This window comes from Arthrobacter sp. zg-Y1171 (assembly GCF_025244845.1).
GTDB lineage: Bacteria > Actinomycetota > Actinomycetes > Actinomycetales > Micrococcaceae > Arthrobacter_B.
The window spans coordinates 1,191,950-1,422,635 of the sequence record NZ_CP104264.1 but is presented as its reverse complement, the minus strand read 5'-3'; the positions used below and the strand labels follow the sequence as shown (position 1 = coordinate 1,422,635).

Annotated in this window: 194 protein-coding genes, 1 tRNA gene, 3 rRNA genes and 3 pseudogenes (1 of these 201 only partly in view); 59 read left to right on the top strand and 142 right to left on the bottom strand. The window is 66.2% G+C overall.

Features of this window, described 5'->3' with window-relative positions; genetic code table 11:
* Positions 1–6: 6 nt before the first annotated feature.
* Positions 7–2,832, bottom strand: coding sequence for an aconitate hydratase (locus tag N2L00_RS06565; RefSeq protein WP_255863225.1), 2,826 nt, complete (start codon positions 2,830–2,832; stop codon positions 7–9).
* 309 nt (positions 2,833–3,141) lie between these two features.
* Entirely contained in the window at positions 3,142–4,431 is a 1,290-nt protein-coding gene (locus N2L00_RS06560) for a class I SAM-dependent RNA methyltransferase (protein WP_255863226.1), read from the bottom strand.
* 186 nt (positions 4,432–4,617) lie between these two features.
* On the opposite strand from N2L00_RS06560, the gene N2L00_RS06555 reads away from it, so the two are divergent.
* Both N2L00_RS06555 and N2L00_RS06550 read left to right on the top strand, forming a co-directional pair.
* The gene (locus tag N2L00_RS06555; protein WP_255863227.1) at positions 4,618–5,292 is read left to right on the top strand and encodes a TrkA family potassium uptake protein; all 675 of its coding nucleotides are present in this window, start codon (positions 4,618–4,620) and stop codon (positions 5,290–5,292) included.
* Positions 5,289–6,122: a TrkA family potassium uptake protein gene (locus tag N2L00_RS06550; protein WP_255765882.1), complete on the top strand. Its 834-nt coding sequence runs from the start codon at positions 5,289–5,291 to the stop codon at positions 6,120–6,122. The genes N2L00_RS06555 and N2L00_RS06550 overlap by 4 nt, the downstream gene beginning before the upstream one ends.
* Before the next feature lie 17 nt (positions 6,123–6,139).
* On the opposite strand, the pseudogene N2L00_RS06545 reads toward N2L00_RS06550, so the two are convergent.
* The 4 genes and pseudogenes from N2L00_RS06545 to dut form a co-directional block, all read right to left on the bottom strand.
* Positions 6,140–6,748, bottom strand: a pseudogene (locus N2L00_RS06545) (DUF3159 domain-containing protein); the annotation flags it as partial.
* Positions 6,745–7,086, bottom strand: a complete 342-nt coding sequence (locus tag N2L00_RS06540; protein ID WP_255765881.1) for a hypothetical protein — start codon at positions 7,084–7,086, stop codon at positions 6,745–6,747. The gene N2L00_RS06540 and the pseudogene N2L00_RS06545, both read right to left, overlap by 4 nt.
* A gap of 3 nt (positions 7,087–7,089) precedes the next feature.
* Positions 7,090–7,833 (bottom strand): DUF3710 domain-containing protein, encoded by a 744-nt coding sequence (locus N2L00_RS06535; RefSeq protein WP_255765880.1) that lies wholly within the window; start codon positions 7,831–7,833, stop codon positions 7,090–7,092.
* 67 nt (positions 7,834–7,900) lie between these two features.
* Complete coding sequence (dut, locus tag N2L00_RS06530) at positions 7,901–8,371, bottom strand: dUTP diphosphatase (RefSeq protein WP_255765879.1); 471 nt, start codon at positions 8,369–8,371, stop codon at positions 7,901–7,903.
* A gap of 205 nt (positions 8,372–8,576) precedes the next feature.
* Between dut and N2L00_RS06525 the strand changes: the two genes are divergently transcribed.
* Entirely contained in the window at positions 8,577–9,062 is a 486-nt protein-coding gene (locus tag N2L00_RS06525) for a DUF3093 domain-containing protein (RefSeq protein ID WP_227922439.1), read from the top strand.
* Between the two features lies 1 nt (position 9,063).
* Here the strand turns inward: N2L00_RS06525 and N2L00_RS06520 are convergent, their stop codons facing one another.
* A complete protein-coding gene (locus N2L00_RS06520; protein ID WP_255765878.1) occupies positions 9,064–9,363 on the bottom strand; it encodes a DUF4193 domain-containing protein in 300 nt (99 codons plus the stop codon).
* Between the two features lie 316 nt (positions 9,364–9,679).
* On the opposite strand from N2L00_RS06520, the gene sepH reads away from it, so the two are divergent.
* Positions 9,680–10,993, top strand: coding sequence for a septation protein SepH (gene sepH / locus N2L00_RS06515; RefSeq protein WP_255863228.1), 1,314 nt, complete (start codon positions 9,680–9,682; stop codon positions 10,991–10,993).
* Positions 10,994–11,110: 117 nt separating this feature from the next.
* Here the strand turns inward: sepH and N2L00_RS06510 are convergent, their stop codons facing one another.
* From N2L00_RS06510 to N2L00_RS06495, 4 genes are all read right to left on the bottom strand, one after another.
* Entirely contained in the window at positions 11,111–11,944 is an 834-nt protein-coding gene (locus tag N2L00_RS06510) for a thymidine kinase (protein ID WP_255765876.1), read from the bottom strand.
* A gap of 2 nt (positions 11,945–11,946) precedes the next feature.
* Positions 11,947–13,155, bottom strand: coding sequence for an alkaline phosphatase family protein (locus N2L00_RS06505; protein ID WP_255765875.1), 1,209 nt, complete (start codon positions 13,153–13,155; stop codon positions 11,947–11,949).
* Between the two features lie 4 nt (positions 13,156–13,159).
* Positions 13,160–13,834 carry a DUF5998 family protein gene (locus N2L00_RS06500; RefSeq protein ID WP_255765874.1) on the bottom strand — a complete coding sequence of 225 codons (675 nt, stop codon included), beginning with the start codon at positions 13,832–13,834 and terminating at the stop codon, positions 13,160–13,162.
* A gap of 61 nt (positions 13,835–13,895) precedes the next feature.
* The gene (locus tag N2L00_RS06495; protein ID WP_255765873.1) at positions 13,896–16,583 is read right to left on the bottom strand and encodes a GNAT family N-acetyltransferase; all 2,688 of its coding nucleotides are present in this window, start codon (positions 16,581–16,583) and stop codon (positions 13,896–13,898) included.
* Positions 16,584–16,711: 128 nt separating this feature from the next.
* On the opposite strand from N2L00_RS06495, the gene N2L00_RS06490 reads away from it, so the two are divergent.
* Positions 16,712–19,210 carry a DNA topoisomerase (ATP-hydrolyzing) subunit A gene (locus tag N2L00_RS06490; RefSeq protein WP_255863229.1) on the top strand — a complete coding sequence of 833 codons (2,499 nt, stop codon included), beginning with the start codon at positions 16,712–16,714 and terminating at the stop codon, positions 19,208–19,210.
* A gap of 95 nt (positions 19,211–19,305) precedes the next feature.
* Here the strand turns inward: N2L00_RS06490 and N2L00_RS06485 are convergent, their stop codons facing one another.
* The 3 genes from N2L00_RS06485 to N2L00_RS06475 all read right to left on the bottom strand — a co-directional run bounded on the left by N2L00_RS06485 (position 19,306) and on the right by N2L00_RS06475 (position 22,318).
* Positions 19,306–21,642: a cation-translocating P-type ATPase gene (locus N2L00_RS06485; RefSeq protein ID WP_255863230.1), complete on the bottom strand. Its 2,337-nt coding sequence runs from the start codon at positions 21,640–21,642 to the stop codon at positions 19,306–19,308.
* 61 nt (positions 21,643–21,703) lie between these two features.
* The gene (locus N2L00_RS06480) at positions 21,704–21,928 is read right to left on the bottom strand and encodes a heavy-metal-associated domain-containing protein (RefSeq protein ID WP_255765870.1); all 225 of its coding nucleotides are present in this window, start codon (positions 21,926–21,928) and stop codon (positions 21,704–21,706) included.
* 45 nt (positions 21,929–21,973) lie between these two features.
* Positions 21,974–22,318 carry a metal-sensitive transcriptional regulator gene (locus tag N2L00_RS06475; RefSeq protein WP_255765869.1) on the bottom strand — a complete coding sequence of 115 codons (345 nt, stop codon included), beginning with the start codon at positions 22,316–22,318 and terminating at the stop codon, positions 21,974–21,976.
* A gap of 118 nt (positions 22,319–22,436) precedes the next feature.
* On the opposite strand from N2L00_RS06475, the gene N2L00_RS06470 reads away from it, so the two are divergent.
* Positions 22,437–23,141 carry a metal-dependent transcriptional regulator gene (locus N2L00_RS06470; protein WP_255863231.1) on the top strand — a complete coding sequence of 235 codons (705 nt, stop codon included), beginning with the start codon at positions 22,437–22,439 and terminating at the stop codon, positions 23,139–23,141.
* Positions 23,142–23,163: 22 nt separating this feature from the next.
* Here N2L00_RS06470 and N2L00_RS06465 read toward each other — a convergent pair whose 3' ends face one another.
* The 4 genes from N2L00_RS06465 to N2L00_RS06450 all read right to left on the bottom strand — a co-directional run bounded on the left by N2L00_RS06465 (position 23,164) and on the right by N2L00_RS06450 (position 30,344).
* Entirely contained in the window at positions 23,164–24,156 is a 993-nt protein-coding gene (locus N2L00_RS06465) for a GNAT family N-acetyltransferase (RefSeq protein ID WP_255863232.1), read from the bottom strand.
* A gap of 9 nt (positions 24,157–24,165) precedes the next feature.
* Complete coding sequence (gene cydD, locus N2L00_RS06460; RefSeq protein WP_255863233.1) at positions 24,166–27,636, bottom strand: thiol reductant ABC exporter subunit CydD; 3,471 nt, start codon at positions 27,634–27,636, stop codon at positions 24,166–24,168.
* On the bottom strand, positions 27,633–28,649 hold the full coding sequence (gene cydB, locus N2L00_RS06455) for a cytochrome d ubiquinol oxidase subunit II (RefSeq protein WP_255863234.1): 1,017 nt from the start codon (positions 28,647–28,649) through the stop codon (positions 27,633–27,635). Before cydB ends, cydD begins: the two co-directional genes overlap by 4 nt.
* 93 nt (positions 28,650–28,742) lie before the next feature.
* Positions 28,743–30,344 (bottom strand): cytochrome ubiquinol oxidase subunit I, encoded by a 1,602-nt coding sequence (locus tag N2L00_RS06450; RefSeq protein ID WP_255765864.1) that lies wholly within the window; start codon positions 30,342–30,344, stop codon positions 28,743–28,745.
* A 184-nt stretch (positions 30,345–30,528) separates the two neighbouring features.
* On the opposite strand from N2L00_RS06450, the gene N2L00_RS06445 reads away from it, so the two are divergent.
* Together N2L00_RS06445 and N2L00_RS06440 are read left to right on the top strand one after the other, a co-directional pair.
* The gene (locus N2L00_RS06445) at positions 30,529–30,894 is read left to right on the top strand and encodes a BlaI/MecI/CopY family transcriptional regulator (protein ID WP_255765863.1); all 366 of its coding nucleotides are present in this window, start codon (positions 30,529–30,531) and stop codon (positions 30,892–30,894) included.
* Positions 30,895–30,909: 15 nt separating this feature from the next.
* The gene (locus N2L00_RS06440) at positions 30,910–31,905 is read left to right on the top strand and encodes a M56 family metallopeptidase (protein WP_255863235.1); all 996 of its coding nucleotides are present in this window, start codon (positions 30,910–30,912) and stop codon (positions 31,903–31,905) included.
* Positions 31,906–31,971: 66 nt separating this feature from the next.
* On the opposite strand, the gene N2L00_RS06435 is transcribed toward N2L00_RS06440, so the two are convergent.
* Positions 31,972–34,083: a type IIA DNA topoisomerase subunit B gene (locus N2L00_RS06435; RefSeq protein ID WP_255765861.1), complete on the bottom strand. Its 2,112-nt coding sequence runs from the start codon at positions 34,081–34,083 to the stop codon at positions 31,972–31,974.
* A 239-nt stretch (positions 34,084–34,322) separates the two neighbouring features.
* Between N2L00_RS06435 and N2L00_RS06430 the strand changes: the two genes are divergently transcribed.
* Positions 34,323–34,544, top strand: a complete 222-nt coding sequence (locus N2L00_RS06430) for a hypothetical protein (RefSeq protein WP_146362357.1) — start codon at positions 34,323–34,325, stop codon at positions 34,542–34,544.
* Between the two features lie 214 nt (positions 34,545–34,758).
* Here N2L00_RS06430 and N2L00_RS06425 read toward each other — a convergent pair whose 3' ends face one another.
* The 6 genes from N2L00_RS06425 to N2L00_RS06400 form a co-directional block, all read right to left on the bottom strand.
* Complete coding sequence (locus N2L00_RS06425; protein WP_227922484.1) at positions 34,759–36,045, bottom strand: RNA polymerase sigma factor; 1,287 nt, start codon at positions 36,043–36,045, stop codon at positions 34,759–34,761.
* Positions 36,046–36,348: 303 nt separating this feature from the next.
* Positions 36,349–37,686, bottom strand: a complete 1,338-nt coding sequence (locus N2L00_RS06420; RefSeq protein WP_255863236.1) for a DUF4192 family protein — start codon at positions 37,684–37,686, stop codon at positions 36,349–36,351.
* A gap of 167 nt (positions 37,687–37,853) precedes the next feature.
* Positions 37,854–38,609 carry an ABC transporter permease gene (locus tag N2L00_RS06415; protein WP_255863238.1) on the bottom strand — a complete coding sequence of 252 codons (756 nt, stop codon included), beginning with the start codon at positions 38,607–38,609 and terminating at the stop codon, positions 37,854–37,856.
* 16 nt (positions 38,610–38,625) lie between these two features.
* Entirely contained in the window at positions 38,626–39,384 is a 759-nt protein-coding gene (locus N2L00_RS06410; protein WP_255765858.1) for an ABC transporter ATP-binding protein, read from the bottom strand.
* Positions 39,385–39,441: 57 nt separating this feature from the next.
* Positions 39,442–40,779: a nitrate/nitrite transporter gene (locus tag N2L00_RS06405; protein WP_255863239.1), complete on the bottom strand. Its 1,338-nt coding sequence runs from the start codon at positions 40,777–40,779 to the stop codon at positions 39,442–39,444.
* 39 nt (positions 40,780–40,818) lie between these two features.
* Positions 40,819–41,883 carry a PAC2 family protein gene (locus N2L00_RS06400; protein ID WP_370647020.1) on the bottom strand — a complete coding sequence of 355 codons (1,065 nt, stop codon included), beginning with the start codon at positions 41,881–41,883 and terminating at the stop codon, positions 40,819–40,821.
* A gap of 273 nt (positions 41,884–42,156) precedes the next feature.
* Between N2L00_RS06400 and N2L00_RS06395 the strand changes: the two genes are divergently transcribed.
* The 14 genes and pseudogenes from N2L00_RS06395 (at position 42,157) to N2L00_RS06330 (ending at position 56,481) form a co-directional block, all read left to right on the top strand.
* A complete protein-coding gene (locus N2L00_RS06395) occupies positions 42,157–43,686 on the top strand; it encodes a leucyl aminopeptidase (RefSeq protein WP_255863240.1) in 1,530 nt (509 codons plus the stop codon).
* 190 nt (positions 43,687–43,876) lie between these two features.
* On the top strand, positions 43,877–45,259 hold the full coding sequence (lpdA, locus tag N2L00_RS06390) for a dihydrolipoyl dehydrogenase (RefSeq protein ID WP_229952239.1): 1,383 nt from the start codon (positions 43,877–43,879) through the stop codon (positions 45,257–45,259).
* A 120-nt stretch (positions 45,260–45,379) separates the two neighbouring features.
* Positions 45,380–47,161: a 2-oxoglutarate dehydrogenase, E2 component, dihydrolipoamide succinyltransferase gene (gene sucB, locus N2L00_RS06385; RefSeq protein ID WP_255765855.1), complete on the top strand. Its 1,782-nt coding sequence runs from the start codon at positions 45,380–45,382 to the stop codon at positions 47,159–47,161.
* Positions 47,162–47,327: 166 nt separating this feature from the next.
* Positions 47,328–47,675 carry a hypothetical protein gene (locus N2L00_RS06380; protein ID WP_255863242.1) on the top strand — a complete coding sequence of 116 codons (348 nt, stop codon included), beginning with the start codon at positions 47,328–47,330 and terminating at the stop codon, positions 47,673–47,675.
* 81 nt (positions 47,676–47,756) lie between these two features.
* Positions 47,757–48,185, top strand: a complete 429-nt coding sequence (locus tag N2L00_RS06375) for an OsmC family protein (RefSeq protein ID WP_255765853.1) — start codon at positions 47,757–47,759, stop codon at positions 48,183–48,185.
* 214 nt (positions 48,186–48,399) lie between these two features.
* Positions 48,400–48,705, top strand: coding sequence for an urease subunit gamma (locus tag N2L00_RS06370; RefSeq protein WP_255765852.1), 306 nt, complete (start codon positions 48,400–48,402; stop codon positions 48,703–48,705).
* A gap of 1 nt (position 48,706) precedes the next feature.
* Positions 48,707–49,603: a hypothetical protein gene (locus N2L00_RS06365; RefSeq protein WP_255863243.1), complete on the top strand. Its 897-nt coding sequence runs from the start codon at positions 48,707–48,709 to the stop codon at positions 49,601–49,603.
* A gap of 60 nt (positions 49,604–49,663) precedes the next feature.
* Positions 49,664–49,972 (top strand): annotated as a pseudogene (locus N2L00_RS06360) (urease subunit beta); the annotation flags it as partial.
* 137 nt (positions 49,973–50,109) lie between these two features.
* A complete protein-coding gene (gene ureC / locus N2L00_RS06355; RefSeq protein ID WP_257794961.1) occupies positions 50,110–51,834 on the top strand; it encodes an urease subunit alpha in 1,725 nt (574 codons plus the stop codon).
* 9 nt (positions 51,835–51,843) lie between these two features.
* A complete protein-coding gene (locus N2L00_RS06350) occupies positions 51,844–52,533 on the top strand; it encodes an urease accessory protein UreF (protein ID WP_255863245.1) in 690 nt (229 codons plus the stop codon).
* 84 nt (positions 52,534–52,617) lie between these two features.
* Positions 52,618–53,253, top strand: a complete 636-nt coding sequence (gene ureG, locus N2L00_RS06345) for an urease accessory protein UreG (protein ID WP_255765848.1) — start codon at positions 52,618–52,620, stop codon at positions 53,251–53,253.
* 179 nt (positions 53,254–53,432) lie between these two features.
* Positions 53,433–54,347 carry an urease accessory protein UreD gene (locus N2L00_RS06340; protein ID WP_255863246.1) on the top strand — a complete coding sequence of 305 codons (915 nt, stop codon included), beginning with the start codon at positions 53,433–53,435 and terminating at the stop codon, positions 54,345–54,347.
* 14 nt (positions 54,348–54,361) lie between these two features.
* Positions 54,362–55,555, top strand: a complete 1,194-nt coding sequence (locus tag N2L00_RS06335; RefSeq protein ID WP_255765846.1) for a HoxN/HupN/NixA family nickel/cobalt transporter — start codon at positions 54,362–54,364, stop codon at positions 55,553–55,555.
* Complete coding sequence (locus N2L00_RS06330; RefSeq protein WP_255765845.1) at positions 55,552–56,481, top strand: urea transporter; 930 nt, start codon at positions 55,552–55,554, stop codon at positions 56,479–56,481. Before N2L00_RS06335 ends, N2L00_RS06330 begins: the two co-directional genes overlap by 4 nt.
* 55 nt (positions 56,482–56,536) lie before the next feature.
* On the opposite strand, the gene crcB is transcribed toward N2L00_RS06330, so the two are convergent.
* The 4 genes from crcB to N2L00_RS06310 form a co-directional block, all read right to left on the bottom strand.
* Positions 56,537–56,914: a fluoride efflux transporter CrcB gene (crcB, locus tag N2L00_RS06325; protein ID WP_255765844.1), complete on the bottom strand. Its 378-nt coding sequence runs from the start codon at positions 56,912–56,914 to the stop codon at positions 56,537–56,539.
* Positions 56,911–57,354 (bottom strand): CrcB family protein, encoded by a 444-nt coding sequence (locus N2L00_RS06320; protein WP_255863247.1) that lies wholly within the window; start codon positions 57,352–57,354, stop codon positions 56,911–56,913. Before N2L00_RS06320 ends, crcB begins: the two co-directional genes overlap by 4 nt.
* Before the next feature lie 310 nt (positions 57,355–57,664).
* Positions 57,665–61,237, bottom strand: a complete 3,573-nt coding sequence (locus tag N2L00_RS06315; protein ID WP_255863248.1) for a S41 family peptidase — start codon at positions 61,235–61,237, stop codon at positions 57,665–57,667.
* Positions 61,238–61,285: 48 nt separating this feature from the next.
* On the bottom strand, positions 61,286–63,226 hold the full coding sequence (locus tag N2L00_RS06310; protein ID WP_255863249.1) for a serine/threonine-protein kinase: 1,941 nt from the start codon (positions 63,224–63,226) through the stop codon (positions 61,286–61,288).
* Positions 63,227–63,372: 146 nt separating this feature from the next.
* Here N2L00_RS06310 and lipB point away from each other — a divergent pair, with 146 nt between their 5' ends.
* The 3 genes from lipB to N2L00_RS06295 all read left to right on the top strand — a co-directional run bounded on the left by lipB (position 63,373) and on the right by N2L00_RS06295 (position 65,963).
* A complete protein-coding gene (gene lipB / locus N2L00_RS06305) occupies positions 63,373–64,101 on the top strand; it encodes a lipoyl(octanoyl) transferase LipB (RefSeq protein WP_255863251.1) in 729 nt (242 codons plus the stop codon).
* On the top strand, positions 64,098–65,102 hold the full coding sequence (gene lipA / locus N2L00_RS06300; protein ID WP_255863252.1) for a lipoyl synthase: 1,005 nt from the start codon (positions 64,098–64,100) through the stop codon (positions 65,100–65,102). Before lipB ends, lipA begins: the two co-directional genes overlap by 4 nt.
* A 108-nt stretch (positions 65,103–65,210) precedes the next feature.
* On the top strand, positions 65,211–65,963 hold the full coding sequence (locus N2L00_RS06295) for a DUF4191 domain-containing protein (RefSeq protein ID WP_255765839.1): 753 nt from the start codon (positions 65,211–65,213) through the stop codon (positions 65,961–65,963).
* 51 nt (positions 65,964–66,014) lie between these two features.
* Here the strand turns inward: N2L00_RS06295 and N2L00_RS06290 are convergent, their stop codons facing one another.
* The gene (locus tag N2L00_RS06290; protein ID WP_255863253.1) at positions 66,015–67,076 is read right to left on the bottom strand and encodes an oxidoreductase; all 1,062 of its coding nucleotides are present in this window, start codon (positions 67,074–67,076) and stop codon (positions 66,015–66,017) included.
* 38 nt (positions 67,077–67,114) lie between these two features.
* On the bottom strand, positions 67,115–67,555 hold the full coding sequence (locus N2L00_RS06285) for an RDD family protein (RefSeq protein ID WP_255863254.1): 441 nt from the start codon (positions 67,553–67,555) through the stop codon (positions 67,115–67,117).
* A 247-nt stretch (positions 67,556–67,802) separates the two neighbouring features.
* Between N2L00_RS06285 and glnA the strand changes: the two genes are divergently transcribed.
* Complete coding sequence (gene glnA, locus N2L00_RS06280) at positions 67,803–69,227, top strand: type I glutamate--ammonia ligase (RefSeq protein ID WP_229952279.1); 1,425 nt, start codon at positions 67,803–67,805, stop codon at positions 69,225–69,227.
* A gap of 231 nt (positions 69,228–69,458) precedes the next feature.
* On the opposite strand, the gene N2L00_RS06275 is transcribed toward glnA, so the two are convergent.
* Both N2L00_RS06275 and N2L00_RS06270 read right to left on the bottom strand, forming a co-directional pair.
* Positions 69,459–70,112, bottom strand: a complete 654-nt coding sequence (locus N2L00_RS06275) for a hypothetical protein (RefSeq protein ID WP_255863255.1) — start codon at positions 70,110–70,112, stop codon at positions 69,459–69,461.
* A gap of 128 nt (positions 70,113–70,240) precedes the next feature.
* Positions 70,241–70,444 carry a hypothetical protein gene (locus N2L00_RS06270; RefSeq protein ID WP_255863256.1) on the bottom strand — a complete coding sequence of 68 codons (204 nt, stop codon included), beginning with the start codon at positions 70,442–70,444 and terminating at the stop codon, positions 70,241–70,243.
* 234 nt (positions 70,445–70,678) lie between these two features.
* On the opposite strand from N2L00_RS06270, the gene N2L00_RS06265 reads away from it, so the two are divergent.
* On the top strand, positions 70,679–71,356 hold the full coding sequence (locus N2L00_RS06265) for an alpha/beta family hydrolase (RefSeq protein ID WP_255863257.1): 678 nt from the start codon (positions 70,679–70,681) through the stop codon (positions 71,354–71,356).
* Positions 71,356–72,255: an alpha/beta hydrolase fold domain-containing protein gene (locus tag N2L00_RS06260; RefSeq protein ID WP_255863258.1), complete on the top strand. Its 900-nt coding sequence runs from the start codon at positions 71,356–71,358 to the stop codon at positions 72,253–72,255. Before N2L00_RS06265 ends, N2L00_RS06260 begins: the two co-directional genes overlap by 1 nt.
* A gap of 33 nt (positions 72,256–72,288) precedes the next feature.
* On the opposite strand, the gene N2L00_RS06255 is transcribed toward N2L00_RS06260, so the two are convergent.
* The 5 genes from N2L00_RS06255 to N2L00_RS06235 form a co-directional block, all read right to left on the bottom strand.
* A complete protein-coding gene (locus tag N2L00_RS06255; protein ID WP_255863259.1) occupies positions 72,289–72,963 on the bottom strand; it encodes an NUDIX hydrolase in 675 nt (224 codons plus the stop codon).
* A gap of 54 nt (positions 72,964–73,017) precedes the next feature.
* Positions 73,018–73,746, bottom strand: a complete 729-nt coding sequence (locus tag N2L00_RS06250; protein WP_255765831.1) for an amino acid ABC transporter ATP-binding protein — start codon at positions 73,744–73,746, stop codon at positions 73,018–73,020.
* Entirely contained in the window at positions 73,743–75,203 is a 1,461-nt protein-coding gene (locus tag N2L00_RS06245) for an amino acid ABC transporter substrate-binding protein/permease (RefSeq protein ID WP_255863260.1), read from the bottom strand. Before N2L00_RS06245 ends, N2L00_RS06250 begins: the two co-directional genes overlap by 4 nt.
* A gap of 110 nt (positions 75,204–75,313) precedes the next feature.
* Complete coding sequence (locus tag N2L00_RS06240) at positions 75,314–78,328, bottom strand: bifunctional [glutamine synthetase] adenylyltransferase/[glutamine synthetase]-adenylyl-L-tyrosine phosphorylase (RefSeq protein ID WP_255765829.1); 3,015 nt, start codon at positions 78,326–78,328, stop codon at positions 75,314–75,316.
* Positions 78,329–78,344: 16 nt separating this feature from the next.
* A complete protein-coding gene (locus N2L00_RS06235; RefSeq protein WP_255765828.1) occupies positions 78,345–79,685 on the bottom strand; it encodes a glutamine synthetase family protein in 1,341 nt (446 codons plus the stop codon).
* A gap of 152 nt (positions 79,686–79,837) precedes the next feature.
* Here N2L00_RS06235 and panB point away from each other — a divergent pair, with 152 nt between their 5' ends.
* A complete protein-coding gene (gene panB, locus N2L00_RS06230; protein WP_255765827.1) occupies positions 79,838–80,704 on the top strand; it encodes a 3-methyl-2-oxobutanoate hydroxymethyltransferase in 867 nt (288 codons plus the stop codon).
* A gap of 51 nt (positions 80,705–80,755) precedes the next feature.
* On the opposite strand, the gene N2L00_RS06225 is transcribed toward panB, so the two are convergent.
* Complete coding sequence (locus N2L00_RS06225) at positions 80,756–80,917, bottom strand: SPOR domain-containing protein (protein WP_229952289.1); 162 nt, start codon at positions 80,915–80,917, stop codon at positions 80,756–80,758.
* Between the two features lie 136 nt (positions 80,918–81,053).
* Here N2L00_RS06225 and map point away from each other — a divergent pair, with 136 nt between their 5' ends.
* Complete coding sequence (map, locus tag N2L00_RS06220) at positions 81,054–81,932, top strand: type I methionyl aminopeptidase (RefSeq protein WP_255863261.1); 879 nt, start codon at positions 81,054–81,056, stop codon at positions 81,930–81,932.
* Positions 81,933–81,969: 37 nt separating this feature from the next.
* Positions 81,970–82,773, top strand: coding sequence for a polyphosphate--glucose phosphotransferase (gene ppgK, locus N2L00_RS06215; protein WP_255765825.1), 804 nt, complete (start codon positions 81,970–81,972; stop codon positions 82,771–82,773).
* Between the two features lie 115 nt (positions 82,774–82,888).
* On the opposite strand, the gene nrdR is transcribed toward ppgK, so the two are convergent.
* From nrdR to dinB, 25 genes are all read right to left on the bottom strand, one after another.
* The gene (gene nrdR, locus N2L00_RS06210; RefSeq protein ID WP_255863262.1) at positions 82,889–83,389 is read right to left on the bottom strand and encodes a transcriptional regulator NrdR; all 501 of its coding nucleotides are present in this window, start codon (positions 83,387–83,389) and stop codon (positions 82,889–82,891) included.
* Positions 83,390–83,809: 420 nt separating this feature from the next.
* Positions 83,810–85,159 carry a histidinol dehydrogenase gene (gene hisD, locus N2L00_RS06205; protein WP_255863263.1) on the bottom strand — a complete coding sequence of 450 codons (1,350 nt, stop codon included), beginning with the start codon at positions 85,157–85,159 and terminating at the stop codon, positions 83,810–83,812.
* Positions 85,160–85,243: 84 nt separating this feature from the next.
* Positions 85,244–88,783, bottom strand: a complete 3,540-nt coding sequence (gene dnaE, locus N2L00_RS06200) for a DNA polymerase III subunit alpha (protein ID WP_255863264.1) — start codon at positions 88,781–88,783, stop codon at positions 85,244–85,246.
* 85 nt (positions 88,784–88,868) lie between these two features.
* The gene (locus tag N2L00_RS06195; protein WP_255863265.1) at positions 88,869–89,804 is read right to left on the bottom strand and encodes an RluA family pseudouridine synthase; all 936 of its coding nucleotides are present in this window, start codon (positions 89,802–89,804) and stop codon (positions 88,869–88,871) included.
* Complete coding sequence (lspA, locus tag N2L00_RS06190; RefSeq protein ID WP_255863266.1) at positions 89,801–90,394, bottom strand: signal peptidase II; 594 nt, start codon at positions 90,392–90,394, stop codon at positions 89,801–89,803. The genes N2L00_RS06195 and lspA overlap by 4 nt, the downstream gene beginning before the upstream one ends.
* A gap of 250 nt (positions 90,395–90,644) precedes the next feature.
* Positions 90,645–91,307: a DivIVA domain-containing protein gene (locus N2L00_RS06185; RefSeq protein WP_255765819.1), complete on the bottom strand. Its 663-nt coding sequence runs from the start codon at positions 91,305–91,307 to the stop codon at positions 90,645–90,647.
* 156 nt (positions 91,308–91,463) lie between these two features.
* Positions 91,464–91,754 carry a YggT family protein gene (locus N2L00_RS06180; RefSeq protein WP_227922585.1) on the bottom strand — a complete coding sequence of 97 codons (291 nt, stop codon included), beginning with the start codon at positions 91,752–91,754 and terminating at the stop codon, positions 91,464–91,466.
* Between the two features lie 63 nt (positions 91,755–91,817).
* Positions 91,818–92,348, bottom strand: coding sequence for a cell division protein SepF (locus N2L00_RS06175; RefSeq protein WP_227922587.1), 531 nt, complete (start codon positions 92,346–92,348; stop codon positions 91,818–91,820).
* Positions 92,349–92,454: 106 nt separating this feature from the next.
* Positions 92,455–93,213, bottom strand: coding sequence for a YggS family pyridoxal phosphate-dependent enzyme (locus N2L00_RS06170; RefSeq protein WP_255863267.1), 759 nt, complete (start codon positions 93,211–93,213; stop codon positions 92,455–92,457).
* Between the two features lie 50 nt (positions 93,214–93,263).
* Positions 93,264–93,986: a peptidoglycan editing factor PgeF gene (gene pgeF, locus N2L00_RS06165; RefSeq protein ID WP_255863268.1), complete on the bottom strand. Its 723-nt coding sequence runs from the start codon at positions 93,984–93,986 to the stop codon at positions 93,264–93,266.
* Between the two features lie 40 nt (positions 93,987–94,026).
* On the bottom strand, positions 94,027–95,226 hold the full coding sequence (ftsZ, locus tag N2L00_RS06160) for a cell division protein FtsZ (RefSeq protein WP_227922592.1): 1,200 nt from the start codon (positions 95,224–95,226) through the stop codon (positions 94,027–94,029).
* 399 nt (positions 95,227–95,625) lie between these two features.
* The gene (locus N2L00_RS06155) at positions 95,626–96,621 is read right to left on the bottom strand and encodes a cell division protein FtsQ/DivIB (protein ID WP_255863269.1); all 996 of its coding nucleotides are present in this window, start codon (positions 96,619–96,621) and stop codon (positions 95,626–95,628) included.
* A complete protein-coding gene (gene murC / locus N2L00_RS06150) occupies positions 96,611–98,044 on the bottom strand; it encodes a UDP-N-acetylmuramate--L-alanine ligase (RefSeq protein ID WP_255863270.1) in 1,434 nt (477 codons plus the stop codon). The genes N2L00_RS06155 and murC overlap by 11 nt, the downstream gene beginning before the upstream one ends.
* Entirely contained in the window at positions 98,041–99,150 is a 1,110-nt protein-coding gene (gene murG, locus N2L00_RS06145; RefSeq protein ID WP_255863271.1) for an undecaprenyldiphospho-muramoylpentapeptide beta-N-acetylglucosaminyltransferase, read from the bottom strand. The genes murC and murG overlap by 4 nt, the downstream gene beginning before the upstream one ends.
* Positions 99,147–100,475: a putative lipid II flippase FtsW gene (gene ftsW / locus N2L00_RS06140; protein ID WP_255765813.1), complete on the bottom strand. Its 1,329-nt coding sequence runs from the start codon at positions 100,473–100,475 to the stop codon at positions 99,147–99,149. Before ftsW ends, murG begins: the two co-directional genes overlap by 4 nt.
* 1 nt (position 100,476) lies before the next feature.
* The gene (gene murD / locus N2L00_RS06135; RefSeq protein ID WP_255765812.1) at positions 100,477–102,045 is read right to left on the bottom strand and encodes a UDP-N-acetylmuramoyl-L-alanine--D-glutamate ligase; all 1,569 of its coding nucleotides are present in this window, start codon (positions 102,043–102,045) and stop codon (positions 100,477–100,479) included.
* Positions 102,027–103,130, bottom strand: coding sequence for a phospho-N-acetylmuramoyl-pentapeptide-transferase (mraY, locus tag N2L00_RS06130; RefSeq protein ID WP_255765811.1), 1,104 nt, complete (start codon positions 103,128–103,130; stop codon positions 102,027–102,029). Before mraY ends, murD begins: the two co-directional genes overlap by 19 nt.
* Positions 103,127–104,632 (bottom strand): UDP-N-acetylmuramoyl-tripeptide--D-alanyl-D-alanine ligase, encoded by a 1,506-nt coding sequence (murF, locus tag N2L00_RS06125; RefSeq protein ID WP_255765810.1) that lies wholly within the window; start codon positions 104,630–104,632, stop codon positions 103,127–103,129. The genes mraY and murF overlap by 4 nt, the downstream gene beginning before the upstream one ends.
* Before the next feature lie 6 nt (positions 104,633–104,638).
* Positions 104,639–106,297 carry a UDP-N-acetylmuramoyl-L-alanyl-D-glutamate--2,6-diaminopimelate ligase gene (locus tag N2L00_RS06120; protein ID WP_374676612.1) on the bottom strand — a complete coding sequence of 553 codons (1,659 nt, stop codon included), beginning with the start codon at positions 106,295–106,297 and terminating at the stop codon, positions 104,639–104,641.
* Positions 106,287–108,068: a penicillin-binding protein 2 gene (locus N2L00_RS06115; protein WP_255765809.1), complete on the bottom strand. Its 1,782-nt coding sequence runs from the start codon at positions 108,066–108,068 to the stop codon at positions 106,287–106,289. The genes N2L00_RS06120 and N2L00_RS06115 overlap by 11 nt, the downstream gene beginning before the upstream one ends.
* 47 nt (positions 108,069–108,115) lie before the next feature.
* Positions 108,116–108,847: a hypothetical protein gene (locus N2L00_RS06110; RefSeq protein WP_255765808.1), complete on the bottom strand. Its 732-nt coding sequence runs from the start codon at positions 108,845–108,847 to the stop codon at positions 108,116–108,118.
* Positions 108,847–109,845 (bottom strand): 16S rRNA (cytosine(1402)-N(4))-methyltransferase RsmH, encoded by a 999-nt coding sequence (gene rsmH, locus N2L00_RS06105; protein WP_255765807.1) that lies wholly within the window; start codon positions 109,843–109,845, stop codon positions 108,847–108,849. Before rsmH ends, N2L00_RS06110 begins: the two co-directional genes overlap by 1 nt.
* A gap of 186 nt (positions 109,846–110,031) precedes the next feature.
* The gene (gene mraZ / locus N2L00_RS06100) at positions 110,032–110,463 is read right to left on the bottom strand and encodes a division/cell wall cluster transcriptional repressor MraZ (protein WP_227922615.1); all 432 of its coding nucleotides are present in this window, start codon (positions 110,461–110,463) and stop codon (positions 110,032–110,034) included.
* A 342-nt stretch (positions 110,464–110,805) separates the two neighbouring features.
* A complete protein-coding gene (locus N2L00_RS06095; RefSeq protein WP_255765806.1) occupies positions 110,806–111,180 on the bottom strand; it encodes a DUF3040 domain-containing protein in 375 nt (124 codons plus the stop codon).
* Between the two features lie 215 nt (positions 111,181–111,395).
* Entirely contained in the window at positions 111,396–112,583 is a 1,188-nt protein-coding gene (gene dinB / locus N2L00_RS06090) for a DNA polymerase IV (RefSeq protein ID WP_370647034.1), read from the bottom strand.
* Between the two features lie 193 nt (positions 112,584–112,776).
* Between dinB and N2L00_RS06085 the strand changes: the two genes are divergently transcribed.
* Together N2L00_RS06085 and N2L00_RS06080 are read left to right on the top strand one after the other, a co-directional pair.
* Positions 112,777–113,256 (top strand): hypothetical protein, encoded by a 480-nt coding sequence (locus N2L00_RS06085; RefSeq protein ID WP_255765804.1) that lies wholly within the window; start codon positions 112,777–112,779, stop codon positions 113,254–113,256.
* A gap of 2 nt (positions 113,257–113,258) precedes the next feature.
* Complete coding sequence (locus tag N2L00_RS06080; protein ID WP_370647022.1) at positions 113,259–114,359, top strand: polyprenyl synthetase family protein; 1,101 nt, start codon at positions 113,259–113,261, stop codon at positions 114,357–114,359.
* 110 nt (positions 114,360–114,469) lie between these two features.
* Here the strand turns inward: N2L00_RS06080 and N2L00_RS06075 are convergent, their stop codons facing one another.
* Positions 114,470–114,823 carry an Rv2175c family DNA-binding protein gene (locus N2L00_RS06075; protein ID WP_255765803.1) on the bottom strand — a complete coding sequence of 118 codons (354 nt, stop codon included), beginning with the start codon at positions 114,821–114,823 and terminating at the stop codon, positions 114,470–114,472.
* 335 nt (positions 114,824–115,158) lie between these two features.
* On the opposite strand from N2L00_RS06075, the gene N2L00_RS06070 reads away from it, so the two are divergent.
* Both N2L00_RS06070 and N2L00_RS06065 read left to right on the top strand, forming a co-directional pair.
* Positions 115,159–116,433 carry a lytic transglycosylase domain-containing protein gene (locus N2L00_RS06070; RefSeq protein ID WP_255765802.1) on the top strand — a complete coding sequence of 425 codons (1,275 nt, stop codon included), beginning with the start codon at positions 115,159–115,161 and terminating at the stop codon, positions 116,431–116,433.
* Positions 116,434–116,513: 80 nt separating this feature from the next.
* On the top strand, positions 116,514–118,676 hold the full coding sequence (locus N2L00_RS06065; RefSeq protein ID WP_260554474.1) for a Stk1 family PASTA domain-containing Ser/Thr kinase: 2,163 nt from the start codon (positions 116,514–116,516) through the stop codon (positions 118,674–118,676).
* Positions 118,677–118,698: 22 nt separating this feature from the next.
* On the opposite strand, the gene N2L00_RS06060 is transcribed toward N2L00_RS06065, so the two are convergent.
* Positions 118,699–120,060 carry a class II 3-deoxy-7-phosphoheptulonate synthase gene (locus N2L00_RS06060; protein ID WP_255766573.1) on the bottom strand — a complete coding sequence of 454 codons (1,362 nt, stop codon included), beginning with the start codon at positions 120,058–120,060 and terminating at the stop codon, positions 118,699–118,701.
* Between the two features lie 516 nt (positions 120,061–120,576).
* Positions 120,577–121,257, bottom strand: a pseudogene (locus tag N2L00_RS06055) (lysophospholipid acyltransferase family protein); the annotation flags it as partial.
* 169 nt (positions 121,258–121,426) lie between these two features.
* On the opposite strand from N2L00_RS06055, the gene N2L00_RS06050 reads away from it, so the two are divergent.
* Positions 121,427–122,191, top strand: coding sequence for a carboxylesterase (locus tag N2L00_RS06050; protein ID WP_255863273.1), 765 nt, complete (start codon positions 121,427–121,429; stop codon positions 122,189–122,191).
* Positions 122,188–122,715 (top strand): hypothetical protein, encoded by a 528-nt coding sequence (locus N2L00_RS06045; RefSeq protein ID WP_255863274.1) that lies wholly within the window; start codon positions 122,188–122,190, stop codon positions 122,713–122,715. Before N2L00_RS06050 ends, N2L00_RS06045 begins: the two co-directional genes overlap by 4 nt.
* Before the next feature lie 31 nt (positions 122,716–122,746).
* Here the strand turns inward: N2L00_RS06045 and N2L00_RS06040 are convergent, their stop codons facing one another.
* Positions 122,747–123,727 carry an ROK family glucokinase gene (locus N2L00_RS06040; RefSeq protein ID WP_255765798.1) on the bottom strand — a complete coding sequence of 327 codons (981 nt, stop codon included), beginning with the start codon at positions 123,725–123,727 and terminating at the stop codon, positions 122,747–122,749.
* 236 nt (positions 123,728–123,963) lie between these two features.
* Here N2L00_RS06040 and N2L00_RS06035 point away from each other — a divergent pair, with 236 nt between their 5' ends.
* Complete coding sequence (locus N2L00_RS06035; protein ID WP_255765797.1) at positions 123,964–125,772, top strand: long-chain fatty acid--CoA ligase; 1,809 nt, start codon at positions 123,964–123,966, stop codon at positions 125,770–125,772.
* Positions 125,773–125,804: 32 nt separating this feature from the next.
* On the opposite strand, the gene N2L00_RS06030 is transcribed toward N2L00_RS06035, so the two are convergent.
* Both N2L00_RS06030 and N2L00_RS06025 read right to left on the bottom strand, forming a co-directional pair.
* On the bottom strand, positions 125,805–127,232 hold the full coding sequence (locus tag N2L00_RS06030) for a mycothione reductase (protein ID WP_255863275.1): 1,428 nt from the start codon (positions 127,230–127,232) through the stop codon (positions 125,805–125,807).
* A gap of 56 nt (positions 127,233–127,288) precedes the next feature.
* The gene (locus tag N2L00_RS06025) at positions 127,289–130,687 is read right to left on the bottom strand and encodes a pyruvate carboxylase (RefSeq protein WP_255863276.1); all 3,399 of its coding nucleotides are present in this window, start codon (positions 130,685–130,687) and stop codon (positions 127,289–127,291) included.
* 264 nt (positions 130,688–130,951) lie between these two features.
* Here N2L00_RS06025 and N2L00_RS06020 point away from each other — a divergent pair, with 264 nt between their 5' ends.
* Positions 130,952–131,794, top strand: a complete 843-nt coding sequence (locus N2L00_RS06020) for a ParA family protein (RefSeq protein ID WP_255863277.1) — start codon at positions 130,952–130,954, stop codon at positions 131,792–131,794.
* A 145-nt stretch (positions 131,795–131,939) separates the two neighbouring features.
* On the opposite strand, the gene N2L00_RS06015 is transcribed toward N2L00_RS06020, so the two are convergent.
* The 7 genes from N2L00_RS06015 to N2L00_RS05985 all read right to left on the bottom strand — a co-directional run bounded on the left by N2L00_RS06015 (position 131,940) and on the right by N2L00_RS05985 (position 136,442).
* On the bottom strand, positions 131,940–132,527 hold the full coding sequence (locus tag N2L00_RS06015) for a MerR family transcriptional regulator (protein ID WP_308219735.1): 588 nt from the start codon (positions 132,525–132,527) through the stop codon (positions 131,940–131,942).
* Positions 132,528–132,718: 191 nt separating this feature from the next.
* A complete protein-coding gene (locus N2L00_RS06010; RefSeq protein ID WP_255765793.1) occupies positions 132,719–133,213 on the bottom strand; it encodes a bifunctional nuclease family protein in 495 nt (164 codons plus the stop codon).
* A gap of 1 nt (position 133,214) precedes the next feature.
* The gene (locus tag N2L00_RS06005; RefSeq protein ID WP_255863278.1) at positions 133,215–133,964 is read right to left on the bottom strand and encodes a MerR family transcriptional regulator; all 750 of its coding nucleotides are present in this window, start codon (positions 133,962–133,964) and stop codon (positions 133,215–133,217) included.
* Positions 133,965–134,001: 37 nt separating this feature from the next.
* Positions 134,002–134,472 carry an FHA domain-containing protein gene (locus tag N2L00_RS06000; RefSeq protein ID WP_255765791.1) on the bottom strand — a complete coding sequence of 157 codons (471 nt, stop codon included), beginning with the start codon at positions 134,470–134,472 and terminating at the stop codon, positions 134,002–134,004.
* Positions 134,473–134,747: 275 nt separating this feature from the next.
* Complete coding sequence (erm, locus tag N2L00_RS05995; protein ID WP_255863279.1) at positions 134,748–135,560, bottom strand: 23S ribosomal RNA methyltransferase Erm; 813 nt, start codon at positions 135,558–135,560, stop codon at positions 134,748–134,750.
* 317 nt (positions 135,561–135,877) lie between these two features.
* The gene (locus N2L00_RS05990) at positions 135,878–136,006 is read right to left on the bottom strand and encodes an LPXTG cell wall anchor domain-containing protein (protein ID WP_255863280.1); all 129 of its coding nucleotides are present in this window, start codon (positions 136,004–136,006) and stop codon (positions 135,878–135,880) included.
* A gap of 1 nt (position 136,007) precedes the next feature.
* On the bottom strand, positions 136,008–136,442 hold the full coding sequence (locus tag N2L00_RS05985) for a hypothetical protein (RefSeq protein ID WP_255863281.1): 435 nt from the start codon (positions 136,440–136,442) through the stop codon (positions 136,008–136,010).
* A 500-nt stretch (positions 136,443–136,942) separates the two neighbouring features.
* On the opposite strand from N2L00_RS05985, the gene N2L00_RS05980 reads away from it, so the two are divergent.
* Entirely contained in the window at positions 136,943–137,521 is a 579-nt protein-coding gene (locus tag N2L00_RS05980; RefSeq protein ID WP_255863282.1) for a GNAT family N-acetyltransferase, read from the top strand.
* On the opposite strand, the gene N2L00_RS05975 is transcribed toward N2L00_RS05980, so the two are convergent.
* Together N2L00_RS05975 and N2L00_RS05970 are read right to left on the bottom strand one after the other, a co-directional pair.
* Complete coding sequence (locus N2L00_RS05975; RefSeq protein WP_255863283.1) at positions 137,518–138,474, bottom strand: sorbosone dehydrogenase family protein; 957 nt, start codon at positions 138,472–138,474, stop codon at positions 137,518–137,520. The genes N2L00_RS05980 and N2L00_RS05975 overlap by 4 nt on opposite strands.
* Before the next feature lie 206 nt (positions 138,475–138,680).
* Positions 138,681–139,454, bottom strand: a complete 774-nt coding sequence (locus N2L00_RS05970) for an SDR family NAD(P)-dependent oxidoreductase (protein WP_255765785.1) — start codon at positions 139,452–139,454, stop codon at positions 138,681–138,683.
* A gap of 397 nt (positions 139,455–139,851) precedes the next feature.
* On the opposite strand from N2L00_RS05970, the gene N2L00_RS05965 reads away from it, so the two are divergent.
* A complete protein-coding gene (locus tag N2L00_RS05965; RefSeq protein ID WP_255765784.1) occupies positions 139,852–140,484 on the top strand; it encodes an Ltp family lipoprotein in 633 nt (210 codons plus the stop codon).
* A 283-nt stretch (positions 140,485–140,767) separates the two neighbouring features.
* A complete protein-coding gene (locus tag N2L00_RS05960) occupies positions 140,768–141,283 on the top strand; it encodes an alpha/beta hydrolase (RefSeq protein WP_255765783.1) in 516 nt (171 codons plus the stop codon).
* Between the two features lie 32 nt (positions 141,284–141,315).
* Here N2L00_RS05960 and N2L00_RS05955 read toward each other — a convergent pair whose 3' ends face one another.
* Positions 141,316–144,045 carry an AAA family ATPase gene (locus tag N2L00_RS05955; RefSeq protein WP_255863284.1) on the bottom strand — a complete coding sequence of 910 codons (2,730 nt, stop codon included), beginning with the start codon at positions 144,043–144,045 and terminating at the stop codon, positions 141,316–141,318.
* Between the two features lie 276 nt (positions 144,046–144,321).
* On the opposite strand from N2L00_RS05955, the gene N2L00_RS05950 reads away from it, so the two are divergent.
* Both N2L00_RS05950 and N2L00_RS05945 read left to right on the top strand, forming a co-directional pair.
* Positions 144,322–144,906, top strand: a complete 585-nt coding sequence (locus N2L00_RS05950) for a small multidrug efflux protein (protein ID WP_255765781.1) — start codon at positions 144,322–144,324, stop codon at positions 144,904–144,906.
* An 89-nt stretch (positions 144,907–144,995) separates the two neighbouring features.
* On the top strand, positions 144,996–145,637 hold the full coding sequence (locus N2L00_RS05945) for a hypothetical protein (RefSeq protein WP_255863285.1): 642 nt from the start codon (positions 144,996–144,998) through the stop codon (positions 145,635–145,637).
* An 88-nt stretch (positions 145,638–145,725) separates the two neighbouring features.
* Here the strand turns inward: N2L00_RS05945 and N2L00_RS05940 are convergent.
* From N2L00_RS05940 to N2L00_RS05895, 10 genes are all read right to left on the bottom strand, one after another.
* A tRNA-Pro gene (locus tag N2L00_RS05940) sits at positions 145,726–145,799 on the bottom strand.
* A gap of 431 nt (positions 145,800–146,230) precedes the next feature.
* Positions 146,231–147,793: a ribosome biogenesis GTPase Der gene (gene der, locus N2L00_RS05935; RefSeq protein ID WP_255765779.1), complete on the bottom strand. Its 1,563-nt coding sequence runs from the start codon at positions 147,791–147,793 to the stop codon at positions 146,231–146,233.
* 170 nt (positions 147,794–147,963) lie between these two features.
* A complete protein-coding gene (gene cmk, locus N2L00_RS05930) occupies positions 147,964–148,665 on the bottom strand; it encodes a (d)CMP kinase (protein WP_255765778.1) in 702 nt (233 codons plus the stop codon).
* Entirely contained in the window at positions 148,662–149,771 is a 1,110-nt protein-coding gene (locus tag N2L00_RS05925) for a prephenate dehydrogenase (protein WP_255863286.1), read from the bottom strand. Before N2L00_RS05925 ends, cmk begins: the two co-directional genes overlap by 4 nt.
* Positions 149,772–149,774: 3 nt before the next feature.
* Positions 149,775–150,995, bottom strand: a complete 1,221-nt coding sequence (locus N2L00_RS05920) for a pseudouridine synthase (RefSeq protein WP_255765776.1) — start codon at positions 150,993–150,995, stop codon at positions 149,775–149,777.
* Between the two features lie 24 nt (positions 150,996–151,019).
* A complete protein-coding gene (scpB, locus tag N2L00_RS05915; protein ID WP_255863287.1) occupies positions 151,020–151,664 on the bottom strand; it encodes an SMC-Scp complex subunit ScpB in 645 nt (214 codons plus the stop codon).
* Positions 151,661–152,614 (bottom strand): ScpA family protein, encoded by a 954-nt coding sequence (locus N2L00_RS05910; protein WP_374676613.1) that lies wholly within the window; start codon positions 152,612–152,614, stop codon positions 151,661–151,663. The genes scpB and N2L00_RS05910 overlap by 4 nt, the downstream gene beginning before the upstream one ends.
* Positions 152,592–153,485: a ParA family protein gene (locus tag N2L00_RS05905; protein WP_227922680.1), complete on the bottom strand. Its 894-nt coding sequence runs from the start codon at positions 153,483–153,485 to the stop codon at positions 152,592–152,594. Before N2L00_RS05905 ends, N2L00_RS05910 begins: the two co-directional genes overlap by 23 nt.
* A gap of 114 nt (positions 153,486–153,599) precedes the next feature.
* Positions 153,600–154,187, bottom strand: coding sequence for a GNAT family N-acetyltransferase (locus tag N2L00_RS05900; protein WP_255863288.1), 588 nt, complete (start codon positions 154,185–154,187; stop codon positions 153,600–153,602).
* A 160-nt stretch (positions 154,188–154,347) separates the two neighbouring features.
* On the bottom strand, positions 154,348–155,775 hold the full coding sequence (locus N2L00_RS05895; RefSeq protein WP_255765773.1) for a cation:dicarboxylate symporter family transporter: 1,428 nt from the start codon (positions 155,773–155,775) through the stop codon (positions 154,348–154,350).
* A 131-nt stretch (positions 155,776–155,906) separates the two neighbouring features.
* Between N2L00_RS05895 and N2L00_RS05890 the strand changes: the two genes are divergently transcribed.
* Positions 155,907–157,529, top strand: a complete 1,623-nt coding sequence (locus N2L00_RS05890) for a sensor histidine kinase (protein ID WP_255863289.1) — start codon at positions 155,907–155,909, stop codon at positions 157,527–157,529.
* Positions 157,526–158,245, top strand: coding sequence for a response regulator (locus N2L00_RS05885; RefSeq protein WP_255863290.1), 720 nt, complete (start codon positions 157,526–157,528; stop codon positions 158,243–158,245). The genes N2L00_RS05890 and N2L00_RS05885 overlap by 4 nt, the downstream gene beginning before the upstream one ends.
* 37 nt (positions 158,246–158,282) lie before the next feature.
* On the opposite strand, the gene N2L00_RS05880 is transcribed toward N2L00_RS05885, so the two are convergent.
* The gene (locus tag N2L00_RS05880) at positions 158,283–160,199 is read right to left on the bottom strand and encodes an AMP-binding protein (RefSeq protein ID WP_255863291.1); all 1,917 of its coding nucleotides are present in this window, start codon (positions 160,197–160,199) and stop codon (positions 158,283–158,285) included.
* 185 nt (positions 160,200–160,384) lie between these two features.
* Here N2L00_RS05880 and N2L00_RS05875 point away from each other — a divergent pair, with 185 nt between their 5' ends.
* Genes N2L00_RS05875 through N2L00_RS05860 form a run of 4 tightly spaced genes read left to right on the top strand, consistent with a single transcriptional unit; the run spans position 160,385 to position 164,648 of the window.
* The gene (locus N2L00_RS05875) at positions 160,385–161,050 is read left to right on the top strand and encodes a GntR family transcriptional regulator (RefSeq protein WP_255765769.1); all 666 of its coding nucleotides are present in this window, start codon (positions 160,385–160,387) and stop codon (positions 161,048–161,050) included.
* Positions 161,047–162,564: an MmgE/PrpD family protein gene (locus N2L00_RS05870; RefSeq protein WP_255765768.1), complete on the top strand. Its 1,518-nt coding sequence runs from the start codon at positions 161,047–161,049 to the stop codon at positions 162,562–162,564. Before N2L00_RS05875 ends, N2L00_RS05870 begins: the two co-directional genes overlap by 4 nt.
* Positions 162,565–163,470, top strand: coding sequence for a methylisocitrate lyase (gene prpB, locus N2L00_RS05865; protein ID WP_227933236.1), 906 nt, complete (start codon positions 162,565–162,567; stop codon positions 163,468–163,470).
* A gap of 44 nt (positions 163,471–163,514) precedes the next feature.
* Positions 163,515–164,648: a bifunctional 2-methylcitrate synthase/citrate synthase gene (locus tag N2L00_RS05860; RefSeq protein WP_255765767.1), complete on the top strand. Its 1,134-nt coding sequence runs from the start codon at positions 163,515–163,517 to the stop codon at positions 164,646–164,648.
* Between the two features lie 295 nt (positions 164,649–164,943).
* On the opposite strand, the gene N2L00_RS05855 is transcribed toward N2L00_RS05860, so the two are convergent.
* From N2L00_RS05855 to N2L00_RS05780, 16 genes are all read right to left on the bottom strand, one after another.
* Complete coding sequence (locus N2L00_RS05855; RefSeq protein WP_255765766.1) at positions 164,944–165,426, bottom strand: 8-oxo-dGTP diphosphatase; 483 nt, start codon at positions 165,424–165,426, stop codon at positions 164,944–164,946.
* Entirely contained in the window at positions 165,426–166,388 is a 963-nt protein-coding gene (gene xerD, locus N2L00_RS05850; protein WP_227922815.1) for a site-specific tyrosine recombinase XerD, read from the bottom strand. Before xerD ends, N2L00_RS05855 begins: the two co-directional genes overlap by 1 nt.
* 302 nt (positions 166,389–166,690) lie before the next feature.
* On the bottom strand, positions 166,691–167,353 hold the full coding sequence (locus N2L00_RS05845) for an NUDIX hydrolase (RefSeq protein ID WP_255863293.1): 663 nt from the start codon (positions 167,351–167,353) through the stop codon (positions 166,691–166,693).
* 2 nt (positions 167,354–167,355) lie between these two features.
* Positions 167,356–169,050 carry a CTP synthase gene (locus N2L00_RS05840; protein ID WP_308036363.1) on the bottom strand — a complete coding sequence of 565 codons (1,695 nt, stop codon included), beginning with the start codon at positions 169,048–169,050 and terminating at the stop codon, positions 167,356–167,358.
* Positions 169,051–169,096: 46 nt separating this feature from the next.
* Positions 169,097–170,818: a DNA repair protein RecN gene (gene recN / locus N2L00_RS05835; RefSeq protein WP_255765765.1), complete on the bottom strand. Its 1,722-nt coding sequence runs from the start codon at positions 170,816–170,818 to the stop codon at positions 169,097–169,099.
* Positions 170,815–171,858 (bottom strand): NAD kinase, encoded by a 1,044-nt coding sequence (locus N2L00_RS05830; protein ID WP_255765764.1) that lies wholly within the window; start codon positions 171,856–171,858, stop codon positions 170,815–170,817. Before N2L00_RS05830 ends, recN begins: the two co-directional genes overlap by 4 nt.
* Before the next feature lie 54 nt (positions 171,859–171,912).
* Positions 171,913–172,785 carry a TlyA family RNA methyltransferase gene (locus N2L00_RS05825; RefSeq protein ID WP_255863294.1) on the bottom strand — a complete coding sequence of 291 codons (873 nt, stop codon included), beginning with the start codon at positions 172,783–172,785 and terminating at the stop codon, positions 171,913–171,915.
* Between the two features lie 2 nt (positions 172,786–172,787).
* Entirely contained in the window at positions 172,788–173,012 is a 225-nt protein-coding gene (locus N2L00_RS05820) for a hypothetical protein (RefSeq protein ID WP_255765762.1), read from the bottom strand.
* 74 nt (positions 173,013–173,086) lie between these two features.
* Entirely contained in the window at positions 173,087–174,085 is a 999-nt protein-coding gene (locus N2L00_RS05815; protein WP_255863295.1) for an HAD-IIA family hydrolase, read from the bottom strand.
* The gene (locus tag N2L00_RS05810; RefSeq protein ID WP_255863296.1) at positions 174,078–176,285 is read right to left on the bottom strand and encodes a hypothetical protein; all 2,208 of its coding nucleotides are present in this window, start codon (positions 176,283–176,285) and stop codon (positions 174,078–174,080) included. The genes N2L00_RS05815 and N2L00_RS05810 overlap by 8 nt, the downstream gene beginning before the upstream one ends.
* 331 nt (positions 176,286–176,616) lie before the next feature.
* A 5S ribosomal RNA gene (gene rrf / locus N2L00_RS05805) occupies positions 176,617–176,733 on the bottom strand.
* Between the two features lie 282 nt (positions 176,734–177,015).
* A 23S ribosomal RNA gene (locus tag N2L00_RS05800) occupies positions 177,016–180,149 on the bottom strand.
* A 529-nt stretch (positions 180,150–180,678) separates the two neighbouring features.
* Positions 180,679–182,206: ribosomal RNA gene (locus N2L00_RS05795) — 16S ribosomal RNA — on the bottom strand.
* Together the 16S, 23S and 5S rRNA genes form the textbook arrangement of a ribosomal RNA operon.
* A gap of 694 nt (positions 182,207–182,900) precedes the next feature.
* Positions 182,901–184,226, bottom strand: coding sequence for a tyrosine--tRNA ligase (gene tyrS / locus N2L00_RS05790; RefSeq protein ID WP_255863317.1), 1,326 nt, complete (start codon positions 184,224–184,226; stop codon positions 182,901–182,903).
* A 13-nt stretch (positions 184,227–184,239) separates the two neighbouring features.
* Complete coding sequence (locus tag N2L00_RS05785) at positions 184,240–186,501, bottom strand: UvrD-helicase domain-containing protein (RefSeq protein WP_255767236.1); 2,262 nt, start codon at positions 186,499–186,501, stop codon at positions 184,240–184,242.
* Positions 186,502–186,649: 148 nt separating this feature from the next.
* Positions 186,650–187,204, bottom strand: coding sequence for an adenine phosphoribosyltransferase (locus N2L00_RS05780; protein WP_255863318.1), 555 nt, complete (start codon positions 187,202–187,204; stop codon positions 186,650–186,652).
* Between the two features lie 194 nt (positions 187,205–187,398).
* On the opposite strand from N2L00_RS05780, the gene N2L00_RS05775 reads away from it, so the two are divergent.
* Positions 187,399–188,391, top strand: a complete 993-nt coding sequence (locus N2L00_RS05775) for an aldo/keto reductase (RefSeq protein WP_255863320.1) — start codon at positions 187,399–187,401, stop codon at positions 188,389–188,391.
* A 58-nt stretch (positions 188,392–188,449) separates the two neighbouring features.
* Here the strand turns inward: N2L00_RS05775 and N2L00_RS05770 are convergent, their stop codons facing one another.
* The 11 genes from N2L00_RS05770 to argC all read right to left on the bottom strand — a co-directional run bounded on the left by N2L00_RS05770 (position 188,450) and on the right by argC (position 199,528).
* Complete coding sequence (locus N2L00_RS05770) at positions 188,450–189,103, bottom strand: DNA-3-methyladenine glycosylase (RefSeq protein WP_255767234.1); 654 nt, start codon at positions 189,101–189,103, stop codon at positions 188,450–188,452.
* A 47-nt stretch (positions 189,104–189,150) separates the two neighbouring features.
* A complete protein-coding gene (locus N2L00_RS05765; protein ID WP_255863321.1) occupies positions 189,151–190,008 on the bottom strand; it encodes an SRPBCC domain-containing protein in 858 nt (285 codons plus the stop codon).
* Between the two features lie 121 nt (positions 190,009–190,129).
* Complete coding sequence (locus N2L00_RS05760; protein WP_255863322.1) at positions 190,130–190,651, bottom strand: pyridoxal 5'-phosphate synthase; 522 nt, start codon at positions 190,649–190,651, stop codon at positions 190,130–190,132.
* Positions 190,652–190,758: 107 nt separating this feature from the next.
* Positions 190,759–192,216, bottom strand: a complete 1,458-nt coding sequence (gene argH / locus N2L00_RS05755) for an argininosuccinate lyase (RefSeq protein ID WP_255863323.1) — start codon at positions 192,214–192,216, stop codon at positions 190,759–190,761.
* A gap of 4 nt (positions 192,217–192,220) precedes the next feature.
* A complete protein-coding gene (locus N2L00_RS05750; RefSeq protein WP_255767230.1) occupies positions 192,221–193,429 on the bottom strand; it encodes an argininosuccinate synthase in 1,209 nt (402 codons plus the stop codon).
* A 97-nt stretch (positions 193,430–193,526) separates the two neighbouring features.
* Positions 193,527–194,063, bottom strand: coding sequence for an arginine repressor (locus N2L00_RS05745; protein WP_227924562.1), 537 nt, complete (start codon positions 194,061–194,063; stop codon positions 193,527–193,529).
* Entirely contained in the window at positions 194,060–195,025 is a 966-nt protein-coding gene (argF, locus tag N2L00_RS05740; RefSeq protein WP_255863324.1) for an ornithine carbamoyltransferase, read from the bottom strand. The genes N2L00_RS05745 and argF overlap by 4 nt, the downstream gene beginning before the upstream one ends.
* Positions 195,022–196,317: an acetylornithine transaminase gene (locus tag N2L00_RS05735; RefSeq protein ID WP_255863325.1), complete on the bottom strand. Its 1,296-nt coding sequence runs from the start codon at positions 196,315–196,317 to the stop codon at positions 195,022–195,024. Before N2L00_RS05735 ends, argF begins: the two co-directional genes overlap by 4 nt.
* Positions 196,318–196,345: 28 nt before the next feature.
* A complete protein-coding gene (gene argB, locus N2L00_RS05730; protein WP_255767227.1) occupies positions 196,346–197,272 on the bottom strand; it encodes an acetylglutamate kinase in 927 nt (308 codons plus the stop codon).
* 13 nt (positions 197,273–197,285) lie between these two features.
* A complete protein-coding gene (argJ, locus tag N2L00_RS05725; RefSeq protein WP_255863326.1) occupies positions 197,286–198,497 on the bottom strand; it encodes a bifunctional glutamate N-acetyltransferase/amino-acid acetyltransferase ArgJ in 1,212 nt (403 codons plus the stop codon).
* A complete protein-coding gene (gene argC / locus N2L00_RS05720; RefSeq protein ID WP_255863327.1) occupies positions 198,497–199,528 on the bottom strand; it encodes an N-acetyl-gamma-glutamyl-phosphate reductase in 1,032 nt (343 codons plus the stop codon). The genes argJ and argC overlap by 1 nt, the downstream gene beginning before the upstream one ends.
* A gap of 107 nt (positions 199,529–199,635) precedes the next feature.
* Here argC and N2L00_RS05715 point away from each other — a divergent pair, with 107 nt between their 5' ends.
* On the top strand, positions 199,636–200,598 hold the full coding sequence (locus tag N2L00_RS05715; protein WP_255863328.1) for a quinone oxidoreductase: 963 nt from the start codon (positions 199,636–199,638) through the stop codon (positions 200,596–200,598).
* Between the two features lie 62 nt (positions 200,599–200,660).
* On the opposite strand, the gene N2L00_RS05710 is transcribed toward N2L00_RS05715, so the two are convergent.
* The 3 genes from N2L00_RS05710 to pheS form a co-directional block, all read right to left on the bottom strand.
* Positions 200,661–201,272 (bottom strand): HAD family phosphatase, encoded by a 612-nt coding sequence (locus N2L00_RS05710; protein ID WP_255863329.1) that lies wholly within the window; start codon positions 201,270–201,272, stop codon positions 200,661–200,663.
* A 137-nt stretch (positions 201,273–201,409) separates the two neighbouring features.
* Complete coding sequence (gene pheT / locus N2L00_RS05705; RefSeq protein ID WP_255863330.1) at positions 201,410–203,950, bottom strand: phenylalanine--tRNA ligase subunit beta; 2,541 nt, start codon at positions 203,948–203,950, stop codon at positions 201,410–201,412.
* Positions 203,951–205,048, bottom strand: coding sequence for a phenylalanine--tRNA ligase subunit alpha (gene pheS, locus N2L00_RS05700; RefSeq protein WP_227924542.1), 1,098 nt, complete (start codon positions 205,046–205,048; stop codon positions 203,951–203,953). It abuts the gene before it with no gap.
* A gap of 104 nt (positions 205,049–205,152) precedes the next feature.
* On the opposite strand from pheS, the gene N2L00_RS05695 reads away from it, so the two are divergent.
* Together N2L00_RS05695 and N2L00_RS05690 are read left to right on the top strand one after the other, a co-directional pair.
* Positions 205,153–205,662: a hypothetical protein gene (locus N2L00_RS05695; protein ID WP_255863331.1), complete on the top strand. Its 510-nt coding sequence runs from the start codon at positions 205,153–205,155 to the stop codon at positions 205,660–205,662.
* Positions 205,663–205,687: 25 nt separating this feature from the next.
* Positions 205,688–206,848, top strand: coding sequence for an Rv2578c family radical SAM protein (locus N2L00_RS05690; RefSeq protein ID WP_255863332.1), 1,161 nt, complete (start codon positions 205,688–205,690; stop codon positions 206,846–206,848).
* Between the two features lie 36 nt (positions 206,849–206,884).
* Here N2L00_RS05690 and N2L00_RS05685 read toward each other — a convergent pair whose 3' ends face one another.
* A complete protein-coding gene (locus tag N2L00_RS05685) occupies positions 206,885–207,328 on the bottom strand; it encodes a (deoxy)nucleoside triphosphate pyrophosphohydrolase (RefSeq protein ID WP_308219737.1) in 444 nt (147 codons plus the stop codon).
* A gap of 208 nt (positions 207,329–207,536) precedes the next feature.
* Here N2L00_RS05685 and N2L00_RS05680 point away from each other — a divergent pair, with 208 nt between their 5' ends.
* Positions 207,537–208,790: an MFS transporter gene (locus N2L00_RS05680; RefSeq protein ID WP_255863333.1), complete on the top strand. Its 1,254-nt coding sequence runs from the start codon at positions 207,537–207,539 to the stop codon at positions 208,788–208,790.
* A gap of 109 nt (positions 208,791–208,899) precedes the next feature.
* Here the strand turns inward: N2L00_RS05680 and N2L00_RS05670 are convergent, their stop codons facing one another.
* The 4 genes from N2L00_RS05670 to infC all read right to left on the bottom strand — a co-directional run bounded on the left by N2L00_RS05670 (position 208,900) and on the right by infC (position 211,953).
* The gene (locus tag N2L00_RS05670; protein ID WP_255863334.1) at positions 208,900–209,835 is read right to left on the bottom strand and encodes an RNA methyltransferase; all 936 of its coding nucleotides are present in this window, start codon (positions 209,833–209,835) and stop codon (positions 208,900–208,902) included.
* A gap of 18 nt (positions 209,836–209,853) precedes the next feature.
* A complete protein-coding gene (gene rplT, locus N2L00_RS05665) occupies positions 209,854–210,507 on the bottom strand; it encodes a 50S ribosomal protein L20 (protein ID WP_255767217.1) in 654 nt (217 codons plus the stop codon).
* 119 nt (positions 210,508–210,626) lie between these two features.
* Positions 210,627–210,821, bottom strand: coding sequence for a 50S ribosomal protein L35 (gene rpmI, locus N2L00_RS05660; RefSeq protein ID WP_146363238.1), 195 nt, complete (start codon positions 210,819–210,821; stop codon positions 210,627–210,629).
* 109 nt (positions 210,822–210,930) lie between these two features.
* A complete protein-coding gene (gene infC, locus N2L00_RS05655; protein WP_370647280.1) occupies positions 210,931–211,953 on the bottom strand; it encodes a translation initiation factor IF-3 in 1,023 nt (340 codons plus the stop codon).
* A 390-nt stretch (positions 211,954–212,343) separates the two neighbouring features.
* Between infC and N2L00_RS05650 the strand changes: the two genes are divergently transcribed.
* Entirely contained in the window at positions 212,344–212,772 is a 429-nt protein-coding gene (locus tag N2L00_RS05650; RefSeq protein ID WP_255767216.1) for a DUF1844 domain-containing protein, read from the top strand.
* A gap of 108 nt (positions 212,773–212,880) precedes the next feature.
* Here N2L00_RS05650 and N2L00_RS05645 read toward each other — a convergent pair whose 3' ends face one another.
* The 8 genes from N2L00_RS05645 to N2L00_RS05610 all read right to left on the bottom strand — a co-directional run bounded on the left by N2L00_RS05645 (position 212,881) and on the right by N2L00_RS05610 (position 219,041).
* Positions 212,881–214,191: an MFS transporter gene (locus N2L00_RS05645; RefSeq protein WP_255767215.1), complete on the bottom strand. Its 1,311-nt coding sequence runs from the start codon at positions 214,189–214,191 to the stop codon at positions 212,881–212,883.
* A gap of 33 nt (positions 214,192–214,224) precedes the next feature.
* Positions 214,225–215,073, bottom strand: a complete 849-nt coding sequence (locus tag N2L00_RS05640; RefSeq protein WP_255767214.1) for an SseB family protein — start codon at positions 215,071–215,073, stop codon at positions 214,225–214,227.
* Positions 215,074–215,075: 2 nt separating this feature from the next.
* Entirely contained in the window at positions 215,076–215,825 is a 750-nt protein-coding gene (priA, locus tag N2L00_RS05635) for a bifunctional 1-(5-phosphoribosyl)-5-((5-phosphoribosylamino)methylideneamino)imidazole-4-carboxamide isomerase/phosphoribosylanthranilate isomerase PriA (RefSeq protein WP_227924528.1), read from the bottom strand.
* 22 nt (positions 215,826–215,847) lie between these two features.
* Positions 215,848–216,006, bottom strand: a complete 159-nt coding sequence (locus tag N2L00_RS05630) for a hypothetical protein (protein ID WP_227924525.1) — start codon at positions 216,004–216,006, stop codon at positions 215,848–215,850.
* An 8-nt stretch (positions 216,007–216,014) separates the two neighbouring features.
* Positions 216,015–216,653 carry an imidazole glycerol phosphate synthase subunit HisH gene (hisH, locus tag N2L00_RS05625; protein WP_255767213.1) on the bottom strand — a complete coding sequence of 213 codons (639 nt, stop codon included), beginning with the start codon at positions 216,651–216,653 and terminating at the stop codon, positions 216,015–216,017.
* The gene (gene hisB, locus N2L00_RS05620; protein ID WP_255767212.1) at positions 216,650–217,267 is read right to left on the bottom strand and encodes an imidazoleglycerol-phosphate dehydratase HisB; all 618 of its coding nucleotides are present in this window, start codon (positions 217,265–217,267) and stop codon (positions 216,650–216,652) included. The genes hisH and hisB overlap by 4 nt, the downstream gene beginning before the upstream one ends.
* 119 nt (positions 217,268–217,386) lie before the next feature.
* On the bottom strand, positions 217,387–218,487 hold the full coding sequence (locus N2L00_RS05615) for a histidinol-phosphate transaminase (protein ID WP_255863335.1): 1,101 nt from the start codon (positions 218,485–218,487) through the stop codon (positions 217,387–217,389).
* A gap of 107 nt (positions 218,488–218,594) precedes the next feature.
* Positions 218,595–219,041 (bottom strand): LysM peptidoglycan-binding domain-containing protein, encoded by a 447-nt coding sequence (locus N2L00_RS05610; RefSeq protein WP_255863336.1) that lies wholly within the window; start codon positions 219,039–219,041, stop codon positions 218,595–218,597.
* 461 nt (positions 219,042–219,502) lie between these two features.
* On the opposite strand from N2L00_RS05610, the gene lexA reads away from it, so the two are divergent.
* Positions 219,503–220,309, top strand: a complete 807-nt coding sequence (lexA, locus tag N2L00_RS05605) for a transcriptional repressor LexA (protein ID WP_255863337.1) — start codon at positions 219,503–219,505, stop codon at positions 220,307–220,309.
* A 109-nt stretch (positions 220,310–220,418) separates the two neighbouring features.
* Here the strand turns inward: lexA and N2L00_RS05600 are convergent, their stop codons facing one another.
* A complete protein-coding gene (locus tag N2L00_RS05600) occupies positions 220,419–222,464 on the bottom strand; it encodes an ATP-dependent DNA helicase (RefSeq protein ID WP_255767208.1) in 2,046 nt (681 codons plus the stop codon).
* The gene (gene hflX / locus N2L00_RS05595; RefSeq protein WP_255863338.1) at positions 222,457–224,034 is read right to left on the bottom strand and encodes a GTPase HflX; all 1,578 of its coding nucleotides are present in this window, start codon (positions 224,032–224,034) and stop codon (positions 222,457–222,459) included. Before hflX ends, N2L00_RS05600 begins: the two co-directional genes overlap by 8 nt.
* A gap of 168 nt (positions 224,035–224,202) precedes the next feature.
* Between hflX and N2L00_RS05590 the strand changes: the two genes are divergently transcribed.
* A complete protein-coding gene (locus tag N2L00_RS05590) occupies positions 224,203–224,814 on the top strand; it encodes a class I SAM-dependent methyltransferase (protein ID WP_255863339.1) in 612 nt (203 codons plus the stop codon).
* On the opposite strand, the gene dapF is transcribed toward N2L00_RS05590, so the two are convergent.
* The 6 genes from dapF to N2L00_RS16150 all read right to left on the bottom strand — a co-directional run.
* Positions 224,811–225,770: a diaminopimelate epimerase gene (gene dapF, locus N2L00_RS05585; protein WP_255863340.1), complete on the bottom strand. Its 960-nt coding sequence runs from the start codon at positions 225,768–225,770 to the stop codon at positions 224,811–224,813. The genes N2L00_RS05590 and dapF overlap by 4 nt on opposite strands.
* The gene (miaA, locus tag N2L00_RS05580) at positions 225,767–226,702 is read right to left on the bottom strand and encodes a tRNA (adenosine(37)-N6)-dimethylallyltransferase MiaA (protein WP_260554476.1); all 936 of its coding nucleotides are present in this window, start codon (positions 226,700–226,702) and stop codon (positions 225,767–225,769) included. The genes dapF and miaA overlap by 4 nt, the downstream gene beginning before the upstream one ends.
* A gap of 78 nt (positions 226,703–226,780) precedes the next feature.
* On the bottom strand, positions 226,781–228,301 hold the full coding sequence (gene miaB / locus N2L00_RS05575) for a tRNA (N6-isopentenyl adenosine(37)-C2)-methylthiotransferase MiaB (protein WP_255863342.1): 1,521 nt from the start codon (positions 228,299–228,301) through the stop codon (positions 226,781–226,783).
* A gap of 58 nt (positions 228,302–228,359) precedes the next feature.
* Complete coding sequence (locus tag N2L00_RS05570) at positions 228,360–229,139, bottom strand: hypothetical protein (protein WP_255863344.1); 780 nt, start codon at positions 229,137–229,139, stop codon at positions 228,360–228,362.
* A gap of 100 nt (positions 229,140–229,239) precedes the next feature.
* Entirely contained in the window at positions 229,240–230,547 is a 1,308-nt protein-coding gene (locus N2L00_RS05565) for a lytic transglycosylase domain-containing protein (protein WP_255863345.1), read from the bottom strand.
* 135 nt (positions 230,548–230,682) lie between these two features.
* On the bottom strand, positions 230,683–230,686 hold the end of the coding sequence (locus N2L00_RS16150; RefSeq protein ID WP_308219739.1) for a regulatory protein RecX. 881 nt of this gene lie beyond the right edge of the window; 4 of the gene's 885 nt are visible here — the last part of the coding sequence; its start codon lies beyond the right edge, outside the window — the gene reads right to left on this strand; its stop codon occupies positions 230,683–230,685.

The following is a 230,686-nucleotide window of genomic DNA, read 5'->3' as shown; positions in this document are numbered from 1 at the left end:
TTACTGCTACTTAGCGGAGATCTGGCGCAGTACGTACTGCAGGATGCCGCCGTTGCGGTAGTAGTCGGCTTCACCCGGAGTATCGATGCGGAGGACCGCGTCGAACGTGATGGCTTCGCCGTTCTCGGGGGTGGCCGTGACCTTTACGGTCTTGGGCGTGGTCCCGTTGTTCAGTTCGGTGACACCTTCAACGGAGAAGGTTTCCGTACCGGTCAGGCCCAGGGACTCGGCATTGACGCCGGCCGGGTACTGCAGCGGAAGGACGCCCATGCCGATGAGGTTGGAGCGGTGGATGCGCTCGTAGCTCTCGGCGACAACGGCCTTGACGCCCAGCAGTGCGGTGCCCTTGGCGGCCCAGTCACGCGAGGAACCGGATCCGTATTCCTTGCCGGCCAGGACTACCAGCGGGGTGCCGGCAGCCTGGTAGTTCATCGCGGCATCGTAAACGGCAGCCTGCGGTGCGTCGGCCTGGCTGAAGTCACGGGTGAAACCGCCTTCAACGCCGTCGAGCAGCTGGTTCTTGATGCGGATGTTGGCGAAGGTGCCGCGGATCATGACTTCGTGGTTGCCACGGCGCGAGCCGTAGGAGTTGAAGTCCTTGCGGGCCACACCGTGTTCCAGCAGGTACTTGCCTGCGGGGGTGTCGGACTTGAAGGAACCGGCCGGGGAGATGTGGTCGGTGGTGACCGAATCGCCCAGCTTCAGCAGCACGCGTGCGCCTTCGATGTCGGAGACGGGCTCCGGCTCGGCCTTCATGCCCTCGAAGTACGGGGGCTTCCGGACGTACGTGGACTCCATATCCCACTCGAAGGTTGCACCTTCGGGGGTGGGCAGGGACTTCCAGCGGTCGTCGCCTTCGAAGATGGTGTCGTAGCTGTCGCTGAACATCTTCTTGTCGATGGAGGCATCGATGATCTGCTGGACCTCGACCGGGTTCGGCCAGATGTCCTTCAGGAAGATGTCGTTGCCTGCGTCGTCCTGGCCCAGCGGGTCATTCTCGAAGTCGAAGTCCATGGTGCCGGCCAGGGCGTAGGCGACTACCAGCGGCGGGGAGGCCAGGTAGTTCATCTTCACGTCCGGGTTGATGCGGCCTTCGAAGTTGCGGTTGCCGGAAAGAACGGCGGTGACCGCAAGGTCGGCTTCGTTGATCGCCTCGGAGATTTCCTCTTCGAGCGGACCGGAGTTGCCGATGCAGGTGGCGCAGCCGTAACCCACCACGAAGAAGCCGAGCTTCTCGAGGTACGGGATCAGGCCGGACTTCTCGTAGTAGTCCGTGACAACCTTGGAGCCCGGAGCAACGGAGGTCTTGACCCACGGCTTGGACGCCAGGCCCTTGTCCACCGCGTTGCGGGCCAGCACGGCGGCGGCCATCATCACGGAGGGGTTGGACGTGTTGGTGCAGGAGGTGATCGAGGCGATCGTTACCGCACCGTGGTCCAGCTCGAAGCTGCGGCCGTCGGCCATGGTGACCGGCACGGAGTTGGTGGCGCGGTGGGCGGGAGCATCCGCCTCGGCAACCAGGTCGTGGTCATGGTCTTCAACCGTGGTGGCGTTGGCGTTGAACGAGGGGGCGTCGGAGGCCGGGAAGGTCTCTTCCAGCGTCTCGTCGACAGTGCCGCTCTCGGCCTCTACGGTCTCGTGGACGTAGTTCTTGAGGTCGTTGCGGAACTGCGTCTTGGCGTTGGTCAGTTCCACGCGGTCCTGCGGACGCTTCGGGCCGGCGATGGAGGAAACCACCGTGGACAGGTCCAGTTCCAGGTACTCGGAGTACTTGATTTCCTTGGACGGATCGTGCCACAGGCCCTGTTCCTTGGCGTAGGCCTCGACGAGGTCTACGTTCTCCTCGGACCGGCCGGTGAGGCGCAGGTATTCCAGCGTCACGTCGTCGATCGGGAAGATCGCCGCAGTGGAACCGAACTCGGGGCTCATGTTGCCGATGGTGGCGCGGTTGGCGAGCGGAACAGCGCCGACGCCTTCACCGTAGAACTCGACGAACTTGCCGACCACACCGTGCTTGCGCAGCATTTCGGTGATCGTCAGGACGACGTCGGTGGCCGTTGCTCCGGCGGGGATCTCGCCGGTCAGCTTGAAGCCGACGACGCGCGGGATCAGCATGGAGACGGGCTGGCCGAGCATTGCTGCTTCGGCCTCAATGCCGCCAACGCCCCAGCCGAGCACGCCCAGGCCGTTGACCATGGTGGTGTGGGAGTCGGTGCCGACGCAGGTGTCCGGGTAGGCACGCAGGACGCCGTCAACTTCGCGGGTCATGACGGTGCGGGCCAGGTACTCGATGTTGACCTGGTGCACGATGCCCATTCCCGGGGGAACAACCTTGAAGTCATCGAATGCCGTCTGGCCCCAGCGGAGGAACTGGTACCGCTCGCCGTTGCGCTGGTATTCGATCTCCATGTTGCGCTCAAGGGCGCCGGAGTTGCCGAAGGCATCGATCTGCACGGAGTGGTCGATGACCATTTCGGCAGGTGCCAGCGGGTTCACGCGCTTGGGATCGCCGCCGAGAGCGGCAACGGCCTCGCGCATGGTAGCCAGGTCAACGATGCAGGGTACGCCGGTGAAGTCCTGCATGATCACCCGGGCAGGGGTGAACTGGATTTCGGTGCTGGGCTCTGCGTCTGCGTCCCACTGCGCCAGGGCACGTACGTGGTCTGCCGTGATGTTTGCACCGTCTTCGGTGCGGAGCAGGTTCTCCAGCAGGACCTTGAGGCTGAACGGAAGGCTCTGGGCGCCTTCGACGGAATTCAGCCGGAAAATTTCATACTCGGACCCTTTGACGTCTAAGACGCCCTTGGATCCGAAGCTGTCCACATTAGTCATAACAGGACTCCTCTCGCCACCTTGTTATCTTTGTCCAGGTCACAACTGCCCGCCAGTTAGGTTTCCCTAAAAAGTCGGGCAAAGGGGGCGGCATGGAAACCGGTGGTTCATTTCCTGCCGACACAGGCCCCCTGCCTGGGCAACGATTCCTCCGAAAACAGAAATTTCCGGAGAACTCCCCCATAAAGGCGCAGTACTGGACAACTGCTTCCCATCCTAGCCTTTACAGGGGCGCCCGGAGGAGATATGGGCCACGACGCGTCGTGACCGGCGTCGCCGGCGGCGTTTCCGGTGCCGGCGACGGTCCCGCTAGCGCTTGCGCAGGACGGCGAAGGACTCCATGTGGTGGGTATGCGGGTACAGGTCGAAGACCCGCAGGCTGTCCATTTCCCAGCCGGCGGCACGGAAATAGCCCAGGTCCCGGGAGAACGACGCCGGGTCGCAGGACACGTAGCCGACCACGCGGGGCGCGGCGGCGTCGATCTGCTGCACCACCGCTTTCCCGGCCCCGACACGGGGCGGGTCCAGGAGCACGACGTCGAGGTCCCCGGCTTCGCGGAGCATCTTGTCCACCCGGCCCTGGCTGATCTGCACCTGGGGCGCGGCGAAGAGGTTCTTCCGGGCGTCACGGCTGGCGCCCGGGGATCCTTCCACCGAGAGCACCCGGCCGGATTCCCCGGCGGCCGCGGCCAGCGGAGCCGTGAACAGCCCGGCACCTGCGTACAGGTCCGCCACGGATTCCCCGGACTGCACCTGGAGCCCTTCGAGGACTGCCGAGGCCAGCGTCTGCGGTGCGGAGCGGTGGATCTGCCAGAAGCCGGCACCGGTGACCCGGTAGTCGTGGCCCAGCACCGTTTCCTGCACCCAGGTCCGTCCCTTCAGCCGGGTGAGCTCGTGGCTCTCCGGGTCCCAGGCGGCCAAGGACACGCCGTCGGGCAGGTTGCCGGCAATCCGCGCGGGAATCCGCGGGTGGGTTCCCGCCGCCGGGATCAGAAGGACCAGGGGCTGTCCGCCGGCAGCCGGAGCGGCTACCTCCACACGTTCGATTCCCGTGAAATCCGTCTCCCACAGACGCAGGGCGTTGATCGCCCCGGAGGCCAGCGGCATTTCTTCGACGGGAATGAGTTCATCCGAGCGGTGGGCGTGCATGGCCAGCCGGCCGCTGGGCGCCACCGAGAAACTGACCCGGGTACGCCAGCCCAGCCCGTCGGCGCTTTCCTCGAGTGCGGGTTCAACCTCCGGGACCAGATCGGTCCCGCCGAGCCGGCGCAGCTGCTCGGCGAAGACCTCCGCCTTCAGCCGGCGCTGGACGGGCAGGTCAATGTGTCCGAACTCCGCGCCGCCCACGGGCAGCTTTCCCCGTGCCGCGGCGCGCAGGGCGTCTGCGTCCTTCCAGAAATGCTCCCGGCGTCCCTCTGCCGCCTCGAGAACCTCGACGACGTCGGCCCGCCAGAACTTGGCGTCCTCGCCGGATTCGGTGAGCCGGACCCGGACCCGCTCCCCCGGCAGGGCATGCCGGACAAAGACGACGCGCCCTTCATGCCGGGCAACGAAGTGGCCGCCGTGGGCCGGGGCGCCGATGGTGAGTTCAATAGACATGGGGTGGTTGTACTTCCTTCATGGAACCTAAAACTCCATCTCACCACGGGAGCCGAGCCCGGTGCTATTTGGGGCGCCGTCGGGACTAAGCTGGCGTTGATTGTTTTTATTGCGCGGACGGCTGTGCGGCCGCTTCCTGCGGCGGGCAGTCCGCGACAGGACCAAACCGAAACCGAGGTAGGGCAGTTGGCCCATTACGTGATCATGGGGTGCGGGCGCGTAGGCGTCAGCCTCGCCCACACCCTGGACAATGCCGGCCATTCGGTCGCCATCATCGACCAGGACGAGCGGGCGTTCCGCCGGCTGCGGCAGACCTTCACCGGACGCAAGGTGACCGGCGTCGGCTTTGACCGCGAGACGCTGAAGGCAGCGGGCATCGAAGAGGCCTATGCCTTTGCCGCCGTTTCCAGCGGCGACAACTCAAACATCCTGGCCACCCGCGTGGCGCGTGAGACCTTCCACGTAGGGCACGTCGTCGCGCGCATCTATGATCCGGGACGCGCGGAAATCTACCAGCGGCTCGGCATCCCCACGGTGGCGGCCGTTCGGTGGAGCGCGGACCAGGTCCTGCGCAGGATCCTGCCCGAGCAGAGCATCAACGGCGACTTCAGGGAGTCCTCCGGCCGGCTGATCCTGGGTGAGCTGTCCCTGCACGGGGGCTGGCTGGGCCGGTCGCTGTCCAGCATCGAGACGGCCGCGGGGGTGCGCATTGCCTATGTCACCCGGTTCGGGGAAGGGACCCTGCCGCGCCAGGACAGCAGCTACCAGGAGGGTGATGTCCTGCACGCGATGATGTCCGTTGACCGGACCGCGGAAATCAGCAAGATCCTGTCCAAGGAACCAGCCAAGGAGTCCCTGTGAAAGTTGTTATTGCCGGCGCCGGCAGCGTGGGCTCGTCCATCGCCAAGGAGCTGCTCTCCCATGGCCATGATGTCCTGCTGATTGACGAGAAGCCCGAGTGCGTGGGCCGCAGCGGCCTGCGCGGAGCGCGGTGGCTGATCGGCGATGCCTGCGAGTTGACCACGTTGAAGGATGCACAGCTGGAGGAAGCCGACGTCGTCGTGTCCGCCACCGGCGATGACAAAGTCAACCTGGTGGTCTCGCTGCTGGCCAAGAGCGAATTCGGCGTTGCGCGGACCGTGGGCCGCGTGAACAACCCGAAGAATGACTGGATGTTCGATGATTCCTGGGGAGTGGACGTGGCGGTGAACACGCCCCGCCTCATGACAGCCCTGGTCGAAGAAGCCGTGGAGATCGGCGACCTGGTCCGGCTGCTGAGCCTGCAGACCGGTGTGTCCTCAATGGTGGAGTTCACCGTTCCCGCCGATTCGCACCTCACGGGCCGGACCCTGGGATCCATCGACTGGCCGCTGGATGCCACCGTGGTTGCGATCCTGCGCGACGACGCGCCCATCACGCCGAGCAACGACGACGTCGTGGAGCCGGGTGACGAGCTCTTCTTCATCACCACGATTGCGGCCGAAGACGAACTGCGCGCAGTCCTGTCCCCGGCCGCGGCCGCGGCGGCCGCTCAAGTCCGTCAGGAATCCCTGGACGCCGAGTCGGGCGCTGCGGGATCCCCCGCGGCGGCGGAGTCCCCCGCAGCCGAACCGGACCCGCTCGCGGATTCAGGGGCCACGACGGCCGAGGGCCGGGAGACCACCCATGCCAGCCAGAGTCCCAGCGCATAAAGCGGCACACCCATAGCCAGGCGCATGGTGCCCAGCGCGGCAACATTGTCCGCCAGGAACAGGGGCAGCTGGACGGCCAGCCGGAGGGCGAAGACCGCCACGATGATCCAGCTGGCCCAGGTGTAGGCCTTGAGGCGGACCGGAGCGGCGCGCCAGTCCAGGTTCTCGCCGCGGATCATCCCGAACAACAGTCCGGCAACCGGCCATTTCACTGCGATGGAGATCAGGAACGCCAGGATGTAGGCGCCGTTCAGGTAGAACCCGGGGACGAAGTACGTGGCGCCGTCACCGCTGCGCAGTGCCACGAAGGCGCAGATGGCGACGCCTGCCACACCCGTGAGCGACTGCATCAACGGGCGCCGCTGGAGAAGGTTGGCCGCTGAAAACACGGCTGCAGCGGCTACGGCCGCACCCAGCGAGACGTTCAGCTCCGCCCCCACGGTGTAAAGCAGGGTGAAGAGTAGCCCGGGAACAATCGCCTCGGCGAGTCCCCGGACACCGCCGACGGACTTGAGCACATCGATCTGCCCGTCGTCGCGGCGTTCCACTCCGGCCCGGGCCGCATATTGTCCGGCGAGCTGGTTCAGGTCCGGCTGGCCCTCTTCCGGCTGCTTGGGTGTGTTCATGCGTCGGCCTCCGGGCGTCCAATGATTTCGTATCGCGGATTGAAGATGGTGGGGCGGCCGTCAACATTGGACACCATGCCCTCGAACGCCAGACAGGTTCCGGCTTCGATCCCCGGCACCCTGCGCTGGCCTACCCAGACCAGGCGCACCTTCGCCCGGGACGCCAGGGGGCTTTCGCGGTAGGCGGCCATCGAGTCTTCGACCACGGCGGTAAACCGCGGCGGGTCGTTGGCCGGAACCACTGTGATGGCCGAGACATAGCCGCGGCAGTAGGCCCGGCCGCGCTCCGGGAGGGACTTGATGCTCGCGCAGTGCGTGGAAGCGGTAACGGCTGGCACCGGTTAGCCGATCGTCGTAATTTCCGGGCCGCGCTCGGGTGCGGCTGGCTTGGCTGCACCCTTGTCGGCACGCGGGAGCGGGGAAGCATCGCGGGGCAGGCGCAGCTGCAGGAGGTCGCGCGGCGGCAGGGGCTGCTCGCCCCGGACCACCACTACGTTGCGGAAGACTTCCTCCAGGGGGCCGGCGGCTTCGGGATTCATGGCTGCCGGGCCGCCGAAGACTCCGCGGAGGAACCAGCGGGGACCGTCTACACCGACAAAGCGGGCCACACGGTAGCCCTTGGAGCCGTCCTGTGCCTGCGCAGGCACCCGGGCCAGCAGCTCGGTGCCGAACGTACCGGAGAGTTCATCCACTGTGCCGCCCTGCGACCCCACGGACTTGCCGATCTGGTCCCGGATGTCGTCCCAAAGGGTCTCCGACCGAGGAGCGGCGAAGGCCTGCAGCTGAAGGCTGGATCCCTCCAGGTCCAGCGTCACGGCAACCACGCGCTGGGTCTTTTCCTCGACCTCCAGGCGCAGCTGCAGCCCCTGGGAGGCGGCGATCCGGAGCGCTCCGAGATCAACGTAGCCCTCCTCGGAGGGCCGCTCGCTCAGGTCGTAGGGACCACCGGCTGCGGGAGCCTGCACGGCGTCACTGCCGGCGTCGGCGTTTGCCGGGTCCGTGTCCGTTGCGGCCGCATTCTCCGCTGCTGCTTCCGACCCGGCGGTTTCCTCTGCCTTGGTTTTCTTACGGCGCCCAAATGCCATAACCGAAGTTCCTTCTCTCTTGTCTGCAAGTTCTAAGTACGGCCGCCGTCCGCGGTCCGGTTGCTGGTCAGGCCGGAACTGCGGTAAATCCTCCGGTGGAGCCGAATCCCCCGGCACCCCGGACAGAATCCGGCAGCTCATCGACGGGAACAAACTCGGCCGTTTCCACACGCTGGATCACCAGCTGGGCAATCCGGTCGCCGCGCCGCAGCGTCACCGGCTGCGTCGCATCCGTGTTGATCAAGGTGACGGAGATTTCTCCGCGGTAGCCGGCGTCCACGGTCCCGGGCGCATTGACGATGCTGATGCCGTGCTTGGTGGCGAGCCCGGACCGGGGGTGGACAAAAGCTGCGTAGCCGAAAGGCAGGGCCAGTGAAACACCGGTGGGAATGAGCTGCCGTTCCCCCGGCTCAAGGGTGAAATCGATCCGGGAGCGAAGGTCGGCTCCGGCGTCGCCGGGGTGCGCGTACGACGGCGGTTCCAGCCCGTCGTCGAGCATTTTCAGCTGTACCTTCAGCGTGGTCCCTGCATCTTGCACCAGTTTCTCCGGTTTCAATAGATTCCAACAACAGCAGCCGGGACGGCTGCGGGGGCGGTGGAAGCATCCGGGCGGCAGGGCCGTTCGGCCCAGGCCACCGGGCCAACCACCACACTTTAGCGCGTTTTCCTGAACGGCCGCCGGGCATTTGCCCACCGGCACGGCGCGGGATGAAATGCTCCGCCAAAGGTGAAAAGCTGGGGGTATGTCATCCCCTTCTGCAAAGAGCCCTTCTTCCAAGAGCTCCGCCGGCACCGTGCTGTACTCCGAACGCCTCACACCTTCCTTCGGGATCTGGTTCGTCGCCGCCCTCCTCGCCGCGGCCTGCATCCTTGTGTTTGTCCCGATCAGCCTGGCTGCGGGCATTACCGGTGCCGTAGTCGCCGCAGTCATCCTGGCAGTGCTCCTGGTGATCTCTACACCCCAGATCCGGGTTACCCCGGAAACCCTGCAGGTTGGACGGGCGCAGATCGAGCGGCGCTTCATCGGCAAGGTCGAGGCGTTCCGGGGCGAAGACGCCACCATGCAGCGCGGTCCGGCGCTGAACGCTACCGCCTACATGTGCATCCGCGGCTGGATCTCCCCCGTGGTCCGCATTGAAATCACTGATCCGGCGGACCGCACGCCGTACTGGCTGACCTCCACGCGCCGTCCGGAAAAGCTGGTCGAGGCGCTCACCTCCGGGCGCTGAATCAGCCCTCGCAGTCCACGCAGTAAAACATGCCGTTCTTTTCCAGGGCTATCTGTGAGCGGTGGCGGACCAGGAAGCATGAGGCGCAGGTGAACTCGTCGGCCTGCGCCGGAAGGACCCGGACCAGCAGCTCCTCGCCGGAAAGGTCCGCCCCGGGCAGCTCAAAGCTGTCAGCCGCCTCTGCCTCGTCCTCGTCCACGACGGCTGTCTGCACAGGGGTGCGCCGCGTTTTGAGCTCCTCTATCGACTCTTCTCCGGCGTCTTCCCCGGTCTTGTGCGGGGCGTCATAACCTGTCGCCATAGTGTCTTATCTCGCCGTCCGTTTGAATGGTGTTCGCTGCTGCCTGAGCCCCGGGGCGGACCGGCTCTTACGGACCCGCGTCGGTGACTCGGAGATATCAACGCCACGGATACCTGTTTTGTGCCCGTAAAGCAGAGATTTTTACCCACATAGGGCCAAAAAGCGAACCGGCTGCTGCTCCGGACGTACGCTCCCGCGCAGGGACGGCAATCCTGCACCCTTTCCAAATGCGCCACACCCGGGCAAAGCTTAGGTTTTCGGCGCCGGGGATGGCATTGTTTCAAGAAGGAATTGCTATCGGGTGGAGGACTTTTTGATGCAGGATCTACGGCTGGTGGGTGTCCATGAAGGTGGCGAACATCTGCTGTTAAGCGGCAAGGGCGGGGAAACCTTCCGTCTCCGGATTGATGAAGCCCTCCGGGTGGCGGCATCGCGCCCCGTACACCGGTCCGCACCGCAGGCTGCTCCGGCGGCCGGCACCACCATGACTCCGCGGGATATCCAGGCCCGGATCCGATCCGGCGCCAGCGCCGAAGAGGTTGCCGAACTTTCCGGCCACGACCTGGCGCACATCCGCCGCTACGAAGGCCCCGTGCTCGCCGAACGTGAGTACGTTGCGCGGCAGGCGCAGGGCGTTGAAGTTGCCGCGCCCATGTCCGCCACCCACGACGGTTACCGCAGTGCCTTTGGTGAGAATCCGGTAAACCTCGGCGACATGGTGCTGCACCGGCTGCGTTCCTTCGGCGTGGACCCCGATTCCGTCGAGTGGGATGCCTGGCGCCGCCCGGATGGAACCTGGGAAGTGGTGGCCCGCTTCGAGCTCACCGAGAAGTCCCGGGTCGCCGTCGGCGAAGAACCGCCGGCCCGCTGGATCTTCAGCCCGCTGCGCAAGAGCGTTACGAACACCAACCGCTGGGCCCAGGTCCTGAGCGAACTGGAACCGCTGGACACACCCGTGCCCACCCGCCGCCTGGCCGCCGTCGCGGACCGCGTCTTCGATTTCGAAGCAGAAGGCGGAGCCTCCTCCGACGACACCGACGACATCCTCGAAGTCCTGCGGTCGCGGCGCGGCCAGCGGCTGGGCAGCGATGAAGACGGCGACGATGCCCTGGCAACCCTGCTGTCCAAGGGCAGCGTCCCCGCGGCGCACCCGCGGGAGGGCAGCCCCGATACGGAGGACGAGGACAGCAACGGCAAGCGGCCGCGTACCGGCCGCCTGACCCTGGCGCCGTCGGTCGACTCCGCGGACAGCGACGATCCGGTGGATCCAGTGGCCCTTCCCGGCAGCGTTACCCAGACCCGGGAGATCAGCGTCCTGGCGCGGCCCTTCCGCCGGCGGGCCACCCGGGAACCTGCCGCGGACGGTACCGACGAGGAAACGCCCAACCCGCCTGCGGAAGCAGAGACCGCTGTTCCGGACGAGGCACCGGTGGAATCCCCCGCCCGCAAGAACGCCGGACGCGATTTCCCGTGGGACCGCCTGCCCAGCGGGGGCAAGGGCCAGCAGCCGTCCGACGCCGATAAGGCAGAGGGCAAGGACGACGGCGCCCAGGAACGGCGCGCCATCAAGCCCAAGCGGTCCTCGGTCCCGTCCTGGGACGAGATTGTCTTCGGGACCAAGGGCGACTAGTCCCCGAGGACGTTCGATTCGCTGACGAGGCCCTTCAGGGCTGCCCTGAGCGAATCCCGGCGCTAAGCGAATCCCGGCCCTGAGCGAATCCCGGCGCGCCCTACGCGAAGGTACTGCCTAGGGCGTTTCCGCCTTGGACTCCACGCAACACACCGACGCTGATTCCGCTGGGTCTGCGAGGGCCGCTGCCTGCTGTGCGGTTACCCGGCGCATGTAGTGCCGGCGGCACAGTGTTTCATAACCGATGACGGGGGCCGTTTCCGCCGAAGTTCCCGCCGGGGACCCTGCAGCGCCGGGAGCCAGCAGGTCATCGGCGTCGAACAACGGTTGATCGTCAAACAAGGGCCGGTCCTCGAACAGCGGCTCATCCGCAAACAGCGGCAGCTCCGCTTCGGCGGCAGGGGCCGGAGCCGGGGTGCGGGATTCGACGTCGCCAACCACCACCTGGTCGCCCTCCGTCACCATTACCCCGTCCACGGTGCGGGCGTTGTGGGTGGCGCGCCGCCCGCACCAGCACAGGGCGCGGACCTGGAGGACCTCCATGCGGTCCGCCAACTCAACCAGGCGCTGCGACCCCGGGAACAACCGGGTCCGGAAGTCGGAGGTGATGCCGAAGGCGAACACGTCGATGTCCATCTCGTCCACGATGGAGGCCAGCTGCTCAACCTGCGCCGCGCTGTAGAACTGTGCCTCGTCGCAGATCAGGTAGTCCACGTTGTGCCCCGTTGCCCTGCAGCGCAGCACCTCGGCCCAGAAGTCCGTGTCGTCACGCACTTCAACCGCCGGCGTCTGCAGTCCAAGGCGGCTGGAGATCATGGACTCCCCCGCCCGGTCATTGCGGCTGAACAGGATTCCACCGCGGCCGCGGGCGCTGTGGTTGTAATCCATCTGCAGCGCGAGCGTCGATTTGCCGCAGTCCATGGTGCCTGAGAAAAAGACCAGTTCCGCCATGGCTACTTCCCTCCCTGCGCCGGAGAAGACGCGCGCTTCCGCGTTTCGGGGCGTGCCAGGACCAGGAGGGGCACTTCGCACTCTGCCTTGGTGAGCGACCCGTGCTGGCCGGTGACCTCCAGCGCCGAGGCAGCAACGCGGCGGGTGTCGAACAGTGCAATCTGCTCCCGTGCGGCGATCATGAGGTCACCGATCCGGGGCAGGACGGCGGCATCCACATCGGGTCCGAAGTAGCCGGCACGCACTGCTTCCTCGCGGGTGAAAATCCATGCCCGGGTGCCGTAGGCGGCCTGCCAGGCGGCTTTGAGCCGGCTGAGCGCATCATGTCCCGCGTCAGGTTCCAGGTACAAATGGACCATGCGCGGCTCACCTGCCGTGTGCCGGACGCCGTCGATCAGTTCCGGCTGGGTACTGAAATCGAACCGCTGGGAAGCGGGGACATCCACCATGCCGTGGTCTGCGGTCAACACCACCAGGGTGCCGGCCGGCACCCTGGCCACGAGCCGCTTCAGGGCACTGTCGAGTTCTTCCAGCTCGTTGCCCCACTCCGGGGAAGCTGCACCGTACCGGTGCCCCGCCTTGTCCAGCTCATTCCAGTAGAGGTACATCAGCATCCGGTCCGCACCTGCCAGGGCGTCGACGGCGGCCGATACCCGGGCGTGCACCCCGGAGGCCGGGATGAACGTGCCGCCCCGGAGCGCGGCACGGGTCAGGGCGGAATCGGCAAAGCGGGGCAGGCTGACCGTGGCCACGGGAATGTGCTCCGCGGCCGTTTCCAGGATGGTGGGATAGGGCTGCCACTGCAGCGGGTCCACCCCCGGATCCCAGGAGCCGAGCATGTTTACTACCTTGTCCTGGTTCGGATCCAGGACGTCGTATCCCACGAGTCCGTGCCGGCCGGGAGGCAGCCCGGTGCCCAGGGATGCCAGCGACGCAACAGTAGTGGTGGGGAAGGAGGCGCTGAGGGTACGCGCGGTAGGCAGGAACCCCTTCAGGAAGGGGGCGTGCCCGCCGCGCTTTTTGAGCAGCGACAGGCCCAGCCCGTCCACCATCACCACGCAGACCCGCCGGGCCGCCGGAAGGGACAGCAGGTTCTCATAGCCGGGCACGCCCAGCACGGCTGCGGCGCTGGACAGCACGTCCGCTACGGAACGGGTTCCGTAGGCCGGTGCTGCGGGCAGGAGGTCAGGAGCAGCGGGGTTTGATGCCACGGTGCTAGCGCTGCGGGTGGGCGCGGTTGAAACGTCCGCCGATGCCGGGCATGCGCTGGCGCGGGTCGCCGCCGTCGACCGGGCGGGGAACCGCAGTGGTGTCGGTATTCACCTTGCGAAGGGCGCGGGCGAAGGCCTTGGCGTTCTGGACCGCCTGGGCGCCGTCGGCTTCCGCACTGACGCGCAGCACAATGTCTTCCTGCGCGATGGTCCCGGTGTAACCGTGGTCCGCGTCGCACTGGGGGTCCGCACAGCCGGCGGGACCCATGTCCAGGCGCTGTCCGCCGGACCAGGCAATGGCGAGGGTCATTTCCCGTGCCGGATCCGATGGCTTGTAGTTCTGCGGCTGGGCATACATGTAGCCCAGCACTACGGAGCGGATCTGCGTTACCGGTACGGATTCGGTGGAGACCTGCGCCATCATCTGCTCGCCGGCTTCATCCAGCTGCTGGTCATCGACGTGCGTGATGACGAGCATGTCCTCGGTCAGCACCAGGACCGTGATGTGGCGGTGCACCTCGGTACGCTCAAAATGCGTTTCGAGGTGGATCAGATGGGACAGCGGTTCACGGCCGTCGAGGGCATCATGGACCACGTCGGCCAAAAGCGTCGGGTAGAAGCCTGCCCGTTCCATGGATGCGTCAAGGCTGCGGCGTTCAGCGGAAAGTAACGGCGACATGCTTCCAGTTTCCCCCAGACCGCCCCTACATGCCTAAATGGCGCGCGGGCAGGTAAGCAGATCAGTCCCGCATTGCGCGCCGGGCGCTGTCGGTGCGGCGCTGCGGGTTGCCCAGCCGGATGTCGGCGCTCAGCACGGTCACGCCGTCGGCGGAGACCAGGACCGGGTTGATGTCGATCAGTGCGATCTGCGGATGCTCGTCCTTCAGGACAGCCAGCCGGGCGATGAGGTCCTCCAGCGCTGCGATGTCGGCTTCGGGCAGTCCCTGGTAGCCGAAGAGCTTGGCAGCTGAACGGGGTGCCCGCACCAGGTCGGCAATGTCGCGGTCCGTCAGCGGTGGAACGCCGTGCGCCCAGTCATCCAGCAGGCTGGTGGCGTCACCGGCGAGCCCGAAGGAGATCACCGGTCCCAGCAGCGGATCCTCAATGGCCCGGATCCGGCAGCCCTGCCCGCTGTTGGCCATGGACTGGACTTCCATTTCGAATTCACCGTAGCGGCGCAGGGCCTGGTGCATTTGCCCGATGTTGGTCCGCAGTGCTTCCGGCGTGGAAATATTCAGCCGCACCCCGCCGAGGTCCAGGCGGTGGCGCAGGTGCCCTTCACGGGTCTTGACCGCCACCGGCCAGCCAAGCTGTTCAGCTGCGGCCACGGCTTCGTCCGGCGTGGAAAAACCGACGGCGGGCAGCACGGAAATGCGGTAGAACTCCAGGAGCCTTGCCGTCTGTTCCTGGTCCAGCCGGGTCAGGGCGTCGCCTTCCACCCGGTCCATCAACGAGTCGAGGTAGGCCGAGGCTCCTTCGGTATCGACACCGGCGGGTTCCACGAAACTGCCGTGGTCCCGCTGCGCCCATTCCGTGTAGCGCACCACGGAGGCCAGGGCGGTGACCGCTGCGCCGGGGCTGCTGAAGCAGGGCAACCCGCCGCCGGGCACCTCGGGGTCCGCCGCAAGCAGCCCCTCGACATGCGCGCGGGGGTCCACGATCCCGGTGAAGGCGGCAACCAGGGGCTTGCCGGTCTCCTGCACGCATTCGGCCAGAACGGCGGCTATCGCTTCCGTCCGCAGTCCCGGCGCCGGGAGGATGGCGACGACGCCGGCATCCACCGTGTCGTCCGACAGCACCTCGGTGACCGTGCGGCGCAGCTGCGGCAGCGCCACGCTCATCCCGGTGTCCAGGGCCAGTTCCGCCTCGAGGCGGGTGATGTCCAGGTCCAGTCCGGTGCAGGCATCGGCCAGGACCCGGCCCAGGGCCACCGAGTTGCTGAAGACAGCCACCCGGCGCCCGCGCGGCAGCGGCTGGCTGACGGCAATCTGGGCCACGTCGATCAGCTGCTCGTTGGTGCTCACGCGGATGACGCCGGACTGGCGGAGCATCGCGTCCAGGGCGCCCGGAGGGGCCTGCGTGGTCCGCACGGCGTGGCCGGGCGGAAGCTGCAGGCCGGTCACGTCCGACTTGGCGACAATCACGGGTTTGGTGCGCGCCAGCCTGCGGGCCAGGCGGGAGAACTTACGCGGGTTCCCCACCGACTCCAGGTACATGGCCACCACGCGCGTATCGGCGTCGTCCTCCCAGTACTGCATGGCGTCATTGCCGGAGACGTCGGCCCGGTTGCCGGCGGAGATGGTGGAGGACAGTCCCAGCGCGCGCCGCTGGGCAGTGGCGTAGAGCAGGACGCCGATGGCGGCGGACTGGCTGAAGAGCCCCAGTCCCCCGCGCCGGGGCAGCGCCGGTGCCATGGAAGCGTTCAGGGACACGTCCGGCCGGGTGTTGATCAGGCCCAGCGACGCCGGCCCGACCACGCGCATGCCGTGGGCCCGTGCACGTCGGACCAGGGCACGCTGCCGGGCCAGCCCCTCCGGGCCCTTCGGTCCGAAACCGGCAGTCACCACCAGCAGGGCCTTAACCCCGGCGGCAGCGCATTCGTCCGCCACCTCCAGGACCTGTTCGTAGGGCACGGCGATGACGGCCAGCTGGACCGTTTCCGGCACTTCGGAAATCCGGCTGTAGGAAATCATGCCGGCCAGTTCGAAGGCTTCCGGATTGATGGCGTAGACGGATCCCTTGAAGCCGCCCTCGATGATGTGCTCCAGCAGCTGGTAGCCCACCGAACCCCATTCGCGGCTGGCTCCGATGACGGCGATGGACGACGGCGAGAGCAGGTCGGCCACGCTGCGGGCCTCGGCACGGTGTTCGCGTGCTTCCATGACTGCCAGCGATTTCTCGGTGGGGTCGATGTTGAAGTCCAGGGCGATCACGCCGTCGTCGAAGTGCCGGCTTACCTCGTACCCGGCATCCGCGAAGACTCCGATCATTTTGCGGTTCTCGGGAAGGACTTCCGCGGAGAAGCGGCGGATGCCGTTTTCGCGGGCGGCGGCGGCCAGGTGTTCCAGCAGGATGGACCCCAGCCCGCGGCCCTGGTGGCCGTCGGCTATGTTGAAGGCAACCTCGGCTTCGGTGGGATCGTCGAGGCGGTCGTAGCGGCCGATGCCGATGATTTCATCACCAATGGTGATGACGAACGCCACCCGGTCCCGGTAGTCCACATTGGTGAAGCGCTCCAGCTCCTTATTGGTGAGCTTGGCCTTGTAGGTGAAGAACCGCAGGTAGATGGAACTCTGCGACTGCCGCATGTGGAAGGCCTGCAGCGCGTCCGCATCGGAGGGGGAAACGGGGCGCAGATGGCCGGTCCCCCCGTCCCGCAACACGACGTCGGCTTCCCAATATTCGGGGTAATGTCCCTGCTCCACCATAGAATCAGAGTAGTGGGCAAACTTCCCCATAGTCATCCACCCGCTCCGTACAGCGTGGCTCCGCACCGCGTGGATTATGTACGGGGCGCAATCCCTGTCCCCTAACACTGCAAGGATTCGACAAAAGCATGGCCCGGCGCCAACCCGTCTCCAAATCCGTACCCGGCGAAAAGATCGCCGAGAACATCATCGAGATAGATGTCACCACCGAGATGGAGGGCTCCTTCCTCGAATACGCCTACTCGGTGATCTATTCGCGTGCCCTCCCCGATGCACGCGACGGCCTGAAGCCTGTCCAGCGGCGCATCCTGTACATGATGTCCGACATGGGGCTGCGGCCCGACCGCGGGCATGTGAAGTCCGCCCGGGTGGTGGGCGAGGTGATGGGCAAGCTGCACCCGCACGGTGACACGGCCATTTATGACGCCATGGTGCGCATGGCTCAGGACTGGGCTCTGCGCCTGCCGCTGATCGACGGCCACGGCAACTTCGGCTCGCTCGACGACGGTCCGGCCGCCGCCCGTTACACGGAGGCCCGGCTGGCGGCCCCGGCCCTGACCCTGACGGATCACCTGGACGAAGACGTAGTGGACTTTGTCCCGAACTACGACAACCAGCTCCAGCAGCCCGAAGTGCTGCCCGCTGCCTTCCCCAACCTGCTGGTCAACGGTGCCACGGGTATTGCCGTGGGCATGGCCACGAACATGGCGCCGCACAACCTCGGCGAGGTTATTGCCGCCACCCAGCACCTGATCGCCAACCCGGACGCCGGGCTGGAGGAGCTGATGCGCTTCATCCCCGGACCGGACCTGCCCACGGGCGGACGGATTGTCGGGCTGGACGGCATCCGCGATGCCTACGCCAGCGGCCGCGGTTCCTTCAAGACCCGCGCCAAGGTGGAGGTGGAGCAGCTCACCGCGCGCCGCACAGGCCTGGTGGTCACCGAACTGCCCTACATGGTCGGCCCGGAAAAGGTCATTGAAAAGATCAAGGACGCCGTGACGTCCAAGAAGCTGCAGGGCATCTCCGACATTGTGGACTTGACGGACCGCAGCCACGGCCTGCGCCTGGTGATCGAGCTGAAGAACGGGTTCAACCCCAACGCGGTGCTGGCCCAGCTGTACAAGTTCACGCCCATGGAGGATTCCTTCGGGATCAACAACGTCACCCTCGTGGACGGGCAGCCCCGGACCCTGGGGCTGGTTGAGCTGCTGCAGGTCTACGTTGCACACCGCCTTGGCGTGGTCCGCCGGCGCACCGCCTACCGGCTGAGCCGGAAGAAGGACCGGCTGCACCTGGTCGAGGGCCTGTTGATCGCCATTGTGGACATTGACGAGGTCATCCAGATCATCCGGTCCTCGGATGAAACGGCCCAGGCCCGGGAACGGCTGATGGCCGTGTACGACCTGACCGAAGTCCAGGCCAGCCATATCCTCGAGCTGCGCCTGCGGCAGTTGACGAAGTACTCCCGCATCGAGCTCGAGAAGGAGCAGGACGAGCTGCGCAAAGCCATCGAGGAACTCGAAGCGATTCTCGGCTCCGAGCAGCGGCTGCGCTCCCTGGTCTCGGATGAGCTGGGCGAAGTGGCGGCAAAATACGCGACGCCGCGGCGTACGGTGCTGCTCGAATCGGAGGCCGCTTCACCCCTGAAGGGTGCGGCAGTGACCGCTGCGGCCGGCGTCGCGGGCAAGGGCGCCAAGGCGATCCTTCCGCTGGAGATCCCGGACGATCCCTGCTGGGCCATCCTGTCCGCCTCCGGCCAGGTGGCCCGGACCTCGGACCAGGAACCGCTCGCCGAAGGCGGGCAGCGGGTGCGTCACGACGTGTTCCGCTCGGTAGTCAAGACCACCGCCCGCGGCGAGATCGGGGCGCTGACCTCCTCGGGCCGGATGATCCGGATCTCCGTCCTTGACCTGCCCGCCCTGCCCCCGACCGCCGGCCTGCCGAACCTTGCCGGCGGCGTGCCGGTCAAGGAATTCATGACCCTGGGCAAGGGCGAGAAGCTGGTGGGACTTGTTCCGTTGAACGCCGTGGTGGCCATCGGCACCCGTAACGGAGTGGTGAAGCGGGTCAATCCCGATTACCCGCTGAACCGTGATGACTGGGAAGCCATCACGCTCAAGCCCAAGGACGAGGTCATCGGGGTGTCCGTGGCAGCGGACGAGACGGACGAACTGGTCTTCATCACCCGGTCGGCACAGCTGCTGCACTTCCCTGCCTCCGCGGTCCGCGCCCAGGGCCGTACGGCAAGCGGCGTGGCCGGGATCAAGCTGGCCGCCGACGACGCCGCGGTATTCTTCGGTGCCGTGGCCGCGGAGGATCCCGACGCCGTCGTCGTCACCGTTTCGACCACCACCGAGGCCTTGCCGGGCACTCCCGGCGGGTCGGTGAAGGTGACACCGTTCGCCGAATACCCGGCGAAGGGCCGGGCCACTGCCGGCGTACGGGCGCACCGCTTCCTGAAGGGCGAAGATTCGCTGTCGGTGGCGTGGGCCGGACACGGTCCCGCGAAGGCGTCCGCAGCCAACGGCGTGGCGCGGGCCCTGCCCACCGAGCATGGCCGGCGGGACGGTTCCGGGGTGCCCCTGGCCAACGCGGTAGACGCCGTAGGACCAAGCCAGGGCTGACGCCGGCAGGCAGCAACAACGAAAAACGGGCCGGTCCGCGGAGCATGCAGCTCCCGCGGACCGGCCCGTTCTTTGCTGTCTGGGCGCCGGTCTTCCTATTTGCCGAAGCTGCGCAGCCGCAGCGAGTTGCCGACCACCAGCACCGAGCTCGCCGCCATCGCCGCCCCGGCGATCATGGGGTTGAGCAGTCCGAAGGCTGCCACCGGGATGCCGACCGCGTTGTAGAAGAACGCCCAGAACAGGTTGGTCTTAATGGTCGCCAGCGTCCGCCGGGAGAGTTCGACGGCGGTGGCCACCTGTCCCAGGCTGCTGCCCATCACGGTCAGGTCTGCCGCTTCCATGGCGACGTCGGTGCCGGATCCCATCGCGATCCCCAGATCCGCCTGGGCCAGTGCCGCGGCGTCGTTCACGCCGTCCCCGGCCATCGCCACGGTGCGTCCCTGTGCCTGGAGCCGCCGGACGGCGTCGACCTTCCCTTCGGGACGGACATCGGCAAGCACATCCTCGGCCGGGATTCCCACCTGTTCCGCGACCTGGGCGGCCACCACCGCGTTGTCGCCGGTCAGCAGCACCGGGTGCAGGCCCAGGCTGCGGAACCGTGCAATCGCCTCCGCGGAGCCTTCCTTGACGGTGTCCTGCAGGCTGATGATTCCCGCCGCCCGGTCATCGACCGCCACCAGGACGGCAGTGGCGCCAGCGTCCTGCTCTTCCCGCAGCGCGGCGTAGGCAGCATCCGGCAGGTCTACCCCGTTTTCGTCCAGCCAGGCCGGGCGTCCGGCCACGATGCGGTGTCCGTCCACGGTGCCGCGGACTCCCCCGCCCGGCGCTGAATCGAAGTCGGTGACCGGCACGGTGCCTGGACCGGAACGTGCGGACTTGGCGATGGCCCGGGCAATCGGGTGCTCCCCGGCATCCTCGACCGAGCCGGCCAGGCGCAGCATGTCATCCGCGGTGAAATCCGCTGATTCATTGTCCAGCAGCCGGATCCGGGCGATGGACAGCCGGCCCGACGTAATGGTGCCGGTCTTGTCCAGCACGATGGTGTCCACTGTCCGGGTGTCCTCCAGCACCTGGGCACCCTTGATCAGGATGCCCAGCTGCGCGCCGCGGCCGGTTCCGGTCAGCAGGCCCACCGGGGTGGCGAGGCCGAGGGCACACGGGCAGGCGATCACCAGCACCGTGACGGCGGCAGTGAAGGCTGCCTGCAGGTCGCCGGTCAGGAGCATCCACAACACGAAGGTCAGGACCGCGATTCCGAGGACCACCGGAACGAACACGGCACTGATCCGGTCCGCAAGCCGGGCGATCGGTGCCTTGGACGACTGGGCGTCGCTGACGAGGCGGCCCATCTGCGCCAGGGTGGTCTCGCTTCCTACCCGGGTGGCCCGCACCAGCAGGCGGCCGGAGGTGTTGATGGTGGCGCCCGTGACCGGGCTGTCGACATCCACCTCCACGGGCAGCGACTCGCCGGTGATCAGGGAAGCATCCACCGCCGAGCGGCCCTCGAGTACCACGCCGTCAGCCGGTATCTTTTCCCCGGGCCGGACAACGAATACGTCGCCGACTTCAAGCCGGTCCGCCGGGATGCGGACTTCCGATCCGTCCCGCAGCACTGTCGCGTCCTTGGCGCCCAGGTTCAGCAGTGCCTTCAGCGCATCCGTTGCCTTGGTTTTGGCGTTGGCCTCCAGGTAGCGGCCCAGCAGCAGGAAGGTGACCACCACCGAGGCGACCTCGAAGTACAGGTGCGGGTCCGATCCCATGCCCGGATCAGACGTGATTCCCGGATCGACGGCCAGCTGGCCTACCGAGAACAGGTAGGCCGCCGTGACGCCGATGGAGACCAGGGTGTCCATGGTGGAGGCAAGGTGCCGGGCGTTGATGGCCGCGGCCCGGTGGAAGGGCCACGCGGACCAAGTCACCACGGGCAGGGCGAGCAGCGCCACCACCCATCCCCAGTTCGGGAATGCCAGTGCGGGAACCATGGAAATGAGCAGGACCGGAACGCTGAGGACCGCTGCCAGGATCAGCCGTGGACGCAGCTGTGCGGCAGTCCCGCCGTGGGACATGTGGTCTTCAGCGGACATGTGGTCGTCGCCGGCCGTGTGGTTGTCACCGTGTTCCACCGGCGTGTTATCCTCGGCGCCCGCTCCCGGTGCCGCGGCGGCGTGCCCCCCGTGGGCGGAAGGCCGGGCAGGCTGCCGGGTTTTCAGCCGGGCGTTGTAACCGGCGGCATTAACGGCGTCGACAAGCTGCTGGTCTGACACGGCTGCGGGGGCGGTGACCCGCGCACTTTCCAGCGGCAGGTTGACTGACGCCTCGACGCCGTCGATCTTTCCGAGCCTGCGCTCCACCCGCGCCACGCAGGAAGCGCAGGTCATGCCCTGGATCTCAAGTTCGACTGCCCTGGTTGCCGCTTGTTCGCGAGTGTCCATGATGGTTCCCTTCTCCTACTTCCTGTGCGCAGTATCCGCTGCGTTGCGCATGGTGCAGCCGCTACGCGTCGGCGTCGACCACCAGGTAACCGGCTTCCGCAACCGCTTCGCCCAGTTCGGCGGTGCTGAGGCTGCGGTTCGCGGTGACAGTAGCGGTTGAGATGCCGCCCGCGTTCAGGTCCACGGTGACCTTGTCGACGCCGTCGAGTGCCTCCAGTTCCTCGGTCACGGAGGCGACGCAGTGGCCGCAGGTCATGCCTGAGATGTTCAGTGTGGTGGTTTCCATGTGAATCTTCTTCCTTGGGATGGGTGAATGGATCGGGTGCCGGTCCTAGCGCAGCAGCCGGCCGATGGCGTCGGCAGCTTCCTGGACCTTGGCGGTCACAATCTCGGGGTTGCCGGTCCGCTCGGATTCCTGCGCTGCGTCTACCAGGCAGTGCGACATGTGGTCCTGGACCAGTCCCAGGCTGACCGCGTGCAGCGCCTTGTTGATGGCCGCGACCTGGGTGAGGATGTCGATGCAGTATTTGTCCTCCTCGACCATGCGGGCAATTCCCCGCACCTGTCCCTCAATCCGGCGCAGCCGGCGGAGGTAGGCGTCTTTATCCGACGCGTAACCATGCGGCCCGTCGTGGGACTCCACGGTGTCCGGAACGTTCTGCGTGACTGCGTCCATTGCCTCTGCTCCAATCCTTGACTGCCTCCAAGGTATACCCTGCCGGGGTATCGATTCAAGTACCCCTAGGGGGTATTTATCCCCGGAGGGGCGGCGTCCTGCCAGTAAGGTGGATTCCGTGGTACACAGTGAACTCTCGACAGCAAGCCAGGATTACCTGAAGGTCATTTGGACCGCGCAGGAATGGACGGATGAACCCCTGACGGTGTCCGCGCTGTCCGTCCACATGGGCTTCTCGCCGTCGTCGGTCTCCGAGGCGGTAAAGAAGCTCACCGGCCAGGGCCTGTTGACGCACGCCCGCTACGGGTCGATTGCGCTGACGGACGCGGGCGAGAAGGCTGCCGTGGGCATGGTCCGCAGGCACCGGCTGATCGAGACGTTCCTCGTGGAGTACCTGGGCTACCGCTGGGACGAAGTGCACGACGAAGCCGAACACCTCGAGCACGCCGTATCGGACAAGATGGTTGATGCCCTGGCGGCGCGCCTCGGCAATCCCGTGCGTGACCCGCACGGCGACCCCATCCCGGCCCGCGACGGCAGTTTCCCCGTACTGGACGCACAGCGCCTGAGCCGGTGCGAACCCGGTACCCGCGGAACGGTGGCCCGCGTCTCCGACAACGAACCCGAACTGCTGCGCTACCTGGCCGGGCTGGGGCTCCACCTGGACACCATGGTGTCCGTGGTGCAGCGCCAGCCGTATGCCGGCACGCTGACTATTGAAACCGGGGGCCGGACGCTGGACCTGGGCCTGCCCGCAGCGGAAGCCATCTGGATCCTCAAGGTCCCGGCCACGTCCCCGGAAACGGCCGCGTCGGACCGGTAGCGCAACCTTCCCGCGGCCCCTGCTACAGGACCGTCTTGTCGAAGACCACTTCCCGGTGCGTGGGCTTATAGCCCAGGCTTTCGTAAAGTCCCAGGGCACCGGACGGGTTCTCCGTGTCCACGCCGAGCCCGGCGTTGTCCATGCCGCCCTCCCGGAACCGGCGCATTGCTTCACGCAGCATCGCCGGAGCAAGTTTCCGTCCCCGCCAGTCCCGCCGCACGCCGAGGAGCATGGTGTAGCCCTCGTTGTAGCCGTGGATGTCCTTGCTCTCCGGATCGAAGCTCGCCAACTGGTAGGCGGCAACCTCGCCGGAGCCGGTGTCCACCACCGCGAAGCTCCAGTCCGGCCGGAACTGGGGATGGTCGATGGTGAATCCCCACCGCTCCTTGTTCCGCGGCTCGCTCCCCCAGTGGTCCTTGAACGCTTCGTTATGCGCCCGGCGCACGGCGTCGGAGATCTCGGGGTCAAAGGTGCGGAATTCCATCCCCTCCGGCAGTACGGCGTCGGGCAGGCCGCCCGTCAGCGGCCGGCTCATCTCGGTGAAGTAGCGCACCACCTCGGCGCCCTCGGACTGCAGCAGTGCCACCTGGGAGGCGTTGGATTCCTCGGCGTAGGTGCGCAGCACACCGTGTTTCCGGTGCTCCGTGAGCAGCCGCTGGCGCAGGCGGGTTTCCTGCCAGCGGTAGACCTTGGAACCGATGCCCCGGCGCCGCCACTGCGGGTCGACGCCGCCGAAGCCGGAGCCGGTCTCCGAACCGGGGTTCACGGCGATCCGGCCGTACGCCCGTGCCGCACCGGATTTGTCCAGCCCGATCAGCGTGTCCTTTGCGGGATCCCCGGAGGTGGTTTCCAGCGCCTGCTCCAGGTCCCTGCGGTCCTCCACCCATCCGGGTTTGTCCACCTCCGCCATCCGGCGGATCAGGGCGTACCAGGCGTCGACGTCGTCGGCTCCGATGGAGCGCCAGCGCAGGCCGGTTTCCGGCCCGGGGAACAGGGGTGGGGAGGGCGTCTGCATCCATCCACCCTAGGACATCAGCACCGCTCCCAGTGAGATTTCCCGCCCGCACCAGGCTGCGTCGGCCGGATTATGGGTTACCACCACCACTGCCTTGCCCTGCAGTCCGGATTTCAGGTCGGCCATCAGCTGCGCCCCCGCCTCCGCGTCCAGGTGGGCCGTGGGCTCATCCAGGAGCACGACGTCGGCCTCGGCGAGCAGCGCACGGGCCACGGCAAGCCGCTGGCGCTGGCCGCCGGAGAGGAAATGCCCGCCGGCGCCGATGGCTGTGTCCAGGCCCTCGGGCAGTGTGTCGAACAGCGGTCCCAGGCCCACAGCACGGAGCGAGCCGACCATTTCGGCTTCCGTCGGCGCGAGGGTGCGGTCACGGGCCAGGAGCAGGTTGCCGCGGAGGGTCGAGTCGAACAGGTGCGCCTCCTGCGGGCACCACGCCATCCGCCGGGCTGCCTGCGGGACCGACTGCGCAGGAACGCCGTTGATCAGATAGGTACCGCTTCGGGGCGGCAGGAAGCCGAGCAGCACGCCGAGCAGCGTGGATTTGCCGCTGCCGGAGGGACCGGTGACGGCCACCCACTCCCCCGCGGAGACCGTGAGGTCCACGCCGGTCAGCACATCTGCGGCAGCACCGGGATAGCGGTACCGGATGTTATCCAGTTCCAGCACCTGGACCTTGCCGAAGCTCTCCCGGGCAGCGGTTTCCCCGGCGGTGTCATCGGGCGCGACGTCTTCCGTGCCCAGATCCGGCAGCACCTTGTCCCCCAGGGTGCGCCACGCGGAGAACTGCTGGATGGAGCCGTTGACTGCCACGAAAGGCTCAATCAGCGCCAGCTGCACCAGGACCACCACCGCGGCCACGGTGGCCGGACCGTCCTGCGACGCGCTGATCATGTAGAGCGCTGCAAGGGAGCAGGCCAGGGCGGTGACGGCATTGGCCAGGCCCTGGGCCCAGGCACTGCGCCGGACAGCCCGGGCCGCGGCTGCTTCGAACTGCTCCTGGCGGGCCAGCACCGGCCCCGAGCTCGAATTGGCTTCCAGGTCGGAAGCAGCCGTGAGCAGGCGGGCCATGGAAGACATGGACCGGGCCTGCAGGTTCACGGTGGCTGCACGGGCAGCGGAATCGGCGAACAGTGCCAGCAGCGGCGCAATGACCATCCCCACCACGGTCAGCGCCACCTGCACCGCCAGGCCTTCCGGGACCAGCAGCCAGGTCACTACACAGGCAGCGACGGCGGTGAGCAGACCGGTCAGGGGTGCGAAGACCACCCGGGGCGCGATGTCCCGCAGCTCGTCCACGTCACCCACCAGGCGTTCGAGGGCACCCGAACCCCGCGCCACGCGGCGCCAGCCTTCGGGGCGCTGCAGCAGCCCGTTCCAGAGCCGGACCCGCAGCGTGTTGGTGGCCCGGAAGACGGCGTCGTGCAGGGAGAGGCGCTCCAGGTACCGCAGCAATGCCCGGCCGATGCCGAAGAACCGCACCCCGACAATCGCCATGAGCAGGTACAGGATCGGCGGCTGTTCCGCGGCACGCACGATCAGCCAGGCGGACAGGGCCGTCAGGGCGACGGCGAACATGGTGGCACCCGTGCCCAGCACCAGCGCCAGGACGAACTGCCTGCTCCACGGCTTCAGCACCATGAGGTTCTTCCACAGCGGCTCATGGCCCGACGCCGGCTCCGCGGCCGTGTCGGCTGCGGAGCCGCCGGATGCCGGGCCGTCGGCTTTCCCGGGACCGGCGCCGGCAGCAGCTGCCGGGCCGGAGCCGGCCGGAATCCTTACCGGGGCGCTGCGGGCAGCGGCGGCCAGGGATGCCGCATGCTTGCCCTTGACCCGTTCCCGGGGCAGGCTTCCGCCCGCCGCCCCTTCAACCGGAATCACCGTGTCAGCGATGGCTGCGGTGGCGGCGTCGTGGGCTACCAGCAGCACGGTGGTCCGCCCCCGCAGCGCGGCGAGGGCGGCACGGACGGCCGAGGCGCTGCGCGAATCGAGGTGTGCGGTCGGTTCATCCGCCAGCAGGATCCGGACGCCGGGATTCCCGTCGATGCGGGCCAGTGCCCGCGCCACGGCCACCCGGCGCTGCTCGCCCGGACTCAGGTCCGCGGTGGCGGAATCGAGCAGGTGCCCGGCGTCGATGCGTTCGAGTGCCCGGCGGGCGGCCGTGCGCCCCGCGTTGTCCGGGCTTTCGGCAGCGCCGGAACCGGTCACCGGTAGACCCGCGTAGAGGGCTATCTCCGCGGCAACGGTGTCCTCGACCAGGACGGGGTGCTGGGGTATCCACGCCTGCGTTTCGCGGCTGATGCCCTGCACGGTGCCGTCCAGCCGGGTGTCGCCGCCGTTCCGCCGGAGCCCGGCCAGGACTTCCAGCACGGAGGTTTTTCCCGCCCCGCTGGAACCGGTCAGGGCGGCAACGGCACCTGCCGGGACCGTGAAGCTGAGGTCCTCCACGGCAGGATGCGGCCGGCCTTCGTAGGCGATGGTCAGGTTCCTGACCACGAGCGCCGACCCGGCGGTTTCCTCAGCGGCGGCTGAAGCGTCCGCCAGCGGCACGGCCGCGGGTGCGTCCAGCACCGCGTTGGTCCGGTTCAGCGCTTCGAGGCCGTCCTCGCTGGCGTGGTGGGCGGTGCCCAGGTCACGCAGCGGCTGGTAGCACTCGGGTGCAAGGATCAGGGCCAGCAGCCCCAATTCCAGCGGCATGCCCCCGTGCACCAGCCGGACACCGATGAATACTGCCACCAGGGCCACCGAGATAGTGGCAATGAGTTCCAGCGCCAGCGAGGACATAAACGCCACCCGCAGGGTTGCCAGCGTTGTGGTGCGGTAGCGGTCGGCGACGTCGCGCAGTGCCCGGGTCTGCGCACGGGCACGGCCGAGGCCCACCAGCACGGGCAGGCCCTTGGCGAGCTCCAGCATGTTGTCCGAGAGCCGGTTCAGTGCGTCCACCGCGGCGGCGGTCTTGTCCTCGGTGTGCAGGCCGATCAGGATCATAAAGACCGGAATAAGTGGGACGGTCAGCACGATCGTGACGGCGCTGATCCAGTCCGCGGCGAGGATGCGGGCACCCACCAGCAGGGGGACGACGGCGCAGGTCACCAGTGCGGGCAGGTACTTGGAGTAGTAGTTGTCCAGCCCGTCCAACCCGCGGGTCAGCAGGACGCTCAGGGCGCCGCTGCCCATCCCCGGGACGGTGCCGCCGTCGGCCAGTACCCGCTCGGACAGCTGCCGGCGCAGTTCGTCCTTCACCCCCGCGGCCGCACGCTGGGCCACGGTGTCCTGGCCCCATACGGCCACGGACCGCAGCACGGCGCCGGCGGTGCCGAGCAGGAACACGCGGTTCCACTCCGGGCCGCCGGCGGCCAGGCCGGCGATGCCGCTGGCTACGGCGTCGGCCAGCAGCACCAGCCCCGCGGCCTTGATGGCTGCGAGCAGCCCGAGGAGGTACAGCGCGCGGCGGCTGGTGGCACTGACCGGAAGAATCGGCTTCACTGCGGTTTGAAACTGTGGGGGGCGGGGATGGACTCGGTGGTGACCCGCTTACGGAACACCCAATAGGTCCAGCCCTGGTACAGCACCACTACCGGCAGGCCGAACAGGGCCACCCAGCTCATGACCTTCAGGGCGTAGGGGGAAGCGGAGGCGTTTTCCACCGTCAGGTTCCACGCGGCATCCAGCGTGGAGGGCAGCACCACGGGGTACATGGAGGCGAAGATGGTCGCCGCTCCGGCCACCAGGAAGATCCCGAGGCTGATGAAGCTCAGGCCGTCACGGCCCCGGCGGGCGTAGAGCCAGGCCAGGAGGGCTCCCACCACGGCAATCACCAACAGGGGCAGGGTCTCCACCTTGGCGTTCATGATCTGCACAATGATGGCCCAGGCCGCCAAGGGCAGGATGCCCACGGGCAGCCAGCGCGTCACGATGCGCTTGGCGCGGTCACGGATCTGCCCGTCGGTCTTGAGCATCAGGAAAACGAGGGCGTGAACCAGGCAGAAGGCCACTACGGCCACTCCGCCCAGCACCGCGTACGGAGTCAGCCAGGCGAATGCCCCGCCCACGCGGTCGCCGTTCGCATTCAGCGGCAGGCCTGTGGTGGTCAGTCCGAGCGCGGCGCCGACGCCGAAGGCCGCCGCGAAGGAGCCCAGGGCCAGGCCCCAGTCCCAGCGGTTGCGCCAGCTGTCACTGTCATGCTTGCCGCGGTACTCGATGGACACGGCCCGGAAGATGAGCCCCAGCAGCACAATGACCAGGGGGATGTACAGGGCGGAGAACAGCGAGGCGTACCACATCGGGAACGCCGCGAAAGTCATTGCACCGACCGTGATCAGCCAGACTTCGTTGCCGTCCCACACGGGGCCGATGGTGTTCAGCAGTACCCGGCGGTCTTTCTCATCACGGGCCATCAGCTTCATAAGCATGCCGACCCCGAGGTCGAAGCCCTCCAGGAAAAGGTACCCGACCCATAGGAAGGCAATCACGATAAACCAGAACAGCGGTAGCGACATTACTTTCAGAGCTCCAGAAGTGCCGGTGTCCGGCAGATTGCAGGGTGGAGGACCCGGAGGGCGGCCGCGTGCACGGCCTCCCCCCGGGGCGCCTTAGTAGGCAAAGTCGAGGACATCATGCTTCTTCGTTCCTGGGCTGCCGTCCGGATCGCCGCCGGCGGAGTCCAGGCCGCCCGTGCCGCCGTCGTCGCCGCCCAGCAGGTCCGGCATCGCTGCCGGGACGCCGCCGCGGACGAACTTGAACAGCAGCCGCACCTCCACGATCAGCAGGGCCAGGTACACGACGGTGAAGGTGATGACGGAGAACAGCAGTTCCGCCATGCTCACACCCGGCGAGACGGCTGCTGCTGTGAACATGAAGACGCCGTCGGTACCGGTGGGGTTCGGAGCCACCACAAACGGCTGGCGGCCCATTTCGGTGAAGATCCAGCCTGCGGAGTTGGCGCCGAACGGTGCCAGGATGCCGAAGACGGCCAGGCGCATCAGCCACTTGGACTCGGGGACGGTGCCCTTGCGGACCGCCCACAGGGCATAGGCCGCGGCGACGGCGGCAACGCTGCCGAAGCCGATCATGATGCGGAAGCCCCAGTAGGTGACGGCGAAGTTCGGCGTGTAGTCGATTTCCATGCCGGAGTTGGTGCCGTACATTTCGTTGTCCGGCAGGTGGGTGCCGTAGGCGTCGCGGTACTCATCCAGCAGGGTGTTTACGCCCCGGATTTCGGTGTCGAAGTCGCCGTTGGCGAGGAAGGACAGCATGCCTGGAATTTCGACCAGGGTGTCCACGTCTTCACAGTTCTCCGCACCGGGGTCACCGATGGACAGGACTGAGAAGCCGGTGCCGTCATGGCACGCTGCCTCCGCAGCCGCCATCTTCATGGGCTGCTGCTCGAACATCAGCTTGCCCTGCAGGTCACCGCTGACGGCGACGCCGGCGAAGGAGATCATGGCGACGACGGCGCCGATGCGCAGGGACCGCAGCCACACGGTGTGGTCGGTCTTGTCACGGCCCGTTTCGGGCCGTTCGCCCACCACCACGTTGCCCTTGGCATCCACGGTGTCGATGCCGTCGCGGCGCCGCTTCCAGAGGTGGTACCAGGCGATGCCGAGCAGGAATCCGCCGGCAACGGCAAAGGCACCGAAGATTGTGTGCGGGAACGCGACGAGGAGGGTGTTGTTGGTCAGGACGGCCCAGATGTCGTTCATGACCGGGCGGCCGTCCACCATTTCCACGCCCACGGGGTGCTGCATCCAGGAGTTGGCGGCGAGGATGAAGTAGGCCGAGAGCATGGAGGCGAGCGTGGTGATCCAGATGCACGCCAGATGGATCTTCGGGGGCAACCTCTTCCAGCCGAAGATCCACAGTCCCAGGAACACTGATTCCGTGAAGAACGCCAACAGTGATTCCAGTGCCAGCGGGGCGCCGAAGACGTCGCCGACGAAGCGGCTGTACTCGCTCCAGGCCATCCCGAATTGGAACTCCTGAACCAGGCCGGTGGCCAGGCCCAGGATGAAGTTAATGAGGAACAGCTTGCCCCAGAACTTCGTCATTCGCAGGTACTGCTCTTTGCCGGTGCGCACCCAGGCTGTCTGCATGGCTGCCACCACAATCCCCAGCCCAATGGTCAGCGGGACCATGAGGAAGTGGTAGACGGTCGTGATGCCGAACTGCCACCGGGCGATATCCAGTGCTTCCACGCTTATGTCCTTCAGCTTGAGGAACGACTTCTACACGACATAGAATTCCTTACTTCTACACAGCGTAGAACAACTTTCGCAAGATTTCTACGTGATGTAGAACAAACGATCGAAACGCGGTACATTAGTAAGTCTGGACCCGACACGGGGGTCCGCGGGGGATCTCGATCGAAAAAGGATGCACATGGCAACGCTCGGTGAGTTGGAACGCGCAATGATGGATCTGCTCTGGGAATCAAACGAAGCAGCAACCGCCAATGAACTCCGCGAGAAACTCGCGCAGCGTGAGGATTCCGCTGACGGCAAGGGTCTCGCTGTCACCACCGTGCTGACCGTGCTCTCACGGCTGGAAAAGAAGTCGCTGGTCCAGCGTGAACGCGACATCCGCCCCCACCGCTACCGTGCCGTGACCAGCCGCGCCGAACACACGGCCGAACTCATGCATGAAGCCCTCGGCACCGCCAATGACCGCGAAGCCGTGCTGGCCCGGTTCGTCGGTTCCGTCTCCGACACCGAGGCTGAAATGCTGCGCAGGCTGCTCGGCGCCTAGGCACCGGCACCTGCGGTGTTCTGGGCGTCCTACGCTTTGGCGGCGCTGGCGATCGTGCTGGCGTGGCCCGTTCCGATTCTTCTCTCACGGGCAGCCTGGCCGGCCCGCTCCCCTTTCACCGCCATGGTCCTGTGGCAGGCGATAGCCCTTGCGGGCGGTCTGTCCATGATCGGAGCCATGCTGACCTGGGGCCTGGAGCCGCTCGGGGACAATCTCCTGGCCGGACTCCACGGCTTATGGCGCATCCTTCTGCAGGGCGCCCCGGCAAGCACCCTCGGACTGGTCCACGTTTTCGCGCTCAGCGCCGCAATGCTGCTCAGCGCCCACTTGGTGTTCACCCTGCTGCTGACGTACTACCGGATCCTCCGCGGCCGGCATCGGCACCGGGACATGCTCAACCTGCTCAGTTCCCCTTCCGCCGACACGCCTGCCACCCTGGTCATCCAGCATCCAACCCCGGTGGCCTACTGCCTGCCCGGCGGCGCGCGGTCCGTCACCGTCCTCTCCGACGGTCTGCTGAACATGCTCTCCGAGGATGAGCTTTCCGCGGTGCTCACCCATGAACGCGCGCATCTGGCCCAGCACCACCACCTGCTGCTGTGGGCCTTCGCGGCCTGGCGTGCGGCCCTGCCGTGGCTGCCGACATCGGTGCTGGCCCAGCACTCGGTGAACGAGCTGATCGAAATGCTCGCCGACGACGAGGCGCTGCGGAAGGTGGACCGGATGACGCTCGTCCGCGCCGTGGCAATTGTCGGGTCCGGGTCCCCCGCGGTACCCGGGGCACCGAAGTCCCCGGCCGTACAGCAGGACAGCCTGCGCGGCATGCCCCCGCTGGCTTTGGGTGCCCCCGAGGGGTCAGAGCCGCTGGGTATTGCCGGCAGGCTCAGCCGCTTGCTCACACCGCAGCCGCCCCTGCCCCGCTGGCAGCAGTGGAGCGTGCTGTGCCTCTCGGCCCTGCTGCTGGCGGTACCGACCACCCTGCTGATCGCCCCGGGGCTGCTGCAGGATTAGGCCGGGCCCGCCTCGTGAGATGCGGACCGCGGCCCACCGGCCTGCTTCCCCGGGCACGGGTCCCGGCTAGGCGTCGATCCGGTCCCGGTCCAGCATGGCCGCGCCGGCGATGATGAAGTCCTTGCGCGGCGCCACGTCGCTGCCCATCAGGAGTTCGAATGCCTGCTCGGCGGCAGCCGCCTCCGAAATCCGGACCCTCCGCAGGGTGCGGTGCCGGGGATCCATGGTGGTCTCGGCCAGCTGGCCCGCGTCCATCTCGCCCAGGCCCTTGTAGCGCTGGATCGGTTCCTTGTAGCGCTTGCCTTCCTTTTCCAGGCGGGCAAGGACCTGGTGCAGTTCCTTTTCGCTGTAGGTGTAGACCATCTCATTGCTCTTGGAGCCTGCGTTGATGACCTCCACCCGGTGCAGCGGCGGAACGGCCGCATAGACGCGTCCGGCGTCCACCAGCGGGCGCATGTAGCGGAAGAACAGCGTGAGCAGCAGGGTCCGGATATGGGCGCCGTCGACGTCTGCATCGGTCATGAAAATGACCTTGCCGTACCGGGCCGCGTCGAGCTGGAAGCTGCGGCCGGAACCGGCCCCCACCACCTGGATCAGCGCCGCGCACTCGGCATTGGACAGCATGTCCGCCACCGACGCCTTCTGCACGTTCAGGATCTTGCCGCGGATGGGCAGCAGCGCCTGGTAGTCCGAGGACCGGGCAAGTTTGGCCGTGCCCAGGGCGCTGTCGCCTTCCACGATGAACAGTTCAGAGCGTTCCTGGTCATCGATCCGGCAGTCCGCCAGCTTGGCGGGCATGGTGGAGGTTTCCAGCGCGTTCTTCCGGCGCTGGGTCTCCTTGTGCACCCGGGCGGAGATCCGGGACTTCATCTCCGCCACCACCTTTTCCAGCAGCTGCGAAGACTGTGCCTTGTCGGCGCGCGCCGTGGAGTTCAACCGGGCGGTGATTTCCTTCTCCACCACCTTGCTCACAATGGCCCTTACGGCGGAGGTGCCGAGGATTTCCTTGGTCTGGCCCTCGAACTGCGGTTCGGCGAGGCGGACCGTCAGCACAGCCGTGAGCCCGGCGAAAACGTCGTCCTTTTCGATCTTGTCGTTGCCGGCCTTGAGTTTGCGGGCGTTGGCTTCAATGACCTTGCGGAAGGTCTTGAGCAGGCCCTGCTCGAAGCCGGTCTGGTGCGTTCCGCCCTTGGGTGTGGCAATGATGTTCACGAACGAGCGGATATTGGTTTCGTAGCCGATCCCCCAGCGCAGGGCGATATCCACCTCCGCCTCGCGTTCAATCTCCGTGATCCGGCTATGTCCGCTTTCATCGAGTACGGGCACGGATTCCTTGAACTTGCCGGAACCGTGCAGGCGCCAGATATCGGTGACGGCGGCGTCGGCGGCCAGATAGTCGACGAACTCGGCGATCCCGCCGTCGTGATGGAAGACTTCCTCCACGGGACCGTTCTCGCCCGGGGTTCCGGGCAGGCGCCGTTCATCGCGCAGGGTGATGCGCAGCCCGGGGACCAGGAAGGAAGTCTGGCGGGCACGGGCCTGGAGTTCGGTGTAGGAGAACTTGGCGTCCGGCGTGAAGATCTGCCGGTCGGCCCAGTACCGGATGCGCGTGCCCGTGACGCCGCGCTTGGCCTTACCCACAACTTCAAGGCGCGAGCTGTCCAGGAACGGAGAGAACTTGGCCTCGGGGCCGGGCTTTCTGCCGGTGTCGTCGAAGTGCCCGGGCTCGCCGCGGCGGAAGGCCATCTGGTACGTCTTGCCCGCCCGGTCCACCTGCACGTCGAGTCGGGAGGAGAGGGCGTTGACCACGCTGGCGCCGACGCCGTGAAGGCCGCCGGAGGCAGCGTAGGACCCGCCGCCGAACTTGCCGCCGGCGTGGAGCTTGGTGAAGACGACTTCGACGCCGGAGAGCCCGGTTTTCGGTTCGATGTCCACCGGAATCCCGCGGCCGTCGTCGTGGATCTCCACGGAACCGTCCGGGTGGAGGATGATCTTGATGCTCTGCCCGAAGCCGGCGAGGGCTTCATCGACGGAGTTGTCGATGATTTCCCAGAGACAGTGCATCAGGCCGCGGGAGTCGGTGGACCCGATGTACATGCCGGGACGCTTGCGGACGGCTTCCAACCCTTCCAGGACGGAAAGGTGCCGGGCAGTGTAATCGGAACTAGGGGGCGCCACGTGCGTTGAAACTCCTTGGTGTCGGCTGTTTCGCCGGTAGGGATAGCCGGGAACAATCAGGAACTCCTACAAGGTTAATCCCCGGCGGTGACACTTCCGCTCAACGACTCAGTTGCGTGAGTTTGCCCACGGTGGCCGCGCCGAAAGGGTACGCGTAGAGCGAAAGGCGGGCCAACCTGCAAGGGACGGGGTGTCAAAGGTGGTTATATGAAGTATCAACACCCTTGAGGAGGCAACTCATGACAGCAGCAGTAGCAACCCGTGAGCTGAACAGCCTGGACCGCTGCGACCGTTGCGGCGCACAGGCATACGTACGTGCCGTACTGGAATCCTCCGGTGGGGAACTGCTTTTCTGCGGGCACCACGCCCGTGCGGTGGAGGCGAACCTCCGTCCGCTCACTTCGGAATGGCAGGACGAGACCTCGCGCCTGAACGAGAAGGCACCGGTTTCTGCAGAGTAAACACGCAGGCGCCTGAATGGTCAGCGAAGCCACGGAGTAAAGTCCGCGTCGACGCGGCGTACCAAGCTTGAAGAAGTCCCCTTCCGGATCGGAAGGGGACTTCTTTTTGTCCAGCTGCATCTTGGTCCGCCGGGGCGCACACAACAGCACCCCGACCGCAGACGCGGATCGGGGTGCTGTTGGTGAAGCGGATTGCCGGCGAACCGGCAGGTGTCTAGTCCAGGTAGTCCCGCAGGACCTGCGACCGCGACGGGTGGCGCAGCTTGGACATGGTCTTGGATTCGATCTGGCGGATCCGTTCACGGGTCACGCCGTAAACCTTGCCGATTTCGTCCAGGGTCTTCGGCTGGCCGTCGGTGAGGCCGAAACGCATGGCAACAACGCCGGCTTCGCGTTCGGACAGCGTGTCCAGCACTGAATGCAGCTGCTCCTGCAGCAGCGTGAAGCTGACTGCATCGGCGGGAACCACGGCTTCGGAATCCTCAATGAGGTCGCCGAACTCGGAGTCGCCGTCTTCACCCAGCGGGGTGTGCAGGGAGATCGGCTCACGGCCGTACTTCTGCACCTCGACGACCTTTTCAGGGGTCATGTCCAGTTCCAGTGCCAGCTCTTCCGGCGCGGGCTCGCGGCCCAGGTCCTGGAGCATCTGGCGCTGCACACGGGCCAGCTTGTTAATGACTTCCACCATGTGCACCGGGATGCGGATGGTGCGGGCCTGGTCTGCCATGGCGCGGGTGATGGCCTGGCGGATCCACCACGTTGCGTACGTGGAGAACTTGAAGCCCTTGGTGTAGTCGAACTTCTCTACGGCGCGGATGAGGCCAAGGTTGCCTTCCTGGATCAGGTCCAGGAAGAGCATGCCGCGGCCGGTGTAACGCTTGGCCAGCGACACTACGAGGCGCAGGTTGGCTTCGAGCAGGTGGTTCTTGGCGCGCTTGCCGTCATGGGAGACCCACTGAAGCTCACGCTTGAGCTTGGGATCCATGTCGGGATCCGCCGCCATCTTCTCTTCGGCGTACAGGCCGGCTTCGATCCGCAGTGCGAGGTCGACTTCCTGCTCGGCGTTCAGCAGGGCGACCTTACCGATCTGCTTCAGGTAGTCCTTGACCGGGTCGGCCGTGGCACCGGCGGAGACGACCTGCTGGGCAGGGGCGTCGTCGTCGTCGGCATCCGAGTACACGAAACCGGATCCGGTGGGTGCTGCTGCAGTGTCTGCACCTTCGACGGCGTCCGCGTCCGGCTCTACGTCGGCAGAGTCAACCTCTTCATCAACCTCGGCCTTGGCAGCCTTGGCGGTCTTCGCAGCGGTCTTTCGTCCAGCTGCAGTGGTGCCGGCCTTCGCCGGAGCCTTCCGGGCAGCCGGCTTGCGGGCCGTCTTGGCCGCGGTCTTTTCGCCGGAAGCAGCCTCCTTGTCGGCCACCGCTGACGGGGCCTCAGTTGCGGCAGTGCGCTTATTTGCAGTGTCAGTCTCTTCGACTGCAGTTGTCTTTCTCGGCGACACAGAAAACCTTTCATACGGCGGGTTGTGGCACCGCCATTGGGGGCAACACCACTATGACCCTGTCAAGTCCGTGATTCTATCCAAGTGTTTCGGTTTGGCTTGCTCTGAATAGAACACGCCGTGCCGGTGTATTGTTCCGCTGGCCACAAGGACTGGCAGTTCAAAGGACACTTGATACACGAACCCGACCGGGTCTCGGTTCCCATTGTCGCACGTTTTCCGTCCCGCCACAGCACCGGCGCACGTTATCGGCACACTCCGCGGGCCTGTTCCGCCATGCGGCTTTTCCCCGCCGGTTCTCTTTCAGCACCGGTTCATCGGGGTCTCGGGCCAGCCGTCCGCCGTGCCCGGCCACGACCCGTCCCGGGAGCCGGTCCAGTCCGGGAGGATTCCCGTACCCAGCAGTTCACGCAGCAGCAGCGCCAGGCGGTAGCCGGGGCACGCATCGAGCGCGTGCTGCAGATGGACGTGGGCACGCGAGCCGCGCCCCCTGGCCCACTCCATCCAGGCAAGCAGCGAAAGCAGCGCTGCCTTGGCATCTTCGTCCGCGGCGGGCACGAGGTCCGAGAAAACGGCGTACGCCCGGTCCAGCAGGCTCCAGTCCGGAGCATCCCCTCGGCCCACCAGGATGCTGCGGAAGTCCGCAGCTGCCTTGGACTGCCTTCGAGGGCGCGGCAGCAGGGGAACGACGCCGGATGCTGCCGCTCCGCGATCTGCGGAACCGGGAAGGACCACGGGGTGGACCTGCGGGCGGACCAGGCCGTTGGCCTCTGCGCCGTAAACGGCGGCGGCTTGGCCCGCAGCAGTCAGGACCAGCAGGGCATCACGGATCCCGCGGTCAGAGAGGCTCGCCAGGAGAAACCCGGCACATTCGGGATCGCGGTGCAACCGGTTCCGGGTACCGGCGAACGGCTCGAACGCGTCTTCCGCATACGGTTCAGCACCCGTATCGAGGACGCCGCCGGCAAAACAGTTTCCCCATAGCTCCAGGGTGCGGTGGAACTGGTCCCGTTCACACCAATGTGCACCCACCTGTTCCCCAAAGCGCGCCCGGCTGTCCGCAACCTCGCCCTTGTTGGGCCACTGCAGCGGGAAAGACTCCCCCACTGCCCTTTCCAGCGACGCGGCAAAGGCACTTCCCCGGTACACCAGTTCCGTGTTCAGCATGCTGTCCGCAATCTGCGACCTGGGCGCCCCCGGCCAGGGGCAGCAGTCCGGTTGGGTGCAGAAATAGTCCCGCCAGGTGTCCGGCCCGACCAGCCAGCCATCCTGCAGCGGGATGCCGGCGGCGGCCAGGTCCTTCCCAAGGCGGCGGACCAGCGGCCGGTAGGGCGGATGCGCCGGGTCCTTCCAGGGCCGGTCCGTATACAGTGCCAGCAGCACGCCGTCAGCCTCGGTGTCGGCGGCCATGAACCGGCAGGCCGCGGCAGCATAGGCGGCATTCGCTCCGGCTTTGGCTCCCGGCCCCGGAGGCAGGTCCAGCCGCAGCGTCGCACCGAGCCGGCCGCCGCATAATGCCATCAGCACCAGGGACTCGCGCGGCTCGAAGCCCAGCGTGTGGGGAACCAGGCTGAGGATGTCCGCCGGAGCGTTGATGCGGTAGGGGTTGCGCGGGGTGCCGTCGGCCGGTTCTGTGCTCATGGCCCAAGGGTCCCCGGGAATCCGCGGTCGCTGCAGAGCAGGCCCGGGGCCTGTGCATCCGGCGCCGGCTGAGCCGCAGCGTCGGCAGCCGTGGAGGAAGAGTGGAGGAAGAGTGGCCGGGTGCAACGCGGGCCGGCAGGCATGCCCGCCCGCCAGCCACGGAGGGGTCACTTCCAGCGGAAAACCTTCGCGGCCGGCACCGCGCATGCAACGGTCCAGACGAGCATCACGAGGAAGGGGGCAACCGTCACGGTTCCTCCGTACCAGGCGGCGGTCAGCGCCTGGGTCATGGCACCGAGCGGGGTGAAAGACGCAACCTGCCGGATTCCTTCCGGCATCAGCGGCCCGGGCGTCCATAACCCGGCGGTGAACATGCACCCCATAAACACCAGGAATCCGATGCCGTAGGCGTTCTGGGCGGTCCCGGCGAGGGCGGCAATGAGTGATCCCACGGCCATCATGGCAGCAACACCGAAAACCACCACGAGGACAACCACTCCGGGACTGCCCGGCATCCGGCTGTTAAAGACAACCCTGGCGAGCAGGACGGTGACGGTCACCGCAACGGCGAGCGCTGCGCCGCTGACGATCCATTGGGCAAACAGGATGCGGTGCGCGCCGACGGGCGTCACGCCCAGCCGGCGCAGCACGCCGGTCTCCCGGTAACCGCTGATCGCGGACGGGTAATTGGTCACCGCCACACTGGCCAGTGCCACCGCTATGGACAGCGGCACGAGCAGGTCGATGGGGCGCAGGGCCGCATAGACGGGATCCGTGCCTCCCAGCGGGACCCGCGTGTTGGGAATGACGAAGCCCTGGAGCAGCAGAATGGCCGAGGGCAGCACCAATGCCATGAAAATGCTCACCGGATTGCGCAGATACAGCGTCGCTTCCGTGCGCGTCAGGGCTCCCAGCGCCCGCATGCTCCACCTCTCCCCTTCAATCGGCTGCCGCCTGCTCGATGAAGGCCAGGTACGCATCCTCCAGAGCACCGGGCTCGGCGGCGTTCCTGCCGGAAACGGCGAGCAGTTCCGCCGGCGTGCCCACGAACCGTGTCCGGCCGGCGTCGATAATCGCCAAGCGGTCGCAGAGGCGTTCGACGTCGTCAAGGTAGTGGGTGACGAGGACAACCGTGATGCCGCCGTCCTTCACCCGTTGAATCAGCTGCCGCACATCGCGCCGGCCCTGCGGGTCCAGCCCCGTGGTCAACTCGTCGAACACGACGACGTCGGGATTGCCGATGAGCGCGAGGGCAATCGACAGGCGCTGCTTCTGCCCGCCGGAAAGCTTGCCGAAGGGGCGTTTGCGGTGTTCGTGCAGCCCGACGGTGCGCAGCAGCTCCGGCACATCGGCAGGCGCAGGGTAGAAAGCGGCAAACAGCCGCAGCGCCTCCTCCACGCGCAGGGCGGGAGGCAGGGCGGCGGCCTGGAGCTGATAGCCGACACGCTCACGCACGGTTGCCCGGTCAGCCGCGGGATCCACGCCCAGCACGGTGACGCGTCCGCCGTCGGGCCGCAACGTGCCGGCCACACACTCCACCGTGGTGGTCTTGCCGGCGCCGTTGGGACCGAGGATTCCGAAGGCTTCACCCGCGTCGATCGAAAAGGTGACGTCCTCGAGCGCCGCGATACGCCGGAACGCCTTGGATATCCCGCTCACGCTAACCACCGTGCCGGCAGGCACCTGTGCCCTGGTCATGCGGATCATTTTGGCGGCGGGGCCGCACAAGGGTCAAGGGTGAAGGGTGCCGCGCTGCTACTGCGGACCCTGACCGCCGCGTTCCCCGCGGCGGCGCTGCCGTTCGCGGGCCAGCGCTGCACGGAGCGGCGGCAGCGGGGATCCTTCATCGGCCAGCCGCGAGCGGATCAGCCCCCGGGTCCGGAGGATGCCCGCGACGCCTACCGCCATCACGGCAAACTGGACGGACAAGGCGATGCGGAAGGAGTCCAGGGCGTACAGGTTTCCCCCTGAAAAGCCGCTGTTGTTCAGCACGTCCAGCACCACGCCGATCAGGTACATGCTGACCAGCGAGGCAATGAAGCCGCCGATGTTCACAATCCCGGTGGCTGTTCCCAGCCGGGCGCTGGGGTTGTACGTCCGGGCAAAATCGAACCCGATCATGGAGCCGGGACCGCCGACGGCAAGCAGCGCCACGAGGAGGACCAACAGCCACAGCGGCGCCGGACCGGGATATAGCAGCACGGCCGCCCACCCGGCCGCCATGGCGCCGGCGATCAGCAGCACCATAGTCGACCGGCGCAGCGGATGCCTGCCAACCCAGGACCCCATCCACGGTCCGCAGACAATCGCGACCACCACGAAGAAGGTCATGAGGCCCGACGCGACGGCGGAAGACACGCCTTCGGCACTGACCAGGTACGGGAAGCCCCACATCATCACGAACACCGTGCCGGGGAACTGCACGGTGTAGTGGGTCCACATGCCCAGGCGCGTCCCGGGCTGGGCAAACGCCTCCGCCAGCGACGTGCCTGTCTGCCGCAGCGGCAGCGGGACGGGGGCTTCGCCGCCCTCGGGCCGGTTCCGCACGCAGGCCAGGGTCAGGACCAGGGCAAGCAGGGACAGCGAGGCCGCGGAGACAAACGCCGTGCTCCACCCGAAGTGGTGCAGCACATAGGCGAAAGGAATGGCGCTGGCAATCTGCCCCAGCTGGCCGACGATGCCGGTGTACTGGGTCAGGACGGGGATTTTCCTGCCGGAGAACCAGGCCGGAAGCAGCCGCAGCACGGAGATGAAGGTGAGGGCGTCGCCGGCGCCCACCAGGGAGCGCCCGAGGATGCCGGCGCCGACGGAATCGGCGGTAGCCAGCTGGAACTGTCCGGCAAGCATCAGTGCCGCTCCGCCGGCGATCAGCAGCCGCGGGCCGAAGCGGTCCACCAGCACCCCTACGGGTATCTGCAGCCCCGCATAGACCAGCAGCTGCACCACCGTAAAGACGGACAGGACGGACGCAGTCGCGGAGAAGCGTTCAGTGGCTTCGATGCCGGCCACGCCGAATGAGGTCCGCTGGGTCACCGCCACCATGTAGGCAAAGACGCCTACGCCCCAGACAATCCAGGCCCGTGTTCCGTTCACCGGCACACCTGCCCCGGGCAGGGGCGGGGATGCGCGGCGTCAGGCCGTGCCGGTCCGGCCGTTCCCGTCGTCGCTGCCGTGCCCCTCAACCGTGCCCTCGGTGGCATTTGGTGCATTCTCCTGATCCGCGTTTCCGCTCGGTCCGCTGTTCTCGGTTTCATGCTGGTTTTCGGGCCACAGCGCCTCGGATTCCTCTTCGGCCTGCGGGCTGGCCAGGTAGGCCTCCACCGCGGCTCCGATTTCCTCGGCGTCTGCCAGCTCGTCGTTGCCCTTGACCAGCAGGGAGCGCCGCACGGTGCTTTCGGTGTACTGGTCGTAACGCTTTTCGAGCGTGGCCACCACGCCCTTAACCTCCGCAGATGCCTCGACCTGTTCGGTGATCTGGCGTTCGACGTCGCGGCCTGCTTCGCGGAGCCGGTCCGTCGGCAGCACCAGTGAGGCGGCGGCACCGAGGTACTCGAGTCCGGCGACGGCTGCGGGCGGGAACTCCGCCTCCGCCAGGTAGTGCGGTACGTGCACTACGTGACCGACGACGTCGACCCCTGCTTCGACGAGCCGGAGCTCCAGGACGTGTCCGACGGCGGCCTGTACCTGGGCGATCGGCGTCCAGGAGCTGATCCCTTCCACCAGGTCGGGCCGGTTGCCGTGCGTGGTCACGCCGATCGGGCGGGTGTGCGGGACGGGCATCGGTATCGAATGGACCCAGCAGACCAGGCTTACGTCGAAGGCCTTCACCAAATGCACTACGGCCGCCGTGAAACGTTCCCACTGCAGGTCCGGTTCGAAGCCGGTCAGGAACAGGAACGGTTCGCCCAGACCGTCATACATCCGGTGCAGCTCAAGCCGCGGCGGTTCGTAGTCGCTGAGGTGGTCTTCGATAAAGGAAATCTGCGGCCGGCGGTTGCGGTAGTCAATCAACTGGTCCGCGTCGAACGTGGCCACCAGGTCATGGTCCAGGGCATCAAACAACTCGTCCCGGATCTGGCTGACCACGTGGCCGGCTTCGGCAAAGCCCGTGAAACCGACCAGGAGCTTCAAGCCGGAGAGGTCCCCGGATTCCGCGACCTCCGGATTCAGATTAAACAGGGTCAACGGATCCAGCATGTCTTACCCCTCCCGGGAACTCACGTGCGCTCTTGGCACAGGCTCTTGGCACAGGAAGGTGACGACCGGTGAATCCGGCTGCTTTAGACCGTTGCTGTGCCCTTACTCAAGGGTAAACGCCCGGACGCGTGCGTTTCATTCCGGAACCGGGACCTGCCTTTACTAACGGCCCCGTGCAGCAGCTAGAAGCAACGTTGCGGCATGCGGGCGTTCTTCGGACTACGATCGGTGTGGTAAACGCAGAGCAACACAGAACCGTGAGGAACCAGCTTCGTGAACAAAGCCAGTGAACCCAGCCTGTCGGCAGTATCCAGGGACGGGCGGAAGGTTGCCGCCAGCGCACTCGTGATCGGCGTCGGCCAGACCCCCGACGGTCCCGTCCTGATTGAAAGCCCGCTCTCCCCCAAGGCGTCTGCCGCCCTGGCTGCTTCACTGCCGCTGCTCGGCGTCACCGGCGCCGTTGACGAAGTCCACCGCCTGCCCGGCCTGCCCGAGGCCGACGCGGACATGCTGGTCCTTACCGGCCTCGGCAAGGTTTCGGCCGGCGTCGCCCTGACCGAGGAAGCCCTGCGCCGCGCCGCCGGATCAGCCGTCCGCCAGATTGCCGGCACCGGATCCGTCGCCCTCGCACTGCCGGCCGGCACCGTGGCCGACGCCGCAGCCGTCGCCGAAGGTGCCCTGTTCGGCGCGTACAGCTTCACCGAACACCGCAGTGCCGCCACCGCGGACAAGGTTCCGGCGCCGGTTTCCGAGATCACCGTTATCACTGCAGCCGCTGACGAGAAGGGCCTGAAGCCGGCCCTCGAACGCGCCCGCATCCTCGGCCGTGCGGTCAACGCCACCCGGACCCTGGTCAACCAGCCGCCGAGCCACCTCTACCCGGAGACCTTCGCCGCCGCGGCCAAGGACCTGGCCAAGTCGCTGCCCGTGAAGGTCACCGTGATGGACGAAAAGAAGCTGGAACGCGAAGGCTTCGGCGGCATCCTCGGGGTGGGCAAGGGATCGGCCCGTCCCCCGCGCCTGGTCAAGCTCGAATACGCGCCGCTGCGCTCGAAGGTCAAGCTGGCGCTCGTCGGCAAGGGCATCACCTTCGACTCCGGCGGACTGTCCCTCAAGCCGGCCGCCGGCATGGAGGCGATGAAGTCGGACATGGGCGGGGCCGCCGTCGTACTGAACGCCCTGCTGGCCATCGCCGAACTGGGGCTTCCCATCAAGGTGACCTCCTGGCTCTGCATTGCCGAGAACATGCCCTCGGGCACGGCGCAGCGTCCCTCCGACGTCATGACCACCTACGGCGGCCGCACCGTCGAGGTCCTGAACACGGACGCCGAGGGCCGGCTGGTGATGGCCGACGGTCTGGTGGCTGCCAGCGAGGAAGCCCCCGACGCGATCATCGACGTGGCTACGCTGACCGGTGCCCAGATGATTGCCCTGGGCCGGCGCGTCTCCGCAGTCATGGGCGAAGAAGGCGTTCGGGACGCCGTCAAGGCAGCGGCGGACCGTGCCGGCGAGCTGTTCTGGCCGATGCCGATTCCGGAGGAGCTGCGGGCTAGCCTGGATTCCCAGGTGGCGGATATCGCCAACCACGGGGAGCGGTTCGGCGGCATGATGACCGCCGCCACCTTCCTGCGGGAATTCGTCGGCGAGGTCAACGGAACCAAGATTCCGTGGGCACACCTGGACATCGCGGGACCGGCTTTCAATGACAGCGCCCCCTACGGCTACACCCCGAAGGAAGGCACCGGCGTCGCCGTCCGCACCTTGGTGGCCTACGCCGAAGACGTCGTGGCGCGCGCCTCATAGCATCCAATACGGTTCCGTGAAACGGAACTGACGGTTGTGGCAGGTGTTTCTCATTACACTTCGCCCCCTACTGCCTGTGTTCAAGTGGATGCCGGTGGTAGGGGGCGATAGGGTGAGGACTGATCACAAACGCCCAATAACTCATCGGCGCGCATGGGCGCGTCTAACGAATACGCGAGGGAGCGTCCAAGTGGCCGATAAGGCAGCTGCGCAAGAGTTCGACATCCTGATCCTCGGCGGAGGCAGCGGCGGCTACGCCGCGGCACTGCGCTCCGTGGAGCTGGGATTCTCCGTAGGTCTGATTGAAAAGGGGAAGCTGGGCGGGACCTGCCTTCACAACGGCTGCATCCCCACCAAGGCGCTCCTGCACTCCGCTGAAATCGCGGAGAACGCCAAGACGGCCTCGAAGTACGGCATCAACGCCACCTTCGACTCCATCGACATGACGGCCGTGAACTCCTACAAGGACAACATCATTGCGGGCAAGTTCCGCGGCCTGCAGGGCCTGATCAAGTCCAAGGGCATCACCGTCATCGAGGGTGAAGGCAAGCTCACCAGCGAAAAGACCATCGAGGTCAACGGTGAGACCTACACCGGCAAGAACATCATCCTGGCCACCGGTTCCTACTCCCGTTCACTGCCGGGCCTGGAAATCGGCGGCAAGGTCATCACCTCCGACCAGGCACTGAAGATGGACACCGTACCCAAGAGCGCGGTTATCCTCGGCGGCGGCGTCATCGGCGTCGAATTCGCCTCTGTCTGGAACTCCTTCGGCGTGGACGTCACCATCGTGGAGGGCCTGCCCTCGCTGGTTCCCAACGAGGACGCAGCCATCATCAAGCAGCTTGAACGCGCGTACAAGAAGCGCGGCATCAAGTTCAGCACCGGCATCTTCTTCGACAACGTCCAGCAGAACGACGACGGCGTCGTCGTCACGCTGGCCGACGGCAAGACCTTCGAAGCCGATCTGCTGCTCGTTGCCGTGGGCCGCGGCCCCGTCACCGCCAACCTGGGCTACGAAGAAGCCGGACTGACCATGGACCGCGGCTTCGTCATCACCAATGACCGCCTGCACACCGGCGTCGGCAACATCTACGCCGTGGGTGACATTGTTCCCGGCCTGCAGCTGGCCCACCGCGGCTTCCAGCAGGGCATCTTCGTTGCCGAGGAAATCGCCGGCCTGAAGCCCGTTGTGGTTGACGACGTCAACATCCCCAAGGTCACCTACTGCGAGCCGGAAATCGCCTCCGTCGGCCTGACCGAGGCCAAGGCCAAGGACAAGCTGGGCGCCGAGAACGTCGAGGTCCAGGAATACAACCTGGCCGGCAACGGCAAGACCTCCATCCTCGGTTCCTCCGGCCTCATCAAGATGGTCCGCGAGAAGGACGGCCCCATCGTGGGCGTTCACATGATCGGCGGCCGTATCGGCGAGCAGATCGGTGAAGCCCAGCTGATCGTCAACTGGGAGGCGTACCCTGAGGATATTGCCAGCCTGATCCACGCTCACCCGACGCAGAACGAAGCGCTGGGCGAAGCCGCTATGGCCCTGGCCGGCAAACCCCTTCACGGTTAATACCTAAGATTCACTCCCCCGGGCCGCATCCGGTTTGCGGCTGCGGCCCGGGGGAAATCATCACCAGCACCAGCGGCACGGCTGGTCACAAAAGATCTAACAAGGAGAAACGGGGACAATATGTCTGAAACCGTGAACTTACCAGCCCTCGGGGAAAGCGTCACCGAAGGCACCGTCACCCGCTGGCTGAAGAACGTGGGCGACCGCGTCGAGGTCGACGAGCCCCTGCTCGAGGTATCCACCGACAAGGTTGACACCGAAATCCCCTCCCCCGTTGCCGGCGTCATCGAGGAAATCCTCGTGGCCGAAGACGAAACCGCCGAGGTCGGCGCAGCACTTGTGCGCATCGGCGACGGCTCCGGCTCCGGCGAACAGCCGGACGACGGCGGCAGCGCCGCCAACCAGGAAGCACCGGCCGAAGAGGCTCCGGCTCCGGCCGCTGAAGAAGCTCCCGCGGCTGCTGCCCCGGCTGAGGAAGCCCCCGCGGAGAGCGGCTCCGGCGAAGGCACCGAGGTCACCCTCCCCGCCCTCGGCGAGTCCGTCACCGAAGGCACCGTCACCCGCTGGCTCAAGGCCGTTGGCGACGACGTCGAAATGGACGAGCCGCTGCTCGAGGTTTCCACCGACAAGGTCGACACCGAGATCCCTTCCCCGGTAGCCGGCAAGCTGCTGGAAATCCGGGTCAATGAAGACGACACGGCCGAGGTCGGTTCCGTACTGGCCGTCATCGGATCCGGTGCTGCTGCCCCCGCCAAGGCCGAGCCCAAGGGAGCCGAGCCCGTAGCGGCCGCTTCCAAGGACGAGCGCGAAGCGCCGGCCGTCGAGCCGGAAAAGAAGGAAGAGCCCAAGGCGGAGGCTCCCAAGCAGGAAGCTCCCAAGGCCGAAGCTCCCAAGCAGGAAGCCCCCAAGGCCGAAGCTCCGAAGCAGGAGGCTCCCAGCGGTTCCAACGACGGCGGCACCTACGTGACCCCGCTGGTGCGCAAGCTCGCCAACGAACACGGCGTCGACCTCTCCAGCATCAAGGGTTCCGGCGTCGCCGGACGCATCCGCAAGCAGGACGTGCTGGAAGCCGCCGAGGCCAAGAAGGCCGCCTCGCAGCAGCCCGCCGCTTCCGCTCCCGCAGCCTCCGCCGCCTCCGAAAAGGCAGCACCGGCGCAGATCAGCGAAGCCAGCGCGAAGCTCCGCGGCACCACGGTCAAGGCACCGCGCATCCGCCAGACCATCGCGCGCCGTATGCGCGAGTCCCTGGAGGAGTCGGCACAGCTGACCCAGGTGCACGAGGTCGACATGACCCGCATTGCAGCCCTGCGCCAGAAGGCCAAGGGCAACTTCCAGCAGCAGAACGGCGCGAAGCTCACCTTCCTGCCGTTCATTGCCAAGGCAGTTGTCGAGGGCCTGAAGCAGCACCCGGTCCTCAACGCCTCGTACAACAACGAGACGCAGGAAATCACGTACCACGACGCCGAGCACCTCGCGATTGCCGTGGACACCGAGAAGGGCCTGCTGGTTCCGGTCATCAACGACGCCGGTGACCTGAACATCACCGGCCTCGCCAAGAAGATTGCCGATGTCGGCAGCCGTACGCGCAACAACAAGATCGGCCCCGACGAGCTCTCCGGGGGCACGTTCACCATCACGAACATCGGCAGCGTCGGAGCCCTCTTCGACACGCCGATCATCAACCAGCCGCAGGTCGGCATCCTGGGCACCGGCGCGATCGTCAAGCGTCCCATGGTTGTCACCGACGCCGAGGGCAATGACAACATTGCCATCCGTTCGATGATGTACCTCTCCCTGACGTACGACCACCGCCTGGTGGACGGCGCCGATGCAGGCCGCTTCCTGCAGACGCTGAAGGCACGCCTGGAAGAAGGCAACTTCGAGGCAGACCTGGGGCTCTAGTTCCGGTTCCGCTGAGACAGGGCGCTCTCCCGTTACCGGGAGGGCGCCCTGCGCTGTTTCTCCGGGGGAATCGACCCTGCGGAACTTTCTCTACATGTTGTAGAAAAGTTACCTGCCTCCCGTGCTTTCCCCAAGGTTCCCGACTTCCAGTCGGTAAACTGGCCTTATGGACTTCCTTCACAGCTTCCTCGTTTTCCTGCACATCCTCGGCGCAGCCATCATTGTGGGCATCTGGTTTGCCCGCATCAAGAATCCGACCGTTCTGCCCGGCCAGTTCCACGCAGCACTGCTCCAGCTGGTCACCGGCCTGGCACTGGTGGCGGTCAATGAGATGGGCGACGGCGACGTCAACCACCTGAAGGTGGGTATCAAGCTGCTGATCACCCTGGTGATTGCCGTACTGGCCTTCATCGGACAGCGCCGCTACAAGAAGGACGAGCCGGTGTCCTCCGGACTCGCGAACGGTGTGGGTATCCTCGCGGTCATCAATATTGCCGTAGCCACTATGTGGTAGTCCGCACAACAGCGGAAATAGGATGGGATGGTGTGCCGGCTTGTTGCCGGCCCCGTCCCATCACTGTTTAAGGAGACCCCCATGGCTACAGTCCGTTCAGCCCATACCGTTTGGAACGGCGACCTCTTCAACGGCAAGGGAAACGTCACCCTCGACTCCTCCGGACTCGGCACCTATGACGTCACGTGGAAGGCCCGCGCCGAAGAAGCCAACGGCAAGACCAGCCCTGAGGAACTTATTGCCGCTGCCCACTCAGCCTGCTTCTCCATGGCCTTCAGCAACGGTTTGGCCGAGGCAGGAAAGACCGCGGAACGGATCGAAACGTCCGCTGACGTGACCTTTGTCCCCGGCACCGGCATCACCGAAAGCCGGCTGAAAGTTACCGCGGTGGTTCCCGGCCTGACCGCGGAGGAGTTCACGGACATCGCTGAGGCTGCCAAGAGCGGCTGCCCCGTGTCCCAGGCACTCGCCGGCATCAAGATCTCCCTGGACGCCACTCTCGAGTCCTAGGAGCCGGCTATCCGCAGCACAGAGGGCCCCTGTTCCGTCCGGAACGGGGGCCCTCTGTTCTGCCGCCCCCCCATTTCTCCGGGTACGGGCGTAGATGGCCGGGAACGGGTGGTCGTGGCTGATGCGTGCGCGTACGGTTTTTTGTAAGCGAGCCAGACCGGTGCGTCGGGCGAGCGGTCCAGATACGATCGCAACTGCGTCTGAAGGTGAAGGTATGAACCTCACTCCCAAGGAAATAGACAAACTCTACATATACCAAGTGGCGGATTTGGCCCGTAAGCGGCGCGAGCGGGGAACCAAGCTCAATGTCAGCGAGGCCACCGCCCTCATCTGCGAGGCGATCCTGGAGGGTGCCCGCGACGGCCGGACCGTCGCAGAGGTGATGGAACTCGGTAAGACCATCGTTTCTGAAAGCCAGTGCATGGACGGCGTCCGTGAACGGCTGCCCCTCCTGCAGGTCGAGGCGACTTTCGCCGACGGCAGCAAGCTGGTCTCCTGTCACGATCCCATCGGGGTGTGACTTGACCTGGCCCATCGAGCCGGGTGCGACGGTGGTACTGGTCGGAGGACATGAGAGCGGCAACGGAGCGGATCTGTCCTTTGTCAGGGCTTCCCTTCCGGGGGCCCTCATTACCCCCGCCGGACGACCGCTGCACAATGTCCTTACTCGGCTGCGTGCGGACAGGGCCGACGGAGCGGACCCCGCACCCGTCGTCGTGCTGCCGCTGACCTTCGGCCGCAACCCGACACTTGTTGCGGACACGGCGAAGACCCTCCGCTGGCTGGGAGCCGGTGCAGTCCCGCGCGGTGCCGCCTCGGCCCCGCTGGCCCTGGCCGACGAATTCGGCACCGGCGACCATCTCACGGCTTGGCTTCGGGCCGCCGCCGTCGAGGTGCGCAGGCAGTCCCCGGAGGCGGCAGTGCTGATCGTCGGGGACGCCGCCAATCCTTTCGATGACGCCGAGCTCTACCGCATCGCGCATCTGGTGCGCACGAACGGGGCCGGCAACCTCGTGGAGGTTGCCACTGTCAACGACGCGGATGCGCTCCTGGAGGCCGTACGACGGCTGGGTCTGCTCGGCAGCACGGAGACGGTGGTTGTTCCCGGAGGATTTCGGCGGGTGCCGACCGTGCACGGCGAAACGGTGCCCTTCGGCGAGGGAGATTTCGCCCAAGCCCGGTTCTACGGTGCACTCATGAGCGAGCAGGCGGTGCTTCGCGTCATCGGCGAGCGTGTTCGCGACGCACTGCACAACCTCAGCCACGGCTCCACCGGTATTGACGCCGGACTGCAGGCTGATCACGGTCACGGTTACGCCCACTCACACGCCTTTGACGCGGACATCGGCCAATCCCACAACCACGGGGCGGCCGACGGCCATCCGCATCACCACCCTGTCCCGATCCGCTCGAGTTGACCGCAAATCCCATCCAAACGCCACGTGCAGCGACGCTGCGCCGCAAGGGAAGGAAATACCATGCTGGGCAGCCCCACCTACCACCACAAGCAAGAAGACATCGAGATCAACGCCGGCAGGCCGAGCGTCACACTGCTGGTGAGCAACACCGGCGACCGGGCCGTGCAGGTCGGCTCTCATTTCCACTTCTTCGAAACCAACAAGGCGCTTTTGTTCGAACGCGAACTGGCGTACGGAATGCACCTCGATGTGCCGGCGGGTACCGGAATCCGGTTCGAGGCCGGCGACACCCGGGAGGTGACGCTCACCGCGTACGCCGGCAACCGGCGAGTCATCGGCTTCAATAACCTCGTCGACGGCGGCCTCGACTCTGCGGCCACGAAGATCCGTGCCATGGCGCGGATGAAGGAACTCGGATTCCAGGACGGAAAACCGAGCTCCAAACCCAGTGCAAACAACGCGGGCCCTGCAGCGCAAACGGGCCGCCCGGAAGAGGGGAAGAAGTGATGGCGAAAATCTCGCGCAAGCAGTATACCGATCTCTTTGGTCCGACCACCGGCGACCGGGTCCACCTGGCCGATTCGAATCTGGTGATCGAGATCGAGAAGGATTACAACGAGGGCCATTACGGCGACGAGGTGGTCTACGGCGGCGGCAAGACCGCACGCGACGGCATGGCGGCCGATCCCCAGGCGACTTCCGCGGAAGGCGTGCTTGACCTGGTGATCACCAACGCAATCATCCTGGACCCGGTGCTGGGTGTCATTAAGGGCGACATCGGCGTGCGTGACGGCAAAATCGCCGGTATCGGCAAGTCCGGCAACCCGCACACCCAGAGCGGAGTGGATCCGCGCCTGGTGGTTGGCCCCGGAACCGAGCTGCTGGCCGGCGAGCACTTCATCGCCACCCCCGGCGGCATCGACTCACACGTGCACTACATTTCGCCGGAACAGGCGCTGGCCGCCCTCTCCAACGGCATCACGACCCTCTTCGGCGGCGGCACGGGACCCACCGACGGCACCAACGGCGTCACCACGACTCCGGGCGTCTGGAATCTCGCCAGACTGCTGGAATCGGCCGAAGGGAGTCCCGTCAACATGGGCTTCCTCGGCAAGGGGAACGGCTCGCTGCCCGATGCCCTGATAGAACAGGTCGAGGCCGGCGCCTGCGGACTCAAGGTACACGAGGACTACGGCACGACGCCGGCTGCGCTCAGCAACGCACTCTCCGTGGCCGATGACTACGACGTGCAGATCTCGGTGCATACAGACAGCCTCAACGAGGCCGGTTATGTGGAGAACACCCTTGACGCCATCGACGGCCGCACCATCCACACCTTCCACACCGAGGGTGCCGGCGGCGGCCACGCCCCGGACATCATCAAGGTGGCCGGCCACCCGAACGTGCTCCCGTCTTCGACGAACCCGACCCTGCCCTACACCGTCAATTCGGTGGATGAGCTGCTCGACATGGTGATGGTCTGCCATCACCTCTCCCACGACGTCCCCGAAGACGTCGCCTTCGCGGATTCCCGCGTACGGGCCGAGACGATTTCCGCGGAGACGGTTTTCCACGATGAAGGGATCATTTCGATGGTCTCGTCCGACTCCCAGGCAATGGGTCGCATCGGCGAATCGTTTATGCGCACCTTCCAGATCGCCCACCACTGCAAGGACCAGCGCGGCCCGCTGCCGGAGGACAGCGGCGACAACGATAACTTCCGGGTGCTGCGCTTCCTCGCCAAGATCACGATCAACCCGGCCATCACCCAGGGCGTGTCCGACTACATCGGCTCGCTGGAAGAGGGAAAGATCGCCGATATCGTGCTCTGGCCGATCCAATCCTTCGCTGCCAAGCCCCGGCTGATCGTCAAGGGAGGCCTGATCAACTGGGCATTGATGGGAGATCCGAACGCCTCGCTGCCCACCCCGCAGCCGGTGTTCTACCGCCCTATGTTCGGTGCGCAGGGCAAGGCGCTGCAGAGCACGCGGGTGACGTTCATGTCGAAGGCGGCTATCGACAAGGGCGTACCGGAGCGGCTCGGGCTGGAGAGCCAGGTGCTGCCGGTGCACCGCTGCCGCGGCATCGGCAAGGAGCACATGGTCCGCAACAACGCGACGCCGGTGATCGAGGTGGACCCGGAGACATACGACGTGACATACAACGGCACGCTGGCCACCATCCCGCCGGCCCAGTCCCTGCCGATGACCCAGCTGTTCTTTCTCGCCTAGGGCCGCGGCATGTCGGATGTTCGCCAGTTGCTGACGAGCCTGCAGTTCGCGGACTCGGCCTTTCCCAGCGGCTTCTACACGATGTCGCACGGGCTCGAGGGATACAGGCAGGCCCGGCTCGTGTCCGGTGACGGAGTGCAGCAGCTGCTGGCCGAGCTGCTGCTGCACTCCGTCGGCCCCGGGGATGTAACGGCGCTTGCTGCTGCGCACCGCGCCGCGGCAGGCGGCGACGTTGACCTCGTGCAGGAGGTCGACCAGCGGTTGTTCGCCTCGAAACTGAACGCCGAAATGCGCACCGCCTCCGTACGCAGCGGCCACCAGCTGATCGATCTTGGCGCCGAGTTGACTGAGCACGCACTGCTCGGTGAGTACGCAGAGCGGGTGAAGCTGCGCAGCACACCCGGCTGCCAGCCAGTCGCGGCGGCGGTGGTGTATGCGGCCAACGGAGTCACAACCCGGCAGGCCGTGGCATCGGACCTGTTCGCCTTCTCGGCGAGCTTCGTCGGGGCGGCCCTTCGGCTGCGGCTGACCGACCACCGCCAGGCGCAGGCCATCCTGCTGCAGACATCCCCCGTCATGGAGCAGGTGACGGAGGCCGCCCTGGCGCGCGATCTCGCTGACCTTGGCGGCTTTGCGCCCATGGCGGACGTCATGTCAGCCCAGCATGAGAGAGCCGAGGCCCGCCTGTTCGCCAGCTGAGGACGGCACTCCGGACAAGAAGAATGAAACGGCGCCGATGGGTGCCCACACGAACACAGCAGATCCACTGGAAACGAGGAATTCATGAGTGAGAACGTATTGAGGATCGGCATCGGCGGGCCCGTGGGCAGCGGCAAGACGGCGCTGACGGAGGCGCTGGTGCCGCTGTTGATCGAGGCGGGGCGCACCCCCGGCGTCATCACCAACGACATCTATACCCAGGAGGATGCCCACCACGTGCGCAGGGAGCTGGCCGGCATCCTCGACCCCGAGCGAGTGGTGGGTGTCGAGACCGGTTCCTGTCCGCATACAGCCGTGCGCGACGACCCGACCATGAACCTGGCCGTCGGCGCGGAGATGCTCGAACGGTTTCCCGACATCGACACGCTCATCTACGAGTCCGGCGGCGACAATCTGACGCTCACCTTCTCCCCGGCGCTTGCCGATGTGTTCGTGTTCGTGCTCGACACCGCTGAAGGCGAGAAGATGCCGCGCAAGCGCGGTCCCGGCATCACCGACAGCGACATCCTGGTGATCAACAAGATCGATATCGCGCAGTACGTCCGCACCGACCTCAACGTGATGGAGTCCGACGCACACCGGGTACGTGAGGACCGGCCCGTGGTGCTGACCAATTCGCTCACCGGGTTCGGCGTCGATGAACTCCACCAACAAATCATGTCGCATTGGAACGGTGCCAGAACCGAGCTCATCGGATGACGCTCAAAGCGACGGAACAGCGAAGTGTGCCGGCACCCGGAGGCAACACCGCGGCGGGTGAGAACGGGCTTGCGGGCGTGAACCCTCTCCCCCGCCCACCGGTTCCCCGCAACGCGGGCCGGACGGGCCCGGGCACGGGTGGCTACCGACTGGATCCGGCGTTTTATGAGCCTGGCCGTGTGCCTGCCGAAATGCGGCGGCACACCCAGGAAGAGTGGAAGAATCTGCCCGTCGGCAGCCCGGGCAAAGTCGGCATTCTCCAGCTCGGGTTCGCCTGCAACCGGGGCCGAACCGAGCTGGTGCAGCACTACCAGAAGTCACCGTTGCAGATCATGCATCCGCTCTATTTCAACCCGCTGCGCCCCGACATGGCTTACACCTACCTGATGTCCTCGGGCGGCGGCATTCTGCAGGGAGACCGGCTGCGCACCGATTTGACCTTCGGCCCCGGCACTTCGGCGCACGTCACCACTCAGACCCAAACCCGGGTCTACCGCATGGACCACGACTACGCCTCCGCGATCATGAACCTCACGGTCGAAGAAGGCGCCCATGTGGAGTACCTGCCCGAGCCCGTGGTGCCCTTCGCCGCTTCGCGCTACTACCAGCAGACATCAGTGGTGATCGACGAGTCGGCAACCTTGCTGCTCGGCGACACCATGTACGCGGGCAGGCTCGCCCGCGGCGAGCGGCACGCCTACGATGTGTACGCCTCCGACCTCGAGGTGCGGCGGCCGGACGGCCGCCTGGTTGCCCTCGACCGGGTTCGGCTCAGCCCGGGAGCGGGAGCCCACGGAGCGGTCTCCGGGGTCAGCGGGCTAGGCGTGCTTGCCAACCACGATGTGCTCGCCATGCTGTACGTCTTCACGCCCCTCGTTCCGGCGGCCCAGCTCGCTGATACCCTGCACCGTGCGCTTGCCGAAAGCGGCGGCGACCTGATCTTCGGGGTGAGCACGTTGCCCGGTGATGCCGGCGTGTGGATGCGCCTGGTGGGCAACGACACCGTAGCTGTGGCGGCCGCAAACACGGCCGCAGCATCGGCGGTACACGAGTTGCTGACCGGGAAGCAAGCACCCGCGATTCGAAAGAGCTAGAGAGGGGTCTAAGGGTGAGTGAACAAGCGAACACGCAAGAGAAGGCTGTGGCCCCGGGGCGCTCCTACCGTGCGCAGGTGGTGCTCGCCTTCATCCCGGTCGCGCTGTTGCACATCGCGGGCTTCGGACTGTTCTTCTTCCTGGTCGAACCGCTGCATCTGCAGCTGGGCTCCTCGGTCTTCGGGGTTGGTATCGCCGTGGTGGCCTACGTCCTCGGCGTACGGCACGCCTTCGACGCCGACCACATCGCTGCGATAGACAACACCACCCGCAAACTGGTGGACCTGCGCAGGCCGGCCGCCGGGGTCGGATTGTTCTTCTCCCTAGGGCACTCCACCATTGTGTTTCTGATGGCCGCGCTTCTGGCACTCGGGGTGAGCTGGGCCGTGGGGCTCAGCGATGACGGCAACGAGGTGCGCAACGGCCTCGGTGTCTTCGGTACGGTCGTCTCCGGAGTCTTCCTGCTGCTCATCGGACTCATCAACGCCGTCGCGTTCATCGGAATCCTCAAGGTCTGGCGGGCCTCGCGCAATGGCGACCTCGACCAGCTGGAGCTGGAGCGGCACCTGCAGGGCCGCGGCCTCATCAGCCGCCTTATCCGGCCGATGCTTCGTACCATCGACCGCCCGGGGAAGATGTATGCCGTTGGCTTTTTGTTCGGGCTCGGCTTCGACACCGCCAGCGAGATTGCCCTGCTGGTGCTGGCCGGAACCGGGGCAGCGACGGGGCTTCCCTGGTATGCCATCCTCTGCCTGCCCCTGATCTTTGCCGCAGGCATGAGCCTGTTCGACACGCTCGATTCAGCCATCATGGTGAAAGCCTATGGCTGGGCGAGCGTCAACGCGGTGCGCAAGCTGTACTACAACCTCACCATTACCGGGCTCTCAGTCATGATTGCCGTCATGATCGGTGGCATTGAGCTGGTCGGGTTGCTGAATGAGAAGCTCGGGCTCCAGGACCCACTCACCGGGTGGGTAGCCGCCATCGACCTGGAGAACGTGGGCTACATTGTCGTGGCCACGCTGATACTGGTCTGGTTGACCTCTACCGCCTACTGGCGGTTGGGCCATGTAGAGGAACGATGGGCGCTGGCAAGCAGCGGGGCGGGCACACCTGGCGGCGCAACCGCGCCCGGCGGGCCGGAGTTGAGGCAGACGCCTGGAAAGGACGCGCCGCCTGAGGACGCCCCGCCGAAGGAGCAAGCATGAGCAGCGCCAGTGCGGCCTCGCCGAACCCATCCATCTCGAGTGCAGGCTGGCTGAAGGGCTGGGGCCAGGGGCTGTCGCAGATCTTCTTCCAGAGCAATATCTACACGGCGTTGCTGATTCTGGCCGCCTTCGTTGTCGCGGACTGGCGCATGGCCGTGCTCGTGCTGATCGGCTGTGCGGGAAACACGGTGGGAGGGCGCCTGCTCAAGGCCGATTCATCCTCAGTGACATCAGGCCTGGAAGGTTTTTGCGGCGCCCTTGTTGGGGCTGCGACGTTCTCAACCATTGGGGGTCAGTGGGCGGCGTATCCCATCGCGCTCATCGGCGGCTTACTCTGTGCCCCGGTGACGTGGCTGGTGGTTGCGCTGTTCACCAAGACACCGCTGAGGGTGTTCTCCCTGCCGTCCACGACGGCACCGTTCTGCATCGTGGCGACGGGCATACTGCTCAGCACGGAGGCACTGCACGTGACCTCGGCGCCGTCGGCCACCATCGATTCCGAACCGCTCGCCTTTGCACGCTCCCTGCTGACGAATGTGTCAGAGGTGGTGCTGATCAACAACGTCTGGTCCGGCGCCCTCATCCTGCTCGGCCTGTTCGTTGCGAGCTGGAAGGTGGGGCTGGCCGGGTTGCTGGGCAGCGTCGTGGGCAGCTTGTGCGCCCTGGCAATGGGAGAGGCCCTAACCGAAACGGCCAACGGCCTGGCCGGCTACTCCGGTGTACTCACCGCTATTGCACTCGCCGTGGTCTTCCTCCGCAGCAGCACGCTCTCCTGGGTTCTGGCCGTGATCGGAACGGTGGTCACTGCGGTGGTGACAGTGATCATGCATGATCTTTCAGCTCCCACCTACACCTGGCCGTACATCCTCACCACGTGGGTGTTCCTGGTCATCGCCCATTACATTCCCGCAGCCAAGCGCCCATAGGCGCCCCTCGCCGGGGAAGTCACACGGTAGGCCTCACTTCTTCTTACACCTCTTCCTACACCGAGGCGCCCACCCAGAGGCCGAGCACGGCGGCCGCCACTGAGAGCACCAGCATGACGATACCGCTGATGAAGGATGCACCGTAGCGGCCCTCCTTAATCAACTGCACCGTCTCGTAGCTCGCGGTGCTGAAGGTGGTGTAGCCGCCGAGGAAGCCGGTCCCGATCACGATACTGAGGTCGGTCGACACAAAGTGCTCGATGGTGAGGCCGGTGAGCAGGCCGAGCACCACGGAACCGGAGACGTTGATGATGGTTGTTGCCCAGGCAAAGCGCGTCTTGAGGTGCGCGCGGATGAGTCCGTCAATGACGAACCGCACCGTTGCACCTACCCCGCCGGCCAGCGCCAGCAGCAGGAAAATTCCGGGGGTCATGAAGCATCCCCCTGCTTATGCTGCGGGTCCGAGCCGCGGGCGTGGAGACCGCTTGCGGCGGCAATGCCCGCCCAAGTGGCGCAGGCACCGACGATCACCGTGCCGAGGGCGTAGATTATGGCGGTCCAGGGAAAACCGTCGCGAAAGAGTACAGCGGTGTCGGTGGCCAGCGAGCTGTATGTGGTGAAGCCGCCGCAGAAACCGGTACCGAGCAGCAGTTTGAGGTTCTTCCCTGTCGGACCGGACCTGTCCAGGCGAGTGACAGCCTCGTAGAGGTAGCCGAGCAGAAAGGCACCGACCACGTTGATGATCGGGATTGCCACCGGCACTTCACCGAGGTTCGGTATGACCAGGGACAGGCCCTCGCGGCTGGCAGCACCGGCTCCGCCTCCGAGGGCGACAAGTCCGATGGGGCCCCAGCGCAGGTATTGTGGGCGCATTCCGGTACTCATTCCTTGCTTCGAGGATGGGTGGGCCCCGGCATCGGCGCGGGCTGATTGGGAGGCCACGTGCACGGGTTGCCCGGGGCCACGCCTAAGAATAAGGCGTTATTCCGTGGGGAATCGGGGGAAAAGACCCGTTTTTGAGGTTACTCCTGCCTTTTCCCGCCTTCAACGGCCGGCAGGCCTAGATCCACTGTGCGGCGCCGATTGGGTCTGTCTCCGCCCGCCGCGTTCCCTGACCGGGCGCCGTCCGGATCGGCCCGGACCGCTGGTGCAGCGGTCCGGGCCGATCAACCGGGTGTGGTGACTAGTGCCGGCTGTCCCGGCTCGTTGCGTCCGCTCCCGCACCTGCACTCACCGGTGCAGGCAAGGACGGGTCCGCCTCTTCCGTGTGCTCCTGGGGCCGCTTCGGCAACGGAGCGGGCTGGAGGTTACGGTAGCCGGACATGGCCGGCGGTTCGTCCGTAGGCAGCTCAGACAGCATTTCGCGCAGGATGCCCACGCCGTGTTCCAGCTGCGGGTCGTCCCCGGCCACATAGGCGTGCGGCGGGAAGGCCACCTCAATGTCCGGCTCCACCCCGCGGTTTTCCACGTCCCAGCCGACACCGCCCGTGAACCAGTAGGCGTGCCGCGGCTGGTTCACCACCGTTCCGTCGACCAGGTTGAAACGTCCGTCGATTCCGACGACGCCGCCCCAGGTCCGCGTGCCCACGACGGGGCCGATGCCGCGCAGCTTGGACACCTGGGTGACGATATCGCCGTCGGATCCGGCGAATTCATCCGTCAGGATCACTACGGGACCGCGCGGTGCATGCGCCGGGTAGGGGGTGGGAGCGCCGCCGCGGGGAACGCTCCATGCCGTGACTTTCCGGCCGATCAGCTCGGCAACCAGTTGGGACGTGTGTCCGCCCCGGTTCCGCCGGACGTCGACCACCAGGCCACGCAGGGATGCTTCCTGGTCCAGGTCCCGGTGCAGCTGGGACCACCCGTTGGCCATCATGTCGGGGATATGCAGGTAGCCGAACTCACCGTTGGAGGCTTCCCGCACGAGGCGCCGGTTGGCACTGACCCAGTTCTGGTAACGCAGGCGTTCCTCGCTTCGCAGCGGAACGACGGCGATCCGCCGCTGTTCCGGCGCGCCGTCGCTGCCGGCGGACACAACGGTCAGTTCGACCGTCCTGCCGGCTGCTCCGGCGAGCAGGACGGCCGGTCCCTCGTTCGGGGGAACCGGCTGCCCGTCCACTGCGGCAATGACGTCACCGGGGTGGACGTCGGCACCCGGCGCAGTCAAGGGAGACGTGGCCGCCGGGTCCGAGGACTCGGCGCCGAGGATCCGCACCACTTCCCAGCCGCCGGCGCCGGGGCGCAGATCCGCACCGAGGAAACCCTGACCGCCCGAGCCCTGCTCGGTGACCGGAACGGGAGTGACATAGGCGTGGGACGTGCCGAGTTCCCCGTGCATTTCCCAGAGCAGGTCCACGAGGTCGTCATGGCTTCCGAGGTTCTGGACCAGCGGCCGGTACCGGGCGTGGACACCGTCCCAATCGAGCCCGCCCATGTCCGGTGCCCAGAAGAAGTCACGCTGCAGGCGCCAGGCCTCATCAAAGGCCTGTCCCCACACCTTCACGGGATCGATCCGTATCCGGATCCGTTCCAGGTCCACGCGGATGTTCTCGGCCGAGTCCTCTTCCACCCGGGAAACTGCTGGAACCATGCGGACGCTGCCTTCGTGCTTCAGCACCACCTTGGTGCCGTCGCCGCTGACTTCGAAATCGTCCAGCGCCGGAACCAGGACCGATACGTCCTTCTTCTCCAGGTCAAAGCGCTCCAGCCTGGCAGCCGGATCACGGTCTGCTGCCGATGCGCGGCCGTCGCCGGTCACCCCGTAGATATCCGAGGACTGCCAGAGAAGTCCGCCCTCTGCGGCCCGGAGCTTTTCGTAGCGTCCCTGGGGCACCGGCACGGCAATCAGGCGGTCACCGATCCGCTCGGCGTCCACCTGCACCGGCGGCACCGTGTCCTGCGGCGCGTCTGCCTCGGTTCCGGACGCCGCCGTGTTCTTGGAGGCAGCGGGGGAAGTGCCGGATACCGACGGCCCGAACGGCGACGGCGTCCCGGCGGCCAGCGCCACCAGGAAGGGTTTGGTGGAGGACGGGAAGCTGAGGTCGAACCGGTGGGTGTCGTACACCGGGTCGAAGCTGCGCTCCGAAAGGAACGCCAGATAAAGGCCGTCGGTGGTAAACGAAGGATCATGGTCGCTAAACCGGCCGTCGGTTATATCCACTACGGGCGCTGCTGTATCCCGCACGGACCGCAGGCGTATCCGCGACCGGCCTTCGCCGCTGGACGGTTCAGCCCAGGCGAGCCACTGCGAGTCCGGGGAGAAAGCAAGCTGGTCGACGGCCCCGAAGTCGGAAGACGCAACGGGGATCAGCTCGGCGGTGGCCACGTCCAGCACAAACACTTCACCGTATTCGGTGGAGACGCCCACGTGCTGTCCGTCCGGGCTGGCAACGAGCCGGCTGACGCGGGTGGGGCGGTCGAACCCTACCCGGATGGTCTCGGCAGCTGCCCCGGCCTCCGGCGCTCCTGTAGGTGCCGATTCGGCGCCCTCCGTCCCGACGTCGTGCCCCGATTCCCTGATCCCGGATTCCCGGGCGGCCGAAACGGCAGCTCCGGAAGCGGACACCGGGCTGGGCAGAACCAAACCGTTGCCCTCACCGGAGCCGGCAGCCGGAATCCCTCCGGTGACTCGTTCCGTGGCAGCCGGACTGGCCGCCACCGTGCCGAGCTCGGCGAAAACGTCCTTGATGTAGATCGCTTCTTCGCCGCCGCGGTCCGCCACGTACACGGCACGGGACCCGTCCAACGGCCTGCCCAGACGGGCGCGGACGGTCGAATCTGCCTCGATCACGCGCGACGGCCCGTCCCGGTGGGTCAGCCAGTGCAGGGTTCCGTGGCTCTCCACCACGCTGGCGGTTCCCTTGGTATCGGGAACAACCGCTGACAGGTGCTTTGCGACGTTGAGCGGACGCGGCCGGCGGGCAGTGCCGGCTGAGCCCAGGACGATGTCCAGCGGCTCTGCTTCGGCGTCCAGCGAGGACAGGAGCCAGATGCGTCCTGCGGATTCGAACACGATGCGGCTGCCGTCGGAGGAGGCGTGCCGAACATAGAATCCTTCGAAGTCGGTGTGCCGGCGGAGATCCTCCCCCTGGGGTGTCACCGAGTAGAGGTTGCCGTAGCCTTCGTGGTCCGAAAGGAAGACCACCCGGCCGTCGATCCACATCGGGTCCGACAGGTTGCCGTCCAGTTCCGGGACGAGGCGGAGGAATTCCCCGTTGCCGTCGGCGTCGATCCAGAGCTTTCCTGCGGTGCCGCCGCGGTAGCGCTTCCACCATGCCTGCTCCCGGGTGAGCAGACTGCCGATCACCATCGGGCGTTCATCGCCGACTGCGGGGCCCTCGGCAATGGTTTCCACCGGGCCGTACGGAAGCTTGACCGGCGCCGACCCGTCGAGAGGAACCGCGAAGGCCCAGCGGAGCCGGTTATCCTCCTGTTCCACGGAGCACGTGGCAATGGCCGCTCCGGCGGAGTTGAATCCCTTCAGGCGCGTGCTCTGGCTGCCCCAGAAGGTCAGCTGCCGGAAGTTCCCGCCGTCAACGTCTGCCGTGACGATTTCCGGTGCACCGCCCTGAACCACCTGCCAGGCAAGCCGGGTTCCGTCCGGGGAGAACTTCGGGCTACGGGCCGGCAGCTGCATCGCGGAGACCCGCCAGGCACGGCCACCGCCCACGGGAGCCATCCAGACATCGTCTTCGGCGACAAAGGTGACGAGGTTCCCGTGCAGATCGGGGTAACGGAGGTATGCAGTTGGACTCATGGGACGATCCTATCTTTCGCTGCTGCCTTGTCCGTGTAGGCTGCTGCCTCATTGCGGAGCCAGGATGCGGCTGATCCGCCATTCTCCCCCGCTTCGCACCAGCATCAGCAGCACCTCCTGCTGCTGTGCCTGCCCGTGACGCAGCACCGCACCGGCGCTGTCTACCTGCGTGTAGCCGGATACCCGCAACCGAACGTGCAGCTCCGCCGTTGCCGTTCCCTGCGCCGCCGGGGCAGCCCCGCTGCCGTCCACCACGGCTGCCTCCATGACCAGTCCGGACAGGGCATGCCCTTCAGCAGCGAGCCGCGCAACCTGCTCCTGATCGGCCTGCAGCGCTTCCGACCCCGGGGCATTCACGTACTGAAGCAGCGACGGGTCCGCACTGGCAAAGGCCCTGCTCCGCAGTTCGGCGAGCGCGGGCAGGGCCTTTGCCGGATCCTCCGCCGCGGTCACTGCCCGGAGTGACTCCACGGTTTCTGCGGGTCCCCCCGGTGCGGGCCGTGTTGGAGCTTCCGGCGTTGAAGCTTCCGGCGTTGGTGTCCGGGCAGGAGCGGACGAAGGAGCGGAGGTGCTCCGGGCAGCCCCCTGGGAACCGCCGGGTGGATTATCCGGGGCACCGGCACCGGCACCACGGGCACGCAGGAGATCAGGGGCGGCGAGCGCTATCCCGGCAAGAAGCAGGACCGCAACAACCACCACCGCGGCTGCCACGGGGAACACCCTGCTTCCCATGGGGGAACTACGGGACCCGCGGCCGCGCTGAACGTGCCGACCGTCCCTGCGGGTCCCCGGTGCCTGGCCCCGGGCGGCATTCTCTTCGACGCTCCGCTCCCGAACCACCGGTGCCCGATCCGCGTCAGTCCCGCCCCCTGGCAAAGCGTTCCCCCGCCTGCCGCTTCCCCACCGGACATTTCCCCACCAGCCCCTCCCCGCCGCACCCGACCTCCGGGCCACTCCCCGCGCCTGCCCTCGTCCGCGCCCAGGCCTTCGTCCCAGCGCCCTGCTGCGTCCCCGTTCCGGTCCTCCAGCTACACCGGACGGACCCCGCTTACCCCGCCAGTGCTTCCGTTTCTCCGTCCCGGCTCCCGCGGAACCGGTACGGCGCGTCAGCAGCTCCGGATGAACGTCCGGATGGACGGCGGCCACCAGGTCTACCGGCAGCGCAGGAGCGCTCCGGAACGCTGCCGCCGCAAATTCATCGGCTGCGGGCCGTTCGGCAGGATCCTCCGCCAATCCCGCTTCCAGCAGGGCCGGCAGCTCCCGGCCGACCCCCGGAACCAGAATCGACAGCGGGGGACGGTCGCGGCTGGGCGGAGGAGTCCGCCCGGTCAGCAGAAACCAGCCCGCGGCGGCCAGCGCATACATATCCATTGCCGCCCCCAGCGCCGGCTCTGCGGCGTCCGTGCTCTCCGGCGCAGAGAACCCGGGTGTCCCCAGGCGCCGTACCCCGGGCTCTCCCAGCAGCCGACCCGAGCCGAAATCCGCCAGCAGCGGCCTGCCCTCGGAAGTTAACAGGATGTTGCCCGGTGATACGTCCCCGTGTGCCGCACCCCGGGCATGGAGGTACCCCAGGGCTTCGGCTATCCCCACGAGGATGCTGACCGCCTCTCCGGGCCGGACCGGACCCCGGGCAGCCACCAGACCCGCAGCGCTGCCGCCGGCCGCGTATCCGCAGATGAGGCCCGCACCGTGATCCGTCTCGACCACCGCGTACATCCGCAGCAGATGCGGGTGCTCCAGGCGGGCGAGGATATTGACCTCCCGTCGGGCTTCGAAGGCGTTCAGCGCCCCGCCTCCACCGGTTGCCGGGACTTTCAGCGCGAACGGAGCGCCGTCGTCGTCCCGCACCAGCCACACGGCAGCGCTGCCGCCTACTCCCAGCAATCGCTCTACCCGGAAACCGGGCACCTCGGGTGCGGGAGGTACCGGATTGCCGCCACTGGCCGCGGGATGTTCCGCCGGGGGTTCCGCCGGCTGAGTCGTGTCCATGAAAGCAAATTCTTACCCTCCACACGGACTGCGGAGCAGTTATCCACAAGGTAGCGGGACCCGCGGGAAGACCAGGAAAACGCCCCTGGCCGGGCAGGCCTGAAGTGTGGTCCACATTACGTCTGCGGGGGTCTAGGCTAGTGGCCATGGCTTTGGAGTTCACCCGCGTAGGCCTGTCTCCGCACTACGTGGAATATTCAGCAGGCTGGGACCTCCAGCAGCAACTGCACCGGCAGGTACGTGAGGGCAAGGCGCCGAACACGGTGCTGCTGCTTGAGCACACCCCTGTATATACCGCCGGACGGCGTACGGAGCCGCACGAGCGGCCTTTCGACGGAACTGAAGTGGTCAACGTGGACCGGGGCGGGAAGCTGACCTGGCACGGTCCGGGACAGCTCGTGGGATATCCGATCCTGAAGCTCGCCGATCCCGCGCGCGTGCTGGCCTATGTTGACGCCCTGGAAGCGGCGGTCATCAGCGTGCTGCAGGACTACAAAATCCCCGGCGTCCGGGTCGAAGGGCGTTCGGGGGTGTGGATCCGCGGAGACGGGCAACCTTTCGGGCGTCCGGACCGCAAGATTGCAGCCGTCGGTATCCGCGTCCACGAGGGTGTCACCATGCATGGATTCTCGCTGAACTGCAGCAATGATCTGGCGCCCTACAGCCAGATCATCGCCTGCGGCATCAGCGACGCGGGAACCACGTCGATCAGCGTCGAGACGGGACAAGCAGTGTCCCCGGCCGACGTCGTCGCCCGCGTGGAAGACGAACTTGCCGCCCGCGAGGCGGACCTGACCGGCACCACCCCCTCGAAGAACTTCCCCGGCATCGGCGCCGTCCCTGCCGGCGGCCGGCCGAAAGGAGCCCTGCTGTGACCCTCGCCCCTGAAGGCCGGCGCCTGCTGCGCATTGAACAGCGCAACGCCGCCGTCCCCGTGGAACGAAAGCCCGAATGGATCAAGGCCAAGGTAAACATGGGCCCTGAATACGTGGAGCTGAAGAAGCAGGTGAAGAAGGAAGGCCTGCACACCGTCTGCGAGGAAGCGGGCTGCCCCAATATCTTCGAATGCTGGGAGGACCGCGAAGCGACGTTCCTCATCTGCGGGTCCGAATGCACCCGGCGCTGCGACTTCTGCCAGATCGACACCGGCAAGCCCTCACCGCTGGACCTGATGGAACCCACCAAGGTGGCACGCTCCGTCCAGCAGATGAACCTGCGCTACGCCACGGTCACCGGCGTGGCCCGCGACGACCTCGAAGACGAGGGCGTCTGGCTCTATGCCGAAACGATCCGGAAAATCCACGAGCTGAACCCCGGCACCGGCGTCGAGATCCTGATTCCGGACTTCTCCGGGAAAGTGGAGCACATCATCGACATCTGCGAAGCCCTGCCCGAGGTCTTCGCCCACAACGTGGAAACGGTTCCGCGCCTGTTCAAGCGCATCCGCCCCGCCTTCCGCTACGAACGGTCCCTTGACGTCATCACCCAGGGCCAGAACATGGGCATGGTTACCAAGTCCAACCTGATCCTGGGCATGGGTGAGACCCGAGCGGAAATCTCGGGCGCCCTGAAGGACCTGCGGGACTCCGGGTGCGACCTGATCACCATCACCCAGTACCTGCGCCCCAGCGAACGCCACCTGCCGGTGGACCGCTGGGTCAAGCCGCAGGAATTCGTCGAGATCAGCACCGAAGCCGAGGAACTGGGTTTCCTCGGCGTCATGAGCGGGCCGCTGGTGCGCTCCTCCTACCGTGCCGGGAGGCTTTGGGCCGGGGCCATGCGGCGCAAGGGCCGCGAGCTGCCTCCGCAGCTCGCGCACATCGAGGATTCGGGAAGCACGCTCCAGGAGGCCTCCTCCATCCTCGCCCGCGGGTGACGGCGGCCCGGTTCCCCGGGCACTGCGCCGCCCCCTGCCTCCCCGACTGCCGCCCAACCGTGCAGCCTTCCTAACCGCACGCCTTACATCACGTAGAATGAACTCATTATGGCCAAAAGCACCGATTCAGACGCATCCCAGAGCGCCCGCAAAGGCGTCTTTTCCCGCAAGCCGAAGGGGGAAAAGAAGCCCAAGAAGGAAGGGCGCATGAAGCAGATTGCCCAGGTCTTCAAGATGACCCGGCGCAATGACCCCAACGTCGTATGGCTGATGCTCGGCGCGTTCCTCGGCATCATCGCCGTGGGCCTGCTGATCGGCTTCCTGATCGACAACTGGATCACGATGCTCATCATCGCCATCCCGCTCGGCCTGCTCGCGGCAGTGTTCATCCTGTCCCGCCGTGCAGAGCGGGCGGCATTCACGCAGATTGAAGGCCAGCCGGGAGCCTCCGGCGCCGCCCTGAGCGTGCTGCGCCGCGGCTGGATCCTTGAGGAACAGCCCGTCGCCGTGAACCCCCGCACCCAGGAAGCCGTGTTCCGGGCCATCGGCCGTCCCGGCATCGTCCTGGTCACCGAAGGCTCGCCCGCCCGCGCCAAGGCACTTGCCGACGGCGAACGCCGCCGGATGAACCGGATCGTCCCCAAGGTTCCGATCACAGTCATCCAGACCGGCCGCGGCGAAGGCCAGGTTCCGCTGTCCAAGGTGGCCACCACAGCCAAGAAGCTTCCCAAGGCACTGACCAAGCAGGAAGTCGCCACCGTCAACAAGCGACTCTCCGCGCTTGGCACCCGGCTGCCGATCCCCAAGGGCATCGACCCCTACCGTGCCCGTCCGGACCGCAAGGCAACCCGCGGACGCTAGCCGATTCTCCACCAAAAGGGCCCCTTTACCGGGGGCCCTTTTGTTTTGCCCTTAGCTCCCTTCCGGCAGCAGGGCGTTCGCGTCCTCGAGCCGGGCCAGCAGGTCGCGTTCTTCCGCCGGGGTGAGTCCCGCGCCGCGCGGACGTCCGACGCCGGCGGCTTCCTCCCAGGCGAGGGTGTCCTTGAGCGTCTGCCGCAGCGGCCGGAGGCGTAGTCCGGCGGAACGCGCCCGTGCATTGGACCGGGCGTTCATGCCGTGCCAGTCCGGGTCTTCCAACCAGAGCGGCAGCGACCGGGGGCCGGACCACTCGTTCACGCCCTGCTCACGGAGCCATTGCGGCGCTGCCGGGACGGTGATCCGCGGAGGGGCCGGGTCCGCTACCCGTGAGTTCCGTGCAGGTGGCTCCCCGGCTCCTGCTGCCGCCGCTGCCTCGGCCAGGTGCTCCGTGAACGGCACTGTCTCCCCCACGGCGTTGAACACTCCGGCGGTCCGCTGCTCAGCCACCCGCACGAGCCATTGCGCCAGGTCCCGGACGTCGATGAGCTGCGTAGGCTGGTTCGGCACGTCCGGCACGAGGACAGGCCCGCCCTGGGCGAACCGCAGCGGCCAGTATCCGCTGCGCCCCGAGGTATCCCCCGGGCCGCCTATCAGCCCGGCGCGGACCAGGGCATGGGAGCCGGCACCGAAGCCAGCAGCGACGGCCTGCTCACAGGCGACCTTGGCGGGACCGTAGCTTTCCATGCTGTCCATGACGTCCGCCGCCAGGGGTGCCAGCAGCGGGGCGTCCTCCGCCTGGCCGAGTTCACGTTGACTGGCATAGACGTTGCCGGTGGAGACCAACACATAGAAGCACCCGCCGGACCTCAGGTCGCGAACGGAGCGTCGCACCTGTCCGGGCTGGCGGGAGACGTCGATGACAGCGTCCCAGTGCTCCCCTGCGGCGGCTGCGAGGCCGTCGTCGGCGTCGCGGTCCACCCGAAGGAAATCCGCTCCAGTCGGCGGCTCACCGGAGCTTCCGCGGGCGGCGCACGTAACGTCGTGGCCTGCGGCCAGCGCGGCGGCGGCGGTCTGATGTCCAAGCCAGGCGGTTCCGCCGAGAATCAGTAGTTTCATATGCAGGAATCTGCCAGATTCCTGCAGTTCCGGGAAGCCTAGTGTTTAACCTTCACCAGCACGGTACCCAGGGCCCGGTCGTGCAGGCCCCGCTGGTCGGCGTCGAACACCACCGCCGGAATCACCAGGCACAGCAGCAGCGTGCGGACAATCGCTGCCGGAATTCCCGCCGCGCGGCCGTCCATTTTCTGCACCTGCAGGCTGAACACACGGTGCCCGATGCTGTAACCGAGCAGGCTGACGAGCAGGATCTGCTCGACGGCGAAGATCGCCAGGATGGCGAAGTCATCTCCGCCGAAGAGCCAGTAGGCAATGAGCGAGGCGATGGCCCAGTCGATGACCAAGGCGCCCAGGCGGGGGCCGACGCGAGCAATGGACCCCGGGCCGGTACGCGGGCGGCCGAGGCGTTTGCCCGGCCACGTGCTCTCATCGGAGGGAGGGCCTTCCAGCCAGGAACCTATATCGCTTCTATCGACCACGGTTAAAGACTACCCGGGTGGCAGCGGCGGAAATAAACACTCCATTATCACTGTCCCCCGAGGATGCGGATAGGGTGGAAGGGAGACCATCGACTGCGTAACGTACCGGAAACACATGTGTCACCGCCGGGAAACCCGGCCCCTTTAGGGTCATGGTGAGGCGCCGGACGTTCAAAGGGCCCGGCGCCAGCCAGGTCTTGCAGCCCGAGGTCTTCCACCCAAACAGTTGTATAGGAGTACATAAACGATGTTCAAGAACGCGGACGAAGTCCTCAGGTTCATCGCTGACGAGCAAGTGAAGTTCGTCGACATCCGATTCACCGACGTACCCGGAGTGCAGCAGCACTTCAACGTGCCGGCCAAAACCGTAGATGCCGATTTCTTCGTCAACGGTCAGCTGTTCGACGGCTCGTCCATCCGCGGCTTCCAGGGCATTGCAGAGTCCGACATGCAGCTCATCCCGGATGTCACGACGGCGTTTATTGATCCCTTCCGCATCGAGAAGACCCTGGCGCTGAACTTCTCGATCGTGAACCCCCGCACCGGCGAGCCGTACCACCGCGACCCGCGCGGCGTTGCCGAGCGTGCCGAGGCGTACCTGGCCTCCACCGGCATCGCCGATACGGCTTTCTTCGGTTCCGAGGCCGAGTTCTACATCTTCGACAACGTCCAGTACGAGTCCTCCCCCAAGGGCAGCTTCTACAAGGTGGACTCCGAGGAGGCACCCTGGAACAGCGGCCGCGAGGAAGAGGGCGGCAACCTGGGCAACAAGACCCCGTACAAGGGCGGCTACTTCCCCGTGGCACCCGTGGACAAGCAGGCCGACCTGCGCGACGCCATCAGCGTGGAGCTGGACAACGTGGGCCTCGAAGTCGAGCGTGCCCACCACGAGGTCGGCGGTGCCGGCCAGGCCGAAATCAACTACAAGTTCACCACCCTGACGCACGCGGCAGACGATCTGCAGAAGTTCAAGTACATCGTCAAGAACGTTGCCGATGCCTGGGGCAAGTCCGCCACCTTCATGCCGAAGCCGATCTTCGGTGACAACGGTTCGGGCATGCACTGCCACCAGTCGCTGTGGAACGGCGGCGTGCCCCTGTTCTACGACGAGAAGGGCTACGCCGGCCTGTCCGACCTGGCCCGCTGGTACATCGGCGGCCTGCTCAAGCACGCCTCGGCCGTGCTTGCCTTCACCAACCCGACGGTCAACTCCTACCGCCGCCTGGTCAAGGGCTTCGAAGCTCCCGTGAACATGGTCTACTCGCAGGGCAACCGTTCCGCCGCTATCCGTATCCCGATCACCGGTTCCAACCCGAAGGCCAAGCGCCTCGAGTTCCGCGCTCCGGACCCCTCCTCCAACCCTTACCTGGCGTTCTCCGCACAGCTGATGGCGGGCCTGGACGGCATCAAGAACCGCATCGAGCCGGCAGACCCGATCGACAAGGACCTCTACGAACTGCCGCCCGAAGAGGCCAAGCACATCCAGAAGGCTCCGGCCTCGCTCGAAGAGGCACTGGTTGCCCTGGAGAACGACAACGAGTTCCTTCAGGCCGGCGGCGTGTTCACCCAGGACATGATCGACAGCTGGATTTCGTACAAGCGTGAATTCGAAATCCTGCCGCTGGCACTGCGCCCGAACCCGTTCGAGTTCGAGCTGTACTACGGCGTCTAATCCGCCTCCAAGCTGCAGCCTCCAGCCGCAGCCCGGACACCCCAACCGCCTCCGCCCGTCACCGGGCGGGGGCGGTTTTGTCTTCCCTCGGGCTTTCGGCGTCCGCAGGGTGTCCCACGAAAGTGGGGCCGGCGTGACTGCTGTAACCACTTCGGGAAACATCCGTACCGTTCCGTGGGATGCTGTGCCGGCGGCCGAACCCGCTGCAGGACCTGCAGGACCCCCCCGCGGCTAGAGCGTCACGCCGTCGGGAAGTTCCGGTGCATCGAATTTCTGCCGCTCGCATTCGGCCTTGAGCTGCGGGTAGGTGTCGGCAATCAGGTCCAGGATGCGGTTCCGGACCACCAGGTACGCCTCGCCGACGCCCACCACGCCCTTGAATTCCTTGAGCTCTTCCTCGTAGGAGGTCTGCTGGTGCCGCAGGTAATTCACGGTCAGCCGGTTCAGCCGCGACGGTGCCGTGGACAGGCTGGCCGGGGACTGCTTGCCGCGGAGACGTCCGTTGAAATGCTCGATCGCCTTGAGCTGCATGGTTTCCCACGGCTCGGGAACAATGCGCAGCTCCAGCGCTTCTGCGACGGCGACCGCCGCCTTTTTCTTCACCAGGGCACGTTCCCGGGCCGCCAGCTGCCGGTTGCGGGAGGCTTCGCGGGCCTTGGCATACTCCGGTGTGGCCTCGATGGCAACAACCCGTTCCAGGGCGTAGAGCTTCATGGGGGCTGCCTTGCGGGAAAACGGGTTCCGTGCGGTCTTGTCCGGTTCGGGCAGGAAGGTCTTGATCTGTCCGTCGGTCCAGCCCCGCTCCTTCTTCAGGTCATTGGCGATGAGCATGCCCTCGCTGTTGGCCGGTTTGGGACGCGGCGGATGGTGTTTGCCTCTGGGCACGGTGCTCCCCGGATGTAGGAATGGTGTTTTTCCATTCTAGAAGAGCACCGGTGTCCGGAAATGCAAAAACGCCGCCATTCCCGGGCGGGAACGACGGCGGAGACTTCTTCTGCGCTGTGCCTTGTGCGTTAGGCGGTTGCTTCGGCGACGACCTGGCTCGGGGCCGGTTCTGCGTTCAGCATGGCGATTTCGGCCGCCGATACTCCCCCGGCAACCAGCGCACATCCGGCGGCAATGGCCGTGACCTGTGCGGTGAATCGTGAAGTGGTGGTCCTGGTGCGCGTCACTGCAACGTGCTTCAACATATAGCTGATGCTCCCTTCGAGAGGCATGGGATGGTACTCCGGGCACAACGAATCGTGTGCCGCAAAGCGGCGGCTTCTGTGCCGGAGTGGTGATGTTGCGGTTCGTCGCCCAAGGCGGACCGCAGAATTCAGGAGAGGCTGCGCGTGGTGCCGATACCGGCTGCGCTTATGGGGCCTTCGGATCCTGTCCGCTTTCCATTCTAGTGGTATTACCTTCTGCGCTCAAGGTGCGGGGCCCGGGATGGCAGTACGTTTGAACACATGCAAGTTGATCATCTTGACCTGTCCATTCCCGTCGGCGAGGGGACCGTATCCGCCGTTTTGTCCCGTCCCGCGGGCGCGGAGGTGACCGTCGTCGTCGCCCATGGCGCCGGCACCGGGATGGAGCACCCCTTCCTCACCGGGTTTGCCGGCGCATTGAACGACGGCGGCGCGGCCACCCTGCGCTTCAACTTCCCGTACCGCGAAGCCGGGAAGAAGTTCCCGGACCGGGCTCCCGTGGCCGTCGAAACGTGGAAGGCCGTTATGGCCGCGGCGGCGGAGCGCGACGGCGGCGGGCCGGTCTGGGCGTGCGGGAAGTCATTCGGCGGCCGGATGGCGTCCATGGCGGTGGCGGAGGGCATGCCTGCGGCCGGCCTCGTGTACCTGGGCTACCCTCTGCATCCGCCCGGCAAGCCGGAGAAGCTGCGCGACGAGCATTTGTACGGTCTGGCTCTGCCAATGCTGTTCCTGCAGGGAACCCGTGACACTTTTGCCCTGCCGGGAGAACTCGAACCGGTGGCCGAGCGGATCGGCCCGAACGCGCACGTCCAGCGCGTGGAAGGCGGCAACCACTCCTTTGAGATCCGCGGGCAGAAGCGTACGCCCGATGCCATCGGTGCCGGACTCGCTGAGCCGGTCCTGCGGTTTATCCGGGCCACGGAAGCCGGGAGGAGTTGATGGCAAGCCTGCCGATGCAGCTCCTGGCGCCGTATCTGCGGCTGACTCGGAAGCCCCTGAGCGCCACTGCGGAACGCACGGAGGCAAGACTGGCGCGGCGCAAGCGGGCCGCCCTGCCTCCCCGAAGCCTGTTGCGGAAGTTCCGGGTGGAGCAGAGGAGCGTCGCGGGGTTCTCCTGCTATTCGGTGCTGCCCCGGGCCGAAGGCAGCTCCGTGCCCGGAACTGCCGTCCAGGCGGTGTTGTACCTGCATGGGGGTTCGTACATCAGCCCGATCAGCGCGTGGCACTGGCGGTTCATCGCCCGACTGGCGGCAGCGGGCCACCGGGTGGAGGTTCCGCTGTACGGGCTGGCACCGGAATCCAGCCATCGGGATGCGTCCGGACTGCTGGCGGCCGTGTACCGGAACCTGCTTGAAGACTTCGATTCCCAGGACGTGGCTTTTATGGGCGACTCAGCCGGTGGTGGACTGGCCCTGGCTTTTGCCCAGCAGCTGGCGGAATATCCACTGCCTCAGCCGCGGCGTTTGGTCCTGCTGTCCCCCTGGGTGGACGTGGCCATGGAAAATCCGGAGCTTGCCGCGGTTGAAGCGGTGGATCCGTGGCTTAGCCGTGCCGGGCTTCGGGTTGCCGCACGTGCCTGGGCGTCCGGTGATCCCCTGGCTGATCCCCGGGTCAGTCCCGTCAACGGGACAATGTCGGGGCTCCCGCCGACGGATGTGTTTGTCGGAACCCATGACCTGCCCTACCCGGATGTGCTCAGGCTGGAAAGCCGGATGAGGTCTGCCGGCATCCCTGTTTCGCTGCACATCGCTGACGGCGGGGTCCATGTTTACCCGCTGCTTCCCGTGCCTGAAGGGCGGGCCGCACGGAAGAAGATACTGGAGCTGCTGCGGTCTTGAGCCAGCAGCTCCGTCCCGTCCCGGAGCTACGGGCTAAGGGGTGCGCTCGTAGCGCCACCCGGTTTTGTCCATCACGAGCCGGTGCCGCGCCGGCCTGGCATCACCCGAAGCACCGCCCGCGCCGTCGTACTCCTCGTCGCCCGCCCAGGCAAGGACGGTCGCGGGCTCGTATCCGGTGAGGGGGCGGGTCCGGAAGGTTTCCGGGTCGGCATCCGCGAGCCGGGCAAGGGCCGCACCGGCGGAGGCATCGGAGGTCAGGGAGTGCAGCGTGACCCAGGTCGGTGCAACCAGCTGCATCAGCCCGTTGCGGTGCCGGTCCAGAGCTTCCGCAGGCAATAACCACACGTGGTTGAGCAGCTCCCCGGGATTGAGGTGAATATCCCCGGCCGGAGCCTTCGCGGCAAAGAACCACGTCTGGTACCGACGGGGGATGTTTTCCGGCGGAATCCAGCAGGAAAGCGGCACCAGATCCTCAGGGTCCAGCGCGAGCCCGGTCTCTTCCGCGGTTTCACGGACTCCGGCCCGCCGGGCGGCTTCTGCTTCGGGCTCTCCTTCGACACGGTCTTCCGGGTCCACCCGGCCGCCGGGAAAGACCCAGGCACCGCCGAAGGAGCCCGCGGTCGGCCGCTCCAGCAGCAGGACCTCGGGGCCGGCGTCGGAATCCCGCAGCAGTACGACAGTGGCCGCCGTACCGGTTAGTTCGCTCATTGATAAGAGCATAACGAATACCGGCGGCGGCCACTGCGGGGGTCGAGTGGAGCGCTAGAGCACCTTGGCCAGGAAGTCCTGCAGGCGCGGGGCCTGCGGGCTGCCGAAGAGCAGGTCCGGGGTGTTCTCTTCGACGATGTGGCCGTCGGCCATGAAGATCACGCGGTCAGCCACTTCGCGGGCGAAGCCCATTTCGTGGGTGACGACGACCATGGTCATGCCTTCCCGGGCCAGGTCACGGATGACCTGGAGCACTTCGCCCACCATTTCCGGGTCGAGGGCGGAGGTGGCCTCGTCGAAGAGCATGATGTCCGGCTGCATGGCCAGCGCGCGGGCAATAGCCACACGCTGCTTCTGGCCGCCGGACAGCTGAGCCGGGCGTGCGTCGGCCTTGTCTGCCAGGCCGACCCGGTCCAGCAGTGCCAGCGCGGTCTTGCGGACCTCGGCCTTCGGCGCCTTCTTCAGCTGCACCGGAGCGAGCATGATGTTGTCCAGCACGCTCATGTGCGGGAACAGGTTGAAGTGCTGGAAGACCATGCCGATGTGCTGGCGCACCTCGTTCAGGTTCACCTTCGGATCGGTGAGGTCAAAACCGTCGACTTTCACCGTGCCGCCGGTGATGTCTTCGAGCTTGTTGAGGCAGCGAAGGAACGTGGACTTGCCGGAACCGGAGGGGCCGATCACGCAGACCACTTCGCCTTCGGCCACACTGACGTCCAGGCCCTTGAGGACCTCGTTGGATCCGTAGGACTTCCGGAGTCCGATGGTTTGGATCTTGCTCACTTGTTAAACCTCTTATCCAGGACGTCCGCCAGCTTGGTCAGCAGCGTAATCACGATGAAGTACAGGGCCGCCACGATGATCAGGACCTCCGCGGTACGGAAGTTCACCGCGTAGATCTGCTGGCCCTGGTACGTCAGCTCCGCAAAGCCGATAACCGCAAGCAGGGAGGTGTCCTTCAAGGTAATGACGAACTGGTTGATGAAGGAAGGCGTCATGATCTTGATGGCCTGGGGAATGATGACCTTCTGCATGGTCTTCCCGTAGCCCAGTCCGAGGCTGCGTGCCGCTTCCATCTGGCCGGGATCCACGGACTGGATGCCGCCGCGGACAATCTCGGTCATGTAGGCGCCGGCGTTCAGGCTCAGCGTCAGCACGCCGGCCGTAAGTACGTCCACCGGCTGGCCGATGATCTGCGGCAGGCCGAAGTAGAAGAAGAAGGCCTGGACCAGCACCGGGGTGCCGCGGAAGATGCTCACGTACACGGTGGCGATGCCGCGCAGGATCTTTGACGAGCCGACCTTCAGGAAGCCGAAGAACACGCCCAGGATGAGGGCGAAGAGCAACGACAGCGCGGTTGCCAGCAGGGTCAGGCCCATGCCCTTGGCGAAGGCCGGGCCGTTGTCCGTGATGAGGGACCAGAAGCTTGAGTCCTTGGCACCGGCTTCCAGGTAGGTATCCAGGATTTCGTCGTACTCGCCGCTTTCCTTCAAGTCGGCGAGGCCGGCGTTGAAGGCGGTGAGGAGCTCGGGGTTGGCACCCTTGTTCACGGCGAATCCGTACGAGCTGCCGGCTTCCTTTTCGGTGACGGTCTTCAGGCCGTTGCCGGAGGCCACGCCGTAGGCAAGCACGGGGTAATCATCAAACACGGCCACGGAGCCGCCGGCCTTGACGTCGTCGTACATCTGGGCGGACTGCGCGAACGCAACCACCTCAAAGCCGTACTGGTCCTTGATGGACTCGGCGAAGGTCTGCCCTTCCGTGCCGGTCTTGACCGCTACGCGCTTGCCGCGCAGGTCCTCGTACCCCTTGACGTCGTTGTTGTTCTCGGCGACGGCCATCTGGATGCCGGACTCGAAGTACGGATCCGAGAAGTCGAAGACCTGCCGGCGCTCATCCGTGATGGACATGCCGGCAATGACGCCGTCCACTTGGTTGGACTGCAGCGACTGCAGCGCCGCGTCAAAGCCGAGGGACTGGATTTCGACATTGAAGCCCTCCTCCTCGGCGATTGCGTTGAGAAGGTCCATATCGATACCGACCAGTTCGCCGTTTTCACGGAATTCGAACGGTGCGAAGGTGGTATCGGTGCCGATGACGAAGGTCTCACCCTCGACGCCGTCCGCTGCATAGGCTCCGGCCGCAGGTATCCCCAGCAGCAAAGCCAGGGTTGCGAGGAAGGTGGTCAGCGGTACGGCCAGTTTAGCCGGGCCCTTTAAGGCCCGTTTGCCACTAAGCAAAGTAAACGTCTCCTAGCTCTATCACTGCGGCACACGCCGCAAATGCCCTCATAGAGCGTACCTAGAGCAGTGGCAATGCAACGAACCGATTGGGCCGTCAGCGACGTGAGCTAGGTCCCGTATCCGTAGAAATACCGTTCGAAAACGGCCCGGGCGTGCCGGGTGAGCTTGAGATAGTCCTCCTCCAGGTCCCCGCCCTGGCCGGCGCCGTAACCGCACCAGCGGGCCACGGCATCCAGTTCCCGGCGGGAGGACGGCAGCACATCGGGGTTCCGTCCGCCGCGGATCACATTTGCGCTTCGGACCCGGCTGGCGAGCAGCCAGGCCTGCCGGAGGGTGTCGACGTCGACGGCGGGAAGCAGGTCCGCTGCCTCGATCGCGTCCAGCGCGGGTAGTGTCGCCGTCGTCCGCAGCTCCGGCACCCGGTGTGCGTGCTGCAGCTGGAGCAGCTGGACCAGCCACTCGACGTCGCTGAGGCTGCCGCGTCCGAGTTTGAGCTGGCGGGAGGGATCCGCGCCCCGGGGCAGGCGTTCGGCTTCCACCCTGGCCTTGATCCGGCGGATTTCCCGCACGTCCTTGACCGTAACCGCATCCGGGTAGCGGACCGGATCGATCAGCGCCATGAACTCTTCGGCAAGGGCATCGCTGCCGGCCATCGGACGTGCCCGCAGCAGGGCCTGTGCCTCCCAGATCACCGACCAGCGCTCGTAGTAGCCGGCGTAGGATTCCAGGCTGCGTACCATCGGCCCCTGCCGTCCTTCGGGGCGCAGCCCGGCGTCGAGAACCAACGGGCGTTCGGCCTGGACGGCCGGGCTGCAGGGCTGCTGCAGGAAGGTGGAGATCTGGGAGACGACCTTCTCGGCCTGCGCCTGCGCTGCGGCCGGGTCGGCGCCGGGCAGCGGGCGGTGCACGTACATCACGTCCGCGTCGGAACCGTAGCCGATCTCCCGTCCGCCCTGCCGCCCCATCGCGACCACCAGCAGATCGGTGAGCTTCTCGCTGCCGCCGAACACCTCGGACTCCGCCACGTGCAGGGCCCCCAGGACTGCGGCACGGTCAGCATCGGCCAGGGCACGGCCGACGTCCTGCTGGCTGAGCAGGCCCGCGCTGTCGGCGATGGCAATGCGCAGCATCTCCCGCCGGCGGATCAGCCGGATCAGCCGCATCGCCTCCGCGGGATGGGGGTGGCGGGACATCTTTGACTGGATTTCCTGCCACTGCGTGTCAAACGACGCCGGCACCAGTTCCTTGTCGGAGGCCAGCCAGGACGTGGATTCCGGCGAAACCTCCAGCAGGTCGGTAATGAACCGGCTTGAGGACAGAATGGAGCACAGCCGCTCCCCCGCGGCCGAAGAATCGCGCAGCATGCCCAGGTACCAGTGCGTATCGCCCAGGTTTTCGCTGAGCCGCCGGAAACCCAGCAGGCCGGCGTCGGGGTCCACGCCGTCGGCCAGCCACGCCAGCAGCACCGGGAGGAGCTGCCGCTGCAGCGCGGCACGGCGGCTGACCCCCACGGTCAGAGCCTCGATGTGGCGCATGGCCCCGCGGGGATCTGCGTAGCCGAGTGCGGCCAGGCGGGCCTGCGCGGCCTCGGGCGTCAGCCGGACCTCGTCCGCGCTCAGGTTCGCCGCGGTGCTCAGCAGCGGGCGGTAGAAGATGCTCTCATGGAGCCGCCGCACCAGTCGCTTGCGGCGCTGCCACTGCTCCCGCAGGCGTTCGGCACTGGGCCGCTCCAGCGAAAGGGATCCCGCGCTGGACTTGGCCAGGGCCCGCAGTGCGGCCTCACCCTCGGGCATCAGGTGGGTCCGGCGCATGTGGACCATTTGGATGCGGTGTTCAAGGACACGGAGGTAGCGGTAGGACTCGTCCAGTTCCCGGGCATCGGTGCGCCCGATGTACCCGGCGTCGCTGAGCGCGGCAATCGCCGCGGTGGTGGTGCGCACCCGGAGGGATTCATCGATCCGGCCGTGCACCAGCTGCAGCAGCTGGACCGTGAATTCGACGTCGCGCAGTCCGCCGCTGCCCAGCTTCAGCTGCCGCGCCTCTTCGTGGGCCGGAATATTGTCGGTGACCCTGCGGCGCATGGCCTGCACCGATTCCACGAATCCGTCCCGCTCGGAACTGCTCCAGATCAAGGGGGCGACGGCTTCTTCGTAGCGCCGGCCCAGGTCCCTGTCCCCTGCCATGGCGCGGGCCTTCAGGAGCGCCTGGAACTCCCAGCTGTGCGCCCAGCGCTGGTAGTAGTTCAGATGCGAGTCCAGCGTGCGCACCAGCGGGCCGTCCTTGCCCTCGGGGCGCAGGTTCGTATCCACCTCCCAAAGCGGGGGCTCCGGTGCCGAAGCGTTGATGGCGCGGGAAATCCCGGCGGCCAGCGCCGTGCCGATGGCGGAGGCCCGCTCTTCCGGCAACCCGGAGGCTTCGATCACGTAGATGACGTCCACGTCGGAGATGTAGTTCAGTTCCCGCGCGCCGGCCTTGCCCATCCCGATGACGGCCAGGCGTACAGCGGAGATCTCTTCGGCAGGATAGTTTGCCGTCAGCTCCGCCCGGGAGACCGCCAGCGCAGCTTCCAGGGCCGCGCCGGCCAGGTCGGCGAGTTCGCGTCCAGCCGCAGGCAGGAAGTCAGTGGGCGACGCCGCACCAAGGTCCCGCACGGCAAGGTCCAGCAGGTGCCGGCGGTACCGGGACCGCAGCGCCACGTAGGCTTCGGTGCCCGTCAGGCCGGCCACGGGCGCTGCGCCGCTGCCCGCATGCACGGCGTCCAGCAGCGAGGCCCGCAGGGTGGGTTCATCGGTGCTGCCCGGTTCGGCGCGCAGCTCGCGGCGCAGCACTCCGACATCCCCGGGGTGCCGCATCAGGAACTCCGCCAGGGCATCGGAGGCCCCCAGGAGCCGGAACAGGGCTTCGCTCCGCTCGGCGCCGCCGTTGACCAGTTCCACCAGCTCCGGGGCACGGCCGATCAGCCGAACCAGCGACTGCAGTGCCAGGTCCGGATCCGCCGCGCAGTTGAACCCCGCGAACAGTGCGTCCTCATCGATGCCCTCAAGCTCCGAAGCCGCCAGGAACCGCGTGCTTTTTTCCAGGTCGCGGAAACCCGTGGCGATCAGCCGTCGAGTCAGGCTCATCGGTGCCGGCCCTTTCCTAGAGGATGCCCAGGTTCTTCTGCAGCTCGAACCTGGTCACCTGCTGGCGGTATTCGTTCCAGTCCGCACGCTTGTTCCGCAGGAAGTTCTCGAAGACCTGCTCGCCCAGGATGTCGGCCACCAGCTCGGACTCCTCCATGACACGCACGGCGTCATGCAGGGACGCCGGCAGCGGGTCGTGGCCCATGGCCCTGCGTTCGGCGGCGCTCAGGCTCTCGATGTCGTCCTCGGCGCCGGGAGGCAGGTCATAGCCCTCTTCAATGCCCTTCAGCCCGGCCCCGAGCAGGACGGCGTAGGACAGGTACGGGTTCGCCGCGGCGTCAATGCCGCGGTATTCGATGCGTGCCGACTGGCCCTTGTTCGGCTTGTACAACGGCACCCGCACCAGCGCGGACCGGTTGTTGTGGCCCCAGGACAGGTAGCTCGGGGCTTCACCGCCGCCCCAAAGCCGCTTGTAGGAGTTCACGAACTGGTTGGTGACGGCCGTGAATTCCGGGGCGTGCCGCAGGATGCCCGCCATGAACTGGCGTGCGGTGGTGGAGAGCTGGAACTCGGCACCGGCCTGGAAGAAGGCGTTGCTGTCGCCCTCAAAGAGGGAGAAGTGGGTGTGCATGCCGGAACCGGGATGATGCGAGAAGGGTTTGGGCATGAAGCTCGCGTAGCAGTTGGTCATCAAGGCGACTTCCTTGACCACTGTGCGGAAGGTCATGATGTTGTCCGCGGTCTGCAGGGCATCGGCATAGCGCAGGTCGATCTCGTTCTGCCCCGGCCCGGCCTCGTGATGGCTGAACTCCACGGAGATGCCCACTGCTTCAAGCATGGACACGGCCGTGCGGCGGAAGTCCTGCGCCACGCCGCCGGGGACGTGGTCGAAGTAGCCGGCCTGGTCCACGGGAACGGGCTGGCCGTCTTCGCCGAGTTCATCGGACTTCAGCAGGTAGAACTCGATCTCGGGGTGGGTGTAGCAGGTGAAGCCCATGTCCGCGGCCTTCGCCAGCTGGCGCTTGAGCACGTTCCGCGGGTCGGCAGCCGAGGGCTGGCCGTCCGGGGTGAGGATGTCGCAGAACATCCGCGAGGTCTGCTCCTCGTCGCCGCGCCATGGCAGGATCTGGAAGGTGGAGGGGTCGGGCTGGGCCAGCAGGTCCGACTCGAAGATCCGGGCCAGGCCCTCGACCGAGGAACCGTCAAAGCCCAGGCCTTCCTCGAAGGCGCCTTCCACTTCCGCCGGCGCCAGCGCCACGGACTTCAGCTGGCCGACGACGTCGGTAAACCACAACCGCACAAACCGGACATCGCGCTCCTCGATGGTGCGCAGAACGAATTCCTGCTGGCGGTTCATCCTTACCTTCTTTCCTCTACACGGCTCAGAGACATGTGAAACCTTCTTCACTCTACCTACGTGTGCAGGATTTGGTCGGCAGCCCGCGGGTATCCCCCGCAACGAATCCGCCGGGCGGGTCCCCGCGGTGCGTTGTTTAGTAGGCTCGAAGCATGACCAGTGCCGAACAGCCCTCCCCGTACGCCGCCAATCCCGCGGACCCCTCCGTTCCTGAAGCTCCGGCGCTGAAGAAAATCCGCATCTCGCACCTGCAGCAGTTGAAGGACAACGGCGGCCGGTTCGCCATGCTGACCGCTTATGACCAGTACGCCGCCGGGATTTTCGACGAAGCCGGCATCGAGGTGCTGCTGGTGGGCGATTCGGCCGCGAACAACGTGATGGGCCACGCCACCACCCTGCCGATCACCATGGACGAGATGATCGTCTTCGCCCGGTCCGTCACGGCCGGAGCCAGCCACTCGCTGGTGGTCTGCGACCTTCCGTTCGGTTCCTATGAGGTTTCCCCCGCCCAGGCCATCGAGTCTTCGGTGCGGCTCATGAAGGAAGGCCTGGTCCATGCGGTGAAGATGGAAGGCGGGCGGCATTACGTTGACCATGTCCGTGCCATGACGGCGGCAGGCATTCCGGTCATGGCGCATGTGGGCTTCACTCCGCAGGCCGAGCACGCGCTCGGCGGCTACAAGGTGCAGGGCCGCGGCGATGCGGGAGCCGCAGTGGTGCAGGACGCCGTCGCCCTCGCGGAGGCCGGGGCGTTCTGCGTGTTGATGGAAATGGTGCCCGCCGACGTCGCCGCGGAGGTCGACGCCGCGGTGAGGGTACCGACCATCGGGATCGGCGCCGGCAACGCCACCACCGGGCAGGTGCTGGTCTGGCAGGACATGGCCGGCCTGCGCGGCGGGAAGCAGCCGCGTTTCGTCAAGGCGTTCGCGGACCTGCGCACCGAGCTGTCCCGGGCGGCGAAGGAATACGCCGCCGAGGTACGCAGCGGTTCCTTCCCCGGCCCGGAACACAGCTTCTAGCTTCTAAGAGATGCAGCGCCTAGGGAAAACAGCCCCTAGGCGGCGCAGCTCCTAGTCTTCGTCGGCGTCCCAGGCCTTGTTCCGTGCCTGCACCTTCTGCAGCGCGAGCTCGGCTTCCTCGCGGGTGGGGTACGGTCCCAGCAGCTTTGTCCAGTCCGACTGCGGGCCCTCCTCCACCTCGTGGGTCACTACGTTGAACCAGTAATCGGCCATGGGGTCCTCCTGTTGACGTGCCTTGGAACTTGCTTATGCCTTGCGTATCCCGTGCGTGTGCTTTGTGCACGGATCGGACCTGCCCTGCCGGCCGTCTCGTCCCACCGTCGGGCACGCTGGCGATAAGATCGATGGTATGCCCCAGAAACTTGCCACTGCACCTGCTGGACACCTGACACCGGGGAGCGTGAGCCCCCGGCTCCGGGTTCCGGCGTCGATCCCCCGCCCCGAATACGTGGACAGGGAAGCACCCGCACCGTTCACCGGGTCCGAGGTCAAGTCCGCGGAAACCATCGAGAAGATCCGGATCGCCAGCCGGATTGCCGCGCAGGCCATCGTTGAGGTCGGCCGGCACATCGCTCCCGGCGTCACCACCGACGAGCTGGACCGGATCGGCCACCAGTTCCTGCTGGACTCCAATGCCTACCCCTCAACGCTGGGCTACCGCGGATTCCCGAAGTCCCTGTGCTCCTCCGTGAACGAGGTCATCTGCCACGGCATTCCGGACACCACGGTGCTGCAGGACGGCGACATCATCAACATCGATATCACCGCCTACATCAACGGCGTCCACGGCGACACCAACTGGACCTTCCTCGTCGGAGACGTCGACGACGAGTCCCGGCTGCTGGTGGAGCGCACCCAGGAATCCCTGCGCCGGGCCATCAAGGCCGTCGCCCCGGGCCGGGAAATCAATGTCATCGGCCGTACCATCGAGTCCTACGCCAAGCGTTTCGGCTACGGTGTTGTCCGTGACTTCACCGGCCACGGCGTCGGCGAAGCCTTCCACACCGGCCTGATCATTCCGCATTACGACGCCGCGCCCGCCTACAGCAGGCTGATGGAACCGGGAATGGTGTTTACGATTGAACCTATGCTCACTCTCGGCACCATCGAGTGGGACATGTGGGATGACAACTGGACAGTCCTCACCAAGGACCGCAAACGCACCGCGCAGTTCGAGCACACCTTGCTCGTCACTGATGACGGCGCCGAAGTTCTGACCCTTCCCTGATCCGCCGACCCGAGCTCAGAACTACTACTGGAGAACCATGGCCAAGAAGCATAAGTCCGACAAGCACGTCGACGCCGTCATTGGAATTGATATCGGGGGCACGGGCATCAAGGGCGGCATCGTCGACCTGTCCAAGGGCAAGCTGATTGGCGATCGTTTCCGCATTCCCACCCCGCAGCCTGCTACACCCGAGGCCGTGGCCGGAGTGGTGAGCCAGATCGTCGAGGAGCTGTCCTCCCGTCCCGGCGGCCCCGGCCCGGACGTCCCGGTGGGCGTCACCTTCCCGGCCATCATCCAGCACGGCATTGCCCGTTCCGCGGCAAACGTGGATAAGAGCTGGATAGACACCGACGTCGACACACTGCTCACCAAGGCCCTCGGCCGCGACGTGCAGGTCATGAACGACGCCGACGCAGCGGGACTCGCGGAGGCCCGCTACGGTGCAGGCCGTGAAGTGGACGGCACCGTCCTCGTGATCACCCTGGGCACCGGAATCGGTTCGGCCCTGATCTACAAGGGCATGCTGGTTCCCAACGCCGAGCTCGGCCACCTGGAAATCGACGGGCACGACGCCGAAACGAAGGCCTCCGCCTCCGCCCGGGAACGCGACGGGATCGGCTGGGAAGAGTACGCCCAGCGGCTGCAGCGCTACTTCTCGCACGTTGAGTTCCTCTTCTCCCCCGACCTGTTCGTGATCGGCGGCGGCATCTCCAAGCGCAGCGAGGACTTCCTGCCGATGCTCGAACTGCGGACTCCGATGGTCACGGCCAACCTCAAGAACAACGCCGGCATTGTCGGCGCTGCGCTGCAGGCAGCCATGCACTTCAAATACATCAAGTAGCAGCTACACCAAAAAGCGGCGGAAGGGTTCCTTCCGCCGCTTTCGCTATGCCTGGATCCATTTACTGCGCGGGCTCTTTTTACTGCGAGGGCTCTTTTTTGCTGCGAAGGGCCCTTTACTGCGCGGTGAGCGGGCGCTGGGCACCGGTCGGGACTCGTCCCGAATTTTCCCGGGCCTCGGTCCGCAGCTTCTCGATGGCGGTCTCGAAGTCCTCGAGGGAGTCGAAGGACTGGTAGACGCTGGCAAAACGCAGGTACGCCACCTGGTCCAGCTTCTGCAGCGGAGTGAGGATGGCCAGCCCCACCTCGTGGGCATCGATCTCCGCTACTCCGCTGGCCCGGATGGATTCCTCCACTTCCTGGGCCAGCATGGCGAGGTCGTCTTCGCTCACGGGCCGGCCCTGGCAGGCTTTGCGCACGCCGTTGATCACCTTGCTGCGACTGAAGGGCTCGCCGACCCCGGAGCGCTTGATGACGCTCAGGCTGGTGGTTTCCACTGTGGAGAAACGGCGCCCGCACTGCGGGCACTGGCGGCGCCGGCGGATCGCAGAGCCGTCGTCGGCCAGGCGGCTGTCCACGACGCGGGAATCAGCGTTGCGGCAAAACGGACAGTACATATCCCGTCCTTTCGCGAAGGGGCCTTATTGTGCTCTCACTATAGGGCCCGCCCTGCCGCATCACCAAGTGCGTAACCACAACATGTAGTGCCGGCATTACAACATGTAGGTGGCGCCGCGTGCCGGACTGCGAAGCGCGCGGGTCGGGGGCGCGCCGGGGCCCGGGCCGGGGCCGAATCCCGCCCGTTGAGGAAAACCCCGCGGGCTGTCGCAATCCCTGCGGTTTGTGGCAATCCCTGCTTCGCGCGGCGCAGGGATCAGCACAAACCGCAGGGATCAGGACAAACCGAAGGGAAACCACGGGCCCGGAGCGCGCAGGCGTCCGGGTTAGGCGGCTTTAGTCTCCCGGCGAGGTCTGCGCGCAAGGGATTTCGTTGCCGCCGTTCCGAAGCCGAAGCGGGCCGAACCCTGGCCCGCGCGCTATTCGAAGCGGATGCTGACGGCGTCGCCGTGGGCCGGCAGGTCTTCCGCCCGCGAGAGGGCCACGATATCGGCGCTCACTTCCTCCAGCGCTTCGCGGTTGTAGTTGACCACCTGGATGGCACGCATGAAGGTGGTGACGTTCAGCCCGGAGGAAAAAGCCGCCGTGCCGCCGGTGGGCAGCACGTGGTTGGAACCGGCGCAGTAATCGCCCAGGCTGACGGGACTGTAGTCCCCTACGAAAATGGCACCGGCGCTCCGGACCCGCGCTGCCACGGCCTCGGCGTCGGCCGTCTGGATTTCGAGGTGCTCGGCGGCGTACGCGTCGCAGACGGCAATGCCCTGCTCCAGCCCGTCAACCAGGATCACCCCGGACTGGGCGCCGGAGAGAGCCGTGCGCACGCGTTCGCTGTGCTTGGTCTCCGCGACCTGGCGCCCCAGTTCCTCCCGGACCTTCCCGGCGAGCTGCTCCGACGCAGTGACCAGGACGGATCCGGCATTGGGATCATGTTCGGCCTGGCTGACCAGGTCCGCTGCGACCAGCCGGGCATCGGCCGTCTCATCCGCCAGGACCATGATCTCGGTGGGACCCGCCTCGGAATCAATGCCGACCACGCCCTTGACCAGGCGCTTGGCAGTCGCCACGAAAACGTTGCCGGGTCCGGTCACCACGTCTACGGGCAGGACGGCGGCATTGGCGTCGTCCGCAGGAACACCGTAGGCAAACGCGGCAATGGCCTGGGCACCGCCCACAGCGTAGACCTCGTCAATACCCAGCAGCTTGGCGGCGGCAAGGATGGTGGGGTGCGGCAGTCCGCCGAATTCCTTCTGCGGCGGAGAGGCCAAGGCCAGGGAAGCGACGCCGGCCTCCTGGGCAGGCACCACGTTCATGACCACGGAAGACGGATATACCGCCAGTCCGCCCGGGACATAAAGCCCCACACGGGAGACGGGCATCCATTTATGCGTCAGGACCGCACCGGGACGGATTTCCACCTCGGCATCGGCAGGGCGCTGGGCCCGGGCAAAGATCCGGGTCCGCTCGATAGCTGTTTGCAGGGCGGCCCGCACGGCGGGGTCCAACTGCTCGAGCGCCGAGTCGAGCGCGGCCGCCGGCACCCGGACCTCGTGCTGGTCCACGCCGTCGAAGCGCTCGGCCAGTTCCGTCAATGCGGTAAAGCCCCGCGTACGGACATCGGTAATGATGGAGGAGACGGCGTCCGACGCCGCGTCGAACGTTGTTTCGGCCCGCGGCATGGCAGCCTTCAGCTCAGCGGGACTGAGATGCTGCCCGCGCAGGTCAATCGTGCGGAAGGAATCAAAGGCTGCTGCGGGGCTGGATGAATTCACACCATCATTCTACCCAGCACCGTTCACGGCCTGCGGCGAATATGTCGCCGGACGCAGCAATGGACGCCGGGCGCCCGGCCGGGCCTAGCCGTCCAGGCAGGCCGGGCCGAGCAGCACCTTCAGGTCACCGAACAGTGACGGAGTGGGGTTCACCCGCATGTCCACGCCCAGCTTCATTACTTCCACCGTGCGGGAGCCGTTGAGCCGGATCTGCACCTCGGAGGTACCCGGGTGCGTCCGCAGCACGTCGCCGAGCTGGGAGACCACGGTCTCGGTGGCCTTGTAGGTGGCCATGGAAATCACCACAGGCCCGGAATGACCCTCGCTGAGGTCGGGGACCGTGAGTTCCTGCGCGTTCAGCGTGACGGCGCCGTCGTCGCGCCGCTGCAGCCGGCCGCGGACCACCACAATCAGGTCCTCGGCCAGCACGGCGGCAATGGGACCGTAGACCTGCCCGAAGAACATTACTTCCATGGAACCGGCGAGGTCCTCGATCTCGCAGCGGGCGTACGCATTGCCGCTGTTCTTGGCAATACGCCGCTGGAGCGAGGTGATCATGCCCGCGATGGTGACGATCGCGCCGTCGGGCGGGCCTTCCTCTCCGACAATGTTGGTGATCGACGAGTCGGCGTGCTGGCTGAGGATCCCTTCCAGGCCCTGCAGCGGGTGGTCCGAGACGTAGAGGCCGAGCATGTCGCGTTCGAAGGACAGCTTGTCCTTCTTCTCCCACTCCGGAAGGTCCGGAATATCGATGCTGATCGAGTCCTCCGGTTCCTGGTCGGAAATGGCGGCGAAGAGGTCGAACTGCCCCACGGCCTCGTTGCGTTTGAGCACAACCACGGAGTCGATCGCTTCTTCGTGGATCATCGCCAGCGGACGCCGGGCATGGCCCATCGAGTCGAAGGCACCCGCCTTGATCAGGGACTCGATGGTGCGCTTGTTGCAGACCACCGCCGGAACCTTCATCAGGAAGTCCTTGAAGTTGGTGTACGCGCCCTTCTCCTCACGGGCGGCGACCATGGCCTGCACCACGTTGGCACCGACGTTGCGGATGGCGCCCATGCCGAAGCGGATGTCCTTGCCGACAGGGGTGAAGTTCACCGAGGATTCGTTCACGTCCGGCGGCAGGACCGTGATTCCCATCTTGCGGCACTCGTTCAGGTACAGCGCCAGCTTGTCCTTGTCGTCGCCCACGGAGGTGAGCAGGGCCGCCATGTACTCGGCCGGATACTGGGCCTTCAGGTAGGCGGTCCAGTAGGAGACGACGCCGTAGGCCGCGGAGTGCGCCTTGTTGAAGGCGTAGTCGGAGAATGGGAGCAGGATGTCCCAGAGCGCCTTGATGGCCGCTTCGGAGTAGCCGCGGTCCACCATGCCCTGGTGGAAGCCGGCGTACTGCTTATCCAGCTCCGATTTCTTCTTCTTGCCCATGGCACGGCGGAGAATATCTGCCTGGCCCAAGCTGAAGCCTGCCACCTTCTGGGCGATGGCCATAACCTGCTCCTGATACACAATCAGGCCGTAGGTGGTGTTCAGGATTTCCGCGAGCGGTTCCTCGAGCTCCGGGTGGATCGGGGTGATTTCCTGCTGGCCGGTCTTGCGCAGGGCGTAGTTCGTGTGTGAGTTCGCGCCCATGGGACCCGGGCGGTACAGGGCGATGACAGCGGAGATATCTTCAAAGTTATCCGGACGCATGCTCTTGAGCAGCGACCGCATTGGCCCGCCGTCGAGCTGGAACACACCCAGCGTGTCACCGCTGGCAAGGAGGTCGTAGGCTTCCTTCAAATCCAGCGACAGGTCTTCCAGGACCAGGTCCTCGCCGCGGTTGTTCTTGATGTTCTCCACCGCGTCGGAGACGATCGTCAGGTTTCGAAGGCCGAGGAAGTCCATCTTGATGAGCCCCAGGCCTTCGCAGGTGGGGTAATCGAACTGCGTGATCACCTGCCCGTCCTGTTCGCGGCGCATGATCGGGATGATGTCGATCAGCGGATCGGAGGACATGATCACGCCGGCGGCATGCACGCCCCACTGGCGCTTAAGGCCTTCAAGGCCCAGCGCGGTATCGAACACACGCTGGGAATCGGGGTCGGTGCGCAGCAGCTCGCGCAGCTCCTCGGCCTCGCCGTAGCGCTTGGCTTCCTTGTTGTGCACGTCGGCCAGGGACAGGCCTTTGCCCATCACGTCCGGCGGCATCGCCTTGGTAAGGCGTTCTCCGACCGAGAAGGGGTAGCCCATCACGCGGGAGGAGTCCTTCAGGGCCTGCTTGGCTTTGATGGTGCCGTAGGTAACGATCATGGCAACGCGCTCGTCGCCGTACTTCTCTGTGACGTAGTGGATCACTTCGGAGCGGCGCCGATCATCGAAGTCGACGTCGAAGTCAGGCATGGAGACGCGGTCCGGGTTCAGGAAGCGCTCGAAGATCAGGCCGTGCTGCAGCGGGTCCAGGTCGGTGATGCCCATCGCGTAGGCGGCCATTGAGCCGGCACCGGAGCCGCGGCCGGGGCCGACGCGGATTCCGTTTTCCTTGGCCCAGTTGATGAAGTCTGCCACCACGAGGAAGTAGCCCGGGAAGCCCATCTGGGCGATGATGCCCACTTCGTAGTCGGCGCGCTTGCGCACGGCGTCGCTGATCCCGTTCGGGTAGCGGCGATGCAGTCCGGCTTCGACTTCCTTGACGAACCAGGACTCCTCGTTCTCACCCTCCGGAGTCGGGAAGCGCGGCATGTAGTTGGCTTTGGTGTTGAATTCGACGTCGCAGCGCTCGGCGATGAGCAGGGTGTTGTCGCAGGCGTCCGGATGGTCGCGGAAAATGGCCCGCATTTCGTCCGGGGACTTGAGGTAGAACTCGTCGGCGTCGAACTTGAAGCGCTTGGGGTCGGCCAGCGAGGAGCCGGACTGCACGCACAGCAGCGCCGCATGCGCGGAGGCGTCTTCGGCGTGGGTGTAGTGCAGGTCATTGGTGGCCACCAGGGGCAGCTGCAGCTCGCGGGCCAGTTTGATCAGGTCCGCCTGCACGTTGCGCTCGATGTCCAGCCCGTGGTCCATCAGCTCGCAGAAGAAGTTTTCCCGTCCGAAGATGTCGCGGAAGTCCGATGCCGCCTGGACGGCTTCCCGGTACAGCCCCAGGCGCAGCTTGGTCTGGACTTCGCCGGAGGGGCAGCCGGTGGTGGCGATCAGCCCCTTGCCGTAGGTCTGCAGCAGGTCCCGGTCCATGCGGGGCTTGTAGAGGTAGCCTTCCAGCGAGGCCAGGGAGGACATCCGGAAGAGGTTGTGCATGCCCTCGGTGTTCTCGGCCCACATGGTCATGTGGGTGTAGGCACCGGCACCGGAAACGTCGTTCCTGCCGCCGTCGCCCCACTTCACGCGGGTCTTGTCCCTGCGCGCCGTACCGGGCGTCAGGTAGGCCTCCACGCCGATGATCGGCTTGATGCCGGCACCGCGGGCCTTGTTCCAGAAGTCGAAGGCGCCGAACACGAAACCGTGGTCGGTGGTTGCCAGGGCGTTCATGCCCAGCTCGTCGGCGTGGCTGAACAGATCCGTCAGCCGGGCAGCCCCGTCGAGCATCGAATATTCGGTGTGGTTGTGAAGATGGACAAACGATTTCGACGTACTAGTTGCAGAAGCCACCTGTACATTCTAGGCCCCGGCCCGCGGCGCGTCGGACGCCGCCGCGCCGGGCCGGAAGCCGGTGTGCCGCGGCTCTCCAGCGGGCCTAGACCTCGCCGCTGCGCAGCGCGTCGACAGCGTACTGCAGGTCCTGCGGGTACTCACTGGTGAACTCCACGTACTCCCCCGAGCCCGGGTGGGTGAAGCCCAGTTTCCGGGCGTGCAGCCACTGCCGGGTCAGGCCAAGCTCTGCGGCCAGCTTTGCATCCGCACCGTAGGTCAGGTCGCCGGCGCAGGGATGGCGCAGGGCCGAGAAGTGGACGCGGATCTGGTGGGTGCGGCCCGTCTCCAGGTGCACCTCCACCAGCGAGGCCTTGCCAAAGGCTTCCAGCACCTCGTAATGCGTCACCGACGGCCGGCCGCCCTCAACGACGGCGAAACGCCAGTCGTAGCCGGGATGCCTGCCGATCGGAGCGTCGATGGTGCCCTTGAGCGGGTCGGGCAGCCCCTGGACCACTGCGTGGTACATCTTGTCCACGGTGCGGTCCTTGAACGCCTGCTTCAGGAGGGTGTAGGCGTGCTCGGTCTTGGCAACCACCATGACCCCGGAGGTGCCGACGTCGAGCCGGTGGACAATGCCCTGCCGCTCGGGGGCGCCTGACGTGGAGATCCGGTAGCCGGCAGCGGCCAGCGCCCCGACCACCGTCGGCCCCACCCAGCCCGGCGAGGGATGCGCGGCCACGCCCACCGGTTTGTCGATGACGACGAAGTGCTCGGCATCGGCCAGGATCAGCAGGTCGTCAACCGGCTCGACGACGACGGCCAGCGGGTCCCGCTGCTCCGGGACGTCCGCAGTGATTTCCTGCCCGGCGTGCAGCTTGTCCGATTTCGTCAGCACCTTGCCCTTGGAACTGAAGTAGCCGTCCGTGCACCAGGTGGCGGCGACGGAACGGGAGACGTCAAGCAGGCCTGCCACTACGGCGTCGGCCCGCTTGCCGTCGGCTTCCTCGGGGACTGCAAAAACTGCGTGGAGCTCATTCATCGTGTTGCCTCGTCGTCATTACGCTGGTCTGTCGTTACTGTCTTGCCGGACGGCGTGCGTACGCCGTCCAAACCGATTCCCCGCAGCGTGAGCAGGCAGACCAGGATCACGCCGGAGACCACGCAGGAATCGGCGATGTTGAAAATCGCGAAGTTCGGGAAGGCGATGAAGTCCACGACATGGCCCTGGCCGAAGGACGGTTCCCGGAAGAGCCGGTCGGTCAGGTTGCCCAGCGCACCGCCGAGCACCAAACCCAGGGCCGTGGCCCAGGCCAGGGAACGGACCCGGAACATCAGGTAGGCCAGGAAACCGGACACAAGCACCATGATGATCGTGAAGACCCACGTGTAGTCGGTGCCGATCGAAAACGCTGCACCGGGATTGCGGATGAAGTGCCAACGCAGGATCGGGGGCAGGACATCGGTTATCTGGCCCTCGGCCATGGTGCTGACCACCCACAGTTTCGTGAGCTGGTCGGCGATAACGGCGACGACCGCCACGGCAAGCATGATGAGAGCAGGCTTGCCCCTGCGGGCACGGCTGCGTCCGGCTCCCGTGTTGTCCGGGGTCTGCGGTGAGGAAGGAGTCATGGTGCTTTCGTGATCGGAATGCCGGGGGAATCAGGCGCCGACTGAACTGCGCGGTGAATCGAATGTTCGTGCAAAAACGTAAGGGCCGTCGGCCGGGGTGACCCGGCCTCCGGCCCTTAGGTTTCATTCAGCTAATACGTTGCTTAACTTCTGCATTGTTCAGCTTCTTCAATAACTCGACTTCTGGAATGCCGGCTGCTGCCTGTACATCAGTTTAACCGATCTTCCAGGAGCGCCGTGTCCGAGGCAATTACGCGTCGGCGGTTTCCGAAGCTACGGAACCGCGTGCATCCAGATCGCGCAGCTGGCCTTCGATGTAGGCCTTCAGGCGCGAACGGTAGTCCCGCTCGAAGCCGCGCAGCTGCTCGACCTTGCGCTCCAGGACAGCCTTCTGCTGCTCCAGGGTGCTGAGGATCTTGCGGCTCTTCTCCTGGGCGTCGGTGACGAGGCCGCTGGCCTCGATCTGCGCTTCGGCGATGATCTTGTCGCGCTGCTCAATACCGGCACCGACATAGTCGTCGTGCATCTTCTGGGCCATGGCCAGGATGCCCGCAGCGGTCTCCGTGTTGTTGGCCGCGGGAGCCGCGACGGGCTCCGGCTTGGCCTCGACGGGTGCCGGGCGCTCTTCTACGACCGGAGCTTCAACCTCAGGCTCGGGCTTGGGTTCTTCCGGAACCTTTTCGATCTTCGGTGCAGCGGCTACGGGAGCCGGAACCGAGTTCGCCGAAGCGGTGGACCCACCGGCTGCGGCCGCAGCCAGCTGGCTGCGGAGGTCTTCGTTTTCGGAGTTCAGCCGGCGCAGTTCCACCACGATCTCGTCGAGGAAGTCATCGACTTCATCCTGGTCATAGCCTTCCCGGAACTTGGTCGGCTGGAACCGCTTGTTGACAACATCTTCTGGCGTCAGAGCCATCTGGTCACCTCATACTGGATTATAAGATTCGCCTGCGAGTCAAGCAGGCGGTTCTACGTAGAGAATTACGGACATACAAAAATGCAGGGTTGTATTCGGTTTCACACTATATCGTTTGGTTTCCGAAAACTAACCGGACCCCTGCGGCGCGGAACGCTAGCGCGCGACGCCGACGACAATCTGCGTGAGGATCGATACGAGGATAAACAGGACCAGGAAAGCCAGGTCCAGGGCCACTCCCCCAAGCCGCAACGGCGGGATGATGCGCCTGAACAGCCGGACGGGCGGGTCGGTAACACCATATACGCCGGTAGCGAGCACGAGTGCCGGCCCCTTTGGCCGCCACTGCCGGGCAAACATCTGCACGGCGTCGTACACGATCCGCAGGATGAGGGCGAGCTGGAAGAGAACCAGCACCAAGTACACCAGGGGAAGAATGATATTCACGCGCAGGGTTTCATTTCCGAAGTCGGTCAGCAGCCCCTGCGGCCCGTCGGTGCGGGCCTTGGGCTAGCTCTGGTTGAAGAAAGTGGACTGTGATTCGCTGATCTTCTTGTCGTCGCCCAAAACCTCAACGTAGGACGGCGAGAGCAGGAAGACCTTGTTGGTGACACGCTCAATGCTACCGCGGAGGCCGAAAACGAGGCCCGCGGAGAAATCAACGAGGCGCTTGGCGTCCGCTTCTCCCATATCGGTGACGTTCATGATGACGGGGATGCCGTCACGGAAGCTCTCACCGATGATCTTGGCGTCGTTGTAGGAGCGGGGGTGGACCGTGGTGATCTGGCGCAGGCCGGACACATCCTCACGGGACGACGGGGCACGCTTGATGGGTGTCACGGGTGCGCGGTACTCCTCCACTGCATTTCGTACGACGGGGGCAGGAACCGCCTCCGGCGCTTCCTCATCGGGCTCATGGACGGGAGCAAAGTCTTCCTCCCGGGCAGGGGCTTCCCGCAGGTGCCGCTGTTCGGACTCGTAGTGCTCGTCACCGTCGGCGAGCCCAAGGTAGATCATTGTCCTGCGCATTGCGCCAGCCATGGTTGCTCCTCTTAATCCTTCAACGCCTAGCTGCCCATTACTGTACTGTTACTGCACGGTACTGCAGGGTGCTGCGCGGCGGCTGTATGGTGTTCGTACTTTGACGCTACCGTACCGGCGGGCGCGGGCCCAGAACATCGGACCCGATTCTCAGGTGTGTCGCCCCGTGTGCGACGGCCGCCTCGAGGTCCGAACTCATGCCGGCGGAGATGCTTCGCGCCTCTGGGTGCTGCGCCTGCAGCTGCCCCGAAAGTTCCCGGAGGCGGGCGAAGGCCTCCCCGGCATCCGCGCCGAGCGGCGCAACGGCCATCAGCCCGGACAGCAGCAGCCCGGGAGTACCGGCAACGGACTCGGCCAGAAGCGGCAGATCCCCGGGCAGTGCTCCCCCTCGGCCCGGATCCGCAGCCCGTGCGGCGTCGTCCCGCAGGTCCACCTGCAGGAAGCAGGACAGGTCCCCACGTGGCACCAGCCCTGCGGATTCCCGGCGCCGCTGCTCTGCTGCCATCGCCTTGCCCAGGGCAGTCACCAGGGAACGGCGGTCCACCGAGTGGACGGAGGCGGCGTAGCGCACCACGGACTTCGCCTTATTGGACTGCAGCTGGCCGATGAAGTGCCAGTCCAGGTCCAGGTGTGCCAGGTCCGCGGCCTTTGCGGCGGCCTCCTGGTCCTTGTTCTCGCCCACGTCCCGGACTCCCAGTCCGGCAAGGATCCCGACGTCGGAGGCGGGGAAATACTTGGTGACCACAATCAGGTGCGGTTCTTCGGCACCGGCGGGGCGCTCGGCTGCCGCGATGCGGTTCCGGACGCGCTGCAGCCTGTCCCGCAGCTCATCGGCGCGGGTGGGATATTCGGATATTGAAGTCATGGTCTTTCCATTATCTCCGGCCCGCCGGCCTTCGATGCGCCGGTGGAGATTCAGGGACGGCGCCAGATCACGCCGGCGAACCGTCCGGTGGCGGGGTCCCGGCGATGGGAAAACAGCTCGTCGTTCTCCAATGTGCAGCCCTCGACCCGTTCTACTGATACCCCCAGGGCCATGAGCTGCGCCTGGGCTCCCGCGGGAAGATCAAGCGCCGGGGTCCCGCTGCGGGTTACTGCGGCAGTAGCCGGCAGCAGGGCAACCGATTCGTCCCGCATGGCTGCCGGAACCTCGTAGCAGTGCCCGCAGACGCAGGGACCTATCCAGGCACGGAGCCCGGTTCCGCCGGCGGAACGCATCCGGTCGACGGCGACGGGCAGGATGTTATCCAGCAGGCCGCGGCGGCCGGCATGCACGGCGGCGGTAACCGGCCTCCCGTCCGGGCCGGCACCGGCCAGCAGGACCGGCACGCAGTCGGCCACCATCACCGCCAGCGGGGCTGCGCCGTCGACACTGACCAGGCCGTCCGCCGTGGGAGCACCGGAGCCGGGGTCGGCTGCTTCTGCCACCAGTGCGGAATGGACCTGGTTCATAAAACGCAGCGAGCCGGGGCGGACGCCCATCGCGGACTCGAGTTCCGCACGCCGCCTGCGGACCGCATCCGGGTCATCCCCCACATGCAAAGCGAGGTTGCCCGCGGAAGCGTTGGTGAATCCCGCCCACAGGTTGTCGCCAACCTGGCGGTGCCACCAAAACATCCGGGACAACCCCGCTGTCATGCTCAGCTGTCTAGCTCTGCTGCTCTGCCTGCCGGTTTTCCTACTTCAGGAAGTCCGGTACGTCCAGGTCATCCGGACGGCCGGTGGACAGATCGGATTCCACGACTGCCGGAAGATCGATATCGAAGCCGGCGTCGGCCGGGACATCGCTGTGCTGGTGCGACCGCTGGGACCAGGCCGACAGGCCTGCGGAAGCCGGAGCGGCAGCCCCGAAGCCACCTGCAGCCGCTGCCGAGGCAGGCGGCGTGGCCGGCTCGGCCGGCTTGTTGTGCTGCGCCGGCTGCGAGGTGACATCCACCTGGTCGAAGCCTGCCGCGATAACGGTAACCCGCGCTTCGTCGCCCAGGGCGTCGTCAATGACGGCACCGAAGATGATGTTGGCTTCGGGGTGGGCAACTTCCTGGACCAGGCGCGCTGCCTCGTTGATCTCAAACAGGCCGAGATCGGAACCGCCCTGAATGGAGAGGAGCACGCCGTGGGCGCCGTCGATCGAAGCTTCGAGCAGAGGAGAAGCTATTGCCAGCTCGGCAGCCTTGACTGCACGGTCCTCGCCGCGGGCCGAACCGATGCCCATGAGGGCCGAACCTGCACCCTGCATAACCGATTTCACGTCCGCGAAGTCGAGGTTGATCAGGCCCGGGGTGGTGATCAGGTCGGTAATACCCTGAACGCCGGAGAGCAGGACCTGGTCCGCGGAACGGAAGGCATCCAGCATGGAGACGTTGCGGTCGCTGATGGACAGCAGCCGGTCATTCGGGATGACGATCAGCGTGTCGACTTCGTCGCGCAGCGTATCGATACCGGATTCGGCCTGGTTGGAGCGGCGCCGGCCTTCGAAGGTGAAGGGACGCGTAACCACGCCGATGGTCAGGGCGCCGAGCGAACGGGCGATCCGGGCGACGACGGGAGCGCCGCCGGTACCGGTTCCGCCACCTTCGCCTGCGGTCACGAAGACCATGTCCGCTCCGCGGAGGACTTCCTCGATCTCCTCGGCGTGGTCCTCGGCGGCCTTGCGGCCGACCTCGGGATCAGCGCCGGCGCCCAGGCCACGCGTGAGTTCGCGGCCGACGTCGAGCTTGACGTCTGCGTCGCTCATCAGCAGTGCCTGTGCATCGGTGTTGATGGCGATGAACTCCACGCCGCGGAGGCCAACATCGATCATCCGGTTTACGGCGTTCACGCCACCGCCGCCGATGCCGACGACCTTGATGACGGCCAAGTAATTCTGCGGTGCTGCCACGTCCTGTGTCCCTTGTTCGAATCTCTGCAACTTTTATGTTTTTCGCAGCTGCGTTCGTTCTGCAGCTGCATGTGTCCTACTGAACCGGCCTGCGTACAAACCGGTTCCCGGCCGCCGACGCCCCCGTGGTTTCCAGCGGAATCCCGGAGATCTCCACTGGACGCCCGGCCGAAAACCTTGAACCTACACAACCCTAACCCTCAACTTGAGGGTTATAGTTATGTCAAGTAATCCATTACTTGAGACGCTATGGGGCCAGCGCCGCTTCCGCAAATACCGCCCCCGCGTGTCGGAGGATTCTTTCATCACGGCCGCGGAAAGCTACCTGCTCCGTTCCCCTGCGGATCCCCTCCGAGGGCTCCGGTCCGGCGCCTGGTTTCCAGCCGTCCTCCGCGCCGGTCAACGTGTCACCGGACGGTCGGGGGTACTGACGTCGTAAACCTGCACCGGCGGATCGGACGGCTCCATCTTCAGGAGCGCCTCAAGCACCCGTGCCTTTGCCTCGTTGGCATCGGCACTCCCCCAGAATACTGTCTGCCCGCTCTTAAGCTTCAGTTCGACCGAATCCAGCGTCTGGGCGGAGGCGTTCTCCAGCCGGCCAAGCACCTCCGGCGGAAGCGTCGCCAGTACTGCCGTGATGCTGGGGAAAACACTCGCATGGATGGCTTCGCTTCCGCCGGCGATAAGCGGAAGGGCGACCGCTGCCCGGTCAGCTGCTATTGCCAGCCGGCGGCCCTCTTCGTCGATGAGGACATGCGTGTCACCGTCCTGCAGGACGGCTACGGGAATGCGTTCGGTGACAGTAACCACCAGGGTGGACGGTGGCTGTGCTGCGACCTCGATCTTTTCGATTTCGGGGCGGTCTTTCAGCAGCCCTTCCACGTCGGCGTCGGAAATGGTGGGCAGGGTCTGCCCCTTCAACGGTTCCAGCGCTGCTTCGGCCTGTTCACGTGGCAGCAGCGTGGTGCCCTCTACCACTACGGTCTGCAGGGCGAGCATCGGTGAGAAGAACAGCAGGGCAAAGAACAGCGCAGTGACGGACAGCGCGGAGCCGACCGTGATCCATGCTGCCCGGCGCCGCCGCTTGCCGGGCGGTTCCGGAAATGCCAGGACCGTTCCGTCGGTGCCTGCGCTGTTGGCGCCAGGCACCGGGGACTTTGCGGCGGAGCGCCGGCTTCCCGCAAAGCGGCGCGGGGCCTTGTCCGCCGGAGCGCCCGCAGGCTTCCCGGCGGATTTCCCCTTCCCCGCCGGCTTGGCCTTGGCGGCACCGGCAGCAGGCCGGACAGCGGTGGAACCGGCGGCGGGCCTGTCTGCTGCCACCTGGTCTTCCGGATCGAGGGCACGTGTGGCCGTGATGGTCTCGTCGTCGCTCCCGGAGCGCTTCCTACCGGCCATTGGCGGCTTTCCCCGCTGCGGCGGCCGAACGGGCCGGAACGGCGGCCAGGCGGGCAACCAGTTCGGATCCGAGCGCGGTGACGTCACCGGCACCGACGGTCAGGATGATGTCTCCCTCGTCGGCGCTGTCTGCAACCTGGGCCACCGCGCGTTCCGGACTATCGGCATAGCCGCCGGGGACGTGCAGGCGGGAGGTGATCAGCTCACTGGTGACGCCTTCAATCGGATCTTCCCGTGCCGGATAGATGTCCAGGACGGTGGCGGTATCGGCCAGGTCCAGGGCTGCTGCAAACTCGGCCGCAAAGTTGCGGGTGCGGCTGAACAGGTGCGGCTGGAACAACACATGCACCCGATGCCCTCCGGCCACTGTGCGGGCCGCCTTCAGGGCGGCGTCCACTTCGGTGGGATGGTGGGCATAATCGTCGAACACCTGCACGCCGCGTGCACTGCCGCGGGATTCGAACCGCCGGGCGGCGCCGGAGAACGTAGCGAGCCCCGCTGCGGCCGTCCGGGGATCAACGCCCAGTTCCAGCCCGACGGCAAAGGCGGCAGCCGCGTTCAGGATGTTGTGCGCGCCCGGAACCTGCAGGACAAGCTGCACCTCGCCGTCGCGGCCGTCCACGGTGTACTGCAGGGTGCTGGCCGAGCCGGCGCCGGCGGGACGGGTGTCCGTAACCCGCACGTCCGCACCGGCGGCGTAGCCGTAGGTGGCTACCCGGACGCCCGGGCAGCGTTCAACGAGGGCTACGGCACCGGCGTCGTCCGCGCAGGCGACAAGGAGCCCCTCCGCCGGCAGCAGCGCCGTGAAGGCGTCGAAGGAGGCGAAGACCGCTTCCTCCGTGCCGTAATGGTCCAGGTGGTCGGCCTCGACATTAGTGACCACGCTGATCCGCGGGTTGTAGTTGAGGAAGGAGCCGTCCGACTCATCGGCTTCGGCCACGAAGACCCGTCCCGCCCCGTGGGCGGCATTGACGCCAAGGGCCGCAACGTCGCCGCCGATGGCGAAGGAAGGATCCAGTCCGGCCTCCCGCAGCATCACGGTCACCATGGCCGTGGTGGTGGTTTTGCCGTGGGTGCCGGCCACCGCTATGAGGTCCTGCTCGCCCATGGCCGCGGAGAGCGCCACTGAGCGGTGGATGATCCGCAGCCCGCGGGAACGCGCCGCCGCAAGTTCCGGATTCTGCTCGCGGATGGCCGTTGACACGACTACCGTGTCGACGCCGGCAACGTGTCCGGCGTCGTGCCCCACAAACACCTCGGCCCCGAGCGCTTCAAGGGCCCGCAGTCCCGGTGAGTCCTTGGAATCGGAGCCGGAGACTTCAATGCCCTGGGCCAGGAGTACCCGGGCAACGGCGGACATGCCGGCACCGCCGAGGCCGATGAAGTGTACTTTCCCAAGGTCTGTCGGGTTCAGCCGGTTCATGCCTTTGCCCTATCGCTTGCTTCGAGGATGAATGCAGCCATCCGCTGGTCCGCGTCACGGATGCCCAACGCCGACGATGCCTTGGCCATGGCTTCCAACGCCGCCGGATCGGCCAGCAAAGGTATCAGCCTGTCGGAAATCCACTCGGCTGTGAAGAGGGCGTCGGCAACCGTAAGCGCTCCGCCGGCAGCCACGAGGGCTTCGGCATTAAGCGCCTGTTCGCCGTTGCCGTGCGGCAGCGGAACCAGGACGGCAGGCAGCCCCACTGCGCTGATTTCGCAGACGGTGCCTGCCCCGGAGCGGGCCAGCAGCAGGTCCGCAGCGGCGTAGGCCTGCTCCATGCCGTCGACGTACTCCACCTGCGTGTAGCCGCGGGCGGCGATCGGTTTTCCGTCGGCGTCCACCAGGGACTTTCCGCGGCCGGTGATGTGCAGGGTCTGGATGCCGGCCGCAGCCAATGCCGGAAGGGCATGTTCCACGGCCCGGTTGATGCTTGCGGCACCCGAAGAGCCTCCGGTCACCACCAGCGTGGGGCGGTCCTGCTCCAGCCCCAGGGCGGACCGTGCGGCATTCCGGGCGGCATGGCGGTCCAGTCCGGAGATTTCCCGGCGCATCGGCATACCGACCCACGTGGCCCGGGGCAGGCTGGTGGATTCGAAGGCCACGCCCGTCACGGCCGCGAAGCGCGCACCCACGCGGTTGGCCAGCCCGGGACGCGCGTTGGCCTCGTGCACGATCACGGGAAGCGATCGGCGGCGTGCCGCCAGGTACACCGGCGTCGAAACGTAGCCGCCCACGCCCACAACGACGTCGGCCTGCGCGGAGTCCAGGATCTCGCCGGCCTGCCGCACGGCACGGAGAAGGCGGCCGGGCAGTTTCGCCAGGTCTGCGGAAGGCCGCCGGGGCATGGGGACCCGGTCAATGGTGGCCAGCTCATAGCCCGCTGCGGGCACCAGGCGGGTTTCCATTCCGGACGCGGTCCCCACCACTGTGATGCGGGCGTCGGGGCGGTGTGCCGTCACGGCATCTGCGATGGCCAGGAGAGGGCTGATGTGCCCGGCGGTGCCGCCTCCGGCCAGGACTACGGAGAGGGAAGGCTGCGTCATGGAGCTGTTGGTTCACTTTCGGGGATTTTACGGGCAAAGGAAAGCAGGACGCCGACGGCGGCGAGCGTGAAGGTCAGGGAGGATCCGCCATACGAAATGAACGGCAGCGGTACGCCGATGACGGGAAGCAACCCGGTCACCATCGCAATGTTCACGGAGGCCTGGCCGATGATCCAGACCAGGATGGCACCGCAGACAATGCGGATGAACGGGTCTGTATGGCGCATGGTGACCCGGACCGTCGCGACGGCAAGGACGGCAAAGAGGCTGACCACGACGAGCGTTCCCAGCAGGCCGAATTCCTCGCCGATAATGGCGAAGATGAAGTCGTTGTGGGCTTCCGGGATCCAGTTCCATTTCTGCCGGCTCTGGCCGATGCCCACTCCCAGCCAGCCGCCGGAGGCCAGCGCGTACATGCCGGCGTTGGCCTGGTCGCAGAGGCCGGTGCTGCAGTCCAGCTGGAGCCAGGCGCTGATCCGGCTGGAGCGGTTGCTGCTCACCAGCGACATGAGTACCGCTCCCACGGCCGCTCCGGCCGCAAGGACGCCCAGGAAGCGCAGCGGAGCACCGGCGAAGAACAGGGCGGCAACCATGATCATGCCCATCACGATCACGGTGCCGAGGTCGCTTCCGAGCATGACCAGGAGGATCAGGATCCCGCCGCCGGGCACAACTGGAATAAGGGCGTGCTTCCATTCGTTGATCAGCCGTCCCTTCCGGGACAGGACCGCGGCGAACCAGATCGCCATGGCCAGCTTCGCGGCTTCGGAGGGCTGACCCGTGATGGGCCCGATCTCGATCCAGTTCTTGTTGCCGTTGACTTCCTTGCCGATCACCAGCACAAGCACCAGCAGGATGACGGCGATGCCGTAAAGGAACCAGGAGAGGAAGCGGTAGTGGGGCGGCCCGAGCCGCGAGAGCCCCAGCATGGCCACCACGCCCGCCGCAGCGAACATGGACTGCTTCAGGAACAGATCGAACGTCGTCGCCGCGCCTGCATCGCTGCCGGCAGCGGCGGCAATGGATTCCACCGAGGACGCCGAAAGCACCATCATCAGGCCGATGGCGGTGAGGGCCAGGGTGGCGCCGAGGATCGTGTAGTAGCTGGAGCCGGTGGCACTGCGCCCGCTGCCCTCCAGGAAGACGAGGAAGCGCTCAACGCGCGACGCCGGTTTGGCCGGACGGTCCGCAGCGCCGCGTTTCCCGGCCGGGGGCTTCCCCGGTGCGGTTTTCGGTGTCACCGCGCCCGTGCCGGTATTGGCTGTGGCCGCTGGATTCCGGCGCAGGACCGGTTTGCGTTTGCTGCCGGTGGGCGTGGTGACCAATCTAGGGCTCCTTCGGAGTCTGTGCCTGTCCCGGTGCCTGCTGTTCGCTCATATATCCTGCGACGGCTTCGATGAAAGCCTCGCCGCGGTGGGCATAGGAAGTGAACTGGTCCATGGAAGCTGCTGCCGGCGCCATCAGCACCGTGTCTCCTGCTTGGGCCACGGTAGCCGCCGCAGCGACTGCCCTGACCATGATCTCTTCGGCACTGGTGACCGGTGCCGCCGTCTGCTGCCGTTCCCCAGTCTGCTCCACAAGGGCGTGGATGACCGGCACATCGGGTGCGTGTTGGGCCAGGGCTGCCTGCAGGTCCGCGGTGTCGGCTCCGATCAGGACCACTGCCTTGAGCCGGCCGCGGTGCTCGGCAACCAGGTCGTTGTAGTGAACGCCCTTGGACAGGCCGCCGGCAATCCAGACAACGCTGTTGAAGGCAGCCAGCGACGCCGCCGCGGCATGCGGATTGGTCGCCTTGGAGTCATTGACCCACAGGATGTCATTGAGGCGGGCCACGGGCTGGATCCGGTGGTCTCCCGGTGCATAGGCCCGCAGTCCGTCCCGGACCGCCGCGGGTTCGACGCCGAAGGCACGCACCAGCGCAGCAGCGGCCAGGGCATTGGCCACCATGTGCCGGGGAGCGTACTCCCCCAGGTCGGCCATGGCGGCAAGCTCCGCCGCGGAGTCCTTGCGCTGCTCGATGAAGGCCCGGTCCACCAGCAGTCCTTCAACCACTCCGACCATGCTGACCGCCGGCACTGAGGTGGTGAAGCCGACCGCGCGGCAGCCTTCCACGACGTCGGCTTCCTCGACCATGCGCTCGGTCTCGTACTGCTCGGCGTTGTAGATGCAGGCGACCTGCGTGTTTTCGTAGATCTTGGCCTTGTCGGCCCGGTAGGCCTCAAAGGAGCCGTGCCAGTCCACGTGGTCTTCGGCGATGTTCAGGCACACGCTGGCCAGCGGGGACATGGAGTGTGTCCAGTGCAGCTGGAAGCTGGAGAGTTCCACGGCGATGGCGTCATAGCCTTCCGGATCCCGGATCGCATCCAGGATCGGGGTTCCGACGTTGCCGGCCGCGATGGCGCGCAGGCCGGCGGCCCGGAGCATGCTCTCGGTCATCGAGACCGTGGTGGTCTTGCCGTTGGTGCCGGTGATGGCCAGCCACTGGGCGGTCTTGCGGCCTTCGCGGATACGGACCCGCCAGGCCAGCTCGACGTCGCCCCAGACGGGAATGTCCGCTGCGGCGGCTGCCGCCAGCACCGGGTGGGTGGGGCGGAAGCCCGGTGAGGTCACCACGAGGTCAGGGGCAGCGCCGTCGACCTCGGGAAGCCCGGCAACCGCATCGGCTCCGAGCAGGATGTCCGCGGCGCCGACAATCCGAAGGGTGTCCGCCTTGGCGCGGTTCTCCTCGGTGTCCCTGGCATCCACCACTACAACCCGGGCCCCGAGTTCGATCAGGGTGTCCGCGGCGGAGAAGCCGGAGAGGCCGATACCGGTGACGACTACGCGCAGTCCGCTCCAGTCGGCGTCCCACGTGGTCAGTTCGGCAAGGGGAGCACTCACAGTCCCACCACCCATTCGGCGTAGAAGATTCCCAGCGCCACGGCCACGCAGAGGCCGGCGATGATCCAGAACCGGACCACCACGGTGACCTCGGCCCAGCCCTTGAGCTCGAAGTGGTGCTGCAGCGGAGCCATCTTGAACACGCGCTTGCCGCCGCTGAGCTTGAAGTAGCCCACCTGGATGATGACGGAGAGGGTGATGATCACGAACAGGCCGGCAAGGATCACCAGCAGCAGCTCGGTCCGCGAGAGGATGGCGAAGGCCGCAATGGCGCCGCCGATCGCCAGCGAGCCGGTGTCGCCCATGAAGATCTTCGCGGGCGAGGTGTTCCACCAGAGGAAACCGATGAGGGCGCCAGCCATGGCCCCGGCCAGCAGGGCCAGATCCATCGGGTCGCGGACTTCGTAGCAGACGCCTTCTGCGCCCGGTGAGCCGCAGCTCTGGTTGTACTGCCAGATCCCGATCAGGAAGTAGGCGCCGAACACCAGCACGGACGCACCGGCGGCCAGGCCGTCGAGGCCGTCGGCCAGGTTCACGCCGTTGGTGGTGCCGGTGATGATGACCAGGGACCAGATCACGAACAGGATCGCGCCGATCACCGTTCCCGCGAAGGCAAGGTCGAAGTTTGTGTCCCGGATGAAGGAGACCGCGGTCGACGCCGGCGTCCTCCCCTGCTCATTGGGGAACTGCAGGGCCAGGACGGCAAAGGTGATGCCGACGACTGCCTGCAGGATGATCTTTGCCTTGGCGTTCAGGCCGAGGCTGCGCTGCTTGGAGATCTTGGTGTAGTCGTCGATGAAGCCGACCATGCCCATACCCACGGTGAGCAGCAGGACCAGCAGTCCTGACGCCGTCGGGCTGAAGGACCCGAAGCCCAGCATGCCGCTGATCAGGTGGGTGAGGAAGTACGCAGCCACCACGGACGCCACGATGACGGCGCCGCCCATGGTGGGGGTGCCGCGCTTGGTGTGGTGGGAGGTGGGGCCGTCGTCACGGACGAACTGGCCGTACCCCTTCCGCACCAGGAAACGGATGAACAGGGGTGTTCCGGCAAAGGCGAAGACCAGAGCCAGCGAAGACCCTACAAGCAGGGAGATCACAGGTTCTCTCCTCCGGTCCCTTCGGTGCGCGCCGGCGCAGTCGCCGGATCAGTTGCTGCGGACGGTGGTACAGGGGTCAAGGCTATCCGATCGCCGAGGAAGCGCAGGGCCGCCCCGTTGGAGGATTTGAACAGGACAAGGTCTCCGGGCGCGAGGGACTCGGCAAGGATGCGCTCGGCTTCCTCCGCCGTTTCCACGAAGGTGGATTCCTCCCCCCAGGAACCCTCCATGACCGCACCGGTGTGCATGGCGCGGGCACCGGTGCCCACGACAATAAGTTTGGAAATATTGAGCCGGACAGCGTAGCGGCCGATGGCGTCGTGTTCCGTGACGGCATCCTCGCCCAGCTCCAGCATTTCGCCCAGGACAGCCCAGGTGCGCCGTTCCCGGCCGAGTTCGGCCAGGGTGCGCAGGGCTGCGCGCATGGATTCCGGGTTTGCGTTGTACGCATCGTTGATCACCGTGACGCCGTCGGCGCGGTCGGTGCGCTCCATGCGCCAGCGGCTGGCTGCCGTGCGGCCGGAAAGCCCTGCGGCAATCTGCTCGCCGGGAATACCCGCTGCGTAGGCTGCGGCAGCGGCCGCCAGCAGGTTCGCCGTGTGGTGGGCGCCGATGAGGCCGGACCGGATTTCGTGCCGGCTGCCGTCGGGCAGCAGCAGTGTGAAGACGGGCCTGCCCTCGGCGTCGGTGCGGGCATCCAGGGCACGGACGGCGTTCTTGGCGCCGTGCGCGGCTTCCGGCGAGGAGGTGAAGTAGAGGACCGGCGCGTCGGTGCGTTCAGCCATCGCCGCGACGCGGATGTCGTCGGCGTTCAGGATGGCGGTGCCGCCGGCGGGCAGCGCTTCGACGAGCTCTCCCTTGGCGACGGCGATGTTGTCCACGCCGCCGAACTCACCGGCGTGGGCGGAACCCACGAAGAGGACGACGCCGATATCCGGCTTGACCATGTCGGCCAGGTAGCGGATGTTGCCGATGCGGGTGGCGCCCATTTCCATCACGAGATAGCGGGTGCCGTAGCCGGCGGTAAACACGGTCAGCGGAAGGCCGACTTCGCCGTTGTAGGAACCTACCGGAGCGACGGTGGGACCGGCCTCGGTCAGGACACCGGCCAGCAGGTCCTTGGTGGTGGTCTTGCCGGCTGATCCCGTGATGCCGATGACGGTCAGTTCGCCGTGCGCCCGGAGCCGGCGGACAATTTCCGCGGCTAGGGTGCCCATGGCCAGGACGGCGTCGGGAACCAGCACGCCGGGGTAAAGCGCACCGGCGTCGTCGGCCACCGGCCGCTCAAGAAGCGCCAGCATGGCGCCGCGGGCAAAAGCGGCGCCCACGAACAGGTGGCCGTCCGAGTTCTCGCCGGGCTTGGCAATGAAGAGCGAGCCCTGTACGGCGTCGCGCGAATCCGTGGTGGCGGAAGTCACGACAAGGCCCGGCGTCTGTGCGGCCGGGCCGATCAGCTCGCCGCCTGTAATTGCCGCTATTTCGGCTGCATTAAGTTCAATCATGACGAATTAGGACTCTACCCCGTCGCTCGAAAGGGCACTGAATCCGTATCTTGTCAAAGCCCGGCGCAGTTCCACCCGGTCATCGAGGGCAAGGTTCTCCCCCATGACTTCCTGCCACACTTCGTGGCCGCGGCCGGCCACCAGCACGGTGTCCTGCGGGCGCGCCAGTTCCACGGCACGGTCGATGGCAGCTGCACGGGGCGCGACTTCCTCAATGACACACGCCAGGTCTTCCCCGGTCCGTGCGCCCTCGGCACCGCGCAGGACGTCCGCACGGATGGCGGCGGCGTCTTCGCCGTGCGGGTCATCGTCGGTGACGACGACGACGTCGGCCAGGCGGGCCGCGATGGCTCCCATTAGCGGACGCTTGGTCTGGTCCCTCTCGCCGGTGGCACCAAAGACGACGATTACCCGCGAGTCGCCGTCGGGACGCCGCACCGAGGCAAGGGTGCGGGTCAGGGCATCGGGGTTGTGGGCAAAATCAACGATGGCTGCCGGCTCTTCACCGATCAGCTGCATCCGTCCGGGGACCTCGACGGTAAACGGATCATGGGCGTCCAGCGCCGCCTGCACGGTTTCTGCGGGAACGCCGGAGGCCAGCACCATCACTGTGGCCAGCGCGGCGTTGGAGATGTTGAAAGTTCCGGGCAGGGCCGTGGAGACCCGCAGCTGTTCCCCTTCCGGACCACGGAGCCTGAAGGAGTGCCCGAGTCCGCGGGGCTCAATGTCCGTAACGAACCAATCGGCGTCGCGGCCGGTGCCGTCAGTCGCAAGCGTCAGGACCGGCACCCCGGCCCGGGCTGCCATTTTCACTCCCCATTCGTCATCGACCGTGACGACGGCCCGGCGGGCGCGGTCGGGCTGGAAGAGCGCCGCCTTGGCAGCGAAGTATTCCTCCATGGAGCCGTGCAGGTCCAGGTGGTCCTGTGTCAGGTTGGTGAATCCGGCGACGTCGAAGCGGACACCGTCAACTCGGCGGTAGGTGATCGCATGGGAGGAGACCTCCATGGTGGCGGCGTCCAGGCCCCGCTCGCGCATCAGGGCCAGCAGCCCGTGCACCTGCGGTGATTCGGGCGTGGTCAGGACGCTCGGAATGGCTTCCCCGCCGGCAAGGATCTCGATCGTGCCGATCAGCCCGGTGGTACGCCCGAGTGCCTGCAGGAGCGAGTTCACGAAGTAGGAGGTGGTGGTTTTGCCGTTGGTGCCCGTGATGCCGAACAGGGTGGGGCGGGGTCCGTCCGCAGGCACGCTGTTGAAGACGGCGGCGGCCAGCGGCCCGACCAGCCGGCGGACCTCACCGGCGACGAAGACCGGAATGTGCAGTTCGGCAAGATGCGCCAGCCCTGCCTTGTCGGTCAGGACCGCCGACGCTCCGGCCGCCTCCGCTGCGCCTGCGAATCGGGCGCCGTGATGGCGGGCGCCGGCGATGCCCACATAGAGGTCACCGGGGAGCACCTCACGGGAATTGATCGTGAGTCCCGAAAGCTCCGTATCCCAGGCTGCTTCCGCCGTTCCCGCGGCAGGTGCAACGTCCTGCAGCTGCGCAGGCAGAGCCTGTACGGCGGCGCGCACGGTAACCGGATCAACGGCATCGGGACGGAGACCCGATCCGGCGGGGGGATTTTCACTTATTGGCACTTCAATGCTCCAGGAATTAGTACTCAATGGGGTAAGTCTCGGGTTCACCCGTGGAAGGCGGCACGTTGTTGCTGACCAGCGTCTGTTCCATGACCTTCTGGAAGGACTGGCCCGGAATGATGTAGTAGAGGTCGCCCTGGGGCCGCTGGAGGGTCACCACAACCACGTACTTCGGATCATCCATGGGTGCAATACCAGCATAAGAGAGGGTCGAGCCTGAATAGCCGCCGTTCGGTCCGGGGGCTTCAGCCGTGCCCGTCTTGGAACCGACCCGGTACTGCTTCAACTCGCCTGTCTTGCCGGAGCCGTCCTTGGTGACCGTTTCCATCATGTGCTGGACCTGCTCCGCGGTCTCCTCGGAGACAACCCGCGTACCCGGTTCCTTTTCGATGGGCTGCTCCGTGCCGTCTTCCTTAATGACGGAGTCGATGATGCTCGGCTGGACGCGGACGCCGTCGTTGGCAATGGTCTGGAAGACACTTGCCGTGTGCAGCGCCGTCTGCGTCAGGCCCTGTCCGAACAGCACGGTGTACTGCTGCCGTCCGTCCCAGGCGTCCGGTTCCGGCAGCAGGCCTGCGGTTTCCCCGTTGAGTCCAACGTTCAGCGGCTGGCCGATCCCGAACTTCCGCAGCCAGTCGTACCGCTGCTGCGGCGTCAGCTGCTCTCCGACCATCACCGTTCCGGTGTTCATGGACTTGGCCAGCACACCCGCCACGGTCATGTGGACGGTCCCGTGCGGGACGGCGTCCTTGAAGGTCTGGCCGTCAACGGTGTACGTCGGTTCGATCTCCAGCCGTGTTTCGGGGGTGGTGATGCCTTCCTCGATGGCGGCCGCCATAGTGATGACCTTGGTGGTGGAGCCGGGCTCGAAGAAGTCCGTGACGGACCTCGCCTTACGAGACTCCGCCGGGGTTGCCCCGGGATTGTTGGGGTCCACAGTGGTGGATTCCGCCAGCGCGATCACCCGGGCGGTATCCGCCTCCATAACCACGATGTTGCCCCACTCGGCATCGTATTCATCCACCTGTGCAGCGATGGTCTGCTGGGCAAACCACTGCAGGTCCTGGTCGATGCTCAGCTTTATGGATTCCCCGTCGTGGACGGGTTCGTCCTCATTGGTGGCGTAGGGAATGCGGATGCCGTCTCCGCCGATTTCGTAGGTCTTGCTGCCGGCCTCGCCGGCAAGGATTTCGTCCTGGGTCAGCTCCAGGCCTTCCTGCGCGCCTTCGGTGCCGAGGAAGCCCACGATGGACCCGGCCACCGAGCCGGAGGGGTAGGTCCGCAGCGTCGTCCGGTCCGCATAGATCCCCGGGAACTTTACGGCGAGGACCTTTTCCTTGACCTCCGGAGTGACGGTTTTGGCGACGAAGTTGAAGCCCTTCTCCCCCAGCAGAGCCGAGCGCAGGGTTTCCGGATCCTGCCCCAGGATGGCGCCAAGTTCCTCAAACGCCTGGTCGAAGGTGACGTCCTGGAGTTTCCCCTCGGCGTCGCGGCGCTTGAATTCCTCGCCGATGTCCTGCGAAAGGCGCTGGTCCACCACAATGTCGAACCGCTCCACGCTTCGGGCCAGGTAATTGCCGTTGGAGTCGAGGATGCTGCCGCGCAGGGCCGGTACGGTTACCGTCACGAGCCGGTTATCCACGGCGCTCTGCGCCATGCCGTCCGGGTCCAGTGCCTGGACATGGAAGAGCCGAAGTCCGAGAACGGTCAGGAGCACCAGGCCAAAGATCAGGCCGGCGCGCAGGCGTCCGGTAACGAGGGCCACCCTGTGGTTGTCCGGGCCGGATTTTTGTGCCACAACGTGTCCTCGTTCATGCCTAAGTTTTGATGACTGCTTCGCTTGGATCAGTTTCCGCTTCGCTGCACGGGGGCGGGGATGGTTCCGCCGTTCAGTTCGCCTTCAGGGACGATGTCCGAAGGCTGGGCCGGATCCGCTGCCGGTATCCGGGCAGCTTCTTCGGCTGCGGCGGCTTCGGCCGCTGCGTCGCGTGCGGCAGCTTCCTCCCGCTCCTCGAGTGCCCGGACGGATTCCTGCGGTTCTGCCGGAACCACGGCGGGTGCGGGTGCGGGGGTGATCGGCTGGGTCAGGACACTCGGTGCCCCGATCAGCAGTTCGGCGGGCTCGCCTTCCTTGGCTGCCTCCGGGCTGCCGGTAACTGCAAGCGTCTGGAGGTCAATGGTGCCGAAGGTGGGCGACGAAACCATGCCCAGGTCTGCTGCGGAAGCAGCCAGGACCTGGGGTGCCTGGTGGTTTTCGATCTTCTGGGTCAGCGCTTCGTTGCGCTGGGCCAGTTCCGCCTTCTGGCTCTGCAGCTGCACCAGCTCGTACTGGCCGCTGGAAACCGAGATGTTCAGCAACAGCACTGAGGCCAGTCCGAGGACGAGGGCAGCGAAGCAGAAAACCGCGAACGGTGCACGTTTGCGGCGTTTGGCGGCGGGCACCAGCGACAGCGGGGTGCGCCGCCTGACGGTGGTGGCAGGCGCCGCAGCATCCCAATCAAGCGCGCGCGCCGTGTTGCCGACGACGGCGCTTGACGCCATGGTGCTGAATCGGGCCGATGGCCAACGTTCGCTCATTATTTCCTGGCCCCATCCATGGGTTTGCGGATTCGTTCTACTGCACGGAGTTTTGCGGAGGCTGCACGGGGATTTTCTGCAATTTCCTCGTCCGTAGGCACCTCGGTGCCCTTGGTCAGCCTCTTGAGCTGGGCCTTGTGTTGTTCAAGTTCAACCGGGAAGCCCTTGGGGGCGGAGGACCGCGCGCCCGCAGCGAAGACGCCCTTGACGATCTTGTCCTCAAGCGAGTGGTAGGACATCACGACCACGCGTCCACCCACGTTCAGCACCGACAACGATGCCGGAATGGCCCGCTCGAGGACATCGAGCTCCTCGTTCACTTCGATGCGCAGGGCTTGGAACGTTCGCTTGGCAGGATGCCCGCCGGTCCGCGCAGCTGCCGCCGGGACGACCCCGCGGATCGCTTCGACGAGCTCGCCGGTGGTGGTGAAGGGCTTCGACGCACGTGCAGCAACAATGGCCGAGGCGATTCGTCCCGCGAACTTCTCCTCGCCCCATTTCCGGATGATGCCTACCAGCTCGGCCTCGCCGTAAGTGTTGACGATGTCTGCAGCGGTACGCCCGCGGCTGGTGTCCATCCGCATATCCAGGGGCGCATCGTAGGAGTAGGCGAAGCCGCGGTCGCGTTCATCGAGCTGCAGCGAGGAAACGCCCAGATCGAACAGCGCGCCGTCGATGCCCTCGAATCCAAGATCCGTGACGACGTCTGCTATTTCGTCGTAGACCGCATGGACCAGGTCAATCCGGTCCGCAAACGGTTCCAGCCTCTCGCCGGCCAGGGCCAGTGCCTGCCGGTCCCGGTCGATACCGATCACGTGCAGCTGGGGGAACCGCTGCAGCATGGCTTCGGTGTGCCCGCCCATTCCCAGGGTGGCATCTACTACAACGGCACGGCCGTGGTCGGCTACGGCGCTTTCGATGGAAGGAGCCAGGAGGTTGATGCAGCGGTCGCGCAGCACCGGAACATGCCGTTCCTCGGTGGGGCGCTCTTCGCTCATCTGAGGCTTCCTTCCATTCGTCGTGTTGTTTGCCCTGCGGCCGGTTCTTAAACCAGACCCCCATCCGCGCCTCACCGCTTTGCACCTTCTGGCTCCGGGGAAGGGAAGCCAGACGGCCTTGCGGTGGGGCGGCGGGAGATCTCATTCAAGACCCGGCCCGGGTTGTCCCTGTAGCGGGTGGTACTGCTAGAAAATCCCTGGAATCGCGTCTTCGTCTGTTTCCGAGAACGCGGTTTCCTGTTCTGCCAGATAGTTCTGCCAAGCGGTTGCATCCCAGATCTCGGCCCGCGTACCGGCGCCGATGACGACCAGTTCGCGTCCAAGTCCCGCGTACGACCTCAGCGCCGGCGGGATGGTTACCCGGCCCTGCTTGTCTGGAACTTCGTCAGAGGCTCCTGAGAGAAAGACCCGAATGTAGTCACGCGCCTGGCGGGAGGAAAGTGGAGCTTCCCGCATTTGGTCGTGGACCCGTTCGAATTCCTTCTGGCTGAAGACGTAGATGCAGCGCTCCTGACCCCTGGTCAGGACAAGGCCGTCGGCCAGTTCCTCGCGGAACTTGGCCGGCAGGATCAGCCTCCCCTTCTCGTCCAGACGCGGCGAATGTGTTCCTAGGAACATCCCGCACCGCCCTGTCCGATTGGGGGTAAACCCCTTGAGTACCGCCCCTACCCTCTTATGTCCCCCACTTTACTCCACTTCCCTCCACAGTCAACGCCTTCGCACGTTGTATTCCGGGCGCGTCGCATCCAAAATCCGCATGTTGATGCGGATTCTCGCGGGTGGAGTGCAGTGGAGGGGTTTAAGTGACCGACATCAGCTCCGGAAACGCGTCCCGAACAGGAAAAAGGGCACAAAAAAGGACCCGCCGAAACGGATCCTTTTTGCGCTTCCTACCTGCCTGCCATCCTTCGGTACCGGACTGTCACGGGGTCCGGGGCCTGCGGCGCGGAGCGGGTGTTCCTACGGCTGGTCGCGTTTGCGTTCGTCCCACTTGCTTTCCAGGTTATTCATGAATCCACGCTGCGTACTGGACTCGCGCTCCTTGCGCCCGTCCGTTGCCGCCGGCGCGTTCTTCCGTCCCCGGGTGGTTGCGTAGTACACGCCCGCACCCATGATGAGGAACCCCAGTACACCGACCAGGATGCCCGCTTCCGTAATTCCCAGAAGCAGCACCCCCAAGCCCACCACGGCCAGCAAGGCACCGAGGACGATACGCCTGGTCGAGATCCCACGGCCCGCGGACGTCGCCATTGAGTTCGCGAATTTTGGATCTTCGGCGTGTAATTGCTGCTCCAGTTGATCCAGCAAGCGCTGCTCGTGTTCCGACAGTGCCATTGCTGCCTCCTTGCCGTCCGGTCCTGCCCCTGTAAACCAACCAACGAACGTGTGGCGCCGGATGTTCCCGCGCAGGCTCGCTGCTGCTTTGCACTTAGTCCAAGGATAGGTGGCAACCGGTCCGCACGAAAGCGGCCGGTCCACGTATTCCACCGGGCAGGGAACCAGCCCCAACGCACAGCCTGTCCGGCACCGGGCGGAGCGCCGGGGGACATTCAGTCCGGGAACCGGTCCGGCTCCGGCGGTGGCTTCCGGGGAGACGGGGCGATGAGCCGGGCAGGAACAACGCCCAGTTCCCCGAAGCGCCGGTTGATCCGATCAAGCGCATCCTCTGCCGAACGCCAGCTGTCCTCTCGTCCGTCCAGGGTCAGCTGCATGGCAGCACCTTCGGCGGATTCAAGCTGTTCAGCCCTCAGCCCGATCAGCCGGACACTTTGCGGCCGCGGCCCCAGGGCGGTCAGCAGCCCCTTGGCCGTCTCGTAGATCATCTGGGCGCTGCCCACCGGCTCGGGAAGGGTGCGGGTACGGGTCAGCGTCGTGAAGTCCGCATAACGCACCTTCAGGGAAACCGACCTGCACTGGAGTCCGGCGGCCCGCAGGCGGACAGCACTGCGGTGCGCGAGCCGAAGCAGCTCCGTGTGCAGGACCTCGTCGTCGCTGACGTCTGACGCGAAGGTTTCCTCGGCGCCGATGCTCTTTTCGCGCCGGACGGGTGTTACAGCCCGGCCATCCCGCCCCCAGGACAGTTCATACACGTGGTCCCCCACGGCCCCGAGCAGCCGGCGGAGCACAGTCGGCGGGGTATTGGCCACATCCGCCACCGTGGCAATGCCGACGCGGGCCAGCACCTCGCGGGTCTTGGCTCCTACTCCCCACAACGCAGAAACGTCCAGAGTGTGGAGGAAGTCCACTGTCTGCTCCTTGGGCACCAGCAGCAGGCCGTTGGGTTTGCATCGGGTGGAAGCGATCTTGGCCACGAACTTGGTGGCGGCAATGCCCACACTGGCGGTCATGCCCAGTTCGGCGGCAACACGCTCGCGGATGTGCTCTCCGATGGCGCGGGGCGGCCCGAGCCTGCGCATGGCTCCTGCGATATCAAGGAAGGCCTCGTCGACGCTGAGCTGTTCCACCAGCGGAGTAATGGATTCGAAGATCTGCATCAGCTGCCCGGAGAAGGTCCGGTAGACCTCCTGGTGCGGCTCCAGGACCACTGCCTGCGGGCACTGCCGGCGGGCAACGGCCATCGGCATGGCAGAACGGACACCGTAACGCCTCGCCTCATAGGATGCGGACAGGACGACGGACCGTCCCCCGAGGCCGCCTACGATGACCGGCCTGCCAACCAGGTCGGGCCGTTTGAGCAGCTCTACGGAAACATAAAAAGCGTCCATGTCCACGTGCATTATGGTGCAGTCGCGGTTGCCGCTGCCGGCGTCGGGACCATTGCTCACTCCATCATCGTAGCCAGCCGCGCCCCCATTCCTGCCTTTCCTGCTTCATCGCTTCTTTTCGGCACCCTAACCACCTTCCCTGGAGCGGTTTTCGGTTCGCCTAGACTGGGTGGCAGGACCCTGACCCCCACCGAAGCGGAACCCGATGAAAAAGACGCTCACGCTGCTCTCTGCCGCGGCCCTGATCCTGGCGGCAGCCGGATGCTCCACCGGCACCGCGGAGGACGGGGATTCCCCGTCCGCTACGCAGTCCGAATCCCCCACCCCGACGCCTACGGAGTCTCCCGTTGCCCTCGCGGACGGATTCCCGTCCGACCTCATCCCGGTGATGGAGGGCGCAGAGCTTCTTTCGAGCAGCGTGGACCGGGCGAACGGCACGCTCACCGCCGTATTAGTGGAGTCCTCGGATGCTCCCGCAGCCGAGATCCTCGCCTTTTACGATGCCAAGCTGGTTGCCCAGGGTTTCACTGCAGCCGAAGCGGCCACCGGTTCCCCGTCCTCGCGCGACTACGTGCGCACCGGCGCCAGTGAACCCGAGACGGTCAACATCACGGCGATTACCAAGGAGGGCGGCCCGGCGACGGTGACTGTCGGCGCCACGGTCCTCGCAGAAACGGTGAAATAACAGTGTCTCCCACCCCGGCCGAATCCGCGCAGGAGGAGCAGGCCGCATACCGAGACCTGTTGGGCACGGAACTCGAGGATTTCCTGGCAGTCCAGCACTCGGTGCTCGCCGAGGTCTCCCGCGAGGCGCTTCCCCTTTTGGACGCCGTTCACAACCTTGCCCGCGGAGGGAAGCGCCTGCGGGCCCTCCTTGCTTACTGGGGATGGCGCGGCGCCGGAGGAACTCCCCTGCATCCGGAAGCCGTCCGGGCCGGCGTCGCACTGGAACTGTTCCAGAGTGCGGCACTGATCCACGACGACATCATTGACCGGTCCGACACCCGCCGGGGCGGGCCAAGCGTACACCGCACCTTCTCGATGGCGCATGCGGACGCCAACTGGCACCTGGACGGATTCCATTTCGGTTCATCGGCCGGAATCCTTGCCGGTGACCTTTGCCTGTCCCTCAGCGAGGAAATGTTTTCCGCCGTGGGTCCGCGCGCGGCGCACGGCACCGAAGCGCGGCGCATCTTCAACCGCATGCGCACAGAGGTCATGGCCGGGCAGTACCTTGACATCCTCGAAGAGGTTGTCGGTCCGGACTACGACCCCGAGCACGCCGTCGTCCGGGCGTTGAATATCCTGCGCTACAAGGCAGCGAAGTACACCACCGAGCATCCCCTGACCCTGGGCGGTGCCCTGGCCGGTGCCGGCGCAGAGATCCTGGCGGGCTATTCCCGCTTCTCCCTGCCCCTGGGGGAAGCGTTCCAGCTGCGGGACGACGTACTGGGTGTGTTCGGAGATCCCCGGACCACCGGCAAGCCGGCGGGAGACGACCTGCGTGAGGGTAAACGCACGGTCCTGATTGCCTACGCCCTGTCCAGCGGGAGCGAGAGCGCCCGGAAAGAGATCACGGCCCGGCTCGGGGATCCGGGGCTGGACGACGACGGCGTGGCCCGGCTGCGCGGAATCATCCTCGACACCGGGGCGCTGGCCGCGACGGAGGAACTCATCTCCAGGCATACCGAAACGGCGTTTTCCGCATTAGCCGCGCTCCCCCTCGACGGCATCCCCCGGGCCGCCCTGGACGCGTTGGCCCACGCAGCCGTTCGGCGCAGCTCCTAGGGAGCGGCACAGGCAATAGAAAGATTCCAAACTAATAAGGAGCTGCCAGTCCGGAGACTGGCAGCTCCTTATTCAGGTGCTGCGTAATTCAGGTGCTGCGTGAGGCGTTGCTACCAGCCCAGCGCCTGTGCACGGCGGCGGATCTCCGTCTTGCGCCCTTCGCGGAGCGCGTCCACGGGACGGCCGGGCAGCGTGTCGTCGGCCGTGAAGAGCCAGCGGATCATTTCGTCGTCGTGGAAGCCTGCGTCATTGAGCACCGAAATGGTGCCCTTCAGGCTCTCCAGCACGGCGCCGTCAGCGATAAAGGCAGCCGGGATGCTGCGGATCTTCCGGTCGCCGAGGCGCACAGCCAGCAGGGCGCGCTCCTCCAGCAGGCTATGCACCTTGTTAATAGGGAGATCGAGTTGTTCAGCCACATCGGGCAGGGTCAGCCAGTCGGAAACAAGTTCCTCGAGTTCATTCACCCTTCAAGGGTGCCACGTCCGGGGCCGCCCGGGCCAGTTTGCCGTTTGACGGCAGAACTGAAACACAAAAAGCACTACTCGGGTATTGTGCCGGTCTCTGGTTAGTGTAAATTCACATTAGTACCTGTAATCCCATGCGTAACTAGCACACCACTAGTCACATAAAGAACAGTGGTAACACCCGTTCCATTACTTGTTTTTAATCCAAGGATTTGCGGTAAAGGCCGCGGCCAACACAGATGAGGAAACATCACCATATGAACGCTCAGTCCACCACGGGAACGCCAGAGGCGCGTCCCGTTGCTACAGGAATACCGCGCAAACTGAGTGTTGCCGTGACGACCGCCGCCATTCCTGCAGTGATGATGTCCGCCCTGGCTCTTGCCGAGCCGGCCGCCGCTGCCCCCGCCGCACCCCAGAACACCCTGTTTCCCCAGCTCCCCCTGCAGGCCATCAAGAACCTGAACACCGGGGCTGCCACCGGAGTTACCGCCTCGCAGCTGGCCACCCAGGTTCCCGCGACGCTGCAGGCGGAGTCGGCTGTTCCTGCCACGCACCGGATCGTTTCCGGCGACACGGTCAGTTCAATTGCCGCACAGTACGGACTGTCCGTAACGGAACTGCTGCGCGTGAACAACCTGCAGGCGTCCTCGCTGATCTTTGCAGGTGACGATCTCCGCCTTGGCGGGGCAGCCGCATCCGCTGCCCCCGCTGCCGCTTCCGCTGCCGGCGAAGGCACCTACACGGTGGTCTCCGGGGATACTTTGAGCGCCATTGCCGGAAAGCACGGCGTCAGCCTCTCCAGCATCCTCGCCGCGAACAGCCTGACCCTCACCTCCGTCATCTACCCGGGCCAGTCGATCCGCATCGACGGCCAGGCGCCGGCCGCTCCCACGGCTCCTTCCGGTGTCCAGCCGGCCTCCGGCACCGGCAGCTCGTACACGGTTGCCGCCGGGGATACCCTCAGCGCAATCGCCGCCAAGCACGGCGTCAGCCTCTCCGGCATCATGGCCGCAAACGGCCTGTCGCAGACCTCGGTAATCCGGCCGGGCCAGAAGATCACCGTCGACGGCAGCACCGTCAGTGTCACCGCCTCCGCGCCCGTGGCAGCCGCACCCACGGATCTGGTTCCCAATACCTTCCTGCACTACACCTACCCCGAGCACACTGTCGCCGGCGCCAACCTGAACAAGCAGACCCTCAACTCGCTGCCCGTTCCGGACCGTGCGCAGATGCAGCAGATCGTGGCCGACACGGCAGCGCAGATGGGTGTCGACCCGGCCCTGGCCCAGGCATTCGCCTTCCAGGAATCCGGCTTCGACCAGCGCGCCGTCTCCCCGGCCAATGCCATCGGCACCATGCAGGTCATTCCTTCCTCCGGGGAATGGGCTTCGCAGCTGGTAGGACGGCAGCTGAACCTGCTGGATCCGTACGACAATGCCACGGCCGGCGTCGCGATCATCAGCGCTTTGATCCGCAGCAGCGACAGCCTGGAAACCGCAATCGCGTCCTACTACCAGGGCCAGTACTCGGTGACCACCCACGGCATGTTCGCGGACACCCGCAACTATGTCAGTTCCGTGCTTGCCCACCGGGCGTCCTTCCAGTAAGGCAATCCAGGAGTGCATCGAAAGGGTCCGGATCGGGTGTCGATCCGGACCCTTCCGCGTACCGCCATTAGGATCGAAGGGTGCATGAGCCCGTGAAAGACTCCCTCGTTGAGACGCTGGTCGACGACCGTTACTTCGTCAGGTCCCTGGTGGCGCGCGGCGGAATGTCCAGTGTTTACCTGGCTACCGACCGCCGTCTGGACCGCGATGTGGCCCTCAAGGTGCTGTACCCGCACCTTGCCGCGGACCGCGGCTTCCTTCGGCGTTTCGAAAGCGAAGCCAAATCGGCTGCGCGGCTTTCCCACCCCCACGTGGTGGGCGTCCTGGACCAGGGGATCACCGACAGCCTGGCGTACCTCGTGATGGAGTATGTGCCCGGCCGGACGCTGCGCGGGCTGCTGGACGAGCGCGGCCCCCTCTCGCCGCGCCTGGCGCTGGCACTGATGGATGCGGTGGTTGAAGGGCTGGCTGCTGCGCACGACGCCGGCCTGGTCCACCGCGACGTCAAGCCGGAGAACGTGCTCCTCGCGGACAACGGCAGGATCAAGATCGCTGACTTCGGGCTGGCCCGTGCCGTGTCCACCAGCACCAACACCGGCACATTGGTGGGCACCGTCGCCTACCTGGCACCCGAACTGGTTACTGCGGGCGGTGCCGACGAACGCAGCGACGTCTATTCAGCCGGCATCATGCTTTATGAAATGCTTACGGGCAGGCAGCCCTTCACGGGAGATTCACCCATCCAGGTGGCCTTTGCGCATGTCCACTCCTCCGTTCCCGCCCCTTCGGACCTGTGCCCGGGACTGGCTGAGGACCTGGACGAGCTTGTCCGCTGGTGCACCGCCAAGGACCCCGAGGAACGCCCCGTCAACGGCCGCGCCCTGCTGGGCGAACTGCGGCACATCCGGACCTCCCTCAGCGACTCGGAGCTTGACTTCCGGTGCGCTCCGGGCCCGGGCAGCCGACCGTCCGAGGCCGGCACGCCCACCGAAGCGTTGTCCGGCGCCACGGAGGTCCTCACTGCCGCCGGTGCCGCCACGAGCGTCATCGACACTTCGGCATTAGGCCCCGGCGATCCCCGCGGGAACCACACCGAGGTCATCCACCGAAACGACAACGCCACCACGGTATTTCCTGCCGGCAGCCGCGGTGCAGCGGACGATGGTGCGGACCACGCGGACGGGTACGACGCTGACGGCCCGGACGACGACTATGACGCAGACGCAGACGCAGACGACGAAGCCGGGCCTGGTACGAACGCGCGCCGGCGCCTGGCCCAGCGGGATGAACGCGACCGGCTGCGGCAGAACGACCGTGAAGCGCACCGCCCGCAGTTATCCCTTCGCAGCGGAAAGCCGCGCCGCCGGGGCATCCTGCTGGCCGTGGTGCTGACGGTACTGCTCGCAGCAGTTGCCTTTGCCGGATGGTTCTTCGGTGCCGGACCCGGCGCCTTGGTCTCCGTACCGGACGTGAGCAATGCTTCCGTCGAGGAAGCCGGCACACAGCTGGGCGAGGCAGGCCTGGACTACACCACCGATGAGGTGTTCGACGAAGTGGTTGCCGCAGGGCTCGCTGTCGGCACCGATCCCGGCGCGGCCCGGGAAATCCGCCGCTTCCAGCCGGTGACGCTGCTCGTCTCCAAGGGACCGCAGCTGTTTTCCGTGCCCAATGTAGTCCAGCGCACGCTGGAAGCTGCCCGGGCAGACCTTGAGGCGGACGAGCTCACGCTCGGCGCAGTCACAGAGGAGTACAGCGAAAGCATCGAAGCGGGCAGCATCATCAGCCAGCAGCCGTTGCCGGACACCCTGCTGCGGCTGGGGGCGCCGGTGGACGTCACGGTGTCAAAGGGACCGGCGCCCGTTGAGGTCCCCGCAGTCGCCGGGCTCGGCGAGGACGCTGCGGTGAAAGCCATTGAAGACGCCGGACTCACGGCTGCCGTGGCTCCGGAAAAAGTGAACAGTCCTTCCGTCCCGGCGGGCGCGGTTGTCGCCCAGACGCCGGCATCCGGGCTGCTCGAGCGGGGCTCCACCGTCACGCTGACCATCTCCCTCGGTCCGCGGATGGTTGAGGTTCCGAACTATGTGGGCCAGCGCGCCGAGACCGCGCGGGCGGATCTGGAAAGCCGCGGGTTCACGGTCGAGGTGGAGAACCTCCTGGGCGGATTGCTGGGCCTGGTCCGGGACCAGGAACCGGGCGCAGGTACCGCCCCCGAGGGCTCCACCGTCATCCTGAAGGTGGTGTAGCCCCGGGGCGGCCCTACGCCTGTCAGCTCCTGCGGGAAAGGGCGCCTGCAACCAGGAAGGCCATCTCCAGGGACTGCATATGGTTCAACCGGGGGTCGCAGACGGATTCGTAGCCCTCCACGAACGCCTCCTGGTCAATGGGGTCCGCACCGCCCAGGCACTCCGCGACGTCGTCGCCCGTCATTTCCACGTGCAGGCCGCCGGGGAAGGTCCCCAGGGAATCGTGCACTTCGAAGAAGCCGCGCACCTCGTCCATCACATCGTCGAAGTTGCGGGTCTTGTAGCCGTTGGGCGAGGTGACGGTGTTGCCGTGCATGGGGTCCGTTACCCAGAGAACCTGGGCGCCCGAGGCGGTCACCTTCTCCACCAGGGCGGGAAGCTTCTCGCGGATGTTACGGGCACCCATCCGGGTGATGAACGTCAGCCGCCCGGGTTCCCGGTTCGGATCCAGCTTGTCGATCAGGGCCAAGGCGTCTTCGGCGCTCGTTTTCGGGCCGAGCTTCACGCCAATGGGATTGCGTACCCGGGACAGGAAGTCCACATGCGCGGAATCGAGGTCACGGGTGCGCTCTCCGATCCACAGGAAGTGTCCGGAGGTGTCGTACGGCTGGCCGGTCCGGGAGTCCACCCGGGTCAGGGCCCGTTCGTAGTCCAGGAGCAGCGCCTCGTGGCTGGCGAAGAACTCGACTCGCTTCAGGGCTTCGAAGTCCGCGCCGCAGGCATCCATGAAACGTACGGCGCGGTCGATTTCCCGGGCCAGGGATTCATAGCGGGAGTGCGCCGGATTGGACGTAAAACCCTTGTTCCAGTGGTGCACCAGCCGGAGATCGGCGAAACCGCCCTGTGTGAAGGCGCGGATCAGGTTCAGCGTGGACGCGGACGTATGGTACGCGCGCACCATCCGCGCCGGGTTGTGCCGGCGTGATTCGGGCGTGAAGTCATAGCCGTTGACCATGTCGCCGCGGTAGGCGGGCAACGTCACGCCGTCACGGGTTTCCTCGTTGGATGAGCGCGGCTTGGCAAACTGGCCGGCCATCCGGCCCATCTTGATCACCGGAACGGACGCACCGTAGGTCAGGACCACAGCCATCTGCAGCAGTGTCCGGACACGGGCGCTGATCTTGTCCGCGGTGGCTGCTTCGAAGGTCTCGGCGCAGTCGCCGCCCTGCAGGAGGAAGGCACGGCCTTGGGCGGCCTCGGCCAGTCGGCTGCGGAGGACATCCACTTCGCCGGCGAAAACCAGCGGAGGAACCATCGAGAGTTCGGCAATGGCCGCGTCATACCCCGGATCGTCCCGCCACGTCGGCTGCTGGGAGATCGGCAGGGAACGCCAGTTGTCCAACTCGGGGTGGGTCGCGGAAGTGGCCGCCGCGCCCGAGAGCATGGTCGGAATGGACTCGCGGTGTACGGGGGTGTCAGTCACGGATTAAATCCTACTAGTTGCCCGGCTGGAGCGAACAACGCCGTCACAAACGCTGCCGGAGCCCGCAACACATGCACGGTCCCGCCATCCCCCGAGGGGAAGCTAGGCCGTGTGGGAGCGCGGGTCTGCGTCGCGGTCAGCGGCCGGGCGGGCACCGCCGGTTTCGACACCGCTGCGTTCGTCGGCATCAGTCCGGGCAGCGCGGGCACCATTGGCCCCGGGCATCCGGCCACGGAACTTCGGGCGCCGTTTGTTTCCGGCTTCGCCCGCGGCGTCACCCGCTTCGGCTGCAGCCGGCTTCGAGGATTTTCGGATCCCCTTCGCCGCGCTCGAACCGATGACGGTCACGGCGCCGGGCAGTTTGCCGCCCGCTTCGGCAGGCAGTTCCGAACTGCCGGCCGGGGGCACTGCACCGGAATCGGATCCGGTGGAAAGGCGGACAGCCGCGCTGCGTGCCTGTGCGGCCTTGACGCCCTTCTTAGCGGCCATCTTTTCCTTGACGGTGCTGGCGTATACATCCACGTATTCCTGGCCGGAAAGGCGCATGAGTTCATACATGATCTCGTCGGTCACGGAGCGCTGGATAAAGCGGTCGTTCTCCAGCCCGGCGTACCGCGAGAAGTCCAGCGGTTCGCCGACGATGATGCCGATCCGGCGGATATTGGGGATCCGCCGGCCGATGGGCTGGACCTTGTCGGTTCCGATCATCGCAACGGGGATGACGGGAACGCCGGTAGAGAGCACCAGCTTGGCTACACCGGTCTTGCCGCGGTACAGCCGCCCGTCCGGGCTGCGGGTACCTTCCGGGTAAATACCCAGCAGGCCGCCGTTTTCCAGGACATCGACGCCTGCCTTGAGGGAGGAAGCGGACGCGGCTCCGCCGGAGCGGTCCATCGGCAGCTGGTTCGCGAGCCGGAAGAAGGTTGCAGTGAGCTTGCCCTTGATGCCTTTGCCGTTGAAGTAATCGCTCTTCGCGAGGAAGCTCACCGGCCGGGGTACGGCCAGCGGAAGGAAGATCGAGTCGGAAAACGAAAGGTGATTGCTCACCAGGACGGCAGGCCCGGATTCGGGGATGTTATCCATTCCCTTGACCCAAGGCCTGAAGAGAAGATTTACCACCGGCCCGATGAATATAGTCTTCATCACCCAATAGAACACGCGGCTTGATCTCCTGTCCGGACAAGACAATAACGGGGGACCCGTTTGGTTCCCCAGACTCTACTGTATGCGCGCTTATCCCCGCTGGTGAATTTGGCGCGTGCCGGGGTTCCCGGGAGTTTCCCCCCTTCAGGGTCCAAAAAGGCCCCTCTAATGCAACCATAGACACATGACTTCCCTCCCCGGCGCTGATGCCTTCCACTCCGAGGGGCACGGACCCAACGCGGGCGTAGGCGTGCTTCTCAGCCACGGATTCACCGGATCCCCGGTGAGCCTTGCGGCTTGGGCGCGCCATCTGGCGGGCCGCGGCTACGCCGTGAGCCTTCCGCTGTTGCCCGGCCACGGCACCAGCTGGCAGGAATTGGCCCAGACACCGTGGCAGCGCTGGTACGAGGACTACGAGAACGCCTATCTGGACCTGCGGGAGCGGACGGACTGTGTCGTATCGGCAGGCCTTTCCATGGGCGGCACGTTGGCGCTGCGGCTGGCGGCCCGGCAGCAGGTGGCCGGCGTCGTCGTCGTTAACCCCGGCCTGACGTTCGCCGACCCCCGGGCGCGCTATTCCGGCGTGCTGAAGTACTTCCTGAAATCGGTTCCCGCCATTGGCAACGACATCCGGCTCTCGGGACAGGATGAGGGTGCGTATCCGCGGACGCCGGTGGGCGCCGTGCAGCAACTTGGCAGGCTCTTCCGGAATACTGCCGCCGCCCTGCCCGACGTGACGGCGCCCGTGCTGGCGTTCCGTTCACGGGTGGACGCCGTGGTGCCGGAATCCAGCATGGAACTGCTCCGCCGCCGGCTCCTTAATGCAGAGCTTGAGGTGGTGCCGCTTGAGAACAGCTACCACGTTGCCACCATGGACCATGATGCGCCGCTGATCTTCGACCGCTCTTCCGAGTTCATCCACCGTGTCAGTTCCGGGGTGCGGGCATGAGCGAACGCGAGCCGGAACATAACGAGTCCACCGACGAGGAAGTCTGGCTGGACCTGGTGGCCCGCCTGGAGCATATGGACGCCAGCGATCCGGTACGTCCGGAACCGGACCGTTCCGCCGGCACCCCGGATGCCGACGCCCCGCGCGGCAGCGGAGAACCGGGGGAAGCAACACCGCCCGGCGATCCGGCGGCACCGACCCCGGCGGAACGGACCCGCGCCATCTTCGAGAACCAGCCGCTGGCATCAGCGGGGCCCCGGGACTATACCGCCGAGGATGAGGACGACGGCGGGTTTGTGCCGCCCGAACCGCCGCCGCTTGGCACCGGGGAACCGCTGGTTGTGCTCAGCTGGCTGGGCACGCTGGCCGGACCGCTCCTGCTCCTGGTGTTCGCCATGTTCTGGCGCACCGCGCCGCTGCCCGTCATCCTCGGCACTGTCGCCGTGTTTGCGGGATCCGCGGCCTATCTGCTTTTCCGGCTACCCCAGCACCGCGATGAGGATGACGACGGAGCGGCCGTCTAGGCCCGGCTTCCTCCCCCGGGGCCGCCCCGGCTCAGCGGCGTGCAGCGATCCGAGACAGGTCCGCGGCTCCGATCATCCCCGCGGCCGGACCCAGGGCCGCCCGCTCCATCTTGGCCGCGGGGCGGAAACCCCGCCCGGTAAGGTTCCGGGCAAAGGACCGCCGCGCCGGACCAAGCAGCAGGTCACCGGCATCGCTCAGCCCGCCGCCGATGACGAACATGCCAGGATCCAGGGCAGCGGCCAGGTTCGCCAGCCCCAATCCGAGCCACTGCCCCACTTCGTCAAGGAGTTCAATGGAGGCCGGGTCGCCTTCGAGGGCCAGACGGGTGACGACGGCGCCGGTCACCTGATCCGCGTTGCCGTCCACGGCGCGGAGCAGCTCCTGGGCTACCGGGGAGTTGGCTGCGGCCAGTTCCCGGGCCTCCCGGCCCAGGGCGTTGCCCGAGGCATACTGCTCCCAGCACCCGCGGTTGCCGCATTCGCAGCGGTGCCCGCCGGGCATGATGATCTGGTGCCCGAACTCCCCCGCCACGCCGTACCGGCCGCGCTCAAGCCGGCCGTCGAGCACCATCGCCCCGCCGATTCCGGTTCCGAGGGTGACGCAGACCATCCTGCTCTCCCCCGCACCGGCGCCGAACCGGTATTCCGCCCAGGCGGCGCCGTCGGCATCATTGACGAGGAAGACGCGTCTGCGCAGCAGCCGCTCAAGGTTCTCGCGGAGGGGCTCATTGCGCCAGGCCAGGTGCGGGCTGAACAACACGGTGCCGCCGGCGAGGTCCATCCACCCGGCCGCACCGATTCCAACGGACCACACGTGGTGCTCGGCCGAGAGTTCCCGGACCAGGTCCACGATGACCGCTTCGACTTCCCGGGGGTCCTGCCCCGGCGTCGACCGGCGCGCCTGCTTCAGCACGCGTCCGTCGCCGTCCACGAGCCCCGCCGCCACTTTGGTGCCGCCGATATCGATCCCGATGGCCAGACCTCGCCGCCGCATCCGGTTCGGCAGACGCATGGGCCTGCGTGGCCGGAAGGGTTCCGTAGCAGCAAGCCTGCGTTGGAGCGGGGTGGAAAGGGGACGGGGAACGGGTGCTGGGGTAACTGGACGCATCAGAAACCTATTCTAGGGAAACAGCAAGAGCGGCGACGCGTTCGTTATGAATCTGCAAGGTTACCGACGGGTAAGAAAATGTGATCTACGTTATAGGCTGAACAGTGCCTACGGGCGTAACGGATATCAAAGGAGCTATCGTGCGAGAATTCAGTGTTCCCGTCCTAGCGGAGTCCCCGCCGCAGACGAACATCACCAACATGCTGCTCGATCAGGCAGCCAAGCCAAGCAACCCCGCTCTCTTTGCCGTCCGGAACGGCCAGGGCGAATGGCAGCGGATCAGTGCCACGGAGTTCACCAAGGACGTCCAGGCACTGGCAAAGGGCTTTATGGCCAGTGGTATCAAGGCAGGCGACCGCGTAGCCATCATGTCGCGGACCAGGTACGAGTGGACCCTGGTGGACTTTGCACTCTGGTTCGCCGGGGCGGTATCGGTTCCCGTCTATGAGACCTCCTCCCCTTCGCAGGTCGCTTGGATCCTGAGCGATTCCGGCGCCGTCGGCATTGTGGTTGAAGCTGCCCGGCACGAGAACATTGTCCGCACGGCCGCAGCGGACGAAGACCTTTCCATGGTCGCCAACGTGTGGCAGATCGACGGCGGCGGACTCGACACCCTGCGCGCCGACGGCGCGTCGGTGAGTGATGAAGATCTCGAGAAGCGCCGCTCCACCGCACAGATGACCGACCTGGCGACGATTATTTATACGTCCGGAACCACGGGCAAGCCGAAGGGCTGCGAACTCACGCACGCCAACTTCGTCGATGTGTCCCGGAACTCCGAGCTGGCCGAGCCCGAGGTTGCCACCGAGGGCTCGCAGACAATCATGTTCCTGCCCCTGGCACACGTCCTCGCCCGTTTCATTTCCGTGCTGTGCGTGGCCACAGGCGCCACCGTGGCACACACCCCCGATGTAAAGAACCTGCTGCCCGACCTGCAGAGCTTCAAGCCCAGCTTCATCCTGGTGGTTCCCCGCGTCCTCGAGAAGGTCTTCAATGCCTCCATGCTGAAGGCAGAAGACGGCGGCAAGGGCAAGATCTTCCACGCCGGCGTCGCGACCGCCGTAGCCTGGTCGAAGGCGAAGCAGGAGGGCAAGGTTCCACTGAGCCTCACCCTGAAGCATGCCCTCTTCGACCGCCTGCTCTACGGCAAGATCCGTGAGGCCATGGGCGGCAACGTGAAGTACGCCGTCTCCGGCGGGGCTCCGCTGGGCGAACGGCTGGGGCACTTCTTCCACGGCATCGGACTGCTGGTACTGGAAGGCTACGGTTTGACCGAAACCACGGCTCCGCTCACCACCAACACCCCGCAGCTCGTCAAGCTGGGCACCGTGGGTGCGCCCCTTCCCGGGAACAGCGTCAAGATCGCCGACGACGGCGAGATCCTGGCCAAGGGCATCAGCGTGATGAAGGGCTACTACAACCGCCCGGAGCTGATGGCGGACACGTTCACCGACGGCTGGTTCCATACCGGTGACATCGGCGAACTCGACTCGGACGGCTTCCTGAAGATCACCGGCCGAAAGAAGGAAATCATCATCACCGCCGGCGGCAAGAACGTGGTTCCCTCCCAGCTGGAGGATTCCATCCGCGCCGATTCGATCGTGTCCCAGTGCGTGGTGGTCGGGGACGCCAAGCCGTTCATATCGGCCCTCATCACCCTCGACGAAGAGGCACTTCCCGGCTGGCTGGGGCGGCACAAGCTGCCGGCCACCATGACGGTGACCGAAGTGGCCAAGACCGATGAGCTGCAGAAGGAACTCCAGGCCCTGGTGGACCGCGCTAACAAGAAGGTGTCCTCCGCCGAGGCGATCAAGCAGTTCCGCGTGGTTCCGACCGACTTCACCGAGACCAGCGGCCACCTGACACCGTCACTGAAGATCAAGCGCGCCCAGGTGATCCGGGACTTCTCCGACGTCATCGACGACATCTACAGCGGGCAGCGGGTCTGATTTATCCGCGCGCCGGGCAGGAACCGACTCCCCTAGAGACGGTTCCTGCCCGGCGTTTCCTTTGTCTTCAGCGAAAGCAGCGCGTTTTCGACCACTTCCGTCAGTGCCGGGTGGATCCAGTACTGCCCGCGGGCCATGGTGGCGGCATCCAAGCCGAACTCCATCGCCTGCACCAAGGGCTGGATCAGCATCGACGCCTCATGTCCCATGATGTGGGCGCCGAGCAGCCGGCCGCTTTCCTTTTCCGCCAGCAGTTTCACGAATCCGGTGGAATCCTCCATTGCCCAGCCGTACGCCGTCGACCCGTATTCCTGCACGGCCAGGGCGAGTTCGACGCCGCGGGCTTCCGTATCGGCGATGGCCTGGTCCTCGGTCATCCCGACGCTCGCAATCTGCGGGCTGCTGAAGACGGCCGCGGGCACGAAGCGGTGGTCCATGGCGCGGAGGTCCCCGGGGTGCACCAGGTTGTGCGCCACCACCCGCGCCTCATGGTTGGCCACGTGCTTGAGCTGGTAGGGGCTGCTGATGTCGCCCAGCGCCCAGATCCCCTCCACCGGAGCGCCGGATGCCAGCACCCTGCCGTAGCCGTCCACGGCCAGCCGGCCGTCCGCGGTGAGGTCAAACCCGGCGGCTGTGACGTCCAGCCGGTCGGTGTTGGGGGTTCGGCCGGTCGCCACCAGCACCAGGTCCACGTCCAGGGCCGTTTCTCCGGCGGGGCCGGAGAGCACGGCGTGCACGGAACCGTCGGCGTTCTCCACCAGTGAGTCCACGGTGGTTTCGAACTGCACGTTCCACTGCTTGGCGGCTTCCGCGGTGAAGCGCTCGGACACGGTTTCGTCCAGGGAACGAAGCAGTGCCCCCGACCGCACGGCCAGGGTGACGTCCGACCCGAAGGCGGAGAAAACGAAGCCGAACTCCGCCGCGATATACCCGCCCCCGATGATCAGGACGCGCGCCGGCAGCTCATCGATACGCATCACCGTGTCCGAGGTATGCACCTGGGGAAGGTCCATCCCCGGCACATCCGGCAGGACCGGGCGGGATCCGGCGGCCACCACGATTTCATCGGCGGTGATTTCCTGCCCCGACGCCGTGACGAGTGCGTGCGGCGAGACGAAGCGGACGTATTCACTGAACAGCGTGACGTTGTCCAGCTCCTCGTCCCGGTAGCGGCGCCCGCCGTCGGAAATCGCGTCGATGCGGGTGAAGATCCGGTCCCGGATGTCCCGCCACCGGACCCCGGCCGACACCGTGTCCACGCCCAGCCGCGCGCCGTCCACAGCTGCTGCCGCGAGCTGGGCGGGATACACGAACATCTTCGTCGGGATGCACCCGACGTTGAGGCACGTTCCTCCGAACGTGCCTCCGTCAATGATCGCTACCTTTTTGCCGTCCCAGTCCGGGGTGATGATCGAGTTGCCGGAGCCGGAACCAATGATGGCCAGATCGAAGTGAGTCACGCTCTTCAGTCTATGCAGTCACGGTCCAACGTTCATTTCGCACCGGAAGCCGGTGCTTATTTCGGGGCGATGACCAGCAGCAGATCCCCGCCCTGGACCTGCTCCACCCGGGAGATGGCGACCCGTTCCACGGTTCCGGCAACCGGTGCCGTGATGGAAGCCTCCATCTTCATTGCCTCGATGGTGGCGACGGTCTCTCCTGCGGCGACCTCTGCACCCTCCTTAACCGTGACCGTGACCGCACCGGCAAACGGTGCCGCAACCTGGCCGGCTTCCGCCGGATCTGCCCGTTCCGCCGATTTCGTGGTGCTTTCGATGCTGCGGTCCCGGACCGAGACCGGCCGCATCTGCCCGTTCAGGGTGGTCATGACCGTGCGCATGCCCTTTTCATCCGGCTCGGACACCGCGTCCAGCGCAGCGATCAGCCGCACGCCCTTTTCCAGTTCGATGACGTGCTCTTCCCCGCGCCGCAGCCCGTACAGGTAGTCCCGGGTCTCCAGTACGGAAACGTCGCCGTAGGTTTCACGGACGGTCGCGAATTCCTTGGCCGGGCCGGCAAAGAGCAGCCGGTTCAGGGTTTCCTGCCGGGTGGCCGAATCGGCGTGCAGCCCGGCCTTGTCCACCTCGGTCAGTTCGACGTCGCGGGCCTTGACCTTACGGCCCTGCAGCGCCTTGGTCCGGAAGGGCTCCGGCCAGCCTCCGGGCGGATCACCGAGTTCACCGCTGAGGAAGCCGATCACGGAATCCGGAATGTCGTAGTTCTGCGGGTTCTCCTCGAAGTCCTCCGGGGAGACGTTGGAGCCGACCAGCTGGAGGGCCAGGTCCCCCACCACCTTCGACGACGGCGTGACCTTCACCAGGCGGCCCAGGATCCGGTCGGCGGCGGTGTACATGTCCTCAATGGCTTCGAACCGCTCCCCCAGCCCCAGGGCAATCGCCTGCTGGCGCAGGTTGGAAAGCTGGCCGCCCGGAATTTCGTGGCGGTACACGCGGCCGGTGGGACCCGCCAACCCGGATTCGAACGGCGCGTACACACGCCGCACGGCCTCCCAATACGGTTCCAGTGCGCCTACGGCGTCCAGGCTGATGCCGGTATCCCGTTCGGTATTGGTCAGCGCGGCGACCAACGAGGACATGGACGGCTGGCTGGTGGTGCCCGCCAGCGGCGCGCTGGCAACGTCCACGGCGTCCACCCCAACCTCGGCAGCGGCCAGCAGGGTTGCCAGCTGGCCTCCGGCGGTGTCATGCGTGTGCAGGTGGACGGGCAGGTCGAAACGTTCCCGCAGCGCAGCGACCAGCTTGGCCGCTGCAGCCGGCCGCAGCAGGCCCGCCATGTCCTTGATAGCCAGGATGTGCGCGCCGGCGTCCACGATTTTCTGCGCCAGGTCCAGGTAGTAGTCCAGCGTGTAGAGGTCCTCATGAGGGTTCAGCATGTCGCCGGTGTAGCAGAGGGCTACTTCGGCGACGGCCGTCCCCGTCTTGCGGACGGCCTGGATGGCAGGCTCCATCTGGGACACATCATTCAGCGCGTCGAAGATGCGGAAAATGTCGACGCCGGTAGCCGCGGCTTCCTCCACGAAGGCTTCGGTGACTTCGGTCGGGTATGGCGTGTAGCCCACCGTGTTCCGTCCGCGAAGCAGCATCTGGATGCAGATGTTGGGCAGCTGGTGCCTCAGGGCGGCGAGCCGCTCCCACGGGTCCTCGCCCAGGAAGCGCAGGGCGACGTCGTACGTGGCACCGCCCCAGGCCTCCACGGACAGCAGTTCCGGAGTCAGGGCTGCTACGGCCGGTGCCGCCGCGGTCAGGTCCCTGGTCCGCACACGGGTGGCCAGCAGGGACTGGTGGGCGTCGCGGAAAGTGGTGTCGGTGACGGCCAGTTCGGTCCGCTGCCGCAGGTCCGCGGCGAAACCCTCGGGGCCGAGTTCCAGCAACCGCTGCCGGGAGCCCGGCGCGGCGTCCGGCAGATCGGCGGGCAGCTTCTCCGCCGGGTCGATATGCGCAACGGGATCGCCGTAGGGCTTATTCACGGTGACATCGGCGAGCCAATTGAGCAGCTTCGTACCCCGATCCGCCGAGCCGCGGGCATTAAGCAGTTCGGGGCGTTCCTCGATAAACGACGTCGCTACGTCCCCGGCAACGAAGTCCGGATCATCCAGGACCGCCTGCAGGAAGGAAATGTTGGTGGCAACGCCGCGGATCCTGAACTCGGCCAGCGCCCTCCGGGCCCGGTTGACCGCTATGGGGTAGGTCCGTCCCCGGCAGGTCAGCTTGACCAGCATCGAATCGAAGTGCGGGCTGATTTCAGCGCCCGCATAGACGGTGCCGCCGTCCAGCCTCACCCCGGCGCCGCCGGCGGAACGGTACGCGGTGATCCGGCCGACGTCGGGCCGGAACCCGTTCGCCGGGTCCTCGGTGGTAATGCGGCACTGGAGGGCGGCGCCGCGGACCTGCAGTTCATCCTGCTGCAGGCCCAGATCGGCCAGCGTCTCACCTGCCGCGATCCGCAGCTGGGACTGGACGATGTCGACGTCGGTGATTTCCTCGGTAACGGTGTGTTCCACCTGGACCCGGGGGTTCATTTCGATAAAGACGTGCTGGCCGGCGCGTTCACCGACAGTGTCCACGAGGAACTCCACGGTTCCCGCGTTGACGTAGTTCAGGGCCTTGGCGAACTTCACCGCGTCCCGGTACAGGGCCTGGCGGATGTTCTCATCCAGATTGGGCGCCGGCGCTATCTCCACCACCTTCTGGTGGCGGCGCTGCAGGGAGCAGTCCCGTTCGAACAGGTGCACGATGTTGCCGTCCGCATCGGCCAGGATCTGTACTTCGATGTGCCGGGGACGCAGGACTGCCTGCTCCAGGAACACGGTCGCGTCGCCGAAGGCTGTCTCAGCCTCCCGCATGGCCGCCTGCAGGGCTTCGGGCAGCTTGTCCGCGGTGTCCACCCGGCGCATCCCGCGGCCGCCGCCGCCGGCCACGGCCTTGACGAAGATGGGGAACCCGATGTCCTCTGCCTCGCTGAGCAGCTTCTCGACGTCGGCGCTCGGCTCGGTGGAGCGCAGAACCGGGATGCCTGCCTTGCGAGCCGCGTTCAGGGCATGGACCTTGTGTCCGGCCAGTTCCAGGATGTCCGCCGCGGGACCCACAAAGGTGATGCCCGCGTCAGCGGCGGCGCGTGCCAGGTGCGCGTTTTCGGAAAGGAACCCGTAACCGGGGTAAATGGCGTCACAGCCGGATTCCTTAGCTACCCGGATAATCTCGTCAACGTCCAGATACGCCCGGACCGGATGTCCCTCTTCCCCGATCAGATAGGCCTCGTCGGCCTTCTGGCGGTGGATGGAATTCCGGTCCTCCTGGGGAAACACGGCCACGGTCTTGGCGCCGAGCTCATAGGCGGCACGGAAGGCGCGAATGGCGATCTCGCCCCGGTTCGCTACCAAAATCTTCGAGAACATGGGTCTCCTGGATCAATTGCGGTGGGGCACCCGGACAGATACCGCCAATAACGGATTTTACCCACGGCGCGAGAGGAAAACCTCAAGCCGGACCGGGGTCCCGCCGACAGGCGGACTCCGGAGCTGCCGTGTTCGACATCACAGTGGCACCAGTCTAAGCGCCACCCCTGTAAAAGCCCGCTGCCAAGGTAACGGGTATGCGTCACATAGAATGAGTCAGCAGCGTCCAGTGATCCCTAGACACGTTAGGTTTTGGTTCATCAAGTGCAAGTAGTGAGCATCAGCAGCCTGAAGGGCGGCGTCGGCAAGACCTCCGTCACCCTCGGCCTGGCATCCGCAGCGCTGGCCGCCGGCATTCCTACGCTCGTCGTGGACCTGGACCCGCACGCCGATGCCACCACCGGTTTGGGCGTCAGCGCAGGCAACCAGCTCGGAATCGGCGAGATGCTCCGGACAGCCCGTCGGGCACAGCTTTCGGATCATGTGATCCCCAGCGGCTGGGTAGCGAACGCCCGCCGCCTTGCGAAGAATTCAGAAGGCCGGAACCCCGTCCTGGATGTTGCCATGGGCTCGGCCTACTCGGGTATTTACGACCGTCCGGACCTGGGCAAGCGCGATCTTCGACGCCTGACCACCCTGCTGTCCCGGGTATCCGGATACGGCTTGGTCCTCATCGACTGCCCGCCGTCGCTGAACGGCCTCACCCGCATGGCCTGGACCGCCAGCAACCGGGTACTGCTCGTTGCGGAACCTGGGCTGTTTTCGGTGGCCGGCACCGAGCGGACCATGCGTGCGCTCGAACTGTTCCGGGAGGAATTCGCTCCCAATCTGGCCCCCGCCGGAATCATCGCCAACCGGGTGCGGCCCAGCTCCAACGAGCACGTTTTCCGGCTTGCCGAAATGAAGCAGATGTTCGGTGACCTGCTCCTCACGCCCACCATTGCGGAACAGGCGAACTGGCAGCAGATCCAGGGTGCCGCCCATTCGGTGCATCACTGGCCGGGCGAATCAGCCAAACAGGCCGCCGGAACCTTCGACGCCTTGATGAAGAACCTGATGGATTCCGGCAGCGTGCGCAACCGCGTGATGCGCCGCCCGGTGGCCTAGCCCCGGCAGGCTACAAGCAACTGGACAAACGTTGAAGGGCATCCCCGCGGGGATGCCCTTCAACGTTAATGGTCTGTAGAGCCTGCGCACCCTAACCGGGCTGTGCGCCCTAACTGAGCTGTGCGCCCTAACTGGGCTGTGCGCCCTAACTGATTTTGCGGGCGATGCGGCGCTGGCTCAGTTCGTCTCCGGGAAAGTCCTGCTCGTTGACGTGCTCACTGGGCAACTGTGCGAGGCTGCCCTCGACTTCGCGCCAGACCCGGCCCACGGCTATGCCGAAGACGCCCTGGCCGCCCTGGACCAGGTCGATGACCTCGTCGGCGGAAGTGCACTCGTACACGCTGGCGCCGTCGCTCATCAAGGTGATCTGTGCCAGGTCCTCGACTCCACGTTCCCGCAGGTGCTCCACGGCAGTTCGGATCTGCTGGAGAGATACACCGGTGTCCAGCAGCCGCTTGACGACTTTCAGGACCAGGATATCGCGGAAACCGTAGAGGCGCTGCGTGCCGGAACCGGATGCACCTCGTACCGCAGGTTCCACGAGGCCGGTGCGCGCCCAGTAATCCAACTGGCGGTAAGTTATCCCTGCAGCCTTGCAGGCGGTGGGGCCACGGTAGCCTGCGTCTTCATCGAGAAGAGGCAGGTCCTCGGTGAACAGCAAGCCCTGGGCGCTCTGGGAAGGGATACTCCCCGGTGCTGCGGCGTGTTCGCCGGCATCGCCTTTCGGACTCACGTGTGCCTCCTAGTAACGGTTCCCCTGGGGGTCGGCACAGGCCGGAGCTGTCAGGGCTTCTTCAGTGTGCCCCGAGAACTCCCCCGGTGCAATGGGAACTCTATTCTTCGACGTTAGAACCGACTGGCACCAAGGTCAAAGATGCCGGGAACTTTTCCGCAGGCGTGTCGGAGGCAGAGGCGGAAAACCGGTCAGCGTTCGAAGTCTTCAGGCTCGACGTCGGCCAGGAATTCGCGGAACTGGCGCATCTCCTGCTCCGCGTTGTCCTGCTCTTCATCGTCTTCGGGGTCCGCGTCGGCAATCCGGACGCCGGCCTCATTCAGGACTTCGTCCGCGCAGTAAATAGGGCACGGGATCCGCAGGGCAACGGCAATCGCGTCGGATGCCCGCGAATTCACGGCTGTTCCGTCCTCGAAAAGGATCTCTGCGTGGAACACGGTGTCTTCCACGGAGATCAGCCGGACGAGTGTCACTTCGCGTTTCAGCGCGTGGATCAGGTTCACCAGCAGGTCATGCGTCATGGGCCGCGGCGGAACGATCCCCTGCTGCACAAAGGCGATGGCGCTGGCTTCCGGGGCGCCGATCCAGATAGGAAGGTGCCGTTCACCGTTGACTTCCTTAAGCAGGACCAGCGGCTGATTGGACGGGAGTTCAATCCGCACGCCGACAACTTCGACTTCCTGCATCTCAGCCCTCCATCCGCGCTATTTGCCCATGCACCAAAGCGCTGTGCAGGCTCAGGCACAGGTCGCTGATCTCGCGGGCGGTCTCAGCGGCGCGCGCCTTCGAGGCGACGTCCCTGCGGGAGGCGACCGGGGCAACCACGCGTTCAACCAGTCCGAGCTCGCGGTCCGCTGCCGCCCGGAAGGGACGCAGGTGCCGTGGTTCGATGCCGTGCGCCTCGAGCTGGACACAGGCCTTGGCCACCTTCAGGGCATGCTCGTCATAGTTTTCATCGCCGCTGGTGATCAGTCCGTAGCTGACCAGGCTGTGCACCAATTCCGTGCTCGCGCCGGATTCCTTAACCAGCTCCTCGAAGGTCAAGGTGCGGGCATGGGCGCGGGCAGCAAGCTCTCCGGCCAGCTGGTCCGATACGACGCGCGGGGCAAGGGACATACCGCCGGGAAGCGACTCGGGCCGCTCTCCCCGGTCAATCGCGTCCAGATAATCCTTGATGACCTTCAGCGGCAGGTACTGGTCGCGCTGCAATGCCAGCACAAACCGAAGACGCTCGACGTCGGCCGTACTGTACTTGCGGTAACCGGCGGCCGTGCGCTGCGGCGTCACCAGGCCTTTTTCCTCGAGGAAACGGATCTTGGATGCGCTGATGGCAGGGAAGTCCGTGCTGAGCTCGCCCAGGACCTCGCCGATATTCAGCACCCTGCCACGCAGCCGTTCCGGTCCGGTGGTGCGCCTGACGGACTGTGATGCTGACATATCTACTACCTTATCTGCCCTACGCCGGGGCCTGAGCCTAGTTTCCGGCAGTTGCGGGGCGGGCAGCGTAAAAAGTGAGTCGGAACTTACCGATCTGCACTTCGCTCCCGGTACGCAGCAGCACACTGTCGACCCGGTCATGGTTGACGTACGTGCCGTTCAGGCTCATGGAATCCACCACGCGGAACCCCTCGGGGGTACGGCGGAACTCAACATGCTTGCGCGAAACAGTGACGTCATCGAGGAAAACGTCTGCGTTGGGGTGCCGGCCGGCAGTGGTGACGTCCTGGTCCAGCAGGAAGCGGGCACCGGCGTTCGGACCGCTGTGGGCAATCAGCAGGGCTGAGCGCGCAGGGAGGGCCGCGACGGCGGCTCGCTCGTCCGGGGTCAGCTTGGGCTCAACCGATGTGGAATCGGACATCGGGGGAAGACTGATGGATGTGGTGTCTTCCGTGCCGGGCGCCTGTCGGTTGCCCGCTCGTTCGGCGCTGTACTGCTCGCCCGCCATGTGCAATTTCCTCCCCAAAAAGAAAACTGATCAGCCAAAATATCTGGCTGACCCGGTTCCGATGACTGTTTCTGCCTTACCTGCTGTATCAGCCTACCCGTTACAGGCCCGCTGTGGCACTGATTAACAAGTACTGCTTACGGCTTCTCCGCGCAGGAGGTAGTAATCAGGTGCGGGAGGGCGTCAACGCGCCGTAACAGGACCGCCGATTACCGCCCTTGCCGAATCCGAAGCGCACTGGCCGGCCGCGATGCATGCGCCCCGGCTGGCCTGGCTCAGCTGCCGGCCCGCTGGCGGGGATGGTTGCCTGCCCGGGCGCTGGGCTGGTCCACGGCTGCCTGCCACAAGCGCGGCCACTGCGCGGCTGCTGCATCCCTGGGCAGTGCCTGCAGCGGAACTCCCGCAGCGGCCAATGCGGTCCGTGCGGTCCGTGCCGACCCAAGATACCGGCCCAGGATCTCCCCCAGCCCCGCTCCGGGTCCGTTGTAGATGGCGCGCACAAACCGCTCGTAGGGTGTCCGGTCCTGCGGGTCCAGCAGCGGGACCGGGCGCCGCCGGACACTAAGGATGCCGCCGTCGACGGCGGGCCGGGGGCGGAACCCGGCTGCGGGCACCCGGCCGCGAAGATCGAAGTCGAACCAGGGAGAGGCCTGGGCCGTCAGCAGGGTTCCCCCACCCACTCCGGCCCGCTTGCGGGCAACCTCCCACTGGGTCAGCAGCACCGCATGGGTCCAGGTACCCGTTGCCAGCAGGCGGCGCAGGATCGGGGTAGTCAGGTGAAAGGGAATATTGCCCACAATCACCGGGCGGTCGAAGGGCACGGCCAGGGCATCTGCCTGCAGTACCCGGACTGTGGGCAGACGCCGTTGCAGTCGTCCTACGCAGCCTGAATCCAAGTCAATGGCCAGCAGGTCGCGGCCGAGGGCTGCAAGCGGACGGGTCAGGGCGCCGTCGCCGGCACCGAGTTCGAGGATGCTCCCGCCGCCCGAGGAACGGACCAGGCCAAGGACCAAACGGATGGTGGGTTGGTGGATCAGGAAATTCTGGCCGAGCTCCTCCCGGCCGCCATACTGGCTTCTCGCTCCCACGAGCGCTCCAATCGCCGCGACATGGAGCACCCTTCAGGCAGACGACGCCTTCCGGGTGCCTGGCATCCGGAACGACGGCGCGCGGTACCGCGAGTGGAGGCGCCGCCCGCCGTCAGCGGCGGCGGTCGCGCACGAAGAACGCGCAGTCGAATGCGCGGGAGGAAGTCCTACACGTGGAAGTCACAGGAAGGAGGATACGGCGACCGGCTCGACGGTTCCAGAGGGAGCAGTATGTTCGGCGCATGGATAAACAGCAGCCGGACCCGGGATGGGGTCCGGCTGCCGTTCGCATACCGGGCTCTTGGGGGTGGCTATGCCTACGATTCCTGGACTCCGCGGCGACGCGTGAAGTACACGCCGGCAGCACCCGCAACAAGAAGGCCTCCGGCTCCGAGCAGGGCGAGCGATGTGCCGGAAGCACCGGTGCCGGCCAGATCGGGCCTCACATCACGGGACGCTCCTGCGGAACCCATGCACGGCGGAGTGATGGACACGACCTGGACCATGGCTACCTCGGCACCCATTCCCGTTGTGCCCGATGAAGCTGACGGGGTGCCCGTCGGAGTGTCGCTCGGGGAGGGAGAGTCGCTCGGCGACGGGGTATCGCTCGGGGACGGAGAGTCGCTCGGGGACGGAGAGTCGCTCGGCGACGTGGTATCGCTCGGGGACGGAGAGTCGCTCGGCGACGGGGTTCCCGTCGGTGTTGGGGTAACCGTCGGGGTCGACGTCGGGGTACCCGTCGGAGTGACCGTCGGGATTGGAGTTCCCGTCGGTGTTGGGGTACCAGTCGGAGTGACCGTGGGCGTCGGCGTCCCGGTCGGAGTCGGGGTCGGCGTCGGCGTCCCGGTCGGGGTCGGCATCGGCGTCGGCGTCATCCGGCACGTGGGCGTAGGGTCGGAAACGGCCAGCAGTACACCTGATTCCATTGGCGCGGCGGCGTTGACCCGAACGGAGGCCGCCGGCCCCTGTGCTGCAGCCGTCGGGGCGGCGGCCAGGGAACCGACGAGGGCGAAAGCTGCCGCAAGGCTGCAGATCGATGTAGTGGCAAGGGCATGTGGGAGGCGTTTTGTATGCATGCGGATGACGCTTACACCACGCTATGTTGTCCACAAGCGTAATAAAGGCACATTGTTTCACCCCAGCCCCAGAGCCCTCAGTAGTACCCGTTGCCACACGCCAGGGGGAAACCAACCCCCGGTATTCACCGGTCATCCACTGGACTATTCGGCCGATCAGGCGGTTCGGACAGCGCTCACGGGCAGGGTTCGCCACTGCTGCCCGGCTACCCGGGTCCGCTTCCGCTGCCCGGAGGCGCAGGCTACGGTACGAGGGATCGGGGGCCGAACGTGTAGCCGGGCCCCTAAACCCAGGAGCCTGCGAAAATGATCGAGGTCCATCCCGCCACCGCCGACCGGTTCGACGACGTCGCGGCGGTCCTTGCGCCGAAGAGCCCCGATGCCCAGGCCTGCTGGTGCCTCAGCTACCGTCTCCCGACGTCGGAGTTCCGTGCTCTCGCCGGCGCTGACCAGCAGGGCAGGCTGCGCCGGTATGCGGAGGAAGGCACCCCGCCCGGCGTCGTCGCCTATGTGGACGGCGAGGCCGCGGGCTGGTGTTCGGTGAGCCCGCGCGCCAGCCACCACCGGCTGCGGTCCTCACGGACCATCCCCGCCGTCGACGATGTTCCGGTGTGGAGCGTGGTCTGCCTGGTCATCCGTCCGCAGTTCCGCCGGCAGGGACTGGCCCGGCACCTGCTCCACGGCGCCGTCGACTATGCCCGTTCTGCAGGCGCTCCGGCGCTGGAGGCCTACCCGATCGACGCCGCCGGCGGCAGGATCAGTTCCTCGCTCGCGTACGTCGGCACTACTGCGCTGTTCGAGGCAGCCGGCTTCGAACGCGCGGCGGAGACGGCGTCGAAATCCGGCGGGAAAACCCGGTGGCTGATGCGCAGACGACTCGCCTAATCCGTTTCCAGGCGGAGAATCCGGTCGTCGTCCTGCCCCGGACGGCCGCGGCCGTCGGTGTTGTTCGTCAGGACCCACACACTGCCGTCCGGAGCGTTGACGACGTCGCGCAGCCGGCCGTAGTCGCCGGCCAGCTGCTCGATGGGGGCACCGGGATTATCGAGCGGGACCTCCCGCAGCCGTTCGCCGCGCAGGTTGGCAATATACAGAGTGCTGCCCGCCACGGCGATGCCGCTCGGACTGGCTTCCCCGGGCGTCCACTGCTGGACCGGGTCAATGAAGCCTTCCTCTCCTGCTATGCCTTCGACCTCGGGCCAGCCGTAGTTCCCGCCGGGCTCGATGACGTTCAGTTCATCCCAGGTGTTCTGTCCGAACTCGCTCGCATAGAGGACGCCGTCGCTGTCCCAGGCGATGCCCTGCGGGTTGCGGTGTCCATAGCTGTACACGAGCGTTCCCGGGAAGGGGTTGTCCTCCGGGTTGCTGCCGTCCGGGTTCATCCGCAGGATCTTGCCCGAGAGCGAATCCCGGTCCTGCGCGCTGTCCCGGCTGCCGGCGTCGCCAGTGGTGGCGTACAGCATGCCGTCCGGGCCGAACGCAAGGCGGCCCCCGTTGTGGACCGGGCCGGCGGGGATTGAGTCGAGGATGGTTTCCGCTTCGCCCAGCGCCAATGACCCGGGGTCACCGGTGATGCTGCGGCGTTCGATCCGGTTCCCGGCGTCCCCGGTGAAATAGGTATACAGGTACCCGTCCTGGACGGCGATGCCGAGAAGCCCTCCCTCTCCCCTGCCTGCGGCGCCCTCGATGGTGCCGGCCTCGCGGGCGTTACCGGCCGCGTCGAGCTCCAGGATTCGTGCAGAGTCCCGCTCGCTGACCAGCGGGATGCCCTCGTGGAACGCGATGGACCACGGGGCGTCGAGACCGGTGGCGAGGACTTCCGTTTCCGGTCTTTCCACTTCCAGTCCGGGCGAAACGGAAATCGGAGACTCCGGTCCCGGCCGGCCGTCTTCAGTACACCCGGCCACAGCGGCCACCGCCACCGTGACAGCCGCGAGGGCGGCGAACCGGCGTCGTGCCTTGCTCCGACGGGAACCCGCACCGGCACTCCCGGGGCCCGCAGCCGCAAGCCTCACGGTTCCCTGTCGCACCGATGATCCGGGTATCAATCGACGCTCATCCCGCTCGTGAGGTTCAGGACGGCCCCGTTCATACTCCCGGCGCCGCCCTCGACCAGAAAGACCGCTGCTTCGGCCACCTCCTTGAGGGTCGGGAGGGTTCCGGTGGTGGTGAGGGATTCCAGGAAGCGGGTGAACTCGTCCAGTGCCATCGGCAGGTCCGGCGTGCTTCCGATGGTTTCCAGGATGCGCTGCGGGCGAAGGCAGACAACCCTTACTCCCGAAGGGCCCAACTCCGCGGCAAGGGTACGCGTGAGTGCTTCGACGGCGGCACAAGCCGCTGCGAAGCCGCCCACTCCGGCAATGGAGACCCTCGCCGGCGAGGCGGACAGCAGCAGGACCGTTCCGCTTCCGCGTCCAACCATGTGTACGGCAGCGGCCCGCGAGGTGATGAACTGTGTGCGCAGCCAGCCTGCTGCCGGCGAGACGACGTCGTCCACGGACATATCGAGCAGCGGGACGCCTTGCACCGCGGGGAGGCCGGCCGCATTGAGCACGGCATCGATCCTTCCTGCGGCGTCGACGACGGCGTCGGCGTGCGCGTCCACGGCCGCCGGATCGGAGGCATCGACTTCTGCCGTATGCACCGGCCCGCCACCCAGTGCGCGGACGCGGTCCGCCGTCGTATTAACGGAGTCCAGGCGGTGCCCGGCGAGGAACAGCTCCGCCCCGCGGCGGGCAAATTCCTCCGCTACGGCACCGCCGATCGCCCCGCCGGCGCCATGGATAATGACCTTCCGGGATGGGATCACCGCAGCCATGGACCCGCTCCTTCTCCGATGCAATCTGGATGGCGGACGCCGGGACGCCCGGACGGACGAGGCTAACAGGGCCCTGCAATCACGCGGAATAGCATGCAGTCAACCGATGCACGAAAGAAGCGGGATTCGTTGCGTTGCTGATAATAGGCCATGGATCCCTACACCTACTCTCCGCCGGATTTGTGCCGCGACCGGTACTGCCACAGTGTGGGACCCACCTTCCGGCCGCATCGTTAGTTTGCCTGCGCTCCGCCGTCGAGCTCTGCTTTTAGCACCGAGGAATGCGGCGCTGAGATGGTCCCGTCGGCTCTAGGCAAGAACACACCCACATCCATAACACATGCTTAAGCATTTGACGGATATACTCAGTGTCTAATTGTTTATTTAGGAGACACCCATGTCCGATTTCCCCAAAGATCATTCTCCCCAGGGAGAATATCCCACACCCGGCCCCGCCTCTGTACCTACTAAGAAAAAACGCAAAAAGTGGCCGTGGGTTGTCGCCATTGTCCTAATCCTCTTTTTTGGCGGCTGCGTGTCCTCTCTTACGGGTGGGTCTGATGACAGCAGTACTGCATCCTCAACCGACGAGACCCAAACATCTGAGACGTCCTCAGAGGCGGCACCCTCGACTACGGCCCCGGAACCTGTAAAGGAGCCGGAACCTGCAAAGGAACCGGCTGCCCCCAGTCCCGCTGCTCCTGCCCCTGCTGAAAATTCTGTTCCCGTTGAATTCAAGTCGGCACTTCGTCAGGCCGACACCTACGCGAACACAATGCACATGTCCAAAGTCGGACTCTATGACCAGCTGACTTCCGAATATGGTGGGAAATTTTCACCCGAGGCCGCACAATATGCCGTCGATAACGTGAAGACGGACTGGAACAAGAACGCGCTGGAGAAGGCGAAAACTTATCAGGAGACGATGGCCATGTCTCCGGATGCCGTCTACGACCAGCTGGTTTCCGAATACGGAGAAAAGTTCACTCCGGCTGAGGCGGATTACGCGATTCAAAACCTGAACCAGTAGTTCAGGCCTCGCCAGCAAAATCCTCGAGGGCCATCCCGCATGCTGTAGCTGCGGGATGGCCCTTTTCGTGGCTCATGACCACATGTCCAGAGCGTATCCGCATGATTTGAACCGGGGCGGGCTTCAACCCACCATTGTTGTGCGATCAGTGCGAGCTCCAACTCGGGTTCGACGCCGCGTGACCGTGCACCCTTGACTGACCAGCGGGCGGAAGACCAAGCTGGCATGCAGGGAAAAGCGACCACTCCAGCCACGGGATGGCTACGAGATTCCGGGAGAACGCATGGAGATGCTCTTCGTCCATGGAGCCGGCGGCTACCAGGACGACCTACCCCTCGCAGAAGAACTGCACACCCGCCTCGGCCTGCCCGTTACGGCGCCCCGCTTCCCCGACGAGGACATGTCAGCCGCGGGCTGGCGGAGCGAGATCGAACGGCACCGGAACGCCCTCGCCCCTGACCTGGTCATCGTCGGGCATTCCTTCGGGGCGTCGATGGCCCTGCTTCACCTCGCCGATGGATTTCAGGGCACGGCGCCGCTGGGACTCGCCCTCCTGGCAATGCCTTTCTGGGGATCGGAGGGCTGGCAGGCGGAGTACACGCTGCCTGCGGACGCCAAGCTGCCGATCGGTTTCCCGGTCTGGCTCCACCATTGCGTCGACGACGATGTGGTGCCCATCGGCCATCTGGACCGGTACACGGCCCGGTTGCCGCAGGCGCAAGTCCGCCGACATACGTCCGGCGGGCACCAGTTCGAGGGGCGGATGGGGGCGGTTGCCGACGACGTCGGCACGCTCTAGTGGCGAGGCCTCGACCGTCACGCCCGCGGGCGTCAGGAAAGGGACAGCTCGCGGAGCTGACGGCGCGAGGTGACGCCCATTTTGCGGAAAATATTGCGGAGGTGGGCATCAATCGTCCGTGGGCTGAGAAAGAGTTCCGTGGCGACTTCGCGGGAGGTTGCACCGGTGGCCACCAGCCGGGCGATGTGCATCTCGTGGGCGGTGAGGGAGTCGGCCGGCTGGGCGCTTCGCTTGCGGGGGTGCTCGCCGGTGGCGCGAAGTTCGCGGGCGGCGCGGGCGGCGAACGCCTCGGCGCCCATGTCCAGTAACAGTTCGTGCGCGGTGCGGAGCTGTTCGCGGGCGTCCTGGCGGCGGCCCTCGCGGCGGAGCCACTCGCCGTAGACGAGGTGCGTTCGGGCGAGATGGGTGGTTATCCGGCAGCGGTTGAGTTGTTCGATCGCCTCGCGGAAGTGTTCCTCAGCGGCTGTCCCCGTAGAGGTCAAAGCCCGTGAACGCGCCGCCAGACCGAGCCCCCACGGCGTACCGCTGGCGAGGGCGCGTGAAGTGAGTTGCTCCAGCGCATCGGCCGCACTCTCCGGCCGGCCGGAACGGCACGCCGCTTCGACGAGTTCAGAGTGGGCCAGGTTGTTGAACCTCACCGCTTCGGTGTCGAAGGCCCGTGCCGCCGCGGCATGAGCTGCGGAGTAGTCGCCCAGACCGTTATGCAGCACCGCCATGGCGTACTGCGTCAGGGCATCCTCGGTGCTGTGCGCCTGTTCGGCAGCCTTGCGGACAATGCTCGCGCGCATCCCGGCGGTCTCGTCTGGACGGCCGCGCCAGGCAGACAGGAGGAGCTGCGCGTGCAGCAAGGGCACAGCCTCGGTCGCGGCTGCGATCGCTGCGTGCTCGGCTGCGCGGTCGAACTCACCCGAGAGCACTTGTATGACGGATTGGCCCAGAAGTGCGTCCGGGAGTGCGGCAAGCGCGCCGGACTCACGGGTCAGACGGACATGACGGATGGACACGGCGTGGAGCATCTCGTCGTCGAACACCGACATTGCGGTTCGGCTGGCGAGCCACCCCCAGCGGCAGGTGTCGGCGACGCTCAGCGCATCAACATCCTGCTCCTGGCCTCCGAAGGCCGCCAGCGCCCGCCGCAGCTCCGGCACACCGGCCGAATACCCCTGAGTGAAGGTCGTCACAAGCCCGTCGAGCAGCAGATCCGCAGGCCGCAGAGACCCCGTCGCTACGGGCGCCGTCAGGGCAGCCTCGGTCACTTCCGGTATGCCGCGGCCGCGGCGGAAGTCACCGGTGACGATCGCCGCTTCGAGCGCGCGCAGATACGTCTCACGGGACAGCACCGGGTCCAGCGGGGCCAGGCTCTTAGCGGCTTCCAGCAGCATCCTTTGCCCTTCGGCGTCGCGCGCGAGGTGGAACGCGATCCGTGCGCGCAGCAGTTCGAGGCGAGCCTGCTGCAGGGTATCGAGCGGCCCGGCCGAAGCGACCGTCAGCAACTCGGAGGCGTCCGCACCAGCCTCGTGCTTATCCTGCGCGGCCTCCAGCGCCCGGCTCGCGCGGGTGGCAGGGTCAGGGGTCAGTCTGGCCGCATGCTCCATGAACGCCGCCGCAGCGGCCAGCCCGCCGCGGGCGCGCGCCCGGTCTGCTGACCGCACCAGCCCAGCGGCGGCGTCCTCGTCGGTGCCCAGCACGGCCTGGGCCCGGTGCCAGGCGCGGCGGTCGGGGTCGACGTCTGGATCGATGGCAGCGGCCAGCGCGTCGTGTGCACGGCGGCGCTCCAGCGGGGCGGCGGACCGAAGCACAGCTGAACGCACCAGCGGATGGCGAAACCTCACCCGTGTATCAATCTCCAGGAGTCCGGCGGCCTCTGCGGGCGCGGCAGACTCGCCGGCGATCCCCAGGTGCGCGGCCGCACGCCAGAGCAGCGCCACCTCGCCGGTAGAATCGGCCGCGGCAACCAGCAGCAATAGTCGAGTAGGTGCCGGCAGGCTGTCCGCGCGGCGCCGAAAGGTGTCCTCGATGCGGTCCGTGATGCCCGGCACCGGCTCGAACCCGCCGGCCACCCATGCCGCCGGCGCGCTTCGGGCCAGCTCCAGCAGCGCGAGAGGGTTCCCGTGCGCCTCCGCGACGACATGCTCGCGCATCCCGTCGTCCAGGGGTACGTAGTCGGCTGCTGCCAGCAGCTCCCGCGCGTCGGCCTCGTCGAGCCCGCCCAAGCGTAAGCCGGGTATGCCGTCGAACCCGCGCACATCGCGGTCGGTGGGCTCCCGCAGTGCGAACACCAGCGCCATCGGCTCCGCGGCGACCCGTCGTGCCACAAATGTGAGGACCTGAGCCGACGCCTCGTCCAGCCACTGCGCATCGTCAACGAGGCACAGAAGGGGCCCTTCCTCAGCGGCCTCGGCCAGCAGGTTGAGAGTGGCCAGCCCTATCAGAAACCAATCCGGTACTGCACCGTTTCGCTGCCCGAACGCCACGCCCAGAGCGGTCTGCTGCGGCTCGGGCAGGGCACCCATGCGGTCCAGCAGGGGCGCGCACAACTGATGCAGGCCGGCAAAAGCGAACTGCGTCTCGCACTCCACCCCGACCGAGGACACTACTCGGAACCCCGAGGCATCAGCCCTGCCGCGGGCGTACTCGAGCAACGCCGTCTTTCCGATTCCCGCTTCCCCTCGGACGATGACTGCCCCACTCAGCCCGGCACGTGCCTGCGAGAGGAGGTTGTCGACCGTTGCGCGGTCCGCGGAGCGGCCCAGGAAGTCCATCAGTGTCGCTCCCTTCAGAGCATGACGGCACCTTAGTAGGCAATTTTCACCTACGCAATCGAAGTCGCTCCGACCCAAGCAGCTAGGCGGAAACCGGCGGAAAGGCAGGGGTTTCCACCGATGCGAAGACCCCGCTGCCGCTGCGAATCTGAAGACTCCGGTGCAGGCGAAGCAGTACGGCCCGGCCCAGACCTGGGAACACGGTTTGTGCCGGACCGTTTCGAGAATCGCACGAATCCACGACCCGCATAAGACATAAGAAAGAAGCGCCGAACCATGAACCTCATTCAGGAACTGATCATCAACTTCCAGGATCTGGCGGCCCAAGTGCCCGAGATCATCCGGCCCTTCATCGTGATGCTCGCCGGGGCCGTCCCGTTCATCGAGACCGAAGGGGCCTCCGTGATCGGCATCCTCGGCGGCCTCCACCCTATCGTTGCCGGTATCGCCGCCGCAGTCGGCAATTTCCTGAGCGTGGTTCTCGTGGTGCTCTTCACCTCCCGGGCCCGCACTGCGGTCACCAACCACAACAGGGACCGTGTCTCGGCTGCCCGGAGCGCCGAGCGCGTCCCGGCCTCCCTGGGTTACCAGGGGTCCGCTGCGTTCGAGGAGACGGCGCCGGCCAAGCCCGTATCCAAGGGGCGCCAGCGCTTCATGAAGTGGCTCGTCCGCTTCGGCGTCCCCGGCGCGAGCATCCTCGGTCCCCTTGCAATCCCGACCCAGTTCACCTCCGCGATCCTCATCGCGAGCGGAACCCCCCGTGGCTGGGTGCTGCTCTGGCAAGGTGTGGCAATCGTCATATGGACGACAGTGGCCACCGTCTTGTTCTGGGCCGCCCTCACCTTCGTCGTCGGGGTCTGAGTCACGTGAAAGGCCGGATCGAAGATCCATCGGCGGAACGTAGCCGCGCTGGCAGGGCAGCTCCGAAGAAGCGATTCCGGGAGGAACAAGTGACACGCAAAGAGACGCCGGACCCCGGGGACGGCCATACGCTTCCGCGCTATCGATGGTGGCAGCTGTTCTCGCGTTCCCTCTTTCATCTGCAGCTCGCCGGCGAGGACGGTTCACCGGAGATCTGGTCCGTAGAGGTCCGGCCCGGGGGTGATTCGGACGGCGAAGTGCGCGCGCAGCTCTACCGCAACGGGGTCAACCAGGCCCGATCGAAACTTCCCGCGGTGTTCGCAGTGCCGGGTGGCGCCATCGAGGTCGAGGTCAGCATCTACGGGCTCAGACGCTGCCACTATGTGACGCCCGACGGGTCCGAGCGACAGCTTCTACCTGATCCTGCCTCGGCCGAAGGACTGCGCGCCCGACTGGAACGGACCAATCCGGCGCTGAGCCGTGCCGTTGGCATCGTATCGGCCAGCGTACTCGTGGTCGCGCTCGTGCTCGGCGTTCCGCAGATCATTGAGCAGATCATGCAGCTCCCGCCCGTCGCGGAGAACATCGGCACGTTCTCCAGTCCGTTCCAGCTTCCGGCATCGGCGAACTTGGTGCTGCTGGTGGCAACGCTGGCAGCCAGCACCGAGCGCGCACTGAGGCTGCGCTACAACTGGGTCCTCGACGGCGGCTTCCTTGAGGGTGGTGACTAGAGCATCGGCCGGGCTCTGCGGCAGGCTCAGCCCGCACCCGCTTAAACGACAAAAGCCTGACGAAACTCGCGTTTCATCAGGCTTACCGTCGGGTTGACAGGATTTGAACCTGCGACCCCTTGACCCCCAGTCAAGTGCGCTACCAAGCTGCGCCACAACCCGCAGTTCTTCCGGAATGTCTCCCGGCTGAACCACCTCAAATACCTTACACCACAACCGGCGATTACGTCGCATCGAGGCTCGCGGGCGTTGCGGGCACCGGCGTACGGCCAAAAACAGAGCGCGCACCAGCTCCCCCGCTTCGGCTTATCCGCTTCCCCGTTGCCCTGGTTGTACAGATACGGGCTTCTCCGCTTCCCGGCCGCCGCGCTTGTACAGATAACGGGCTGCTCGCAGCCGGATAGCCCCGTTATCTGTACAGTGATGAGCCGCCGGTCCCCCGGGCCGCTGTCACAGTCCCGAAGCCACGCTGTCACACCCAACACCCTCGGCCCGCCTACCCGACAGCACCGCAGCCTGCGCCCCAAAACTGCGGAAAGCCCCGGCCCCGCTCCCCCATAAGGGAACGGGACCGGGGCTTTACACCAAGAGACTTAGCGCTTGCTGGTCTTGCCGCGCTTCTCGCGGACGCGCATGCTGACCTCGATGGGCGTGCCCTCGAAGCCGAAGGTTTCACGCAGCCGGCGGGTGATGAAGCGGCGGTAGCCGGGATCCAGGAAGCCGGTGGTGAACAGCACGAACTTCGGCGGACGTGAGGAAGCCTGCGTACCGAAGAGGATGCGGGGCTGCTTGCCGCCGCGCACGGGGTGCGGATGGGCCGCGACAAGCTCACCCAGGAAGGCGTTGAGCTTTCCGGTGGGGATGCGCTTGTCCCAGTTTTCCAGGGCAGTATCCAGTGCCGGAACAAGACGGTCCTTGTGCCAGCCGGTCTTGGCCGAGATGTTGACGTGGGGAGCCCATTCAACGTGGGCCAGGTCCCGCTCGATCTCGATCTTGAGGTAACGGCGGCGCTCGTCGTCGAGCAGGTCCCACTTGTTGAAGGCGAGAACCAGTGCGCGGCCGGATTCGATGGCCAGCTGCAGGATACGGACGTCCTGCTCGCTGAGGACCTCGTCCACGGCCAGGAGCACGACGGCGACCTCGGCCTTTTCCAGGGCAGCCTGGGTACGCAGGGAGGCGTAGAAGTCGGCGCCCTGTGCCATGTGCTGGCGGCGGCGGATGCCGGCGGTGTCGACGAAGCGCCAGGTGCGGCCGCCGAGCTCGATCATTTCGTCCACCGGGTCGCGGGTGGTGCCGGCGGTGTCATCAACGACCACGCGTTCGGAACCGGCGAGCTTGTTCAGCAGCGAGGACTTGCCCACGTTCGGGCGGCCGATCAGGGCGATGCGTCGCGGTCCGCCGGAGCGGTCCAGTCCGCCGTACGCCGAGTACTCGGGCAGCACGTCGAGGACGGCGTCGAGCATGTCACCGGTGCCGCGGCCGTGCAGGGCGGAGACCGGGTACGGCTCACCGAAGCCCAGGCCCCAGAGGGAGGAGGCATCGGCTTCGTTCTGGATGTCGTCCACCTTGTTGGCGACGACGACGACGGGCTTGCCCTTGCCGCGCAGCATCCGCACCACGGCTTCGTCGGTGGCGGTGATGCCGACGGTCGCGTCGACCACCAGCATGACGGCGTCGGCGTGGTCAACGGCGATTTCGGCCTGGTCGGCTACCCGGGCGTGGATGCCGCGGGCGTCGTGCTCCCAGCCGCCGGTATCCACCAGGGTGAAGTTCACGCCGTTCCAGGTCGCGGGGTAGGTAACCCGGTCACGGGTCACACCGGGGGTGTCTTCGACGACGGCCTCACGGCGGCCGAGGATACGGTTCACCAGGGTCGATTTGCCCACGTTCGGGCGGCCCACGATGGCGACCACCGGATCCTGGCGCAGGGGTGCGTCTTCGTCGTATTCTTCGAAGCCGCCGGCGAGCAGCGCGGCGTCTTCTTCATCAAGTTCATAGTCGTCGAGACCGGCGCGGAGGGAACGGGCGCGGATATCGGCCTCGTCGTCATCCATTGCCGCGAGGCGCTCGTCGATCTGGTCTTCTCCGGACGGGACGTACTCGTCCGTGGAGATCCCGTCACCGGCGGTGTCGTCGTTGAGAGGTTTTCCGTTCATTGAATTGCTTTCTTTCCGTTGAGGTCTGCAGCACTGCGTACAGGCCGTCGCCGGACGTTCAGCCCGGTAAGTGTGAGGGAGGATACCTTGCGGCGTTGCCGCCGGATGTCCTCCTCCCATTGAAACACGGGCGGGTGCCCGTAGTTGGTGCCGGGTCCCCCGGCAGGGAGCTAGTGGGTACTGGTGAAAACCACTTCGAGCACGGCCGAGACCGTCTCTTCGAAGTCCAGGTCGGATGAATCGATGGTGACGACGCCGTCGGCGGCCTGCTGGAATTCCACCACGGTGGAGTCCTTCGCGTCGCGGACCAGTACCTGTTCCTTCAGGGCGGCTGCGGTCTGCGTGCCGCCCAGCTGGATGCCGCGGCGGCGGAGCCGGGCTTCTTCGCTGGCGGTGAGCAGGATCCGCACCTCGGCATGCGGAGCCACCACTGTGGTGATGTCCCGGCCCTCGGCCACGATCCGCAGGCCGGAGTCCCGAATCAGCTGCTGCTGGCGCCGGACGAGTTCCGCCCGGGCACCCAGGGTGGTGGCGACGGCGCTGACCGAGGACGAGACGGCGGGCTCGCGGATCGCGTCGGTGACGTCCCGGCCGCTGACCCGCACCCATTCCTCGTCCGGGGACAGGCTGAGGGCAATATCGGCGTTTTCCGCGGCGGCCTCGACGGCCACCGAATCAGTCAGGTCGATGCCGGCCTCCATGCAGGAGAGCGTGACCGCGCGGTACATGGCACCGGTGTCGAGGTAGGCGGCGTGCAGGCGGCGGGCCACTTCACGGCTGATGCTGGACTTGCCCGAACCCGACGGTCCGTCGATGGCCACAACCAGCGGCTTGCCCTGCCGGAACTGGGCCGGATCCACATTAGAACTCACTGCACTACCTTCCACCCGCGGGCGCTTAATTCAGAAACAAGGTCATTCACCCGGCCGGGCAGGACGGAGATTTCCGCCCGTCCCACCTGCCGGCCGGAGGCGTGCTCCAGCCGGAGGTCCTCCAGGTTCACGCCGATCTCACCGATTTCGGTGAGCAGCCGGGCAATCTGGCCCGGTGTGTCATCCACCAGGACGGTGAAGGACACAAAGGTCTGCGCCGGTCCGCCGTGCTTGCCCGGAATCCGGGCCTGCCCAGCGTTGCCTTCGGCAATCAGCTGCGCCATGTCCAGGCGCGCACCGTCCGCCACCGGGTCTTCGAGCGTGCGGATCAGCCGGTTCAGGTCCTCGCGGACCCCGTGCAGGATCGGCACCAGCCGCCCGGCGTTTCCGCTGAGGATCTGCACCCAGAGATTCGGATCGCTGGCGGCAATCCGGGTCACGTCCCGCAGGCCGTTGCCGGACAGGGCGAGGGACTGCGGCGGGGTTTCCTGCAGCCGGCTCGCCACCAGGGAAGCCATGACCTGCGGCAGGTGCGAGGTCAGCGCCACGGACGCGTCGTGCTCTTCGGCGGACATCCGGGAGACCACGGCGCCCAGGTCGAAGGCAAGGGCCTCGGCACGGCGGACGGCGTCCGGAGCCGCTTCCTCCGGCGGGCAGATCACCCAGGGCATCCCGTTGAACAGTTCCGCCCGCGCAGCCACCGGCCCGGATTTCTCCCGGCCCGCCATCGGGTGCGTGCCCACATAACGGCTGAGGTCGGCGTCGCGCTCCCGCAGGTCCGCCAGGACGGCGGACTTGACGCTGGCAATATCGACGACGACGGCGGCCGGCCAGTCCTTCAGTGCTGCCGCGGCCAGGGCCGCGGTGACGTCCGGAGGAGCGGCAACGACGACGAGTGCCGGCTCGAAGCCTTCACCGGCGGTGCTAAGCAACCGTCCGGCGCCGATGTCGCGGGCCACGGCCTCTGTCGAGGGAGACAGGTCCGAGAGCACCACGTCGACACCCCGGGCAGAAAGCCCGAGGCCGATACTGGTGCCCAGCAGTCCCGTGCCGATGATCAGCACGGATCCGGACAGGTGGGTGCCCCCGTCAGCGGCAGCGGCCATTGGCTACAGTCCTACGGAGGCGAGCAGGTGTCCGACCTCGCCGCGGCCGAGGACGCGGATGCTGCCCTGGCGCTGGTCGCCCAGGCTGATCGGGCCGATCTTGGTGCGGACGAGGCGCTCCACCGGGTGGCCGACGGCGTCGAACAGCCGGCGCACAATGCGGTTGCGGCCCGAGTGCAGGACGACCTCGACCAGGAGGTGGCCCGGGGTGGAGTCGACCAGTTTGAAGGAATCAACCTTCTGGAAGCCGTCTTCCAGTTCAATGCCTTCCCGCATCTGTGCGCCCACGCCGTGGTTCATCGGTCCGCGGACCTGCACCAGGTAGGTTTTGGGCACTTCGTAGGAGGGGTGCGTCAGCCGGTTGGTCAGCTCGCCGTCATTGGTCAGCAGCAGCAGGCCCTCGGTTTCGTTGTCCAGCCGGCCAACGTGGAACAAACGCTCGTTCTTGCTGGTGGACTTAAGGAAGTCGCTGATGCAGGGACGCCCTTCGGGGTCTTCCATGGTGGAGATGACGCCGCGGGGCTTGTTGAACACGTAGTACTTCTGGGTTTCATCCAGCTGCAGGCGCATGCCGTCCACATGGATGGCCACCGTCTCCGGGTCGACGCGGACGCCGAGCTCGGTGACAACCTGGCCGTCAACTTCGACGCGGCCTTCGGCAATCATTTCCTCGCACACGCGGCGTGAGGCAACGCCGGCGCTGGCCATGACCTTCTGCAGGCGGACGCCTTCGGGGTTGTGCTGTTCGGAAATCACCGGGGCCGCGGGGCGGCGGGTGGTGGAACGGCGCACGGGGCCCAGGTTCTGACCGAAGCGCTCCCCGCGGAAAGCGCGGTCGCCGCTCTTGCGCTGGCCTGCCTGCGGGCCGCCGAACTTGCCGGCACCGGACTTGGAACCCGGCTTGAAGCCGCCCGATTTGGGAGCACCGGACTTCGGGTCGCCGGTCCGGGGTGCACCGGTCTTGCCGGAGTTGCTTGATCCGAAGGCCTTCACGGCGTCGGACTTGAATTTCTCCGGGCGGGCGGCCTCGGGGCTGACGGGCCGGTAGCCGTTGGCGCGGTCTTCACCGGGCTTCAGGCCCGATGCCGAGCGCGGGCCGCCGGTGCGGTTGGAGGAGGGCTTGGAGCCGCGGCCGTAGCTCTTGCCGCCGGCGGGGCCACCGGCACTGCGTCCGCCGCCGCGAGGGGTATTGCGGCCGGATCCGGAACGGGGTGCTGGTGTCATGAGTAAGTCCTTTGGGTGTAGCGGTTAATAAGTAGTGTCTTCATATTCGGCCAGGTTTTCCAGCCCGGGCAGGTGCGGTGCAATCTGTGGAAGTTCGTCGAGGCTGCCCAAACCAAGCCGTTCCAGAAAGTACGGCGTAGTACGGTACAGCAGCGAACCGGTTTCCGGTTCGGTGCCGGCGTCGACGATCAATCCACGCTGAACCAGCGTGCGGACCACCGAATCGACGTTTACTCCCCGGATCGCGGAGACCCGGGCCCGGGAGACGGGCTGCCGATAGGCAATCACCGCCAATGTTTCCAGTGCGGCCTGCGACAGCCGTGCACTCTGGCCTTCCAGTACAAACTTCGACACAACGGGCGCATAGTCAGCGCGGGAAAAAATCCGCCATCCGCCTGCTACGTCGCGGAGTTCAAAACCACGCGGTGCGCCCTCGGGTCCATCCCCAGTATAACCGTCATACTCCCGCTGCAGTTCCGTGAGGGCCGCGAGCACCTCCGGCTCCGGCACACCGATCACCGAGGCAAGCACCTCGGCGGCTGCGGGTTCGTCCACCACCATCAGCACCGCCTCCACGGCGGCCTTCACTCCCCCGGGAAATGCTGCAATGTCTTCGCGGCCGTCATCCCCGCTGCTTTTCCCGGGACCAAAACCAGGTTCCGCCGTCATGACCGGTCCCCTTCCAGGGCTGTGTGTTGGATTGCTGCGCCATTGGATCCGATGTTTTCGCCGGCGCGCTCATTGCCATCTTCATCTCCCCCGGCGGCAACCGCGCCTGCCGGATCCGCGCCTCCGGTCCATGTGACGAGCAACTCCCCCAGCGGGGCAGCCTGTTCGAAGCTGACGGCTCCGTCCCGGAACATTTCCAGCAGCGCAAGGAACCGGGCCACCGCCACCGGACCGTCGGCGTCGGACACCAGGGCCCCGAAAGTGGCCGCGCCGTCGGCAGCGAGCCGTTCCGCGAGGATCAGGGCCTGCTCCCGGACGCTGGTCTTTGGTGCGTGCAGGTGTTCAAGCCCCACGGTCGGAGGCAGCTCGTCGCGCGGCTGCAGGGCACGGACGGCAAGGTCCGCGAACTGCTGCGGCGTGGTCCGCCAGACCAGCTCGGGAAGCATCGCCGCGAAGTGCGGATCCAGGGAGACCTGCCGCGGGAAACGCCGTGCCTCGTCCATCAGCCGGTCCCCCAACAGGGCGGCCATCTCGCGGAACGCCTTGTACTGCAGCAGCCGGGCGAACAGCAGGTCACGGGCCTCGAGCAGCGCGAGGTCTTCCTCGTCCTCCACGTCGCCGGCCGGAAGCAGGCGCGCAGCCTTGAGGTCCAGGAGGGTGGCGGCGATAACCAGGAATTCGCTGGCCTCATCCAGTGCCACCTCGGGACCGGTGCCGAAGAGCTCCCGGATGTAGCCCAGGAACTCATCGGTGACGGCGGCGAGGGCGATTTCGGTGATGTCCAGCTCGTGCTTGGAAATCAGTCCCAGCAGGACATCGAAGGGCCCGGTGAAGTTTGCCAGACGGACTTCGAAGCCGGCACGGGAAGCCGGATCCTGCGGTGCCGGCCCCGTGGCGTCCGGCCCCGCCAGGCGGGCGGGCGCCGGCTTAGGGCGCGCCGCCGCGGGCAATCAGTTCCTTGGCGAGACGGCGGTAGGAGTCGGCGCCCGGGTGGTTGCCGGCGTACGAGGTGATCGGTTCGGCCGCCACAGTGGCGTCAGCGAACTTGATGGTCCGCTTGATGACCGTTTCGAAGACCTTGTCCCCGAAGGCTTCCACGAGGCGGGAAATCACTTCACGGCTGTGCAGGGTGCGGGCGTCGTACATAGTAGCCAGGACGCCGTCCACCTGCAGGCTGGGGTTGAGCCGGTCCTGGACCTTCTCGATGGTCTCCACCAGCAGGGCCACAGCACGCAGGGCGAAGAACTCGCAGATCAGCGGGATGATCACGCCGTGCGCGGCAGTCAGGGCGTTGACGGTCAGCAGGCCCAGGGAAGGCTGGCAGTCGATGAGGATGACGTCGTAGTCATCCGACACCCGGCGCAGGGCGCGTTCGAGCACCTGCTCGCGGGCTACCTCGTTCACGAGCTGCACCTCGGCTGCGGAAAGGTCGATATTGGCCGGCAGCAGGTGGATGTTCTCGATGGAGGTTTCATGGATCGCCTCGCGGATATCCACCTTCCGGTCCATCAGCACGTTGTAGACGGTGAGGTCCAGTTCGTGCGGGTTGGCTCCCATCCCTGCGGACAGGGCGCCCTGCGGGTCAAAGTCCACCAGCAGAACGCGGCGGCCGGCTTCCGCCAGGGCGGCGCCGAGGTTGATGGTGGAGGTGGTCTTGCCGACCCCGCCCTTCTGGTTCACCATCGCAATGATCCGGGCAGGACCATGGGACGTGAGGACGGGAGGCTCGGGGAATACCGTCAGGGGACGTCCGGTTGGACCCATCACCGTTTCGGCTCCGGTTGCGTCCTGCAGAGTTGATGAACCCTGTTCGCTGCTCACGTATAAATCCACGCTTCCGTATCTAGCTTTGCTGCGGGCTGTCTTTGTCAAGGTTACAGCCGCGCCACGGCCATCCCGCGAATCAGGGCCGTGATGACCGGCGAGCCTTGACGCTCAAGTAGAACTCGAACCTTGAAGCCGGACGGCAGCATGCAGATGCATGTCGTGCCAGCCGTCGGCATGCCTGAGGGCGCTGCGCCTGGTTCCTTCCAGCGCGAAGCCGGTTTTCCCGGCAACGCCGCAGGAGCCCTGGTTGTGCACCGAGTGGGACAGCTGGAGGCGCATAAGACCGGCCGAGCCGAACGCCCAGCGCTTCAGCGCATCCACGGCCCGGGACGCCACGGCTTTTCCCCGATCCCCCGGCAGCACCCAATAGCCGAGTTCCGCGTCGCCTTCGTACAGATTGACGCGGCTGAGGGCCACGCGCCCAACCACGTTCCGATCACTGGTGCAGACGGCCCAGTTGGCCCCGGATTCCTCCTGCCACCGGGTACCCCAGCGGCGGATCCACTCGAGCGCTTCGGCTTCCGTTGCCATCGTCCGCCGGCTGAAGTGGCAGATATCCGGCTCGCGGTACGCCTTCACCACCACGGCGGCGTCGTCGTCCCGCCAGGGCCGCAGCACCAGGCCGTCCGCGTCGAGGCTCGGTTGCACCTGGCCGCTCAATGTCCCGCGCTGCAGATAGGGGCCAAGGGCTGTCATCGTAAGACCACCGTTTCGTAGAGCGGGCATCGAGGACCATTATGCCCGCAGGCGGATTCCCCTCCAGCTGCCGGCAGCACGGACGCAGAAACGCGCCCCGCCCCGGAGTCTTCCGGGGCGGGGCGCGTTGTGAGGTACTGCCGGTGGTGGCGTCGGCGCCTTAGTGCCGCGGATCGCCGGCGGTGCCGGAGACCGCGGAAGTGCCGGCGGGGCCGGGAACCGATGCGGCGAGTTCGGCGGATTCCGCCGTCTGCCGCGGCTCGTCCGTGCCGGCGTCGACGTTCATGCTGGCCTCGTCGAAGGGCAGTTCGCGGTTCAGGACCGCCTTGACCTGCTCCTTGTCGATTTCCTTGGTCCAGGTGCCGATGAGCACGGTGGCGACGGCGTTGCCGGTGAAGTTGGTCAGGGCGCGGGCCTCGGACATAAAGCGGTCGATGCCGACGATCAGGCCTACGCCGTCGATCAGGTCGGGGCGGTGGGACTGCAGGCCGCCGGCCAGGGTGGCCAGGCCGGCGCCGGTGACGCCGGCAGCGCCCTTGGAGGCAATGATCATGAAGACCAGCAGGGAGATCTGCTCGCCCAGTTCCAGCGGCTTGCCCATGGCCGAGGCCACGAACAGTGCAGCCATGGTCAGGTAGATGGCGGTTCCGTCGAGGTTGAAGGAATACCCGGTCGGCACCGTAACGCCGACCACGGGCTTGGAAATGCCCAGGTGTTCCATCTTGGCGATCAGGCGCGGCAGGGCCACCTCGGAGGAGGAGGTGGAGAAGATCAGCAGGTATTCACGGCCCAGGTAGCGCATGAGCTTGAAGATGCTGAACCCTGTGACCAGCTTCAGCAGTCCACCCAGGATGACCACGATGAAGAGGATGCAGGTGATGTAGAAGGCAATCATCAGGGTTGCCATGCTCACGATCGCCTGGATGCCGGTCTCGCCGACGACGGCGGCAATGGCACCGAACGCGCCGATGGGTGCCAGCCACATGATCATCATCAGGATCCGGAAGACCAGGGCCTGGATGTAGCCGATGCCCTTGAGCACGGGGGCGCCGGCAGCGCCCATCTTCTGCAGGGCGAAGCCTACGAGCAGGGCAACGAAGAGGGTCTGCAGGATGGACTCGCCGGTGAGGGAGGCCAGCAGCGTGGTGGGGATGATGCTGAGGAGGAATCCGGTCATGCCGTCCCCTTCCTCGGGTGCCGCGGGGGCTGCGCCGGAGGCGGACTGGATGTCCAGGCCTTCACCGGGGTGGATCAGGTTGCCCACGACCAGGCCGATGGCCAGGGCGAAGGTCGACATGATGATGAAGTAGCCCAGCGCGAGGCCGCCGACCTTGCCGACGGTGGCAGCTTTGGCGATTGATCCGATGCCTAGGACAATGGTGCAGAAGATGACCGGAGCGATCATCATCTTGATGAGGTTAATGAACCCTGTTCCGAGTGGCTTCAGGGATTTCGCGAACTCCGGCGCCATGAGGCCGATAACGGCACCGAGCACAACCGCCGCAATGACGGCAATGTAGAGGAAATGGGTTCTGTCCGGTTTCCGGCTCTTCTGTGAACCGGCATACGGATTGGCGGCAGCTGCCATGGCGGTACTCCTTGTGCAATTGGTCGGCTTCCATCTTCGTTGGGTGATGTGATCACAGTCACCCTTGTGTTCATACTGTTCCCAGTGGAACCGCTTACACCGTGTAACGACTCGCAACCAAAGGATCGAAAGTGCATCGAGGCAGCCTGGCCGGCCGGTTGTTCCTGGCCCAGCTTGCCTTCATCCTGTGCGTCTCGGGCGGAATCGCCTGGGGCTTGTACCAGCAGGCGGAAGAGAACACCCGTGAGGAGACCGGCTTACGGATGCTGGCAGTAGCCGGGACGGCGGCCGCCAGCAGCACGGTCCGCACCGCCGTCGACTCCCCGGACCCCGCGGTCCTTCAGGGTTACGCACGCGAGGTGATGGAGCGCGTGGGCGTGGATTTCCTGACCATCATGGATACCGACCGGACGCGGTTCACCCATCGGAACCCGGACCAGATCGGCAAGCCGTACATCGGATCCATCGACCCGGCCCTGGCCGGGGAGAGCTTCACGGAAACCTACACGGGTACGCTCGGACCCTCGGTGCGCGCCGTCACCCCGGTGTACGACGACGCCGGCAATGTCACCGCGCTCGTCGCCGCCGGCATCACGGTGGACCGGGTGGCCATTGCCCGGGATGCGCGGCTGCCGGAGCTGTTCGCCATCGATGCAGCCGCGCTCGCTGCCGGAGCCGCGGGGTCATTCCTGCTCAGCCGGTATCTGCGCCGGGCCACCCACGGCCTCGGCCCCGCGGAGCTGACGCACATGTATGCCTTCTACGACTCGGCGCTGCACTCGGTGCGTGAGGGGCTGCTGCTGCTCAACGACCGGGGACAGCTGGTGCTCTACAACGACGAAGCCGCCGTCCTGCTGGGGTTGCCGCCGACTGATGCGTCCGTGCGGAGCCGGGAACTGCCGGACCTCCCCGGACCGCTGGCATCCCTGCTGCGCTCCGGCCGGGACGCCCGGGAGGAAATCCACCTCACCGGCGAGCGCATCCTGGTGGTCAACCAGTCCGCAGCGGTGTCCGCAGGGCCTCACGGCAGGCGGTTCGGCACGGTGACTACGCTGCGGGACCATACCGACGTCGAATCCCTCACCGGCGAGCTGGCCTCCATGCGGACCCTCGCTGATGCCCTGAGCGCCCAGGCCCACGAGCACGCCAACCGCGTGCACACCCTGGCGTCCCTGATCGAGCTGGGGCGCAGCGACGAAGCCCTGCGGTTTGCCACGGCCGATCTGGAACAGTCGCAGCAGCTCAATGACGAAGTGCTGGCCGTGGTGGAGGAACCGGCGGTAACCGCCCTGCTGATGGGCAAGGCGGCACAGGCCCGCGAGCGCGGCATCGAGCTGGACATCGAGGTGGGTCCGGACACGGGACGCTTCAGCGCGGCCGGATTGGAACCGGTGGAACTGGTGACCATCATCGGCAACCTGCTGGACAACGCGTTCGACGCGGCAAAGGACTCCGTGCGCCTGTACCTGGGCAGCGGCGACGGCCAGCTGCTGATCGAGGTGCAGGACGACGGTCCGGGCGTGGACCCCCGGATAATCGAACATATATTCGAACAGGGGTTCAGCACGAAGGAGCTGCCGCAGGGACGGGTGCTGACCGGCCGGGGAATCGGGCTCGCACTGGTCCGCCAGGCCGTGACGCGCCTGAACGGAAGCATCCAGGTGCTGGGCGGGCCGGGGGCCTGCTTCAGCGTGGAACTCCCCCTGCCGGCTTCGGCCTCTGCTCAGGTCCCGCTGGCCGGGGCAGCATCGTGACCCGGCACTCCCCCGACGTCGGCGTGCTGGTGGTGGAGGACGAGGAAATCCCCGCCGAGGCCCACGCAGAGTATGTCCGGCGGGCGCCGGGATTCCGGCTGGCCGGCATCGCACGCACCGGCGCCGAGGCCCTGGAAGCGCTCAAGGCAGCCGAATCGGCGCCGCCCGGCAGCGAAGCGGAGATCGGCCTGGTGCTGTTGGACATGAACCTGCCCGACCTGCACGGGCTGGACCTGCTGCGCCGGATCCGCGGGGCGGGACTGCCCGTGGACGTCATCGCCATCACCGCGGTCCGGGACCTGACGGTGGTGCGCAGCGCAATGTCCGGCGGCATTGTCCAGTACCTCATCAAGCCGTTTACGTATTCGGCGTTCAGCGCCAAGCTCACCGCCTACGCCGAGTACCGGCGCCGGATGACCGAGCAGGCCGCCTCCACCACGCAAAGCGAGGTGGACAGCGCTTTTGCCGCGCTCCGTCCAGCCGTGACGGGGCAGCTGCCGAAGGGCCTGTCCGCGGAAACGCTGGAGTCCGTGGCGGATCTGCTCAAGGGTGCCCGGGCACCGCTCTCCGCCACCGAGGCGGCAGAGTCGCTGGCGATGTCCCGGATCACCACCCGCCGCTACCTGGAGTATCTGGCGGACCAGCGATCGGTGCTGCGCTCGCCGAGGTACGGCACCCGGGGCCGGCCGGAGCTGGAGTACAGCTGGCGCCGCTGAGGCGCTCAGCCCCGGCCTCAGCCCCGGCCCCGGGCTCCTAGCGAACCGGCCGCAGCACCGCGGTCAGGGCCTCCAGCACGCCGGGATCCTCGATGGTGGAGGGCACCGTGTGCGGAACGCCGTCGGCAATCTGGCGCATGGTCTTGCGCAGCACCTTCCCGGACCGGGTCTTGGGCAGGGCGTCCACCACGTACACGTCCTTGAAATCGGCCACCGGGCCGATCTGCGAGCGCACCCGTTCAATCAGTTCCGCGCGCAGCACGTCGGCGTCGATCTCCGTTCCCGCCTTCAGCACCACGTAGCCGGACGGGCGCTGGCCCTTCACGGGGTCCGCAATGCCGATCACGGCCGCTTCGGCGACGGCCGGATGGGAGCCCACCGCCTGCTCCATGGCGCCGGTGGACAGCCGGTGGCCGGAGACGTTGATGACGTCGTCGGTACGCCCCATCACGAACACATAGCCGTCCTCGTCCACGTAGCCCGAGTCCCCGGTGGCGTAGTAGCCGTCGAAAACCTCCAGGTACGCGGCACGGTAGCGTTCGTCGCTGCCCCAGAGGGTCTGCAGGGTTCCCGGCGGGAGCGGCAGTTCCAGGGCAATGTTGCCCTCCGTCCCCGCCGGTACCCGCTTCCCGTCCGGCCCGAGCACGCGCACGGCAAACCCGGGAACCGGAACGGTGGGCGACCCGGCCTTGACCGGCAGCTCCTCCAGTCCCACCGGGTTGGCGCAGATGGCCCAGCCGGTTTCGGTCTGCCACCAGTGGTCGATCACCGGCACCCCGAGCGCGGCCTCCGCCCATTCCAGCGTGGCCGGGTCCAGGCGCTCGCCGGCGGCAAAGAGGTGCCGCAGCCGGGAGAGATCGTGGCGGCCCGGTTCGACGGCGTCGGGGTCGGCCTTCCGGATGGCGCGCAGCGCGGTGGGCGCGGTGAACAGGACGTCGACGCCGTGCTCCGCGGCCACCCGCCAGAACGCACCGGCGTCCGGGGTGCCCACGGGCTTGCCCTCGTACAGCACGGTCGTGGCCCCGGCGATCAACGGACCGTAGACGATGTAGGAGTGGCCGACCACCCAGCCGACGTCCGAGGCGGTCCACATCACCTGCCCCGGCCCCACTCCGTAGATGTTTGCCATGGACCAGGCCATGGCCACCGCGTGGGAGCCGTTGTCCCGCACCACGCCCTTGGGCGAACCCGTGGTGCCGGAGGTGTAGAGGATGTACAGCGGATCGGCGGCGGCCACGGGGACCGGACCGGCGGGCACGGCGTCGGCGGCGAGCGTATTCCAGTCATGCCAGTCAGCCCCGCCGGTGCCGTCAAACTCCTCCCGGGTGGCCGTGAAGCCTGTCCGTTCGGCCACGACGACGGCGGCCACCCGGTGGGTAGCGGTTTCCAGGGCCTCGGCGACGGCCGGCAGGTATTCAACCGCGCGCTTGGGTTCGAGTCCGCCGCTGGCCGTCACTATGACCGTCGGGCCGGCGTCGTCGATCCGGGCAGCGAGCTCCCGCGGGGCGAATCCGCCGAACACCACGGAGTGGACCGCGCCCAGCCGGGCGGTGGCCAGCATGGCGATCACGGCTTCGGGGATCATCGGCAGGTAGATGATCACGCGGTCGCCGGGGCCGACGCCGAGTCCGCGCAGCACGCCGGCGAAGCGTTCCACCTCGGCGAGCAACTGGCTGTAGGTATAGGTGCGGCTGGTGCCCAGCATCGCGGAGTCGTAGATCAGCGCCGCGGTGTCTCCGCGGCCGGCCGCCACATGGCGGTCCAGGGCGTTGAAGGAGGTGTTGAGCTCCGCCTCCGGATACCAGGAGTACAGCGGCGCCTTGGTGTCCTCGAGGGCGCGGGACGGCGGCTTGTCCCAGTCCACCAGGGCGGCGGCGCCCAGCCAGAAGCCTTCCGGATCGGTACTGCTGCGGGCATACGCCCGTTCATAGGCTCCGGTGCTCTGCGCGTCCATGAATCCTCCTTGATTCCAGTGGGACCCGCCATGCTAACTGATGCTCTGCGGGCCGCACAGGGGCGATTGTGTATACAGCGAGGCCTCCCGGGTGCCTTCTGTGGCACCACAGTACGCATATGAGCCAGCTCATGTATACACTGACGGGTAACGTGACGCAGTTATCAGTCGTGAGGAGGCGCACCATGCGGGCCAGTGACCGCGCGTACGCCGCCCTGCGGCAGGACATCGTGGAGTGGAGGCTCCCGCCGGGCACCGTCCTGGGCGAAGTGGAGCAGTCCGCTCGCCTGGGTGTTTCCCGCACTCCCCTGCGTGAAGCACTGAGCCGGCTGACTGCTGACGGCCTGGCCGCCCCGCACAGCGGACGCGGCGTCGTCGTTACCGGCATCTCCCTCGACACCGTCGCCGAGCTCTTTGAACTGCGCCAGGCGCTGGAATGCAAAAGTGCGGCCCTTGCGGCCGTGCGCGGGCAGGCAGCGGTCTTTGAAGATCTGCAGTCCCGCTTCCGCTCGGCCGGCAGCCTCATCAGCACCTTGGACCGGCAGAACCGCGGCGGCTACTACGAGCTGGTGGCCGAACTCGACGCCGCCATCGACGCCGCCGCCGCCAATTCCTACCTCACGCAGGCCCTGGGCAACGTCCGGCTGCACCTGGCCCGGGTACGGCGCCTGGCCAAGGACAACCCCGAACGGCTGCTGGAAACCGCCGGCGAACACGCCACCATCGCCGCTGCCGTAGCCACCGGCGACCCGGACCTGGCGAGCGCCTCGGTATCGGTCCACCTGCACAAAAGCCTTGAACACCTTCGATCCGCCCGGATCACCACCCCCGAGATAAGGACAATCCCTTGAACCTGAACAAAGTACGCGTCTACCGCAGCGACGAAAAGCTGGCCCGCGAAGACCAGCTGGCCTACAAGATCGCCAAGGTTGCCGCCGATCCCGTCGAGGTCACCGACGACGTCACGGACATGGTCATCAACCGCATCATCGACAACGCCTCCGTGGCCGTCGCATCCCTGAACCGCGGTCCGATTGTCGCCGCCCGCGCCCAGGCGCTGTCCTTCTCCCCCTCCGCCCACGGCAAGGGCGCCTCCGTGTTCGGCGTGCTCGCCAAGACCTCCCCCGAATGGGCGGCCTGGGCCAACGGCGTGGCCGTGCGCGAACTGGACTACCACGACACCTTCCTGGCCGCCGAGTACTCGCATCCCGGAGACAACATCCCGCCCGTCCTCGCCGTCGCACAGCACACCGGCGCCTCGGGCCGGGACCTGATCCGCGGCATCGCCACCGGCTACGAAATCCAGGTCAACCTGGCCAAGGCCATCTGCCTGCACAAGCACAAGATCGACCACGTGGCCCACCTCGGCCCGTCCGCAGCCGCCGGCATCGGCACCCTGCTGGGGCTCGACGTCGACACCATCTTCCAGGCCGTCGGCCAGGCCCTGCACACCACCACCGCCACCCGCCAGTCCCGCAAGGGCGAGATCTCCACCTGGAAGGCCCACGCTCCGGCGTTCGCCGGCAAGATGGCCGTCGAGGCCGTGGACCGGGCAATGCGCGGCCAGACCTCCCCCACCCCCATCTACGAGGGTGAAGACGGCGTCATTGCCTGGCTGCTGGACGGCCCCGACGCCGCCTACGAAGTGCCGCTGCCCGAAGACGGCGAAGCCAAGCGGGCCATCCTGGACACCTACACCAAGGAACACTCCGCCGAGTACCAGGCCCAGGCCTGGATCGACCTGGCCCGCAAGATCCACGCCGAGCACCCCGAGGCTGCGGACGCGGCCAACGTGGAAAGCGTCCTGATCGCCACCTCGCACCACACCCACTACGTGATCGGCTCCGGCGCCAACGATCCGCAGAAGTACGATCCCACCGCCTCGCGCGAAACCCTGGACCACTCGATCCCGTACATCTTCACCGTCGCCCTGCAGGACGGCGCCTGGCACCACGTGGACTCCTACTCCCCCGAACGCGCCGGCCGGCCGGACACCGTTGAGCTGTGGCACAAGGTCACCACCGTGGAGGATCCGGAATGGACCCGCCGCTACCACTCGCTGGACATCAGCGAAAAGGCCTTCGGCGGCAAGGTGACCATCGTGCTGACCGACGGCACCGTCATCACCGACGAGATCGCCGTCGCCGATGCCCACCCGCTCGGCGCCAAGCCGTTCACCCGCGAGCAGTACATCAACAAGTTCCGCACCCTGGCCGAAGGCCTGGTCTCCGCCGAGGAAATCGACCGCTTCCTCACCACCGTCCAGCGCCTGCCCGAACTGGCCGCCGGCCAGCTGGACCAGCTGAACATCACCGCTGCCGAGGGCGTCATTGACCCCGCGGCCGCACCGAAGGGACTCTTCTAAATGCTGTACTCCTCCGTAACCCCCGAGGCCAAGCGGATTGCCTTCCGCGAAGGGCTGGCCTCCGGCACCCTGCAGCAGTTCCCGGGAGCCTTCAACCCGCTCTCGGCACGCCTGATCGAGGAAAAAGGGTTCGACGGCGTCTACATCTCCGGCGCCGTCCTGGCCAATGACCTGGGCCTGCCGGACATCGGCCTGACCACGCTCACCGAGGTGGCCACCCGCGCCGGACAGATTGCCCGGATGACGAACCTCCCGGCCATCGTGGACGCAGACACCGGCTTCGGCGAACCGATGAACGTGGCCCGCACCATCCAGGAACTCGAAAACGCCGGCCTGGCCGGCTGCCACATCGAGGACCAGTTCAACCCCAAGCGGTGCGGGCACCTGGACGGCAAGAACGTGGTGGACACCGACACCGCGGTCAAGCGCATCCGCGCAGCAGCCGATGCGCGCCGGGATCCGAACTTCCTGATCATGGCCCGCACCGATATCCGCGCCGTGGACGGCCTGGAAGCGGCGCAGGACCGTGCCCGCGCCCTGGTCGACGCCGGAGCGGACGCCATCTTCCCGGAGGCGATGAAGTCCCTGGAGGAGTTCGCGGCCATCCGTGCCGCCGTCGACGTGCCGATCCTGGCGAACATGACCGAGTTCGGCAAGAGCGACCTGTTCACTTACGACGAGCTGGCCTCGGCAGGCGTGAACATGGTGATCTACCCGGTCACCCTGCTGCGCAGCGCCATGGGCGCCGCCGAACGCACGCTGGAGACCATCAAGGCGCACGGCACCCAGCAGGCCGATGTTCCCAATATGCTCACGCGTGCGCGTTTGTATGAACTGGTGGATTATGAGGCGTACAACCAGTTCGATACGTCCGTTTTCAACTTCCAGGTTCCGGGCACCCGCTAGGACCCGCCACGCATTTTCCCTGCACGACGAAGGAGTCAGCACCAATGACAGACACCCAGATCCACAAGGGCCTGGCGGGGGTACTCGTAGACACCACCCGCGTTTCCAAGGTCAACCCGGAAACCAATTCCCTGCTGTACCGCGGCTATCCCGTCCAGGAACTCGCCGCCCGGTGCAGTTTCGAAGAGGTGGCCTATCTGCTGTGGAACGGCGAGCTTCCCACCGAGGCACAGCTGGCCGAATTCACCAAAGGGGAACGCAGCCAGCGCGCCCTCACCCCCGAACTGAAGGCCGTCATTGACGCGCTGCCCGTGACCTGCCACCCGATGGACGTCTGCCGTACCGCAGCGTCCGTGCTGGGCGCGTCCCACGAGCAGGCCGGGGATTCCTCCGTCCAGGCCAACATGGACAAGGCCGTGAGCCTCTTCGCGGGGATGCCCGCCGTCGTCGCCTATGACCAGCGCCGCCGCCGCGGCGAGGACGTCGTGGAACCGCGCGACGACCTGGACTACTCCGCGAACTTCCTCTGGATGACCTTCGGCGAGGAAGCAGCCCCCGAGGTGGTGGAAGCCTTCAACGTTTCGATGATCCTGTACGCGGAGCACTCCTTCAACGCGTCCACCTTCACCGCCCGCGTCATCACCTCCACGCTTTCGGACCTGCACTCGGCCGTAACCGGTGCCATCGGCGCACTCAAGGGCCCGCTGCACGGCGGCGCCAACGAAGCAGTCATGCACACGTTCGCGGAGATCACCGAGAGCGCTGCCGACGGCGACGTCGCGGCCCACGCGGCTGCCTGGCTGGACGAGGCGCTGGCGGAGAAGAAGAAGATCATGGGCTTCGGCCACCGGGTCTACAAGAACGGCGACTCCCGGGTGCCGACCATGAAGGCCGCCCTGGACAACATGGTCAAGTACTACGACCGTCCGGACATGGGCGACCTGTACACGGCACTGGAATCGGCCATGGGTGAGCGCAAGAACATCATGCCGAACCTGGACTACCCGGCCGGCCCGGTCTACCACCTGATGGGCTTCGACACCCTCACGTTCACACCGCTGTTCGTGGCCGCACGGATCACCGGGTGGACGGCGCACATCATGGAGCAGCTCGAAGCCAACTCCCTGATCCGCCCGCTGAGCGAATACAACGGGGCCGAGGAGCGGCACCTGCCGTAGGGTTTAGGCCCTTCCGGGGCCCCGGGTCCCCGGGTCCCCGGGTCCCGTCGGGGCACCACCGGGGCACCACCGGGGGCCCCGGAACGGCGGCAACGAAATTCCCCGCTCGCAGAGCTCGCGGAGAATATTAAAGCCGCCTTATCCGGGGTCCCCTGTGGCCGCATCGGGCGCCTCACCAGGGGTCACGTTGCCTCCCCGGTGCCTCCCGAACGCCGCCGCATCCCTGGGCCCGGTGCCATCTCCGAGTCCGAGCCCCTCCAGACCCCGCTTTTTCGCGACGGTGTTATGTCGTTGCCTAGGAAAAGACGACACTCGAAACGTTGACGTTGTCGTCCGCGATGGTGATGACGGCGTTGAAATATTCGCCGGCCAGAAGGCGGGGCATCCAGTGGGCCGAATCCGGCCACATCTTGGCGTAGGGCATTTCCCCGGCCGGATACCAGGCCGGAAGGATCTCGTCTGTCTCCCCCGGTTCGCCGTCCCAGCGGTGTGCCCGGAAGAGCACGGTGGACATGTCCAGGCCGGGCTGTGCGGGAAAGATCCACTCGATGGTGCCGGCCCGTGCCAGATCATTCTCCGCGACTATGACGCCGGACTCTTCCTCCACCTCACGCACGGCGGCCTGCTCCGGGGTTTCCCCGGCTTCGATATGACCGCCCAGCGTGACGACCCGGCCGAGGCCGAAACCGGTCTTTTTCAATCCCATCAGCACCTGACGGCCGTGGGGCGTCTCCCGGAACAGGAAACACAGGACCACCGGCGAGGCACGGAACTCCACTACAGTGCCCGCGGGTGGGCTGCGGCGTAGACCTCGCGCAGTGTTTCCGCCGTCACCAGCGTGTAGACCTGTGTGGTGGTCACCGAGGCATGGCCGAGCAGCTCCTGGACCACGCGGACATCCGCACCGCCTTCGAGCAGGTGCGTGGCGAACGAATGCCGCAGGGTGTGCGGCGAAACATCCCGGCCGATATCGGCCTTCTCGGCGGCGTTCTTCAGGATGGTCCAGGCGCTTTGCCGGGACAGCCGTCCGCCGCGGGCGTTCAGGAACAGGGCAGGCGTGCCCTTGCCCTTGGCCGAGGCCGCCGGGCGTCCGCGCACCAGGTACTCGTCCAGGGCACGGGCAGCATAGGAACCGAGCGGAACCAGCCGTTCCTTGGACCCCTTGCCGAACAGCCGCACGACATCCGGGCCCTTGGCCGGGATACGCTCCAGCGACAGGTCATCGACATCCAGGCCCACGGCCTCGCTGATGCGCGCTCCGGTGGAGTACAGGAACTCCAGCAGGGCACGGTCCCGCAGCCCGGAGGGCGTATCAAGGCTGACAGCCTCCAGGATGCGCGTGACCTCGTTGACGCTGATCGCTTTGGGCAGGCGCTTGCCCGGCATGGGCGGATGTACGTCCGACGCGGGATCGGCGGCGGTCATGCCTTCGAGCGCCCAGAACCGGTGCAGTCCGCGCACCGCCACGATGGTGCGGGCGGCAGAACGGACGCTCAGTGCGGAGGCACCGTCGGAGCCTTCGGAAATCGACTGGGCAAACGCTGTCACGTCGTGGCGGGAGATCCGGGAAATATCCTCCACGCCCCGGGCGCTCAGGAAGCGGGCGTACCGCAGCAGGTCCCGGCGGTAGGCATCGAGGGTATTGACCGCCAGGCCGCGTTCAACAGCCATGTGCTGCAGATAGCTGCCGATGGCCCTGCCGGCCGGTGTGGAGCGCAGTTCCTCGGCCGCCGAAATCATCGTTGCGGCCCGGGAGCGTGCCTGGGTGGCAGGCTTGGGTGCGGATTTCGCTGCGACCCTGCGGGCGGGCGCCGGGTTTGGTTCGGCATCGGTCCCGGGCTCCGGTGCCGCCGGGTTCCGGGGCAGCGCCTGCATGGAACCGGTGCGGTCCAGCTCGGCCAGGTCTGCGTCCCGCAGCCTGCGTGCTTCTTCCGATTCAAGGTCCAGCTTGAGGGTGGGGTTCAGGGATCCGTGCAGGCGAATGGCAACGGTGTCGTTATTCGTAGAGCTGGCATCAGCATCAGCGCCGGGCATTGTGGTTCCTAGCGCACGGGGCCGTTGGCCCAGGAGGAGTGCTGCGAGTGGTGTTCGGGCCACGGGGCGTCGGCGGGGCGCAGGTCGCGGTACCCGTTGCCGCGGGCGACGGCGGCGGCCAGGACGGCGGCCACCGCGGATGGGCTGTGCATGCGTCCCTGCAGGGCTGCCTGCACGGCCTCATCCAAATCCACCCATGCGGTAGTGATTTCGGCTTCCTCGTGGGTCCTGGTGTGCCGCTGCGCCTCCGGTACCTCGGAGATACCGCGGGCCAGGTAGATGCGCAGGGCTTCCCGGGAGGAACCGGGTGAGAGGAACAGGTCCGTGAGGACCTGCCATTCGGAGGCTTCCAGGTCTGCTTCCTCGGCCAGTTCGCGTGCGGCGCCGACCTGGAAGTCTTCACCGTCCACGTCCAGCAGCCCGGCCGGGATTTCCCACAGGGTCATCCGCACCGGGTGCCGGTACTGGTTGATCAGCAGCACCTGCCCGGCGTCGTTCATGGCGAGGATGGCCACCGCGCCCGGGTGGGCGATGTAGTCACGGACCAGGGGTTCGCCGTCGTCGGTCAGGAGGAATTTCTCCTTGACCACGTCCCACACCGGACCGCTGTAAACCGTTTCCGATTCCAGCAGCGGGCGCGGGCTTTGTTCGTCGGCGAACCCCTGTGCCATGGCTAGGCCTTGCCGCTCTGGTGGGCCAGGGCAGCCTTGACGAGTCCGGCGAACAGCGGATGCGGACGCGTCGGACGGGAGCTGAGCTCCGGGTGTGCCTGCGTGGACACGTAGTACGGGTGCACGTCGGCCGGAAGCTCGACGAACTCCACCAGGCCGCCGTCGGTGGTGGTTCCGGAGAACACCAGGCCGGCGTCGGCAATCTGGTCGCGGTACTGGTTGTTGACCTCGTAGCGGTGGCGGTGGCGCTCGGCCACCTCCGTCTTGCCGTAGGTCTTGGCAACCACGGATTCCGGTTCCAGCTTCGCGTCCCACAGGCCCAGGCGCATGGTGCCGCCCATGTCGCCGCCGCCGGCAACAATGTCCTTCTGCTCGGCCATGGTGGCGATCACCGGGTACTGGGTATCCGGTTCGAACTCGGAGGAGGAAGCGCCTTCCAGGCCGACCACGTTGCGGGCGTATTCAATGACCATGCACTGCAGGCCAAGGCACAGGCCCAGCGTCGGAAGCTTGTTCTCCCGGGCGTAGGTCAGGGCGCCGAGCTTGCCCTCGAGGCCGCGGATGCCGAAGCCGCCGGGAACGCAGATGGCGTCCGCGCCGGCCAGGGCCTTGGCTGCACCTTCGGGGGTGTCGCAGTCATCCGAGGGTACCCAGCGGATATTGACCTTGGCCTTGTTGGCGAAGCCGCCGGCACGCAGTGCTTCGGTAACCGACAGGTAGGCGTCCGGCAGGTCCACGTACTTGCCCACGAGGGCAATGTCCACGTGGTGCTTCGGGTTGTGCACGGATTCAAGCAGGCGGTCCCACTTGGTCCAGTTGACGTCCTTGAACTTCAGGTCCAGGTGCTGGACGATGTACGCGTCCAGGCCCTGGGAGTGGAGGGTCTTGGGGATGTCGTAGATGCTCGGGGCATCCGGGCAGCCGATGACGGCATCAACATCGACGTCGCACATGCGGCCGATCTTGTTGCGCATGGCATCGGGCACCGGGCGGTCGGAACGGATGACAATCGCGTCCGGCTGGATGCCGATGGACCGAAGGGCGGCCACGGAGTGCTGGGTCGGCTTGGTCTTCAGTTCCTGCGACGGGCCGATGTACGGCACGAGGGAAACATGCAGGAAGAAGACGTTGCTGCGGCCGATGTCCTGGCGGACCTGGCGGGCCGCTTCCAGGAACGGCTGGGACTCGATGTCGCCTACCGTGCCGCCGATTTCGGTGATGATGACGTCGGGGGTCTTCTTCGCCTCGGAGGGCAGGCGCATCCGGCGCTTGATCTCGTCGGTGATATGAGGAATGACCTGGACCGTGTCGCCGAGGTATTCGCCGCGGCGCTCCTTGGCGATGACCGTCGAGTACACCTGGCCGGTGGTTACGTTGGCGGAGCCGTCAAGGCTCTCGTCAAGGAACCGCTCGTAGTGTCCGATGTCGAGGTCGGTCTCGGCACCGTCGTCGGTCACGAAGACTTCGCCGTGCTGGAAGGGGTTCATTGTGCCCGGATCCACATTCAAATACGGATCGAGCTTCTGCATGGTCACCGCTATGCCGCGCGACCTCAACAGATGGCCGAGACTTGACGCTGTCAGTCCCTTGCCAAGTGAGGACGCCACGCCACCGGTGACGAAGATGTGTTTGGTCGTAGAAGACGACTTGGGAAACCTGGAATTTGATCGCTGCACCACGGAGTTCGAGCCTATCACCTTTTGTCGTTTCGAGTTTGACCTGTGTCTGGATTCCTGCGGGACATCACTGAAGATGTCCCGCCGAATCCAACAGTTCCTCGGCGTGGGCACGGGCCGACGCCGAATCTTCCTGCCCGGCTAGCATCCGGGCGAGTTCCTTGATCCGCTCCTCCTGGCCCAGCACCCGGACGTCGCTGGCGGTGACGCCTGAACCGTCGTCGGTTGCCGTGGAGGTCTTGATCACGCGGATGTGATGATCGGCGAACGCGGCCACCTGCGGAAGGTGGGTCACGACGATCACCTGCACATGCTTCGCCAGCATGGCCAGCCGGCGGCCGATTTCGACCGCCGCCTTGCCGCCGACGCCTGCGTCCACTTCGTCGAAGATGAAGGTGGGGACCGGGTCCACCGCGGCCAGGACCACTTCGATCGCCAGCATTACGCGGGAGAGTTCACCGCCCGAGGCACCCTTCCCCAGCGGGCGGGCCGGGGCACCGGGATGCGGTGCGAGCAGGAAGGAAATGCTGTCGGCACCGTGCGGTCCCGGCTCCCCCGTGGGTTCCACCTCGATGACCAGGTTGGCGTCCTTCATCGCCAGGGCCGTGAGCTCGTCACTGACCCGCTGGGCGAGTTCCGCGGCCGCCTCGGTCCGCAGTTTGGTCAGGGCCGCACCGCGGGTTGCCAGGCGTTCGCCCAGGGCACCGATCTCCGCTTCGAGGGCTTCGATCCGGGAATCGTCGGAGCTGAGTTCGGCGAGGCGTTTGGCGCTTTCGCCGCTCCACTCCAGGACCCCGTCGATCGAGGGGGCGTATTTGCGGACCAGTCCTGCCAGTTCCGCCCGGCGGGACTCCACCTCGGCCAGCCGTTCCGGTCCCTCGGAGTCCAGTGAAGCTCCGTAGCTGGCAAGCTCGGTGGCGATGTCGGCCAGGATATAGCCCACCTCGGCCAGGCGCTGTCCGGAAGCGGCCAGGGCCGGATCGTGCTCCCCTGCCGACTCCAGCTGCCGCTTGGCGGCGTCCACCAGCGACGTGGCGTCGCCGCCGTCGGCAAAATCGTCGGCGATCAGGGCCGCGTGGGCGCTCACCGCGGCGGTGCGCAGTTCCTCGAGGTTGCTCAGGCGCATGGCCTCCGCCTTGAGGGAATCGTCCTCCCCCGGCTGCGGATCCACCGCTTCGATTTCCTCCAGCGCGGCGGTCAGGTATTCGGCTTCGCGCAGCCGGTCCCGGGCCTGGTCCCGCAGTTCCGCGAGTTCCTTTGCCGCGGTCCGCCAGCGGGCGTAGTCCTCGCGGTAGGTGCCGAGTTCGGCGGCAAGCGGGGAACCGGCGTACTTGTCCAGCGCCTCGCGCTGGGCTGCCGCGCTCTTCAGGCGCAGCTGGTCGGTCTGTCCGTGGACCACCACCAGGTGCTCTCCGACTTCCGCCAGCACGCCCACCGGAGCCGACCGTCCGCCCACATGTGCACGGCTGCGGCCGTCGGCGTTGACGGTACGGACCAGCGTAAGTTCGGCGGCGCCGTCGTACTCTTCGAGTTCGGCTCCCGCCTCGGCTGCGCGGACGGCCGCAGGGCTCTGCGGATCCACATGCACGAGCGCCTCGGCGACGGCGGACTTGGCACCGATGCGCACGGCACCGGCGTCGGACCGCGCACCCAGGAGCAGTCCCAGCGCGGTGATGACCATGGTCTTGCCGGCGCCGGTCTCACCGGTCACCACCGTAAAGCCCGGGCCTAGGTCCAGGGTGGCGTCGGTGATGACACCGAGGTCCCGGATCCGGATTTCCTCAATCATTCGACAATGCCTCCGCTGTCCGAAACTGCTGCGTCCCTGGCCGCCGGCCGGTCGTGTGCTGCGCCGCCGTCGGCTGGGTTCCCGCGAGGATCCGCCTGGCCTGCTGCAGGGCTGAGCTGGGTCCCGGCGGCGGGGACCGGTGCAGGTCCCCGCCATCCGTGGGTAGGCAGCTGGAACTTACGAACCAACCGCTCCGAGAACGGGGTGAGATGCGTGCGTGCCAGACGGACGGGCGTCTTGGACCGGGTCACTTCCACGCGTGCTCCCGGCGGCAGATCGACGCTGCGCCGGCCGTCGCACCAGAGCACTCCGGCAGCGTCGGTACGGGTCAGGATCTCCACTGCCAGCACGGACGCCGGCGAAACTACCAGCGGCTTGGCGAACAGGGCGTGTGCGCTGATGGGTGCCAGCAGCAGGGCTTCGACCTCGGGCCAGACCACGGGGCCGCCGGCGGAGAAGGCGTAGGCGGTGGAGCCGGTGGGCGTGGCCAGCACGACACCGTCGCATCCGAAGGAACTGATGGGGCGGGCGTCCACTTCAATAACCACTTCGAGCATGCGCTGGCGGTCGGCCTTTTCCACTGCAGCCTCGTTCAGCGCCCACGTCCGGGCGATGAGTTCTCCGCCGAACCAGACCTTGACGTCAATGGTCATGCGTTCTTCAACCGTGTAGGCACGCTCCACCACCCAGTGGACGGTCTGGGCGAGGTCCGCACGCTCGCTTTCGGCCAGGAAGCCTACGTGTCCGAGGTTGACGCCCAGAAGGGGCACGCTGGTTCCGCGGACCAGTTCGGCGGCACGCAGGATGGTCCCGTCACCTCCGAGCACCATACCCAGGTCCACGTCGTCCAGTGCAACATCCTCGTCGAGGATTTCCGTGGGGGCGGTGAGCACTCCGTATTCGGCCTGGATGTCTTCAAGGTCGCTGCGCCGCATCACCGGAACGAGTCCGGAGGAATGAAGCTGGGTGCAGGCTTCCTGGGCAGCGGTCATGGCGGCCCGCCGTCCGGTATGGGCCAAAACCAGTATGCGTCTGCTCATGTCCCTCTTCGTCCTCTTCGTCCTACGGGTGAATGCCTGAGGCATGCCCATCCGTCAGTCTTCTACGGCGGGCTTCCGCTCCGCAAACCCGGCAAACGCCGTATCTACCAGTTCAGCGGCCGCAGCGGCCGGCGACGGGCCGGCGCCTTGTGGACTTCCCGCGGTTTGGTCAGCTGTGGAGGCGGAGTGCTGCCGGGGCACCTGCAGCCACATAAAGAACTCCACGTTGCCGTTCTGGCCGGGAAGCGGGCTCGGTGCAATGCCCGCGATTTCCAACCCCGCACCGAGCGCAGCCGCCGCTACGGACGTTACGGCCGAGCGGTGCTGGAGCGGATCGGTGACTACTCCCGTCCGGTCCAGCCTCTCACGCCCCACCTCGAACTGGGGTTTCACCATCAGCAGCAGGCTTCCCCCGGGGCGGGTGGCGGCCGCCAACGGTCCAACGACCATCGTCAGGGAGATGAACGACAGATCCGCCACCGTGAGGTCTACGGTTCCCCCGATGTCCGCCGGATTGAGGTAGCGGACATTCATACCCTCGTAGACACTGACCCGGGGATCCTGCCGAAGCGGTTCCACCAGCTGTCCGTGCCCGACGTCGACGGCGGCCACGTGTGCGGCGCCGGAGCGAAGCAGGACGTCGGTGAAGCCTCCGGTGGAGGCACCGGCATCCAGGCAGCGCAGTCCGTGCGGCTGCACGGCAGGGAAGGCGGCAAGGGCGCCGGCCAGCTTGTGCCCGGCGCGGCTGACGTAGTCCGGCAGACCGTCGTCGAGCACTACAAGGCGTTCGCCGGCATCCACCGCTGCAGACGGTTTGACGGCAGGCTTCCCGGCGCGCAGCACCCGCCCTGCGGCAATCAGCTTGGCCGCCTGGGTCCGGGAGCGGGCGAGTCCCCGGGTGACGAGTTCCTGGTCGAGCCTGGGCATGCCTAGCCTGCTGTCCCGAGGTGCGCGCCGGGCGCCGGCGGCGCCGCCGGGGGTTCAGTGTTCAGCTCAGTGAGCAGGGCATCGTGCAGCTCCCGGTAGACCGCCGCGTGGCCGGCCACGGGCTGGGCACCCAGCGGATCGAGTGCGTCAAGAACGGAATCGACGGCGTCGTCGTCCGTGGAGACCGGTGTCTGCGGCCATGGCTTTGACGGCTGGGATTCAGGCATCGGTCTTCCTCCTGCTGTTGCATGCTGGATGCATTTTGAATGCGTAAATGATGAACGGAACTTCTCTAGGAAGCCTAGCCGCGTGCGGTGACAGTCCAGCGGATCTCGGGTGCCCGGGCCGATTCCAGCTCCGGGAAGGCGGCCCACCAGGCGGCACAGCCGGCGCGCCAGCTGTCCAGGTCGGAGGAGTCGCCTGTAATCACCAAAGCGGTGTCCTCCACCCAGGCGGCAGCTGCGCCGCAGCGGTACTGCCCGCTCTCCAAGACGGGTGCTGGATACGGTTCAAACAGCGCCTCGAGGTTCTCAATAAGGTACACCGGCCGTTCCGGTGTCCGTGCGGCCAGCGCCGTCAGCGGGGTGTCGACGCCGGTGAGTACCAGCGCGGTATCAAAACCGGCGTTGGTGCCGCCCAGGATGTCCGTGTCCAGCCGGTCCCCCACCACCAGCGGGCGGTGAACGTCCAGGTGGCGGGCCGCCGTCGTAAACAGCGGGGCTTCAGGCTTGCCGGCAACGAAAGGTACCCGACCCGTGGCGGCGCCGACGGCGGCCACCAGTGTCCCGTTGCCGGGCGCAATGCCGCGGGCCTGCGGGATGGACAGATCCGTGTTCGTGGCCACCCAGACAGCTCCGCGTCCAACGGCGAAGGCAGCCTCGGCCAGGTCGGCCCACCCCAAGGAGGGATCGAACCCCTGGATCACGGCGTCGGGAGCGTCATCGGCTGAGGCAACGCGCACCATGCCCACTGCGTCGACGGCAGCGGCCAGGGTCGCGCTGCCGGTGACCAGGACCCTGGCTCCCGGGGCAACCTTGGTTGCCAGGAGCTCCGCGCCTGCTTGCGCGGATCCGAACACATTTTCCGCAGTAGCGGGTGCTCCGAGTTCGCGCAGGTGGGCGGCAACGGTTTCCGAGGAGCGCGATGCGTTGTTGGTGATGTAGGCAAGCTGGACCGACTCATCGGCCAGCCTGCCGAGGGCCTCCACGGCCCCCGGAATCGCGTGCGGTCCGGCGTAGACCACGCCGTCCAGATCGGAAAAGACCGCGTCGTAACCGGAGACCAGTGAAGGATTAGCCATCAGTGCGCTGCTGCTCCGTCTCGTCGGCGTCTTCACGAGGGGTTTCCTCGTCCTCATCGTCGTCGTAATCGAAGTCCGAGACTACGACTTCCACGGCCTCGCCGTCGTCATTGACGTCGCTGTCCTCGGTGAGCAGGTTTTCCTGCTCGTCGCTGGGCAGCGCGTCGATGTCGTCGGACGGGTCGAGGTTGTCCTTCGGGGCTTCTTCGGCCGGTGCGAAGTAGGCACCGGAGCGGTCCTCGCGGGCCTCGGGACGGCGCTTGGGGCGTTCTTCTTCCTCAGGTACCAGGTCGAAGATTTCCGGCTCTGCAAAGTCGCCGAAGCCCAGGGCTTCGTCAGCCCGCAAGGCCTGCTTCTGCCACTTCTGTGCTTCTTCGTTGCGGCCGGCAACCTCCAGGGCGTCGGCGTAGGCACGGAACAGCCGGGGGCTGTAGGAGAAGGCCCGGTTGCGGTCCAGCTGCGGGATCTCCAGTGCGGCAACAGCTGCGTCGAACTGGCCCATGTCCATCCGGGCACCCGAGACGACGATGGCGAGGTCTACCTGGCCGGCGGCGTCCAGGTCCTTGGCGTCGTCGGACCGGGCCATGTCCAGTGCCTTTTCCGGGTGACCCAGACCGCGTTCGCAGTCGGCCATCATCGGCAGATAGGCATTGGAGCCGCTGATCCGGCGGTAGGTGCGGAACTCGCGCAGGGCTTCACCGAAGTGCTCGGCTGCATAGGCGGTCAGGCCGACAGCTTCGCGGACCACTGCCATGCGTCCGCCGCGTCGGCTGGCGGCCAGTGCATGCTGGAAAGCCAGCTCAGGCTCGTCGTCGATCAAGCGGCCGGCCATCACCAGGTGCTTGGCGACCCACTCGCTGTTTACTTCCTCCAGGTTGCGCAGCTGGGCACGGGTGACCTTGTCCAGCTCCTGCCCTGTAACGTCCTCATCGATTTCCGGTGAGCGTTCACGGTCGGGCCGGTTGGCGCTGCGCAGGTCCTTGGCGTTACGGGGACGAGGTGCTGCCGGGGCGTCATCACGGCGGAACGACGGACGGTCGGAACCGTGTGAGGGGCGGTCGCCGAAAGGCTTCCGCTCACCGTCGCGGGGCGGACGGCTGTCACGCTGCGGACGATCATCGCGCGAGAACGGCTTGCGGTCGCCGCGGTCGCCGAAGGACTTACGCTCGCCATCACGGGGCGGACGGGAATCACGGGAGAACGGCTTACGCTCACCGTCACGGGGCGGACGACGGTCATCGCCTCCGAATGACGGCTTGCGGTCGCCGCGGTCGCCGAACGGCTTACGCTCAGCGGACGGACCGCGATCACCAAAGGAACGACGCTCACCGTCACGCGGCGGACGGCTGTCACGCTGCGGACGATCGCCGCGGTCAGCGAAAGGCTTCCGCTCACCGTCGCGGGGCGGACGGGAAGCGCGCTGGGGACGATCATCACGCGAGAACGGCTTGCGATCGCCGCGGTCGCCGAAGGACTTACGCTCGCCATCACGCGGCGGACGGGAATCACGGGAGAACGGCTTACGCTCACCGTCACGGGGCGGACGACGGTCATCGCCGCCGAATGACGGCTTACGGTCGCCGAACGAGGGCTTGCGGTCTCCGCGGTCGCCGAACGGCTTCCGCTCGCCATCACGGGGCGGACGGCTGTCACGCTGCGGACGATCATCGCGCGAGAACGGCTTACGCTCCCCACGATCACCAAAGGACTTACGCTCGCCATCACGCGGCGGACGACGGTCATCACTCCCCCGGCTGGCACGGTCATTCCGGTCAGAACGATCGCTGAAGGGGGTCCGGCCTTCGGAATCACGGGCAGGACGGCGATCGTCGCCGCCGAACGACGGCTTGCGGTCGCTGCGGTCGCCGAAGGGCTTACGCTCACCGCTGCGCTCAGAGAACGGCTTACGCTCACCGTCGCGTGCGGGACGGCGGTCATCGCCGCTTCGTGCGGGACGATCGCCGAAGGACGGCTTGCGATCCTTCGAATACGACTTGCCGGCTGCTCCGCGGTCGCCGAAAGACTTGCGTTCGCCGTCGCGTGCGGGACGGCCGCCGAACGACGGCTTGCGATCTTCAAAGCGCTTGGGCGCGTTACGGTCATTCGTGGCGGGACGGCCGCGGTCATCGCGCCGGTCTGACGAGCTGCTGTTGCGGGCTGCGTCGCTGCCCCGCTGATCCCTGTTATCTTGCTCTGACATGCTGCTGAGTTCCTCTCGTCGTGAGCCGACCAACGGAATTACTGCAGTCGCTCGTCACTATGTACCTGTAATGAAGATGTAAAAGTTATGGGAGGCCATCATGCCTCTGGGTAATTCTAGTCCAGTGTGCTGCCTGGCGCCGATTCCGCCGGCCACATTGAAGCCCCGTTGGACAGTGAGTCTCGACACCCACGGGCCCCGGGCATCCACGGTCCAGGTACGGAGCACGACGCCGGCGCCGCCGCTTTCGGCCTACCGGACAGTTTCCGCGGGTTAAACAAGGAAGAGCCCGTACCAGCACTGGTACGGGCTCAACCTGTATTCAAATATTGTCCGGCGGTGACCTACTCTCCCACATCCTCCCGGATGCAGTACCATCGGCGCTGTGGGTCTTAGCTTCCGGGTTCGGAATGGGACCGGGCGTTTCCCCCACGCTATGACCGCCGTAACCCTTCCACCCGCACCACACACCCGAAACCAACAGGGCATGCGTGGGGAAAACAATGGTTACAACACGTCCCGAAACCACCTCGCAAGGAGGGGTGCCGGCAGTGCGGTAAATATTGGTGAACCCGCCCCCCGGACAAGGAGGCGTGATTCGGTCTTCGTTCCTGGTGCAACAACCAACGGTTGTTGTCCGGGAACCACATAGTGGACGCAAGCAGCATGATCTACAACACCCTTTATACTTTGACGGACCGTTTGAAGTCGTGTCCGTCCAGGTGCTGGTGTGGTGTAAGTTATCGGCCTATTAGTACCGGTCAGCTTCACGGGTCTTTAGTCCCCGCTTCCACATCCGGCCTATCAACCCAGTGGTCTGGCTGGGGGCCTCTCACACACAAGGTGTATGGAAATCTCATCTCGAAGCGGGCTTCCCGCTTAGATGCTTTCAGCGGTTATCCCATCCGAACGTAGCTAATCAGCGGTGCACTTGGCAGTACAACTGACACACCAGAGGTTCGTCCGTCCCGGTCCTCTCGTACTAAGGACAGCCCTTCTCAAATTTCCTGCGCGCGCAGCGGATAGGGACCGAACTGTCTCACGACGTTCTAAACCCAGCTCGCGTACCGCTTTAATGGGCGAACAGCCCAACCCTTGGGACCTACTCCAGCCCCAGGATGCGACGAGCCGACATCGAGGTGCCAAACCATGCCGTCGATATGGACTCTTGGGCAAGATCAGCCTGTTATCCCGAGGTACCTTTTATCCGTTGAGCGACGGCCATTCCACAATGTACCGCCGGATCACTAGTCCCGACTTTCGTCCCTGCTCGAGATGTCTCTCTCACAGTCAAGCTCCCTTGTGCACTTACACTCGACACCTGATTGCCAACCAGGCTGAGGGAACCTTTGGGCGCCTCCGTTACTCTTTAGGAGGCAACCGCCCCAGTTAAACTACCCATCAGGCACTGTCCCTGACCCGGATTACGGGCCGAAGTTAGATATCCAGTATGACCAGAGTGGTATTTCAACGATGACTCCACCCGAACTGGCGTCCGGGTCTCACAGTCTCCCACCTATCCTACACAAGCCACACCGAACACCAATACCAAACTATAGTAAAGGTCTCGGGGTCTTTCCGTCCTGCTGCGCGTAACGAGCATCTTTACTCGTACTGCAATTTCGCCGAGTTTATGGTTGAGACAGCGGGGAAGTCGTTACTCCATTCGTGCAGGTCGGAACTTACCCGACAAGGAATTTCGCTACCTTAGGATGGTTATAGTTACCACCGCCGTTTACTGGGGCTTAAATTCCCAGCTTCGCCCGTAAGGGCTAACCGGTCCTCTTAACCTTCCAGCACCGGGCAGGAGTCAGTCCGTATACATCGTCTTGCGACTTCGCACGGACCTGTGTTTTTAGTAAACAGTCGCTTCCCCCTGGTCTCTGCGGCCCCGATCCCCTCCGGACAGCAAGTGTCCATCAAGGTTGGGGCCCCCCTTCTCCCGAAGTTACGGGGGCATTTTGCCGAGTTCCTTAACCATAATTCTCTCGATCGCCTTAGTATTCTCTACCTGATCACCTGTGTCGGTTTGGGGTACGGGCGGCTGGAACCTCGCGCCGATGCTTTTCTAGGCAGCATAGGATCACCGGATCCCCCCGTGAGGGGGTCCCGTCGGATCTCAGGTTCGTCATCAAAGACACCGTGACGGATTTACCTATCACGGACCCTACGTCCTTAGACCAGGTCTACCATCGCCTGGCCCGGCTACCTTCCTGCGTCACACCTGTTAATACGCTTACCTCCCAGGATCAGGTCCCGTGCTCGGCCAAAACCCTCACACCACAAGGGTGATCGGGCAGGCTCCGGACGGTTAGTGTCCCCTGCTTGGTATGGGCGGTTCTTCGCCGGTACGGGAATATCAACCCGTTGTCCATCGACTACGCCTGTCGGCCTCGCCTTAGGTCCCGACTTACCCAGGGCAGATTAGCTTGACCCTGGAACCCTTGATCATTCGGCGGACGGGTTTCTCACCCGTCTTTCGCTACTCATGCCTGCATTCTCACTCGTGTAGGCTCCACCACTGGTTTACACCGCAGCTTCACTGCCCACACGACGCTCCCCTACCACTCCAGACGACTGAACCACGAAGGCTTATCTATATCTGAAATCCACAACTTCGGCGGTGTACTTGAGCCCCGCTACATTGTCGGCGCGGAATCACTTGACCAGTGAGCTATTACGCACTCTTTCAAGGGTGGCTGCTTCTAAGCCAACCTCCTGGTTGTCTGGGCAACTCCACATCCTTTCCCACTTAGCACACGCTTAGGGGCCTTAGTTGGTGGTCTGGGCTGTTTCCCTCTCGACTATGAAGCTTATCCCCCACAGTCTCACTGCTGCGCTCTCACTTACCGGCATTCGGAGTTTGGCTGACGTCAGTAACCTTGTAGGGCCCATTAGCCATCCAGTAGCTCTACCTCCGGTAAGAAACACGCAACGCTGCACCTAAATGCATTTCGGGGAGAACCAGCTATCACGGAGTTTGATTGGCCTTTCACCCCTACCCACAGCTCATCCCCTCCATTTTCAACTGAAGTGGGTTCGGTCCTCCACGACGTCTTACCGTCGCTTCAACCTGGCCATGGGTAGATCACTCCGCTTCGGGTCTAGATCACGCCACTGCATCGCCCTATTCAGACTCGCTTTCGCTACGGCTTCCCCTCACGGGTTAACCTCGCGACGTAACACTAACTCGCAGGCTCATTCTTCAAAAGGCACGCTGTCACAGCAATCAGAGCTGCTCCAACGGTTTGTAGGCACACGGTTTCAGGTACTATTTCACTCCCCTCCCGGGGTACTTTTCACCTTTCCCTCACGGTACTTGTCCGCTATCGGTCATCAGGGAGTATTTAGGCTTACCAGGTGGTCCTGGCAGATTCGCACGGGATTTCTCGGGCCCCGTGCTACTTGGGATCCTCTCCAAGCGGCAGCATGCATTCCGGTTACGGGGCTAACACCCTCTACGGCCCGGCTTTCAAACCGGTTCACCTATACATCTGCACTCACTTCACCGATCCGGCAGAATCGGTACGGAAAGTCCCGCAACCCCAGTGATGCAACGCCCGCCGGCTATCACACACCACTGGTTTAGCCTCTTCCGCGTTCGCTCGCCACTACTAACGGAATCACTGTTGTTTTCTCTTCCTGTGGGTACTGAGATGTTTCACTTCCCCACGTTCCCTCCACGCACCCTATGTGTTCAGATGCGGGTCACCCGGTCACTCGCGCGCCGGGCGGGGTTTCCCCATTCGGACATCCTGGGATCAAAGTTCGGTTATCAACTCCCCCAGGCTTATCGCAGATTCCTACGTCCTTCTTCGGCTCCTGATGCCAAGGCATCCACCGTGTGCCCTTAAAAACTTGACCACAAAGATCAATTTATTATCGCTATCGAGAAAACCACGGTCTCACCAGGCACCCTTTGACAGGCACCCGGATCTACCAGGTTTTTCTGAAATTGCACTTAATATTTTAAGATGCTCGCGTCCACTATGTAGTTCTCAAACAACAACCCCGTCACACCCATCCCCGCACCCGACCACCCCGCAAAGGGCTGTCAGCGACACGGTTCCGGCCTGCGCAGGAACAAACAGAAACAAACCAGTCAACCCGCAGAACCACCCCCCGAAAGGGAGAAGAACACGGGTGCCTGTTGCTTCAGGACCCAACAGTGTGCCAAACGACTAACCGGACTTACCAGGGCCGCAGCGGATGTTCCAGGAACCTCCCCGAAGGAAGGAACGTACTGATCCATTACGGCCGGCATGCCGGCGCCTATCCATTGATATTCCACCCTTGAGCACCCACCGGAGAACATATGTCTCCGATATGGGCATCTCCTGCAAAGCACACATCCAACACTGTGGAAGGACATGGTCTTCGAGGTGCTCCTTAGAAAGGAGGTGATCCAGCCGCACCTTCCGGTACGGCTACCTTGTTACGACTTAGTCCCAATCGCCGGTCCCACCTTCGACGGCTCCCTCCCACAAGGGGTTAGGCCACCGGCTTCGGGTGTTACCAACTTTCGTGACTTGACGGGCGGTGTGTACAAGGCCCGGGAACGTATTCACCGCAGCGTTGCTGATCTGCGATTACTAGCGACTCCAACTTCATGAGGTCGAGTTGCAGACCTCAATCCGAACTGAGACCGGCTTTTTGGGATTAGCTCCACCTCACAGTATCGCAACCCTTTGTACCGGCCATTGTAGCATGCGTGAAGCCCAAGACATAAGGGGCATGATGATTTGACGTCGTCCCCACCTTCCTCCGAGTTGACCCCGGCAGTCTCCTATGAGTCCCCGCCATAACGCGCTGGCAACATAGAACGAGGGTTGCGCTCGTTGCGGGACTTAACCCAACATCTCACGACACGAGCTGACGACAACCATGCACCACCTGTAAACCGGCCACAAGTGGGGGACCTGTTTCCAGGCCTTTCCGGTTCATGTCAAGCCTTGGTAAGGTTCTTCGCGTTGCATCGAATTAATCCGCATGCTCCGCCGCTTGTGCGGGCCCCCGTCAATTCCTTTGAGTTTTAGCCTTGCGGCCGTACTCCCCAGGCGGGGCACTTAATGCGTTAGCTACGGCGCGGAAAACGTGGAATGTCCCCCACACCTAGTGCCCAACGTTTACGGCATGGACTACCAGGGTATCTAATCCTGTTCGCTCCCCATGCTTTCGCTCCTCAGCGTCAGTTAATGCCCAGAGACCTGCCTTCGCCATCGGTGTTCCTCCTGATATCTGCGCATTTCACCGCTACACCAGGAATTCCAGTCTCCCCTACATCACTCTAGTCTGCCCGTACCCACTGCAGACCCGGGGTTGAGCCCCGGGCTTTCACAGCAGACGCGACAAACCGCCTACGAGCTCTTTACGCCCAATAATTCCGGATAACGCTTGCGCCCTACGTATTACCGCGGCTGCTGGCACGTAGTTAGCCGGCGCTTCTTCTGCAGGTACCGTCACTTTCGCTTCTTCCCTGCTGAAAGAGGTTTACAACCCGAAGGCATTCGTCCCTCACGCGGCGTCGCTGCATCAGGCTTCCGCCCATTGTGCAATATTCCCCACTGCTGCCTCCCGTAGGAGTCTGGGCCGTGTCTCAGTCCCAGTGTGGCCGGTCACCCTCTCAGGCCGGCTACCCGTCGTCGCCTTGGTGGGCCATTACCCCAACCAACAAGCTGATAGGCCGCGAGTCCATCCAAAACCGCATAAAGCTTTCCACGGACCGCCATGCGGTGGTCCGTTGTATCCGGTATTAGACCCGGTTTCCCAGGCTTATCCCGAAGTCAGGGGCAGGTTACTCACGTGTTACTCACCCGTTCGCCACTAATCATTCTGTGCAAGCACAGAAGTCATCGTTCGACTTGCATGTGTTAAGCACGCCGCCAGCGTTCATCCTGAGCCAGGATCAAACTCTCCGTAAATGTGTTACAGACACAGCACCCGAGCCAAGGAAAATTGGCTGCAGGCACTGCACTAAATTCGAAACCGGCTAAAAAAACCGTCCCATACCCACGGGGTGGGCGGAAACGGCCTGTTCAACCAATCAAAATAAATTGGTATCAATAAACTTGGCACACTATTGAGTTCTCAAACAACAGACGCAATCCGAAAATACTCGGGAAAACAATTGTTTTCCTTTTCTTCTTCGCTGCAATGTTTTATATCTTATTCCATTCCGGCGTTATTTGCAATTCGCGGTTTCCCTTGTCGGGAACCCGTGAAAGGCGTTTTCCGCCGTTCCGGACCCAGCATCAACCGGAGTCTTTTCCACCGGCCCCGCGAAGGGCGCGCACTGGTTGGACTCTGTTTTTTGTTGGGGTTTGGCCGCCATGCTCGGGCGCTTTTCCAGCGTCCCGGCCGCGGCGACTCATGTAACTCTACACATCGCTTCCGGTCCTTGCAAACCGGATTGAAGTGATCCGCCGCACAAGCTTCCACACCCCATATCCAGGGCCGGCAGCCTCGCCTTTGACCGGCGAGGACTGCCCCCAAGTCCTGCAGGGTTTCGCCGAAGCGGCCCCCTTGCTTCCCTGGAAGTCTCCTATGGAAGTCCCCCCGTGGAAGTCCCCCCGTGGAAGTCCCCCGTGGAAGCCCTCCCCTAAGGAAGCATTAAAACTATACGGCGGAGACCTCAACGCTTGCAAGGGTCCGCTTTCCACGCCGGAGTACCAGGTACCGGCCGTGCAGCAGGTCCTTCGAATCCACTACGGCGTCGGCGTCGGTGACCTTGTTGTTGTTCACGTAGGCACCGCCCTCGGACACCGTGCGGCGTGCTTCGGACTTGGTCTTGGAAAGCTCCGATGCAACAAGCAGGTCGATGATGCCCAGCGAATCCGGGGACACCACGGCCGTCGGCAGCTGTTCCGTCGCAGCCTTCAAGGTGGCTTCGTCGAGCTCGGTCAGGTCCCCCTGCCCGAACAGTGCGGCAGAAGCAGCGATGGCCTTGTCGGTTGCCTCGGTTCCGTGAATCAGTGAAGTCACGTCGTAGGCCAGGGCCCGCTGCGCTTCCCGCTTATGCGGCGCTTCCTTCACGGCACGCGCCAGCTCTTCGATCCGTGCCCGGCTCATGAAGGTGAAGACCTTGAGCCGGTCAACCACGTCGGTATCGGAGGTGTTGAGCCAGAACTGGTACATGGCGTACGGGCTGGTCATGTTGCCGTCCAGCCAGACCGCATTGCCTTCGCTCTTGCCGAACTTGGTGCCGTCACTGTTGGTGATCAGCGGGGTGCCCAGTGCGTGGACCGTCTTGCCCTCCACCTTGCGCACCAGTTCGGTGCCGCTGGTGAGGTTGCCCCACTGGTCGGACCCGCCGGTCTCGAGCACGCAGTTGTACTGGCGGAAGAGCTCGAGGTAGTCCATGCCCTGCAGGACCTGGTAGCTGAACTCCGCGTAGCTGATGCCTTCATCGGAGTTCAGGCGCGAGGAGACGATTTCCTTCTTGATCATCGTGCCCACCCGGAAGTGCTTGCCGACGTCGCGCAGGAAATCGATGGCGCTCATCGGAGCGGTCCAGTCGAGGTTGTTCACCATACGGGCGGCGTTGTCGCCCTCGAAGCTAAGGAAGCGCTGCACCTGTCCCTGGAGGTACCCGACCCACTCGCCAACGGTTTCCTTGGTATTCATGGTGCGTTCCGCCGTCGGGCGCGGATCTCCGACCAGTCCGGTGGAACCGCCGACCAGGGCCAGCGGCCGGTGGCCGGCAAGCTGCAGGCGCCGCATGGTGAGCAGCTGCACCAGGTTGCCAAGGTGCAGGCTCGGTGCCGTCGGGTCGAAGCCGCAGTAATACGTGATCGGTCCCCCGGCGAGGAGTTTTTCCAGTTCCGCCTCATCGGTGGAGACGTGCACAAGGCCTCGCCACTGGAGTTCCTGCCAGATGTTGGCGAAGGAGGAATCATTCTGCTGGGCGCCGAGGCCCTCGGGGTTCACGATATTGTCTGACACGCCTTCTAAATTATCAGTCTTCGGGAATGCCTGCCGGGATCCCGTTTGCAGCGATCAGGCGCAGCCGCTGCGTGGGGCGGGTCATGGCAACGTACAGGTCCCCGACCTTGCCGGCTGCTGCGGTGAGCAGTTCGGACGGTTCCAGGATGACGACGCCGTCGAACTCCAGGCCCTTCGCCTCGCGCGGCGAGGTCACCACGATGTCCTGCTCCAGGCCGCCGGCGCCGGATCCCACGCGGGCTCCGTACACCCCGGCCAGCGCGCGGCGGACCGCGGAGAGCCGGTGGTCCTCGGCGATGACGGCGAGCAGGCCGCCGTCGAGTGCGTCCAGGTCCTCGGGCAGGGTGTCCAGCAGGCGCTGGATCTGGCCGCCCTCGGGCACTTCGTCAATGAACGGCGCCCAGCGGCCTTCCCGCACGGCCTTCGGCGCGGACACCACGAGGCCGGCGGCGTTGGCCATGCGCACCGCTGCCTCGGCGATCTGCGCCGGGGTGCGGTAATTCACGGTGAGCTCTTCGAGCGTCCAGCGCTCCCCCACGAACGGATCCAGTGCCGCCTGCCATGACGTTGCCCCGGCAGCCGAGCTGGTCTGGGCAATGTCGCCCACCACGGTGAAGGACTTCAGCGGGCAGCGGCGCATCAGCAGCCGCCACTGCATGGCGGACAGCTCCTGCGCTTCATCGACCACGATGTGCCCGAAGGCCCAGGTGCGGTCGACGGCGGCACGGTCGGCAGCGGTCAGGCGCTGCTCCCCCACCGCGTTGTGGTCTGCCAGGTCTTCCGCGGACAGGATGCCGTGGGCGCCGGAGTCCTCGAGGAAGCCCTCCGTATTGGCAATGGCGCTTTCGGCATTGGCGAGGTCGCGCTTGCGCTGTTCCTCACGGAGTGCGTTCTCGCGGCCGGCGGAGGCGTCAAGCTCGCCGAGGAGTTCGGCGGCTTCGTCCAGCAGCGGCACATCGGATTCGGTCCACGGCGCATCGGGGCTGCGGCGCAGCAGGTCCAGCTCCGCGTCGGAGAGGTCCGGGGCGGCCGCTTCCAGGTGTCCGGGCTTGCTGTACAGCTCGCTGATGAGTTTTTCCGGGGTCAGCGGCATCCAGCACAGGTTCAGCGCCACGCGCACGTCGCGGGCACTGCGGACGTCCTCCGCGAGGTAGGCCCGGTCGGTGCTGTTCCCGGCGCCGGCCGATTCCTCAAGCTGTTCGGTCAGCTGCTCGGTCAGTTCGCGCAGCAGGATCTTCACGAAGGTGACGCGGGCTTCGTTGTGCGGCTTGCCGGTGGCGCGGGCCTTGTCACGGGCGCGCTGCACCTGCTTGGGGGTCAGCGTGAGGATGGTGCCTTCGACGTTCAGCTTCCGCGGACCGGCGGGCAGCCGCTGCCGGTTGGCAACCGCACGCGCGACGACGTCGGCCATGTACAGCCGCCCCTTGACCTCGGCCGTGGCCGGGTCCTCTTCATGCGCGGCGGTGATGCCGGGCATCAACTGGCCCAGGCTGGACATCACGACGCCGGTCTCGCCCAGGGAGGGCAGCACGCGTTCGATGTACCGGATGAAGGCATTGGACGGCCCCACCAGCAGCACACCGGCGGACTTCAGCCGTTCCCGGTGGGTGTAGAGCAGGTACGCGGCGCGGTGCAGCGCCACGGCGGTCTTGCCGGTACCGGGGCCGCCCTGGACCACCAGGGTGCCGGACAGCGGAGCCCGGATGATGCGGTCCTGTTCCGCCTGGATGGTGCCGACGATGTCGGACATCTGCCCGGTCCGCTTGGAGTTCAACGCCGCGAGCAGCGCACCTTCGCCCTGGAGGGCTTCGCCTTCTTCCAGCATGGAGTAGTCCAGCACGTCATCCTCGATGGCCTGCACGTCGCGGCCCTTCAGGATCAGGTGCCGGCGGCGTCGTACGCCCTGGCGCTCGAAAGCGGTTGCCTGGTAGAACGTACCGGCTTCGGGGGCGCGCCAATCGACCATCAGGCGCTGCAGCTCCGCCGTCGAAAGGCCGATGCGCCCGATGTAGCGTTCCTCGCCGTCGTCGAGGTCCAGCCGGCCGAAAACGAGCCGGTCGTCGACGGCGTTCAGCTGCGCCAGGCGGTCCTCGTACATGGTGGCAAAGGCGTCCCGCTCGGAACGGTTCTGGTGCGAACCCGAGGCGTGGCTGCGCCGGATTGCGGCCAGCTGTTCCCGCTTTTCCTCACGCAGCTCATCGAGGCGTGAGTACAGTCCGGCGACGTACTGACGCTCGTGTTCCAGCTCGTTCGAAGCTGAAGGTGTTTCAGGCATGTTCGCGTTCCCTCTCGCAAAGGCAGAGCGTCAATCTTACAGTGCATTTGGACTTTTGCAGGTCCCTAATGTATGCGGTTTCTCTCTCAGCTGCTGCCTGCGAGGAACGCGTGTCGTGCGGGCCCTTCCCCTCGTTGAGGGGACGGGCCTAGTAGCGGATCAGAGCGGTAACCGGGGTGTCGCCGAGGCGGTCCCTGCCGCCGAGGTCGCCCAGTTCCAGCACGACGCCGAATCCGGCCACTTCCGCGCCTGCCTTGCGGATCAGGCGCGCTGCGGCACCGAGGGTTCCACCGGTGGCCAGCACGTCGTCAAGGATCAGGACGCGCGAGCCCACGGGCATGTCGTCGCGGTGCAGTTCCAGGGTGCTCTCGCCGTACTCCATCGAGTAGCTTTCGGAGAACACTTCGCGGGGCAGCTTACCGGGCTTGCGCACGGTGATGACTCCCTTGCCGGAAGCGTAGGCAGCGGCGGCGGCAAGCAGGAAGCCGCGTGCTTCCACCCCTGCCACGAAATCGAACTGTCCCTCGAAGGGGGCAATGAGGGCATCTACTACGCGCCGGAGGGCGGGCCCGTCAGCAAAGACCGGGGTCAGATCCCGGAAAACGATCCCGGGCTTGGGGTAATCAGGGATTACAGCGCCCAGGCGTTCGATGGTTTGATCAATGGACTCGTGGTTATCCGGTTCTGCCGGGGCATCTTTCACCCGTCTACCTTACCCGTTCCACCCGGTTTGACCGGAGCCGCACGGGCTCCTGTGGCACTTCTCTCCCGGGCTATCCGGCGCTGTCGGTCCGGGCCGGCGGAGGAATAAAGGGTCGCCGGCTGCGGTTGCCATCTCTCGGCCCCTTCGCACGGGACCGGAACCTACCCGCACAACAGTCAAGGACTGCACCACATATGGCTAACCTGCACGACGTGCTCAAGAACAAGATCGGCTTCGGCACAGCTCCCCTGGGAAACATGTTCCGCGACATTCCCCAGGAAGAGGCGCTGGCAACGGTTGAAGCGGCCTGGAACGCAGGCATCCGCTACTTCGACACCGCTCCCTTCTACGGAGTCGGCCTGGCGGAATCCCGCCTGGGCGAGGTCCTCTCGCAGCACAACCGCGATGAATATGTGCTTAGCACCAAAGTAGGACGGCTGATCCTGGATGAGGAAGAAGAAAAGGGCTCCGGCCTCTTCACCCACGGGCGTTCAAACAAGATCGCCACGGATTACAGCACGGACGCCACGCTGCGGTCCATCGAGGAGAGCCTGAACCGGCTCAAGACGGACCGCCTGGACTTTGTGTTCATCCACGACACGTCCCGGGACTTCCTCGGTGATGAGTGGATCTCCAAGTTCGACGAGGCGCGGACCGGCGCGTTCCGGGTACTCGCCCGCCTGCAGGACGAGGGCGTCATCAACGGCTGGGGGCTGGGCGTCAACACCACCGAGCCCATCGAGCTGGCCATGGACATGGACGAGGCGGCGCCGACCATGAGCCTCTCCGCCACCCAGTACACCCTGCTGCAGCACGAGCGTGCGCTGCAGCGCATGATGCCCATGGCGCAGGAAAAGGGAGTGGGCATCGTCGTCGGCGGCCCCTTCAACTCCGGCGCCCTGCTGGGCGGCGACTACTTCGATTACGCCGAGATCCCTCCGCAGGTTAAGGCACGGATCGCCGAGCTGACCTCGGTTGCCTCTCGGCACGACGTGAGCCTGAAGGCCGCTGCCCTGCAGTTCTCCACTGCTCACCCCGCCGTGGCGGCGGTCATCCCGGGCTCCAGCCGGCCTGAACGCGTCGCGGAGGATATTGCGGCGATGAAGGCCCAGATTCCGGCTGCCTTCTGGGACGAGCTGCTGGAAAAGAAGCTCATTTCCGCGCAGGCACCGCTTCCTCGCTCCTAGCAGCAGCTTCGCAGAACGGCGTTCCGGGTAACAGTTACCCGGAACGCCGTTCTGCGTTTCACTGCCGCAGGGCCGCAGCTGCCGCGGACGCCGGCTGCCTGCGCGGCTGGGCGGGACGGTACTTGGACACTGTCGGGTCCCCGGTGAGCCAGTACCGCCACGGATATTCGTCCGAGCCGCCGGGGCCGCTGACTCCCACCCTCGGTCCGGTTGACAGGAGTTCCCCGCCCACCGGATCGGCGGGCAATGCCAGGTGCAGGGGGTGGGCGAACACATCCGCCCCGTCCAGCGGCCGGGAAATGCCCAGCGCCTGGGCAAGGCGTGCCGGACCGCGCGCCAGGTCCAGCGGGTTGCGCGGGTTTCCACGCCGCACGGCGGCGATGTCGGCCCCCTCGACGATCTCGCCGGCGCGCAGCAGCAGCCCGGTGGCATCGCCTTCCGTTCCGCAGACTATGTTGGCGCAGTAGTGCATGCCGTAGGTGAAGTACACATAGAGGTGTCCCGCCGGCCCGAACATGGTGGCGTTCCGTGCCGTCTGGCCGCGGAACGCGTGGGAGCCGGGATCGGCGTCGCCCATGTAGGCCTCCACCTCGGTGATCCGCACACTGACGCGTTCGCCGTCGACGTCGTGGGTCAGGACCGCACCCAACAGCTGGGGTGCGGCGGAGGTGGCCGGGACGGCAAGACGTTCTCGTTCACTCGCAAAAGCCATACTCCGACGGTAGCAAGGTTCATTGGGGAGATTTTCCGTGCTGCCGTTCAGCTGCTCCCGGCAGAGGCTCCGTAGAACTCCTTCAGGGCCGCCAGCCTGCGGGAGCTGGGATGCCAGGGGTTTCCGGCAACGTGGTCGCCGGCGGCGTCCAGTGCCTGGTGCCACGCGGCGAGCAGGGCGGCCGCCTCGTCTGATCCGCCGTTTCCGCCGCTCAGCGGTTGCCGGACGACGACGCGGGTCCGGCCGCCGTCGTCCGTGATGTCGACCTCGGCCTCCGCACCGATGCCGAGTTCCGACGTCGCACGGTCCAGTGCGCTGCCGACGTCGCCGGCGGCTGCGTTGAACCAGCGTTGGAAGACGATCCCGGCGGCATCCGTTTGCCCCATCGTGGGTGAGACGTCGAATTCCTCCGCGTACGCGTCGCGGAGGGCCTGCCACTGGTCCATGGACGCGCGGGCAGGTTCCCGGCCCGCGGCGACGTCGTCGAACACGTCCAGGATCCCCTGCCACCCTGCGGCGCCTTCGGTGAGGAAATCCGCACTGGGCTCATGCGTGCGGAACTGCAGCAGGGAACCGTCGGGGGTTTCCAGCACCTGCCAGTCGAGGACGGATTCATCCCCCAGCGGGTCCTCCCAGGTGAACTGCAGGCTTAGACCGGGACTCATCTGCAGTACGGTTCCGGTGACCTCCGCATTGCCCATGTCCAGCCGGTATTCCTTACCGAGCTGCCAGCCGGGAGTCACCGTGCCGAGCCACTGGGCCACCTTGTCCCCGTTGGTCAGCACCTCCCAGATGTAGCCCGCGGGAAAATCGAACAGGCGCTCAAAGACCAAGGTGTAGCCGTCGGGGCGGCGCTCGATTCTTCCGGCGGGAACCGGGGTTTCGAGGGGGCTGGACTCGGTCATGGCGCGTCCTCCTGGGGTTCTTCCAAGGGTAGCTTCGGCGGGGGCGCCGCCGGGAGGGGCGGACAGGTGGTCGAACCGAAAAGACGGGTATCCGGGGTGCCGGCTGGGAGCCGAGCGAGCCTCAGAAGACCATCCGGTGCCGGATGTGATGCCGGTCGGCACGTGCCTGCCAGAATTCGATCTCCCTCGGCTTCAGCGCATACAGCTGCCACTGCGGGTTCGCGCTCCCGCCCGATGCCGGCCTGGCATCCCAGTCAGCGGCCGAAGCCTGCCGGGAGAGTTCCACTACGGCTCCGGCCACTCGAATCTGGCGGCCAAGTTCCGGCCAGTAGAAGTTCATTGCCGCATTCGGGTTCTCGGCCAGCTCTCCGCCTTTGCGCGAGGTACGGGACGTGGCAAACTGCCAGCCGCCGTCGTCGTCAATGTCCTTGAGGATGAGCATCCGGGAGGAGACGTGCCCGCCTCCGTCGGCCGTGGCAAGGGAAAATGCATGCGGCTGCCTTACCCCGGCGGCCAGCGCATCGGAAAGCCACTGGCGGAAAAGCTCCGCGGGGTCCTGAGGCGCTGCGGCCGGATCGAAGTCGGGCAGATTCTCGGGAAAGTCCGGAAGGGCACGCAGCCGGGCCCGGAAGGAATCACTCATGCCGCCCAGCGTAGCTGTGTGCCGGTGCCGCTGCCCCGCAGCCCGGCACGAAAAAACGGACCCCGGGGAGGTGCACTCCATCGGGGTCCGTCTCAGGTCGGGCAGATTCAGCCTGCGTAGCCGCGCACGTCGCCGACCTGGCGGATCAGCTCCGCCAGCTGCAGCTCGACAGCGGACCGGGCGGTGCCGCCCTGGGAGCTGCGGCTGTCCAGGGAGCCTTCGGTGCTGAGCACGGTGCGTACCTCGGGCGTCAGGTGCGGCGAAATTCCGGCATAGTCTTCATCGGTCAGGTCCCAGAGTTCGACGCCGCGCCCCTCGGCCAGCTGCACCGCGGCTCCGGAGAGCTCATGCGCCTCACGGAAGGGCACACCCTGGCGGACCAGCCACTCGGCAATGTCGGTGGCCAGGGCAAAGCCCTGCGGTGCCAGGGACTGCATCCGCTCGGTGTTGAACTTCAGGGTCGCGATCATCCCGGATACCGCCGGAAGCAGTACCTCGAGGGTGTCGGCAGCATCGAAGACCGGTTCCTTGTCCTCCTGCAGGTCACGGTTGTAGGCCAGCGGAAGGCCCTTCAGGGTGGCCAGCAGCCCGGCAAGGTCGCCGATCAGCCGTCCGGCCTTGCCGCGGGCAAGTTCGGCAACATCGGGATTCTTCTTCTGCGGCATGATCGAGGACCCGGTGGAGTACGCGTCGTCGAGCGTTACGAAGGAAAACTCCTTCGTGGCCCACAGGATGATGTCTTCGCTGACGCGCGACAGGTCGACGCCGATCATGGCGGCCACCCAGGAGAATTCGGCGTACACGTCACGCGCGGCAGTCCCGTCCAGGGAGTTCCAGACAGCCGAATCGAACCCCAGGTCCTTCGCCACGGCATTCGGGTCAAGGCCCAGCGAGGAGCCGGCCAGGGCACCGGAACCGTAGGGAGACACTGCCGCACGCTTATCCCAGTCGGCCAGCCGCTGCACATCGCGCAGCAGGGACCAGGCGTGCGCCAGCAGGTGGTGGCTGAGCAGGATGGGCTGGGCATGCTGCAGGTGGGTGCGTCCGGGCATCGCCACTCCGAGGTGTGCCTGGGCCTGGCCCACCAGGGCGTCGATGACCGACAGCACGCCGGAGCCGATGATGCGGGCGTGGTCCCGCAGGTACATCCGGCCCAACGTGGCGATCTGGTCATTGCGGGACCGGCCGGCCCGGAGCTTTCCGCCCAGCTGGGTGCCGGCCCGTTCAATCAATCCGCGTTCCAGTGAACCGTGGACATCCTCGTCGGACGCCGCGGGCACGTAGGCACCCGACTTCACATCGGCGTCGAGCTGGTCCAGGGCCGCAAGCATCCCCTCCAACTCGCCGTCGTCGAGCAGGCCGGCCTTGTGCAGCACGCGGGCGTGGGCACGCGAGCCGGCAATGTCGTAGCCGGCAAGCCGCCAGTCGAAGTGGGTGGATTTGCTCAGCTCCGCAAGGGCGTCCGCAGGGCCGCCGGCGAACCGGCCGCCCCACAGGGCACCTTGGACGGTTGAACCGGAGGTCCCGGCACCCGCTGCTTCTTCTGGCGACTTGCCGTCTGTCATCTGCTTACTTACCTTCTGCTAGGCGCTGGTCGCGGCCGGAGGCCACCTTGGAGGACATCCCGAACAACTCGATGAAGCCGCGGGCCATCGACTGGTCGAAGCTGTCACCGGTGTCATAGGTGGCCAGGTTGAAGTCATACAGGGATGACTCGGAGCGGCGTCCCGTAACCACCGGGCGTCCGGCGTCGAGGGTCATGCGGATGTCGCCGGAGACGTACCGCTGGGTGTCGCCGATGAAGGCGTCCAGGGACTGCTTCAGCGGAGAGAACCACTGGCCGTCATAGACCAGCTCGGTCCAGCGCTGGCCGACCGTCTTCTTGAAGCGGGCCTGCTCGCGCTCCACAGTGACGTTTTCCAGCTCGCGGTGCGCAGCCATCAGCGCCATGGCGCCGGGGGCTTCGTAGATTTCGCGGCTCTTGATGCCCACGAGGCGGTCCTCGACAATGTCGATCCGGCCGATGCCCTGGGCGCCGGCGCGGCGGTTCATTTCCTCGATGGCCTGCAGCGGGGTGACCGGCTTGCCGTCAATCGCGACCGGCACGCCTTCCTTGAAGGTGATGACGACTTCATCCGGGGCGGAAGCCGACGCCGGATCGGAGGTGTACTCGTACACGTCCGGAGTGGGGCCGTTCCAGATGTCTTCGAGGAAGCCTGTCTCCACGGCACGTCCCCAGACGTTGGCGTCAATGGAGAAGGGGTTCTTCTTGGTGGTGACGATCGGCAGGTTCTTCTCCTCGGCGAAGGCGATGGCCTTGTCGCGGGTCAGGGCCAGGTCGCGGACCGGTGCGATGCACTTCAGGTCCGGGCCCAGGGTCTGGATGCCGACTTCGAAGCGCACCTGGTCGTTGCCCTTGCCGGTGCAGCCGTGGGAGACGGTGGTGGCACCGAACTGGCGGGCAGCGGCCACCAGGTGCTTCACAATGACGGGACGCGAGAGGGCCGAGACCAGCGGGTAGGCGTCCATGTAGAGGGCATTGGCCTTCAGTGCCGGCATGCAGTACTCGGTGGCGAATTCCTCGCGGGCGTCGGCCACGTAGGCTTCGACGGCGCCGCAGTCCAGGGCTCGCTGGCGGACGGTCTCCAGGGACTCGCCGCCCTGTCCTACGTCCACGGCAACGGCAATAACTTCAGCGCCGGTTGCCTCGGCAATCCAGCCGATGGCTACTGACGTATCCAAGCCACCGGAATAGGCCAGAACAATACGTTCGCTCACGGATTTCGCTCCTCTTGCATTGGTTGCGGTCCCATCGGGGCCGCTGGTTGGTTCAGGATGAAAGTCTTGGGTTGTGGTTCAACGGGCCGGGGACCGGTTACAGGATCCGGCTTTCGGGTGCGGAGCCGTTGTTGCTGGCTTCGTCTGCGATCCGCAGGAAGCGGGCCGCGAGGTCGGGGCCGCCCTCGGGGTCCCGGGTCACCATCATCACCGTGTCGTCGCCGGCGATGGTGCCCAGTACGGACGGCAGCACGGAATGGTCGATGGCCAGTGCCAGGAAGTTCGCGGCTCCGGGCGGAGTCCGCAGCACCACGATATTCGCTGACGCCTCGGCGGTAACCAGCAGTTCACCGCAGAGCCGGGCCAGCCGTGCGTCCAGCACTTCCTGGGTGACGCCGGACTTGGGCGCCCGTTCTCCGCCCTCGGACGGAACGGCATACACCAGGGCACCGTCCTTGCCGCGCATGCGCACGGCGCCGAGTTCCACCAGGTCGCGGGAGAGCGTCGCCTGCGTAACCTGCACGCCGTCGTCGGCCAGCAGTGCCGCGAGCTCGGCCTGGGAACGGATGGAAAGACCCGTCAGCAGGGTGCGGATACGCGCCTGGCGCGCCGTCTTCGTTGCCGGCATGGTCATGCCCGTGCCTCCGGAATTCCCGTGAGGCCGGAATGCGCCATAAGCCAGACCATCAGGGCCTTCTGCGCATGCAGCCGGTTCTCCGCTTCGTCCCAGACCACTGACTGCGGTCCGTCAAGCACGTCGGCGGAGATTTCGTAGCCGCGGTAGGCGGGCAGGCAATGGAGCACGACGGCGTCGTCCGCCGCCTGCGCCATCGCGTCGGCATCCACGGCGTAGCTGCGGAACAGCTCCTGCCGGGCGGCCTTTTCGGCTTCCTGCCCCATGGACACCCAGGTATCGGTGGCGACGACGTCGGCTCCGGCCAGCGCTTCGACGGCGTCGGTTGTGATGGTCACGGAGCCGCCGGTTTCTTCCGCACGGGCCGCAGCGGCGTCGACAATCCGGGGATCGGGCAGATAGCCCAGCGGACCGGCCACCCGGACGTGCATTCCGGCGGTCACACCGGCGAGCAGGTAGGAGTTGGCCATGTTGTTGGCGCAGTCACCGAGGTACGCCAGGGTGAGGCCGGCGAGCCTGCCCTTGTGCTCGCGGATGGTCATTAGGTCCGCCAGGAGCTGGCAGGGGTGGTAGTCGTCCGACAGCGCGTTGATGACCGGAACCGAGGAGTTGGCAGCCATTTCCTCCAGGCCGGCCTGCGCGTAGGTCCGCCAGACGATGGTGGAAACCATGCGTTCCAGCACCTTGGTGGTGTCCGCAACGCTCTCCTTGTGTCCCAGTTGGGACTCCCCCGCACCGATGATCAGCGGAACGCCGCCCAGGTCGGAGATGCCGGCCGCAAAGGACACCCGGGTCCGGGTGGAGGTCTTGTCGAAGATGACGGCCACGGTCTTGCGGCCGGTGGATTCGCCCGCGAACGGCTGGTGTTTGTAGCGGTCCTTCTTGAGCGCATCGGCCAGATCCAGGACTTCGGCCTGTTCCGCCTGCGTGAGGTCGGTGTCGACCAGGAAATGACGGGTCATGGTTTTCCTTCAGTGGTTGTGCCGGTGGCACCGGGTACAGAGTCTGGGGTGGTCTCGGCGGCGGGACCGGCGGCGGCGCTTCGGGCTGAGGCGGCACCAGAGGCCGTTCGCAGGATACCCGGTAGTGCGTCCAGGAAGGTGCCTGCCTGCTCCGGAGTGAGGATCAGCGGCGGGGCCAGCCGCAGCGTTGCCGGGCCGGTGCTGTTGATGATGTACCCCGCCTCCAGCGCAGCTGCGACCACGGCGGGAGCAACGTCGTCGACCAGGTCGAGGCCGATGAGGAGGCCCTCCCCGCGCACCTCGGCCACGAAGTCCAGAGCTGCCAGTTCCCGGCGCAGGTAGTCCCCGGTGCCGCGCACATTGGCCAGCACATCGGAGGATTCCAGCACGGAGAGGGTCGCCAGGGCTGCGGCGGCAGCCACGGGGTTCCCGCCGAAGGTGGTGCCGTGCATTCCGGCCGCCAGCAACCCGGAGGTCCGCTCGCCGAAGGTGATCATGGCGCCGACGGGGAAGCCGCCGCCGAGTCCCTTGGCCAGGGTCATGGCATCCGGAAGGACGCCTTCGGAGGCGAACCACTTGCCCGTCCGGCCAATGCCGGTCTGCACCTCGTCAATCACCAGCAGCGCGCCTGCGGCCCGGGTGGCCTCGCGGGCGGCCTGCAGGTAGCCCGCGGGAAGCATCCGCACTCCTGCCTCGCCCTGGATCGGTTCCAGGAAGACGGCGGCTACGGTCTCATCTACTGCGGCCAGCAGCGCATCGATGTCCCCGAACGGAAGGTGTTCCACTCCCCCGGGCAACGGTTCGAAGGGTTCCCGGTAGGCAGGTTTGGCCGTGAGGGCCAGCGCTCCCATGGTCCTGCCGTGGAATGCTCCTTCGAGCGCCAGGATCCGGGTGCGTCCGGCAGCGGGATCGGAGTTCCGCCGGGCCAGCTTGAAGGCTGCCTCGTTGGCTTCGGCACCGGAGTTCGCAAAGAACACCTTGGAACCCTGCGGAGCGTCGGCGAGCGCGAGCAGCCGTTCGGCCAGCTCCACCTGGGGAGGGCTGGTGAAGAAGTTGGACACGTGGCCAAGGGTGGCAAGCTGATCGGCCACCGCCGCCACGAGCGCCGGATGGGCGTGGCCCAGCGAATTGACCGCAATGCCGCCCAGCAAGTCGAGGTACCGCTTTCCATCGGCGTCTTCCACATAGCAGCCGCTCCCGCGGACGAGCGCCCGCTGCGGAGCACCGAAGACGCCCATCAGGGAGGAGCCATAGCGGTTCAGCCAGTCCTCCTGCGCATCTGGAGCTGCCATTCCGGGGATGGTGCCCTGGGTATCCGGGTTATGCATCTTCGTCCTCCGGTACTACCTGGGTGCCGATTCCGGCTTCGGTGAAGATTTCCAGCAGCATGGAGTGCGCCATCCGGCCGTCAACCACTGCGGCACGGTCAACACCGCCGTCTACGGCGGCGAGGCAGGCCTGCATCTTGGGGATCATGCCCGCTTCGAGGCCGGGCAGCATGGCCCGCAGTTCCCCGGCAGTCAGTGAGGAGATCAGCGAGGACTTGTCGGGCCAATCCCCGTAAAGGCCTTCCACATCTGTGAGGACCACCAGCCGCGAGGCACCCAGGGCTACGGCCAGGGCAGACGCGGCCGTATCGGCGTTGACGTTGAGCACCTGGCCGGTGGGGCCGCCGTCGGCGTTCACTTCCGGTGCCACGGTACTGATCACCGGGATCCGTCCGGCGGCAATGATGTCCAGGATCGCGCCGGGGTTGACCCCCGTCACTTCCCCGACCAGGCCGAGGTCCAGTTCCTCTCCGTCCACCACAACACCGGTCCGTACGGCCTCCAGCAGGCCGCCGTCCTCGCCGGAGAGTCCGACGGCGTAGGGGCCGTGCGCGTTAACGAGCCCGACGAGCTCGCGGCCCACCTGGCCGGTCAGGACCATGCGCACGGCGTCCATCGCCTCGGGTGTAGTCACCCGCAGTCCGCCGCGGAATTCGGAGGCAATACCGAGCCGGTCCAGCATGGCACTGATCTGCGGGCCGCCGCCGTGGACGACCACCGGGTGCACCCCGGCGTGATGGAGGAACACGATGTCCTCGGCAAACGCCCGCCGAAGGTCGTCGTTCACCATGGCGTTGCCGCCGTACTTGATGACCATGGTGGTGCCTGCAAAGCGCTGGATCCAGGGCAGCGCTTCGATCAGCGTTGCCGCTTTGTCCTGTGCCCGCAGCCGTTCGCCGGCTTCTGCTGGTGTGATCATGCCTGTCCCCCGGTCAGCTGCTGTACGCAGAGTTCTCGTGGACGTAATCCGTGGTGAGATCGTTCGTCCAGATGGTGGCGCTTTCCGTGCCCGCGTGCAGGTCGATTTCCACAGTCACGGCGCGCGGCGCCAGGTCCACGTCTTCCCGCGGATCTCCGATGCCGCCGTTCCGGCAGACCTGCACGCCGTTGATTACGACGTCGATCCGATCCGGTTCAAACGCCGCGTCGGTGGTGCCTACCGCGGACAGCACCCGGCCCCAGTTCGGGTCGTTGCCGAAAATGGCGGTCTTGAACAGATTGGAACGGGCGACGGCGCGGGCAGCTGTTTCCGCGTCGGCCACCGTGGCGGCGTTGACCGTGGTGATGGCGATGTCGTGGCTGGCGCCTTCGGCATCGGTGATCAGCTGCTGGGCGAGCGAGAAGCAGACCTCCGTGAGTCCGCCGGCGAAATCCCCTGCCTCGGGTGCCGCCCCTGAGGCACCGGACGCCATCAGGATCACGGTGTCGTTGGTGGACATGCAGCCGTCCGAATCGGTCCGGTCGAACGTCACCGCGGTTGCGGCCCGCAGTGCCGAGTCCAGGGCGGGTGCCGGGAGATCCGCGTCGGTGGTCAGAACCACCAGCATTGTGGCCAGTCCGGGGGCGAGCATTCCGGCTCCCTTGGCCATGCCGCCGATGCGGTAGGTCCGGCCCGCGCTGTCCGTGCCGGTGAAGACCGCCTGCTTGGCGACGCTGTCAGTGGTCATGATGGCATGCGCCGCGTCCGCTCCGGCGTCGGCAGACAGGATCCCGGCTGCCGCTTCGATGCCCGGAAGCAGTTTGCCCATGGGCAGCTGGACGCCGATCAGGCCGGTGGAGCAGACAAGCACGTCGGAAGCGCTGAGCCCCAGGAGTTCCGCGGTCTTTTCGGCGGTGGTGTGGGTGTTCCGGAATCCCTCGCTGCCGGTGCAGGCGTTGGCGCCGCCGGAGTTCAGGATGACGGCGTCTGCCCGTCCATCGGACACTGCCTGCCGGGACCACAGCACCGGAGCGGCCGCGATGCGGTTCCGGGTGAAGACGGCCGCGGCAGCCTTCGACGGACCGTCGTTGACAACCAGGGCGACGTCGCGTCCCCCGGAATCCTTCAAGCCTGCCGCCACACCCGCGGCACGGAAACCCGCCGGGGCGGTGATGCCCGTGACGGCGCCGGTGGTGCTGTCGGTGGTCAGTGATTCGGCGCTCATTACGGTGCCACTCCCTGCTGGGTCAGTCCCGCGGTTTCATCCAGGCCGAGGGCAATATTCATGGACTGCACGGCGCCGCCGGCTGTTCCCTTGTTGAGGTTGTCAATGACGCAGCTGACAATCACCCGGTTGGCGTGGGCGTCGTACGCCAGCTGCATCACGGCGTAGTTGGAGCCGACCACCATCTTGGTGGCGGGCCACTGGCCTTCCGGCAGCACCCGGACGAAATGTTCCGAAGCGTAGGCCTGCTCCCAGGCTGTGCGCAGGGCCGCAGGGTCGACGCCGGGGCGGACCTTCGCGGTGGCAGTGGTCAGGATGCCGCGGGCCATCGGAGCCAGCGTGGGCGTGAAGGACACGGCCACGGGCTCTCCGGCGGCGACGGAGAGGCCCTGCTCGATTTCAGGGGTGTGCCGGTGGGTGCCGCCCACGCCGTAGGGACTCATGCCGCCCAGGACTTCCGATCCCAGCAGGTGGGGCTTGGCGGCCTTGCCGGCGCCCGAGGTGCCGGAGGCCGACACGATGACGACATCCTGCGGCTCCAGCAGGCCGGCGGCAAAGCCGGGTGTCAGGGCGAGCAGGGAGCTTGTCGGGTAGCAGCCCGGAACGGCAATCCGGCGGGCCCCCTTGAGCCGGTCGCGGTGTCCGGGCAGTTCGGGCAGTCCGTAGGGCCAGGTTCCCGCGTGCGGAGAACCGTAGAACTTTTCCCAGGCCATGGGATCCTCGAGCCGGTGGTCGGCACCGGCGTCGATCACAAGGGTGTCCGGATCCAGCTGCGCGGCAATCCCCGCACTGGCGCCGTGCGGCAGGGCGAGGAAAACGACGTCGTGTCCCGCCAGCGTCTCGACGGTGGTGTCCTCCAGTACCCGGTCGGCGAGGGAATGCAGGTGCGGCTGCAGCTCCCCCAGCCGGCTGCCGGCGTTGCTGTGGGCCGTGATGGCACCGATGGATACCTCCGGGTGGCCGGCCAGCAGGCGCAGCACTTCGCCCCCGGCATAGCCGCTGGCGCCCGAGACTGCTACGGAAATCGTCATGCCCCCACCCTACAGCACACTTATGCACTGTCTCCAATATTTATGCAAACCGTATGATGGGGACCATATCGAGCCAGAACGTTCCAGCCAGCAAAAGAGGCCATGCCATGCACAAAGCCATTGTCGTCCCGCAGCCGGGCGGACCGGAAATCCTGCGCTATGAAGACGTTGACCTGCCGCAGCCCGGCCCGCGGCAGGTGCTGGTCAAGGTAGCCGCAACCGGCGTGAACTTCATCGACACCTATCAGCGTGCCGGCGTCTATCCCATGTCATATCCCTTCATACCCGGTTCGGAGGCCGCCGGGACCGTCGTGTCCGCCGGGCTTGAATCCGGCTTCCGGGAGGGTGACCGGGTAGCCACGGCGGAGGGCGGCGGGGCCTATGCGCAGTACATGCTGTTGGACGCGGACGTGGCGCTGCCGGTGCCCGCCGGCATCCGGGACGACACCGCGGCGGCGCTGCTACTGCAGGGGGTTACCGCGCATTACCTGTGCAACTCCACGTTTCCGGTGCAGGAAGGACAGACGGCGCTGGTGCATGCCGGTGCCGGCGGCGTCGGGCTGTTGCTGATCCAGTTGCTCAAGGCCAAGGGCGCGACGGTGATCACCACCGTATCCACCGAGGAGAAGGAGCTCCTTGCCCGCGGCGCCGGCGCCGACAATGTGCTGCGCTACGACGGTTTCACCGGGCAGGTGCGTGCCCTCACCGGCGGGCAGGGCGTGGACGTGGTGTACGACGGCGTCGGGCAGGCCACCTTCGACGGCTCGCTCGCCAGCCTGCGCACCCGGGGCATGATGGTGCTCTTCGGCGCCGCCTCCGGACAGGTCCCGCCCTTCGACATCCAGCGGCTGAACTCCTCCGGTTCCCTGTTCCTGACCCGGCCCACGATTGCGCATTACCTCCTCACACCCGAAGAACGCCGGTGGCGGGCCCGCGAACTGTTTGACGCGGTCCTGGCCGGGAACCTGGACGTGCGGATCGGACAGACCTATCCGCTGGCCGAGGCCTCCCGTGCGCACGCTGACCTTGAAGGGCGGAAGACCACCGGGAAGGTACTGCTGGTTCCGTGAGCCGGAAGCGACTCCGCCCGGTGCTGCCGGATCACCCCCGGTGCTGCCGGCGGAGCCCGCTCCTACCGCCCGCGCCCGGCAAGCTCCGCCGGAAGGTCCGTCCCGCTGCGGTGGAGCACCGTGTGGAACCCCAGTTCCCGCGCCGTCGAAATGTTCTGCGGGTTGTCGTCAATGAAGACGATGCCCTCCGGCGCAGCACCAAGGCCGGCAACCACCCGGTCGAAGATCCGCCGGTCCGGTTTCACCAGGCCCATCTGCCCGCTGAAGTACAGCTTGGAGAAGTAGTGCGCCCAGGATGATTCGGTGGAATACCTCCGCGACATGCCCTCCGGCATGTTGGAGAGCAGGGCAAGGTTGGCGCCCTCGCCGTGCAGCGTCTCCAAAACCTCCAGAGTCCGGGGATTCAGATGCGCCCACTGCGCGGCATCCAGTTCCTCCAGGGCTTCCACCTCTGCCGGGACCGGATCCCGGCCAAGCACGCTTCCCCAGTACTGCGCCGGGGTTAGCCGGCCGGCGTCGAAGTCTTCGCGCCTTTCCCAATACGGGCTCGTTCCGGCCGCCAGCTCCCGGAGGCCGGTGGCCTGTTCCAGCAACCGCCAGTCCTCCGGGGCAGGAGCGGTGGAAATCACCATGCCGTAATCGAAGAGGTACCAGTGCGGGCCGGAGGATGTCATCGCCACAGCTTAGCGAACGGTCCGGAGCGCGGCAGCCGTGTTCGGTTCCCGCCGGGATCCGGACACGACAGGGCTTAAACGCAGCAGGCCCCGCCGGATAACGACATCCGGCGGGGCCTGCTGGTTGTTGGATAAACCTAGCGCTGAACGGCATCGAACCGTTCGGCGGCCAGCGCGACGGCTGCGGCACGGGCCTCGGAGGCTTCGTCGGCGGTCAGGGTCCGGTCCGGCGCGCGGAAGCGCAGCGCGAACGCGAGCGACTTATGCCCGGACTCAATGCCCTGGCCTGCGTAGACGTCGAACAGGGCCACGTCTTCGAGCAGTTCCCCGGCTCCCTCGCGCAGTGCCTCGCGGACCTGCTCGGCGGGAACGTCCTCTGCCACCACCAGCGCCACATCCTGCGTGGAAATGGGGAAGCTGGAAATCGGACGGGCAACGATGACGTCGGGGGCGGCGTCGAAAACCGCATCCACGTTCAGTTCCGCAGCCACCGTGCGGGCAGGCATGTCCCGTGCGGCCAGGAGCTTGGGGTGCAGTTCGCCGGCGTAGCCCACGGTCTCGCCGCTGCGCAGTGCGATGCGCGCGGTGCGGCCGGGGTGGAACGCCTGATGGGTACCCTGTTCCACCACGAGTTCCACGCCGAGGACGTCACCCATCAACCGGGCGTAATCGACAGCGTCGGCCCAGTCCCAGGCGCGCGGCGTGTTGCCGGCCCCGGGAGCGGACTCGTGGCCGGCCAGCAGGACGCCCACGTGCAGCGGCTGGTCCGGAATTCCGGCGTAGAGCTCGTCCAGGACTTCCTCGGACGGCTTGGCGCCCAGCGGCGGGATGCTCTCCGTACCCAGGTGCTCACCGGGAAGGAAGACCGTGCCCGATTCGAACAGGGCCAGATCCCGGAAGCCGCGGGACATGTTGCGCTTGGCAACCTCGAACAGGCCGGGCAGCACCGAGGTCCGCAGGTAGCCGTACTCGGCGCTGAGCGGATTGGCCAGCTTCAGGGCCGGGCGGGCGCCCGGTTCCGGAGCGCCGAAGGTGTTGTTGTCCGCCTCGGTCACGAACGGGTAGGCCAGCACCTCCGTGAGGCCGGCTGCTGCAAGTGACTGCATGAGCCGGCGGCGCTGCTGCTGCAGGCGGGTCAGGCCGCGCCCGGGAGGCGCGACCGGCAGGGTGGACGGAATCTTGTCATAGCCCACCAGGCGGATGATTTCCTCAGTGAGGTCCTCGCGCGTCTCCAGGTCCGGGCGCCAGCTCGGCGGCGTCACCAGGTAGCCGTCGTCGGTCTTCTCGACCGTAGCGCCCAGGTCCTCCAGCGTCCCGGTGATCTGGGACTCGGTGAAATCCAGGCCGATCAGCTGGGCCGGGAACTGTGCGGGCAGTTCGATCCGACGCGGCGCGGGGGCCGTGCCGACGTCGGTAATGGACTCCTCGGCCGTGCCGCCGGCGAGTTCCACCAGCAGGTCCACTGCACGCTGCGCGGCGACGTCCGCGATGTTCCAGTCCACGCCGCGTTCGAAGCGCTTGGATGCCTCGGAGGGCAGCCGATGCCGGCGGCGGGAGCGGGCAATGCTGACTTCCTCGAAGTGGGCGGCTTCAATCAGGACGTTCTGCGTTCCGTCGGCAACCTCGGTGGCGGCTCCGCCCATCACGCCGGCGATGCCGATGGCACCGGTTCCGTCGGTGATCAGCAGGTCCTCCGGGGAGAGCCGGCGTTCCTTCTCGTCCAGGGTCTTCAGGGTTTCGCCCTCGGCGGCGCGGCGGACCACGATCTCGCCGGTGAGCTTATCCAGGTCGTAGAAGTGCAGCGGCTGGCCGAGTTCGAGCATCACGTAGTTGGAAATGTCGACTACCAGCGAGATTGACCGCATGCCGGCCAGGCGCAGGCGCGAGGACATCCACGGCGGGGTGGGCCGGGAGGTATCGACGCCGCGGACGGTCCGGGCAACGAACCGGTCGCAGCCGGGCTTGCCGTAAATGGGCGCGGCGTCGTCGAGCCGCACCGGATAGCCCTTGCCGTCGGCCTGCGGAACAACGACGGCGGCAGCCGGGTCGGTGAACTTGGTGCCCGTGGCGTGGGCATATTCACGGGCGGCGCCGCGGATGGAGAAAACGTAGCCGCGGTCCGGGGTGACGTTGATTTCCGCCGCCTGGTCGTACAGCCCCAGGAGCTCCATCGCATCGGTGCCCACCTCGGGGTCCAGCCCCAGGGTGGAGAGCACCAGGATGCCGTCATGGTCCTCGCCGATGCCGAGTTCACGCACGGAGGCAATCATGCCGGCCGAGACGTGGCCGTAGGTCTTGCGCGGGCTGATGCGGAAGTCTCCGGGCAGCACGGCACCGGGCAGGGTGACGACGACCTTGTCCCCTACCTTGAAGTTGTGCGCGCCGCAGACGATGCCCTGCACGCCGGAGGGCTCGATGCCCTTGCCGGTCAGGGTCTGCCCGGCACCTTCCGGCACCACGCGGACCGTGCACCAGTTGATGGTCTTGCCGTTGCTCTGCGGCTCCGGTTCCATGCTGAGCACCTGGCCCACCACGATCGGACCCTGCAGGTCATCGGTGGGACGGTGGACGTCTTCTTCTTCCAGACCAACGCGCACGAGGTCTTCCATCACGTCTTCGGCGGTTGCTTCCGCCGGTACCTGGGCATACTCGCGCAGCCAGGAAAGTGGGATTCTCACTTAGATCTCCATCCCGAAGTGTTCGCTGAAACGTACGTCGCCTTCAATCATTTCGTGCATGTCCGAAACCTCGTTGCGGAACATGAGGGCACGGTCAATGCCCATGCCGAAGGCAAAACCTGAATAGACCTCGGGGTCGATCCCGGCGGCGCGGAGCACGTTGGGGTTGACCATGCCGCAGCCGCCCCATTCGATCCAGCGCGGGCCGCCCTTGGCACCCGGGTGCCAGATGTCCAGCTCGGCGCTGGGTTCGGTGAAGGGGAAGTAGTTCGGCCGCAGCCGGACCTTCGCCTCATCGCCGAAAAGAACACGGGTGAAGTGCTCCAAGGTGCCGACCAGGTCTGCCATGGTCAGGCCCTTGTCGATGGCCAGGCCCTCGAACTGGTGGAAGACCGGGGTGTGCGTGGCGTCCAGCTCGTCGGTGCGGAACACCTTGCCGGGGCAGAGCACGTAGATCGGCAGGTCGCGCTCAAGCATGGAGCGGACCTGCACCGGGGAGGTGTGCGTCCGCATGACCAGGTGCGCCTCGGGCGGTTCCACGAAGAAGGTGTCCTGCATTTCGCGGGCCGGGTGGTCCGGCTTGAAGTTCAGCGCGTCGAAGTTGAACCACTCGGATTCCACTTCGGGGCCTTCCGCGATTTCCCAGCCCATGCCGACGAACACATCCGCCACCCGGTCCTGCAGGGTGGAGATGGGATGCCGGCCGCCGATGTGCCGGCGGCGGGGAGCTGCGGTGACGTCCACGGCCTCTTCGACAAGGATCCGGGCGTCGCGCTCCGCTTCGAGCTCAACGGTGCGGGCGGCGAGCGCGGAGTTGATCCGGCCGCGGGCGGGGCCCACGAGCTTGCCGGCGGCGGCCTTCTGGTCCTTGGGGAGCTTGCCGATGGTCCGGTTCGCTCCGCTCAGCGGCGACTTCTCGCCGGTGACGGCGATCCGGACTTCCTTGAGCTCACTCAGGTCCGCGGCAGCGGCAATGGCGGCGAGCGCCTGCTCGACGGCGGCGGCTATGGCGGCTTCATCCAGCGGATTCGGCGGCTCGGGCTGGGTGCCCTCAGGGGAAGTATCTGGGGAACCGGTCCCCGGTGTGGAGTTAGACATGTACTGTTCTTACCTGTTTCCGGCCCTAGTTGGGTTCTGGCTTATCATTTGCAAGTCTAGTAGACGCCCCCGACCGGGCCGTCATACTGCCGCTGGGAGGTTCCATGCCGTCCGTACCGATCGTTCTCCGACCGCGTGCAGCCTCCATCCGCCGCTGGATCAATCTGCTGAATCTCTCCACCCCTGCGGGGATGCTGCTGGCGCGTGCCACCGGGTGCAGCATCACCCCGGGGCCGCAGGAGATCACCCTCGCCGAGGGCTATCCGCTGCCGTTCCCCCGTGCGGCCGCGTTCACCGTCGGCAACGTGGTCCTCTACCGTTCCTCCTCGGCCCGCCGCATCCACGCGCCGGACAGCCCGCTGCTGCGCCACGAGACGCGCCACAGCACGCAGTACGCACTCCTGGGTCCGCTCTTCCTGCCCGCGTACTCTGCGGCGGCGGCTCTTTCGCGCGTGATTGCCGGCGATCCGGCGTCGGCGAATCCGTTCGAGCGGCTGGCCGGCCTCCGTGACGGCGGGTACCGGCCGCATCCCGGAAGGCCGCGGCGGCGCCCCCGGGCCCGCGTTTCGCCGGCAGTCCGGCGTCGCCGCCCGCCCCGCGGCACTACCCCCTGATTCGAACATATGTTCTAATGATGGGATGAGGTGGCAAGGTCAGGAACTGAAGGCATCACCCGCGAAGGGCTACGAACCCGGAACCGCCCAGGGGGAGCCCGGGCCTGCTACGGCACCCGGTTCGCTTCAGGCCCCTTCGGCAGCGCCCCCTGCAGCACTGCCCCTTACCGCAGTGTCGGGCACCACGGATCCGCTGATCCCGCTGCAGGGCCTGGTCCGCTCCGTGCGTACGCCGGACTTTGCCGGGGTGACCTTCCACGAGGTCGTGGCCAAGTCGGTGCTGAACAAGGTGGGCGGCGGCTCGAACATGCCCTTCGAATGGACCGTCAATCCATACCGCGGCTGCAGCCATGCCTGTGTTTACTGCTTCGCCCGCAAGACCCACACCTACCTGGATATGGACAGCGGCGCCGATTTCGACAGCCAGCTGGTGGTCAAGGTCAATGCTGCCGAGGTCCTGCGGCGGGAACTCGCCCGACCCTCCTGGCAGCACCACCATGTGGCCATGGGCACCAATACGGACCCGTACCAGCGGGCCGAGGGCCGCTACCAGCTCATGCCCGGCATCATTCGCGCCCTGGCAGACAGCGGCACGCCTTTCTCCATCCTGACGAAGGGCACCCTGCTGGCCCGCGATATCCCGCTCCTGAAGGAAGCCTCCGCGCAGACCGACATCGGCATGGGTATTTCGCTGGCACTGGTGGACCCCGAACTGGCTAAGCGGGCAGAACCGGGAACGCCCACACCCCGTGCACGGCTGGAGCTGATCAGCCGGCTGCGGGATGCCGGACTCCCCTGTTCGGTCATGGCCATGCCGATCCTGCCCTGGCTTACCGACGGCGACGAATCCCTCGATGCCCTGTTCTCCGCGCTCGCATCGGCCGGCGCCACGGGGGTCACGGCGGGTGCACTGCATCTGCGACCCGGTGCCCGCGAGTGGTACCTCGAGTTCATTGCCCGGCACTACCCGCAGCTCTCCGGCAAATACGCCGACCTGTACGGCAAGGGAACGTATGCGTCGAAGGAATACCGGGACTGGCTCGCCGGGCGGATCCGGTTCTTCAAGGCCAAGTACGGCTTCACCGGCGGCGCACGGTTCCTGCGGCCCGCCGGCACCCAGGCCACCCGCGCCGCTAACGGGAAGGAGACCGTCACTGCGGCCGCTGCCCAGGACGCTCTGTTCTAGCACGTTCCCGGACAACCCCTTGGCGCACCACCGTGGCTAAACCGCCTCGACAGCCTCCAGCAGCGCAGTGACAATCGGCAGGTCCGCCGGTATCCAGGCGAGGCCCATCAGTGCATCTGCGTTGAGATCAACCCAGCGGAGCTCGCTGTGGTCTTCGAGCGGCTCGGCTGTGCCTTCGGTGATCTCCGCTAGCCAGACCCGCATGGCAGCGACGTCGTTCAGCCTCCACCCTTCGTCCAGGGGCCCCGTGATTTCAGCCCCCAGCTGCACCCGGATGCCCAGCTCTTCGGCGAGCTCGCGGTGCAGGGCCTGCGTGCAGCTTTCTCCGGGTTCCACTTTTCCGCCCGGAAATTCCCACAACCCGGCAAGCGCTTCCGGGGCGCTCCGGCGCGCCGCCAATATCCGGGAAGGCTGCCGGAGGCTGTCCACCAGCGCACCGCCCACAACCTGTTTGGTGATTTGCGTTGATTCAATGGCCACGAAAGAAGTCTATGCGGACGTTCCGTAGGGCAGGCCGCCCGTGCCTGCCCGTAGCGGAATGTTCCGTCGCACAGGTCGGCGCCGGGGGTCCCCCTGCACTAGGCTGGAGGGGACGAAGCCGTCCCGGCGTCCGGCAGGAGCATTTCCTGCTCGTTGACCGTGAACGCCGTCCGCAGCGGCACAGCCGCACCCCACTCGGAAAGCGAACATGTCCCGGAGCACCACCGCGCCCATTTCATTGTCCGGCAAGCGCACACCCGACACGCGCCATACCACCGCTGCCAAGGCCATAGTCGCCTTGGCCGTGGGCAGTTTCGCGATCGGCACCACTGAGTTCAGCATTATGGGCCTGCTGCAGGAAATGGTCGAAGACCTGGGCATCTCCGTCCCCGCAGGCGGCCATGTGATCTCTGCCTACGCAATGGGCGTTGTGGTGGGGGCTCCCGTGCTTGCCGCTCTCGGAGCCCGGATGCCCCGCAAGACCCTGGTACTGGGCCTGATGCTCTTCTTCGCCCTGAGCAACTTGTCTTCGTTCTTTGCCGGGGATTACTCCTGGCTGCTCTTCACGCGGTTCCTGTCGGGGCTTCCGCACGGTGCCTTCTTCGGCGTTGCAGCGGTCATTGCCGCGTCGCTGGTGGCACCGACGCGCCGCGCCTGGGCCATCTCAATGGTCATGCTCGGGCTGAGCATCGCCAACGTCGTAGGAGTCCCTTTTGCGACCTGGCTGGGACAGCAGGCCGGGTGGCGGTGGATGTTCGTTCTGGTGGCGGCCATCGGCCTCCTGAGCGTTGCCATGGTGGCCCGTTTCGTCCCGTACCAGGCACCCCTCGCCGGTGCCAGCATCAAGGGCGAGCTTAGCGCCCTCGGGCGGACCCAGGTCTGGCTGGCCTTGCTGGTGGGAACTGTCGGTTTCGGCGGATTCTTTGCCGTGTATTCCTACATCGCGCCCACCATGACCGAGGTGGCGGGCATCTCCGAGAACGTGCTGCCCGTCGTCGTCGGGCTCTACGGCGTGGGCCAGGTGATCGGCAACGTGGCCGGCGGACGGCTGGCCGACATCAATGTCATGGGCAGCATCTACGCGATCCTGGGCGGCACAGTGGTAATCCTGCTGGCCTACGCGTGGGCGGTGCAGTACGCGGCGACCGCCATGGTGCTGGTTTTCCTGGTGGGCGTGATCGGCTCAATGCTGACGCCTCCGCTGCAGACCAGGCTGCTGGATGTTTCGCCGGGTGCCGAGTCACTGGCTTCGTCACTGAACCATGCGGCCCTGAACCTGGCCAATGCGCTGGGTGCGCTGCTCGGCGGCGTCGTAATCGCCTGGGGCTGGGGGTACCGCTCCCCCGCTGTGGTGGGAGCGGTACTCGCCCTGCTTGGTTTGGCTATTGCGCTGATCAGCGGGTCACTTGACCGGCGTCCTGCGCGTTCTTCGAAGCGAATACATCCGGCTCCAGGTAAATAGCGGTAGCGATCGGTACAGCGGCACGGATCCGTGCTTCCGCTGCGTTGATGCCGTCGGCGATCTCCTGCCCGGTTTGCTGTCAGCGCGGTCTGCGGGCAGAACCTGCGGGTTACCCGTTCTGGGCGCGTGCGGAGGCGTAAAGGCACACAGTTGCGGCCGTGCCGACGTTCAGGCTCTCGGCCCGGCCGTAGAGCGGGACGGCCACGCGGTGGTCGGCTGCGGCCAACTCTGCATCGGACAGGCCCTGGGCTTCGTTACCGAACAGCCACGCTGTGGGCAGCTCGAGCTGCGGAAGGGCGGCCTCTGCGGATCTGTCCGCCCCGTCGGGGCGGGAACTGCCGGTCTCCGAGGCACCGCCGAAGCGGCGCACAGCGCTGAGGTCCTGCAGCCGGTCCAGGTTGACGTTGCCGTAGCCGTCGGCCGCCAGGACCGTGACGCCTGCGGTATGCAGGGCGCGCATGACATCGGCGAAGTCGGCGCCGGTAACCACCGGCAGGTGGAAGAGCGACCCGGCGGTGGAACGCACCGCTTTGGGGTTGTAGATGTCCACGCTGGACGCCGTGAGCACTACGGCGTCGGCGCCGGCGGAATCCGCTGCGCGCAGCACGGTGCCCGCATTGCCCGGATCCCGCACCTCGCACAACACGGCAATGAGCTTCGCCTCTGAGGCTAGGACTTCCTCGAGAGTGGCGGTGGAGGTGTGGCAGACCGCCACGATGCCCTGCGGGGAAACGGTGTCGGCCATGGCGGCCAGGACTTCATCGGTGGCCAGGCGGAGCGTCACGCCGGAGGCCAGATCGGCCAGCTCGGGCAGCCGGTCCAGGCAGGCCTCGGTGGCATAGACCTCGTGGACGACGGCGGGGCCGCCGTCGACCGCGGCCGCACGGTGCGCGGAAAGCGCCTCCCGCACGGCCTGCGGCCCTTCGGCCAGGAAACGGCCGGATTTTAAGCGCGAAGAGCGCCCGGCAAGCTTCGCTACATCACGGACCCGATCGGCTCGGGGGTTGGACATAAGCGGTGCCTGCGGGCGCCCTTCAAGGTTCATCGGCTTTTAGGAACCGACTTAGCCCTGGAACTTCTGGCGGGATTCTCCGCCAGCGGGCTCCAGGCCTGCAGCCTTCGCTGCTTCAACGGAGTTGAACCAGTACTCGGCAACGGTCTGCTCGTACCAGGTGGAACCCGGGACGTGGTACTTGCCCGAACCCAGGTTGCCCTTGATTACGAAGCCTTCCGGGGCGTCGCCCTCGGAAGCCTTGAAGCCGCCCTGAGCGGAGGCAACGGCAGCAGCCGGCTTTTCGGCGGCGGCGGGAGCGGCAGCCTTGGCAACCGGAGCGGCCGCGACGGCCGGAGCGGAGGTGTCGGACGGCAGTGCGTCCTTGGCGAGCTGGACCAGTGCGGCGAAGGCGGCAGCGTCATTGACGGCCAGTTCGGCCAGCATGCGGCGGTCAACCTGGATCTCGGCCAGCTTCAGGCCCTGGATCAGGCGGTTGTAGGTCAGGCCGTTGGCGCGGGAAGCAGCGTTGATGCGCTGGATCCACAGGCGGCGGAAGTCGCCCTTACGCTTGCGGCGGTCACCGTAGCTGTACACAAACGAGTGCAGCAGCTGCTCTTTGGCCTTACGGACCAGGCGCGAACGCTGTCCGCGGTAACCCTTGGCGCGCTCGAGAATAACCCGACGCTTCTTGTGGGCGTTAAGCGCCCGCTTCACACGTGCCACGTGCGTACTCCTTTTGGTAAATCTCCCCGACTTCAAAAAAGTCTCTGCACCTGTTGATCCCAGGCGGGGAAAGCTTGATGGGTGATGCCGGCCCGGACGGGACGGCTATCGGGGACTGGCTAGATGCCGAGCATCTTCTTGATGACCTTGGCGTCCGCCGGTGCCACGAGCTTGTCGTTGGCGAGGCGGCGGGTCAGCGTGGAGGGCTTGTGCTCCAGGTAGTGGCGGCGGTTAGCCTGCTGGCGCTTGAGCTTGCCGGTACCGGTCAGCTTGAAGCGCTTCTTGGCGCCACTGTGGGTCTTCATCTTCGGCATGTCTACCGATCTCCTTTAGGTTTCCGCGGGCAGGCCCGCGGGGCTTCGGACACCTTGCGGGTGCCAGGGCTTATTACTGGACGCCGGAACGAGGCGCAGTGCAGTGAAACTACTCTGCAGTTCCGGGCTTGTTCTGGCCGGTGGTCCCCCGCGAGGAGGACGGCTTGCCGGCAGGCTTCGGTGCTGCGGCAGGCTTGGGCCGGGCTGCAGGCTTGGGCGCAGGCTTTGCCGCCGTCGGCTTCGGAACCGCTGCAGGCTTAGGCGCTGCGGCAGGCTTCGCTGCTTCTGCCGGCTTCGCGGGCTCCGCCGGAGCGGCGGGAGCGGCGGGAGCGGCAGCTTCAGCGGCAGGCACTGCGGCCGGCTTGCTGGCTGCAGCCACACGGCGTGCCTCGGTTGCAGCCTTTTCGGCAGCTGCAGCCCTGGCCCGCTTTGCGGCCTGTTCCTTTTCAGCCTGCTCCTGCTCGGCGCGGGCCTTGTCGGCAGCTTCAGCGGAGGAACCCAAACGCAGTCCATCCGGAAGCAGGTCCGCGAGGCTCTGCGTCATGGGAGCAGCCTTCTCCGAGGTGTTCACCCGTTCGGGTGCCTCCCCGTTTCGAACTGCCTCGTTCGCTGCCTTGGCGTCGGCGCGCTGGGTAGCCCGTCGCGCTTCGGCCTTGGCCTCGGCCTTGTTCTTCACCGGTCCAATGACCATAACCATGTTGCGGCCGTCAATACGCGGGGTGGACTCAACCACACCCACCTCGGCAACATCCTCAGCGAACTTGTTCAGCAGCTTCATGCCCATTTCCGGGCGCTGCTGTTCACGTCCACGGAACTGGATCATGGCCTTGACCTTGTCACCGGCGGCCAGGAAGCGCATGGCGTGTCCGCGCTTGGTTTCGTAGTCGTGGGTGTCGATTTTCAGGCGGAAGCGGATTTCCTTCAGAACGGTGTTCGTCTGGTTCTTCCGGGCTTCGCGTGCCTTGACGGCGGCTTCGTACTTGTACTTGCCGAAGTCCATTAGTTTGCACACCGGAGGCTTGGCCTGCGGTGCTACCTCAACAAGATCCAGGTCAGACTCGGCAGCCAGACGAAGCGCGTCCTCAATCCGGACCACTCCGACCTGCTCACCTGCCGGACCTACCAGCCGCACCTCGGGGACGCGGATCCGATCATTGATTCTTGGCTCGCTAATGTTGCAGCTCCTGTGCTCTTCAAAACGGCTACCGCCTGCAAATGAAGAAGGCCTCCAATTGCAAGCGCAATCGAAGGCCCTGTAGGGGGTCGGCAGCAACTGCTCCGAAGCCAGTTCGAAGGCAGTTAGCTCCCGGAATAAACCGCAGTAATACTGCAGCCCGTCCGGGGCCGACCTGAACCCGGCAACTCTGCCGCCAACGAGGGCGGTCAGGCTGACGCGGGTGGGAGGGGTCTCCGCTTGCATACCGGCGCCGTAGGCTTCCAGGAGGAAAGTGTGATTTTCATCCCGCCCGTGATGGGCATTGAAAGTAACGACAACCAGTCGGTCTGTGACAAGCTTACCAGTATGAGTACCCCACAGAGCAATCCGGCAGGCGAGGCAACCCGCCACTCCTTCCCGGGAACATCAGCAGAGTCCGAATCTGCGGCAGCAGCACAGCAGGAAGTCGTCGAGCAGATGCGCGACATCGCCGAGGTGCCGGCCATCGAAGTCATTACGACGGCGGCCGTGCACCTGATGAGCGCAGCAGCCGTGAAGTGCGGCCTGGCCGAAGGCGATGACGCCGAGGAGCTCAAGGACCTGGACGAGGCCCGCAAGCTGATTACCGCCCTTGCCGGTTTCGTCACCGCCGCCGCTCCGGAGATCGGCAGCCAGCATGCCGGTCCGTTGCGCGATGGACTGCGTTCCCTGCAGCTGGCCTTCCGGGAAGCCTCCGTTATCCAGGATGCCCCGGGCAAGGGTCCGGGCGAAAAGTTCACCGGTCCCGTCAGCTAGGACTTCCCTCCTCCCCCACACCATTGAATGCCCGAAGGGCCTGATGCCGGCAGCTGCCGGTACCGCGGAATCCGCGGCAGGCCCTTCGGGCTTTTTCGTGCCCGGAAGCTAGCTGACCGGAGCCGTGCGCCGGGCGAACCATCGGACCGTAAGCGTCACCAGCACCAGCACCGATGCGGCGCCGCCGGCCATCAGGAAGCCGGACCAGGGGCCTATGACGTCGATGGCCAGACCTGCCACCGGCGCACCCAGTGCGGTGCCGGCGGTCATTGACGAGCCGTACCAACCCATCGCTTCGCCCCGCCGTTCCTCCGACACGAGGTCGGCAACCCGCTCGGATGCCGAGGACAGCACCGGTGCGCAGAGCAGGCCTGCGGGGATGGAAAGCAGCGCCAGGCTGAGGGTGCTGGTGGCAAAAGCCATCGGCATGGTCAGGACGGCCATGGCCAGCAGAAGCAGCATCGGCGAGATCCGCCGGTTCATGGCACCGTAGAGAATCCCGCCGACAGCGGAGGCTGCGCACCACGCCACGAACACGATGCCGACCTCTGACGGGTTTCCGCCTGCTTCCACCAGCGCCACCATGCCGACGTCGGTGCTCGACAGCAGCAGGCCGGCGCCGACGGCGACGGCAAAGACCACGGCCACGCTCGGGGTGAACCAGCCGAAGTTCCCCGCGAGGCCGTTTCGCAGCCTGCCGAACAGGTTCTGCGGCCCGTCCGGCAGCCCCGCACCGGTGAGCTCCATCGGTGCTTCCTGCACGTTTGCCGGGGCCACGGCGACCGCGGCGGCCGCAGCGGCATCCTGCTCGTCTGCGGCGGTCACGGCGTTCCGGGGTTCCGCGGTCCGGGTGGGCGGGTTGAACCAGATCAGCAGCAGTCCCGCTACTGCGGCGGACACCCCTACTGCGGTCAGTCCGATGACGGACGAGCGAGTTGCTATTACCGCGCCCAGGGCAGGGCCCATCATGAAAATAAGCTCGGTGGCGATGGAATCCAGCGCAAACGCGGTGCGCCGCTGTTCGCCGGTGGCCAGGACGCCCAGCGACTGCCGCACCACGCTGAAGACCGGAAGCGTGAACACACCGCCGATCAGCGCCAGAACCAGCAGCCATTCGAAGCTGGCGTGCGGAGCAAGGCTCCAGATGACAGCTTCGGCAATAACCGAGGGAATCAGGGCACGCCTCAGGCCCACGGTGTCCACGCGGCGGCCCCGCCAGGGGGCACCCACTGCGATGCCGATGGTGACGACGGCGGCTACCGCGCCGGCGGCCGCGTAGCCCTTGTCCATGGTGTTGACCACGTGCAGGGTCAGCAGCACGCCGGCGGCGGAATGCGGGAAACGGGCGATCATCCCGATGAGCAGGACACGGCGGATAGGAGCTATCCGCAGCATCTCGCGGTACAGGCCAAAATTCACGGCAGTTCTCTTCTGGCGGCTACGCCGGACGGGTCAGCGCGTGATCTTCAGGTCAAGTGAATCCACGCGCTCAACAAACTCGGGGTTGGCAGTCAGGCGCTGCTGCAGTCCGGCCGCCAGGGCAGAAACGTCCTGCGGATCAAGTCCGGGCGCTAGCTGAAGCACCATTCTAAGCTCAGGACCGGCCCCTCCCCCGGCCACCGGAGTACCGGCGGCGGTCCGCGACGCGGTCCCCGGCCCCTGTTGGAGGGTGACGGCCAGGATCCGCGGGTCCGGCCCGGCGGCGGCTTCGGCCGCCGCGACGAGGCCGGCGTCGGCATAGGAGGGCACCCACTCCTGTTGCCGGGCCAGGGCCCACATGGCCGGGCGCCGCACCACGAAGGTGAACTCGGCTCCCGGGTCGATAACCAGCAGCTGGGCGTCTTCGGCGACGGCTGAGAGTGCGGCACGGTTGGCGTAGACCGCAACCGGCCGGGCTTCGGGATGCCAGTGTTCCAAAGCGTCCACCGAGGTGAACACCGGCAGCGCCTTGCGGCCGTCCGGGGCGTTGAGCGTCACAAGCGCCATATCGGCCTGCTTGTCCGCGGTCAGCCCGTGGTCGGATTCGGCTTCCTCCCCCAGCACGGCGATGATCGGCACGAAGACGCGGGCCGTGGCCAGGGAGGCTACGACTTCCGCTTCGCTTCCGCTCCCGGCAATCAGTTTCGCCAGGGCCGCCGCGTACCCTGCGTCGGTCTGCCCGTTGTCTGAGTCGAAGTTGTGCAGCGGGTTTCCCTCGCCGGCCAGGTCCCGTCCGGACCACGGCCGGCCCGCCGAATCGGTGGGGCCGCCGGCGCCGGCAAGGGCCGCCGCAATGTGGCCCGGTAGTTCGCGTGCTGCCATACCTAGCGTTCCGGGTGCCCGGCGACGTCGAAGGCCTGGGGCAAAGTGAACGCGCCGGCGTAGAGCGCCTTGCCAACAATGGTGCCCTCGAGCCCCAGCGGAACCAGTTCCCGGAGCGCGGCCAGGTCATCGAGGCTGGAGATGCCGCCGGAGGCGACCACCGGACGGTCGGTGCGTTTCAGTACCTCGCGGAGCAGTTCCAGGTTGGGTCCGCGCAGCGTGCCGTCCTTCGTCACATCGGTAACCACGTAGCGGGCACAGCCGGCCTCTTCCAGCCGGGCCAGGACCTCCCAGAGGTCCCCGCCTTCCTGGGTCCAGCCGCGTGCGGCGAGGGTGGTGCCGCGCACGTCAAGGCCGACGGCGATGGCCTGGCCGTAGCGGGCAATGGCGCTGGCGGTCCACCCCGGGTTCTCCAGTGCCGCGGTTCCCAGATTGACCCGGGCGGCACCGAGCTCCAGTGCCTTTTCCAGCGACTCGTCGTCCCGGATCCCGCCGGACAGTTCCACCTTGATGTCCAGGGACTTCACCACACGGCTGAGCAGGTCGAGATTCGAGCCGCGCCCGAACGCCGCGTCGAGGTCCACGAGATGGACCCATTCGGCGCCGTCGTTCTGCCAGGCCAGGGCTGCGTCCAGCGGATCGCCGTAGCTGGTCTCGCTGCCTGCCTCGCCCTGCACCAGTCGCACGGCTTGGCCGTCCGCTACGTCTACGGCGGGCAGCAGTTCAAGGACAGGGGTTTCGCTGAAGGGCATTTGGATGCTTTCGGTGGTGGGGTCAGGAGAGGTCGAGGGTCAGCAGGTACGCGCCCAGCAGGGCCATTCCGGCCAGGACCCAGAAACTGATAACGATGATTTTGGACATGCCCTGGCTGCGGAAGGAAACCGCACCTCCGATGAGCAGTCCGGCCAGGCCCATGAGGATAACGCTCCACATATCGGTGCCTAGCCCAGGGTCTTCAGCCAGTTGTTCAGCAGCGCCGCACCGGCGTCACCGGACTTTTCCGGATGGAACTGGGTGGCCGACAGGGCGCCGTTCTCCACCGCGGCGATGAACGGGCCGCCGTGGTCCGCCCAGGTCACCTGCGGCGGGCGCATGGCCGGCTGGGTGACGTCGAAGTCCCATTTCTGCACCCCGTAGCTGTGTACAAAGTAGAACCGCTCGTTCTCGATGCCCTCAAACAGTGCCGATCCTTCGGGCGGAGTCACGGTGTTCCAGCCCATGTGGGGTACGACGTCGGCGGCCAGCCGCTCGACCACGCCGGGCCATTCGCCCATCCCCTTGGTCCGGACACCGTGTTCCACGCCTTCGTCAAAGAGGACCTGCAGGCCTACGCAGATACCCAGGACCGGCCGGCCGCCGGCTACGCGGCGCCCGATCATGCGGATCGCGTCCACGTCCTTGAGGCCCTGCATTACCGCCGCGAAGGCTCCAACACCGGGCACCACCAACCCATCGGCGTTCAGCACATCGTCAGGCTTGGCGCTGAGCGTGACGTTGGCGCCGGCGTGCTCCAGGGCGCGGACAGCCGACCGGATGTTGCCGGATCCGTAGTCCAGGACAGTGACGTTGCGGGGACTCACAGTGCTCCCTTTGTGGAGGGGATGCCCTCGACGCGCGGATCGGATTCGACGGCTGCACGCAGGGCGCGGGCGAAGGCCTTGAACTGGGCCTCGACGATGTGGTGCGGATCGCGTCCGCCAAGGACCCGCATGTGAAGGCAGATCTGGGCGTGCAGGGTGATGGCTTCGAACACGTGGCGGGTCAGGGATCCGGTGAAGTGTCCGCCGATCAGGTGGTATTCCTGGCCGGCGGGTTCCCCGGAGTGCACCAGGTAGGGACGCCCGGAAATATCGACGACGGCGTTTGCCAGCGCCTCGTCCAAGGGTACCGTGGCTTCGCCGAAGCGGCGGATGCCGGCCTTGGTGCCCAGGGCAGTCTTCAGCGCCTCGCCGATGCTGATCGCGACGTCCTCGACCGTGTGGTGGACGTCGATGTGGGTGTCGCCGGTGGCCCGGACGGTGAGGTCCATCAGCGAGTGCTTGGCCAGCGCCGTCAGCATGTGGTCATAGAACGGCACCGAGGTGCTGATATCGGCGCGGCCGGTGCCGTCCAGGTCCAGCTCGACGAAGACAGACGATTCGCTGGTGGTCCGCTCAAGGCGGGCGGTGCGTCCGGTGGCGGTCTCCACAGTCATGGGGTTCCTTCACGAAGATTGGAAGCGGGGCAATAGGCAAAGCCCCGGCAGGTCATCAGTTTAGTCCCGAACGCCCCGACTCACTGAAACCGGGGTCATCCTGGGTGCCCGGCTTCCGCTCAGGCAGCGAGCAGTTCCCGCAGCCGCGTCAGGAACGCAGTGGTTTCGGCTTCGGTGCCGGCGGTGACCCTCAGGTGGCCCTCGATGCCGATGTCACGGACGAGGACCCCGGCTTCGAGCAGGCCTTCCCATACCGCCCGGGGATTCTCCATACCGCTGAACAGCACGAAATTGGCGTCCGACGGTGCCGGTTCCAGTCCGAGCGCACGCAGTTCTTTCACGATGCGGTCCCGCTGGCCCTTGATGTCTTCCACATTGGAGAGGAGCGCATCGGCGTGCGTGAGGGCAGCATTCGCAGTCGCCTGGGTGATGGCAGAGAGGTGGTAGGGCAGGCGGACCAGCCGCAGGGCGTCCGCAATCTGCGGCGCAGCGGCAAGGTAGCCGATCCGGGCCCCGGCGAGTGCGAAGGCCTTCGACATGGTCCGGGAGATAATCAGCCGCTCCCGGCCAGGGAGCAGCTGCAGCGCACTGGGGGTATCGGCGTGGGAAAACTCTGCATACGCCTCATCAACGACGACGATGGCGTTCGAAGCTTCTCCCGCTTCATAGGCGGCTTCGATCACGTCCAGTTCCAGGGCGGTACCCGTGGGATTGTTTGGGGTGCACAGGATCACGATATTCGGTGCCTGTGCCCTGACCTGCTCCGCAGCCGATTCGGGGGTCAGGGAGAAGTCCCGCTCCCGTGAGCCGGTGACGTACGCGGTGCCGGTGCCGCTGGCGAGCAGCGGGTACATGGAGTACGTGGGCGGGAAGCTCATGGCCGTCCGCCCGGGTCCGCCGAACGCCTGCAGGATCTGCTGGAGAACCTCGTTGGAACCGTTCCCGGCCCAGATATTCTCCGCAGCCAGTCCGTGGCCGAGATATTTGGCCAGGTTTTCCCGCAGCAGGGTGAATTCGCGGTCGGGATATCGGTTCAGGCCGGCGACCACTGATTCAATCTCGGCCAGAATGGCCCGGCGCACATGCTCCGGAAGTCCGTGGGTATTTTCGTTGACGTTCAGCAGGATGGGCACATCCAGCTGAGGGGCGCCGTACGGGGTCAGGCCCCGCAGATCATCGCGCAGGGGAAGTCTGTTCAGGTTTTCCAGCTGTTCGTTCACTTCTACAGCTTAGGACGGACTGCGGTGACGTTGTATTTGAGGGGCTTCCAGCACACCTCTGTTACGGGCACGCAGGTAAGGATCACCGGAGCGCGCTGGCCGGTGGATCAGCGCGAGACCGGGATGTAAATCTGGCTGCCGGCAGGGACGGTGGCGTCCGCCAGGTTGTTGAGTTCCACGATGTCGGCGACCACGGTGCGGGGATCCCGGTCCGGAGCGAACTCGGTGGCGAGCGACCACAGTGAATCCCCGGCGGATACACCCACCTGGATGGTGTGTGTCTGTTCCGGGGAGTCCCCCGAGGCCATGGCCGGTGCGGTGAAGAATCCGATGAAGGCCAGCAGTGCGGCGGCCACGATCATCAGCGGGGCTCCGACCAGGACGAGCCGGCCACGGCGAGTCAGGCGCAGCGGGACAGATGCCTGGGCGTCCGCGGTGGTGGCCATGCGGGCGGGGCCGGCCGCCCGGTCGGGGGAAGATCCGGTGAGGCTCTGCGCGGTGATGCTCTGTGCAGTGATGCTCTGTGCAGTGAGGGGAAGTACGTGTACTGACATGTCAATACCTTTCCGGTCCGAAGAGCAGCTCCGCCGATTCCCCCGCCTCCCGTAAAAAGCACCGGGAAAACAGTGTGGCTCGAAACTGCATTCGAACATCTGGTGGGTCCGCCGAGGTGTCGGTGGACCGTTTTCTACTCAGGGTCGAACATATGTTCGAAGCTGTACTCGAACATTTCTAGCACTTATCTACGAACATTGTCGAGACTCGCTCGAATATATGTTTGAAAATATGCCTGCGCTCCCCTAGCGTTGAACCTGTTGGAAGCGGCTGGGACCAACTAACCATCCGGCACTGACAAAACGGCTTGGCGGGATAGACCACCGCATCGAACCACTGCATCGAATCAACGCACCGCAGTACCTCAGCAACGCAGCACCGCAGCACCGCAGCACCAACCAGATACACCGCTAGAACCATCCGGCCCGCGTCCACGGGCCGACTGTGAAGGGAAGCCGACGTGGCCCGTGTTACCAATGGCAGCACCCCCTCCCCTGCCGCGCCCGCGCCGGCAGGACGTACCAAGGGCCTTACCGCCCGGCAGACGAAGATCCTGGAGACCATCCAGCGTTCGGTGAACGCGAACGGCTATCCCCCGTCCATGCGGGAGATCGGCGACATAGTGGGGCTGGCCAGCCTTTCCAGCGTTACGCACCAGCTGAGCCAGTTGGAGAAGCTGGGCTACATCCGCCGGGACCCCAAGCGCCCGCGCGCCATGGAGATACTGGTTCCGCTCCTGCTCCGCGATGCTCCCGTGCGCCGAGGCAAAGGCAACGCGGGCGACGACGGGAACACCGTGGAGGCTGCTGAGGGTGCAGCAAAGGGCGGCTCCGGCGGCGGCAGCCCACGCACGCAACGTTCCGGCAGCGTCTCCGACCTCACCACCGCAATCGACACCGCGATGGTTCCGCTGGTCGGGCGGATCGCCGCAGGCGGACCCATCCTGGCCGACCAGCAGGTCGAAGAGATGGTCCCCCTTCCGCGCCAGCTCGTAGGGCACGGCGACCTGTTTATGCTTCGCGTGGCGGGCGATTCCATGGTGGATGCGGCCATCTGCGACGGTGACTGGGTGGTTGTCCGCCGCCAGCCCACCGCCGAAAACGGTGACATTGTCGCGGCCCTGCTCGAAGACGAGGCAACCGTGAAGACCTTCCGGCAGCGCAACGGACACACCTGGCTGCTGCCCCAGAACACCCGCTACGAGCCGATCCTCGGTGACGAAGCCACCATTATGGGCAAAGTCGTCTCAGTGATGCGTTCGCTCTAGGCACAAGCTGACCGTCCTGGCCGGACGTAAAGGACCATGCAAAAGCAGCGCCTCCGGTACACGGCGGCGCTGCTCTTTGCTTTCCGGGATCCCCTTTCCCGGGCGGGGTTTACTTCTTCGCGCCCGCAGGTTCCGCGGCGAGCCGTTTCAGTGCCTGAAGCACCACGGAACGGTCGGTGGTGGACCAGAACGGCGGCAGGGCGGCCCGCAGGAAACTGCCGTAGCGCGCGGTTGCCAGGCGTGAGTCAAGCACAGCCACCACTCCCTTATCCCCGGAGGCGCGGATCAGCCGGCCGGCACCCTGGGCGAGCCGGACGGCTGCGTGGGTGGCGGAGACGCTCATGAAGCCGTTGCCCCCGGCCTTGGCAACCGCCCGGGTGCGGGCGGTCATCAACGGATCGTCCGGGCGCGGGAACGGAATCCGGTCAATGATGACCAGCCGGCAGGAGGCGCCGGGGACGTCCACGCCCTGCCAGAGGGACATGGTGCCGAACAGGCAGGTCTCGTCCTCGTCGGCAAACTGCTGGACCAGGGCGGACATGGTGGATTCGCCTTGGCAGAGGATCGGAAAGTCCACCCGCTTCCGCAGGGCTTCCGCGGCTTCCTCCGCTGCACGGCGGGAGGAGAACAAACCCAGGGCGCCGCCGCCGGAGGCCTTGATCAGCGCCTCCAGTTCGTCCAGCTGCTCCGGGGAGGTGCCGCGTCCCGGCTTCGGCAGGTCCTTGGCTACGTACAGGACACCCTGCCGCGGGTAGTCGAAGGGGCTGCCGACGTCGGTCCCCGTCCACTTCGGTGCACCGGCACCCAGCAGCCCCAGGGCCCCGGCCACCGGGCCGAACTCCGCCCCGATGGCCAGGGTGGCCGAGGTCAGCACCACAGTGTGCCCGTCGAACAGGCCTTCGCGCAGTCGGCCGGCCACGGACAGCGGTGCAACGTTGATGGTGGGTGGTGCGTCTTCTTCCGGGGCGGTGTAGCCGGTGCCCGGCGAGAAGGTGCTGGCACGCGACGCCCACAGCACCTCCCCTGAATTCACTGCGTCAAGGATCCGTTCGCACAGTTCCAGGACAGCCATCAGGCGCGAGCGTGCCATCTGGCGGCCGCCGTCGACGGCGTCGGAGCCTTCGGGCTTGGAGTCGGACAGCGCCGTGCGGCAGGCTTCACGCACGGATCCCAGGACCAGCTCCTGGTCTTCGGACAGCCCCGCGGCCAGCAGGCCGGAGGGCACCGGGGCAAACACCGAGTCGAAGGCCCGGCCGGCAGCGGCAAGCGGCTCCATGGTGGCGGACGTGTGTTTGCGTGCTGCGGAGACCGCCGCGGCAATGACTGTTCCGGAGAGTTGTCCGGTAACCGCTCCGGTAACCCTGTCCTGCAGCTCGTGGGCCTCATCGATCACCACTACGTCATAGTCCGGCAGGACGGCCAGTCCCTCGAACGCACTGATGGCCAGCATCGCGTGGTTGGTGATCACCAGATCGGCGACGGCGGCCTTGGCCCGTGCCCGTTCGCTGAAACAGGCCTCCGCCACCGGGCACTTCTGCGCCCCCAGGCACTCCATGGAGGTGACGGACACCTGACGCCAGGCACGGTCGCTGACGCCGGGAAGCAACTCATCCCGGTCACCGGTTTCCGTTTCCTGCGCCCATTCCTGCAGGCGGACGACGTCGCGCCCCAGGGCGGAGGTGGGCCCGCCGGCGGGAGCGGGATGGGAGACAGCCTGCTCGTCGCCAAGCAGGAACAGTGTTCCGGCTTCGTCTTCCTCGGGGAATCCGCCGCCGGTCTTGTGGACGCAGACGTAGTTGCTGCGGCCCTTGAGCAGGGCAACATCCACCTCCCGCGGAAGCTTCGGTTCCAGGGTCTTCAGCAGGCGCGGGAGGTCACGCCCGACGATCTGGGACTGCAGGGCCAACGTGGCAGTGGAGACCAGCGCGGGCTTGCTGCTTTCCAAGGCGTGCGCAATCAGCGGGACCAGGTAGGCAAGCGACTTGCCCGTACCCGTTCCCGCCTGCACCAGCAGGTGGTCGCCGGACTCGATGGCCTCGGCCACCTGCCGGGCCATCTCGTGCTGGCCGGGCCGGTTCTGCCCGCCCATGGCCGCCACCGCAGTGTCAAGCAGATCCAGGACCTGGTCCGGTCCCTGTGGCGCTTTCCTACCCATGGGTCACGAACTGCTCCAGCTCTGCTGCCAGCCCTTCGCGAACCTTCACATGCAGCTGGGTGCCGGCTTCGCCGTGCTCCAGGGAGAGGATCTCGGCGTCTTCCTGGTGCAGGCGCGAGACGATGTCGCCGCGCTCGTAGGGCACCAGGAGTTCCAGGTCCACGCCGGGGCGCGGAATGCCCTCGGAAATCGCCTGCAGCAGCTCGGGGATGCCCTCGCCCGTGCGGGCCGAGACGACCACGTGCCGGGGCTCGCGCTGGCGCAGCCGCTCAAGCACGAACGGATCCGCTGCGTCGGCCTTGTTCAGCACGATGATTTCGGGCACCTTGCGGGCGTCGACTTCGGTGAGGACGGTCCGGACGGCCGCGATCTGGCCCTCCGGGTCCGGGTGTGAAGCGTCAACCACGTGCAGGATCAGGTCTGCGTCGGCTACTTCCTCCAGGGTGGAGCGGAAGGCTTCCACCAGCTGGGTGGGCAGCGACCGAACAAACCCCACGGTGTCAGCGAGCGTGTAGCCGATTCCGTCTTCGGTCTGGGCCTTGCGGATGGTGGGATCCAGGGTGGCGAACAGTGCGTTCTCCACCAGCACCCCGGCATCGGTGAGCCGGTTCAGCAGCGAGGACTTTCCTGCATTGGTGTAGCCGGCAATGGCGACGGAGGGCACGGAGTTGCGGTGCCGGTTGGCCCGCTTGGTTTCGCGCGCCGGCTTCATGCCCGCGATTTCGCGGCGGAGCTTGGCCATCCGCGTGCGGATCTTCCGGCGGTCCAATTCGATCTTGGTTTCACCGGGGCCGCGCGAACCCATGCCCGCGCTGGCGCTGCCAACCTGGCCGCCTGCCTGCCGGGACATCGATTCGCCCCAGCCACGCAGGCGCGGCAGCAGGTATTCCAGCTGCGCCAGTTCCACCTGGGCCTTGCCCTCGCGGGACTTGGCATGCTGGGCGAAGATGTCCAGGATCAGCGCTGTCCGGTCGATGACCTTGACCTTGACGATGTCTTCCAGCCCGCGGCGCTGGGACGGAGCCAGCTCACTGTCCACGATGACCGTGTCTGCACCGGTGGCCGTCACAATGTCCTTGAGTTCCTGGGCCTTGCCGGACCCGAGGAAGGTGCCGGGGTCCGGCTTGAGCCGGCGCTGGATGATGCCGTCCAGGACTTCGGATCCCGCAGTCTCAGCCAGTGCGGCCAGTTCCTTCAACGAGTTTTCGGCGTCGGCAGCAGTGCCCTCGCTCCAGAGCCCGGCAAGGACAACCCGTTCCAGCCGCAGCTGGCGGTATTCGACCTCGGTAACGTCCTCGAGTTCGGTGGAAAGCCCGGCAACGCGGCGCAGTGCGCGGCGTTCCTCCAGGTCCTGCTGCTCGCCGTCGTGGACGGAATGCCCGCTATCGCTGTCGGAGAGCGCGAGGGCGCGGCCTCGCTGCTTGTCGCCGGGGGCCTTCGCTTCGACCGCGCTGTCCTTGGCGAGAATCCTGTCGATGACACCCTGGATATCCGAAGGACTCAGTTCGGGTGTGGAACTGTCCGTCGAACTGTCTGTCGAATTCACAGGACGGGAGTTGTTGATCGTCATAATCTCCTTATTGGAACGTACTTTCCATGGTAGGCCAGTGAACCGACAAATCCTCAGGAAAACAACCTTCTCCGCAATGGATCCCTACCGCGCCAGCTGTCCCTTACAACCCGTACGGCCACGCATAAATTCCATCCCACACGCCTGCAGCGACTAATCTGGACTGTTATGGGTTCAGACCACTACTTCTCCTCCACACCGTCCGGGCCCGAGGTCCGCAAACCGCTGCGCGTCAGCCTCAACGGGACAGAACGGACCCTGCAGACAGCGGGCGGGATCTTCAGCCCCGACGGGATCGACAAGGGCACGATGGTTCTGCTGGAGGAAGTTCCCGCGCCGCCGGAAACCGGCAACCTGTTGGACATCGGCTGCGGCTGGGGACCCATCGCCCTCACCCTGGCGCTGAAATCCCCCGCGGCCCGGGTCTACGCGGTCGACGTCAACGAACGCTGCATCGCGCTGACCCGGGACAACGCAGCGGCGTTGGGCTGCGGCAACGTCATGGCCTCGCTGCCGGAGGAGGTGGACCCCGAAGTACGCTTCGACACCATCTGGTCCAACCCGCCCATCCGGATCGGCAAAGAGGAACTGCATGCCCTGTTGCTGCTCTGGCTGCCGCGCCTGGCGCCGGGCGGCACTGCCTGGCTGGTGGTGCAGAAAAACCTGGGCTCGGATTCCCTGCAGCGCTGGCTGGCGGAGACGCTGCCGTCCGGATTCACCGTCTCCCGCCACAGCACCGCGAAGTCCTTCCGGACCCTCAAGGTGGAACGCAGCGCCTAGAGCAGGGTGCCGCGTGCCACCAGGACGGCCGGTCCGCTGAGCTCCACATGTTCGCGGCCGTCGGGTCCGGTCAGGAAACGGACGCCGACGACGCCGCCCGGCACAGTCACCGCCCAGTCATCGGGTGCGTCGGCTCCGGCCCAGAACCGGGTGGCTACGGCGGCCGCACAGGCGCCGGTACCGCAGGAGAGGGTTTCGCCGACGCCGCGCTCGTGGACGCGCATGGTGAGAAGCCCCACCCCGTCTTCTACGAGCGGCTCGGCCGGGACCACGAACTCCACGTTGGTGCCGTGCTCCGGCTCCGGCTGCACGGACGGAGCTGCCGTCAGGTTGGTCGCGGCCAGTTCATCCAGTTCCGCGAGGGCCACGACGGTGTGCGGGTTGCCCATGCTGACGGACAGGCCCGGGCGGGGCACCTCCAGTCCGTCTGCGTTGACCACCGTGTCCATGGATTTGGCAGCCGCGTGGTCGGGGTAAATGAACTCCCAGGGCCCCATGTCCACCGCATAGCCGCCCGCCATCCGGGTTACGGTCTTGACCCCGGCGCGGGTACCGATCACCAGGGACGCGCCTTCGGCCAGTTCCACCAGCCGCTCTTCCAGCAGGAAGTGCACGAAGACGCGCACCCCGTTCCCGCACATTTCCGAGATGCTGCCGTCCGAGTTCCGGTAGTCCATGAACCACTCGGCGTCCGGAGCCGTCTGCAGCAGGGCACGGCCTTCAGGGAGATGCCCGGACCGGACGGCCCGGATGAAACCGTCGCCGCCTACTCCGCGGTGCCGGTCGCAGACAGCGGCTACTTCGTCGGCGGCAAGATCATGCGCAGCGTCGGGATCGGCCACCAGCACAAAGTCGTTGCCGGTGCCGTGACCCTTCGCGAAGGGCAGTCCCGCAACGGAGGAGGGCAGGCCGGAGGCGGACAGGGATGCAGCGGAGGAAGCAGGAGTATTGGTCACTTACCAAGGATACTGGGCGGGTGCCCTTCCCGGACGGCCGCGGCCGCCCGGGCCACCAGCCGGGGGTCGTTGTGCTCCAGCCAGGTGATCCGGGGATCCGCACGGAACCAGGTCAGCTGCCGGCGGGCGAACTGGCGGGTAGCCACCACTGTTGCAGCCGAGGCTTCCGCCACGGACGATTTCCCGTCCAGGACGGCCAGGAACTGTGCGTATCCCAGGGCGCGCGAGGCGGTCCGGCCGGTCCGCAGTCCTGCCGGCTCAAGCCGCCGGACTTCTTCGAGCAGCCCCTGTTCCACCATCCTGTCCACCCGACGGGCCAGGCGTTCGTGCAGCACCGGACGTTCCACGCCCAGGCCGATCTGCACGGCCGGCGAGACGTACTGGCGCACCGGCATGAAGGAACTGAAGGGGCGTCCGGTCAACTCGAAGACCTCCAGCGCGCGTACCACCCGGCGCGCATCGGAGATCCGTTCGGCTGAGACGGGGTCCACTTCCCGCAGCCGGTCCTGCAGCGCGGGCAGGCCCCGGGTTTCCAGCTCGGCTTCGATCCCGGCGCGGACCGCCGGGTCGGTACCCGGGAAGTCCAGGACGTCCAGTGCGGCCCGGACGTACAGGCCGGAACCCCCGACCAGGATGGGGTACCTGCCCCGCGCCCGGATCTCAGAAATCATCTCCCGTGCCTGCGCCTGGAAGGCCGAGACGCTTGCCTCTTCGGTCACGTCCATGATGTCCAGCAGGTGGTGCGGCACGCCGCGGCGTTCGGCTACGGAAATCTTCGCCGTGCCGATGTCCATCCCCCGGTAGAACTGCATGGAATCGGCATTGATCACTTCCCCGCCGAGTTCCAGGGCCAGGGCAACGCCGAGGTCGGACTTTCCGGACCCGGTGGGACCGACGACGGCGATCACCGGCCGTTCGTCGGCGGACGGCATGGAAGCGGACGGCATGGAAGAACTCAAGGGGGTTACCGCCGGGGAATCGGGGAGACTTTGAGAAGGGTTCACGGGCGCTCAGGAACGCGGCGGCAGCGCGGGCATGCCCAGGGACACACCGGTGCGGGTACCTGCAGGTCCGGCCGGCACGCCGCAGGACTCGGCCTGCGAGCGGTCCCAGGCATCGCCTGCGCGCGAACGCCGCAGCGAGTAGTCCGCGGGTCCGGCGGGGTCGGAGATCAGGTGGAACGCAGCGGCCGCCGTGACCGGCACGGTTACGAGGTCGCCCGGGCGCGGGACCGGCGCGCCGTCGGGCACCGAGAAGTGCACCAGGCGCTGGTCCCGGGAACGTCCGGACAGACGCCCGGTCTCGCCGGATTTACGGCCCGAAGTGGCGGTGACCATGACCTCGACGGTGGTGCCCACCTGCTTGGCGTTTTCCTCGGCGGCAATCCGGTCCTGCAGCGCGGTGAGGCGTTCATAGCGCTCCTGCACCACGGCCTTGGGCAGCTGGTCGGCCAGCTCTGCCGCCGGGGTGCCCGGACGCTTCGAATACTGGAAGGTGAAGGCGGTGGCGAAGCGGGACTGCTCCACGACGTCGAGGGTGGCGGCGAAGTCCTCTTCGGTCTCACCCGGGAAACCGACGATGATGTCCGTGGAGATGGCCGCGTGCGGCATCCGCTCGCGGACCTTGTCCAGGATGCCGAGGAACTTCTTTGACCGGTAGGAGCGGCGCATGTCCTTGAGGACCTTGTCCGAGCCCGACTGCAGCGGCATGTGCAGCTGCGGCATCACGTTGGGCGTCTCGGCCATGGCCTCAATGACATCGTCGGTGAAGGCCGCAGGGTGCGGGCTGGTGAACCGCACCCGTTCCAGGCCCTCGATGTCGCCGCAGGCCCGCAGCAGCTTGGCGAAGGCCCCGCGGTCGCCGAACTCCACCCCGTAGGAGTTTACGTTTTGTCCGAGCAGCGTTACCTCGATGGCGCCGTCGTCCACCAGGGCCCGGATTTCCGCCAGGATCTCCCCCGGCCGGCGGTCGCGTTCCTTGCCGCGCAGCGACGGGACGATGCAGAAAGTGCAGGTGTTGTTGCAGCCCACGGAGATCGAGACCCAGCCTGAATACACGGAATCTCGTTTGGTGGGCAGCGTGGAGGGAAAGACGTCCAGCGACTCCAGGATCTCCAGCTCGGCCTTGGCATTGTGGCGGGCCCGTTCCAGCAGTGCCGGCAGCGAACCGATGTTGTGCGTGCCGAAGACGGCGTCCACCCAGGGTGCCTTGCGCAGGATCGTATCCCGGTCCTTCTGGGCCAGGCAGCCGCCCACGGCGATCTGCATCCCGGGCCGCTTTTCCTTGACCGGCGCCAGCTGCCCGAGGTTGCCGTACAGCTTGTTGTCCGCGTTCTCCCGCACGGCACAGGTATTGAACACGACGATGTCCGCCAGGCCGCCGTCGGACGGCACATAACCCGCGCCTTCCAGCAGGCCCGAAATCCGCTCGGAATCATGCACATTCATCTGGCAGCCGAAGGTGCGCACCTCGTAGGTGCGGGGCTGGGCCGCAGCGGCCTCGGGGGCGGGAGAAGAAACAGTCAAACTCACCCTCCTAGGGTACGTCCATCGGCGGTACCGTCCGGTATGCCCCGCGGCAGACTTTTTCCTAATACCAGTTGTTGGCGTAATGGAAACTGAGTGCACCACAGGGGCTGCCGTAGCGGGACGCAATGTAGTCCAGGCCCCAGTTGATCTGCGTGGAATAGCTGACTTTCCAGTCGGCTCCGGCCACTTGCATCTTTTCCGCCGGGAGGGACTGCGCAATTCCGTAGGCCCCGCTGCTGGGGTTGAGGGCACTGGTCAGCCATTCCGATTCCTTCGTCCAGAGCGTGTCGAGGCAGGTTAGCTGGCCCGCGTCCCAACCGCGGGCGGGCAGGGACGAGGCAGCGTAGGCCTTGGCCGCGGCGGGATCGTCCAGCGGTACGGCGGCTCGGGCCGCGTCGTCCGCAGCCGATTGTGCGGCTGCCTCCGCTGCAGCGCTTCGTGCGGCCTCGTCGGCTGCGGGTTCCGCTGCGGGCTCCGGGGGTTCCGGCGCCTCGACCTCTGTTCCCGTCCCCGCTTCGACCGTCAGGGGATTCTCCGCCGCCTGCCGATCGGGCACGCTGTCAGTCGCTGGACGTTCGTCCGGTCCTGCTGCGCTGTCCCTGCCGTCGTCGGCGTCCTCTGCGGTGTCGGCAGCGGCAAGGAGCGGCTCGGCCAGGTTCACCAGCTGGATGCCGGCCGTGGCCCGGAGGTTCGCTCCGGCAGTGCCGAGGGCAGCGCCGGAAACACCTACCGCTGCCAGGGAACCCAGCGCGGTTGCGGCACCGAGGTGGAGCCGCCGACGGCGTCGCAGGGCTCGTCGGATGCGGGTCTCTTCGCGTCGCGTCAAGTTAGTTGAAGTCACAAGCGCAGGACCGTATCGGAGTTTTCTGGGAAAAGTCTCAAAACGGTAACGCTGCTATTGACGTCGACCAGGTAGCCTGCCTGTCGCTACAGGTACCCGCTCAGTACCAGTTGTTGCGCTGCCAGAAGGCGTAGGCCGCACACGGTGTGCCATACCGGGACTTGATGTAGTCCAGGCCCCAGCTGACCTGGGTCCGGTAATTGGTCTGCCAGTCGGCACCGTGGCTCGACATATTGCTCCCCGGCAGGGACTGCGGGATGCCGTAGGCGTCGCTGTAGGGGTTGTCGGCAGTGGTTAGCCAGTTGGACTCGTGATTCCAGAGGATGACCAGGCAGCGGAACTCGTTCCCGTCCCAGCCGTAGTCGCCCATGCGCCCGGATGCGTAGTTCTGTGCACCCGCCGGATCGTTCACCGGCTGTCCCGGTGCGGGCGCGGGCGGCGGGGCAGGCTGGACCGGGGCAGGTGCGGGGGCGGGGGCAGGCTGAGGCGCAGGCACCGCGACTTCCGGGGGCTGCGCTCCCGGCGGGTTGGGTGCTGTGCCGACCGGCGGATTAGCCGGCTGCTGCCCCTTCGGTACGGTTCCTCCTGCAGCCGCCCGTTCCGCGGCATTGTGCTGTTCCTGAAACGCTTTCTCGGCGGCTATCCCGCGGAGCCGGGCCTCCTCCGCGGCGGCTGTGCTGCCGTGCAGATCCGCCAACTGTGCAAGCAGGACGGCTTTGCGGGCTTCTTCGTCCTGCACTGCCTTGCCTGCGGCCGCTGCCGAGGCTCCTGCCTCCTGGAGTGCCTTTTCCGCTTCGGCGGCAAGCTTGGCCCGGGCATTCCTTGCTTCCTGTTCCTGCTCCCGGAATCCGTCAGCGACTTTTTCAGACGCCACTGCACCGGCATACAGGTTGCCCGCCCGCGATGAGACCCTGTCCATAAGGTCTGCGCCGTGCAGGGCATCTGCCGAGGCATCCGTGTCGAGCAGCATCAAAGTCATGCTGTCGGCGGCGGACCCGCCGGACTTGTAGGTCTCGGCCGCAAGCCCGGCGACTTGCCGCATCAACTCGTCGGACTGCTGCGCGGCGGCTTCCCGCTGCGCGGCCAGGGCAGCAAGCTCCTTGTCGCTGGCGGCAAGGGCATCCCTGGCCTCGTTGTGGCGGTTCGCTGCCTCCACTGCCGCGTCGCCCAGGGATCCGGCGTCCTTACGCAGGTCCGTAAGCAGACCCTCCAGCTTCTCTGCTTCAGCGGCTTTGGCCGACTCAGAGGATTTTGCCTGCTGGATATCATCCCAGGAAGGGTAGGGATCCGCGGCGGAACCAGGGGCGGCAGTGAGGACCGCCGAGGCCAGCACGCCCGTAAGGACCAGGGCATAGAACGGGGTCCTCCGGGCACGCAACGGAGAGAATCGACCTACTGGATGCAACATGGGCCCCGCCAACCTCATCTTTAACATAGTTGGCACAGCATACGATACGGCGCGTCGGATTGACACCACGACTAATAGCGCCGCTGTTTCGCCGCGTTCCCCAGGCCGGCCGGGCGCCGGCCCGCAGTCCGCCGGTTAG

Bases quoted from the DNA above. Each gene is read 5' to 3' on its own strand.
- N2L00_RS06565 (WP_255863225.1), bottom strand. From the start codon at position 2,832: ATGACTAATGTGGACAGCTTCGGATCCAAGGGCGTCTTAGACGTCAAA.
- N2L00_RS06560 (WP_255863226.1), bottom strand. From the start codon at position 4,431: ATGTCTATTGAACTCACCATCGGCGCCCCGGCCCACGGCGGCCACTTC.
- N2L00_RS06535 (WP_255765880.1), bottom strand. From the start codon at position 7,833: ATGGCATTTGGGCGCCGTAAGAAAACCAAGGCAGAGGAAACCGCCGGG.
- N2L00_RS06525 (WP_227922439.1), top strand. From the start codon at position 8,577: ATGTCATCCCCTTCTGCAAAGAGCCCTTCTTCCAAGAGCTCCGCCGGC.
- N2L00_RS06520 (WP_255765878.1), bottom strand. From the start codon at position 9,363: ATGGCGACAGGTTATGACGCCCCGCACAAGACCGGGGAAGACGCCGGA.
- sepH (WP_255863228.1), top strand. From the start codon at position 9,680: ATGCAGGATCTACGGCTGGTGGGTGTCCATGAAGGTGGCGAACATCTG.
- N2L00_RS06510 (WP_255765876.1), bottom strand. From the start codon at position 11,944: ATGGCGGAACTGGTCTTTTTCTCAGGCACCATGGACTGCGGCAAATCG.
- N2L00_RS06500 (WP_255765874.1), bottom strand. From the start codon at position 13,834: ATGTCGCCGTTACTTTCCGCTGAACGCCGCAGCCTTGACGCATCCATG.
- N2L00_RS06495 (WP_255765873.1), bottom strand. From the start codon at position 16,583: ATGGTGGAGCAGGGACATTACCCCGAATATTGGGAAGCCGACGTCGTG.
- N2L00_RS06490 (WP_255863229.1), top strand. From the start codon at position 16,712: ATGGCCCGGCGCCAACCCGTCTCCAAATCCGTACCCGGCGAAAAGATC.
- N2L00_RS06485 (WP_255863230.1), bottom strand. From the start codon at position 21,642: ATGGACACTCGCGAACAAGCGGCAACCAGGGCAGTCGAACTTGAGATC.
- N2L00_RS06480 (WP_255765870.1), bottom strand. From the start codon at position 21,928: ATGGAAACCACCACACTGAACATCTCAGGCATGACCTGCGGCCACTGC.
- N2L00_RS06475 (WP_255765869.1), bottom strand. From the start codon at position 22,318: ATGGACGCAGTCACGCAGAACGTTCCGGACACCGTGGAGTCCCACGAC.
- N2L00_RS06465 (WP_255863232.1), bottom strand. From the start codon at position 24,156: ATGCAGACGCCCTCCCCACCCCTGTTCCCCGGGCCGGAAACCGGCCTG.
- cydB (WP_255863234.1), bottom strand. From the start codon at position 28,649: ATGTCGCTACCGCTGTTCTGGTTTATCGTGATTGCCTTCCTATGGGTC.
- N2L00_RS06445 (WP_255765863.1), top strand. From the start codon at position 30,529: ATGGCAACGCTCGGTGAGTTGGAACGCGCAATGATGGATCTGCTCTGG.
- N2L00_RS06430 (WP_146362357.1), top strand. From the start codon at position 34,323: ATGACAGCAGCAGTAGCAACCCGTGAGCTGAACAGCCTGGACCGCTGC.
- N2L00_RS06420 (WP_255863236.1), bottom strand. From the start codon at position 37,686: ATGAGCACAGAACCGGCCGACGGCACCCCGCGCAACCCCTACCGCATC.
- N2L00_RS06415 (WP_255863238.1), bottom strand. From the start codon at position 38,609: ATGCGGGCGCTGGGAGCCCTGACGCGCACGGAAGCGACGCTGTATCTG.
- N2L00_RS06410 (WP_255765858.1), bottom strand. From the start codon at position 39,384: ATGACCAGGGCACAGGTGCCTGCCGGCACGGTGGTTAGCGTGAGCGGG.
- N2L00_RS06400 (WP_370647020.1), bottom strand. From the start codon at position 41,883: ATGCTGGATCCGTTGACCCTGTTTAATCTGAATCCGGAGGTCGCGGAA.
- sucB (WP_255765855.1), top strand. From the start codon at position 45,380: ATGTCTGAAACCGTGAACTTACCAGCCCTCGGGGAAAGCGTCACCGAA.
- N2L00_RS06380 (WP_255863242.1), top strand. From the start codon at position 47,328: ATGGACTTCCTTCACAGCTTCCTCGTTTTCCTGCACATCCTCGGCGCA.
- N2L00_RS06375 (WP_255765853.1), top strand. From the start codon at position 47,757: ATGGCTACAGTCCGTTCAGCCCATACCGTTTGGAACGGCGACCTCTTC.
- N2L00_RS06370 (WP_255765852.1), top strand. From the start codon at position 48,400: ATGAACCTCACTCCCAAGGAAATAGACAAACTCTACATATACCAAGTG.
- ureC (WP_257794961.1), top strand. From the start codon at position 50,110: ATGGCGAAAATCTCGCGCAAGCAGTATACCGATCTCTTTGGTCCGACC.
- N2L00_RS06350 (WP_255863245.1), top strand. From the start codon at position 51,844: ATGTCGGATGTTCGCCAGTTGCTGACGAGCCTGCAGTTCGCGGACTCG.
- ureG (WP_255765848.1), top strand. From the start codon at position 52,618: ATGAGTGAGAACGTATTGAGGATCGGCATCGGCGGGCCCGTGGGCAGC.
- N2L00_RS06330 (WP_255765845.1), top strand. From the start codon at position 55,552: ATGAGCAGCGCCAGTGCGGCCTCGCCGAACCCATCCATCTCGAGTGCA.
- crcB (WP_255765844.1), bottom strand. From the start codon at position 56,914: ATGACCCCCGGAATTTTCCTGCTGCTGGCGCTGGCCGGCGGGGTAGGT.
- N2L00_RS06320 (WP_255863247.1), bottom strand. From the start codon at position 57,354: ATGCGCCCACAATACCTGCGCTGGGGCCCCATCGGACTTGTCGCCCTC.
- N2L00_RS06315 (WP_255863248.1), bottom strand. From the start codon at position 61,237: ATGAGTCCAACTGCATACCTCCGTTACCCCGATCTGCACGGGAACCTC.
- N2L00_RS06310 (WP_255863249.1), bottom strand. From the start codon at position 63,226: ATGGACACGACTCAGCCGGCGGAACCCCCGGCGGAACATCCCGCGGCC.
- lipB (WP_255863251.1), top strand. From the start codon at position 63,373: ATGGCTTTGGAGTTCACCCGCGTAGGCCTGTCTCCGCACTACGTGGAA.
- N2L00_RS06295 (WP_255765839.1), top strand. From the start codon at position 65,211: ATGGCCAAAAGCACCGATTCAGACGCATCCCAGAGCGCCCGCAAAGGC.
- N2L00_RS06290 (WP_255863253.1), bottom strand. From the start codon at position 67,076: ATGAAACTACTGATTCTCGGCGGAACCGCCTGGCTTGGACATCAGACC.
- glnA (WP_229952279.1), top strand. From the start codon at position 67,803: ATGTTCAAGAACGCGGACGAAGTCCTCAGGTTCATCGCTGACGAGCAA.
- N2L00_RS06270 (WP_255863256.1), bottom strand. From the start codon at position 70,444: ATGCCTCTCGAAGGGAGCATCAGCTATATGTTGAAGCACGTTGCAGTG.
- N2L00_RS06265 (WP_255863257.1), top strand. From the start codon at position 70,679: ATGCAAGTTGATCATCTTGACCTGTCCATTCCCGTCGGCGAGGGGACC.
- N2L00_RS06260 (WP_255863258.1), top strand. From the start codon at position 71,356: ATGGCAAGCCTGCCGATGCAGCTCCTGGCGCCGTATCTGCGGCTGACT.
- N2L00_RS06255 (WP_255863259.1), bottom strand. From the start codon at position 72,963: ATGAGCGAACTAACCGGTACGGCGGCCACTGTCGTACTGCTGCGGGAT.
- N2L00_RS06240 (WP_255765829.1), bottom strand. From the start codon at position 78,328: ATGAGCCTGACTCGACGGCTGATCGCCACGGGTTTCCGCGACCTGGAA.
- N2L00_RS06235 (WP_255765828.1), bottom strand. From the start codon at position 79,685: ATGAACCGCCAGCAGGAATTCGTTCTGCGCACCATCGAGGAGCGCGAT.
- panB (WP_255765827.1), top strand. From the start codon at position 79,838: ATGACCAGTGCCGAACAGCCCTCCCCGTACGCCGCCAATCCCGCGGAC.
- N2L00_RS06225 (WP_229952289.1), bottom strand. From the start codon at position 80,917: ATGGCCGATTACTGGTTCAACGTAGTGACCCACGAGGTGGAGGAGGGC.
- map (WP_255863261.1), top strand. From the start codon at position 81,054: ATGCCCCAGAAACTTGCCACTGCACCTGCTGGACACCTGACACCGGGG.
- ppgK (WP_255765825.1), top strand. From the start codon at position 81,970: ATGGCCAAGAAGCATAAGTCCGACAAGCACGTCGACGCCGTCATTGGA.
- nrdR (WP_255863262.1), bottom strand. From the start codon at position 83,389: ATGTACTGTCCGTTTTGCCGCAACGCTGATTCCCGCGTCGTGGACAGC.
- N2L00_RS06195 (WP_255863265.1), bottom strand. From the start codon at position 89,804: ATGAATGAGCTCCACGCAGTTTTTGCAGTCCCCGAGGAAGCCGACGGC.
- lspA (WP_255863266.1), bottom strand. From the start codon at position 90,394: ATGACTCCTTCCTCACCGCAGACCCCGGACAACACGGGAGCCGGACGC.
- N2L00_RS06185 (WP_255765819.1), bottom strand. From the start codon at position 91,307: ATGGCTCTGACGCCAGAAGATGTTGTCAACAAGCGGTTCCAGCCGACC.
- N2L00_RS06175 (WP_227922587.1), bottom strand. From the start codon at position 92,348: ATGGCTGGCGCAATGCGCAGGACAATGATCTACCTTGGGCTCGCCGAC.
- N2L00_RS06170 (WP_255863267.1), bottom strand. From the start codon at position 93,213: ATGACTTCAATATCCGAATATCCCACCCGCGCCGATGAGCTGCGGGAC.
- pgeF (WP_255863268.1), bottom strand. From the start codon at position 93,986: ATGACAGCGGGGTTGTCCCGGATGTTTTGGTGGCACCGCCAGGTTGGC.
- N2L00_RS06155 (WP_255863269.1), bottom strand. From the start codon at position 96,621: ATGGCCGGTAGGAAGCGCTCCGGGAGCGACGACGAGACCATCACGGCC.
- murC (WP_255863270.1), bottom strand. From the start codon at position 98,044: ATGAACCGGCTGAACCCGACAGACCTTGGGAAAGTACACTTCATCGGC.
- murG (WP_255863271.1), bottom strand. From the start codon at position 99,150: ATGACGCAGCCTTCCCTCTCCGTAGTCCTGGCCGGAGGCGGCACCGCC.
- murD (WP_255765812.1), bottom strand. From the start codon at position 102,045: ATGGGTGGTGGGACTGTGAGTGCTCCCCTTGCCGAACTGACCACGTGG.
- murF (WP_255765810.1), bottom strand. From the start codon at position 104,632: ATGATTGAACTTAATGCAGCCGAAATAGCGGCAATTACAGGCGGCGAG.
- N2L00_RS06110 (WP_255765808.1), bottom strand. From the start codon at position 108,847: ATGAGCGAACGTTGGCCATCGGCCCGATTCAGCACCATGGCGTCAAGC.
- rsmH (WP_255765807.1), bottom strand. From the start codon at position 109,845: ATGAGCGAAGAGCGCCCCACCGAGGAACGGCATGTTCCGGTGCTGCGC.
- mraZ (WP_227922615.1), bottom strand. From the start codon at position 110,463: ATGTTCCTAGGAACACATTCGCCGCGTCTGGACGAGAAGGGGAGGCTG.
- N2L00_RS06095 (WP_255765806.1), bottom strand. From the start codon at position 111,180: ATGGCACTGTCGGAACACGAGCAGCGCTTGCTGGATCAACTGGAGCAG.
- dinB (WP_370647034.1), bottom strand. From the start codon at position 112,583: ATGCACGTGGACATGGACGCTTTTTATGTTTCCGTAGAGCTGCTCAAA.
- N2L00_RS06085 (WP_255765804.1), top strand. From the start codon at position 112,777: ATGAAAAAGACGCTCACGCTGCTCTCTGCCGCGGCCCTGATCCTGGCG.
- N2L00_RS06060 (WP_255766573.1), bottom strand. From the start codon at position 120,060: ATGCTCTCGGGCGCGGCGGCCACTTCCGCGACCCACCCCGAGTTGGAC.
- N2L00_RS06050 (WP_255863273.1), top strand. From the start codon at position 121,427: ATGACTTCCCTCCCCGGCGCTGATGCCTTCCACTCCGAGGGGCACGGA.
- N2L00_RS06045 (WP_255863274.1), top strand. From the start codon at position 122,188: ATGAGCGAACGCGAGCCGGAACATAACGAGTCCACCGACGAGGAAGTC.
- N2L00_RS06040 (WP_255765798.1), bottom strand. From the start codon at position 123,727: ATGCGTCTGCCGAACCGGATGCGGCGGCGAGGTCTGGCCATCGGGATC.
- N2L00_RS06025 (WP_255863276.1), bottom strand. From the start codon at position 130,687: ATGTTCTCGAAGATTTTGGTAGCGAACCGGGGCGAGATCGCCATTCGC.
- N2L00_RS06010 (WP_255765793.1), bottom strand. From the start codon at position 133,213: ATGCAGGAAGTCGAAGTTGTCGGCGTGCGGATTGAACTCCCGTCCAAT.
- N2L00_RS06005 (WP_255863278.1), bottom strand. From the start codon at position 133,964: ATGTCAGCATCACAGTCCGTCAGGCGCACCACCGGACCGGAACGGCTG.
- N2L00_RS06000 (WP_255765791.1), bottom strand. From the start codon at position 134,472: ATGGCGGGCGAGCAGTACAGCGCCGAACGAGCGGGCAACCGACAGGCG.
- N2L00_RS05980 (WP_255863282.1), top strand. From the start codon at position 136,943: ATGATCGAGGTCCATCCCGCCACCGCCGACCGGTTCGACGACGTCGCG.
- N2L00_RS05970 (WP_255765785.1), bottom strand. From the start codon at position 139,454: ATGGCTGCGGTGATCCCATCCCGGAAGGTCATTATCCATGGCGCCGGC.
- N2L00_RS05965 (WP_255765784.1), top strand. From the start codon at position 139,852: ATGTCCGATTTCCCCAAAGATCATTCTCCCCAGGGAGAATATCCCACA.
- N2L00_RS05960 (WP_255765783.1), top strand. From the start codon at position 140,768: ATGGAGATGCTCTTCGTCCATGGAGCCGGCGGCTACCAGGACGACCTA.
- N2L00_RS05955 (WP_255863284.1), bottom strand. From the start codon at position 144,045: ATGGACTTCCTGGGCCGCTCCGCGGACCGCGCAACGGTCGACAACCTC.
- N2L00_RS05950 (WP_255765781.1), top strand. From the start codon at position 144,322: ATGAACCTCATTCAGGAACTGATCATCAACTTCCAGGATCTGGCGGCC.
- der (WP_255765779.1), bottom strand. From the start codon at position 147,793: ATGAACGGAAAACCTCTCAACGACGACACCGCCGGTGACGGGATCTCC.
- N2L00_RS05925 (WP_255863286.1), bottom strand. From the start codon at position 149,771: ATGGCCGCTGCCGCTGACGGGGGCACCCACCTGTCCGGATCCGTGCTG.
- N2L00_RS05920 (WP_255765776.1), bottom strand. From the start codon at position 150,995: ATGACACCAGCACCCCGTTCCGGATCCGGCCGCAATACCCCTCGCGGC.
- scpB (WP_255863287.1), bottom strand. From the start codon at position 151,664: ATGACGGCGGAACCTGGTTTTGGTCCCGGGAAAAGCAGCGGGGATGAC.
- N2L00_RS05900 (WP_255863288.1), bottom strand. From the start codon at position 154,187: ATGACAGCCCTTGGCCCCTATCTGCAGCGCGGGACATTGAGCGGCCAG.
- N2L00_RS05895 (WP_255765773.1), bottom strand. From the start codon at position 155,775: ATGGCAGCTGCCGCCAATCCGTATGCCGGTTCACAGAAGAGCCGGAAA.
- N2L00_RS05880 (WP_255863291.1), bottom strand. From the start codon at position 160,199: ATGGACGCGCAGAGCACCGGAGCCTATGAACGGGCGTATGCCCGCAGC.
- N2L00_RS05875 (WP_255765769.1), top strand. From the start codon at position 160,385: ATGCGGGCCAGTGACCGCGCGTACGCCGCCCTGCGGCAGGACATCGTG.
- prpB (WP_227933236.1), top strand. From the start codon at position 162,565: ATGCTGTACTCCTCCGTAACCCCCGAGGCCAAGCGGATTGCCTTCCGC.
- N2L00_RS05860 (WP_255765767.1), top strand. From the start codon at position 163,515: ATGACAGACACCCAGATCCACAAGGGCCTGGCGGGGGTACTCGTAGAC.
- xerD (WP_227922815.1), bottom strand. From the start codon at position 166,388: ATGATTTCGGCGGCCGAGGAACTGCGCTCCACACCGGCCGGCAGGGCC.
- N2L00_RS05845 (WP_255863293.1), bottom strand. From the start codon at position 167,353: ATGGCACAGGGGTTCGCCGACGAACAAAGCCCGCGCCCGCTGCTGGAA.
- recN (WP_255765765.1), bottom strand. From the start codon at position 170,818: ATGATTGAGGAAATCCGGATCCGGGACCTCGGTGTCATCACCGACGCC.
- N2L00_RS05830 (WP_255765764.1), bottom strand. From the start codon at position 171,858: ATGAGCAGACGCATACTGGTTTTGGCCCATACCGGACGGCGGGCCGCC.
- N2L00_RS05825 (WP_255863294.1), bottom strand. From the start codon at position 172,785: ATGCCCAGGCTCGACCAGGAACTCGTCACCCGGGGACTCGCCCGCTCC.
- N2L00_RS05820 (WP_255765762.1), bottom strand. From the start codon at position 173,012: ATGCCTGAATCCCAGCCGTCAAAGCCATGGCCGCAGACACCGGTCTCC.
- N2L00_RS05815 (WP_255863295.1), bottom strand. From the start codon at position 174,085: ATGGCTAATCCTTCACTGGTCTCCGGTTACGACGCGGTCTTTTCCGAT.
- N2L00_RS05810 (WP_255863296.1), bottom strand. From the start codon at position 176,285: ATGTCAGAGCAAGATAACAGGGATCAGCGGGGCAGCGACGCAGCCCGC.
- N2L00_RS05785 (WP_255767236.1), bottom strand. From the start codon at position 186,501: ATGCCTGAAACACCTTCAGCTTCGAACGAGCTGGAACACGAGCGTCAG.
- N2L00_RS05775 (WP_255863320.1), top strand. From the start codon at position 187,399: ATGGCTAACCTGCACGACGTGCTCAAGAACAAGATCGGCTTCGGCACA.
- N2L00_RS05770 (WP_255767234.1), bottom strand. From the start codon at position 189,103: ATGGCTTTTGCGAGTGAACGAGAACGTCTTGCCGTCCCGGCCACCTCC.
- N2L00_RS05765 (WP_255863321.1), bottom strand. From the start codon at position 190,008: ATGACCGAGTCCAGCCCCCTCGAAACCCCGGTTCCCGCCGGAAGAATC.
- N2L00_RS05760 (WP_255863322.1), bottom strand. From the start codon at position 190,651: ATGAGTGATTCCTTCCGGGCCCGGCTGCGTGCCCTTCCGGACTTTCCC.
- argH (WP_255863323.1), bottom strand. From the start codon at position 192,216: ATGACAGACGGCAAGTCGCCAGAAGAAGCAGCGGGTGCCGGGACCTCC.
- N2L00_RS05745 (WP_227924562.1), bottom strand. From the start codon at position 194,063: ATGACCATGCCGGCAACGAAGACGGCGCGCCAGGCGCGTATCCGCACC.
- argF (WP_255863324.1), bottom strand. From the start codon at position 195,025: ATGACCCGTCATTTCCTGGTCGACACCGACCTCACGCAGGCGGAACAG.
- N2L00_RS05735 (WP_255863325.1), bottom strand. From the start codon at position 196,317: ATGGCAGCTCCAGATGCGCAGGAGGACTGGCTGAACCGCTATGGCTCC.
- argB (WP_255767227.1), bottom strand. From the start codon at position 197,272: ATGATCACACCAGCAGAAGCCGGCGAACGGCTGCGGGCACAGGACAAA.
- argJ (WP_255863326.1), bottom strand. From the start codon at position 198,497: ATGAGCGCCGAATCACTGACCACCGACAGCACCACCGGCGCCGTCACG.
- argC (WP_255863327.1), bottom strand. From the start codon at position 199,528: ATGACGATTTCCGTAGCAGTCTCGGGCGCCAGCGGCTATGCCGGGGGC.
- N2L00_RS05715 (WP_255863328.1), top strand. From the start codon at position 199,636: ATGCACAAAGCCATTGTCGTCCCGCAGCCGGGCGGACCGGAAATCCTG.
- N2L00_RS05710 (WP_255863329.1), bottom strand. From the start codon at position 201,272: ATGACATCCTCCGGCCCGCACTGGTACCTCTTCGATTACGGCATGGTG.
- pheS (WP_227924542.1), bottom strand. From the start codon at position 205,048: ATGTCTAACTCCACACCGGGGACCGGTTCCCCAGATACTTCCCCTGAG.
- N2L00_RS05695 (WP_255863331.1), top strand. From the start codon at position 205,153: ATGCCGTCCGTACCGATCGTTCTCCGACCGCGTGCAGCCTCCATCCGC.
- N2L00_RS05690 (WP_255863332.1), top strand. From the start codon at position 205,688: ATGAGGTGGCAAGGTCAGGAACTGAAGGCATCACCCGCGAAGGGCTAC.
- N2L00_RS05680 (WP_255863333.1), top strand. From the start codon at position 207,537: ATGTCCCGGAGCACCACCGCGCCCATTTCATTGTCCGGCAAGCGCACA.
- N2L00_RS05670 (WP_255863334.1), bottom strand. From the start codon at position 209,835: ATGAACCTTGAAGGGCGCCCGCAGGCACCGCTTATGTCCAACCCCCGA.
- rpmI (WP_146363238.1), bottom strand. From the start codon at position 210,821: ATGCCGAAGATGAAGACCCACAGTGGCGCCAAGAAGCGCTTCAAGCTG.
- N2L00_RS05650 (WP_255767216.1), top strand. From the start codon at position 212,344: ATGAGTACCCCACAGAGCAATCCGGCAGGCGAGGCAACCCGCCACTCC.
- N2L00_RS05640 (WP_255767214.1), bottom strand. From the start codon at position 215,073: ATGGCAGCACGCGAACTACCGGGCCACATTGCGGCGGCCCTTGCCGGC.
- priA (WP_227924528.1), bottom strand. From the start codon at position 215,825: ATGCCCTTCAGCGAAACCCCTGTCCTTGAACTGCTGCCCGCCGTAGAC.
- N2L00_RS05630 (WP_227924525.1), bottom strand. From the start codon at position 216,006: ATGTGGAGCGTTATCCTCATGGGCCTGGCCGGACTGCTCATCGGAGGT.
- hisB (WP_255767212.1), bottom strand. From the start codon at position 217,267: ATGACTGTGGAGACCGCCACCGGACGCACCGCCCGCCTTGAGCGGACC.
- N2L00_RS05610 (WP_255863336.1), bottom strand. From the start codon at position 219,041: ATGTCAGTACACGTACTTCCCCTCACTGCACAGAGCATCACTGCACAG.
- N2L00_RS05600 (WP_255767208.1), bottom strand. From the start codon at position 222,464: ATGGGTAGGAAAGCGCCACAGGGACCGGACCAGGTCCTGGATCTGCTT.
- hflX (WP_255863338.1), bottom strand. From the start codon at position 224,034: ATGACGATCAACAACTCCCGTCCTGTGAATTCGACAGACAGTTCGACG.
- N2L00_RS05590 (WP_255863339.1), top strand. From the start codon at position 224,203: ATGGGTTCAGACCACTACTTCTCCTCCACACCGTCCGGGCCCGAGGTC.
- miaA (WP_260554476.1), bottom strand. From the start codon at position 226,702: ATGCCGTCCGCCGACGAACGGCCGGTGATCGCCGTCGTCGGTCCCACC.
- N2L00_RS05565 (WP_255863345.1), bottom strand. From the start codon at position 230,547: ATGTTGCATCCAGTAGGTCGATTCTCTCCGTTGCGTGCCCGGAGGACC.